The organism is Pseudomonas sp. ASL9 (assembly GCF_056680335.1).
The window spans coordinates 5,789,679-6,018,236 of record NZ_CM155277.1; the positions used below are offsets into that span (position 1 = coordinate 5,789,679).

The window sequence follows — 228,558 nt, forward strand, 5'->3', positions numbered from 1 at the left end:
TGCTGCCCATTGCCGACGTGGCGCATATCGTCCACGGGCCGATTGCCTGTGCCGGCAGCTCCTGGGACAACCGCGGCACGCGCTCCAGCGGCCCAGAGTTATATCGCATTGGCATGACCACCGACCTGACCGAACAGGACGTGATCATGGGGCGCGCCGAGAAGCGCCTGTTCCATGCCATCCGCCAGGCGGTGGAGACTTACGCCCCCCCAGCGGTGTTCGTTTATAACACCTGCGTCCCGGCACTGATCGGCGACGACGTGGATGCGATCTGCAAGGCCGCCAGTGAGCGTTTCGCAACGCCCGTGGTGCCGGTGGACGCGGCAGGTTTCTACGGCACTAAGAACCTGGGCAACCGCATTGCCGGCGAAGCAATGGTCAAGTATGTGATCGGCACTCGAGAGCCGGATGCGCTGCCGCCACAGAGCCAGCGCGAGGGGATCCGCGTTCATGATGTGAACCTGATCGGCGAATACAACATTGCCGGTGAGTTCTGGCATGTGCTGCCGCTGCTCGACGAGCTGGGCCTGCGTGTGCTTTGCACGCTGTCGGGCGATGCGCGCTTTCGCGAGGTGCAGAGCATGCACGCTGCCGAGGTGAACATGATGGTCTGCTCCAAGGCCATGCTCAACGTCGCACGCAAGCTGCAAGAGCGCTTTGGCACGCCCTGGTTCGAGGGCAGTTTCTACGGCATTACGGATACCTCGCAGGCGCTGCGGGACTTTGCCCGGTTGATCGGTGACGATGATTTGACTGCACGCACTGAGGTGCTGATCGCCCGCGAAGAAGCAAAAATTCGCACCGCCCTGGAACCCTGGCGCGCTCGTCTGCAAGACAAGCGCGTGCTGCTGTATACCGGCGGCGTGAAGTCCTGGTCGGTGATTTCTGCCTTGCAGGATCTGGGCATGAAGGTGGTCGCCACCGGCACCAAGAAGTCCACCGAGGAAGACAAGGCGCGCATCCGCGAGCTGATGGGCGACGACGTGAAGATGCTTGATGAAGGCAACCCGCGTGCGCTGCTCAGGACCGTGGATGAATACCGCGCAGACATCCTTATTGCCGGTGGTCGCAACATGTACACCGCGTTGAAAGCACGCATCCCGTTCCTGGATATCAATCAGGAACGTGAATTCGGCTACGCCGGTTACGAGGGCATGCTGGAACTGGTGCGACAATTGTGTCTGACCATCGAAAGTCCGGTCTGGGAAGCGGTACGCCGTCCTGCACCCTGGGTTCAGGCTGCGCAGGTTTTGGTGTATCCGCAAATCGTCAACGGTTGAGGATCGCGAAATGGCTGAAATAATCAACCGCAAGAAAGCCCTGGCCGTCAGTCCGCTGAAGGCCAGCCAGACCATGGGCGCCGCGCTGGCCTTCCTGGGCATGCAACGCAGCATGCCGCTGATGCACGGTTCGGCAGGATGCACGGCATTTGCCAAGGTGTTTTTCGTGCGGCATTTCCGCGAACCCGTGCCGTTGCAAACCACGGCGATGGAACAGGTCAGCTCGGTCATGGGGGCCGACGAAAACATCGTCGAGGCATTGAAGACCCTCTGCGAAAAGCAACATCCGGCGATCATCGGGCTGGTCAGCACTGGCCTGGCGGAAACCCAGGGTTGCGACATGACGCGGGCGGTGCATGAGTTTCGTCGCGACTATGACGAATACAACAACGTGGCGGTGGTCCCCGTGAGTGCCCCGGATTTCAGCGGCTGTTTCGAGAGCGGCTTCGCAGCGGCGGTGAAAGCCATTATCGAAACCCTGATTCCGGATGAGAAGGGTCGCGCCGGTCAACGCCCGCGCCAGGTCAACGTCCTGTGTTCGGCCAACCTGACGCCGGGCGACCTGGAATTTATCGGCGACAGTATCGAAAGTTTCGGGCTGCACTCGCTGCTGATTCCCGATCTGTCCGGCTCGCTGGATGGGCACCTGGACGATGCCGATTTCAACCCGCTGACCACGGGCGGCCTGAGCCTGGCCGACCTGACGACCGCGCCGCAGAGTGTTGCGACGTTGGTTGTCGGGCAGAGCCTGCATGGCGCTGCCGATGCTCTGGCGACGCGTACCGGTGTACCGGATTGGCGCTTTGGTTTGCTGGTCGGGCTGGACGCGGTGGATAGTTGGCTGATGGCGCTGGCCAAGATCAGCGGCAACCCGGTTGCCGAGCGTTGGCAGCGCCACCGTCGACAATTGCAGGACTGCATGCTCGATACCCACTTTATGCTCGGCGATGCGCGGGTGGCGATTGCCGCCGACCCGGATCTGTTGCTCGGTTTCGATGCGTTGCTGCGCGGTATGGGCGCACGCACGGTGAGCGCGGTAGTGCCAGCCCGTTCGGCTTCGCTGGCTCAATCGCCCTTGGCGCAGATCCAGGTCGGCGATCTCGAAGACCTTGAGCACAGCGCTCGCGAACAGCAGGCGCAATTGGTCCTGGGCAACAGCCATGCACTCGATTGCGCCGGTCGCCTCAATGTACCCCTGCTGCGCATGGGTTTTCCGCAGTACGACTTGATGGGTGGCTTTCAACGCTGCTGGCTGGGTTATCGCGGCACCAGCCAGATACTGTTCGATATCGCCAACCTGCTGACCGAACATCACCCGAGCATCGCCGCATATCACTCGATTTACGCACAGAAGTCCCCTGACGAACGTAACCAGAAGAGGCACTGAGCTATGACTAGCCCTATTCGACAATTGCAAGTGCTTGATGCCGAGGATGACGGCACGTTGCTCAAGGTAGCCTTTGCCTCGTCTGATCGCGATCAGGTCGATCAGCATTTTGGCTCCTCGCGCGCCTTCGTCATCTATGGCGTCAACCAGGAGCGGGCGCAGCTGTTATCGCTCGCTGAGTTCGACGATCAGGAGCAGGAGCAGGACGGCAACGAAGACAAGCTGCTCAGCAAGCTCGATTTGCTTGAAGGCTGCATCGCTGTGTATTGCCGTGCGTGTGGTGCATCGGCAGTGCGGCAGCTGCTGGCCATCGGCGTGCAACCGGTAAAGGTCGGCGAATTCGCGCGCATCGGCGAGCTGATTCAGGCGCTTCAGGCGGAACTTCGCGAAGGTCCCTCTACCTGGCTGGCAAAAGCGATTCAACGTATCCAGCCTGGAGGCCAGCAGCGTTTCGATGCCATGGCCGCCGAAGGTTGGGATGAGTAGGGAACCCCCTCGGGGCACAACCATCGGATGAGGAAACAACTATGTACGAAGAGCCGCAACAGCCACAGTTGCTGAGCGAAAGTGATCCGGCGCTGCAACAACCGATCATTCGGCAAATGGTGGTGCAGCTACGTGCCATGGACAGCTACGGCACCTACGACACCTGGACCGACGCCCGCGTGCTGGACCCAATTATTCTGAACAAGGAGCGGCGCCGCGCTATCCCGGTAGTCGGTGATCCGGACGAGACCACGTTGGCGCGGGTGAAAGCCTATTACAACGCCATCGCCCAGATGATCGAACGCGAAACCGGCTTGATGGCTATGCCAATGATCAATATCAGCCATGAGGGTTTTGGCCGTGCACTGATTCTGGTTGGCAAGCTGGTGGCGCTGGACAAGGTGCTGCGTGACGTCCACCGCTTCGGCTTCGAGTCCCTCGACGCGTTGATCGCTGAGTCCGAGAAGGCGCTGGGCATAGCCTCTCAATTGATCAGCGATAACCGCAGCGTGGCTGAGCTCTGAGGACACAGGCATGACTGAAGACGAACTGAAAGCGTTGAACAGGGAAGTTAGCCAGAAGAAACGCATTGCCAGCGACTGGGCCGGGCAAATTCACGACCTGGTCGAGGATCGCCTGCTCAGTGCTTATGCAGAGCTGCCAGAACTGGCGCGGCACACCCACCAGGCCTGCCTGGACTGGGCGCAGGCCAAGGCACGGCTGGACCAGGCCACGGCGTCTTGAGATTACAGGTCAACACCCTCCGGCTACGGTCGGCATGTGGGTTCAATGCGTCGGCAGGAGATAAGGCATGACTGGAGCAATCACCGGGCTTACCCGGGGCGGGGCCGACTGGACGCCGCAATTCATTACCGCCCTGGATGCACAAAAGTGCATCGGTTGCGGACGTTGCTACAAGGTCTGTCCACGGGACGTCTTCACCTTGGTGGAGCGGGGCAGTGTGGTCGAGGCAGATGATGATTATGACGACGATGATGAAATGCAGGTCATGACTATTCACGATGGTCTGGACTGCATCGGTTGCACGTCCTGCTCCAGGGTTTGCCCCAAGCAGTGTCACTCCCACCAACCCGCAGCGGCCTGACAGATTACTGAAGGTAAGGAGCGATCATGGCCAAACACGATTTTCATATTTTTGTCTGTACCCAGCGCCGCGGTGAGGGACACCCGCGTGGCAGTTGCGGCGCCAAGGGCGGCGAGCAGGTGTTCGATGCGTTCGCCCAGGCGCTGATCCGTCGCAACCTGCAAGGGCGCATTGCGTTGACCGGCACCAGTTGTCTGGGCCCGTGTCAGGCTGGCGCCAATGTGCTGATCTATCCTGGCTCGTTAATGTACAGCTGGGTCGAGCCGCAAGATGCTGAACTAATCGTCCAGCAGCACTTGGTGGAAGGTACTCCCTACGCGGACAAACTCACCCCGGCAGAGCTCTGGTAAGGCGATGGCGGATATCGGGTGCCGCCTCTTTTTAGAGCGTACCCGATCTTTCGATGAGGATATTTTCTGATGATGTCGCTCGACCACATACTGCAAAAGGCCCAGCCCTTGAAGAGCAAACGGCGTCTGTTGCCGGCGCTGGGCGAATGAACGCGCTCTACGATTGGCTGCTTGGCAGCAGTACGCAGGTCGCGACGGTGCAACGCGTTTGCCTGGGCCTGAATTGGACGTTGGCCGAAGTGGCCGATCAACAGGGTTTTGCCTTTAGCCCCCGACAAGTGCTGCGTACCTTGAGCTGGGCAGGCACGCTGCGCGGTCAGCCCAGCGACCAACTGCGGCGTTGGCTGTTGTCGTGGAATGACGCTGAGGCGGCGGTGGGTCTGGCCGTGCTCAATGCCTGCATCAATACCGCCAGTGGCTGCGCTGGGCAGGCCACGCCGCTGTGCAGCGACACGGTGCCGGGCCATCTGCGAGTGTTCAGCCATTTCGGCCCACGCCTGAAAGGGCAGCGCGTCGCGGTGATCGGTCATTACCCCGGCCTCGAACAGCTTTGGCACGGCGTCGAATATGACTGTCTCGAACGTCAGGTGCAGGAGGGCGATCTGCCTGACAGTGCCGCTGAATACCTGCTGCCGCAGGCGGACTGGGTGTTCGTCAGTGCCAGCAGCATCGCTAACAAAACCTTGCCGCGTTTGTTGGAATTGTCGCGCGATGCCCAGGTGGTCCTGATGGGGCCGAGCCTGCCATGGCTACGGGACTGGAGTCGCTTCGGCGTGAACTACCTGGCGGGTGTGCGCGTACTGGACGGCATGGCCGCGCAGCAAGTCGTCACCGAAGGCGGCGGCACCCGGCTGTTCGCGGGTCCCGTCGAATACGCACTGCTTGAGTTATGACCATGAGCCACGAGCACCCTCTGAACTGGCGCATGGTGTTGTGCCACAAACATCCGGTCAGCGCACGCCTGCACTTTCTTATTCCGCAAGGTGAAGGTGTCGTGCTGCCACTGCCGTTACCACCGCTTGCGGTATTTGCCAAAGGCGCAGTGGATAACCCGATACAGGCCCATCCCGCCAGTGCGCTGCGGCATGTTCAACAGGATCTGGGAATCCTCCAGGCACTGCAATTTGTCGGTGAGTTCCAGGTCAGTCTGGAAGTGCCGGGTATCCTCCTGCCGGTCTACCTCGTCGCGCTGGCGGGCTATGACCTTTGTTCGCCGGCCGTGGGCACCCGCTGGATCGAGCTGACGCAAAGCATCGGCATGCCGTGGCTTGACCGCGAGCTGTTACGCCGGGCCTATGAGGTACTGATAGGCTAGATGACGGCGGTAAACCGCACCGTGGTTCAGCCTGGATAGACGCGTGGATCTGTCCAGGCTGGCTGTGGCGGTTCTCAGCAGCGCAGCAGTGCCTTGCCCAGCTTGACAGAGAGCTGCTCTTCGATGAACTGCGGCTCATTAGGCGGATACAGCTCAACTTCGTCGATGGCGAAGCCGTGTTCTTTGCCCAGCGCGATTAACTCGCGAACCTTCTCGCAGGTCTTCAATTTTTCGGCCAGCTCCTGGTCCGCTTTGGCGTTTTCCGAAAAAGCTTTTATTTCCTTGATGGACATTACTGTTCTCTCTGTAGCAGTTGACGGAGTGCAAGGCAAAACGCGCCTCGCAATACTCTGTTTGCAACATTGATGCCTCTCAGTGGCCCTGTTAAATCAATAGGTTGCGTGAAAGCGCTTGTCACATTGGCGACAATCGAACAAAGCCCGACACGACAACCCGACAGTTCCACGGTCTGCGCTGATGGTGGGTGCGAGGGCGCGTAATTGCGCGTGGGGCGATTGTAGTAATGCCGACAATGGCGCGGTTCGTTATGGTGTTATGTATATAAGTAAACAATCATGTGCTGAAAATAACCCTTAATCATTGGCGGGTAGCCTGCTGGCATGAAAAGTGCGTTTTAAATATATCTGTATACCTGCCTATATAGATTGAGCGCTGAAACACAGGTAAAGAAGTGCTTGCGTTTATATAAGTGATAATTATTATCAATACGCGAATTCTGCCAGCCGAGGTGAATGATCATGCTTCAATTACTACCCTCTTCAGCGCCACCACTGGATAGCTTTGCCTTTGCTCGCGATGGCTTCGTGTTGCAACGCAATTGTCTGTCGCCGACGCTTATCGACCAGCAGGCAGCAGCCGTGGCGACTTACCTACTGCGCAGTGACCCTATTCGCAAGGCTGGCGCACGCGCCCATCCGGAAATCCTGCGTCGCCGCCAGGCCTACGAGTGCCGGACCGGTGGCGTGATGACGTTGGTCCACCATGAGCGTTTGCTTGTGACGCTGCATATGCTGGCGGGCGAGCGCAGTTTTCCGGTGGGCATTGGATCACCGGAGAGCACCCAGGAATTACGCACCTGCCATGCGTGCATTGCCAACGGCGGCAGTCCGCACATGACGGCCTGGATTGCGTTGCGCTCGATTACCGTTGAGGCCGGTCTGAGCGTCTTGCCGGGCAGCCATACCGACAACCGGCAATGCCTGGAGCGCCTGTTGGCCGAAGATCCGGCGTTGGCCGAGAATCTTCAACAGATGCGCGAGGAGGGCGCCAGCCTGGAGCAATGGCAGGCACTGGAAAACCGTCTGTTGGAGGGTATGCGAGCCCGACACGTGCAGGCCGCGGGTCAAGGCCTGCGCTTGCTGGCGCTACGCAAGGGCGATGTACTGATTCAGCAACAGGGTTTGTTGGTCAATGCCCCGCATCTCGACAGCCGCAGCTGCCTGGTGGTGCGTTACAGCGCCACACAGTTGCACCGTAATCACTATTTCAGTGATAGCAGTTCTGTAGTGGGCTGAGCCGAATAGAGATCCAGTGTCGTTAGCCGCCAAAACAACAGCGCAGCGAGAGTCAACATGCCCAGCCCGGCAACGGCGAATGCGGCCTGCACCGATAACTGGGCCGCCAGGCCACCGGCAAGCAGGCTGCCAAGCGGCATGCTGCCGACGTAGGCCATGCCATGCAGGGCCATGACCCGGCCGCGCAATGCATCCGTCACCAGGCTCTGCAGCGCAATGCCGCTGGACGTGACGCAAGCGACCAAACCTGCCCCTGCGGCTACCATCAACGGCCAGGCCAGCCACAGATGCCGATTGCAGGCAAAGCCCAGGCAACTGAGGCCAAATAGCAACGCACCGCCAGCCATAAACGTTTCCAGCCGCCACTGATTGCGACGTGCGGCCAGCAGCAGCGTGGCGAGCAGGGCGCCGAACCCGGAGGCGCCGAGCAACTGACCAAGGCCGGCCGGATCGAGTGCGAAGATATCCCGCGCATAAACCGGCAACAGGGCCATGAAGGGCGCGAGGCACAGGCTGCTGATGCCGGCCGTGAGCAAAAGCCAGCGCGCCGGGCGTGTCTCGCGCAGCCAGCGTAACGCTTGATCCAGGCCCGCCTGAGCAGGCGCACTCACAGGCGAATCCATGGCTGACATTCGCCACAGACTGTAGATCGCAGCCAAATAACTCAGAGCATTCAGGGCAAAGCACGCCGTTGCGCCGTAGTGGGCGAACAGCAGCCCGGCCATGGGTGGGCCGATCAGCCGGGCAGCGTTGAACGACAGCGCGTTCAGGGCCAGGGCGTTGTCGCGCAGGTCGCGGTTGCCGATCAGCGCACCGAGCAGCGCCTGGCGCACTGGAATCTCCATGGCATTCAACAGGCCCGTCCCCAGGGATGCGGCCAGCAGCAAGCCGATTCCCGGCTCATAGCTGACGCTCGACAATGCCAGGCCGCTGGCCAGCAATAAGCCAAACGCATTGCAGGCCAGCAGGAGCGGGCGTCGCGGATGCCGGTCGGCCAGCATGCCGGCATAAGAGCCCAACACCAGCAGCGGCAGTTGGCCGAACGCTACCACCAACGCGAGCATCCAGACCGATCCGCTCTGCGCGTAGGTCAGCCAGGACAGCACGATTTGCTGAGACCAGTTGCCGATCTGGGAAATACCCTGACCAATGAAGTAGCGGCGATAGCCTGCATGGCCAAGCGCACGAAAGGTATGTCGGAGCATGGCTGACCCTGGCAGAGGACGGTTCGACAGCGATTGCGAAATCAATTGCAAAGTGCGCGCCATAGAGTCGCCAGGGCCGTGTTACACGGGTTTGCGCCGCGCCTTGCGATAGAGGAAAAGGTACACCCCCGGGTTTTGTCACGAAGCCGACATGATGGGGTGGTGGTCTTGTTCGCTACAGCCCAATGGTCAGGCCTGTATTTTTCATCTCGTTGATTTATAAGAAGTTATTAGTTATTTCTGGCGTGGCACCGGCTTTGCATTTGCTGTGTTGTGAGGTTGGCCCAAGAGCAACGCAAGCCGAGGAGATACGCTAATGATCATCATGACAGACAGCGCAATGGCCGCAGTCGGCCGCTTTATCAGCAGCAACGCCAAGCCGGTCGCCGGACTGCGCATCCGTGTCGAAGGCGGTGGCTGCTCGGGGTTGAAATACAGTTTGAAACTTGAAGAAAACGAAGGCGCCGAGGACCAGAAGGTCGACTGCGGCGGTATTACCTTGCTCATCGACGAGGCCAGCAGTGCACTGCTGGGCGGCGTGACCATGGACTTCATTGAGGGCATGGAAGGTAGCGGCTTTACCTTCGCCAACCCGAACGCCAGCAGCAGCTGCGGCTGCGGAAAATCCTTCGCCTGCTAGGCGCCCCTGTGGCCGTCGGCAGTGCCGACAGTCCAGGACTCACCGAGAGATTAGCCGTTATGTGGGATTATTCGGAAAAAGTCAAAGAGCACTTCTACAACCCCAAAAATGCCGGAGCGGTGGTCGAGTCCAACGCTATTGGCGATGTTGGGTCGCTCAGTTGCGGTGACGCCCTGCGCCTGACGCTCAAGGTCGATCCCGAGACCGACGTGATTGTCGACGCCGGTTTTCAAACCTTCGGTTGCGGCTCGGCCATAGCGTCCTCTTCGGCGCTGACCGAAATGGTCAAAGGGCTTACGCTCGACGAAGCCTTGAAGATCAGCAACCAGAACATCGCCGATTACCTGGACGGCCTGCCGCCGGAAAAGATGCACTGTTCGGTGATGGGGCGTGAAGCCCTGCGCGCAGCGGTGTCCAACTACCGTGGCGAAGCGCTGGAAGATGACCATGAAGAAGGCGCGCTGATCTGCAAGTGCTTCGCGGTGGATGAGGTGATGGTGCGTGACACTATTCGCGCCAATAACTTGTCCAGCGTCGAGGATGTGACCAACTACACCAAGGCCGGTGGCGGCTGTTCGTCTTGCCATGAAGGCATCGAACGCATCCTCACTGAAGAACTGACGGCGCGTGGCGAATCCTTCGTGGCTGCACCGACCAAGGCCAAGCCACGCAAGAAAACCCAGCTGGTTACGTTGGATGAGTCCACCTTTGCGCCTGCCCAGGCGTCGGTGCCGCAGGCCGAGCCAGCCGCCATACCGGACGCGGGCAAGATGACTAACCTGCAACGCATCCGTCGTATCGAGAGGGTGCTCGAATCCATCCGGCCAACCTTGCAGCGTGATCATGGCGATGTCGAATTGTTGGATGTGGACGGCAAGAACGTTTACGTCAAGTTGACGGGCGCCTGCACCGGTTGTCAGTTGGCCAGCACGACCCTGAGCGGCATCCAGCAGCGGTTGATCGAGGAGCTCGGAGAGTTCGTCAAGGTGATACCGGTCAGCGCTACGACCCAAAAGGCGGGGGTGTGAGATGAACGATATCTATCTGGACAACAATGCGACTACCCGGGTGGACGATGAAGTGGTGCAGGCGATGCTGCCGTACTTCACCGAGCAATTTGGCAACCCTTCTTCAATGCACAACTTCGGCAACCGCGTCGGCCTTGCATTGAAGCAGGCCCGGCAGAGTGTGCAAAAGCTACTCGGTGCCGAGCACGATTCGGAAATCATCTTTACCTCGTGCGGTACCGAGTCCGACTCCACCGCCATTCTCTCCGCGATCAGAGCTCAGCCAGAGCGCAAGACCATCATCACCACGACGGTTGAACATCCGGCAATTCTCAGCCTGTGCGACCACCTCGCCACCGAGGGTTACACCGTCCACAAACTCAAGGTCGACAAACGCGGCCGTTTGAATTTGGACGAGTACGCCAACCTGTTGAGCGACGATGTGGCCGTGGTGTCGGTGATGTGGGCCAACAACGAGACGGGCACGTTGTGCCCCGTCGAGGAGATGGCGCTGATGGCCGATGAAGCTGGCGTGATGTTCCATACCGATGCGGTGCAGGCCGCTGGCAAGCTGCCGTTGAACTTGCAGAATTCAGCGATTCACATGCTCTCGCTGTCCGGCCACAAGCTGCACGCACCCAAGGGCATCGGCGTCCTTTACCTGCGTCGCGGCACGCGCTTCCGTCCATTGCTGCGCGGCGGGCATCAAGAACGTGGTCGCCGCGCTGGCACCGAGAACGCCGCCTCCGTCGTAGGTCTGGGTGTGGCGGCCGAACGTGCCTTGCAGTTCATGGCGCACGAGAACACCGAGGTCAAGCGCCTGCGCGACAAGCTTGAAGCCGGCATCCTGGCCGTGGTGCCTTACGCCTTCGTCACCGGCGACCCCAGCAACCGTCTGCCCAATACCGCGAACATCGCATTCGAGTTTATCGAGGGCGAGGCCATTCTCTTGCTGTTGAACAAGGTCGGTATTGCCGCTTCCAGCGGTTCGGCCTGCACCTCCGGTTCGTTAGAGCCTTCACATGTCATGCGTGCCATGGACATTCCGTACACGGCCGCCCACGGCACGGTGCGTTTCTCGCTGTCGCGCTACACCACCGAAGCGGAAATCGAGCATGTGATTCGCGAGATGCCACCCATCGTGGAGCGGCTGCGCAAGCTCTCGCCCTATTGGAATGGCACCGGTCCGGCGCAGGAAGCTGATCAGGGTTTTTCCCCGGTCTACGCCTGACCTGTCGTCCCGGCGCTCGGTAACAGGCGTTTCGCAACAGCCATGGGCTGGAGGATGTTATGAGCAGCGTGATCATTGATGACACTACATTGCGCGACGGCGAGCAAAGCGCCGGCGTGGCTTTCAATGCCGAAGAGAAGATCGCGATCGCTGTTGCTCTGGCCAAAATCGGTGTGACGGAGATGGAAATCGGCATCCCGAGCATGGGCGATGAGGAACTCGACGTCATGCGCGCCATCGTCGGGCTGGGTCTGCCGGCTCGCCTGCTGGCCTGGTGTCGACTGTGCGATACCGATCTGCACGCGGCGCTGGCCAGTGGCGTGGGCATGGTCGATTTGTCGCTGCCGGTGTCCGACTTGATGCTGCACCATAAACTTGCCCGTGACCGCAGCTGGGCTATTGCTGAAGTGGTGCGCCTGGTCGGCAAGGCCCGCGCTGCAGGGCTGGAAGTTTGCCTGGGGTGCGAGGACGCTTCGCGGGCTGATCCTGAGTTCATTATCAGGGTGGCCGAGGCGGCTCAGATGGCCGGTGCCCAGCGCCTGCGCTTTGCCGACACGGTCGGGGTGATGGAACCCTTTGGCATGTACGAGCGCTTCAGTTTTCTGCACCAGCGTCTGGACATGGAGCTGGAAGTGCACGCCCACGATGATTTTGGCCTGGCCACCGCCAACACACTGGCCGCAGTCAAGGGTGGGGCCACGCACATTAACACCACGGTCAACGGCCTGGGCGAACGCGCGGGTAACGCGGCGCTGGAGGAGTGCGCTCTGGCGCTGGAGCAACTGCATGGCATCGATACCGGTATCGACATGCTGGGCCTTCCGGCGATTTCCGCACTGGTGGAAGAAGCCTCGGGGCGTAAAGTCGCCTGGCAAAAGAGCATCGTCGGCGCCGGGGTGTTCACCCACGAGGCAGGTATTCATGTCGACGGGTTGCTCAAGCACCGCAGCAACTATGAAGGTCTGAACCCTGACCAGCTCGGTCGCAGTCACAGTCTGGTGCTTGGCAAGCATTCGGGTACACGCATGGTCGAAGCCAGTTACCTGGCCCTTGGCATCCAGTTGCAGGCCGGGGAGAGCAATATGCTGCTCAGCTGTATTCGTGCCTTTTCCACCCGGACCAAGCGCAGCCCGCTAACCAGCGATTTGCAGACCTTGTACCGCCAGGTCTGCGAAGACGGCGCGCTGCTGTTTGGAGGTCTGAAGTGAGCCTGCTTGGCGAGTGGCGCGAAGATCTTGGCTGCGTATTTCAGCGCGACCCGGCAGCGCGCTCGACACTGGAAGTGCTCACCACTTACCCAGGCCTGCACGCGATCATGCTCTATCGCGTCGGCCATCGCCTATGGCTGCATGAATGGCGCTACCTGGCCCGGCTGCTGTCCTTTTTCGCAAGGCTGGTCAGCAATGTAGATATCCATCCGGGCGCGAAAATCGGCTCGCGTTTTTTCATCGACCATGGCGCAGGTGTGGTGATCGGTGAAACCGCCGAGATTGGCCAAGACGTGACGCTCTACCACGGCGTGACGCTTGGTGGCACCAGTTGGCACAAAGGCAAACGCCACCCGACGCTGGGCGATGGTGTGCTGGTCGGGGCGGGGGCGAAAATTCTCGGCCCGATCACCATCGGCGATAACGCCAGGGTCGGCGCCAATTCGGTGGTGGTCGGGGATGTACCCGCTGGCTGCACGGTGGTAGGCATTCCCGGCAAGGTAGTTCGCCTGCATGAAGCGGGTCGGCTCAACCCCTATGGTATTGACCTGGACCATCATCTGATCCCGGACCCGGTGGGCAAGGCCATCGCCTGTCTGCTGGAGCGCATCGACAGCCTTGAACGCAAAGTCGAAGCCGGTGGGCTGCTGGCACGTGGCAGCCAGGAGCAGTTTTATCAACACTGCGACCCGGACAACGAGATCTGCGAGAGCGACTGCCCTGGCGCAGCCGTCGCGCAGGCCAAGGTTTCGGTCGGCCGACGCGCCACTGTCAGCCCGCTGGTCAAGTGAGGACCATGCCCATGGATCTGCAGGATTTTGATGGTGACGGGCTTTATTTCGACGAGCCTCAGAGTGAGGAAGTTGCAGGCTGTATGCAGGCCGCCGCCGAGCAATACAGCGAGGGCTCGGCTGAGCAGCCGTTGCTGCGCGCACTGGCGCTGGCACCGCACGACCTCAACGTAATGGTGGGGTTGTACCGTTTTTACTACTACCAGCACCGCTATCAGGAGGCATTGAGCATCTCCTCACAGGTCATGGCCAGCGTCCGACCGAGGCTTGCGCTGCCATCGGTGTGGCGTGACATCCAACCTGCGGATCTGGTCACGGCGGCGCAGCACGGTGTCGGTTTGTTGCGCTTCTATTTGTTGGCGCTCAAGGGCGCCGGTTACCTGTGCTTGCGCCTCGGCCATTTCGAACACGGCAAAGCAATCCTCTCCAAGGTCGCCGAGCTAGACACTGAAAACCGTCTGGGTGCCCGGCTGCTGCTTGAGGTACTGGAGGCGCGCAACGCTCAGATCATTCCCTTTCCCACTGCGGCCACCGCGGAGATACGACCATGACCGAAGCCTTTGATGTCAATGCTGGACTGACCCTCAAGGAGGCCATAGAGGAACTGGTATCTGCCGAGGACTTCCTCGAATTGTTCGGCGTGCCTTATGAACAGAAAATCGTCCACGTCAATCGCCTGCACATCATGCAGCGTTACCACGACTACCTGAGCAAGGCGGGTGGGTTGGACCACCACAGCGACACCGTCTGCCTGGCCATTTACCGTCAGTTGCTCGGCCGTGCTTATGACGATTTTGTGGTGTCCGATGCGCAGACCGAAAAAGTATTCAAGGTTTTCCGCATGAATGAGCCGCAGACGACCTTTGTCTCCATTGACCAATTGCTGGGGTAAACCTGGGAGGGGAGCGTCATGAGCCTTCCGCGATTCGAGTATGGCGATGAAGTTCGCCTGATCCGTAACGTGCGTAACGACGGCACCTATCCGGGGCTGGACACTGGCACGCTGTTGATCCGCAGAGGTGCCGTGGGCTGTGTCTACGACGTGGGCACGTACTTGCAGGACCAACTGATTTACCGCGTGCACTTTCTCGCTGACGGAAAAATGGTCGGTTGCCGTGAAGAGGAGTTGATTCCGGCATCGGACCCGTGGATCCCGAACCTGTTCGAGTACCGCGACCCGGTGGTCACGCGTTGTGCTCTTTCCTTGCGCGGTGAAGTGGTCATCGCGGCCGGATGCGGCGGCACCATAGAAAAAGTCCTGCGCGACTTGCCGCAGGGCATCCAATACCACGTGCACTTTGGCAATGGCTATGTCCTGCAAGTACCCGAGCAGAGCCTGGCGGTGGGTCAAACGCCAGTGGAGGTTAGTCATGAGTAACAACCGGCAATCGGCTTCCGGCCACAGCCGCTATCACCTGCTGAAGATCGCTCACGAGCATTTCGGTTGCCCGCCCGCCGTGCTGAACAACGATCAATTGCTTGAAGCCGAGCGCATTGTCAGCCGTCAGTTGCAGATCGAAGAGGCTGTGTTGTACAGCCCGGAGGCCACCGGCGTGGTCATCCCTCCGGGGCACATCGATGACGCTTGGGCGCAAATTGCCGGCCGTTATGACGACCCCGAAGCGCTGCGCCTGGCACTGAGCGACAGCGCGCTGGACGAGGCACGTATTCGTCCGCTGTTGGCCCGTGAATTGAAAGTCGAGGCGGTGCTGGATAGGGTGTGCAAAGACTTGACGGAAATCGGCGACGTCGAAGTCAGCCTTTACTACTTCAATCACCTGGAGCAGTTCGTGCGGCCCGCCTCGCGGCAGGCCCGGCACATCCTCATTACCATCAACCCGGCGTTCCCGGAAAACACTCGGGAGGCCGCTCTGGCGCGTGTCGAGTCCATCGCCAAACGCCTGCATAACAAGCCGGGTCGTTTTGCCGAACAGGCACTCAAGCATTCCGAGTGCCCGACTTCGCTGCAGGGTGGGCTATTGGGCAACGTCCGGCCAGGCGTTCTTTACCCGGAGCTGGAGGCCTGTCTGTTCGCTCTTGAAGTGGGGCGCGTCAGTGCGCCAGTGGAATCGCCGCTGGGCTTTCATTTGTTGTTCTGTGAGTCCCTTGAACCTTCCATGTGCGCGTCGCTGGAGGTTGTTTTACCGCACCTGCGCGAAAAACTACGCGGTCGTCAGCGCAAGGCCCATCAGCGGCAATGGCTGAAACAACTGTTGCAACACCACTCAACGATGGAGAGTCGCTCCCATGGCTGATAGCGAGAAACCCTGCTGCTCGTTCTGCGGTGCGGAAAAAAGCGCCACTGTGCCCTTGATCGCCGGTAACGAAGGGCGAATCTGCGAGGCCTGCGTCACCCTGGCCCATCAGGTGGTGAACAGTTGGGGACAGCGACGCAAACACCAGCAACTGGCGCCAAAACTGAGCACCCCTGCGGCCTACAAGGAGCACCTGGACGGCTCGGTGATCGGTCAGGAAACGGCCAAGGAAACCCTGGCCGTGGCGGTGTACAACCATTATTTGCGCTTGCTCAACAGCGACCGCGAACTGGTTTGCCAACTGGGCGAGCGGATCGAGCTGGAAAAATCCAATATCCTCATGGCCGGTCCGTCCGGCACAGGCAAGACATTGCTGGTGCGCACCCTGGCGCACACGCTCGGGGTGCCTTTTGCCACCGCCGACGCCACCACGCTGACCCAGGCAGGCTATGTCGGCGACGATGTCGACAGCATCATTGCGCGCCTGCTGGATGCCGCCAACGGTGACGTGCAACAGGCGCAATGGGGCATCGTCTACATCGACGAGGTGGACAAACTGGCCCGGCGCAGCGGGGGTGGTGGCGCGGCGGTACGAGACATTTCCGGGGAGGGGGTGCAACAAGCGCTGCTGAAGATGATCGAGGGCAGTGAAGTGCGCATCGGCAAGGCGGGGCGGCGTAACGAACAGGGCGAAGAGCAGGTGATCGATACGCGCAATATCCTGTTTATCGCCGGTGGTGCGTTCGCGGGTCTGGAGGAATTGATCAGCAGCCGTATCAAGCCCAAAACCAGCAGCATTGGCTTCCATGCGCCACCGCGTTGGCAGCAACCGTCGGTTAACGAGTTGTTGGCCTCGATGCTCCCGGACGATCTGCACGAATACGGTCTGATTCCCGAGTTCATTGGCCGTTTTCCAATTATCACTTTTCTCCAGGAGCTGGACCACGGCACGCTGTTGCGCATCCTCACCGAACCACGCAATTCGCTGATCAAGCAATTCCAACAGCTATTCGCCTATCAGGGGGTGAGCCTGGACTTTACCCCTGAGGCATTGAACTTTATTGCCGACCAGGCCCTGAAACGCAAGACCGGCGCGCGCGGCCTGCGTGCCGTGTTGGAAGCCGCGCTGCAACCGACCATGTTCACCATGCCGTCGCGTCCCGAGCTGCGCGGTTGCACGCTGGAGCTTGAGGGCAATGCAGATGCAGATGCCGATGGAAGTGGCTGTTTGCGCGTCGTGGAGCGGTTGATGGAGGAGGGCGTCGATGTGCCCCAGGATCGCCAGTCGGCCGCGGAGACCAGCCCTGAACCGGTGCGCCTGAGCGTTGATGTGTGAGTGTCGCAAACCCGACAGAGCCTGCCATCGCGTGCGAAGCGGCACGTCGGTTTTGCGACATGGGGTTTCTGTTAAGATAAAAACTCTTTTAATATCATTAGGTTGTATCTGCTGCGTGAATATTCGGCATGGCCTGTTTCGTGCTCTTGTCTTGGTGTGAGCCGGGCTTTGAAGAGTGCCGGAACGCTTTCTTATCTATGCAGCAGCCCGAGGTGAACCATGGCCAAAATTGGAATTTTCTTCGGCACCAGCACGGGAAAAACCCGCAAGGTCGCCAAAAGTATCAAAAAGCGCTTCGACGACGAGACCATGGCAGCCCCGTTGAACGTTAACCGCACCACACCCGAGGACTTCGCCGGTTACTCGCACCTGATCCTCGGAACACCGACCTTGGGCGACGGGCTGTTGCCGGGCCTGTCCGCAGATTGCGAGACCGAAAGCTGGGAAGAGTTCCTGCCCAAACTTGCCGGCCTGGACTTCTCAGGCAAGACCATCGCGTTGTTCGGGCTGGGTGACCAGATCGGTTATGGCGATGAGTTTCTCGACGCGATGATTCTCCTGCACAGCTTCTTTGCCGGGCTTGGCGCCAAACTGGTCGGTGCATGGCCAACCGAGGGCTATGAGTTCGCGCACTCGGAGTCGGTGGTCGATGGGAAGTTCGTTGGCCTGGCGCTGGATCTGGACAATCAGAGTGGTCTCACGGAGGAGCGTCTGGATGTCTGGTTGAAGTCGATTTCGGCGGACTTTAGTCTGGCGCTGTAACCCAAGGGCCTGTAGCGGGCGCTTGCCCTTCGGTATCGGGTTGAACGGCGCATAATTGGTGAGCCCTTTCTATTGAAGGGGCCCACCAGCCCGCGCTGTCTTATCAAAGACAGTCTGGAAGAATCAGGTCTTCTTGCGGCCCAAAATGATATGCGAGGCCTTGATTACCGCAGTCGCCTGCACACCGGGTGCCAGACCGAGTTCTGCCACCGCCTCGCGAGTGACGATCGCAGTGATTTGTGTGCCGCCCGCCAAACGCAGGGTCACCTCACTGTTCACCGCCCCGGCTTCTACCGACTCCACCGTACCCGGTAACTGATTACGCGCAGACAGATGGAAGTCGCTGGCATCGGTCATCAACATGACCCAAGGTGCCTTGATCAATGCAACCACTTCAACATCGGTAGCCAGTTGCAGCTCGCGCACACTGTCCATGGTCACCACGGCCACCAACTGGTCGCCGTTGCCTAAATCAATATCCACCACCGCATTCACTGCACCAGGATGGCACAATGAGATTTTCCCCCACAAACGATTGCGTGCGCTGATTTGCATGTTGACTCTCCGCTGATGTCGGTTTCGCGACACGCTGTAGTGTTTGCTACATAGAAAACCCGAATAGGGACTCCTGTTCGGTCGCGGCTACTGTAAGAAAGCCTTTGATATAGGCGCAACCATAGCGCTCTCATCATTGGCACGTTTATCGCTATATATCTCCTTATACACAGGGAGCCACTATGACCCATACCCCGCAGCGCTTCATCGGTCACTTGTCGCTTGAGGGCGCGGTTGGCGTATCGCTATCCGAAATACGCATTCGTCTGCTCGAACAGATCGGTCTGTGCGGTTCTATTAGCCAGGCGGCCAAAGCGGTGCCGCTGTCCTACAAGGCGGCGTGGGATGCGATAGATGCGATGAACAACATGGCGCAGCAACCGCTGGTCGTCCGGGTTACGGGGGGCAGGCAGGGCGGCGGCACCCAGCTCACCGACTACGGGCGAAGCATCGCTGCCATGTACCGGGCGCTGGAGCTCGAATATCAGATCGCGCTCGACCGGCTAAGCGTGCGTCTTGGAGAAGTAGGAGGAGCCGATATCCATGAGTTTCAAAGCCTTATGCACCGACTTTCGATGAAGACCAGTGCACGCAACCAATTCTCCGGGCCAATTGCTGGCCTACGCGATGGGGGCGTGGACTACGAAGTGCGCCTGCGTCTGGATGCGCAGACCGACCTGATTGCGGTGATCACCAAAGCCAGCGCGGAGAACCTCGCCCTGGCCATTGGCAAGGAGGTCTTCGCTTTCGTCAAATCTTCATCCGTGCTGCTCAGCACCGACCGCGACCTGCGCCTCACTGCACGCAACCAGTTGTGGGGCGAGGTCGTCGAAATTCAGCAGGGCTCGGTGAACGATCAAGTCAGTTTGCTGCTGCCTTCCGGGCGCAGCGTTACCGCAGTTATCACTCATGACAGCTGCGAAATTATGGGCCTGGTGGTGGGTCAGCAGGCGTGCGCTTTGTTCAAGGCTTCCAGCGTCATCCTCGCCGTATACGACTGATTACGACCCAAGGAGTTTTGTATATGAATGTCCGTTCCAGCCTGTTTGTCGCCATTGGCTTCGCGTTGATCTCGACCCTGGTGCAGGCCGAGCAAGTGCAAGTGGCGGTGGCGGCCAACTTCACCGAGCCGATGCGAAAGATTGCCGAGCAATTCGAGAAAGACACTGGCAACCAGGCGGTCCTGACCTTTGGTGCTACAGGCAAGTTTTATACCCAGATCACAGAGGGTGCGCCTTTTGAGGTATTCCTTTCTGCGGATGACACCACTCCGGCCAGGCTGGAGAGCGAGAAAGCCGGTGTCCCGGACAGCCGATTCACCTATGCCATCGGCAAGCTAGTGCTGTGGTCGGCCACGCCCGGTTATGTGGATGCCAAGGGTGAAGTGCTGAAGAAAGGCGACTTCAAACATCTGTCCATTGCCAACCCGAAAGCCGCGCCCTACGGTGCCGCCGCCATGCAAACACTGGATAAGCTTGGCCTGACCCAGCAAGTCGAAAGCAAGATCGTCACCGGCGAAAGTATCGCCCAGACGTATCAGTTTGTTTCCACCGGAAACGCCGAGCTTGGCTTCCTCGCGCGGTCCCAAGTGACCGAAAACGGCAAGCTGGTCAGCGGCTCGGACTGGCTGGTGCCGGACGACCTCTATAAACCTATCCGCCAGGACGCGCAGATCCTGACCAAGGGTGAGCGCAACCCGGCAGCCAAAGCATTGATCAACTACCTCAAAAGTCCCAAGGCCATAGCGATCATTCGCTCGTATGGCTACACGCTCTAGTGTTCTGGTGTCCTGGCTTTTAAGGAGCTTCTATTGCTCTCTGCTTTCGATCTTGACGCCGTCTGGCTGACCATCAAACTGGCCAGTCTGACCACGCTTATCCTGCTGGTTATTGGCACGCCGATAGCGTGGTGGTTGGCCATTACGCGTTCGCGCCTGCGCGCAGTGATGGGTGCCCTGGTGGCGTTACCGCTGGTGCTGCCGCCCTCGGTGCTGGGCTTTTACTTGTTGATTGGTCTCGGCCCGCACGGCCCGCTGGGCGCGCTGACCCAAGCGCTCGGTTTGGGCCTGTTGCCTTTTACCTTCGCCGGACTAGTATTGGGTTCGACCTTGTATTCGATGCCTTTCGTCGTACAACCGTTGCAACAAGCCTTCGAGGCTGTTGGCAAGCGCTCGCTGGAGGTCGCCGCAACGCTACGTGCATCGCCCCTGGATACGTTTTTTACCGTGGTCGTGCCGCTGGCTCGTCCTGGCTTTATCACCGCAGCGATCCTCGGCTTCGCCCACACCGTGGGCGAGTTCGGTGTGGTACTGATGATCGGTGGCAATATCCCGCAGAGTACACGGGTGGTGTCGGTGCAGATCTACGATCACGTCGAGGCAATGGAATATGCCCAGGCGCATTGGCTGGCAGGGGGCATGCTGGTTTTTGCCTTCCTGGTGTTATTTGCCCTTTATTCCTTTAATGCCCGCCCGCGGATGATGTGAAGATGACTGATCTTTCCCTTTCGCCCTGCGGCATTGATCTACGACTGGACCACGGCTGGGGCGATTTCCATTTACAGGTCAAAGCACGCCTGCCGGCCAGTGGGGTCACGGCGATCTTCGGCCAATCCGGGTCGGGCAAGACCACTTTGTTGCGCTGCATTGCCGGACTGGAACGGGCCAAGAGCGGCTATGTCGAAGTCGCCGGTGAATGCTGGCAGGATGAGGCGCGCGGGGTGTTTCTGCCACCTGATCGACGACCGTTGGGTTACGTATTCCAGGAGGCCAGTCTGTTTGCGCATCTGGATGTGCGCCAGAATCTGGAGTACGGCCAGCGGCGCATAGCGCCCAACGAACGTCGCGTCTCGCTGGAGCAGGCGGTGGAGTTGCTCGGCATCGGCCACCTGCTCAAACGCTCGACACACAACCTGTCCGGTGGTGAGCGCCAGCGGGTGGCGATTGCCCGAGCGCTGGCCACCAGCCCGCGCCTGCTATTGCTCGATGAGCCGTTGGCAGCCCTGGATCAAGGACGCAAACAGGAAGTGCTGCCGTACTTGGGACGCTTGCACAGTGAACTGGGTATCCCAATGCTTTACGTGAGCCACTCGCTGGCGGAAGTCAGTCGCCTGGCCGACCACATGTTGTACCTGGAAAACGGCCAACTGCGCGCCGCCGGCCCGCTGAACCAGCTATTGACCCGTGCCGATCTGCCCTTGGCGCATCTGGATGAGGCCGAAACTGCGCTGGAAGGTGTGCTCGAGTCGCATGACGAAACCTTCCGCCTGAGCCGAGTACGCGTGCCCGGTGGTTTGCTGGTCTTGCCGTTGAGCGAGCTGCCATTGGGCCAACGCGTGCGCGTCAGCATCCAGGCCCGTGACATCAGCCTGGCGCTGGAAAAACCGCAACGCAGCAGCATCCTCAATATGCTGCAAGGCGAAGTGCTGGACCTTATCGATGACCTGCAGAGTGCGCAAACACTGGTGCGCATCAACCTGAACGACGCCGTGATGCTGTCACGCATCACACGCCGCTCGGCGGTGGACCTTGAACTATGCACAGGCATGCCGGTGTATGCGCTGGTCAAGGCTGTTGCGTTGATGAATTAAGTGCTCAATTTCAGTGACACCAAAACATGCACCGCTATGAACAAAAAAATCGGTTCGGGCGGCCTACGACGCAGCTGAATTCGGGCCAAAGTAGACGACCACAGCATCGACAAAACGCCTGAGTTTAGCGGTCATCTGGCGATCGGCCCTATAAAGCAAATGCATTTGACGACTAGGCGCTTCGAAGTTTGGTAGCAGTCGGATCAGATCCCCGGCCACCATCGCGGGCTCAAGGAAATCTGCTGGCCCCAAGACAATCCCGAATCCATCGAGCGCAGCCGATAACAGGGCTTTACTCTCATTGACCTGCAAACGACTGCGCACGTTCACCGTATGCACCAGGGCGCCCTGGTTGAATTGCCATTGGTTGTCGGCAGGCCGAGACCAATAGACATATCCTAGACAGTCATGATGAGTCAGGTCACTGGGCACCAGAGGTGTCCCGCGTGCGGCAAGGTAAGATGGCGCGGCGCAGGCTACCAGCCGGTAGGGTGCCAGCGGCCTGGCGGTGAGGCTGGAATTAGCGATGGGCCCGATACGAAATACCGCCTCGTAACCCTCTTCCACCAAATCGACGGAGCGATCGGTCACATTAAGATCGATTTCTACTTCAGGGTGCTGACGCAAGAACGCTGTCACGAACGGTATGAGACTGTAGGAGCCAAAAGTTGCTGGCGCGCTAATCCTCAATTTTCCACGAGGGGTGGCGCTCATGATTTGCGCCAGTGAATCGGCTGCTTGGGCCTCGCTCAAAATATGCTTGCAGCGCTCATAGTAGGCGCTGCCCAACTCGGTAAGGCTTTGCCTGCGCGTTGTGCGGTTCAGGAGGCGGGCACCGAGCCTATGCTCCAGCGCTGCCACATGCTTGGCCACCATTTGCGGCGACATGCCCAGGCGCACCGCAGCGCTGGCGTAAGAGCCTGACTCGGCTGCCATGACAAAAGCATCCATGCTGGTGAGCCTGTCGATCATTCCCCACTCCCAGTAACAAAACCAAGTCCATCCAGCTAATTTATCATCGCGTGGTTGTGAATCATCATAGGCCTCCAATCATTGAGTGGAGCAAGAACATGCGTATTGGCATTATCGGAGCGGGATTCATCGGGCGCGCGGTGGCGCAGTTGGTATTAGCGGCCGGGCATGAGGCGATGCTCAGCAATTCGAGAGGCCCTAAGAGTCTGGCCAGTGTGGCCAGCGGCATTCCAGGCAGTCAGGTGGGCACTGTCGCAGAGGCCGCGCAATTTGGCGACGTGGTGCTGGTGGCCATCCCCTTTGAGTATTACCACGAGATTCCCGCTGCCCTGCTGGAAGGAAAAACGGTTTTGGATGCCAACAATTACTACCCGGGGCGCGACGGTCATATCGGCGCGCTGGATCGTTTTGAAACGACCACGAGCCAACTCCTCGCGGCGCATCTGCCACGGTCAACGGTTGTCAAAGTCTTCAATGCCATTCTTGCTAAAGACCTGTTGCAGGACGGACGTCCCGCAAGTGCCACCGTCAGACGGGCACTTCCCATTGCCGCCGATGACCAGGATGCGAAGTTACTGGTGATGAAGCTATTGGATGAAATTGGATTCGACACAGTAGATGGCGGCGGTCTGGATGAGAGCTGGCGATTTGAGCGTGCCAAGCCGGCCTACTGCATACCACTGAATAGAGATGAACTCAAAGTAGCTTTGGCTGCGGCGCAGCGCGAAGTCGAGCTTCCTGACGGTTCATGGCGTCCTTGAGAAATACCTGGACTGCCGAATGAGCACTTGATGATTTAAATTATCTGTGGGGATGCCCGCGTTTACTGCGGGCGACTAACTCCGAGGTTCGCATGGCAGTAAGTTGGTCAGCCGTACGAATGAAGTCGGATCTGAAGCGTCACGGTATTCGTGAAAGACTCTGCGTCTGAAAACGAGGAAAGCCCTGCACGCGTAAACCTGCAGGGCTCCTCGGTCAGGCTGACCATTTTAGTGTGCATGATCACAAGGTTTGGGTCTGAAGGGGGCTCAGATACCCTGCTTGCCGTTTAATCCTGCGCCAGGCAGTTGTTCACGTTCCAGCCATACAGCCATTCCATCGCATCGTAGAACTGCTCGGTGGAGCGGTCTTTCCACAACGAGTTGCGGATCATGCGCTCGACGCCCTTGGCATGGTAGATGCGACCCATTTCGCGGCCGGACAGGACGATGCGGCCGGTGCGGGTGATTCGCGAGCGCTGGTACAGATCAAGGGCCTTTTCCCAGTCGTTGTTGTTGACGCGCAGGGCTTCGCCGAGGGTCACGGCATCTTCCAGTGCCATGCAGGCGCCCTGTGCCATGTACTGGGTGGTCGGGTGGGCGGCATCGCCGAGCAGGGTGGCGCGGCCGAAGGTCCACTGCGGGATCGGCTCGCGGTCGGCGGTTGCCCAGCGCTTCCACTGCTTCGGCAGCTCGATCAGTTGGCGCGCCTTGGGGCAGATGTCCTGGAAGTAGCTTTCGACTTCTTCCTTGCTGCCCTCGGTGACGCCCCATTCTTCCTGCTGGCGGCTGTGGAAAGTCACCACGATGTTGTATTGCTCGCCGCCGCGCAGCGGGTAGTGCACGAGGTGGCAGTTGGGGCCAACCCAGATACTGGCGGCGTTCCATTTCAGTTCATCGGGGAATTCGCTCTTGTCGATGACCGAGCGATAAACGACGTGGCCGGTGACGCGGGGCGGATCGTTAACGTAGGTCTCGCGTACGACGGACCTGACGCCGTCGGCACCGATCAGCGCGCAGCCATGGTAGGCGTTGCCATTCTGGTCATAGACGGTGACGCTATTGGCATCCGCTTCGATACGCTCGATGTGGGTATCGGTCTTGAACTCGACTCGACCGGTTTCCTGGGCACCTTCCAGTAGCGACAGGTGCACGTCGACACGGTGGATCACGGCGTAGGGGTTGCCGAAGCGCTTGCGGAAGGCTTCGCCGGTGGGGATCTTGCCCACCTGGTATTCGTCGATGGCGTCGTGCATCACCATGTAGTCGGTGAATACGGCGCGGCTGCGGGCCTTGTCCCCGACGCCCAGCGCGTCGAAGGCATGGAAAGCGTTCGGACCAAGCTGAATACCTGCACCGATTTCGCCGATGTGGGCTGCCTGCTCCAGCACCAGAACCTGGAAACCCTGACGCACCAGCGCCAGCGAAGCTGCCAGACCGCCGATGCCACCGCCGACCACTATTACGGGAAGTTGCTGAGTCATTGTTTTTTCCTTACCCCATGCAGGGTATTCACTGGGCGCTGCTGAAGCACCCGCGCCGCCTGCATAGGCAGGCAGCGGATGTTATTCGGGAGGTACCGCATCAAGCGGCAGTTGTCTTCAGAATGTTGCTTTGGGTTGTCAGGCGAAGACTTCGTAGATGCCGAGTTTGCGGTGCAGCGGAGCGTCGTCGACCATGAACAGGTAGACCGGTTCGCTGGCCGAAGCATTACTCAGGGTGACCTCGGAATGGGTCGGTACGGCGAGCGTGTCTGCGTGGCTGAACAGGTGCTCGGTGCCGTCGACCACGGCGCGGCCGGCGCCTTCAACCACGTGCAGTACACCGGAGGCCGAGCGGCGCGGCATGCGTACCTGCTCACCCGGACGCAGCATGATCGCGGAGAAGCCCAAGGTCGGCAGGCATTCGGCACCGGTTTGCGGGTTGATATAGGCCAACTGCACCAATTCGCCCAAGCGGGTCAAAGCAGACAGCTGCTGCAGAGACTCGCGCACTTCCTTCCAGGGGAAACGCAGCAGCGGATAGCTGCTGGCTTTGTTATCCAGGGCGCTGTAAGGCAGCAGGCCGCCCTGGCGATAGCGCGAGGTACAGTCCCCCGTCGCCTTGGTGATGATCTGCGACTCTTGGCCATCAATGCAGTAGGACGCTTCCATGCCGTAGATCAGTGGCAGATCCAGCGCATCAAGCCAGATCACCGGGCCTTCACCTTCATGGCCGTGCTCGTGCCACAGGCCGGGCGGAGTCAGGATCAGGTCGCCTTTTTCCATCGGCAGTTTTTCACCATTGACCACGGTGAAACCGCCATTGCCTTCGATAACGAAGCGCACGGCAGACGGCGAGTGTTTGTGGTTGGGCGCGGTTTCACCCGGCTGTATCAGCTGCAGGCCGATATAGATGGAGGCCGTCGCCTGCATATTTTCCAGACCCAGGCCCGGATTGCAGAGCACCAGCACACGGCGCTCGGCTTTCTCGATGGGTGTGAGTTCGCCAGCACGCAGCAGGTCGGGGCGCACATCGGCGTAGCGCCACATCACCGGCTGGGTGCGGCGGGCAGGCTTGCCAAAGGGCAATACAGACCGCAACGAAGGCCATAGCGGCAAGGTGTTGTTCGCCATTAGCTGTTTGTAATAGTCCTTCGGCAGATCTTCAATAGTGCCTAGATTCATCCCGCTCATGTGTGGCCTCTCAGTTCGATTGTCTTGTTTGATTGGAGCAGGGCATCCTTACCTTGCCAGCCTGCTTTACAGGCTTTTAACCTGGGCCCAGTATTTGTTCCATATGGAATTACGTCAATCGGGTTAATGTTGATCAGAATCAATAAAATTAGCACTTTGTCGTTATTTTAGACAAATATCGCGAATAAAATTGTTCCAAGAGGAAGTACTTTGCTGGATCAAGAACGCTACATACCCTATCTGCTGCACCAGGCACACCTTGCGGTGTTTCGCACCTTCGAACACCGACTCGTGCCCAGCGGTCTGACCTTGCCGCAGTGGCGAGTCCTGGCCGCCCTGGCGCATCACAAGCAACTGCGTGTTGGCGAGCTGGCGCGAATCGCCGGCCAGGAGCCGCCAACGCTGGTACGCCAGCTCGGTGTCCTGGAACAGCGAAAGCTGACCCGTCGCATAGCGTCGGAGGCGGACAAGAGGGCTACTTATGTCGAGCTGACTGACGCGGGTTGTGCCTTGACAGACGAACTCCTGCCGCAAGCGCTGGAGATTGAGAGGAGGGCCCTGGTGGGCTTCAGCGAGGACGAGATCGAGTTTCTGCGACGCTTGTTGTGCCGGGTCAGGGCGAATGCAGAAGGATGATTGCCGGCGTGATGGTGGGGCTGGCTTTGAGGGCTGGCCCCTTCCGTTCGGCGATATTTGGAGTCTGTCCCGGGGTTGCCGAGCGTAGCTCTGCGCCAAGGCGACTTGTCTGCTTGCCAAGCTGTCTGGCTGAAGCTTGACCCTACGGGTGAGAGGCCTTAATCAGGCATTCGCGAAAATCCAGGACTGTGCTGTCAACGTAGGGTTCATCGCGCCAGCAAATGCCGATGTAACCTTCGGCCTCCATTTCGAAGTCGAGGGTGCTGATCAGTCCGCTGCGGGTGAAATGCTCTGCGACCCGGCCGGAGGCCACGGAGAGCATGTCACTGGTTTGCAGCAGTCTCAGGTTGGCCATTAGGGATGACGACTCGATCCGGCTTGGCAGGGGCTTGAGTCCGGCATTGCTTAGGGCGGTGTCCAGGCGTTGGCGGATGGGCGTGCCCTCGGGCCAGAGTATCCAGTCGAACGCAGACAGGTCGCTCCAGTCGAGGTGCGAGCGCATCGCCAGCGGATGCCCAATGCGGGCGATGACCTGCATAGGTTCGCGAAACAGCATCTGGCTGTGCAGCGTTGAGCGGGGCCGGTAGTTGTCGAGGCGCCCGATCACCATGTCCAGCTGACCCAGCTCCAGCCGTTCGAGCAATACGTTCATGGTGTTCTCTTGCAGGGAGACATGCGCCCGCGGGTGCATGGCCAGGAAGTAACCGATGGCATCGGGTACCAGGCTGGGCGCCGAGGCCGGTGACGTACCAATAGAGATACTGGGGGCGTTACCTTCCTTGAGCGCGTCCATGTTGCTCTGCGCCCGTTCCATTTCGCTCAGTATGCGCCGCACATGGTTGATCAGCAGTTCACCCTGAGCGGTTGGCCGCAAGCCGCGGGCGTGGCGCTCGAACAGCGTGGCGCCTGCATCCTCTTCCAGATCCTTGAGCCATTTCGACAGCCCTGGCTGGGTGGTATGGGCGGTCCGAGCGGCGTCGCTGATGCTGCCGGTTTCGGCAAGGCGGATCAGCAGTTGTAGGTGCCTGAGGCGCAGGCGGGTGGTCCAGGTCATAGTGTTCTCATACGAAATTTAGTATGGCTTCATCTGAAAATATCATTATTCACATAGGGCTTGCAGGCTTTTAATAAGGCTAACGACGGCGGCACGCATGCAGCGCAACCGATCCCAACTCATTTTTCCAGGAGCTTCTTATGAGCTACGTATTCGAGCCACAAGCCCCCGTGACCCTGGCGGTCGTTGGCAGTGAGCAAAAATTTCCGGTGCGCCGCGTGTATTGCGTTGGCCGCAATTACGCTGCTCACGCTCGCGAAATGGGCTTTGACCCAGACCGCGAGCCGCCATTCTTCTTTTGCAAGCCTGCCGATGCCGTGGTTTCGGTGGGCTATTACCAGCCTCTGGAACTGCCTTACCCGGCAGAAACCAGCAATTACCACTACGAAATCGAGCTCGTCGTGGCCATTGGCAAGGCCGGTCGCGATATTCCGCTGGAGCAGGCCACTGACTATGTCTATGGCTACGCCGTGGGCCTGGACATGACCCGTCGCGACCTGCAGATGAAAATGCGTGAAATGGGCCGCCCATGGGAAATCGGCAAGGCGTTCGATGCCTCGGCTCCGATCGGTCCATTGCACCCGGCCAGCAAGATTGGCCACCCGAGCAAGGCGGGTCTATGGCTGCAGGTTAATGGCACTGACAAGCAACGCAGCGATATCGACAAGCTGATCTGGTCTGTACCGGAAACCATTAGCTATCTCTCGCGCTTCTTCGAACTGCAGCCTGGCGACTTGATCATGACCGGTACACCAGAAGGTGTGGGCCCGGTGGTGGTCGGCGAGCGCATGACCGGTGGCGTAGAAGGCTTGGGCGAGATCCAGGTCGACGTCGTTTAACACGTTCCGGGGCCGGCTCCACGCCGCCGGCCCCGGATTGAAGTGCCAATACGTGGCCCGCATTACGCTGGCCCGGAGGATTCGCTTATGTCTTCCACTGATAAAAATAAAAGTGTGGATGTACAGGATTTCATCGATAGTCGGCCGGTCAGCCTGTTTCAGTGGCTGATTATTGGTCTGTGTTTTCTTGTTACGGCTATTGACGGACTGGATACTGCCTCCGTCGGCTTCATCGCCCCGGCCTTGCGCGACGAGTGGGGTCTGACTCCTGGGCAACTCAACCCTGTACTGGGCGCTTCTTTGCTCGGCCTGATGCTGGGTGCTTTCATTGCTGGCCCGTTGGCCGACCGTTTCGGCCGCAAAAGTATTTTACTGCTTTCCGTTTTGTTCTTCGGGGTCTGGAGCCTGGCCGCCTGTGCATCGCAGGATGTCTTCAGCCTGACCGCGATGCGATTCCTCACCGGTCTCGGATTGGGTGGCGCCATGCCCAATGCAATCACCCTGACCTCCGAGTACTGCCCTCAGCGCCGTCGCTCGTTGATGGTCACCACCATGTTCTGCGGCTTCACCCTGGGGTCAGCGCTCGGGGGGGTGGTAGCGGCTCAGATGGTTCCTGCATTCGGTTGGCGCAGCGTGCTGTTTCTTGGCGGCCTGTTGCCGCTGTTGTATCTGCCATTTCTGTTTGTATTGTTGCCTGAGTCGGTGCGATTCCTGGTGCAACGCTCGGTGCCTGCGCTGCGGATCAGTGCCATTTTGCAACGCATTTCAGCGCAACCGCTGGCAAGCGACCTTAGTTACAACATTCACGACGGTGTCGGTGAATCCAACAGCAGCCAATCGCCGATCCGCCAGATTCTGAGCGGTAGCCATCGCATGGGAACCCTGCTGCTGTGGAGTTCATTCTTCATGAGCCTGCTGATCATCTACATGATGACCAGTTGGCTGCCGATCCTGATCAAGGATACCGGCCTGCAGCTCAGCCAGGCGGCGCTGATCAGCGCCATGTTTCAGGTCGGCGGCACCGTGGGCGCTATTGTCCTGGGCGGGGCCATGGATCGCTTCAACCCATTCCGGGTGTTGGTCTGCGCCTACATCGCAGGCGCTGTCTGCCTGATGTCGATCGGTCTCTTCCATGATCAGTACACCCTGTTGGTTCTCGGGGTATTCGGCATGGGCTTTTGCATCAGTGGTTCGCAGGTTGGGGCTAATGCGCTGGCTGCTGGCTTCTACCCGACCACCATGCGTGCCACCGGGGTCAGTTGGGCCCATGGTGTCGGCCGCATCGGCGCTGTCCTCGGCACCCTCGGCGGTGGCTGGATGCTAGGCATGGGCATGGGCTTTAGCGGCATATTCACCTTCCTAATGGTGCCCGCCGTGCTGGCCAGCGCCGCGATTTTCCTGATGGGCCTACGCTACAGCCGCTTGCTGCAGCAGACTTTAATCGCCGTTCATTGAACCGCCATAGGTACTGCCACTATGAAGCTTTACAGTTTCTTCAATAGCTCCACCTCTTACCGGGTGCGTATTGCACTTGCCTTGAAGGAGCTGCCCTACGACTACCAGGGCATCAACTTGCGGGTCGGCCAGCAGTACGGTCCCGAGCATCGTGAGCTCAACCCGATAGGCGGCGTACCGGTACTCGATGCGGATGGCGCAGTGTTGACCCAGTCCCTGGCGATCATCGACTACCTCGACAGCCAGTATCCCGGCCCGCGCCTGATCCCGGCCGACGCCCTGCAGCGTGCCCGCGCGCTGGAAATCGCTAACCTGATCGGCTGCGATATCCATCCAATCAACAACGTACGGGTGCTCAATTACTTGCAGAAGGTATTGGCAGTCACCCCTGATCAAAAGACTGTCTGGTACAAACATTGGGTGGCCGAAGGCCTGGGCGCCGTCGAAGCGCTGCTGCAACGCCATGGCAGCGGCAACTTCTGTATAGGTGACGAGCCTGGCCTGGCCGATTGCTGCCTGATACCGCAAGTGGCCAATGCCGAACGCATGGGATGCGACCTTTCCACTTACCCGCGGGTTATGACGGTGTATCGCCATTGCCTGGAGCTGCCTGCCTTTCTGGCGGCTGCACCTGCACGGCAGCCCGATTTCATTGCATAACTTATCGGCAGGCTTCACTGCCCATTCAAGAAGCCTGCCCAGCAACATATTGGAGACTAAAATCATGACTGCACAAGATAAAAAACAGTCGATTATCGTCGTCGGTGGAGGCATCGGCGGCCTCGCCGCTGCCCAAGCATTGACCCAGCAGGGTATCGCGGTACTGCTTCTGGAGCAGGCGGACCATATTGGCGAGATCGGTGCCGGCATCCAGCTTGGCCCGAATGCCTATGCTGCGCTCGACGCTCTGGGAGCGGGTGAAGCCGCACGGAGCCGGTCGGTGTTCACTGATCATCTGATCATGATGGATGCAGTCGATGCCCACGAAGTTGCTCGCATTGATGTTGGCGAAGCTTTCCGCAAACGCTTCGGCAACCCCTATGGCGTCATCCACCGTGTCGACATTCATCAGTCGATTCTCGAAGTGGTGCAAAACAACCCGCTGATTCAGTTCAAAACATCGGTCTGCATTAAAAACCTTGAGCAGGACGCCGATGGCGTCACGCTGACCGACAGTAACGGCACTACCTACCGCGCCGATGCCGTGATCGGCTGCGATGGTGTGCGCTCGGTGGTTCGCGATGCGCTGCATGGCGAGCCCCCACGCGTGACCGGGCACGTGGTGTACCGCGCGGTGATCGAGGAAAAGGACATGCCTGAGGACTTGCGCGTCAACGCGCCGATGCTCTGGGCAGGCCCGCGTTGCCATCTGGTGCATTACCCGCTGCGCGGTGGCAAGCAATACAATCTGGTCGTCACCTTCCACAGCAAGGAACAGGAAGAGTGGGGCGTTACCGAAGGCAGCAAAGAGGAAGTGCTGAGCTACTTCGAGGGTATTCACCCGCGTCCACGGCAAATGCTTGACCGTCCGACCTCCTGGCGGCGATGGGCCACGGCTGACCGCGACCCGGTTGAAAGCTGGGGCGAAGGTCGCGTGACCATCCTCGGCGACGCTGCGCATCCCATGACCCAATACCTGGCCCAAGGCGCCTGCAGTGCACTGGAGGACGCAGTGGTACTGGGGCAGGCCGTCAAGCAATGCAACTTTGACCTGCAAGCTGCTTTCCGCCTGTACGAAACCATCCGTATCCCACGCACCGCCCGCATTCTCTGGTCGGCCCGGGAAATGGGGCGCCTCTACCACGCCAAGGGCGTCGAGCGTCAGGTGCGCAACCAGCTGTGGGAAGGGCGTACGCAGGAGCAGTTCTACGATGCCATGCAGTGGTTATACGGCTGGAGCCTCGACAACTGCATGAAGCACTGATCCGGTCATAGACTCAGCTTAACGAAAGCGGGGCCTGTTACCTTGGTAAGGCCCCGCGTATCGCCAGTCCATTAGAAGAAGGATACATCGCCATGTCCAACCATGAAGGGCTTGAACAAGCACCCGTTCACAATGCCATGGCCCCGGACGACACACCCGAACTGCGCCAGTTGTATGCCGACTTCGAGTCCGGGCACATGATGCCGCTCTGGACGCAGATTGGTAACCTGATGCCCAAGCATCCCATGCCGCGTGCCGTCCCGCATGTCTGGAAGTGGTCGAACCTCTATCCGCTGGCACAGCGCTCCGGTGATCTGGTCCCGGTCGGCCGCGGCGGCGAGCGTCGGGCTATTGGCCTGGGCAACCCGGGCCTCGACGGCCGCCCCTATATCACCCCGACCTTGTGGTGCGCGATCCAGTACCTGGGGCCGCGTGAAACAGCGCCTGAGCATCGCCACTCGCAGAATGCCTTCCGCTTCGTGATTGAGGGTGAAGGTGTCTGGACCGTGGTCAACGGCGATCCGGTGCGGATGAGTCGCGGGGATCTGTTGTTGACCCCTGGTTGGAACTTTCATGGGCATCAGAACGTTACCGACAAACCGATGGCCTGGATCGACGGTCTGGACATCCCGTTCTCTTATCAAAACGATGTTGGCTTCTTTGAGTACGGCTCGGAGAAACTGACTGACCTCAGCACGCCGGAATACTCGCGCGGCGAACGTCTGTGGTGCCATCCGGGGCTGCGGCCGTTGTCCGGTCTTGCCCAGACCGCCAGCTCACCTATTGGCGCCTATCGCTGGGAGCACACTGATCGCGCCCTGACACAGCAGTTACTGCTCGAGGACGAAGGCTACCCCGGTGTTCTGGAAAAAGGTCATGCCGCGGTGCGCTTCGTGAACCCGACCACTGGGGGCGACATCATGCCCACCATACGCGCCGAATTTCATCGTCTGCGTGCTGGCGCGATATCGGCCGAACGCAGGGAAGTGGGTTCGAGGGTCTTTCAGGTGTTCGAGGGGGAGGGGTGCGTAGTGCTGGACGGTGTCAGCCGCAGCCTGGAAAAAGGCGATCTGTTCGTCGTTCCTTCCTGGATAACCTGGTCGCTGCAGGCTGAAAGCCAATTCGACCTGTTCAGTTTTTCCGACGCACCGATCATGGAACGTCTGAACTTCGATCGCACAATGGTCAACGGCCAGTTGGGCTGATATGACCGTCCGGGCTGCCGCACACTCAACTGACAGCCCTTGGCGAGTCTTTGGTTCTGCATTGCCTGATACGCCGGTCGCTTCCTGAATGGGCAGGATGACCGCACGAAAGTACGCGTTCGGGTTTGATGAAAAAACACCGAAAACAGTTATAAGTTCGGTGGCGGCGTGACTCAAATAAGTACATTGAAAAAAGTGCAACTCAATAAAACAGTGTGACATAAGAAAAGTGCAGGTTTTGTTTTAACTAAGATTTTGAATTTGAGGGGCGAAGCTGGACCGCCCTTAATGACAAATGTTTACTTCAGATTCCCCTAAATATAACGGGTTACTATTTTGTCGTTTCCCGTTTTTTGTGGGGGCTGTAGCGCTGCGTTCAATTATAAAAAAAAAGGCGTAAATAATGAAAATGGCATCACGGATCAATACTCAGGGTTTTTTGTGCTGTGCAAGTCTGAGCCTGCTGGCGGCAGGCGTTTCAGTCAATGCACAGGCGACTGAAGGTGGAGGTTCCAGCTATCCAATGGGTACTGAGAACTATATGGTCGGCGCCATGGCGCCGCCAGGGCTTTACGGTATGGTTTATGGCAGTCATTACGATGCGGATTCCCGGATCGGCAACAATGGGGAAAAACTGCCAGGGGATTTTCGGCTACAGTCCAGTGCGATTACCCCGCGCTTTATCTGGGTGACGGATCAGCAGATACTGGGCGGTAACTTGGCGTTCCATGCGATCATGCCGTTAGTTGACCTTAAGGTAGACCTCAAAGGTCGGTCGCAAACGCAAAAAGGGTTGGGCGATATGACGTTCGGGTCTGGGCTGGGCTACCACCTGACTGATAAGCTGCGCTCCATTGTCGGCCTCGATGTTGTTGCTCCGACCGGTGAATATGATCGCACCGACTTGGCCAAGCTCGGTCGCAATTACTGGGACATTCGACCTGTGTTGGCGTTTTCATACATCGACCCTGTGGGTTTGAATGCCGATGCGAAAATCATGTATGACTTCAACACGAAGAACACCGCCACCGATTACACCTCAGGTCAAGAGTTTCACGTGGACTACTCTATGGGTTGGGGGCTTGGTAATGGCTGGGTAGTGGGGGTAGGCGGCTACGTCTATCAGCAGACTACGGATGATCGGCAGTACGGTGAGCGTATCGAAAACAACAAAGGACGCGCACTTGCCATTGGTCCTTCGATCAAATACGCCAGCAGCAAAGGTTGGTTTTTGACGGCGAAATGGCAACAGGAAACTGACGTGCTAAACCGTGCGCAAGGCAATGCCTACTTGTTTAAGCTGGCCGTACCCTTTTAAATTTGGCTGTGTGCCAGCGTTGCTGCAACCTGGCAAGTTGTGTCGCGGCTTAATGATGCCCCCCGTCTCTTTCGATGCGGGGGGTATTAAGGTGTATAGGCTCGCGATCACCCAGATTTCCCCGCGCGCTGAGAGTGATCAGTGATAAGCGGGTTGTCCGGTGCGTTGAGTTGTTCAGCGCGCGAAGGAAAAATAATGTTTAGATGGTTTAATCTGGCCCTGGCTAATATCAGCATCAAGGTAAAACTTACCTTGGGGTTCGGTCTGGTATTGTTGCTGACATTGCTCATCTCACTGATCGGTTGGGGCAGCACGAGTAATGTCATCGGGCGCAGCAATAAAATAAGCGTTATAAGCGCACTTAATATTCAGATTAAAGAGTTGCGTGTCAGGCGCCTACGTTATCAAACGGAGCGCAGTAATCAAACTCGCGCCGCCATCACGCAAGTGTTGCACGACATCCAGGAACGTCAGCAGCTCGTGAGAAAAATGCTGGACGTCCCTGCCAGCCTGCAACTTATCGATGATCAAGGCCATCTCCTCGAAAACTATCAGGGCCACTTTAGCAGCCTTGACCGCGTGCTTGAGGATCGCGACGCAGAACGCGTCAAACTGGTGCGGGGCGCAGAGCAAGTCTCCAAAGAATTAAATAAAGCACTCGATAGCATTGCCAATAAACCCGCACTCGATGGGCAAGATGAGCTGCAGAGTCTGCATCGTATGCAAGCCATCAGTCATCTCGCCCTGAACATCCAGCAAGCCTGCGCCGAGGTGTACAGCTTCATTTACAGCAATGACCCAAACAAAGAGCAAGGTGCCTTGGCGGCTGTCGATAACGTCGCAACCGAACTGAACAAGATCAGCTCCGATGCTACCGGGCCACAACAAGAGAACCTGCAGCAAGTCACGCTGGCAGTGCAGCAGTACCACAATAATCTGCAGAGTTATGCTGAGCAGGTACATGCTGGCGCTGAGATAAGCGCACAGATGGCCAGCCTCGGTGAGAAAATCGACACTATCAGCCAGAACCTCGCCGACAATCAAAGCAACATGCGCGACAGTGAAGCCCAAAGTGCCCATGATCTACTGGCCATTAGTTCGGCCCTGGCCCTAGCCTTGGGACTCCTTGCTGCATGGGTCATCACGGGGCAGATCGTTCATCCGCTGCAGATGACCTTGAAAACAGCCGAACGCATTGCGGGCGGCGACCTGCGCCAGAACGTCATCACCTCTCGACGTGACGAACTCGGTCATCTGCAACTGAGTATGCAAAGCATGACCCAAAGCCTGCGCGGACTCATCGGGGGGATCAGCGATGGGATAACCCAAATAGCCAGCGCAGCAGTAGAGCTGTCTGCGATCACCGAGCAGACCCGTGTCGGCGTTAACAGCCAAAAAATCGAAACAGATCAAGTTGCGATCGCTATGAACGAAATGGCCGCGACTGTGCAGGAAGTGGCACATAACGCCGAAGAAGCCTCGAAAGCGGCTACTGTAGCCGATCAGCAAGCTCGCACAGGTAATAGCGTCGTAGGGGAAGCCATAGCCCAGATCGAGCGCCTGGCTATCGAAGTCGGCAGTTCTACAGAGGCCATGAACCATCTGAAAAATGAAAGCTACAAAATCGGTAGCGTGCTCGATGTGATCAAGTCGGTCGCGCAACAGACCAATTTACTCGCCCTTAACGCTGCCATCGAAGCCGCACGAGCAGGTGAAGCAGGACGCGGCTTCGCTGTAGTTGCAGACGAGGTGCGCAGCCTGGCTCAGCGAACTCAGAGCTCCACCGAAGAAATCGAAGAACTGATCACCAGCCTGCAAGACAGAACTCAACAAGTAGCGTTAGCCATGGAAAGCAGCCACACCCTGACTGAAAAAAGCGTAGAGCTGGTCCGCCGGGCTGGCGGCTCACTGGAAAACGTCACCCATACGGTCTCGAGCATCCAGTCAATGAACCAGCAAATTGCCGCCGCCGCCGAGCAACAGAGTGCGACAGCCGACGAGATCAACCGCAACGTGCTCAATGTGCGCGACATATCAGATCAAACAGCTTCCGCCAGCGAGGAAACGGCAGCTTCGACTGTCGAGCTGGCTCGGCTGGGGAACGAGCTGCAGTTGATGGTCAGTCGATTCAAGGTCTAAGGCAAGATAGAGCTTTACTCCCTGGGTTGCGTGCGAAAAATGTCGCAAGCACTGCAAGGGGTATGACTCACCCACATAGGTAACAATTCAGTTCAAGCACATAGGTAACAGTTTTTAACTGGCAGGAGTGCGAGACTGAGTGGAACACCGACCGTGTCATCGAATGCTACGAGCGCGCTTGGGCATCCCGGTTGACCGCACATCGGTGATGTTTGGCCGGCTCCGAGGCCGATGTGATTCCCGTCGGCACCGCCGCCAAGGGCTACCAGGCCCTGGCTCCTTTCCCGGGTGGCGGTGGCTTTGAAATACACCAGCGTCTGAAGCAGTCCATCCTCGATGCCGGCAAGAGCAACCTTAGGGATAAGAGCTACTTCGGCAAGGTTTACTACAACGTTGGCCTGATCAACGCCGCCATCGCCGTTGAAAACCGACTGGGTGCAGGCGGACCGCGCGACCTTACGTCCGTTGATCGAATCCAAGTCCGCCGCTTACGCCAAGGAGAAGGGCGTCACGGCGCGTAACTGCTCGGCTGAATAATCAGCTGCGGGCGTTTTACGCTTTGACGCGCTGGCACTGTTATCACCAGAACAGTACCGGCGCTGTCGAGGGGCGATGGTGAATATTGACGTGAATGATGGCGGGCACGTTGTGCAGGGTGGGGCAGATAGGAGGCAGTGTGGCGAGCAGTGTCGAGCCGTTAGTCGGCGGGGACGGTGTTCCTTGGGGTGATCTGTCAATTTGATCTCAACAGGATCGACTAACCAGCAGATCCCCCCATAACGCAACGCACGCAGGAGAGTGACCATGTCTTATGTTGATGGCTTCATCGCTGCTGTACCTACCGCCAACCGCGAAAAATTCAAGAAACACGCCGAATCCGCTGCAGTCATTTTCAAGGAGAACGGCGCTCTGAGTGTTGCCGAGTGCTGGGGGGACGATGTGCCCGACGGCAAGCTGACCTCGTTCCCCATGGCGGTAAAACTCCAAGAGGGCGAGACGGTGGTGTTTTCCTGGATCGTCTGGCCTGACAAGCCAACCCGCGACGCCGGCATGCAGAAGTTCATGGCCGATCCGCGAATTCAGGAGGACGTCAATCCGATGCCGTTCGATGGTCAGCGGATGGTATTTGGAGGTTTTGAGATGATCGTGAAAGCCTGAGCGTCTCTGCAGGATCACTCCGACGTCGGCGTGATCCTGCAACGCTTCCGATTACGAATCTCATGCTTGCCAGTTGGGACGGCATCGTTCCTAACGTCAGGTTTTTATTGACTGAAGCGGCTCGACGGCCTTGTCAGACCCAGGTGCTCGCGCAGCGTCTTCCCTTGATACTCCTGCCTGAAGAAGCCCCGGCGCTGAAGTTCAGGGACCACTTGATCGACAAAGTCAGTCAGGCTGTCAGGCAGGTAGGGCGGCATGATGTTGAATCCGTCGCAGGCATGACCGGTGAACCACTGCTCCAGATCGTCGGCGATGCTGCTGGCGGTACCGGCCAGTACCCGATGTGAGCGACTGCCACCGAACCGTTTGCCCAGTTGACGCAAGGTCAGACCTTCACGTTGGGAGACTTCCTGAACCAGTTTGAAACGGCTCTGATTGCCTCGAATTTCCTTGACGTCCGGTAACGGTTCGTCGAGCGGATAAATCGACAGGTCGTGGTTCATGCTATCCGATAGCAATGCCAGTCCAGCCAGAGGGTGAACCTTTTCTTCCAGTTCAGCGAAACGCTCCTGCGCTTCTTCGCGGCTGCGGCCGACGAAGGGCATCACCCCAGGCATGATTTTCAATGTTCCGGCTGCCCTTCCCTGGGCCAGCAGGCGCTGATTGACGCTGCGGTAGAACGCTTGAGCTTTTGCCAAGTCAGGCTGGGCGGTGAAGATGATGTCTGCCACGCTGGCAGCGAAATCCTGCCCGGTGTCGGATGAGCCCGCCTGGATCAACACCGGACGACCTTGCGGTGAGCGAGGGACGTTAAGCGGTCCGCGCACGTCAAAGAATTCGCCGCTGTGATTCAAGTAATGCACTCGATCCGGATTGGCAAACTCCCCCTTTTCCTTATCATGGATAAACGCACCGTCTTCCCAGCTATCCCACAGGCCCAGCGCGAGTTCGACGAACTCCTGGGCGCGGCGATAGCGAACTTCGTGATCCAGGATCGGATCACCGCTGAAGTTCAACGCCTCGCCGTCATTGGTGGAGGTGACGATATTCCACCCGATCCGACCTTCGCTCAGATGATCCAGCGTGGCGAAGGTTCGCGCCAGGGCAAACGGGTTATTGAACGTGGTGGAGGCCGTGGCCGCCAGACCGATATGTGAAGTTGCGCCTGCCAGCAGCCCCAACAACGCAACCGGATCCAGGCGCGGGCTGGTGAGATAGCGCACGCTGGTGTGCAGGTCGTTGCCGTAACGGTCAGACAAGGCTAGGCGATCGGCGAAAAACACATAATCGAATTTGCCGCGCTCGGCCGTCTGCGCCAACGCTTTGTAATAGGCGGGGCTGGTCAGATTTGCAGGGTCGACCCCAGCAGTGCGCCAGGCGCTGGCGTGGTGGCCGACACCCATCAAAAACGCCCCCAGATGTAATTGCCTGCTCATTTTTTCGCCTCAATATTCACCACCGCGTCAGCGATATGCACCTGTTTTGGGATCAGTTTATTGCGATAAAAAGCGTCGGCCACGTGTTGTTGATCGGCGATGACCTTGTCGCTCAATGGGAAGTGCACGCCCCAGGGCTGCCGTGCCAGGGCACGTTCCCAGACAAGCACCGGTACTTTGGTGTCGTCGCTGAGCAATTGGGCCACCTCGGCAATATGGGCCTGCGCGTAATGTTCGGTGGCGTCCAACGCTTGGAGCACGGTTGCCAGGGTTTCGGGGTAACGCTTGGAAAAAGACCGTGGGGCTATATAGAAACTGTACTGAAAAGGTAGGGTGCGTGCGGTCACGATAGCGCGAGCGCCACTGCTCAACTCGGTGTCGGCCAGGCGCGGATCAGGCACCACCCAGGCGGCGACGTCGCCTCGTTCGAATGCCGCACGGCCCTCGCTATAGCCCAGATACGCTTCATCGATGTCGGTCAGTTCAAGCTGCGCTTGTTCAAGCGCGGCGATCAGCAAGTATTGCCCCGCAGAGCCGCGTGCCACGGCGATTCGTTTGCCCTTTAGGTCGGCGATTTGTTTCGCGTTGGAATCCTTGGGAACAACGATCGCATAGTTGTCTCGGTAGGGTTCGCTGTAACCGACATACGTAACATCCGGCGCCGCGCCTGCCTGAGCAATGACGGGAGGTGTTGCCCCGACGAATCCGATGTCTATGTCGCCACTGTTGATCCCTTCTACGAGAGGGGGACCAAAGGCGAACTCATGCCAGATCACCCTTACGCCATGCGAGGCCAGAGCCTTTTCCAGTGTGCCGCGATTTTTCAAGACGACCAGGCTATTGCCCTTCTGATAGCCGATTCTTATCTGCTCTGGATAGACAACTTCGTCTTTCGCAAAGGCGACGTTAAAGGCCAGGATATTGCTGACAAGCACAGGCAGAAACCAGGCGAACCGGATGTTCATGGACGGATTCCCCTCTTCATTTAACTTGATTAGAGAGTAAAGGAATTAAAGTTCTATTATAAATAACCATTCGAGCTAACTATAAACCTCGTGCTCTGGGCGCCTTGGGGATGGGCTTCGTAGTGGTATCGAATGGGGGCTCATAACGTTTCGAAAAGGACTGGCCTTGCAGCCTGTTGAATAAAATCACGCATCCAGATCACTGCTGGGTCAAAATGATTACGTGGATGCCAAGCCAATTGTAGGGTGAAGCAGGGGGCCGCGAAAGGCAGTTCGTAGAGCTCTAAATCATCGCCCAATTGAATATAATGTCCGGCTGGCAATGTGCAAACGTAGTCACTGTTGCGCAGCAGATGGGGGATCAGCGACAGCTGCGGCAGGGTCATGACCACCCGACGCCGACGCGCCAGATTGGCCAGGTATTCGTCTATATAGCCGAGTGGGGTGCCTGAGGCGCCGGTCATTGATAAGTGTTCGAGATTGCAATAGGTGTCCAAATCCAAAGCAGCGGTACCGCGCGGATGGCCCTGGCGTTGAGCCATGACAAATCCTCCCTCGTACAGCGTGCGGGCCTTCATGCTGCCAGGTATCATCCGATCTAAATCAATGAGCATATCGACTTCGCCGCGTTCAAGCTGAGTCGCGATATGGTCTGGTCGTGGTCGTTGGATATTTATTCGTAGCTTATGCGGGCCGAGCGTCTGTAGAAGCCCCACCAGCTTCATGCCAACTGCGAGCATTGCATCTTCACCCATGGCGATGCTGAACTCTCGGGTGTCTGTGTAGGGGGCGAATGTCGGCTGAAAATTGATGACTTTTTCCAGTCCGTTGAGTGCGGCGCTCAACGGCAGAGCCAATGTTAATGCCAAGGCGCTAGGGGTCATGCCTCGACCGTTTTCAGCGGCTAATAGCAAGGGATCGCCGAACACCGTCCGCAGTCGCCCCAGTTGTGCTGACATGGCCGGTTGGCTGATATTCAGGCGATGTGCGGCGCGGGTTACGTTACGTTCCTGCAACAATATTTCCAAAGAAACAAGGAGGTTCAAATCGATCTGAGACAAGTCCATACAGATGCCTATGCCTATTTGGGAGTCAACTACCCGCGAGCGGCTACTCGGGGGTTACGAATTAACCTATTTAACCAGATTATATGACCTATATCTGTTATTGATTTGATCTATCATTGCCGGTGGCTTAACTTGGCGGCATCAGATAGGTCGCAACTCGTTGTGCGGCACATCAACGCGATAGACGCGGGGACGCCAAGGTTCGCACCGAGGCGACCATCGTCGCGCCAGGCGTCGTGGATGGGGGCCACGCAACAGGACGAAAGTTTCCGGGGAGCGCTAATGCCTACCTTTTTTCAACCCGGTCGGTAACATTTTCGGAAAGCCCTCTACACTGTTCTCTGCAGAGAAGACCGTGTTCAATACGTTGAGGAGTACCGACATGAGACACTTGCTAATAGCGGGCGGATTATTCGTAGTTGCCGCTTCATTCAATATGCAGGCGACGGCTGCTGAGGATTTGTGCGCAGCGAACTTGCAAAGCCTTCACGACCAACAGGTCAGCACCGCCGAAACCCACGCGGAGGTCAAGACGCTTGTAGAGAAAACAATCGCGGACGCAAAGGCTGCTCAGGCCAAGGGTGACAAGAAAAAATGTATAAGCATTACCAGGAAGGCGTTGACGAAGCTAAGAACGTATAATAATTAACACCTTACCCGTTGATTCATTTTGCAAGCGCTAATGATTTGTTTCACACATCAAGCTCCTTATGCCTGTGAGGCCATTGCCTCACAGGCTCGCTGTCTCCTGTTCACGATATCCTCCCCTTGGGATTCCAGATGTATCGAGTCGGCTTTTACGCGGCAAGGTCACCCATGAAACTAGTTATCACCAGGCATAGACATCCGGAAGCCTGGTTTTTTTTGCGGACCTTATTGCACGCTATTCAAAGCGGAATGTTCGCAAAAATTTAACGGCGCGTTAAACGTTGTGCGCTAAAACATTGAACCGAAAACAGAATCCATAGTGAGTGATAGCTCCAGGCTCGACTATCGACTTCCAGGTAGATAGTTAGCAAGCTAATCAACTAGTGTGCCATTTTGTTTTTCGACTACCTTTCTAACTACCTTCCGTCACGAGGAGCGCTGATAAATGAGTCATAGAGTGTTTGTGAGCAGTTGCGTTTTCATTGGGTGCTTCAGTTGTGCTGCTCATGCAGATGAAGAGATGTTTTCTTCTTCTTCCCGATGGATGACCGGCGATTGGGGAGGGCTACGTACAGAACTGCTCAATAAAGGCTACGACTTCCAACTCAGTTATCAGTCAGAAAGCGCCGCGAACCTCAGTGGCGGCTATGATCACGATCATACGGCACGCTACACCGATCAGTTCAATATAGGCGGCGCCCTTGACCTGCAAAAGATCCTGGGATTGCCCGCCGCGAATCTACAACTGCAGATCACTGAACGCAGTGGTCGGGACCTGACCAATGATCGGCTGGCGGACCCGCGTACGGGTACGATTGGCTCCTCCGTGCAAGAAAACTACGGGCGCGGCCAGACATGGCGGATCACGGTTCTGGCCTATCAGCAGAAGTTCTTCGATGACGTGCTCGATATCAAAGCGGGCCGGTTGCCAATAGGCAGTGATTTTGACTCGACCGGCTGCGTGTTCCAGAACAACTCGATGTGTGGCGGGCTGGTCGGTCACGGGTCTACCGTGTGGTACAACTCGCCGGTCGGGCAGTGGGGCGGTCGGATCAAAGTCAACATGACGCCCCAGGTCTATGCCCAGGTTGGCGCGTACGAGTACAACCCGACGCTGCTGGATAGCAACAATGGCTTTAAGTTGAACACCTCGGGTAAGGAAGGTACGACTTATGTCGGGGAGCTGGGCTGGACACCTTCGCTGGGCGCGGAAGGGATGAAAGGCAAGTATATGTTTGGCGGGTATTGGAACACTGCCAACGCTAACGACGTGCTCAAAGATGACAACGGTGTCGACAAGCAACTCTCCGGTAATCCTGCCGATGTACATGATGGCCGTTACGGTTGGTACGCCTACGCGCGGCAACAAGTCACTACAGTCGGCGGTGATGCCAAACGAGGCTTAAGTCTGTTCGCGCACTACTCAGGGTATGACAAGGACAGCAGCACGCTCGACTGGCAGGCCCAGGTCGGGGCTATTTATGCGGGTCCATTTGATGCTCGCCCTCAGGACTCTCTTGCCCTTGGCTTCAGTGAGCTGCATGTCAACCCGGCACTGACAAAGAACCAACGTTTGCATGACCAGGTCAACAATCTCATTGACTATGCTAACCCTGCCTATCAGCCAATCCAGCACGCGGAATACGCGGCTGAAATTCACTACGACTTCCAACTGACGAACTGGCTAATGGTGCGACCTAACCTGCAATACCTGGCCAATCCAGGAGGCGTGTACGAGGTAGACAATGCTTTCGTCGCCGGTTTGACAGTCAATACCGTTTTCTAAAAGGCCACAAGCCCAACCGAATTGTGGGGGCTTGCGACCCTTCAATGACCTGTTATCGCAGGAAAAGACATGAACAACCTGAACACGATAAAGAGCTCCAATGCGATGAAGCCCACCCGGCGGACCTTGCTCAAGAGCCTGGTGACTGCCTACACCGCTTCATTGATTCCCTGGGCGCTGGCCGAACCTGTAGACAGCGCCGACCAAGGTGCGTTTGTCGCCATGTCGGCGATCATTGCCGGGCGCCAGACCCTCGACAGTGAGCTGGCGAAAAACCTGTACCTGGCACTGCTTGCCGACGATCCGAACTTCGCCAGCGGAGTCAAAGACCTGCTGGCGCTGGTCAATGAACGCAAAATCGACCCCCTTCAGCTGCAAAAAATGCTTGATGACGAAAAGTCTCCATTGGCAGTCGTTCCGCGAAAAATCGCCACTGCCTGGTTCATGGGCGTCGTGGGCAGCGGTGAGCATGCGCGCTGTCTTGCTTACGAAAATGCCCTGAACGCTGTGATTGTCGCTGATGTGCTTAAGCCGCCGACCTATGCCTATGGTCCTTATGGCAGCTGGGCAAAAAAACCAAATAAAGAGGTGCCAAATGTCTGACCAGCTATCGGCTGATATTGTTGTTATCGGTTCGGGGATCTGCGGATCGCTGGCGGCGTTGAAATTGGTGAAGCAGGGCGTATCTGTTCTGATTCTCGAAGCTGGCGGGCCGATTGAACGCGGGCGGATAGTCGCTGCGTTCCGCAATTCCACGCGCAAAAGCGATTGGATGTCACCTTACACCTGCTCGGAATGGGCGCCACATCCCGTCTACAAACCTGTCGATAACGGCTACCTGGTGCAGGCCGGGCCCTATCCATATCCGGCGGAATACATTCGTGGTGTCGGTGGCACTACGTGGCACTGGGCTGCTCAGGCCTGGCGCGTAGTACCGAGTGATATGCGCATGCACAGCTTGTATGGCGTGGGCGTCGACTGGCCACTGACGTATGAGGAACTCGACCCTTTCTATCAGGAAGCGGAAGAAATCTGGGGCGTCTCGGGCGCGGAAAACACCGGCTCGCCGCGCAGCAAGCCGTTTCCGATGGAGCCCGTCACCGAGCCCTACGCCATGCGTCGCATTCGTGAACGGCTTGCCCCGACCTACGCGGTGGTGGGTAATACAACCGCACGTAACAGTCGCAGTTACGACGGCCGACCTGCCTGTTGTGGCAATAACAGTTGCCAGCCGATTTGCCCGATTGACGCGCAATACCATGGCGGCATCGCGATTCAATCGGCGGTGGATGCGGGTGTCAAATTGCAGATCAATGCGGTGGTTTACCGTATCGAGCATGACGACAGTGGCAAGATCGTAGCGGTCCATTATTTCGACCCGGATAAAAAGTCCCATCGAGTCACCGGCAAGACCTTCATCCTCGCCGCCAATGGCATTGAGAGTCCCAAGCTGTTGCTGCTGTCGGCCAGCGACAAATACCCCAATGGCCTTGCCAACAGTTCCGGCATGGTCGGCCGCAACCTGATGGACCACCCAAGCACCTCGGTCACTTTTGACGCCGATGAAGAGTTGTGGCTGGGCCGTGGGCCACAAAGCCCCAGCTCGATCAATACCATGCGCGACGGCGCCTTTCGCAAAGAACACGCGCCTTACCGCCTGGACTTCACCAATATTTCGCGAGTCAACAGCGCTACCGATTCGTTGATCGCCAGCGGCGTTTATGGTCCGGAGTTTGAGAAGCAACTGCGTCACCGCGCCGCGTTCGAAATGAGCCTCAAGGACGTTCTAGAGGTGTTGCCAAACCCGGAAAACCGCATCACCCTCAGCTCGCAGAAAGACGCGTTGGGCATTCCAAAACCGCAGGCGCATTACGCCATCGACGATTACACCCGGCGTGGCGCGCAGGCCTCGCACAAGGATTTTGCGCGCATCGTCGACCTCATGGGCGGTACCAATGTGCGCTACAGCGCAGAGGGTAATTTCGCCAATAACCAGCACATCACCGGCACCATGCGCATGGGGGATGACCCAAAAACCTCGGTGTGTGACGGCTTCGGTCGGACCCACGACCATGAAAACCTGTTCATTTGCAGCACCGGCGTAATGCCTACGGCGGCCACCGTCAACTCGACGCTGACGGGGGTGGCCCTGGCGCTACGTACCGCCCATCACATACTGCCCGATCGCATCATTGTTCGCGTATCGCCCCTCGGCTCATCGATCGAACACGTGCGAGGCTGACCTTCAATGAACTGGAAAAAGTACCTCATCGGCCATCTGGTTATCCTGGCCACCAGCATCGTCACGCTGCACGCCAATGCTTCGACCCCTGACAACGAGTTGATCCAGCGCGGCAAATACCTTTCTACTGCCGGCGATTGTGTGGCCTGCCACAGCCTGCCCGGAGGCAAGCCGTTTGCTGGAGGGCTGGCATTGCCAACACCAATCGGTGAGATCATCGCCACCAACATCACCCCGTCGAAAACTGTCGGTATCGGCAATTACACCCTGGAACAATTCAGTGACGCGCTGCGTAAGGGTATTCGCGCCGATGGCAAGCGTCTGTATCCGGCTATGCCGTATACCTCATACGCCAAGGTCAGTGATGACGACGTGAAGGCGATGTACGCTTACTTCATGAACGACGTCGCCGCCGTGGAGACTGCAGCCAAGCCGACCCAGTTGCCCTTTCCGTTCAACATTCGCTTGTCGATGGCTGGCTGGAATCTGTTGTTCCTCGATAGCCAGCCCTACAAGGCCGACCCTGCGCAAAGCACTGAATGGAATCGGGGCGCCTACTTGACTCAAGGCCTGACCCACTGCAGCGCCTGCCATTCGCCACGCAACCTGATGATGGCCGAGGTGGCCTCGAAGGAACTGGCCGGCGGTGAGGTTGGGACGTGGCACGCGCCCAACATTACATCCGATCCCAACAGTGGCATGGGTGGCTGGGATACCGATGAGTTGGTCAAATACCTGAAGACGGGCGAGAGTCTGGGTAAGGGCCAAGCGGCCGGGCCGATGGCTGAAGCGGTCGACCATAGCCTGCAGTACCTCACCGACGCTGATCTGAAAGCTATCGCGGTCTACATCAAGAGCGTTCCTGCGCAGCGTGAAGCTGCGGACAGTAAGCCGGTCTATGCCCTGGGTCAGAAAACCGATGAGCTGAGCAGCCTGCGTGGTGTTGCATTGCCTGCCGATCCGAACAAGATGACCGGCGCGCAAATCTACGATGGCTACTGCGGTTCTTGCCACCAGGCCCAGGGCCAAGGCAGTTTCGACGGCGGCTTGCCTTCTTTGTCGCACAACACGGCGGTCGGTCGGAGCAACACCCATAACCTGGTGATGGTCATCCTCGAAGGGATTCATCGTAAAAGCGATGGCTCGGATGTGAGGATGCCCGGTTTTGCCAGGGAATTGACTGACCAGCAGATTACGACGTTGGTCAATTACCTGACCCAACACTACGGCAATCCCGGCGCCAAGGTCAGCGTGGATCAAGTCGGACAGCAACGGGCTGGCGGGGCGAAATCCCACCTGGCGGCCCTGACTCAGGGGGCCATTGTCGTGGGTATTATTGTCCTTCTCGTACTGGCTTTCTGGCTGATCCGCCGTCGACGCCGTACATAAGGCAGGTGACTGCCATTCCTGCCGCCGCTCACGTGTCACGTGGGCGGCGCGGTGTGGACCCGGCATGATTACGCCAGTTATCTTGCTCAAGCCGCCGTATAGTCCGGAGCCGGCAGGGAGGCCATATCGATCACGAAGCGATAGCGCACATCGGAGCGCTCCATACGATCGTAAGCGTCGTTGATCTGGTCCATACGGATTATTTCGCAGTCAGGCAGGATGTTCTTCTGCGCACAGAAGTCGAGCATCTCCTGTGTTTCACGAATACCGCCGATTGGCGATCCGGCGATTCGACGACGCCCGGCAATCATCGGTATGGTGTTCTGCTCATCCAGCAGGCCGACTTGGCCGAGCAATACCAAGGTACCGTCGATGTCCAGCAGCGGCACATAGGGGTTGAGGTCGTGCTTGACGGGAACCGTATCGATGATGAGATCGAAGCTTGATTGTGCCTTCGCCATCGCTTCACTGTCCGTCGATACCAGCAGTTGATCCGCGCCAAGGGCTAGGGCATCGGCGGTCTTGTCTTTTGAGCGACTCAACACGGTGACTTTCGCGCCCAGACCGGCGGCGAGTTTGACTGCCATGTGGCCCAAACCACCGAGTCCGATGACACCAACCCGGCTGCCAGGCACGACGTTCCAGGTACGCAGCGGCGAGTAGGTGGTGATGCCTGCGCACAGCAGTGGCGCCACCCTGGCGATGTCCAGCGTTTCAGGGACCCGCAGCACGAACTCTTCCCGGACCACCAGGTGCTTTGAATAGCCTCCGAAGGTGATGTCTTGGGTGATCCGGTCCCGGCCGTTGTAGGTGTTGGTTTTGCCTTCCCGGCAAAGCTGTTCCTCGCCTTTGTGGCACTGATCGCACTGCTGGCAGCTGTCCACCATGCATCCGACGGCAACGGTATCGCCCAGCTTGTAGCGAGTGACCTCGCTGCCCACTGCTGTCACCCGACCAACGATCTCGTGGCCTGGCACCGACGGGTAAACGGTCCAACCCCAATCATTGCGAACGGTGTGCAGATCGGTATGGCAGACGCCGCAGAACAAGACCTCCATGGCGACATCGTTGCTGCGAAGTTCGCGACGGACAAAGGTGAACGGTGCCAGAGGCGTCTCGGGCGATTGAGCGGCATAACCAACGGTTTTCATCTGTAAACCTCTTGAGTCGGGGTAAAGATCCGCGCTTGGATCTTTAGCGACAAAGTGTCTGGGGCCACCCATGAAATTACTTTGGAGGCATGGGTGAGAAATTGAGAAATGGGCACAGACCACGTTTTTCCTGAATAGTGTCAACCTTATTCAGGACGGGTCAAGGGCTGGAAAGCCGCGCAGGAGAAAAGGGGGACAGATTGACTTTCATTCCCTGACTCGCTCATTCATCATTCGGCGACAAACAATGTGGGTCTGCCTCAGATCAATATGACTTCCCCCTGACGCAACTGAGCCTGGACACCTCTGATGGGGGGCAATTTCAGGGTGACGAACCGTTTTGACTTTATGGGATGGTGGGATAGGTTTCATCATGGTGCCCATGGTCATGCTCGCCGTGGCGCATGAATAATCGTGGCATCGACGATCGTGCCCTGGCGCAACGACAGTCCTTTTTCCCGCAAATGATCATTGATGATGGCCAGGATTTCCGCCGCCAACGGGTGCTTTTCCAGCAGGTGCCGGAAATTCATGATGGTGGTGTCTTCAGGGATCGGAGCGCTCAGCGTGAGCTGGGCGAACTGGTGCAGCGAGGTGATCTCGTAGAGCGCCTCTTCCATTGCCGGATCGCTCAAGGCAAACCAGTTTTACAACTGATGAATGCGCAGCATGGTATTCAGCGGATAAGGCTGACGACCACCGCCGGCCTAGGGATAGTACGGCTCAATCAGCGCCAGCAAACCGCTCCAGGGCACCCCCTGTTCCATCTCGGCCAGAAAGCGTTCGCGGCGGGTTTGCTTGCGCTTGCCGGCGTATTCGAAGTCGGAAAAGCTCATCTGGCTCATGGGCAGCACGGTCAGGTGATGAGGGCGTATGTCATCACATTTGGGGACTTATTCGGAGAATCCCTAACGCCGATCCTTTTTTAATGACTGGCGCGGCAGAACTGTTCGAATCTAATAACTACTTTGGCCGATATGCGGATCAATTACAGAGCTTTATGCCATCTCAGATCGATAACACCTTTTCGCTCGGCGTAATCCTGAATGGACTGGAAGGTTCCACCGCTTGTATGCACTTCATGGAGGGCACAACCAGAATGCAAAAGGGCCAAGTACCAAGCATCGCTATTGCTGAGGCTCTTGGCTGGATAGTTGAACACAACCCTTGAGCCTTCGAAGCTGTAGCAAATTGTAAAGACCATCGAGTCATCCTCGACAAACAGGCATATTGCCATCGCTCAGATTAGTCGCTTGCTTTGCTTTTACAAGGCTCCAGGTCATCTCAATGAGACCTCGAAGACTCACCACCTCTTCGCGCAGTAGCATCAGCTCATCCATAAGAGCCTGAGGAGCGACCATCTGGGTTCCGGGGCTTGCTTGTGTGTAGTGGTCAAGTAATTCTGGACACCCGTTAAGGTTTATGTCGACTATCTCCATAGCTATTGGTGACCGATGATCGTTATAGCTGTGGAGCCTGGGCTACGCCGCCGTGCAAAAGCCCGGCACTGAGTCAACATAGCGAGAGGCTGAATGGAGTCTACCGGTGGTCAAATAAAATGCACTTTTGACCGCCCTCATGGCCCATTTTAGGTAAGTCTTATATTGGGAGTACCCATGAAAAAAATCCATTTCTTAGCCTGCGCATTATCAAGCGTTATGTGCGTGCACGTGGTGGCGGCTCCAGCAACGGAAACGTTCTCCATCGCCGCAAACCAAGCAGAAGCTGATAAAACAGGAACCGTACCCAATTCGCAGGGGCAATCTGAACGAGCCGATGAGGCTAACCCACAAACCACACCGCCTGGCAGTAAACCTGGAGACTTGTCCGGATCCAAGGGAAAGAACGATGAGAAAGGCAACAGTGCCCACACAACGTCTAGTCAAGGACCGCCTAAAGGAGACAAGGATTCAGGCAACGGCGCGAGTGATAGTGGGAGTAATTAAGTTGATCGATACCCACAAGTAGCTGATAAATGATGAGAAAAAGGCGCAGAACTCTCAAACTTTGTGCCTTGAATTTATGTTCCCGATCGCCAAAGCGCGCATCGAGCACACACACACACACACACACACACACACACACACACACACACAGGCAATGGTCAGCGAGGCTTCCGCCCAGGCCCGCTAATGAAATGGTCACCCCCTACCACCCTGTGAACGCTTAGTGGGCTTCCACAGGGTGGTAGAGGGTGACCATAGATGTGGGGGCGGACTTGAACGCGGTCAGCAATCAGTCCTTACACAAATACTCCTCAACCAACTCCACCCAACAAGCCGCCCCCAGCGGGGTGACTTCATCATTGAAGTCATAGTGGTCGTTATGCACTGAGCACCCAGTGAACTCGCCGGCGCCATTGCCCAGAATGAAATAACAGCCGGGCTGGGCCTTGAGCATCCAGGCGAAGTCCTCGCTGCCCATCAGTCGCACCGGCATTTTATCCAGTACGTTTTCGCTGCCCAGCACCTTCTGCGCAGCTGCGCGCATGCGTTCGGTTTCGGCCTCGCTATTGACCAGTACCGGGGCCAGTAATTGGAAGTCGATATCGGCCTTGACGCCAAAGCTGGCTGCCTGGCCTTCGACGATCTCGCGGATGCGTCGTTCCACTCGGTCGCGGATATCTGGGGCAGCAGTGCGAACGCTGACCATCAATTTTGCCGTTTCGGGAATGATGTTATAGGCGCTGCCGGCCTGGACCACGCCAACACTGATCACCGCCGCATCATCAGCGGCCAGGTTGCGTGAAATCACGGTCTGCAAGGCGCTGATGATGGAGGCTAGCGCAGGCACTGGATCAATGGCTCTTTCAGGCATGGCGCCGTGACCGCCGCGACCGGTCAGGGTGATAGTGACCCGTTCGGAGGAGGCCATCAGTGCGCCGACCTGCACCACCGCCTGACCGATCGGCAGGCCCGGCATGTTGTGGTAGGCGTACACCGCGTCGCATGGGAAACGGCCGAACAGGTCATCTTCGATCATCAGCTTAGCGCCGGCCAGACCTTCCTCGTCTGGCTGGAAGATCAGGTTCAGGGTGCCGTCGAACTCCGCCGTGTGGGCGAGCTGTTCGGCTGCTGCCAGCAAGGTCGTGGTGTGGCCATCGTGGCCGCAGGCGTGCATGCGCCCTTGATGCTGGCTGGCCCAGGGCAGGCCGTTTTTTTCCAGAATCGGCAGTGCATCCATGTCGGCGCGAATGCCCAGGCTGCGTTTGCCATTGCCCCGGCGCAGGACGCCCACCACGCCATTGCCGCCCACCCCGGTATGCACTTCATAGCCCCAGCCGCCAAGCATTTCAGCGACCAGTGCGGCGGTGCGCAGGGTGTCGCCGCCCAGTTCCGGAAAGCTGTGGATGTCGCGGCGAATCAGTGCGAAGTGTTCGGCGCTGTTTTTCAGTTGCTGTTTGATAATCAGGTTGGTCATGGTGATTCCTGTTTTTGGCACTAGAGCCGGCGTCAAGCGCGGCCTGGATGTTCGGGGTACCAACGCAGCGCGAACAGGCTTAGGGCCACGGCGGCGATCAAATAAAATGCGGGCGTTAACGGGTTGCCTGTCACGCCGATCAACCAGGTCACCAGCAGCGGGGAGAAGCCGCCGAACAGGGTTACGCCAAAGCTGTAAATAATAGACAGGCCAGTGACTCGTTGTTTCCGGGGAAAGGCTTCCATCATCAGCGCCAAGGATGGGCCTACACCCACTGCCAGCGGCATGATCAGCAAGGTGATGGCCAGCATGCACAGGCCAGTGCTTCCCCCGCCCAGCAGCAGGAAGGATGGGTAGGCCATCACCAGCGGCAGCCCGACAGTCCAGTACAGCAGGGGTTTGCGCCGCGCGAAACGGTCGGCATAGCGTGCTGATAATGGTGGGGTGATCGCCAGCAGCGCACTGGCCAGGCCAACCAGGGCGAAGGCGAACGTGCCCGGATAGTGCAGCGTCTGTACCAGATAGGTCGGCATATAGAAAACCACCATGTACATGGTGACGGTGGAGCTGGCCATCAGCGCAATGCCCAACAGCAGAGTACGGCCTTGCGTGCGCAGTAGTTCACTCAGGGGCGTGGGGCTATGGCTTTCGGCATGAGTTTCGTCCAGATGCTGACGGATGTACCAGCCTACCGGACCGATCAACAGGCCGATGATGAACGGCACGCGCCAGCCCCACGAGTGCAGGGCCTCTTCACTCAAGGTGCTAGTGAGCACCAGGCCGGTCAATGCGCCGACCAGCGCGGCTGCACCTTGGCTGGCGCCTTGCCAACTGACCATGAAGCAACGACTGTCTGTGCGTCCTGATTCCATCAGAAAGGCCGAAGCGGTGCCGACTTCGCCGCCAGCGGAGATGCCTTGCAGTAATCGGCCGAACACCAGCAGGAAGGTCGCGGCGATGCCGATACTGGAGTAGGTCGGGGTAAAGGCGATGATCCCGGTGCCGACGGTCATCAGGCCGATGGTCAGCGACAGTGCGGTCTTGCGTCCGCGCCGGTCGGCGACCCGACCGATCAGCACTGCGCCCAACGGACGCATCAGAAAGCCGACGGCAAAAGTCGCCAGGGACATCAACAGCGAAGCGATTGCCGATCCACCGGGGAAAAACAGCTTGCCGATGATCACGGCGAAGAAGCTGTAAACGGTGAAATCGTAGATCTCCAGGGCATTACCAAGGGAGGAGGCGATTACCACCCGCCGCATCATGCGGGATTGGGGTGCAACACTCGATGCGGCATCGGCATCGGCGCCGAGGCCGTTACTAACTAGGGGGGTTCTCATGCTTATTTTCCTTAGCCCAGATAAGGGGTGTGGCTGCAGTCTTGGGCATGCGTCGGCAATCTGCACATGGCATTTCTGCAAGGCCCTCACCAACGGTGCAGGAAAGATCGGTCCTGCTAACAGGCACCTGCGCAGATCTGGGCATTTTTGACTCGGTAGGCACAAGGACGGTGCAGCTAACCTGAGTCATTCGGTAACCCGAACGCTCGCAGATGGCTTTTTCCTGGAAAGCTTGTGGTCATGTTTTCCGCAGAAGTTCTGAAACAGGTTGTTTCAGAGCCTCTGTGCTCACTTTGCTCAAGGTCTTGAGTAATGGTGAATAGGGGTATTGCAACCGAGCAGTGAATGCTGCGCCACCTCCACATGGATCTAAGGTGTTTGCACATGGCATTGCTTACCTCGTCGTCCTTGCGCCCTCTTTTCGGCGGTGCCTTGTTGAGTTTCGGTCTAATGAGCAGCGGCGCGGTCGATGCCGAAGGCTTTCCTGCAATGAAAATGCTCGCCCCGGGATTTGGGCCCTACACCTTCGATACCCCCAAGGAGGATGCTCTCAAGGTGTATGGCACGCTTGATGGTTACATTGACACCTACAACTCGGGCAGTACCTCGGGTACACGCTTTGCTGGTGGCGGGGCCTGGACCAACAAGATCGGCATGTTTTTTCGCAAATCATTGAATGATGATCTGTCGCTGCTAGGGGTGGTCGAGGAAGGGTTCAACTTTGACGGCAATGCGCTGTCGCACAATTCCAGCTGGGTCGATGTCGGTCGACTGCGCCTGGCCGCCTTGGCTTTGGAGTCAAAAACCTGGGGAAAACTGGAGGTCGGTAAGACTTACTCCATGAATGCACCAGCGTTCGTCGATCCTTTTCTCGTAGTGTCCAAAGAGTCGCCTTACTCTTCCCTGAGTCTGCCGGTCCATGCCCCTGGCTCGTATGCCCTTGATCTGCGGCCGAAGAACTCACTGGCCTACACCACGCCAAAATGGCACGGCCTGAGCCTGGGCTCGATCCTCAGTTTCGGTGTGGATGACGCTACCAGCACAGGGCGCATGATTCGGGGTGAAGGTATGCGGGTGAATTACTGGAGCCCGACGCTCGTGTTGCTCGGCGGCTACAACCGCTATTGGAGTGACCCTTTCGAGACGCCTGACAGCAGCCATTATCAGGTGCGCAACGATTACTACTTTGCCACTGGGATGTATGACTTTGGCCCTTTGAGTGCCAGTTTGACCTGGCAACAACAGGACGTGAAAGCGGCCGGAGTGCCGCAGCTCAATGTCATCACCGCGGGAACAATGATACCGGTGGGCAAGGACCTGGCCCGGGCGGTACTGGTTAGTCGACAGGTTCAGGGCAGCAACAACGACGCCTGGGGGGTGATGGTCGGTTACGACCACTTTTTCAACCCGCAAACAGCGATTTATGTCCGCGCCGGGCTAGTCGTTAATGAACCCAATGCCGGCCAGACCCTCGCCGCCATTCCACTGGGAGATCGCGGCGATACCCCGCAGGATCTGGCTGTTGGGGTGTACCACCACTTTTAGCGTTCTCCATTTTGTCGCTGTGGGCTCGAATGTGAAGTCTCAAGAACCATCAAGCAGGTAGCAGGAATTACCCGCTGTGCAACGCCTGCTGCAACATCCCAAACAACTGCCCGGCAGTCTTGGTCAAATAGCTGCGGTTAACGCACACCAGGTTGATGAAGTAATCGGGCACCGGCTCCTGGATGTCGACCGCTTGCAGATGTTTTGACATGTCACTGAGGCCGACCAGATCGTTGCCTAGGGCCGCTTCGCTCATGATTATCACCGCGTCGCTGTCGATCAGAAGCTTGATCGCCAGGTTCATCGCGGTGCATTCCAGGGTCTTACGCGGGCGGGTCAGGGCGCTGCCTTCGAACAGCTGGTTGAACTGCGACTGGGTATCGCTGAGTGGATCGACGCTGATCCATTGCGCATGTTGCAGTAGACGCAGGGATTTGACGTGGCGCAGCGGGTGCTCCTTGCGCACCACCACCACGCCGCGGATCTGGCGCAGCGGTTGCCAGTCCAGGCCCACGGTGTTGGCCGGCAGTTGCGAAGTGAGGGCGAAGTCCAGTAGGCCGTCGCGCAGGTGTTGCAGGAGTTGCGACGGGCGCAGTTCCAGAACGCGCAGCGAGGCTTGTGGGTAGGTCTGCTGGAATTCCAGCAGGACCTGCTTGAGCGGCTGCAGAACGGCCGTGACCGGCGTCACGCCGATGGTGATTTCGCTGACCACCAGGCCTTTCATGTCTTCGATTTCCTGACGCGCGCGGCGCACACTTTCCAGAGCCTGACGGGCGTGGCCGAGCATGCGCTGGCCGTATTCGGTGAGAGTCATACCCTTGTTGGAACGCACCAGCAGGGTGATGCCCAGTTCATTCTCGAGTTCTTTGATAGCCCGGCTCAGCGCAGACTGGGTCAAGTGCAGGACGGCTGAAGCATCCTGCAGACTGCCGGTTTCATGGATGGAGACGAGGGCTCGAAGTTGATGCAGTTTCATTATTATTCTCGACGTTGGCCAGAGGCCAGAGAGATGTTCTGGGGGAGTTTGCCAGAAGCTGGCCAATAGAGTCCGCCCGGCGTTGCACCGTGGCGGACGGAATATCGGGGTTAGTCGGGATAGACTGGGAAACGCTTGTTCAATTGTGCCTCGCGACCTGCCGCTTCGGCTTCCACATTGGCATCGCTCACGTGGTCGAGAATGTCGCAGATCCAGCCAGCCAACTCGCGGCATTCAGCTTGCTTGAAGCTGCAAGTGGTCACCCGGCTTACAATCAGTGGGTGTTGTCCAGCCAGGCAAGCGCCGCAACGAGCATTGTTTCCAAGCCAGTCTGAAGTGTGGGATGCAGTTGGGGAGTAAATTTGGAGGAGTGATTAGAGGGTACCTGGTTGATATTTCCGCTCTCGACGGCATTTTTCCACACCGTCTTTTCAGTGCTGCCAACCAGCCAAAATACATAAGGCACACCCCACTCCCGCCCGAATAGACTGAAGTCCTCGCTCGCGGAAACCGGGGCTGTCTCATGGGCCCGATCAGCAAAATAATCGTGGAAGGCCTCGGCCAATCGGGCCGTAGCAACGGTGTCGTTTTCTGTGACCGGATAGCTGTCGATAGCCGTGAATTCCGGAGGGTGGTCGCTGTTCGACGCCTGGCACTCAGCGCAGCAGATCCGATGCACCGACTCCAGCATTCGCTGGCGTACTCCCTCATCGTAAGTCCGCATGTTCAACTTGATCACGGCATCATCCGGGATGATGTTTTCCTTTGTACCAGCCTGCAGTGCCCCAATCGTCAATACTGCATTTTCCAGCGGTGAAATCTCCCGTGACACAATGGTCTGTAAGCGCATGACTGTTGCAGCAGCCATGACTACCGGGTCAATCGAGTTCTGCGGCATGGAGCCGTGTGCGCCCTTGCCGTAAAGTTTGATATGCATGCTATCGCCAGCAGCTAGAATCGGCCCGGCACGGTAGCCGACCGTGCCAGCTTCACCCACCATCACGTGTTGACCAAGGATGATGTCTGGTTTCGGAAAGCGCTCAAAGAGGTTGTCATCAATCATGGCCCGGGCGCCTTTGCCAACTTCTTCACCGGGCTGGAAGACAAGCATCAAGGTTCCACGCCATTGCTCCCTGTGTTGCGCCATCACCTGTGCGACCCCCATCAGCCAGGTAACATGCATGTCGTGGCCGCACATATGGGAAACATCGACAGTCAAACCCTCTGCCGTCTCGCCTTTGGTTTGGCTCGCATAAGGTAAACCCGTCTTTTCAGCCATGGGTAGCGCATCCATGTCAGCACGCAACATGACTGTCGGTCCCTGCCCGTTGACAAGCAGCCCCACGACGCCGGTTACGCCCACCTGCTCATGCACCTCGTACCCCCATTGCTTGATGAACGCCGCTGCAACACCGGCCGTACGCGTTTCTTGCATCGAGAGTTCAGGGTGTGAATGGAAGTCCTTGTAAATGGCTTTCAATTCAGGGAGCAGCGTCGAAATATCTGCCTTCATTGAGGATAGACAGGCAGTGCGCGATTGATTATCCATCAGCATCTCCAATTCATTGATCAATAAAAACATGAACATTCGTGATGGAGCGGCCATTAGCGTTCAAGAGTGCAGATTGGCCACGCTTAGGCTCTATTCCTCTTGCTTAATAGGAGGCAAGTTCCATTGAAATCGCAAGGAAAGCATCCGAATAGTCGTGCAGGCCGCGATTGCGATCCAGGGGCTAATGGAAGCAGGTAGCCATCCAAACTCGCCGAGCAACTGTATCCCCGCACCAAGAATGGCCGCTGAAGCGTAAATTTCCTTAGTCAATACAACCGGAACGCGGCCCAACAGCACGTCACGGATGATGCCACCACCAATCGCAGTGATCACCCCAAGTAATACGGCGAGTTCAGCATCGCCACTATGCTGATAAACCTTGTGAACCCCGAATGCGGCAAAAAAACCTAAACCTATCGCGTCGAAAAACAGGGTCGGTTGAGCCAGCTTTAGCAATGCCCGCTGGAAGAAGGCGGAGAGCCCTACAGCCAGTGTGATCAGCGTCAGATATTCAATATTGATCAAGCCCGCAGGCGGTAGGGCGCCAATGCAGAGATCTCGTAGGACTCCGCCGCCGCAGGCAGTGATGAAAGCGATGACGAAAACCCCAAAGATATCCAGCTGGCGGTTAATAGCCGCCAGCGCTCCGCTGACCGCAAAAACAAATGTGCCCATCAAGTCAATGTAGGGGAAGACTTCAAAGCCCATCTCGATACCTAATCAGATAAATCGGCGAAGCAGACGAATTCGCTTGTCGTTGTACCCAAAATGTTAACACTGCCGTGGGCCAAAAGAGGGCGCAAACAGGGATGATATTTTTTCAAGCCATTGACTAATCCATAAAATGTTGATTTTTGTCCAAGACGATGTTTTGGACTCTCCACATAAGTCTAGGATGTGATGAGATTTTCGCTCACCTCCTGGATCGAGCTGCCCATGAGCCAGATGAGCTTTTCCGATTTTTGGATAGGCTGGCAAGCGTAAGCAACCCGGGGTGAACGCTTTCTGGCTGAAATGGAACAGGTGGCGCCCTGTAGCGGTTTGCTGCGTAGGCCCAGGCAAAGGCGGAAAAGATCATTCCCGGCATGATGGGGTCGAGCCCCACAGTCATCCTATAAGTTGAAGCGGGTTCCCGCGGCATTCAGCCTATCGTCGACGAACGCCTCCCTCTAGGCGAAATTACGCAAACCTCTATGATCCTGCCGCTTACAAGAGACTATTCGACAGACCCATTGCGCTGTTTGTCAATTCAAGGTTGACAAAATAAGAATGGGCACCTAACAATTAAATGTAGTCATATGACAACAGACAACAAAAAAACAACAATAAGGAGAAATATCAGATGCTCCGAACCAAAGCCCTGAAAGGCCTCGCTAGCGCCGCGCTGCTGGTGATCGCCCCACTGACCTGGGCCAATACCTATGTCTACGTTTCCAATGCCACCGACGGCACGCTCAGCAGTTATGAGTTGTCTGCACAGGGGCAGTTGCATCCCCTGGCCACCACCGAGGCAGGAGCGGGCGTCATGCCCCTCGCATTGAGCCCCGATCACACCAAGCTCTATGCCTCCATACGCGCCAAACCTTACTCGGTGGCGACCTACACCATCGACCCTGCCACCGGCGCACTCAAGCACCTGAAGAACTCGACCGTTGCCGATAGCCTGGCGTACGTTTCGACGGACAAGACCGGCCACTACCTGTTCGGTGCGTCATACGGTGAGGATCTGGTCAGCGTTAATTCGATCAATGCCGACGGTGTGGTCACGGATGACGTGCGGCAAGTTATCAAGACCGGCCCGAATGCTCATTCGATCATTGTCGACGGAACCAATCGGTTCGTGTACGCCGCCAACCTAGGCGCAGATCAACTCCTTGAGTTCAAATTCGACGCCACCAGCGGCAAACTCAATGCGTTGGGTCACGTCAAACTGCCCAAGGGCAGCGGCCCGCGCCACCCGGTCATATCGTCTGACAATCGTTTTCTCTATCTGCTCAACGAGATGGCCGGCACCGTAACCACGTTTGCTATAGACCCGAAGACCGGGCAACTCACCGCGCTGACTGACGTCAGCACGATACCGGCAGACTCAGGCCTGGTGCGCGGTATCGCCCGGCCGATGATCAAGCCCGGACAACCGGCACCGCCGCCGTTGGCGTCCAATCTGATCTGGGCCGCTGATATCAAGCTGACGCCGGACGGACGCTTCCTCTATACCTCGGAGCGCACAGGCAGCACGGTCAGTGTGTTTGCGGTAGACCGGAAAAGTGGTCGGCTCAGCTTCGTGCAAAATATCAAGGTAGAACAACAACCGAGGGGGATTGCCGTGGACCCGTCGGGAAAATGGTTGCTGGTCACCGGTGAAAAAAGCCCTGACGTAGGCGTGTACGCAATCGACCCGAAACGCGGTACGCTCACACGCAACGCCACAGCGCCTTCCGGCAAAGGCGCAAACTGGGTGCAAGCGGTCAGCTACCCATGATGAAGCTCTAGGGTCCGGCGTGACCACCCTCAAATCGTCCTGACCAAATGGTCTTCAGGAATGGACTCTTCCAGCGACGCCGGAAAAGACTGGTCTGGTCTCGTGCTTCACCTTGGATGTCCGCCATAAGAAATGCCCCTGATCTTCCGATGAGGGGCATTTTCTTAAGCTGTGGCGAGAAATGCCAGGTTTTCACACGGCCTGTCTGAGCGCCATGCTAATCGGTGTGCCGCTATCCATATCTGGCATAAGTTGGCCGTTTCGCATGAAACGGATAAAGGTCTGCACTAAACGGATATTGCGTCGAGCGCTGCACTCTTACCCTTGGCAGGCCTTGATAACAACAATAAAAGAGTCCTGCCATGCGCAAAATAAACGTCCATACCCTGGTCGACGAGACCGCCCAAAACGTCGAGATCAACGAGTGCGTGGATAGCGCTCTAAAGTTTCTCGATACCTGGAAGAGTGCCAACGCCAACGAACGGATGAGCGAGAAATAAATACCCCGAATCAATAGGGCGAACCTGAGTGCTTGCCCCATTCATCCGGACGGCGGCGTGTGGCCGATAGTTTTTGGGCTTAAAACAAAAATAATAGCGTGGGGAAAAGTTAGATGAAAGTAATAACGTCTGTTGCCATTGCGTCGATGTGTATAGCGCTGACTACCGGCCAAGTGGGTGCACAAGAGTTATGGGAACCCCATCTTCCAGGTGTCGACGAGGGGATGGCGGCTGGTGCCCTGCCGCCGCCGGGTCTATATGGCGTGCTTAATAATTACTCGGTCTCGTTCAACCAGTACGACAACAATGGTCATAAGACTGGCGTCAAGATCGATGGTCAGGTGGAGGTGCCCATCGTCTTATGGCAGACCGGGATCAAGGTATGGGGCGCCGATTACGCCATGGCTCTGGCTCAACCTCTGGATTACTCCAACTTGAAGGTTCCCAACGACCCTAACCTGTCCGACAACGGCCATTGGGGCACCTTTAATACCATCTTGGCTCCCGGCATTTTGTCCTGGTCCCTGCCCAACGATTTCCATGTAAAAACCGCCTTGCGGATTGTTGTGGATGACGCCAGTTCGTCTCCGGGGCATCCCCCTGCAGGTGGCGGCCTCGGCTCAGGCAACGGCTTTTGGACAGTACAGCCCGAACTGGGGGTGAGCTGGCTGCATGACGGATGGAATCTAAGCATGGATGCTTTTTATTCTTACAACTTCAAAAACACGGCGACTCAGTACAAGTCAGGCCAGGAACTTGAGGTCGATTACACCGTGGCCAAGACCCTCGGCAATTGGACGGTGGGCCTGGGGGCCAACCAGGTTACCCAGACCACAAGTGACTCCGGTGCTGGCGCCATCGCCGCGGGCTGCCCCGCGAACGGCGGTTGCAAGGCGGTCAACTTTGGCGTCGGTCCACTGGTTGGCTATCAGTTCGGAGGCGTCCACATCATGGCGGAATACAATCACGATGTTTATACGAGGAACGACGTCGGCGGCGACAGGGTCAACCTTCGTTTTTCGGTACCCATCTCCCTCTGATTCTCCGCAATGGGTAGGGGCATGATGCACGCCGGGTTCGCCCGGCGGGTTTAAGCCGGCCGACCTCAGGGCGGCCACACAATCGAGTGCAAAACCTGACCCATTCGGGTCAGGTTTTACGATGTCCTATAAAGACCCTGCCATGGGCCGCTCCCACTTCGGGCAGCGGATCCCCGTGCGCCGAGTAGATGAGTTCAATAAGGAACATTCCCGTGCCTAGCCTGCGAAACGTACCCATCAACCGCCGTCTATGGTTAATTCTGCTGGTTTCTCTGTTGATGCTGGCGGCACTTGCTGCGCTCATGCTGCAGCGAAGCTACAGCAATCTCTACAACGCCAAGGTTCAGCAGACCCGCAATGCCGTGGAAAACACCCTGGGAGTTTTTGTCTATTTTCAGGGGTTGGAACAGGCTGGCAAGCTGACCCGCGAACAAGCCCAGGAACAGTCCATGGAAATGGTTCGCGGCTTGCGCTATGCGGGCCAGGAATACTTTTTTATCCAGAATTTACGTTCTGTGATGCTGATGAATCCGGTCAATCTTAGGCTGGAAGGGCAGGACGTTAGCGGTCTGAAGGACAGCAATGGTCTGTTGTTTTGCGCTGAAATGATACGCATCGCTAAGGAGCAGGGGGCTGGCATGCTTGCCTATGCGTGGCCCAAGCCGGGGGGCAGCGAGCCGGTGGAGAAGGTTTCCTACATTGCGCTGTTCAAACCCTGGGGCTGGGTGCTTGGCACCGGAATCTACCTCGACGACATAAAGGCACAGTTCCGCGATGAACTGCTGCAGACGTCTTCGCTCTGTCTGCTGATCGCCTTGTTGTTGGCTGCTGCCATCAGCCTGATCGTGCGCAGCATTTCCCGTCCGCTTCAGCAAACCGTCGAGGCCATGGCCAATATCGCCAGTGGTGAAGGCGACCTGACCCGTCAGTTGCAGGTGAGTGGCCGTGACGAGCTGACTTCCCTGGCACTGCATTTCAACGCCTTCACCGACAAGCTGCGCCGTGTCATTGGGGAAATGCTTGGAGTTGCGCAGTTGCTGGATCGCGCCGCCCAATCCCTGAGCGACAGCGCCAGTGCTGGCCAGCAGCAAAGCGGCCAGCAGTCGCAACAAATGGAACAGGTGGCCACGGCAATCAATGAGGTGGCCTATAGCGTGCAGGATGTGGCAAAGAACGCCGAACACGCCGCCACCGAAGTGCGCAGTGCTGAGCAGCAAGCCGAGGAGGGCTTGCAGAGCATTGATCGCAGCTTGACGCAGATCGATCAATTGTCGACGACCATTGCTCAGGCGGTGAGTGCGATCCAGTCGCTGGCCGAGGACAGTACCCGGATTGGCGGTGTGCTGGAGGTTATCCGCGCCATCGCCGAGCAGACCAACCTGTTGGCGCTCAACGCAGCCATCGAGGCGGCTCGAGCCGGGGAGCAGGGGCGCGGTTTTGCGGTGGTGGCTGACGAAGTACGTTTGCTGGCTCAGCGAACCCAGCAATCAACGTCGGAAATCCAGGTGATGATCGAGCAACTGCAGAGCAAGTCCGGCGCTGCGGTCAGCGTAATCAACGACAGTAGCCAGGCTTCGCGTCTGACGGTGGAGCAAGCCAGCCAGGCCGGTGCCAGCTTGAACCAGATCGCCAAGACGTTGCGCAATATTAGCGGCCTGGGCGCCTCCATCGCCAGCGCGACGTTGCAACAGTCCCAGGTGGTCGACGAGATCAATCAGACCGTCGCCCAGACGGCCAGCCTGGCCCACAGCAATGCGCAAACGGCAGAAGAGTCCAACACTGCCAGCCAGCATCTGGGGCAGGTGGCCAGACAACTGAATCATCTGCTGGGACAATTTCGAGTGTAAAAAGTTAGCACGCCAGCATGACGCTGCTATTGGGGCGATCCTTCACTTTCGGTTAGGACCGGCCAGCCTTGATCCACTGCTTCAGACCGATTCTGTTGAAAAAGTCGATTTTTTTACGTTGACGGCGAGAGCATAGGTACTCAGGCGTGGCCGTGATGCGACGGGCGATATCACGAGCGGCTTCACGGATGCTGCGGCTCGATATTGTTTCTCCGATCATCCAGGCCAGCATTGGCGCTGCAACCCCACTATGGCGCCGATTACGATGAAAACCGCCTGGTCGCCATCTATACCTGGAAGCTCTAGTGAGCTGCGTGAAACGGATACAGGTCTGCACGGATAGGATATTGCTTGGCCCGCCTGCTCTCCACACTGTGGATACCTAATAACAACAATGGAGTCTCAGGCCATGTCCGTCAGCATCGAGTATCTCAATTCTTTGCTTGAAGAAAATCGTGAAAAAGGCGTTTACCGCTGCAAGCGGGAAATGTTCACCGACCCGCGCCTGTTCGATCTCGAGATGAAGCACATCTTCGAGGGCAATTGGCTCTATCTGGCACACGAGAGTCAGATTCCGCAACAGAACGATTACATCACGCTGCAAATGGGGCGCCAGCCCATCTTCATCGCCCGCAACAAGGACGGTGAGCTCAACGCATTTCTTAACGCCTGCAGTCACCGAGGCGCGATGCTGTGCCGCCATAAGCATGGCAACAAATCATCCTATACCTGCCCCTTCCATGGCTGGACCTTCAGCAACTCCGGCAAGCTGCTCAAGGTCAAAGACCCGAGCGAGGCTGGCTACCCGTCAAGCTTTAACTGTGAAGGTTCCCACGACCTGATCAAGGTTGCATGCTTCGAGTCCTATCGAGGCTTTCTGTTCGGTAGCCTGAACCCTGATGTGGTTCCTTTGGCCGAGCATCTTGGAGAGTCGGCCAAGATCATCGACATGATTGTCGACCAGTCCCCGGATGGACTTGAGGTCTTGCGAGGCTCGTCCAGTTACATCTACGAAGGGAACTGGAAGCTGACCGCCGAAAACGGTGCTGATGGCTACCACGTCAGTTCCGTGCACTGGAACTACGCGGCTACCCAGAACCAGCGCAAGGAGCGCCTGGCGGGCGACAACAACCCGACGATGAGCGCCGGCGGTTGGGCCAAAAATGGAGGTGGTTTCTACTCCTTCGACAAAGGTCACATGCTGTTGTGGACCCGCTGGGCCAATCCGGAAGACCGGCCTCTCTACGAGCGTCGAGATGAGCTGGTCGGTGACTTCGGACAGGCTCGCGCTGACTGGATGATCGGTAACTCGCGCAATCTGTGCCTGTACCCCAACGTGTACTTGATGGATCAGTTCAGCTCGCAGATCCGTATCGCCCGGCCGATCTCGGTCAACCAGACCGAAATCACGATTTATTGCATCGCACCTAAAGGCGAAAGCGCTGAGGCAAGGTCGCGACGGATCCGCCAGTACGAAGACTTTTTCAACGTCAGCGGTATGGCGACGCCGGACGATCTGGAGGAGTTCCGATCTTGCCAGATGGGCTATCAGGGCAGTGCGACCGCCTGGAACGACATGTCCCGTGGCGCCGAACACTGGGTTAAAGGCGCCGACGATGCTGCCCGCGAAATCGACCTGCATCCGTTACTCAGCGGCGTACGCACCGAAGACGAAGGCCTGTTTGTGCTGCAACACAAGTACTGGCAGGAAACCATGCTCAAGGCGCTAGCGGCCGAGCAGTCCCGGTTGATTCGGGTGGAGAAGGCGCAATGAGTGTTTCCTACGAAACAGTGTGCGACTTCCTCTACCGCGAAGCACGCTACCTGGACGACAAGCAATGGGATCAGTGGTTGGAGCTATACGCGCCAGACGCGACGTTCTGGATGCCGTCCTGGGATGACGATGACGAGCTTACACAAGATCCGCAGACAGAGATCTCGTTGATCTGGTACGGGAGACGTGAGGGTCTCGAAGACCGGGTGTTTCGAATCAAAACCGAGCGCTCCAGTGCCAGCATTCCCGACACCCGTACTTCACATAACTTGAGCAATATCGAGATCATCGAGCATGGCGAAGGCACCTGCCGGGTACGTTTCAACTGGCACACCCTGAGTTTTCGCTACAAGACAGTCGACAGCTACTTCGGCATCAGCTTCTACACCTTGGATGTAAGTGGCGAACAGCCGCTGATCAAGGCCAAGAAAGTGGTGCTGAAGAACGACTACGTTCGCCAGGTCATCGATATCTATCACATGTGAATGAGGCTGTATTCAGCCGCTGTCTTCGCGGGGTGTCATGTCGTTTTACTGCATGTCGCCAACTCCGAAAATGGCATTTTGAATGCGGTTCTGCGAGGTCGCCATGAACCACAAGATTGCATTGACCTTCGAGGATGGGATTACCCGTTTAATCGATGGCCGATGCCACTTAGGTGATGGTGACCTGGGTTGAATGCCCATCCATGACATTAGCCAGCGTTGTTGACGTTTGGCCAGTACTGAAAAACCGTTGATTAATAAGACCGATAAGAGAGGTTGACCAGCATGAACGTGAAGATTTCCCATACTCCCGAAGTCCAGGCCTTCTTCAAAGAAGTGAGCGGTTTGGGTAATGACCAAGGCAGCCCGCGCCTGAAGCAGCTGATGTTTCGGGTCGTCAATGAAGTCGCGAAAATCGTCGAGGACATGGACATCACCGATGACGAGTTTTGGGTGTTAGTTGACTATCTGAACCGCTTGGGAGGCAGTAACGAGGCGGGCCTGCTGGTCGCAGGTTTGGGCATTGAGCACTTCCTGGACTTGCTCCAGGACGCCAAGGATGAGCAGGTGGGTCTTGTCGGTGGTACTCCACGTACGATTGAAGGTCCTCTCTATGTGGCCGGTGCTCCGCTTTCTCAAGGAGAAGCTCGGCTGGATGACGGAAGTGAAGACGGTGTCGCCACTGCGATGTTTCTGCAAGGCGTGGTGCGCGATGCCGACGGCAATCCGGTGTCGGGCGCTGTGGTTGACCTCTGGCACGCCAATACCCAAGGGGCTTACTCCTACTTTGATTCGAGCCAGTCGGAGTACAACTTGCGTCGACGTATCGTCACCGATTCCGAAGGCCGCTACCAAGCACGCTCCATCGTACCGTCGGGTTATGGCTGCAACCCTCAGGGTCCGACCCAGGAATGCCTGGACCAGTTGGGCCGACATGGCCAGCGGCCGGCGCATATTCATTACTTCATCTCGGCACCAGGCCGTCGCCATCTGACGACTCAGATCAACCTCTCCGGGGACAAGTACCTGTGGGACGACTTTGCCTATGGCACCCGTGATGGTCTGGTAGGTCAGGTGAACTTTGTCGAGGGTAATGCACAGGCCGAAAAGCTTGGAATAGTGGGGCGTCACGCTGAGCTTGAATTCGACTTCCAGTTGCAACGTGCGCCGAGCCCTGAAGCCGAGCAGCGCAGCAATCGTCCAAGGGCTTTGCAAGAGGGCTGAGTCGCCTGTCTGACGGGAGCGGGCCTAGCAATTAATCCGAGGCCCAGCTCCTTTCGTTCAGATTTCTTGAGACTGGTTTTAAGCGGCGGGGGGCAACGCTTTTTCAGGGCATCCTTAGGGGTACACGCTAGGTTAGCGTGACCAAACAATCTGCGGTGGCCACATGACATCATTTTTTGTGAGTATTGACCTTGCGTATAAATCGCCCGATTACCACTGTTGAGCAAACGTTCCCAGCTCAGCAGCGTTTGATTTCAGCTACTGATGCCAGTGGGAAAATCATCTATTGCAATAATGAGTTCGCGAGCATAAGCGGCTACTCCCGTGAAGAGTTGATGGGCAGCCCACACAATTTGGTTCGTCATCCCGACATGCCTCCTGCCGTTTTCGGGCTGATGTGGGGCTATCTGAAGGCAGGCAAAAGCTGGATGGGAGTCGTGAAAAATCGCTGTAAAAATGGAAACTATTACTGGGTCAGTGCGTATATCACTCCCATTCTCGAAGATGGCCGTTTAACAGGCTACGAGTCTGTCAGAGTTAAGCCGACTCGCGAGCAAATAAACCGCGCACAAATGCTTTATGAGCGATTGCGTGCCGGTAAAAAAGCCATGCCGAAAAGGCGCCACTTTGCCACCTTTATGGGAAGGATGACGTTGCCCGCAACTGCGGCGATGATGGCGGCAGCCGCTAGCGTGCTGCCGAGCCAAGCAGCCCAAGCGGTAACAACCGCGCTCTTTCTCGCTATGGGGTGGTGGTCATATATACAAGAGGGAAATCTGCTAAAGCGAATTATTAAAAGCGCTCCTGATGCTTTTAGTGATTCGATCAGTGCCCTCACTTACAGCGATACATATGGCCCGTCGGCGCAACTGGAAATGATATTAATGAGTGAGGAGGCGCGCCTTAAAACCGCCCTGACTCGCCTGAGCGATCTGGCTAGCCAAGTGGCTGAGGCAGCAGCACATACCTCTTTACTCTCCAACCAAACTGAACATGCCCTGCTGGAGCAGCGGGCCGAAACGGACATGACGGCTGCCGCGATGACTGAAATGGCGGCCTCAATCAGCGAGGTGGCCGGGCATGTTCAACAAACAGCCACTGAAGCACAAACAGCAAATGAACTGGCTGAGCAAGGCGATAAAGTAGCCGGGACTTCCCGAGAGGCCATTCAGCTTCTGGCTAGTACGGTAACGAATATAAGCACAGCCGTTGATAACCTCGCCAATGAAGCCCAGCAAATCATGACCGCTGCCGGGGTGATTCAATCCATTGCGGATCAAACCAACCTGTTGGCCCTCAATGCTGCGATTGAAGCGGCCAGGGCTGGTGAGCAAGGCCGTGGTTTTGCGGTGGTGGCTGATGAAGTTCGCGCCCTTGCCAGCAAGACTCGTGTGTCGACTCAACAGATTCAAAGTGTCATTGAAACCCTTAAAAAGGGGGCTGATGAGGCTGTAAGCATCGCCAGGCTCGGTATCCGCGAGGCCGATCACGGCGTACAGCAAGCGATAGAGGCACAGAGCGCCCTTCAGGGTATTCGCGAGGCAGTTGAGCGGATCAGTGGCATGAGTCAGCAAATGGCAGCCGCTTCAGAAGAGCAGTCCCATGTTGCTGAAGGTATTTCCCAGCAGATTAATAACGTTGCAGGGACTGTTGATAAAATAGCTAAAAACGCTAACGCAGCAGTCGTCCGTGGTAACGAGCTTGAGACGACATCTCGTGGTTTACACGCCCTGGTTGAGCGTTTCAACAGGTAGCGGGCCTTAGGGCAGACATAGGCTTCTTCAACATTCATTTTCATAGCACGCCGCTTGCCCGCGATTTGCTCCGGAGAAAAACGCTCTCGAAGCAAGTGGGTAACCGGCTCAAAGCGCTCATTGCCCGTGACCCGTTTCTTGGACGGACGACAGACTTTGCGCCGCTCACGGGTATAGGTTTGTGCAGCATGCGCCGCGTAGCCTGCGCTGAAGGATCGATTACGACGAAGCTCATGGCTAATCGTGGAGGGGCTACGGCCCAGCATCCGAGCTATTTAGCGCTGACTGAGCTTCTGATATCGCCCGACCTGAATCGTGGCGCGTTAGGGCGACTGCGCCCATCGTACCCGCACTGCCTTTAATGGCGTGCAACACGGAGGCCGCCCATAATCAATTTTCAGGCAGTGGATCCGCGACCAGTCGCATGGTCAGTCTTCCGAAAAGCACCGTAAACAGCCGCGCGGCGCTGTTAACTTCCTGTGCTTGATGCAAGTCAAGGAGCATCGACCGGTAAACCCGGACACTGGCCATCTGCAGCCAGTCTCGGAGACCGTCATGCTCGAATTGTTTCACAACCCCAGCGAGCGGATCAGTCGGTGTGATCAAGGCGTGCTCGACCCCAACTGTCAGTTTGACACCCAAAAGTTTCATGGCGGCATTGGTTCTCTGGATCTGCTTCGTGCATTGCGCGGCAGTCGCCAGAAGCAACGTCCGCTGTCCCTGAACGTGAAGTTACCCTCCAGCCTGAAGCCTTCCTTGTGTTCCCCGTGCACTATCGCGTGTGAGCGCAGCAGGATCGAACAGTACCTTCAGCGTCTGGAGCACGAAATCGACCTGGTCGGTTGCCACCTGAGTGCCGAGCAACGGGTCGAGCAGTTTCATCTGGGCGGGGGTACACCCGCGATTGCCCACGTGCAGCGGCTGATGAGCCACCTGCGCAGCAGGTTTAATTTTCTCGACCATGATTGCGGCGACTACAGCATTGAGGTGGACCTTCACCATACTGACTGGGCGACCATGGGATTGCTGCGCGATCAGGGCTTCAATCACGTCAGCATCGGTGTTCCGGATATCGGTATCGACAGTGAAATGTCAGTGGCCTGCTATCAGAACCCGGCCCCGATCCATTCGCTTATCGATGCCGCTCGCACCTTTGGCTATCGATCCATCAATGTTGATCTGGGCTTTGGTCATGCATGGCAGACACCCGAGAGTTTTGCGCTGAAGCTGGCGACCGTTATCGAACTGGAACCGGACAGGTTGCAGGTGTTCGATTATGCCCGGCCGCCACAACGCTATCAGCCAGTGAGCGGGGACAAAGTCAGAGAGCGTTGCAGCCAGGACGACAAAGGTGCGATGCGCCAGATCTGCTTTGAACAGCTGATCGCCGCGGGTTACCACTACATGGGTCTGGGGCAGTTTGTCAGGCCCGATGATGATCTGGCGATCGCTCAGGAAAGAGGCCGGTTACGCCGCAACTGTCAGGGCTTTACCCGCCATGGCTATTGCGATCACGTCGGCTTCGGCATAGGCGCCATCAGCCAGATCGACGATGTATACACACAAAACACTGACGAACTGGAGCACTACCAGTTGCAACTGGACCGTGGCCAACTGGCGACCTGTCGCGGCTGGCGCTGCGAGGCCAGTGATCAGATCAGACAGAGGGTCATGGAGCGCCTGTCGTGTGACCTGGAGCTGGATATCCAGGCCATCGAAACCCGTTATGGACTGATTTTTCGCCAGTACTTCTCATCAGCCTGGCCTTTGCTGGAGCAATTGAGTCGGGATGGGTTGATTGAACTGTCGGACCGTTTCATTTGCATTCTTCCCGCCGGTCGGTCGGAAGTGGACGCCATCTGCAAGCTGTTTGAAAAGGATTTGGGCGATGCAAGGCACTAACCAAACTGCGAGTTGATTGATCATGAAACCTTCGTTTGATTTTAATCGAGCCCTGGTCGAAAAGTATGACCGGCCAGGGCCGCGCTATACCTCTTATCCCACGGCGCCACAGTTCCATCAGGCCTTTGCCGTCGACGACTACCAGCGTGCCGCCCGGGACAGTAATCAGGCGGCCGTTCCCAAGGCGCTGTCGGTGTATATCCACATTCCGTTTTGCAAGAGCCTTTGTTACTACTGTGCCTGCAACAAAATCATTACCCAGAAAACTCATCGCGCTGTCGAGTACCTGACGTACCTCAAGCGTGAAATTGTAATGCAGGCAGCCTTGTTCGACAGCACTCGCAAGCTCACGCAACTGCACTTGGGCGGTGGCACGCCGACTTATTTGACTGGCGAGCAGTTGGCTGACCTCATGGACTGCCTGCATCAAGCATTTGATATGGATGACAGCGATGATCATGAGTTCTCCATTGAAGTCGACCCGCGCACCATCAGCACCGAGCAGATTCAATCGTTGCGCCAGTTGGGCTTCAACCGCCTAAGCTTCGGCGTGCAGGACTTCGATCCCGAGGTGCAAGCTGCGGTCAATCGTCAGCAAAGCGAAGAACAGATTTACGCGCTGGTCGCGGCCGCCCGTCAGGCCCGGTTCAAGTCAGTCAGTGTCGACCTTATTTACGGCCTGCCGTTGCAAACCGTAGAGAGTTTCGATGTCACCCTCGGCAAGATTATCGCGCTGCGCCCGGACCGGATTGCCGCTTACAGCTATGCCCATCTACCGGAACTGGTGCGCGCGCAACGGCTGATTCGCCTGGCAGACATGCCGCCACCTGAGCGCAAGCTGGAGTTGCTTGAACTGACCATCCACCGTCTGACCGAGGCCGGTTACGTCTATATCGGCATGGATCATTTCGCCTTGCCGGACGATGAGCTGGCGTTGGCCCGCGCCAATGGCACCCTGCAGCGCAACTTTCAGGGCTACTCGACCCACGCTGACTGCGATTTGATTGGCCTTGGCGTATCCGCTATCGGCAAGGTTGGCGATAGCTACAGCCAGAGCGTCAAGGAGCTTTCTCATTACTACGCACGTCTGGATCAAGGTTTGTTGCCGGTGCATCGAGGCTACAGGTTGAGCGCCGATGACGTGCTGCGTCGTGAGCTGATCAGCGATTTGATGTGTCACGGCCGGATCCATTTCGGAAAATTCGAAGCGCAGCATGGCATCTGCTTTACCGAGTATTTTGCCGATGCACTGGCGCAACTGGACGAGCATGTTCGCGACGGGCTGCTGCAGATTCACGAGGACGCATTGGTGCTGTTGCCGCAAGGGCATTTGATGATGCGCAGTGCCGCGATGGCGTTTGATGCCTACCTCGGTGGCGAGAAAAAAGGGCAGTTTTCACGCACCGTTTGACGGCGATCAAGTTTGCCGGCCATGTTGCTTGCCAGGTTGTCGTGGGCACCCGTAGCGTGGTCCTCAAACTCGCTGTTGAGTCCTGCTCTTGCATGAGGTGCCCGTGGACCGTACGCATTCTTTCGAACACAAGGCCGAACCCTTCTACCAACCGCTGAACAATGAAGAGGCGCTGTTCGAGCAAGCCTGGCGACATGGCATGCCGGTTTTGATCAAAGGCCCCACGGGCTGCGGCAAGACCCGTTTTGTCCAGCACATGGCCCATCGGTTGAAACTGCCGCTGTATACCGTGGCGTGCCACGACGATCTGAGCGCTGCCGACCTGATCGGTCGTCATCTGATTGGTGCCCAAGGCACCTGGTGGCAGGACGGACCGTTGACCCGCGCGGTGCGTGAGGGGGGTATCTGCTACCTCGACGAAGTGGTCGAGGCACGTCAGGACACAGTGGTGGTCCTGCATCCGCTGGCCGATGATCGTCGAGAGCTGTTCCTGGAGCGCACCGGAGAGGTTCTGCAGGCACCGCCGTCCTTCATGCTGGTGGTGTCCTACAACCCCGGTTACCAGAACCTGCTAAAAGGCATGAAACCCAGCACGCGACAGCGCTTCGTGGCGATGCGCTTCGGCTATCCGCCGGTGGCCGATGAAGAGCGTATTGTCGCCAGAGAGGCCCAGGTGGACGTCGCGCTGGCGGCGCAGGTGGTCAGGTTGGGGCAGGCCCTGCGGCGGCTGGATCAACATGATCTGGAAGAAGTCGCGTCCACGCGGTTGCTGATTTTTACGGCGCGAATGATCCATTCCGGGATGAGCCCACGTGAGGCGTGCATGGCCTGTCTGGCCGAGCCGCTGAGCGATGATCCGCTGACCGTCGCCGCGCTGATGGATGTGGTTGATGTCCACTTCGCCTGACATCACTGGCGCATCTCCCGGCCACTTGCCGGGTGATCTGGCGATGTGGTTTTTCATCCTCGCCGAGCTCTCGGTGTTCGCGATCCTGATCATCGCGTTCGCGGTGACCCAGGCACTGAAACCCCAGCTGTTTAGCGAAAGCCGCCAGTTGCTCAACAGCTCCACTGGATTGGCGATGACCTTGAGCCTGCTCACTGCCGGGCTATTTGCCGCGCTGGCTCAGAAGCAGGTCAGGCAATCGAGGGCCCGCCGCGGTGCCTTATTTCTGCTGGCGGCGTTGCTGGCCGCCGGTGTCTACGTGGTGTTGAAGCTCACTGAATACCGGCACCTGCTGGCCTCTGGGTTGGGCATGGAGCACAACACGTTTTTCACCCTGTACTGGATCCTCACAGGGTTTCATTTTCTTCATGTATTACTCGGCATGCTGATTCTCGGCTGGCTGGCCGAGCGCTGCCGGCGTCGTCTGTATAGCGCCAACAACCGAAGCGGGCTGGAATCCGGCGTGCTCTATTGGCACATGGTCGATCTGATTTGGGTGGTGCTTTTTCCACTGGTCTACATCCTGAATTGACGAGGTACTCATGTCCGCTTCCAGGGTTCTGGTTGCCTGCTGGGCAGGGTTGGCGGCCTTAAGCGTGTGCACCGTGGTACTGGGGCACGCTGGTGCGACTCTGCCGCTGTCTATTGCCATATTGCTGGTCGCCGTCGGCAAGGCCTGGCTGATCGCCGACGGCTTCATGGAAATGCGCCATGCGCCGCGACTGTGGCGCAGGTTAATGCTGAGCTGGGCGGTGGCACTGGCCACAGTGGTTGGGCTGACCCTGATGTCAGTCAGTTGAGCAGGGTGTGCATCCCCCCCAAAGATCGTAGCCTGCGGCAGCTCCTATCAAACTGATTTTTAATCTTTTAAAAACAATGTGTTGGCGCTTGTCTTGATGTGTATATCCGGCATTTGGGTGTTCTGGAATTACGGTTTCGCTCTTACAGCGAGTCACCTTTTACAAGCGCCTAAAAGGTAACCTAAAACGCTTGCCCCTCCATACGGGTCCTCGCTGGGGCGAGGACTGCCCTCGCTCCGGCGTTGCTACGGGGGCCGCCGCAAGGGGGCCATCCCTGGCCCCGTGCGGCTAACTCGGCGTCCTGCCTCGTTACCCCCTGCGCAACGCCTGCGCTCGGCCTTCTGGAAACGGGGCCTTGCCGTAATTTGGTAGTCAATTCACTCCGAATCCCAAAGGCAGATCAAAATCTCTGTAGGAGCGAATTCATTCGCGAAGGCGGCGTACCTGACACGCCGCCACTCATCGCGACACACAAATCGCAATCCAGTTTGCTGCGCGACAGCGCGGCATCGCAGACGGGGCGACATCTCTTATTGGGCCTTGAATGTTATACCCGACCAAAACCATCTGGCTTTCTTGATCGCCATCAAGCAGGTTTCAACCCTTCGCTTCCTATCATGGACAGGCCAAGCAAAGAGGAAGCGGCTATGTCAGAGACCTTCACAAAAGGCATGGCCAGGAATATCTACTTCGGGGGAAGCGTGTTCTTTTTCCTGATATTCCTGGCCTTGACCTATCACACGGAACAGACCTTTCCAGAGCGCAGCAATGAAGCGCAATTAAGCGAATCAGTGGTGCGCGGCAAGTTGGTCTGGGAGCAAAACAACTGTGTTGGCTGCCACACGCTGCTGGGCGAGGGCGCCTACTTTGCGCCTGAGCTGGGCAACGTGTTCAACCGGCGTGGCGGGGAGGTGGGTTTCAAGCCCTTTCTGCATGCATGGATGAAGATGCAACCCTTAGGCGTGCCGGGGCGGCGGGCGATGCCTCAATTCAATCTGAGCGAGCAGGAAGTGGACGATATGGCTGAGTTCCTTAAGTGGAGCTCGAAAATCAACACCAACGGCTGGCCGCCAAACAAGGAGGGCTGAGAGATGAACATTGCTAATCCCTATCTGAAATTCGCCTCGCAATCTGTGGCCAAACCTTACTTTATATTTGCCCTGATATTATTTCTTGGGCAGATCGTGTTCGGCTTGATCATGGGCCTGCAATACATCGTCGGTGACTTTCTGTTCCCGATGATTCCCTTCAACGTGGCGCGGATAGTGCACACCAATCTGCTGATCATCTGGCTGCTGTTTGGCTTCATGGGTGCTGCGTATTACCTGATACCAGAGGAGGCCGACCGCGAGCTGCACAGCCCGAAACTGGCAATTATCTTGTTCTGGGTGTTCGCGGTCACGAGCGTGCTGACGATTCTTGGCTACTTGCTGGTGCCCTATGCGGGGCTTGCCAGGTTGACCCACAACGAGCTGCTGCCGACCATGGGCCGGGTTTATCTGGAGCAGCCGACCATCACCAAAATGGGCATTGTGGTGGTGTGTCTGGGCTTCCTCTACAACATCGGCATGACCCTGCTCAAAGGTCGCAAGACCACGGTGAGCATGGTCATGATGACCGGGCTGACCCTGCTTGCAGTGTTCTTCCTGTTCTCCTTCTACAACCCCGGAAACCTGGCCCGCGACAAGTTCTACTGGTGGTGGGTGGTGCATCTTTGGGTGGAAGGCGTATGGGAGCTGATCATGGGCGCGATGCTGGCTTTCGTGCTGATCAAGATCACCGGGGTAGACCGGGAAGTGGTCGAGAAATGGCTCTATGTGATCATTGCCATGGCGATGATCACCGGGATCATCGGCACCGGTCACCACTACTTCTGGATCGGTGCGCCTGAGGTCTGGATATGGGTCGGTTCAATCTTCTCCGCACTGGAGCCGCTGCCCTTCCTGGCCATGGTGATCTTCGCTTTCACGACGGTAAAGAACCGTCGTCGGCAACACCCGAACCGCGCTGCCACGCTGTGGGCCAAGGGCACCACGGTGACCGCCTTTTTCGGCGCTGGGGTCTGGGGTTTTCTGCATACCCTGGCACCGGTCAACTTCTACACCCATGGCACACAGTTGACGAACGCTCACGCTCACCTGGCCTTTTTTGGTGCCTACGCGATGATCGTGATGACCTTGATCAGCTACGCCATGCCGCGTCTGCGCGGGATCGGCGAAGCCTCGGACGAAAGAGCGCAGACCGTCGAGATCTGGGGCTTCTGGCTGATGACCCTGTCCATGGTGATGATCACTCTGTCCCTTACCGCCGCAGGCGTCGTGCAGATAGCGTTGCAGCGTTGGCCGGCCGATGGTGTCGCCTTGCCGTTCATGGCGACTGTCGATCATTTGACCGCGTTCTTCTGGGCGCGTCTGGCCAGCGGGGTGTGTTTCCTGGTGGGGTTGCTCTGTTACCTGTTCAGCTTCAAGCAGCGTGGCCGCGCAGCCTTACGCGCACCTGCCGCTGTTGTCCCTTCATGAGCCGGTGCAACGGCTAGAAAAGGTCGGTCCGGCTGATACAGCGGGCCGTTTTTGGTTTCCAAAAAGGGCAAATACCATGGCCTTTACCGTCGAACTGGAAGAGTGGGTGGGCAGCGTTTGGCATCGCTTCATCACTCGACGCGCCAGCCCGGATTTCCCCGAGGCGCGGGTGGAGCTTGCCAATCAGCAACGACCGCTGGCGCTGTTGTTTCGCGCCATGGGCGGCGCCAGCAGCATCAGTGTGGAAGCCGCCAGCGACCGCGACCTGTTGCTGCGCCGTAACGTGCTGCAGCAGATCGCCGGGACTTGCAAGCAAGTTCCATTGGCCTGGTGCGACGAAAATAACCTTCGTCTGCCGTCGAGCCTCGCGGTCTTCCCTGAAGTGGCATTGAACGAGGAACTCTATCGCTGGCTCGCGCTGCTGGCAGCGCAGGCTGGTCAGATGCGTCATTGGGGTCGGGATAATCAGCGTTGGACGCAAACGCTGCTGCGGCGCTACCCGGCGTTGCGCTCTCGCTACAAACGCCTGGTCGACGCCCATCTGCAACTACGCCCGGATCCGGCGTCGTTGAATACCAGTGAGGCGGCATTGGAACGGGCGTTGTGCCAGGCGTTACGCGAGCCGGGCAGTGTCGAGCATTTTCCCCGTAGCGAGCGCGCGGCATGGCCATTGTCGCTGTGGTTGTACCCGCCGCAGAACCTGGCAAGTCCACAAGACGCAGATCTGAGCGAGGAGTCGGAAGAGTACCTGACTACGCCCCCCAGCGAGCAGAAAGGCGGCCGAAAACGCGCCAAGCGGATTGATGAGAACACTAGCAAAGGCGGGCTGTTGGTGGTTCGTCTGGAGAACCTGTTCAGTTGGACCGAACACGTGGACCTGGATCGCTGGTCGGACGACAGCGAAGACCCGAACGCCGCCAGAGTGGCCGAAGACCTGGACGAATTGGCCCTGTCACGCACGCGGTTGCGCAAGGGCGGGGGCCTTAAGCTGCACCTGGATTTACCGCCGGCCGATGTCGACGATATTCCGCTGGGCGAGGGCATCAAGTTGCCGGAGTGGGACTATCGCAAACAGCAGATGCAGGACGGCTTCGTCAATCTGCAAATGATGCTGCCGCGCGATTGCCAGGCACAGCCGTTACCGTCACGACTGAAGGCATCGGCGAACCGCCTGCGGCGCCAGTTCGAGCTTCTGCGCAACGACCGTCAATGGTTACGCCAGCAACCTCAGGGATCAGAACTGGACATGCAGGCCTGGCTGGATTTTCACGTTGAACGCCAGCATGGTCAGTGCGCCGAACGCGGTCTGTACATGGAGCAACGGCAGACTCGCCGCGACCTGGCGTGTCTGTTGCTGGCGGATGTGTCGATGTCCACCGATGCCCACCTGAACGATGAGCATCGAGTGATCGATGTGATCAGGGACAGCCTGCTGCTGTTTGGCGAAACGCTGTCGGTGTTGGGTGACGATTTCGCCTTGTACGGGTTTTCTTCGTTGCGTCGCCAGCAAGTACGCATGCAAGAACTCAAGTCCTTCACCCAACACTATGACGACAACACCCGAGGTCGCATTCAAGGGCTCAAGCCGGGGTATTACACGCGCATGGGCGCCGCCATTCGCCAGGCCACGCAACTGCTGGGCGGCTGTAAGCGGCGGCGCAAACTGTTACTGCTGCTGACTGACGGCAAGCCCAATGATCTGGATCTCTACGAAGGTCGCTACGGTGTTGAAGACACCCGTGAGGCGGTACTGGAGGCACGGCGTCAGGGATTGACGCCGTTCTGCATCACCATTGACCGCGAGGCCGGTGATTACCTGCCGTATATGTTTGGCGCCAATGGCTACACCTTGATCCGTCAGCCCGAGCAACTACCCTTGCGCTTGCCGCAGCTGTATCGCCAACTGACTCAGCCTTGAGCTGCGTGGCTGCCGCATCAGTGGATGCTGCGCGGCAGCCAGAAAAACATGATCACGCAGAAGATCGTCAGGCCGATGCAGAACCACATGAATCGGCGCTGTCGACGTTCTCCAGCGTGTTCGGCCAGTGCCGGCAGGGGCATGCCGCATTGGAGGCATTCGGGTTCCTGTGAGGGGTTGGTGTGTTGGCAATACAGACAGGTGGGCATGACATTCACTCGAACTGTTCCAAGCGCAGACGATCAAGAATCTCGATCTGGCGACCGTCTTGAGTGATGATTTTTTCATCGATCAAACGCCGGATTATTCGCGAAAACGTCTCCGGCTGGATGGAAAGATGCCCGGCGATCAGCTGCTTGGCCATTGGCAGTTCGAATTGGCTGTCAATGGTTTGCAGGCGGACCAGTTGCGTCAGCAGATACCGCACGACCCGGTGGGTCGCATTTTTCAGCGACAGGGTTTCGATCTCGTTGACCCGCTGGTGCAGGCGTACACACAGCTTGCCGAGCAGGGCAAAGGTCAGGCGACTATTGCTTTGCAAAAGACGCATATAGGTGCTGTTGGATAAGCGATAGAGCTGAGTGGGACAGATCGCTTCGGCAGAAGCCACATAGTTGGGTGTGTCCATCAGCATCATTGCCTCGGCGAAGGTTTGCCGTTCACTGATGACCTCAAACACTTTCTCCTGCCCATCGGGTGTCAGGCGGTAGATTTTCACCGCCCCGGCAATCACGAAGTAGAACGAGTCGGCTGGCTCGCCCTGACGGAACAGCGGTTCGCCTTTGTCGATGCTCAGCAAGTGGCTGGTACTCATCAGTTCATCCAGCTGTTCTTCATTCAACGGCTCGAACAAATGATGACTGCGCAGAATCTGGTGATGGACGCGATGGAGCACCATAAAAATTCATCCTGAAGGTTGAGGAGGGGGACGGCTATCACGTCAAACGAGGCCTAGAGACACACCGCTGGCCAAGGCCACGATTGAGGTCAAAACCACAAACCATGCCAGTGGCTGAATGACTTTTTTCATGACGACTCCGGGCAATCGAGAGGGATTAAAGGTTTCTGTGAAAGTGCTCATGCTTGAGCAAGACCCGGGCCATGCCGGGAGGCCCTTGTTTCTTGGGTGTGTCAGAGGTTGGGGTTAAAAAGACCATGATATTTAGGGTTAAAAAGACCGATAAAGGGTCATTTATACCCTGGTTGAATGGCTTGGGATGGGTGGATCAATCAGATCGCCGCCGTCGTTGCTGCTCCTGCAGTGGTCGGTACATTCGTTGCATTGGTAAACACCCATCCATAGGCGCGAGTCGTTCGACGACGAGCTTGATCTGTGACACATGCAATTTATCGGTAATACCCGATGATCGAGCTGGGATTTACCCGCCAGCAGTAAGGTAAAGGAGTGGCTTTATGCAAGTGCTTGACCGCCGCAAAGCGATGGCGATTGCGCCGCTGTTACGTCTGGCCTTCAGGCCATTGTTCCTCGCGGGCTGCCTCTTGGCGTTGCTGGCCATACCGCTCTGGCTGGCAGCCTTCAGTGGTGCGATTTCCGGCTGGCAGCCGGCAGGCGGTTGGCTGGCCTGGCATCGGCATGAGCTGCTGTTTGGCTTTGCCTTGGCGATTATTGCAGGCTTTCTGCTGACGGCGGTTCAGACCTGGACCAGTCGTCCCGGTATCAGCGGCAGGCCGCTGGCGGCTCTGGCGCTGCTGTGGTTGTTTGCGCGAGTGGCCTGGCTGGCGAATGTACCGTGGCCATTGCTCGCGGTCCTGGAGTTGGCTTTCCCGTTGGCGGTGGCGGCACTGATGGGCTTCACCCTATGGAAGGTGCGGCAGAAACGTAACTACCCGATTGTGTTGGTACTGGTGTTGTTGACCGTGGCCGACGGGTTGTCCATGTATGGCCTGTTAGAAGGCCATGAAGGCTGGCAGCGTCAAGGCGTGCTGACGGGCATCTGGCTGGTGGCGGCGATGATGGGTTTGATCGGCGGACGGATCATTCCGTTTTTCACTCAACGCGGCCTCGGTCGGGTGGATGGGGTTACCGCCTGGCCCTGGCTGGATCGGTTGCTGTTGATTGGCTCGCCGCTGGTGGCGCTGTTGTATGTTGCAGGACCTGCGCTTAACCCCAACGTCTGGGTCGGACTGTTATTTGCGGTGCTGGCGGCAGGGCATCTGCTGCGTCTGGTTCGCTGGCATGATCGGGCGCTCTGGCGCGTGCCGTTGCTGTGGTCGCTGCACCTGGCCTATGGCTGGCTGGCCGTGGCGTGCCTGGGTATGGCGCTGTGGCATTTCGGTGTCCCGGTGAACCCGAGTCTGGCGGTGCATTGCTTGACGATAGGCGCCATAGGCGGCTTGATTCTGGCGATGATCGCGCGGGTCAGTCTGGGGCATACCGGCCGTGCGCTGGAACCACCCACGGGCATGACTTTGGCGTTCATTTTGCTGAACTTGGCATGCCTGAGTCGGGTCGTGCTGGTTTTGTTCTTTCCCTTGAGTGCGTTGTGGCTGGCGGGTATGTGCTGGGCATTGGCGTTTGCGCTGTACGCCTGGCGCTATGGGCCGATGCTGCTGCAGGCCCGGGTTGACGGCCATCCAGGATGAGCACGCGAATTGACGGAGGCTACCGCTGATGTATCCCTTTTTACTGGTCACTCACTTGCTGGCGGCCATCGCCTTTATCGGCACGCTGTTTTTCGAGGTATTCATCTGGCACTCCGCCCGCCAACAGTTGGTGAGCGGTGCGCAATTGACGGCGGATCAGGCGATTGCGGTGCGCTCGCGCAAGGTGCTGCATGGCGTGGTGTTGCTACTGTATGGCGCCGGTATTGCGCTGGCATGGCAGCACCGCAGTGTATTGAGTCAGCCGTTGGCCAGCAGTTTTGGCACGTTGTTGAGCCTGAAAATCGTTCTGGCCTTGAGCATCATCGGGCATTACTTGCTGCTGGCGTATTGGCTGAAAATCGGGCGGCTGACTTCTATCCGGGCCATCTGGATTCGTCGCAGCATCCTCGGACACATGCTGTTGATCGTGATTCTGGCCAAGGCCATGTTCTATTGGCACGGTTGATCACCTCATCATAGCTTTATCCAGGCCAGGAAAAACCCGCGTCAACCGGTTGGCTGGCGCGGGTTTTGTAGTGCAGGCAAACACTCAATGGCGAGGGGTCAGGGCCTTGACGAACAGCACGTTGTTTTCCAGATGGATGTGCTGCATCAAGTCGTCTCGAAATTCCAGCAACCCGCGATAGAGGGCGCGCCAAGTGTTGCAGGCATCGGCAGGCGGGGTGATGTTGTCGGTCAGGGCGAGCATTTTTTCCAGCGCTTCACCATGTTGATCATGTTCAAACCGCAGCACCTGGATCGGTGGTGCGGCCTGGGGGCCCATTCCCTGTTGCAGCATCGGGAAGAGCACTTGTTCTTCCTTGAGCATGTGGCCTTCGAGTTCTTGCTGCATGTCCCGCAGGTGATCGGCCAGGCCGTTGGGGCAGTTGCTGCGCGCACCATGGACCTGCTCGACGCGGCGGGCCAGGCGGATCAGCTCAGGCAGTTGCTCGCGGTGGCGGGCGTGGTAGCGCGCCAGGATATGGGTGATCAACAGTTCCTCGGGTTCGTTGCGCCAATCGTGCTGGGTTTCACCGGCGTCTTGCAAGGCGTGGAGCGCGTCGGCAATCAGCACGGGATCGAGGCCTTTGCCGAGGGCGGCTTCACGCAGGCTTTTCTGCCCGCCGCAACAGAAGTCCAGATTGAAAGCGTGAAAAGTCCGGGTGGCGCCGGGAATGTCGCAGGCCAGTTGGCCGAGACTTTGGTCCAGAAGGGTCAGGCTCATGGGGGTTCCTTTTAGGTTCACAGGTCCTAGGTCCTAGGTCCTAGCCCTATTGCATCCTGCATGCCATGTCCAACCTATTGAAAATGTTAGATTAATTTTTTATTGTGGTGATAAATACCCTGACCGTTTAGGGTGAATAAAACCATAGAGGGTGATTACTACCATGCTGCGTGAAAGCCTGGCTGCTGACTTGATCGTCGAGCTACCGAATGCCGTGCGTTTGCAACGGCTTGTCCAGACCCTGCGCGAATACTTCAACAGTGGCGCCGTGGGGTTGCTGCGTCTGGATGACGACAGCCTGAGACCAGTGGCGACGGTGGGACTTGTTCACGAAGCGCTGGGGCGACGGTTTGTCATCGCCCAGCATCCTCGACTGGCGGCAATCATGGCGTCGCGCGAGCCGACCTGGTTCGAGCCTGACAGTCGCCTGCCGGACCCCTATGACGGCTTGCTCGACGGCCATGTTGGTGAACCGCTGCCGGTGCATGACTGCATGGGCGTGAGCCTGTATGTGGAGGGGCGGATCTGGGGCGCGATCACCCTCGACGCACTGCATGCAGGTACTTTCGACAGCCACGCGCGGGAGGAGCTCAAGCGTTGTACCTTGCAGATCGAGGCCGCCGTGCGGGTAACCCGGCTCGAACAGGAAAACCGCAGCTTGCGCTTGTCGCGCAGTGATCTTCAGGACGTACGCATGCCGGCCGAAGAAGGCGAGATTCTGGGGCAGAGCGAGGTGCTGCGTCAGTTGCTCAATGAGCTGGAGCTGCTGGCCGATTCCGAGCTGCCGGTATTGCTGTTGGGTGAGACCGGGGTCGGCAAAGAGCTGTTCGCCCGGCGTTTGCACCGTCTTTCACGTCGGCGTAACAAGCCTCTGGTGCATGTCAATTGTGCCGCCTTGCCAGAATCGCTGGCGGAGAGCGAGTTGTTCGGACACGTCAAAGGGGCATTTTCCGGGGCGACCAGCGATCGTGCCGGGCGTTTCGATGCGGCCAACGGCGGCACGCTGTTTCTCGACGAGGTCGGGGAATTGCCGTTGAGCGTACAGGCCAAATTGCTGCGCACTCTGCAAAACGGCGAGATCCAGCGCCTCGGCGCCGACAAGCCGCTGCATGTCGATGTGCGGATCATCGCTGCGACTAACCGACACTTGCCGGACAGCATCCGCGACGGCTTGTTTCGTGCCGATCTGTATCACCGTCTCTCGGTGTATCCGGTACCGATTCCCGCCTTGCGCGAACGCGGTAGTGATGTGTTGATGCTGGCCGGGCATTTCCTTGAACTCAATCGGGCGCGGCTTGGCCTGCGCGGTTTGCGTCTGTCGCCGGCGGCCGAGCGATCACTGCTGGGCTATGCCTGGCCAGGCAATGTACGTGAACTGGAACATGTGATCAGTCGAGCCGCGTTGAAGCAGCTTAGCCGCGGTACCAGCCGCAACCTGATCATGACCCTGGAGCCCGAGATACTGGATCTCGACAGCGCGATGGGTTCGCCGGGTTCGGTTGCCGAGTTGCCGCTGGACGCTGCGTCTGACTTGCCGTTCCAGCCCTTGGGTGAAGCCGTCGACGATTACCAGCGGCAAAAAATTCTCCACGCGCTGAGTCTTTCCGGGGAGAACTGGGCCAGTGCCGCACGGCTTTTGGAGGTCGACCCCAGCAACCTGCATAAACTGGCCCGGCGTCTGCGGCTCAAGTAAGGGAGGACGGTGCATCATTAATGCTCAGTGTTGATGGCGGTCAAGGTGGTGTCGCGCTGTGCCTCGCACACTGGGCAGAACCTTATGGAGATCACCGTCATGCCCCTTTCCCTGGCTGAAATGCGCCGCAACTACACCCGTGATGGCCTGCAAGACGATCTGGTGATGGACGATCCTCTGGCCTTGTTCCGACAGTGGATGCAACAAGCCCGCGAGACCGAGAGCGGGCCCGTCGAGGCCAATAGCATGGCCTTGGCGACGGTCGACAGCGAGGGGAGGCCACATTGCCGGATCTTGCTGCTCAAGGGGTTCAGTGACGAAGGCTTCACGTTTTTCGGCAATTACCAGAGTGACAAGGGGCTGCAGCTGGCGGGTAATCCCTATGCTGCCATGACCTTTTTCTGGCCCGGTCTGGAACGTCAGGTTCGTATTGAAGGCGAGGTGTCCAGGCTCGACCCACGGCTCTCGGATGCTTACTTCGACGCCCGTCCACTGGCCAGTCGCCTGGGTGCCTGGGCGTCACCGCAAAGTCGTCCGTTGGAAAACCGGGCAGCGCTCGAGTCGCTACTGGCTGAAACCGAGCAGCGATTTACTGGCCAGCCCCTGCCACGACCCGAACATTGGGGCGGCTATTGCCTGCATCCTGCGCGGCTGGAGTTCTGGCAGGGGCGTGCCGATCGATTGCATGATCGTCTCGATTACCGCTTGCAGAAGGGCGTGTGGCAACGAAATCGTTTGGCGCCTTGAGCGACTATTGCGCAGAACATATGGCAATGGGGATTCAGTGTGGGAGCTGGCTTGCCCGCGAATACGTCATCTCAGTCGATACATGTGCTAAGGCGAACATTGCCTTCGCGGGCAAGCCCGCTCTCATCAAACTGCTTTTTAATCCTTTAAAAACAATGTGTTGGCATTGGTCATGATGTGTACATCCGGCATTGGCGTGTGCTGGAATTACGGTTCTGCTCTTACAGCGTGTCACCTTTTACAAACGCCGGAATGCCGGACCACAAAAAGGTAACCGAATGCTTGCCCCTCCATACGGATCCTCGCCTAGGCTCGGACTTCCCTCGCTCCGGCGTTGCTCCGGGGTCGCCGCAAGGGGCCATCCATGGCCCCGTGCGGCTAACTCGGCGTCCTGCCTCGTTACCCCCTGCGCAACGCCTGCGCTCGGCCTCCTGGAAAAGGGGCCTTGCCGTAATTCGAGAGTCAATTCACTTAAAAACCAAAGGCAAATCAAGACCCCGGTGGGAGCGAATTTATTCGCGAAGGCGTCTTATCGGACACACCGCCGCCGATCACAGTACACAAATCACAACCCCGTTTGCTGCGCGACAGCGCAGCGTCGAAGACGCGGCGAGGCCTCCCACAGGTATGTGCTTGCCTCCGTCGAGGTACCTCCTTGGAGGAATAGGCTCGGTCGGGATTCCGGTTCAGGCTGGGCCATACCCTCATCTACGGGAAGGCTTGGATATGGCCCATCTGGCGCAACGCACGTTTCAACCGCTGAACATTGCCGTGCTGACCATCAGCGATACGCGCACTTTCGATACCGACACCTCGGGACAGACACTGACGGATTTGCTGCAAACGGCCGGGCATGTTTTGATCGATCGTGATCTGGTCAAGGACGACATTTATCAGATCCGCGCAAAACTCTCCCACTGGATCGCCGACCCAAAAGTACAAGTAGTACTGATGACCGGCGGCACCGGGTTCACCCCTCGAGACAACACGCCGCAAGCGGTCCTGCCCTTGCTGGACAAGCATGTGGAAGGCTTCGGCGAATTGTTCCGTCAGGTGTCGCTGGCGGAAATCGGCATGTCCAGTTTGCAGTCACGGGCATTGGCCGGGATGAGCAACGGGGTGCTGGTGTGCTGCGTACCAGGTTCACCGGGCGCATGCCGAACTGCCTGGAACATGATCTTGCTCGAACAACTGGACAGTCGCACCGGCCCATGCAATTTCGCTCCGCATTTGAAGCCGCAGGCGCAGCAGGTCATTGACGCCTGTGAGGCACGTTCATGACCGGCCCAGTGTGTGACAGCGGCAACCTGATGCCCGTGGACGAGGCCATCACCCGGCTGTTGAAGCAGGTACCACCGCCACCACCGGTGCAAAAAATCCCGTTGGAGCAAGCCTTGGGACGGGTGCTGGCAGGTGACATCCAATCCCCGATGAACCTGCCGGCCTGGGACAACAGTGCCATGGACGGCTACGCCCTCAGGGCTGCTGATCTGCCCTTGGCGGGCGGTTATCTGTCTGTGGTTGGGCGGATTGCCGCGGGGGCCAGCGACAGCTCGCCCTTGTTGCCGCAGCAGGTGGTGCGGATCTTTACCGGCGCGCCGCTGCCACCAGGCGCCGATACCGTGGTGCCACAAGAGCGTTGCCGGGTCGAGGGCGAGCACGTCTGGTGCCCGTCGGTAAGCGTTGGCGAGCATGTGCGCAAGGAGGGCGAGGAGGTACGCCAGGGGCATCTGCTGCTCAAGTCGGGCAAGCGCTTGCGCGCGCAAGAACTGGGGCTTCTGGCGGGTGCAGGAATCGCGCAGGTCGAGGTCTACCGACCGTTGCAGGTGTGCCTGCTCAGCAGCGGTGATGAGTTGCGTGAGCCGGGCGAGTCGTTGGCGCCGGGGCAGATATACAACAGCAATCGTTATTGCCTCGCCGCGTTGTTGCGCGGTTGGGGTATGGAGGTGCATGACTATGGCGTCATGGTCGATGAGTTGGCGGCCAGCCAGCATGCCTTGAGCCTGGCTTCTTCGGAATGCGACCTGCTACTGACCTCTGGCGGCGTATCGGTGGGCGAGGAAGACCATCTTAAGCAGGCGATCGAAGCGCTGGGCAGTGTTGATTTTTGGCGACTGGCAATCCAGCCGGGTAAACCGCTGGCGTTTGGCGACGTGGCTGGCAAACCCTGGATCGGGATGCCGGGCAATCCATCGGCGGCGCTGATTACCGCGTTGGTGGTCGTGCGTCCGTTTTTGCTCAGGGCACAGGGGGTAACTGACGTGGTGCCCGTGCCACTGGCCGTGCCGGCCGGGTTCGATTGGCTGCAGCGCAACAAACGCCGGCAGTACCTGCGGGCAAGGTTGACCCCTGGCGCCGATGGGCAAGTGAGCGTGGCGCTGCACCCTCAGCAAAGCTCGGCCATGTTGAGCGCCGCCTGCTGGGCCGACGGCCTTGCCGTGATCGAGTGCGGGCAGCAGGTCCTCAAACACGACAACGTCATGTTCCTGTCCTTTGCCGACCTGATGCATTGATGGCAATTGATCACCGTCAAGGCCCTGCCTGCCGGTCCCGCTAGACTGACAGCGCATTTTCGATCCTGTGCGACAGGTATCAGCCGAGGGTCGAGACGAGTTCTTTCATGAGGATTACCCATGCAACTGGTCTGCCCGGCAGGGAACCTGCCTGCGCTTAAAGCGGCAGTGCGCCAAGGCGCCGATGCCGTCTACGTCGGTTTTCGTGATGACACCAATGCCCGGCATTTCGCCGGGTTGAATATGGACGACAAACAGTTCGACGCAGCAGTCGCGTTCATTCGCCAACATCAACGCAAGCTCTATGTCGCGGTCAACACCTACCCTCAACCCAAGGGCTGGGAACGCTGGCAGCGGGCGGTGGATCGCGCCGCCGACTTCGGCGTGGATGCGCTGATCGCCGCCGACCCAGGGGTGCTCAACTATGCCAGTCAGCGTCACCCGCAACTGGCGTTGCACTTGTCTGTCCAGGGTTCAGCAACCCATGCCGCGGCGCTGACGTTCTATGCGCAGCGCTACGGTATTCGCCGCGCCGTCCTGCCTAGGGTGCTGTCGTTGACGCAAGTGCGCCAGGTCGCCGCCAGCAGCCCGGTGCCCATTGAGGTCTTCGGCTTCGGCAGCTTGTGCATCATGGCCGAAGGGCGTTGCCACCTTTCCTCCTACGTCACGGGCGAATCGCCGAACCTGTGTGGCGTCTGTTCGCCGGCCAAGGCCGTACGCTGGAGCGAAGACGCCCAAGGCCTGAGCGCACGCCTCAGTGAAGTCCTGATCGATCGCTACACCCCTGACGAGCCCGCCGGCTATCCGACCTTGTGCAAAGGTCGTTTTCTGGTGGGAGGCAAGCGCTTTCATGCACTGGAGGAACCGACCAGCCTCGACACCCTGGATCTGCTGCCGGAACTGGCAGCTATCGGCGTCGAAGCGGTAAAAATCGAGGGCCGCCAACGCAGCCCTGCCTATGTGGAACAAGTCACCCGCGTCTGGCGCGCCGCGCTGGATGCCCATCGCGGCTCGCCCGGCAGCTTTCGGGTCAAGGATGAATGGCGTCAGGTGCTGGCCGGTTTGTCTGAAGGCAGCCAGACCACATTAGGTGCCTATCATCGATCATGGCAATGAGGGACTGGACATGAAGCTCAGCTTGGGACCGGTCCTGTTTTATTGGGACAAAGAGCAACTCAGTAATTTTTACGCCGAGATGTCGGCCTTGCCTCTGGATGTGATTTATCTGGGGGAAACCGTGTGTTCGAAACGTCGGGCATTTTCATTGGATCAATGGCTGGGCCTGGGGCGTGAGTTGCACGAGTGCAGTCAGGCGCAGATGGTGCTTTCCAGCCTGACGCTGATCGAAGCAGCGTCCGAACTCTCCAGCCTGCGCCGCCTCTGCGACAACGGCCAATTACTGGTGGAAGCCAACGACATGGGGGCGGTGCAGTTTTTGGCCGAGCGCAAGCTGCCCTTTGTCGGTGGCCCGGCGCTCAATCTGTACAACGGCCATGCACTGACGCAACTGCTGGACTGCGGAATGACCCGCTGGGTGCCACCGGTGGAATGTTCGGCGGCACTGATTGGTGATGTGATCGAACAGGTGCGCGAGCTGGGCCGTGAGGTGCCGGAAGTTGAAATCTTTGCCTATGGGCATTTGCCCCTGGCCTATTCCGCGCGCTGCTTTACCGCCAGGGCGGAAAACCGACCCAAGGACGACTGCCAGTTTTGCTGCATCAACTACCCCGACGGCCTGGCCTTGACCAGTCAGGAAGGCCAGCCGTTGTTCACCCTCAACGGCATTCAAACGATGTCGGCCGACGTAACCAATCTGCTGGCTGATTATTCTGGACTGGTAGCCTGCGGTGCTGATCTGTTGCGCCTGAGCCCGCGCGCCCAGGGCATGGCTGAAGTGGTTGCGGCGTATCAACGAGTCCGCCTGGGGGAGGCGCCGCCGTTGTTCGTCGAAGGCTGCAATGGTTATTGGCATGGCCAGGCCGGCATGTTGCGCGTCGAGGAGATAGGCCTGTGTTGAACCGAAAAAAATGGTTGTTGAAAGGTGCCGACCGGTTGTTGCCGCTGGTGCGCCGGGTGCCTTTTGCCGTGCAGCGGTTGGCGTTGCAGCAAGTGCTCAATCGCTGCCTCGCCGAGCCGCTGCGCGACGGCGGGTTTGAGCTGTTGCGCGGTCGCTGGCTGTGCCTGCGGATCCCTGATCTGGGCTTGTCCTGGTATCTGAGCCTGGGCCGTGAGGGATTGCAGATTGCCGAGCACGCTCAGGCACACGTGACCATCAGCGGCAACTGGCGGGAGTTTTTACTCCTGGCCAGTCGTCAGGAAGACCCGGACACGCTGTTTTTTCGCCGAAGGTTGGTCATCGAGGGTGATACCGAACTGGGGCTGGCGCTGAAGAACCTGATCGACAGCCTCGACCCCGACGTATTGCCTGTTTGGTTGTGGCGCAATCTGGAACGGGCAGGGAAGGGGTTGGCTGGCGCACTGTAGGAGCAACTGTCTTCACGCCTCCAATTTCGTCGCCCCGGCAAAAAGTAAGCAAAAGGCTTCGCCCCGCCCCTTCGGCCTGCCGAAGGGGCGGGCTGATCAAAAGCAGGGCGAGGCGGCTACGATTATCCGGGTTTTCGCCTCAAGATCCTCCCCGACGATCAACCGTTTAACCTCCTCGAATAGCTCATCACTCTGCTCCTCAGTGCAGTCCTCGCCATAGCGTTTGCGTAGGCCGTGCTGGCTGAGGATCAGGTGCACATCGGCGTGCAGGCCGTGCTGGTTCAGGCAGGCTTCGACGCATTGCAGCGGGCAGCCGTCCAGCGCGAGGATCGGCCGTCCCGAGCGCGCTTTGTTGACCAGCGGCGCGACATGCCCGCCGACACCGACGATGCAGGACATTTCGGCCAGGCCTGCGCGATCCAGGCGCAAGGCCAGGGTGTTGGCCAGTTGCGCGACATTCGAACAGCCGGAGCACGAGTAGACCAACGGCAGGGTTGAATCGGGCATGAGGGTTCCCCAGTGATGGACTCTGCCAGTGTGCAAGGCTGACAGCATTGTGCCTTGACCATGGTCAAATCCGGGGGGCTGCTACTGTTGGTAAGCGGCCAGATCCTCTTCGGCGAGGATTCGGATATTGCGGCGCTCCATGGCGATCAGGCCGCTCTCGACCAAGCGATGCAAAATGCGCGAGAAGGTTTCTGGCTGGATGCCCAGTTTCGAGGCCACCAGACGCTTGGACACCTGCAAGACGATTTGGCCATTGACCGGGTCCCGTTCCTGGAACAGGAAGTTGATGACCCGTCGGCTGGCGTTGGCGAGGGTCAGGGTGTCAATGTCCTTGAGGCGCTGGTGCAGGTGAATGCTCATGCTCGCCAGGATCGCCAGGCAGATCTTCGGCTGATCTTCCAGGGCGTTGCGGTAATGGCTGCCTTCGATGCTGACCAGCACGCAGTCCTTCAGTGCCGTGGCACTCACCGGGTAGAGTCTGGCCTGGCTGAACAGCAGGGCTTCGGCGAAGGTTTGCCCGGCGTGAATGATCTCCACCAGATTTTCCTGACCTTCCCCCGTGACCCTGTGCAGCTTGATCTGACCGCTGACCAGCAAGAAAAAACGCTTGGCCGGATCGCCTTGATGCATAAGTGTGGCGTGACAGCCCAAGTGTTTGAGATTGGCCAGATTGCAGACGTCCTGGAAGACCTTTTCCGGCAATTGGCTGAACAGGTGGTGACGGCGCAACGTTAAAACGATTGAAGGGTGGGTCAGCATGGCGTACCTCCGCTGACGGTCATGGTAGGGCTCGCGGACCCTGTGGCCTATGCCTCCGCAGGTCTACCTCCAAAGAGGGATGTCCCCGTCAGTTGGTGCTGCGCAGATGCTCCATGGCCCACACGGCCGCCTCTACCCGCGAGCGCAAGCCGAGCTTGTGCAGCAGGTTTTTGACGTGAACCTTGACCGTACCTTCGGTGATGCCCAGCTTGTGCCCGATGACCTTGTTGCTAAAACCGCTGGCAATGGTTTTCAGCACTTGGCGCTCGCGTTCGGTCAGTTCCACCACGGCCTGGCGTGGCGGCGAACGCAACGCCTGGGCCATGACCCGAGTCAGGCCGGGGCTGATGACCAGTGCGCCGTTCAATGCATCACGAATGTATTGAACCAACAGTTCGGGCTCCATGTCCTTGAGCAGATAGCCATCGGCATCCAGGCGCAGCGCGTCACGAATATCGTCTTCGGCGTCCGATACGGTGAACAGCAGCACCTTTCCGGTGTAGTGCATGGCCCGCAACCGCCTCAGGGTTTCAATGCCATTCATCTGCGGCATGTTGTTATCGAGCAACACCAGATCCGGTTGCAGCGGTTCGATGAGACCGAGCGCTTCTTCGCCGTGGTTGGCTTCGCCGACGATGTTGAAATCATCTTCCAACTCAAGCATTTGGCGGATGCCATGACGCATCATCGGATGGTCGTCTACCAGCAGGATTCGGTGTCGCAGGGGCGGATTCATGAAACGCTACCTTCTGTTTGTTGCCCGAGAAACTCCGGTTGGAATTCCAGTTGGACGAGGGTGCCTTGCGGCACCCGGGAACATATCTGCAGGTGGCCGTGCAAGCTGCGGGCGCGCTCCTCCATGATGGTCAGGCCGTGGTGTTCACGCTTGTCAGTATTGCCGCTGAAGCCACGACCGTCGTCTTCGACCGAGAGCCTGACGGTTTCGCCGTCCTGACGCAGTTGCAGCCAGGCGTTTTGCGCATGGGCGTGGCGCGAGCAGTTTGACAGCGCTTCGCGAGTGATTTGCAGAATGTGGATTTGCTCACTGGCCGACAGTTGAAAGGCCAGCGTATCAACGTGCAGGTGCACCAGGAAATCCCCACGGCGAGAGAACTCCTGGGCGGTGTCCTTGAGTTCCTGCACCAGCCCTTCGTCGTGGATCTGCAAGCGAAAGGTGGTCAGCAGTTCGCGTAACTGACGGTAGGCATTGTTCAGCCCCTCACGCAGTTCGGCGGTGACGGTTTCCAGGGTTTCAACCGGTTCGCCACGACGCATCAGGGTTTGCATGCGGCTGACTTGCAGCTTCATGTACGACAGCGCCTGGGCCAGTGAATCGTGTAGCTCGCGGGCGATGATGGTGCGCTCTTCGAGCAGCAGCAGGCGATGATCCTGTTCTCGTTGGCGCTTGAGCGAGAGCGAGGTGCCGATCAGGTTGGCCAGTGCCTGGATCAGTTGGGACTCCCAGCCCTGTGCCCGATGCCTGTCGTCAAAATGCGCCTTGAGCTCACCCAGTTCGTTGCCCTGGTTGCTGATGCTGAAGGTTTGTGGACTGGATTTAGTGTGTTTCTGGCAGGTGGCGCATTCACTGCTGGCACAGACTTCCCGGTGGTTTTCGCCATCCAGGGCGAGCATGTGCGAGGCGGGTGCGTGCACAGCACCACGCAGGCACAGCGATAGACGCAAGCCGGGCAGGCGCTGCTGGAAGCGCCGGATCAACTCATCCAGCCCTTCGGCATTGGCCAGACGCGTGGCTAGGCTGCGGCTGCTTTGATACAGCAACTCCAGGGCGGCATTGGCTTGTTGCAGGTTCAGGGTTTTTTGCTGGACCTGACTTTCCAGGGTGCGGTGCGACTCTTCTATCGCCTCGGCCATGGCGTTGAAGCTCATGGCCAACTGCCCGAGTTCATCTTGTGACTGATGGTTGACCCGGACCTTGAAGTCTCCATCGCGAAAGCGCCGGTTAGCGCCCACCAACTCTTGCAAGGGTGTGACCACGCTGTACTGCAGCTCGTACAGACCAATCAGCAGAATGATGATGGTGGTGAACAAGGCCATGCCCTGGATCGCTTGCTGCCAGCCTTGTTTATGTTCGCTTTGTTGCTGCAACAGGCTGACGAACTGGTTCAGTTGTTCAACGAAAGATAGGGAGTTGGCCTGGAAAAATGCAGCGTCGCCGCGCTCCAGCGCGGGGTACAAATCGGCGTTCCAGCGTTGCTGGATTTGTTGGTAGCTGGTGTGCAGAGCAGTCGGTGGACCATCTTCGAGCACAGCCTTGAGTGACTCGCTGTTCAGGCGTTGTTGCAGGCTCTCGGTGATGGTGGTGATCTCTTCGCCGGTTGCGCCTGCTGCCAGTTTCCAGCTCAAGTGATAGGTCTCCATGCGCACGGAGCCAGCGGTGTTGATGGCCGCCGCATCACCCTGGCTGAACCAGGCGATCAGCCCGGCGCTCAGGGAGCTGGCGAGGGCCAGGATGGCGATCAGAATCACCGCCAATCCAGCGCGAGCGGGCAGGGAGCTGCGCAACCAGCGCAGCATCAGCGCCGATCCAGAAATAAGGTGAAGAAACCTGGCATGTAGAACTCCACATTATGGCTGCGGGTGGTTTTGCAGCCGATCCCGGGTGCACTACCTCTAAAGAGTTGTCGGCCGCTCCCGGTCAGTCAGAACGTTGGCAGACGAAAGTAATGTATTGATAACTATAGGGTTTTATTTGTTTTTAGATCTACCTCCTTGGAGGTAGATCCCATCAGCATAGGCTGATACCGCCATGGACTTCGTTGACGTGGGTCAATTTTCCGCAGGGTGCGCCTCACTAGTCTCCAGCCATGGATAACTGACTGGAGAGCATTGTGACCCAACCGCGTGTGCAACAAGGGCTTGTGCTGGGTATGAGTACGCTGGCCTTCACCGTGTGTTTTATGGTCTGGATGATGTTTGCCGTGCTCGGCGTGCCGATCAAGGAGCTTCTCCAGCTCAACGAAACCCAATTCGGCCTGCTCGCCGCGACCCCGGTGCTGACCGGCTCGCTGGTACGTTTGCCGCTGGGCCTGCTGACCGACCGCTTTGGCGGGCGCAGCGTGTTCTTTCTACTGATGCTGGCTTGCGTGGCGCCGTTGTACCTGATCAGCCATGCCACCGCCTACTGGCAGTTCCTAGCGTTGGGCTTGTTCGTTGGCCTCGCAGGGGGCTCGTTTTCAGTGGGGATTGCCTACGTCGCCAAATGGTTCGACAAGGAGAACCAGGGCTTTGCCATGGGCATCTTCGGCGCCGGTAACGCCGGGGCTGCAGTGACCAAGTTTCTGGCCCCGGCGCTGATCGCTGCCGGCAGTTGGCAGTTAGTTCCGAAAGTCTACAGCGCAATCCTGTTCATCACTGCACTGCTGTTCTGGTTCTTGAGCGCAGAAAACAAAGACCATCGCTGCGCCACCGGTGCCAGCTTGCGTGAACAACTGAGCGCGTTGAAGGATCCGGCGGTGTGGCGTTATTGCCAGTACTACTCGATCGTTTTCGGCGGCTACGTCGGCCTCGCGCTGTGGATGACCAAATACTACGTGCAGGAATACGGTTTCAACCTGCAAAGCGCGGCCCTGCTGGCGGCCTGTTTTTCCCTGCCCGGCGGCGTACTGCGCGCTGTCGGCGGCTGGATGTCGGATCGCTGGGGGCCTCAAAGCGTCACCTGGTGGGTGTTGTGGGTCAGCTGGATCTGCCTGTTCCTGCTCTCGTATCCCCAGACCCAATTGCAGGTGCAGACCATCAACGGCCCGCTGAACGTTCATATCGGCTTGAGCCCCACGCTGTTCACCGTGCTGCTGTTCATCATGGGCACCGCTTTCGCCTTCGGCAAAGCTTCGGTTTTCAAATACATCGCCAATGACTACCCGAAAAACATGGGGGCGGTGTCCGGCATTGTCGGCCTGGCCGGTGGTTTGGGCGGTTTTGTGTTGCCGATTCTGTTCGGTGCGCTGGTGGACCTGACCGGCGTGCGCTCCTCCTGCTTCATGTTGATGTACGGCGTTGTCTGGGTCTCGCTCACCTGGATGTATTTCAGCGAAATCCGCAAGCGCCCGTGGCTCGGTAAGCAGCCGCCAGTGACCCCATTCCCGTTTTCCAGCATTGCCCAAGGAGAAGAACATGTCCGTTCTGCAAAAGCCTGACTCAGGCCCGGTCATTCATGACTGGCGCCCGGAAGACCCAGCGTTCTGGGGGCGTAGCGGCAAACAGACCGCCACGCGCAACCTGTGGATTTCCATTCCTGCGCTGCTGCTAGCCTTTGCCGTGTGGATGGTCTGGAGCACGGTGATCGTGCGCTTGAACGCCATCGGCTTCAGTTTCAGCACCGATCAGTTGTTCTGGCTGGCGGCCTTGCCTGGTCTGTCCGGCGCGACCTTGCGGGTCTTCTACTCCTTTATGGTGCCGATCTTCGGCGGCCGCCGCTGGACTGCCCTGAGCACTGCGTCGTTGTTGCTGCCATCGATCTGGATGGGCTTCGCCGTGCAGGACCCGAGCACCTCCTACAGCGTGTTTGTGCTGATTGCCTTACTTTGCGGTTTCGGTGGCGGCAACTTTGCGTCGAGCATGTCCAACATCAGCTTCTTCTATCCCAAGTCCCAGCAGGGCACGGCTTTGGGCCTCAACGCTGGGTTGGGCAATCTGGGCGTCTCGGTGATGCAGTTCTGTGTGCCGCTGGTGATTACCTTCGGTGTGTTCGGTTTCATGGGCGGATCACCGCAAGTACTGCCAGACGGTGGCCAGTTGTGGCTGCAGAATGCAGGGTTCGTCTGGGTGCCGTTTATTGTCGCGGTGACGCTGATTGCCTGGTTTGGCATGAATGATTTGTCCAGCGCCAGGGCTTCGTTCAGCGAACAGGCGGTGATCTTCAAGCGCAAGCACAACTGGCTGATGTGCTGGTTGTACCTGGCGACTTTCGGTTCGTTCATCGGTTTTTCCGCAGCCTTTCCGCTGTTGATAAAAACGTCCTTTCCGGATGTCATTGCCTTGAAATTCGCCTTCCTCGGCCCTCTGGTCGGTGCCTTGGTACGTCCATTGGGCGGCTGGCTGGCGGACAAGCTCGGCGGCGCGAAAGTGACCTTGTGGAACTTCGTCCTGATGATCGTCATGGTCTTCGGCGTACTTCACTTCCTACCGCAGCACGGTTCGGGCGGAAACTTCTACGGTTTCCTCGGTATGTTCATGCTGCTGTTCATCACCACCGGCGTGGGCAACGGCTCCACCTTCCGGATGATCCCGGTGATTTTCCGCACCCTTCATGAAAAGTTCTCCGCCGGGCAAGCGCCTGCCCTCCGCGAACAGGCGATGAAAAATGCCGGCAAGGAGTCGGCTGCAGTGCTCGGCTTCAGTTCGGCCATAGGTGCCTTCGGCGCGTTCTTCATTCCCAAATCCTTCGGCACTTCAATGGCCCTGACCGGCGGCCCGGAGATGGCCTTCTACATGTTCGTCGGCTTTTACCTGAGCTGCATTGTGGTGACCTGGTGGTGGTACGCGCGCAAGGGCGCCGTGACGCCCTGCTGATACGACCTTAATCCAACCATTGCGTGGGCGGGGCACAGACCCTGCTGCAAGCCTGAGAGGAATACACCTTGAGTCATTTACTGGATCAACTGCGCTTTTTCAATCGCAAGCAAAACGAGTTTTCCGACGGTCACGGAGAGACCCGCAAGGAGTCCCGCGACTGGGAGAACGTCTACCGTTCGCGCTGGCAGTACGACAAGATCGTGCGTTCCACCCACGGGGTGAACTGCACGGGGTCCTGTTCCTGGAAAATCTACGTCAAAAACGGTCTGATCACTTGGGAAACCCAACAGACGGACTACCCGCGCACCCGCAACGATCTGCCCAACCATGAGCCCCGTGGCTGCCCGCGTGGTGCCAGCTACAGCTGGTACATCTATAGCGCCAACCGGCTCAAGTACCCGAAAATTCGCAAGCCATTGCTCAAACTCTGGCGCGATGCGCGGCAGACTATGGCACCGGTCGAAGCCTGGGCCAGTATCGTCGAGGACAAGGTCAAGGCCGACTCCTATAAAAGCAAACGCGGCATGGGTGGTTTCATTCGTTCCAACTGGGAGGAAGTCAACGAGATCATCGCGGCTTCCAATGTCTACACCATTAAGCAATATGGTCCTGACCGGATCGTCGGTTTCTCGCCGATTCCTGCCATGTCGATGGTCAGCTATGCCGCGGGTGCGCGTTACCTGTCGCTGATCGGCGGCGCGTGCCTGAGCTTCTATGACTGGTACTGCGACTTGCCACCGGCGTCGCCAATGGTCTGGGGCGAGCAGACCGACGTGCCGGAATCGGCTGACTGGTACAACTCCAACTACATCATTGCCTGGGGTTCCAACGTTCCTCAGACCCGTACCCCGGATGCGCACTTTTTCACCGAAGTCCGTTACAAGGGCACCAAAACGGTCGCCATTACTCCGGACTACTCGGAAGTGGCCAAGCTCACCGATCTGTGGCTCAACCCCAAGCAGGGCACCGATGCGGCGCTGGCCCAGGCGTTCAACCATGTGATCTTCAAAGAATTCCACCTGGACAAGCCAAGCGCCTATTTCACCGAATACGCCAAGCGCTTCACCGATTTGCCGGTGCTGGTACTGCTCAAGCAAATGGTCGATGTGGCACCAGGCGCCGGTTACCAGCCGGATCGCTTCTTGCGGGCCTCTGACCTGACCGATAATCTCGGCCAGGAAAACAACCCGGAATGGAAAACCATCGCCCTGGATGTCAGCGGTGAACTGGTTTCACCCCAGGGCTCCATCGGTTATCGCTGGGGCGAGAAGGGCAAGTGGAACATCCTCGCTCGTGAAGGCGGCGAAGGCCGTGAGATTGATCTGAAGCTGAGCCTGATCGGAGATGACGTTGCCGAAGTGGCGTTCCCGTATTTTGCCGGCGAGTCCCACGAACACTTCCAGCACGTCGCAGGCGATGCCGTGCAATACCGGCGAGTGCCGGTGCATAACGTGGTTCTGGCGGACGGCAGCGTGGCGAAAGTCGCCACCGTGTTCGACCTGTCGGCGGCCAATCTGGCGATCGATCGCGGCCTCGGCGGCGCTAACGTGGCCAAGGATTACGACGACGCCAACGTACCCGGTACCCCGGCCTGGCAGGAGCAGATCACCGGCGTCAGCCGCGAGAAAGCTATCCAGATCGCCCGTGAGTTCGCCGACAACGCCGACAAGACCAAGGGTCGCTCGATGATCATCGTCGGCGCGGCGATGAATCACTGGTACCACATGGACATGAACTACCGTGGGCTGATCAACATGCTCATGCTCTGTGGTTGTGTCGGCCAGACTGGTGGCGGTTGGGCGCACTACGTCGGTCAGGAAAAACTCCGTCCTCAATGCGGCTGGCTGCCGCTGGCGTTCGGCCTGGACTGGAATCGTCCTCCACGGCAAATGAACGGCACCAGTTTCTTCTATGCCCATAGCTCGCAATGGCGTCACGAGAAGATGAGCATGCACGACGTGCTCTCACCGCTGGCCGATAAAAGTCAGTTTCCCGAGCATGCCCTGGATTACAACATCCGCGCCGAACGCGCCGGTTGGCTGCCCAGCGCGCCACAACTGAACACCAACCCGCTGCATATTTGTCGTGACGCTGCCGCTGCGGGCATGGACCCCAAGGACTACGTGGTCAAGTCGTTGCAGGACGGTTCCCTACGGTTCTCTTGCGAACAGCCGGACAGCCCGGTCAACTTCCCGCGCAACATGTTTATCTGGCGCTCCAACCTGCTGGGCTCCTCGGGTAAAGGCCACGAGTACATGCTCAAGTACCTGCTCGGCACCAAAAATGGTGTGATGAACGAAGACATCGGCAAGGTTGGCGACTGCAAACCCGAAGAAGCGGAATGGGTGGACGAGGGCGCCATCGGCAAACTCGATCTGGTCACGACGTTGGACTTCCGGATGTCCTCGACCTGCGTCTACTCGGACATCGTGTTGCCGACGGCGACTTGGTACGAGAAAGACGACATGAACACCTCGGACATGCACCCGTTCATTCACCCGTTGTCGGCAGCCATCGACCCAGCCTGGGAATCGCGTTCGGACTGGGAAATCTACAAAGGCATCGCCAAGGCGTTCTCCAGCATGTCCGAAGGGCACCTGGGCGTTGAAAAAGATCTGGTGACCATCCCGCTGATGCACGACAGCGTCGGCGAACTGGCCCAGCCATTCGGCGGTACCGACTGGAAAAGTGCCGGCGTGGCCCCGGAGCCAGGCAAAAACGCCCCGAATCTGCACGTGGTGGAGCGTGATTACCCGAACATCTATAAGCAGTTCACTTCCCTTGGGCCCTTGCTCGAGAAAAACGGCAACGGTGGCAAGGGCATCAACTGGAACACCGACGAGGAAGTGAAATTCCTCGGTGAACTCAATCACCACGAAGGCGCAGCCGGTATCAGCCAAGGTCGGCCGAAAATCGACACGGCGATCGATGCCGCTGAAGTGATTCTGTCCCTGGCGCCGGAAACCAACGGTCAGGTGGCAGTCAAGGCGTGGGCCGCGCTGTCGGAATTCACCGGGATCGACCACAGCCACCTGGCGCTGTCCAAGGCCCACGAGGCGATTCGTTTCCGTGACATTCAGGCGCAGCCGCGCAAGATCATTTCCAGCCCGACCTGGTCGGGACTCGAAGACGATCACGTCAGCTACAACGCCGGCTACACCAACGTTCACGAAGGGATTCCATGGCGCACCATCACCGGTCGCCAGCAGTTCTATCAGGATCACCCGTGGATGCAGGCGTTCGGTGAGCAGTTGATGAGTTATCGGCCGCCGGTCAACACTCGCACCATCGAAGGGGTGAAAGGCAAACGCAGCAACGGCGAAATCGAAATCGTCCTGAACTGGATCACTCCGCACCAGAAATGGGGGATCCACAGCACCTACAGCGACAACTTGCTGATGCTCACCCTCAGCCGTGGCGGGCCGATTGTCTGGCTCTCGGAGATAGACGCGAAACGCGCCGGTATCGAAGACAACGACTGGATCGAGTGCTTCAACATCAACGGTGCGCTGACCGCCCGGGCGGTGGTCAGTCAGCGGGTCAAGGAAGGCATGGTGATGATGTACCACGCCCAGGAACGGATCATAAACGTACCCGGCTCGGAAACCACCAAGACCCGTGGCGGCCATCACAACTCGGTCACCCGCGTAGTGCTCAAGCCCACCCACATGATCGGTGGCTACGCCCAGCAAGCCTACGGTTTCAACTATTACGGCACGGTCGGCTGCAACCGCGATGAGTTTGTCGTGGTGCGCAAGATGGCCAAAGTCGACTGGCTCGATGGTTCATCCGGCGATGACCTGCCGCGTCCCCTGCCGACCGATATCGAGGAGAACTGAGATGAAGATTCGTTCACAAATCGGCATGGTTCTGAACCTGGACAAATGCATCGGTTGCCACACGTGCTCGATCACCTGCAAAAACGTCTGGACCAGTCGCGAAGGCATGGAATACGCCTGGTTTAACAACGTTGAATCGAAACCCGGGATCGGCTACCCGAAAGAATGGGAAAACCAGGACAAGTGGAAGGGCGGCTGGATCCGCAATGCCAACGGCACGATCAACCCGCGGATCGGCGGCAAATTCCGCGTATTGGCAAATATCTTCGCCAACCCGGACCTGCCAAGCCTCGACGATTACTACGAACCCTTCGACTTCGATTACCAGCATCTGCACACCGCACCGCTGGGCGAGCACCAACCAACGGCGCGGCCGCGCTCGCTGATCTCCGGCAAGCGTATGGAAAAAATCGAGTGGGGCCCAAACTGGGAGGAAATCCTCGGTACCGAATTCGCCAAACGACGCAAAGACAAGAACTTCGACAAGATCCAGGCGGACATCTACGGCGAGTACGAAAACACCTTCATGATGTATTTGCCGCGCCTGTGCGAGCACTGCCTCAACCCTACGTGCGCGGCGGCCTGCCCGAGCGGGGCGATCTACAAGCGCGAGGAAGACGGGATTGTCCTGATCGACCAGGAGAAATGCCGCGGCTGGCGGATGTGCATCAGTGGCTGCCCGTACAAGAAGATCTACTTCAACTGGAAAAGCGGTAAATCCGAGAAGTGCATCTTCTGCTACCCGCGTATCGAAGCCGGGATGCCGACGGTCTGTGCCGAAACCTGTGTCGGGCGGATTCGCTACCTCGGTGTGCTGCTGTATGACGCCGACCGCATCAGCGAAGTGGCGAGCACGGCGAATGAGCAGGATCTGTACGAAAAACAACTGGAGATCTTCCTCGACCCGAACGACCCGGCAGTGATTCGCCAGGCCCTGGCCGACGGTGTACCGCAGTCGGTGATCGATTCCGCACAACGTTCGCCGGTCTACAAAATGGCCGTGGACTGGAAGCTGGCGCTGCCGCTGCACCCGGAATACCGCACCTTGCCGATGGTCTGGTACGTACCGCCGCTGTCACCGATCCAGAACGCCGCAACCGCCGGCACCGTTGGCATGAACGGGGTGATCCCGGATGTCGACAGCCTGCGGATTCCGTTGCGTTACCTGGCCAACCTGCTGACCGCAGGCGATGAGAAGCCGGTCAAACGCGCGCTCAAACGCTTGCTGGCGATGCGTGCCTACAAACGTTCCGAACAAGTCGATGGCGTCCAGGACTTGCAAGTGCTTGCGGATGTTGGCTTGAGCGTGGCCCAGGTAGAGGAGATGTATCGCTACCTGGCGATCGCCAACTATGAAGACCGCTTTGTTGTACCTAGTGCGCACCGTGAAGACGCCATGAGCGATGCCTTTGCCGAGCGTTCGGGTTGCGGTTTCAGTTTCGGCAGCGGCTGCAGCGGCAGCTCCGACACCAACATGTTCGGGGCTAAGAAAGCCAACCGCCGCGACATCCTGAAAACCGTCCAGTTGTGGGAGGAATGAGCATGCAAATTCTCAAAGTGATTTCGCTGTTGCTCGATTATCCGACCGAAACGTTGATCGCCGGTCGTGAAGAACTGGAGCAGGCGATTATTCAGTCTCGGGAAATCAGCCCCAAGCAGCGCGGTGCGTTGTTCGAATTGCTTGAGCTGATCTGCGCCAATGACCTGATGGATGGGCAGGAGCACTACGGTGCGCTGTTTGGTCGGGGTCGCTCGCTGTCGCTGCTGCTGTTCGAGCATGTGCACGGCGAGTCCCGTGACCGTGGTCAGGCCATGGTCGACATGATGGCGCAATACGAGGAGGCCGGTTTTGCCATCGGCGTCAAAGAGCTGCCGGACTATATCCCGTTGTACCTGGAGTTCCTCTCTACCCGCGAAGACATCGAGGCTCGCGAGGGCCTGGCCGATGTTTCGCATCTGTTGGCCTTGTTGGCGGCACGTCTGGAAGAGCGTGAGAGTGTTTATGCCAGTTGCTTCCGGGCGCTGCTGCAGATCGCCGGAGCCGAGCCGCATCAGGCGGTGGCCGATCTGCGCGCACAGGTCGCAGCGGAACCCCGCGACGACTCGCTCGAAGCCCTCGACAAGATTTGGGAAGAAGAGGCCGTGGACTTTCTTCAGGCTGAACAGCAGGACCGTTGTGGCTCCCTGCCAAGTGCGCCGGGCAAGGCCCGTGAGGAAAGCGCGGTACCGCTGCACTGGGTCGATTTTCAGCATGAAGGGTTGGCCGCCATGCCAGCCGGGGAGGTAGGTAATGTCTAAATGGAATCTGTTGTTGTTCGGGGTCTACCCCTATGTCGCCCTGGCGATTTGCCTGCTTGGCAGTTGGGCACGCTTCGATCTCTCGCAGTACACCTGGAAGGCTGGCTCCAGTCAGATGCTCAACAATCGCGGGATGCGCGTGGCGAGCAACTTTTTCCACATTGGTGTGTTGTTCGTGCTGGCCGGGCACTTCGTCGGTCTGTTGACGCCGGCGTCGGTTTATCACCACCTGATCAGCACTGAGAACAAGCAGTTGCTGGCGATGGTCTCCGGTGGGTTTTTCGGGTTGTTGTGCCTGATTGGCCTGTTGATGCTGGTCAATCGACGGCTCACTGATCCACGGGTGCGCGCCACGTCCAGCCCTTCAGATATTTTGATTCTGCTGGTGCTGCTGGCGCAGTTGGTACTCGGCCTACTGACCATCGTGGCATCCACTGCGCATATGGACGGCTCGGTCATGGTGCTGCTCGCCGATTGGGCGCAGAACACCGTGCTGTTGCGTCCGATGGAAGCGGCAGCGTCCATCGAGCCCGTCGGCTTGACCTACAAACTGCACGTGTTTCTCGGCTTGACCCTGTTCGTGCTGTTCCCCTTTACCCGTCTTGTACACATGGTCAGTGCACCGATCTGGTACCTGGGACGGCGTTATCAAATCGTTCGGCAGAAAATCTGAGGAGGTAATCATGTCAGGTGGATGTGGATGTGGCGGCGGTAAAGGGGGCAGCGGTGGCTGCGGTTCTTCAATAAAAGCGGAGCCTACGGCGCCAGGCGTCGTGGACATCGCGCCAGTTGGGGCTGTGCAGTTTGAGCCGCTCCCGGTTGAACCAGGAGCAGTTGAACCTGAGGTGGTCAACGGTGCCCCGGTGCAGTTGATTGCCAGCAGCGAACAGGAATGGCCGATCATCAGCGTCAACGAGGTATCGATTACCCCCGAGGCCATGGCCCTGGAGCTGCAATATCACCCGGCCGAAAGCCGTGAGGAGGCGGTCTATCTGGCTGCCAGGGCGTTGGTGATCCGCGAGTTGTTGCAGCAGCGAATCGCCGAACTCGGCCTATTGTTGCAGGTCGGCGCCGGTGAGAACGAAGAGGAAGCGGCCACTCGTTTGTTGCTTGAACAGGAGGTGAAAGTGCCCCAGTGCGATGAGGCGACCAGTCTTCGTTACTACGAAAACAATCGCGGACGTTTCCACAGTGCGCCATTGCTGGCGGTGCGGCACATCCTGCTCGAATGTGCCCCGGACGACGCCGAGGTCCGTGGCCTGGCGCACGATCAGGCAGAAGTCCTGCTGCAGCGCCTCGGGGATTTCCCCGGTAGTTTCGCCCAGCTGGCGCTGAACTATTCGGCCTGTCCGTCGAAAGCTCAAGGAGGTTCCTTGGGACAGATAAGCAAGGGCCAGACTGTGCCGGAGCTGGAACGTCAGCTGTTCACCCTGGCGCCGGGGCTGGCCAGCAAACCGCTTGAGAGCCGTTATGGCTGGCATGTGGTCAGTGTCGATCAGCGGATCGAAGGTATGCCGTTGCCCTATGAGGTGGTTTCGACAGCGATTCGCACACAGCTGCAGCAAGGTGTCTGGCAGAAAGCCCTGGTGCAGTACCTGCAAACCCTGATCGGTGCTGCCGATGTTCGTGGCATCCACTTGCAGGGCGCCGACTCACCGCTGGTGCAGTGACCCTTTGGCAAACCGGGAGATGTAATGAGCGCTGTCATGCAGGATGGTTTTGGGCGGCAGATCGATTATCTGCGGATGTCGGTGACTGATCGTTGTGATTTTCGCTGTGTGTATTGCATGGCGAAAAATATGACCTTCCTGCCGCGTCAGCAAGTCCTGACGCTCGAAGAGTTGCAGCGCCTGGCGACGCTGTTTGTAGGTATGGGGGTGCGCAAAATCCGCCTGACCGGCGGCGAGCCGCTGATTCGCCCCGGTATTGTCGGGCTGTGCCGCACCATTGCCGCGTTGCCCGGTTTGCGTGAGCTGGTGATGACCAGCAACGGCTCGCAACTGGGCCGCTTGGCCCGGCCGTTGGCGGAGGCTGGGGTCAAGCGGATGAATATTAGCCTCGATAGCCTGGACGGGCAGAAATTTCGCGCCATCACCCGCAACGGCGATCTCGATCAGGTGCTTAACGGCATCGAAGCGGCTCGTGGTGCGGGCTTTGAGCGGATAAAACTCAATTGCGTGGTAATGAAAGGGCGCAACTTCGATGAAGTCCTGGGGTTGGTGCAGTACGCCATCGAGCAACACATCGATATCAGTTTCATCGAAGAGATGCCCTTGGGCGACGTCGGGCGTTCGCGGGGTGAATCGTTTTGCGCCAGCGACGAGGTACGTGCACTGATCGCTGGTCGTCATCGGTTGCTCGACAGTACCGAAAACAGCGGCGGACCTGCACGTTATGTTCGCCTGGAGCGCCACCCCGATACCCGGATCGGTTTCATTTCACCCAATAGCCACAACTTCTGCGGCAGCTGCAACCGGGTGCGTATGACCGTTGAAGGGCGGCTGTTGCTCTGCCTGGGTCAGGACGATGCCCTTGATTTGCGTGGTCTGCTGCGCCGCTATCCGCTGGACGACCAACCGGTGATCAACGCAGTGCGCCAGGCCTTGCTCGGCAAGCCGTTGCGCCACGATTTCAACCCCGAAGGCGAGGTGCAGATTCTGCGCTTCATGAGCATGAGTGGCGGTTGATCAACACTGTTTTCATGGCCGCCGAGTGCGGCTTTTTTTGCCGGAGATTCTTGACGTCGATCAAGTGCGAAACCGCCATTTTTCCGTAGTCTTTACTGCATGTTGTGTTTTTAAAGTTTAAAAAATCTATATGTAGTGTATGGGGGCCGAATGCAGAGCACATTGATTTCAGTAGGGTGTAACCGCTTGCACAAACGCGATGGCAGTCAGGTCGCCTTCGATGCAGACAAGATCCGTCAGGCGATCATCGCCACCGGCCGTGCCAGCGATGATTTCGTCGATGCGGCCATGGCCGAGGAGTTGCTCGATGCTGTGCTGGTCCATCTGGAGGATTTACCGGAGTTGCATGTCGAGCAGATCCAGGACCGGGTCGAACGGGTCTTGATGGAAGCCGGATTCTTTCAGGCCCTGCGTGCCTACATCGTCTATCGAGAGCAGCATGGACGCCTGCGCCGTGACCGCAAGGCGATCGTCGAGGTGGCTGCTTCGATGAACGAGTACCTGTCTCGCGAAGACTGGCGGGTGCAGGCCAACGCCAATCAGGGGTATTCGCTTGGTGGGCTGGTGCTCAATGTCTCCGGCAAGGTCACTGCCAATTACTGGCTGGATGAGGTGTACAGCGAGGCCATCGGTCAGGCCCACCGCGAGGCCGATCTGCATATCCATGATCTGGACATGCTCGCTGGATATTGCGCCGGTTGGTCGCTGCGCACTTTACTGCATGAGGGCCTCAATGGTGTGCCGGGCCGTGTAGAAGCGGGACCGCCGCAGCACCTGAGCAGTGCCCTGGGGCAGATGGTGAACTTTCTCGGCACCCTGCAAAACGAATGGGCCGGCGCTCAGGCGTTCAGCTCGTTCGACACCTATCTGGCGCCTTATGTGCGCAACGACCAATTGAGCTACAAGGAAGTCCGCCAGGCACTGCAAGAGTTCATCTACAACCTCAATGTGCCCTCGCGCTGGGGGACCCAGACACCGTTCACCAACCTGACGTTCGACTGGGTATGCCCGGAGGATCTACGTGAACAGATTCCCGTTGTCGGTGGAGTGGAAATGCCTTATGCCTACGGCGATTTGCAGGTTGAGATGGACCTGCTCAACCGTGCCTACATCGAGGTGATGCAGGCTGGGGATGCCAAGGGGCGCGTGTTCACCTTCCCGATCCCGACTTACAACATTACCCATGACTTTCCCTGGGACAGTGAAAATGCTGATCGCTTGTTCGAGATGACGGCACGTTATGGGCTGCCGTACTTCCAGAACTTTCTCAACTCGGACTTGCTGCCCAATCAGGTGCGCTCGATGTGTTGTCGTTTGCAACTGGATGTACGCGAGTTGCTCAAGCGCGGTGGCGGCTTGTTCGGCTCGGCGGAACAGACCGGCTCACTGGGCGTCGTTACCCTCAACTGTGCGCGTCTGGGCTATGTGTTCAAGGGCGATACCAGCGGCCTGCTGCGCCGCCTGGACACCCTGATGGAACTGGCGATGGAGAGCCTGGAGGTCAAGCGCAAGGTGATCCAGCACCACATGGACGCAGGTTTGTACCCTTACACCAAGCGTTACCTGGGCACCTTGCGCAACCATTTTTCCACCATTGGCCTCAACGGTCTGCATGAAATGCTGCGCAATTTCACTGGAGACGAGCAGGGCATGCACACCGAACAGGGCCGGCAATTTGCCCTGAAACTGCTGGACCATGTGCGCGCCACCTTGCTGCGTTTCCAGGAAGAAACCGGCCACCTCTACAACCTCGAAGCCACCCCTGCCGAGGGCACCACCTACCGTTTCGCCAAGGAAGACCGCAAACGTTATCCCGATATTCTCCAGGCCGGTAGCGTTGAGGCGCCGTATTACACCAATTCTTCGCAACTGCCGGTGGGCTACACCGACGATCCTTTCGAGGCTCTGGAGCTTCAGGACGAACTGCAATGCAAATACACCGGCGGTACGGTGCTGCACCTGTACATGGCAGAGCGGATTTCCTCGGCCGAGGCCTGCAAGCAGCTGGTGCGCAAGGCCCTTGGACGTTTCCGCCTGCCTTACCTGACCGTGACCCCAACGTTCTCCATCTGCCCGGTGCACGGCTACCTCGATGGTGAGCATGAGTTCTGCCCCAAATGCGACGAGGTATTGCTGTTGCGCGAGCAGAAACTCTGCGCCGTTCATTGATTTCGATTCACTCAACCGCAAGGAACTTCACCATGAATGCATCGCAAACCCTGCCCCAGGCTCAACGTCAACGCTGCGAAGTCTGGACCCGGGTGATGGGCTATCACCGCCCGGTATCGGCGTTCAACCCGGGCAAGCAGTCCGAGCATCGCGAGCGGGTCCATTTCACTGAAAGTGCGGCGCTGGCCGGGCGCCAATGAGTCGAACGCTTCGGGTCGGGGGCATGGTGCCCCTGACCACCCTCGACTATCCGGGACAGCTGGCCTGCGTGTTGTTTTGCCAGGGTTGCGCCTGGCGTTGTCGTTATTGCCATAACCCGCAATTGATCCCGCCTCGCGGCAGCGAAGAAGTGGATTGGTGTCAGGTGCTGGCGTTTCTGCGACGTCGTCAGAGCTTGCTCGATGCCGTGGTTTTCAGCGGCGGTGAGCCAACGCTGCAGGACGGCTTGCCTGGCGCCATGGAAGAAGTGCGGGAGATGGGATTTCGTATCGGTTTGCACAGCGCCGGAATCAAACCGGCCGCCTTTGCCAAGGCCGTTAGAGGGGCCGATTGGGTCGGCTTCGATATCAAGGCGTTGCCTGAGGATTGTCAAACCATTACCCGGGTCGGGGGCAGCGGTGCCGCCAACTGGCTGAGCCTGGAGCATCTGTTGGCCAGCGGTGTCGACTATGAGTGTCGCACTACAGTGCATTGGCACTTGTTCGACCCGGCCCGGTTGTTGACCCTGGCCCGGCGTTTGAGTGCTCAAGGGGTCAAATGTTTTGCCGTGCAGTTGGTCAGGACCGCGCGGATGCTTGATCCGTATTTATCGAGCGTTTCTGCACCGGCGGAGCAAGCCGAGTTGTGGGCCGCCATGCGGGAGTTGTTTCCGCAATTTGTATTACGAGGGTAGGCAATACTGTGGTTGATGATCACCGGTTGCGCAACGTGACGACCGGCTACCCGCCCCGCAACTGTAACCGACCACAAACAGCCATTAATCACCAGATCGGTGAGCACCAGAAGGTAATAAGATGTTTGACCCGCGTCCAGAGAGTGAATGTTCCACGGGTAAACCTGTTGTAGGTGGATGTGACGCTTGTTTGCACATAAGGCTTTCAATTGTTCAACCGACAGCGCAGGTATCAATCGGGGGGCATTTGCCATGCCCAAGCTAAGTACCGCCAAACGCATTGTGATGGGCTTTGCCATTGCACCGCTGGCGCTGATGGGCCTGGCGTTATATGCGCTGCACGATCTGGCAATGCTGAAGGATCAGGCGGTCATTATCGTCCAGCAGGACTGGCCGAAAATCTCCCCGATCATGGTCATTGCCAACGGCGTACGGGATAACGCCAGGAGCACCCGGGATTTGCTGATCGACAAAGACAATCAGCTCGTGCAGCAGTCTATCGAGACCACTAAAAAACGTATCACTCAGGCACTCGATACGCTGGAGCCTCTGTTCTATTTGCCTGACGGTAAGATCGCCTATTCGACCCTGAAAAAGAATCGCGAGGCCTATGTGGCCGCGTTCACCCAAGTGCAGGTGTCGATCAGGCAAGGCGCCTTCGATGACGCGATGGCGCAGCTGAAACAGAACGTCATTCCCGCCGAACTTCAGGTCTATAAAAGTCTGGATGACCTGATGGCGCTGCAAGGACGCATATTTGCTGACCGTGAAAAAGCCGCGAAAATTCTGTACAGCGATGCGCGGCTTAACATGCTGGGGCTGTCTTTTTTCTGTTTGGCGTTGGTCATTGCCGCAGCGCTTGTCGTGACTCGCAGTGTGACCAGACCCTTGGGGGGCGAGCCAGATGATGCGGCGCGGGTCTTGAGTCAAATCGCTCAGGGCGACCTCACGATTCAAGTACCTGTAAGCTCAAGTGTCGACGGCAGCGTGATGATGAACATGCATCAGATGCAGCAAAGTCTGAATGCGATGGTCAAGCACATCGCTACGTCGGTTGATCGGGTGGCCTGTTCCTCTGAAGAACTGAGTGCGGTCAGCAGTCAGACCAGCAGTAATCTGCAGTTGCAGGGCCTGGAGATCGAGCAGGCTGCGGCGGCAGTGAATCAGATGACTGCGGCGGTCGACGAAGTGGCGCGCAATGCTGTCAGCACCTCCGAAGCCTCACGACAGTCCGAGCAAACCGCGCAGCGCGGCCGTGAACAGGTTCAGGAAACGGTCGTTTCAATCGGCGAACTGGCCAACGGAGTGACCGATACCTCTGCGTGCATCCAGCAACTGGCCGGCCGGGTGGAAGATATCAGTAAGGTCCTGGATGTTATCCGCAGCATTGCTGACCAGACCAATTTGCTGGCCCTCAACGCTGCGATTGAAGCGGCTCGGGCAGGCGAAGCCGGAAGAGGTTTTGCCGTCGTCGCCGATGAGGTCCGGGCGCTGGCCCACCGAACTCAGGTGTCTACCCAGGAAATCGAGCAGATGGTTGGCAATATTCGTATTGATACCAGCCATGCGGTCAGCGCCATGCAAAGCAGCAGCAGTCTGGTCCTCGCCACCCTTGAAGTCGCACAGCGGTCGGGCGACGCTCTGGACGAAATCACCCGGTCTATCTCGCAGATCAATGAACGTAACATGATGATTGCCAGCGCCACTGAGCAACAGGCATTGGTGGCCCGTGAAGTAGATCGCAATCTGATCGGCATTCGTACCTTGTCCGAACAGGTTTTGCTGGGCGCTCAGCACACCAACACTGCCGGTCAGGAGCTGGCGCAGATGGCGGGAGCGCTGCACGAAACCGTGGCGCGATTCAAAATCTAGACAGTGAGAGGTCCGGCGCAGTCTTTGTGGCGCACGAACCTGAATGCGTGGTTCTTGATTCGTATCAAGCGTATTTCCGGGCAGGCCCTATAGGCTGGAGGCACTCCTATACGTTACTTGGGGATTGACATGGCCAAGAATTTTCCCATACACCCAAAGCACCCCGAGCGTATCTGCTGGGGCTGTGACAGGTACTGTCCGGCAAGTTCCATGGCGTGTGGAAATGGTTCCGATCGCACGATGCATCCGGCCGAGATGATCGGAGACGATTGGTATTTGCATGGTGACTGGGGCATTGACCCGCTAATCGCGACAGATAAAACGTCGGATGAGAAGCTGTCAGGCTGATACCAGCCGCTTGATCCATTCGAGCAGTACGCCGGGCAGCAGTTCGGGTTTGGGCAGCAAGGCGTACTGCCGGGAGCCGAATACCGCTGGCAGGTAGTTCGCAGCCTGGCGATCAATGGTCAAACAAAAGGGGTGGATGCCTTGCAATTTGGCTTCGGTAACCGACTGACGCATGTCTTCCACGCCATAGCGGCCCTCGTACTCGTCAACATCGTTCGGCTTACCGTCAGACAGCAGTAACAGGAGCCTGTGTGTGGCCGCTTCGCGCATCAGCAAGGTGCTGGCGTGACGAATGGCAGCGCCGGCCCGGGTGTAGCGTTCCGGTTCGAGTGCAGCGATGCGCTGACCGATCTCATGGCTATAGCGTTCATCGAATGCTTTAAGCGTGCGTATCGTGACCCTCTGCGGCCCTTCACCGGAGAACGCCAGCACGCTATAGGGTTCGCCCAGGCTCTCCAGTGCCAGGCAGACCAGGAGCAAGGCCTCGCGCTCGACGTCGATGATACGTCGATGCTGGGAAAGCCAGCCATCGGTGGAGCCACTGACGTCGATCAGTAGCATGATCGTCATGTCACGCCTGGTGCGGCGCTGGGTCTGATACAGCGCTTGCGGCATGCTCAGGCCCGCGCGGGCTTCGGCACAGCCGTCTATATAGGCTTCCAGATCGATATCGTCGCCATCGAGTTGTTTGCGCAGTCTGAGGCGTTGGGCGCGCAACCTTTCGAATTGCCGACGGATACCGTCGAGCATTGAACTATGGGTCTTGAGGGTTTGTTCTACCCATTGCTGCGGGCCTTGCCGGGCGGTGCTCAGTTGCAGGGTCGCGCCGGGGTCGCGGTAGGCCTGAGTGCGGTAATCCCATTCGGGGTAGCTGATTGCGCCGTTTGCGCCGGTCGGCGGGCCACGTCGAACGTGCGTTTCTGGCGGGTCGTCGCAGAGCAGTACTTCCTTCGGACGACTTGGCGTGACCACCAGTCGGGCTTCGTTCAGCTCCGACAGTGAGTCGGCAAAATCAGCGGCCGGAATCTCGGTATCCCGGTCTGTGGGGCGCTGCATACCCATGGGGTCTTCAGCATGTTCCAGCGGTTCGGCGGGTTGCACCATCCACAGGCCTTGCTCCTGATCGTCGTCCTCGTCTGCACCGACCTTACGTACATTTGGCCGGCGCGGGAGATGAGCGCTGCGTGGCAGGACATCGTCGGCTTCGAGCCCAGCGGATGTCGCCGGTGCCTCCAGGTGGGTTATCGGTGAGCGAAGATCGCCAGTCCAGACGTCGAGCAGCAGCGGATGGCCGCCAGCCCGGCGGGCTGGTTCGGGCAGTGTGAGGCGTGCAGCGAGTGTTGCTGACTGTCGCAGCGAATCGGTCGCGGTGACGGGTATCGGCAGATTCTCGAGAGGCTGGCCGCATTCGCTGCGCAGCAGTGAACGAAGGAAGCTTTCCAAGGGTTGACGCTGGCTGGGGAGGGTGTACAGAACGGGACGATTAGCCAAGGCATGCTCGCGTAACCGATGGATCGATGCAGCGAGCCCAGGTAGTTGCTGCACAAGATCAGTGTCCGCCGCCCAGGCTTCGAGGAGTAGATAGAGGCTGCGCTGCAGTGGGTCGTCAAGGACGGGCAGGTGGACAGCACTGCCCCGCCGGGCACGCATGGCCTGTTGCAAAGCAAGGGTTCGATAACGTTCCAGGGCGCGTGGGGTATCGTCACTGTCCAGTTGCCCCGGCAGCCATATATGTACGCCATCGGTGGCGGGGACGGCGCTCTGCTGGCAGAGACTTTCGTTACGCAGGAAGAGCTTTTTCAGCAGAGTGGGTGGCGAGGGTGGTTGTGCGACGCGAAGCGAATAGGTGGTGCCAAACACGGCCTTGATCAGCAGATCGAGGTGTTGTGCGACATCTCCCAGGGTGACGATTTTAGCGGTGTCCGTGGAACCATGGTGACGTCGCCATAGCGCCTGGGCATATACCGTGGCATGGCGTGCGGCATCGGTGATGAGGTCCTCGGCTTCGGCCATCTAGATGAACGTCAGGTCGACGAGGTCGAGCATGGCGCCGACCAGCACGGCATCATCGGACAGCGGCGAGATCAACGCGGCCCGACAGGCAGCGGGCGCGGCAATGCCACTCTTGATCAGACGGGCGCTGGCGATCAGCAGACGCGTACTGGGGACTTCTGCCAGTCCACGGTCGTGCAAGGCGCGCAGTCGGTGAGCGAGGGAGACCAAGGCGTGAGCGGTGGCATGATCGATTCCACCTTCATGCATGACGATTGCGACCTCGCGCTCGGCCGGCGGAAACTCGAAATCAAGGGCCACGAAGCGCTGTCGCGTGCTCGGCTTCAAATCCTTGAGTATTCGCTGATAGCCTGGGTTATAGGACACCACCAGTTGGAAATGTGGCGAGGCTTCGAGGATCTCACCCATTTTGTCCAGCGGCAGGATGCGCCGGTGGTCGGTCAGTGGGTGCAGGACGACAATGGTGTCTTGCCGCGCTTCGACCACTTCGTCCAGGTAACAAATGGCACCTTCGCGTACCGCCCGGGTCAGTGGACCCTCCGTCCAATAGGTACCTTCGTGACCGATCAGGAAACGTCCGACGAGGTCGCTGGCACTCAGGTCGTCATGGCAAGAGATGGTGATCAGCGGACGTTTGAGGCGCCAGGCCATGTATTCTACGAAGCGGGTTTTACCACAGCCGGTCGGTCCCTTGAGCATGATCGCCAATTGTTGCGCATGGCATTGCTCGAAGATCACCACCTCATCGCCCGAGGGCTGGTAATAGGGCTCCGCTTCCTCCTCGTCAGTTTTTTGGTACTGCGCCCGCGAATGCTCCATTACAGTACTGCACCTGAGACCTGGGGTGTCGCTCGGGCGGGATCGGCTTCATCGATATTGAAATTCGGCGCGTGGCGAAAGAATTCGAAGATGAACAGTCCTGCACCCAAGGAGAACATCGACGCCGTGGCGATCAGCATCAGGAAATGCACCTGGATCTTTAACTGCACGTCCAGATAGCCCATGCCGAGAATGCGTTCGAGGTAGACCTGGCCAATGCCCGCTGTGGCGAATGACAGGGTCATGCCGAACATGCCGCCCAGTTGCAGCCAGAACGCCCAGTAACCGATGCTGCTTTCCTCCACCGGGCGGCGAGTCATGCCGGGCAGGGCAAAGGTGATCATGGCCAGGATGATCATGGCGTATGCCCCATAGAAGGCTGCGTGCCCGTGCATGGCGGTAATCAGGGTGCCGTGGGTCCACTTGTTGACATCGGGGAAGGTGTGGGCCAAGCCCAGGAGGCCGGCACCGAACAAGGTGAACACCGCACTGCCGAGGGTCCAGTGCAACGCCAGTTTGTTGGGGTGAGCGAGCCCGGAGCGGCGCATCGCGTTGTAGGCATATATCGCCATGCCGATCAGCGCCGCCGGTTCCAGCGCGCTGAAGAAGCCGCCGAGGGGCAGCCAGTAGTGGGGAACGCCGATCCAGTAATAATGGTGTGCGGTGCCGAGGATGCCGGCGATGAACACCAGGCCGACGATTACGTACAGCCACTTCTCCATCACCTCACGGTCGGCCCCGGACAGCCTGATCAGCAGATAAGCGAGGAAGCCGCCCTGGATCATTTCCCACACGCCTTCGACCCACAGGTGGATCGTCCACCAGCGGTAGTAGATGGACACTACGTAGTTCTCGTATTCCAGCAGCGCCGGCAGATAGAGCACGGCGGCGCTGGCCAGACCCAGCAACAGCACGCCTTCAGTGGCGGTGAAACGCCCGGCTTTCTTGATCGTCATGCCGATGTTGTAGAGGAACATCAACATGCAAATCACAATCACGATCTTGTGTGGCAGCGGCTGTTCAAGCAACTTGTTGCCGGTGCCATAACCGAATAGGTAACCCACCACGGCGGTGACCCCCATGGCCGTCCACAATCCGAGCTGGATGTAGGCCAGCCGGGTGCTGTACAACTCACCGCGCGATTCGTCCGGCACCATCCAATAGGTGGCGCCCATGAACCCGGTCAGTACCCAGACGATTAACAGGTTAGTGTGGATGACCTTGGTCACATCGAAGGGCAGCACGTTCAGCAATGGGTCTGGCCCCAGGTACTTCGCTGCCGAGAGCAGGCCGAATACCAGTTGCAGGCCGAACAGCACCATGGCAACGGCAAAATACCAATAGGCGACGGATTGAGATCTGTAGCGCATGGTCATCCCCTGCGATTACTGGAAGGACGCCAGGTAGGCGACCAGTTGATCGATCTGTTCGGGTGTCAGGGTTTTGGCGAAGGTGTCGGGCATGAAAGACATGCCGTTGGCGGAATACATTTCGCCGGGATGGAGATAGACGCTCGGCGTGACGATGGACTCGCGAATGAAGCCTTCGGCGTCCTTCGCGTGGCCCTTATAGTCGGCGGAGGCGATGATCTGCTTGGCCCTGGTTGCTATTCCGGCGAGCGACGGCCCGGCGAGATTGACCCCGGGTGCAATGGAGTGGCACGCACTGCACAGTGGCGTTGCCGTCTTTTGAAAAAGCTCCTCGCCCAAGGCGATAGGATCTTCCTTGCTGGAAGCCGGGTGGGCACCGGGTGCTGGTTGACTGCCAGCGTTTTTGCTCTCGGAGACATTCTGCTGTGCCACGGTGAGGTTCATGCCGGGGATCGATGAGCCGGCGACGAGAATGGGCCGTGGTGGCCAACCCTGATTGTCGACCTTACTCACCCAGCTGAGGAAGGTGATCAAGTCAGCGATTTCCTCGTCGCCCAGTTTCAGGTTCGGCATCAGTCGGCGATTGCGCTGCTCATCGTAGAACTTCGAGGGATCCTTGAGGAAGGCGGTGAGATAGGGTGCGCCGCGTTGCTGGGAGATTTTCGTCAGGTCCGGGGCGTAATAGGCGCCTTCACCGAACAAGGTGTGGCAATTGATGCAATTATACTTATGCCAGACATCTTTGCCGTGAGTGACTTGTGGCGTGATCTGCCCGGCATTGGTCAGGGTGGGAAACTGTCGGTGGCTGTCGACCGTCATGCCAAGAAATACCACCGCGGCGATAGCAGTCGATATCAGGGCGAATGAGCGTGTTTGACGTTTGTTCATGACAAACCCTCTATACGCCGATACCGGTCCAATAGGTGATGCCGATAGCTACGGCATAAACGAACGCGCCGGTCATCAGCGCGAGCACTGCATAGCTGACTATCTTTAGAGCTTTTTGCACGGCTGCCTCCCGGGTTGAAAGTGCAGTTGAAAGTTGCGCCATATGACGTCCAGTCAATGGGGGCGAAAGAGAGTCAGCAACACAGTGGAATCTTCCAGGGCCCGCATATCATGCATGACGCCACCCGCCAGGTAGATCAGGTCGTCCCGCCCCAGGGATTTCCAGTCGCCATCGGTCTTTACTTCGATCGACCCTTTGAGGCAATGCAGAGTGAATGGGCCATCCAGCGCGTGCTACGGGACGGCCTTTCTCGCATTCAGGAAGAGGCGGATGACCTCGATTTCTGCTGCGCTGACGATGGCTTGGGATCTGGATTCAGAGATCTGCGAATAGGCAGTATAAATATTAACGATCTCACCCGACTCCGCATGTTTAAGTGCCATGGCTACTCTTCGTCCATTAAGTGAGCTTGAGGCTAGTTAGGCTTTTTACCGCTGTCAAGAAGTCGGGCGGGGTGGGAAGGGGTAGATCGTGGCAGCTGCGCGGGTGTTCTCAACATACAAATCAAAGGTTGATATTCGACACGCGTTATCGGTACACCGGCCTCGAAGCAGTGATCACAACTGAGTAATTTCGAAGAAGTACCCGATTTTCTGGCTCCTGGCCTCCCATACGTAGCGGATGTGTTTGCCCTGCACAGGTATGGACACTGCTGGGGGGCGGAATGCGGCTATGCACTCATGGCCATTTGCGCGAACGCTGCTGTACAGGAGTCCCCACGATTTCTCCTCACGGAGCTTTTTGGCAAATGCTTGTGCAGGACCATAATTGGCAGGATCAGGGTCATGCAAGTGAGCAAAGCCTGCGCGAATGTCGTGCATCGGTTTGACGACCTTGTTCACGTAGGTGCGCATGGTCAGCTCTACATCGGGTTCATGGGTCGCCGCGAGGAATCGCTCCTGGTGGAAGCTGGTCTCGGCGATGGCTGCGCTTTGGCTGCTGGCCGCGTAGTAGAGACCGAACGTTCCATCGGTGAACCGGCTGACCCTTCCAATGTGGGTGAACGCGGCCATGACAGGCGTTGAACCGTGGCCTGATACACGGTCTTCAGGGGCTACCCGGCTGATAATGCCCACTTCTTCGGCCAGTCGGTCATTGGTCAGAGACTCCAGTGCATACGACATTTGCAGCTCAGCAGGGTCGAGGATGTCTTCGAAGAGGGTGATCGGCGGGAACGAACTGCTGATCACTCGGTAAGCACTGTCCCAAACGGGTATCTCCAGCTTCTCAGCCATTAACCACGCACCCCATCCAGATAACGGCGAACGTCTGCAATATCGACCACACGACCCGCAAGCATGTACTTGAGCGCCGTCTGGCCGTTGAAGGGTGCGGCCGTGTTCGGACTGTTGACCCAGGCATACACGCGGTCGCGGTTGTTGCTGAAAATGATGCTGAGTGCTTTGTGGATGCCCATCAGGTAAGAGATACGCTCCAGCGTATCGTGTGGCAGCCGCACGCTTGGAATGCGTCGGTATTTGTAAAAGGTCGTGGTGCTGATAGACCCCAACAACGCACGCTGCTGATCTGCCGAGCAGTGCCAGTGTTCCATGAGGCCGAAAAAAAACTTCAGCGCGACCCGCCCAGCCTCTGGGCTATCAATGTCATTTGTAGCGCTGCGGGCGTGGTTTGCCGTGACCATGAGGGTTCTCCTGAGAGATAAATGACTCAACTCAGTGTATTACGCATACGAAAATAAACAAGTCATCTGTACGTATGCGTAAATTCTTGATTGTGTGTTCACGACGCTGCGCACTCTAGGGTGCAGAACCGCTAGGGGGACTGAATACGGGTTCACCGAGGTTGAGCATCAGCCGGTTGGCCCAGGCGAAAATGGCAATGGCGTGGATCAGGTCGAGGATCTGTCCGTCGTCCAGGCCTTGTTCACGAAGCAGTGCAAGGTGGCCCGGAGTCACGGCCGCCGGTCCAAAGTCAGGTCGATGGAAAAGCGCACGATGGCCCGTTCGCGTGGCGTGGTGCCAGCGGTTTCGGGATCAGCAAAAACCTGCGCGATCACATCGTTGCGCTTGGCCAGTTGCTCGAAACGCTGGGCGTGCACCGATGCGCAGTACACACACTGGTTCACGCGCGACACCACGGTGCTCGCTAGCTCACGCTCGGCCCGCGATAGGCCGCCGGGCGCGAACATGATGGCGTTGAAGGCCCGCGAGCGCTGGCGCAGGATCTCCGGATGATGCACTAACGTCAGGTAATAGTCCGAGGTCGTGGCCTCAGGGTGGCTTTCTTCCAGCACCGCTAGCTGTGCCGGGGTCGCCTGCTCCAGCTGTAGCGTGTCAAGCCAGGCCTGCCACCCCAACACTGCAGTGGTGAACCCGGCAATATTGATTACATCACTCATCAGCGTGTAGCTCCTTGCAAAGCCTTCAATCCGGCGGTCAGACGAACCTGATACGACAGGTAGGCGATCAACTGGCCCAACGCCACTATTTCCAACGTGTTCAGCCCAGCCGCTTTCAGCGCGAGCAGCGCGCTGCCGTCGCCTTCGACCGGTGCCTGGATCAAGGTCGCAGTGAATGCGAGGATCGCTGACAGCCGAGGCTCGGCGATAGCCTGCAGATTGTTTTCGGCCAATGCTTGCAGCACCTGCTTTTCAGCACCCTGCAGTTGTTGACGGTAGTGTTCGGCCAGCAACGGCTGCGGCGTCATCAGGCAAGCGTAATACGCCACCAGCAAACGCTCTTCCAGGTTCAGGCCATCGGCCAGCTGCGCGTCGAGGAACAGCTCCTGGCTGCTCTGAGTGGCCGCGACCACTTTGGCCTGGGCGTGACGGACGTCATGCAGGGCGCTGCCGGGGACGATGCCCAGCAACGAATCCAGCAGGTCGACGGGGTGTGCAAGTGTGCTCACCCGTGGTCGTCCGCGCGATGGGGTGATGCCTAGATCCTGCAGTTTGCTCAGCAGCGGCAAGCGACTCCATTACCTGTAACCCCCTTGCGTGACCAGCGGCTATAACGCGCACAAACACGGTATCAATGGCCATAGGTTTTCGGGAGATCGCGCCAGGGGGAGCCGGTGCGAGCGATCCACAGCACCGGCTTGATAAACCGCCGGTTATCTCGGGCAGTTAGGCTTCTGTCGCTGGTTTTACCCGGCAACAGTTCCTTGATCCGCTCCCATAAAACTGCTTTTTAATCTTTTAAAAACAATGTATTGGCGCTGGTCTTGATGTGTATATCCGGCATTTTGGTGTGCTGGAATTACGGTTTCGCTCTTACAGCGAGGAACCTTTTCCAAGCGCCGAAAAGGTCCCGCCAAAAGGCTTTGCGGTATGACTCACCCACATAGGTAACAATTCAGTTCAAGCACATAGGTAACAGTTTTTAACTGGCAGGGTCGATTTTGAGGATCTGACCATGCCGTGGCGAGAGCTGAAACCTATGGACCTTAAAGTGATGTTCATTGCCGACTATCGGTCTGCTCGACTCAATTTCAGCCAGCTGTGCGCAGCTCACAGCATCAGCCGTAAAACGGGCTATAAATGGGTCGCGCGCTCCTACGCCCTCCGGGCAGAAGCGGGACCGAGTTTGCTGCGCGACAGCGCAGCGTCGAAGACGCGGCGAGGCCTCCCACTGATCATACGGCGCAACTGGCATCAAATGAGAACGAACCCTCGCTGATCCAAGGCAGAGTAAATCGGCCCGCAGTGAGTGACTTCATAGGGACAGTCTCAGCGTAAGATTACCTACCCGCCCGATGATCCACCGACCAGGGTCTGCAGCACAGTATCCCCCTGGCCCTGGCCCAGGCCCTGCATGCGCTGCTGATTCTCATGCCACCAGGGCAGTAGCGCATCGCCGGGCATCGGTTTGGCGACAAAATAGCCCTGCACCTCGCCACAGCCAAGCTCACGCAGGAGCATCCAGTCATCCAGGGTTTCCACCCCTTCGGCGACCACTTCAAGGTTGAGTTTGCCGGCAATATCCAGTGCGCTTTCCAGCAGAATGCGCAGGTGGCGATTATGGCTGGCGCCATTGACGAAGGCGCGATCCACCTTGAGCTCGGTACAAGGCACCCGCGACAACTGCAGCATGCAGGAAAAGCCAGTGCCGTAGTCATCCACCGACAAGCCGAAGCCTTTCAGGCGCAGGCGCGCCAGGGTGCCCAGAGTGATGCCGAGATCGGTCATTATCGCGCTCTCGGTGATTTCCAGAATCACGTACTGGGGCGCGATGCCGCTGACAGCCACCCGCTCGATGATCGCATCGGCCAGTCTGGAGTCGGCCAGGGAACTCGCCGAAAGATTGAGCGAAAAGCTGATCTGCAGGCCTGCCGCGTGCCACTTGCGGCACTGGCGCAGCGACATATCGAGCATCTGCAGGGTCATCTCGGCCATGTATCTGCTGCCTTCGATCAGCTTGATAAAGTGTCCAGGGACCAACAAACCATGCTCCGGATGCTGCCAGCGCACCAGCGCTTCCACGCCTTTGAGGCTGCCATCGGCCAGCCTCACCTTGGGCTGGAAATAGGCTGCGAACTCCTTCGCGCGCAGCGCCCGAAACACTTCCTGCTCAGTCAACTTTGGTCCTGGTGCCCAGTGCTCAGAGGATCTGGCTCTTGCCGGCGTCACGGCAAAGCGTCCCAGGCTGGCCAGCAAGTGTTCATGCGTTATAGGTTTTTGCAGTACACCGAGCAGGCGCAGGCCCAAGCATCTGCCCATGTTTTCCACTACGTTGAGCAGCGTGTGTTCCCGTGCACTGGCCAACACCACTGGGGGAGCCTGCTTCAGGCCCGCCAATTCATGCAGCACCTGCACCCCATCCATACCCGGCATTTCCAGATCGAGGATGATAGCTTCGATCTGCGGGTTGGTTTTCACCTGCGCGATGGCATCGAGGCCATTTGCGGCATGCAGAATGTCAGCGATGCCCATTGCGCAACACAACTCGGCGATGAACTGGCGTTGCAGCTCACTGTCGTCAACGACTAGCACATGCTGGGGAAGCCTATTCGTGCTTACCATGATCACCTCCGTTACCTTCCATTGGTGACCGCTCTGGGGATGTCGCCCAGGGTTATCACCCGATCCACTCCACCCAGTTTGATGGCCTCTTTCGGCATGCCAAACACCACACAACTTGCTTCATCCTGAGCGTAGGTGCGTGCCCCGGTCTCGTGTAATTCCTTTAAACCACGGGCGCCGTCATCGCCCATACCGGTCATGATTATGCCGGTGGCATTTTTCCCGGCGAACTTGGCCACCGAACGAAACAGCACGTCCACGGAGGGGCGATGGCGGCTGACCAGTGGGCCATCGACGACCTCGACGTGGTAGTAGGCTCCGCTGCGCTTGAGCAGCATGTGCTTGCCGCCAGGGGCGATAAGGGCCAAGCCGGGAATCACCCGGTCATTGTTCTTGGCTTCGCGTACTTCTATCTGCGACAGCGTGTTCAAGCGCGCAGCGAATGATGCGGTGAATTTTTCCGGCATGTGTTGCACTATGACTATGCCCGGGGAAACGCGCGGCAGCGCTGTCAGCACCAGCTCCAGCGCCTGGGTGCCGCCGGTAGAGGTGCCGATGGCGACAATCCGCTCCGTGGTTTGCGCCATGGCCTGGCCGCTGGAGGCAGGCAGAATTGCGTCGGCATTCAACTTGACGACCACCGGCGCAAACGCTGCAGCATTCCTGACCAGCAGCTTGACATTGGCCTGCGCGGCGGCCCTGACCGCAGCCACCAGCTCGGCGGATGATTCTTCCAGGAACCCTTTCAGACCGACCTTGGGCTTGGTAATGATTTCCACTGCCCCGGCGGCAAGCGCCTGTAGCGTGGTTTCCGCGCCTTTTTCCGTGAGCGAGGAGCAGATCACCACCGGAGTCGGTCGCTCAGCCATGATTTTCTTCAGGAAAGTGATACCGTCCATGCGCGGCATTTCCACGTCAAGCACTATCACGTCGGGCCACTCCTTGGCCATTTTGTCCATGGCGAAGAGGGGGTCGGAGGCGGCGCCTATCACCTGGATATCCGGCTCGCGCTCCAGCAGCGCCAGCACTACCTGGCGCACCACGGCGGAGTCGTCGACCAGCAGAACCTTGATTTTTTTCATAGGCGCTTTTAGCTCTCGTTTAAGTCTTGATGGCGGACCGAGACATGGCCGCCACTGATATTGAAGATCACATTGCGGTGCCCGTTGCGCCCTAAATCCTCAGCGCTCAGCCTCAAATGGTGCCGTGTTACCAACATGCGCGCGGCTTTGACATTGCTGTGGGCGATGTTGGTTTTCTCGCTGTAGCCGGGGAACATAGTGCCTCCCCCGAACAGCTTGACCTGGTATTCCTCGGGCGCGTGCGGTGGTGGGCCGCCTCCAGCAGAAAAAGTGCCATGACATCGTCGGCGTATTTGCCGTCGAGTGGCCTGCCGGGCTTCTGCCGGTTCGGCAGCATGTAGTGACACATGCCGCCGACCATGCGCGCCGGGTGCCACATGGTGATGGCGACGCAGGAACCCAGCAGGGTACGGATACGTGTGGCAGCACCGCTGAAATAGAACTCGCCGGGCTGCAGGAGAATCTCTGTGACGCCTATGAGCCTATTCATGGTTTGCGGTAAATCGAGGGTGATATCAGTTTCAAGGCATCGCTGATGCCGTTCAGGCTTTCCGAATGGCTGACGATGAAATAGCCGCCTGGCTTGAGCCGTGGCAGCATGCGCGCGACCACCTTGCGCTTGGTCTCCTGATCGAAATAGATCATCACGTTGCGCAGAAAGATCACCTCGAACTCGCCGATATTGGGTAGCGTTTCGTTGAGATTGATGGGCAAGAAGTGCACCCGGCTGCGTAGGCCTCGCTCGATCAGGAAAGTGCCTTCCTGGCTGCCCGTGCCCTTCAGGCAATGTTTGGCCAGCAAGGGCTGCGCAATGTTGCTGGCGCGCTCTATCGGGTAGTGACCCGTGCGGGCTTTGGCCAGCATCTGACTGCTGATGTCGGAACCGATGATTTCCCAAGGGGTACTGCCCAGGCCATCGGCCAGGGTCATGGCCAGGCTGTAGGGTTCCTCGCCGGAGGAGCTGGCGGCGCTCCACAGGCGGAAGGTTTTGGCCGGTATGGCCTTGGGCAATACCTGCTGGCGCAGGAAGTCGAAATGCTTGGGTTCGCGGAAAAAATAGGTTTCGTTGGTGGTGAGCAGATCCAGGGCAATCTGCAGTTCAGCAGTGGCCTCATGGCCCATGATCAACTGGAAATAGTCGCCGTAGCTGTTCAGTTGATGGTACTTCAAACGTTTGGACAGGCGCCCGGCAACCAGCGCCTTTTTCGCGGGGGTTAGATTGATGCCAGCGGCACGATAAAGCCAGGCCTGGAACTGCTTAAACTCTGCATCCTTAAGCGCTTCTGCATTCACGATCAAACATCCTCGCCAGGTATAGGAGCGGCGCTGCAACGGAAACCAATCCTGACCGAGGCGCACCAAGCGCCTCGACCAGAGGTCGATTATCAGCCGGCCGAGCAACTAGCCCGACACGGCTCCCGTCAGTGCATCGACCTCGGATAACCTGGCCATATCGTCGACCGACAACACGCGGTCGGCGTTGAGCACTATGACGAACTTACCCGCCACCTTGGCCATGCCGCTGATGAAGTCGGAACGCATCCGTGCGCCGAAACTGGGCGCCGGTTCGATCTCGCCGGCGGGAATTTCCAGTACCGCCGAGACCGCATCCACCATCAGCCCCACATCCTGAGTGCCCGCCTCCGAGTCGGCCTCGATAATGACGATGCACGAACGCCGGGTAATATCGGAGTTGTGCCGGCCGAAACGCGCCGACAGGTCCACTACCGGCACCACCGCACCGCGCAGGTTGATCACCCCACGGACGAAGGCGGGCATCATCGGCACGCCGGTGAGGTTGCCGTACTCGAGGATCTCCTTGATCCCGAGAATGCCGATGGCAAACATCTCGCCGCCCAGCATAAAGGTTAGGTATTGCGCCTCCTCCTGGAGGACGGCCTCGGGTCGATTTGTGCTAACCAGTGCGCCCATGCTGACCTCCAGTTAAAACCGAGTGAATTCGGCTTCTGCGGCGCTGCTTGCAGCGTGATGAGTGGCAGCCGTGTGGGGCTGGTGCTTCGGGGTCTGTGCCAGCTTTTTGCCAGACGCCTGCGTCCTGTGCGCGACCGCCTTATGCTGGCTGGCGCTAACATTGGACTCCAGGGTAAAGAAGCTTATCGCCTGCTGCAGTTGCTCGGCCTGGCCGCTCATCTCCTCGGCGGTGGCAGCCAGCTCCTCACTGCTGGAGGCATTCTGCTGGGTGATCTGGTTCAGTTGGGTCATGGCCGTGTTGATCTGCGCCACCCCAGAGGATTGTTCTTCCGAGGCGGCGCTGATCTCCTGCACCAGATCGGAGGTCTTGTTGATCGAGGGCAGCATTTCGTTTAGCAATTTGCCAGCCTTCTCGGCCATTTCCACGCTGCTGGAGGACAGCTGGCCGATCTCCTGGGCCGCCACCTGGCTGCGTTCGGCCAGCTTGCGCACCTCTGCAGCTACGACGGCAAAGCCCTTGCCATGCTCGCCGGCCCGAGCCGCCTCGATGGCGGCGTTGAGCGCCAGCAGGTTGGTCTGGTAGGCGATGTCGTCGATGATACCGATGCGCTGAGCGATCTGCTTCATTGCGGCGACCGTCTGTTGTACCGATTCGCCACCCTCGGAGGCTTCCTTGGCGGCCTTGCTGGCCATGCCGTCGGTGACCTTGGCATTTTCGGAGTTCTGGTTGATGCTCGCGCTCATCTGCTCGATAGACGCGCTGGTTTCCTCGACGCTGGCCGCCTGTTCGCTGGTCGCCTGACTCATGGACTGGGCGGTGGCGCTGACCTGTTCGGAAGCGCCGACCAACGCATCCGCAGCTGCACGTACATCTTCAATAATCGTGGTTAATTTCTCTGCAGTAGTATTCGCATCGCCTTTAACCTGAGCGAAAATACCCGTCGATTCTCGCGTGATGCGCTGTCCCAGGTCGCCATTCGCAAGCCCACTAAAGACACGACTTACGTCCTCAATAACATTCGATAATGCATCACTGCTGGCATTCGCATCGTCTTTAACCTGTCCAAATACGCCTGAATACTCGCGCGTGATGCGTTGTCCCAGGTCGCCCTTTGACATGGCGCCAAACAATCGTCCCACGTCAGAGAAAATAACGCCTGTGGTTTCCATCAGCGTGTTGACACCGGTGCACAGCGCCAGAATCGGGCCGCTCTTGCCTTCCAATGGTATGCGTTGGCTCAAATCGCCATCCTTTGCCGCCGAAGTCACTTGCTGCGCTTGCTCTACCGCCTGCACCAGCATCTTATTCGCATTGACCTGCGCAGTAACGTCGGTCGCATACTTGACGACTTTAAATGGCTTGCCGTTCATGTCCATGATCGGGTTGTACGAGGCTTGTATCCAGACTTCCTTGCCGCCTTTGCCGATGCGCTTGTACTCGCCGGCATCGAATTCGCCGCGCCCGAGTTTGTCCCAGAACAGTCGGTATTCGGGAGTGGCGCGGTAGTCAGGATCAACAAACATGCTGTGATGTTGCCCCTTGATCTCGGCCAAGGTATAGCCCAGCGTGTTCAAGAAATTGTCGTTGGCGTGCAAAACTTTGCCATCGAGCGAAAATTCGATCACCGCTTGCGCCTTGCCGATGGCGCTGAGCTGGCCAGCGAAATCGGCCGCCTGCAACTTGCTCTGGGTAACGTCGGTCGCATACTTGACGACTTTAAATGGCTTACCGTTCATGTCCATGATCGGGTTGTACGAGGCTTGTATCCAGACTTCCTTGCCGCCTTTGCCGATGCGCTTGTACTCGCCGGCATCGAATTCGCCGCGCCCGAGTTTGTCCCAGAACAGTCGGTATTCGGGAGTGGCGCGGTAATCAGGATCAACAAACATGCTGTGATGTTGCCCCTTGATCTCGGCCAAGGTATAGCCCAGCGTGTTCAAGAAATTGTCGTTGGCGTGCAAAATCTTGCCGTCGAGCGAGAACTCAATGACGGCTTGCGCTTTGCCGATGGCGCTGAGCTGACCCGCGAAATCGGCCGCCTGCAACTTGCTCTGGGTAATGTCGGTCGCATACTTGACGACTTTAAATGGCTTGCCGTTCATGTCCATGATCGGGTTGTACGAGGCTTGCAGCCAGATTTCCTTGCCGGCTTTGCCGATGCGCTTGTACTCGCCGGCATCGAATTCGCCGCGCCCGAGCTTGTCCCAGAACAGTCGGTATTCGGGAGTGGCGCGGTAGTCAGGATCAACAAACATGCTGTGATGTTGCCCCTTGATCTCGGCCAAGGTATAGCCCAGCGTGTTCAAGAAATTGTCGTTGGCGTGCAAAACTTTGCCGTCGAGCGAGAACTCAATGACGGCTTGCGCTTTGTTGATAGCGTCGATTTGCCCTCTTAAATCAGATAAAAGCTCTTGCTCTTTAAGGCGGTTTTTTTGGTTATAGCTGAACCGATTAATAAAGCGGTTGATCAATGATTGATTGGCCTGATTCATGACGACTCTCCTTGACGTTTAAATTTTGTATTCCCTGGCCTATTACATCGCTTCAAATTTTATTGAATAGGTCAGTCATGCCCCCTTTGTTTGACACGTGTTATTTACCTTTAAATCAACATCAGCTGCTTTGCGCTTCGTCGCCAGTTCGATTAGCGCCAGTACATCCAAAATCAGCGTTTTTCTTCAACAAATGAATGAGCATGGAGCGTATTGATGCGTTCACTTCCCGTTCAGCTTGAATCCCCGTCCTTGCAGGAACTGGATGATCACGAACTTACTGTTGCGGTCGGCGTTCAGTCCTATGCTTCAGCCAACGCCGGTTGCATGTGGTTGTGCGCCTGCTGCTGGGTCACCTGCTGCAGCAAGTTCGGTACATCAAGAATCAATGCCACCTCGCCGCTGCCCAGAATGGTCGAGCCGCCGATACCGCGCAGGGCGCTGAACAGCTTGCCCAAGGGTTTGATCACGGTCTGGAATTCACCCTGCAATTCGTCCACCACCAAACCGGCTTTCTGCTCGCCGCAACGCACTACCACCACGTTCTCGCGCCAGCCCGAGCTGCCTCCCGCGTTGAACTGTTCACGCAGGTACACCAGCGGCAGCACTTCGCCACGCAAGTTCAGATAGTTACGCTCGCGGGTTGCTTGACGATCTTCTCCGGTCAGCTCGAGGCACTCTTGCACCATATCCAGGGGCACCACGTAATTCGCCTGACCGACGCCAACCAAAAAGCCATCGATGATCGCCAAGGTCAGTGGCAGGCGGATGCGCACCCTGGTGCCCCGGCCAGCTTGGCTGTCGAGGTCCACGCTGCCGCGCAGCGCGGTGATGTTGCGCTTGACCACATCCATGCCGACGCCTCGGCCGGAGAGGTTGGTGACCGCCGCCGCAGTGGAGAAGCCCGGCTCGAAAATCAGGTTGTAGATATCCTGATCGGACGGTGTCGCGGTGGCGGCGAGCAGGCCACGCTCGCGGGCCTTATGCAGGATGCGCTCGCGGTCGAGTCCGGCGCCGTCGTCGACGATCTCGATGACGATGCTGCCGGAGTCGTGGTAGGCGTTGAGGCTCAGACTGCCCTTTAGCGGTTTGCCCGCCGCCTGGCGTACCTCGGGCGACTCAATGCCGTGATCCATGGCGTTGCGTAGTAAGTGCATCAGGGGGTCGCCGATCTTTTCCACCACGGTCTTGTCCAGCTCGGTGTCGGCGCCGCTGATCTGCAGATCTATATCCTTGCCCAGTTCGAGGCTGACATCGCGCACCACCCGCTGGAAGCGGTTAAAGGTGTCGCCGATCGGCACCATGCGCAGGCGCAGGGCACTGTCGCGGATTTCCTCGACCAAGCCTGAGACCCTGGAGCTGGCTTCCTGCAGGGCGTCGTTGTGGCAGCGTTGAGCCAGCAAGCTGGCGCCAGCTCCCGCGATCACCAGCTCGCCGACCAGGTTGATCAGTTCGTCCAACTTGTCCGCATCCACGCGAACGTAGCGATTCGCCTTGTTCTTGCACTCCTGGATCTGGCTTTGCTTGTTCAGGGCGGCCTGCACCAGTGCGGGCGTCACCGAGCGCTGCTCGACCAAAATTTCGCCCAAGGGTGTCGCCGGGCTGCTTGGTTCAGTAGGGGCGAGTTGTTTGTGCAGGGCTTTTTCCAGCTCTTGCGGCGTAAGAGCCCCGCTGCTGACCAGGAGCTCACCCAGACGGAGCGCATCTTCCGGCAGCCGATCAATCAGCTCGATGTATTCGGCGATCTTGCTGTGCGGCGGTAGTATGTGGATCAGGCAATCGTCGCGCACGAAGTCGAAGGCTTCGGCGATGGCCGCTTTATCCGCCGTGGACTGGTAATCAATCTCAAAGCCTAGGTAACAGGCTTCGGCATCCATTGCATTGGCCTCCGGCATACCATCGGCAATGGTGGTGATGCGGACGATCTCGCCCTGGCTGTTGAGATAGCGCAAGAACGACAGTGGGTCCATGCCGTTGCGCAGCACTTCCTGGCCAAAGCGCAGGGAGATGTGCCAGAGGTTGGAGGCCACGCCTGCATCGGCGCATACGTGGGTAAGATTATCCGCATTGAACGGCGCAACGGGTGTGGCGGCTGGTTCCAGCGAGCTGCCCTGGTAGGTTTTCAGGCGTTGGCGCAGGCCGCTTTCCCGAGCCTGCGCTGGGGTATCCAGCTGGCCACCTTGGGCGGCAACCACGTTGACCAGTTCCTGCATATGGTCGCCGCATTCCAACAACAGCGCGACCAGTTCGCTGTTGATGACAACCGCGCCGTCACGCACGCGATCGAGCACGTCTTCGACTATATGGGTGAAGCCAACGACAGGCTCCAGGCCGAATAGGCCGGCCGAACCCTTGATGGTGTGCGCGGCGCGAAATATGGCGCCCAGGGTGTCGCTGTCGCCCGGTTCGCTCTCCAGTCGCAGCAGCGACTCTTCCATATCCTGCAGCAGTTCGCGGGCTTCGGCGATGAAGGTTTGCAGGGCCTGATCGAGATTTATACTCACGCTGAATTCCTTTTACGCTGAGGTCAGCTAGTGGCCGAATTGGAAATAACCAGAGGATCGCCAAAGAAGGCCGCGAGGTTGCACAGGTCGAAGACTTCCAATACCGCGCGGCTGTGCCAGACCAGACGTAAGGTAACGCCGACGCGCGTGGCTTCGCGTTTGGCCAGCAGTAGCTGCTGCAAGCCGGCGCCGTCCAGCTCGCTGACCTGGGACAGGTCGATTTCCAGCTCGCTAGGCTGGGCCAGGTGGGGCAATAGCTGTGCCTTGAACTCGGCGGCGGTATAGATGCTTATCACGCCTTCGATATGCAGTTGGCACAGGCCATTCTTTGTTGCAACGCGGATCTTCATGCTTGCCTCCGGGTTCTGCCGATCAAGGCAGGATCAGTTTGGATACGGCGGCCAGCATCTGCGCCGGCTGGAAGGGTTTGACCACCCAGGCCTTGGCCCCGGCCGCCTGGCCCTCCTGCTTCTTCACTTCCTGGGACTCTGTGGTCAGCATGATGATCGGGGTGAACTTGTAATTGGCCAGCTTCTTCACCTCCTTGACCAGGGTGATGCCATCCATGTTGGGCATGTTCACATCGCTGATCATCAGGTGAATTTTCTGCCCGTTCAGCTTGGTCAGCGCGTCCTTGCCATCGCTGGCCTCGATCACGTCGTAGCCAGCACCCTTCAGGGTGATACTGACCACTTGGCGTACGCTGCTGGAGTCGTCGACGACCATTACGGTTTTAGCCATGCTGCTCTCCTACTAGAAGAAGGTGATTTCCTATTCCTTGGCAGAGCTGGAACTGTGTCCATGATGGATTTGCCGCTGCTCATCGGTGGCGTAGGTCAGTTCCATACTCGCCAGCCAGGCTTGGGCATCGATCTGCGCCAACTGATCCGGATTGCGCTGGCGATGCTGCAAGTGCTGGTGCAAGGCCTCCATGTTGTCGCGAACATGGGACAGGATCTGGCTGACGCGATCCTGGACTTGCAGGGCGATCAGTACCTCGCTGATTTCGTCACGGATGCCGACACTCTCTTGCTGCAGCAGCTCGGTGTAACCCGACAGGCGCTGGATAATGCTGTGAAAACGATCCGGCACGTGCTGAATGCTGGCTTCGGAGGCGGCGACCGAGTGCTGGTCATTCGCCGCAGTGTTGTCTGCTACTTCGACCGGACGGGTGATGGCGCTGTTGATGATGTCGACTGTGGCCGACATTTTTTTCCCGGTTTCGCTGGCGAGACTCGACAAGCTGCGCACGGCATCGGCCACCACGGCGAAACCACGGCCGATTTCGCCCGCACGAGCGGCTTCAATCGCGGCGTTGAGCGCCAGCAGGTTTGTTTGCGCGGCAATCGCCGCGACCTCTTTGCTGTAGATGCCGGAAAAGCGCTGGCTCAGGGCGACCGCCACCTGCAGTGCCGCCACCCCGGCCAAAGCCAGGAGCAACACAGCACCGCCCGAGGCAATGGCCAGGACGGGCCAAACCAAGGCGGCGAAATTAGCGCGAACGGAGGAATAATTGCGGTTAATGCCATAGGAAGACATGAGATAGTCCTTAATCAAATTGCTCCATTCGAGCGGCCAAACATGTCACCGATGGCGAAGGGATCCGATCCCGTGCATGGACACTAGCAGCAGGTCATCCGTTTGCAAGGTGGTTATCGCGTCAGCCGTAGATATCCTCTATCAAATACAGGTAGTAATACTTCCCGCGCACCGGGGGGGGCTGTTCAGGCTGCATTAATAGAACTATGCTTTTTATACATTTCTTTCTTCCCTTTCTATGTGCTGTCCGAATGAAAATTGATGATATCGATGCGTTCGTGGCAGTGATTCGCTGTCAATCGAATGGGTGGCGGTCTGCGCTAAACAGGCCCTGCCGAAAAAGCCGTGCAAACTGGCTGACTGTTATGAGCAGGGCTGGGTGCTCAATCCCGACGGTTGCGGCTTCCGCGCTGGTCTGCAACGCACCTTGTCGGATCAGGGGCTGACGTTGAAGGTCAATCTGGAAGCTTTCGGCACCGAGCTGCAACTGGGGCTGGTCGCCGACGGCCTGGGTCTGGTGCCGCGACCGTTGCTGGAACGCAGTGCGCATCGCGATCAACTGGCGATCATGCCGCTCAAGGATTTCAAGCCGGTCATGGACCTGTGGCTGATCTACTCGCGGTTCCTCGGCAACCTGCAAGCCCCGGTGGCCTCGTTTGGCAGTCTGGTGGCTGAATCATTGAAGAGAACTCGAGACGCCGCCTGAGCTGGTTGACGGGCAGTCGCTGATAATAAAAAAAATTAATAATTAGCTTAGAGTAAAATGTGATTTTTTAAACGTTTTCTTATGCGCTTAGGCTGACCCGATACGTTTTTGAAGTCCAATCGGGAAGTCATGCCATGAGTAACATCAGTTCTTTGCCAGTCCAGCCGGGGTCATCCGTTGCCAATAGCGTGCGCGATCGCGTCAGCCCTGAAGAGTGGGAGGTGCGGGTCAATCTCGCGGCTGCCTATCGGCTGGCCGCGCTCAAGCGCTGGACGGACCACATCTACACGCACTTCTCGGCGCGTGTACCTGGGCCGGACGAGCATTTCCTGATCAATGCCTTCGGTTTGTGGTTTGATGAAATCACCGCATCGAACCTGGTCAAGGTCGATGATCCTACTGGCCTGGGGATCAACTACGCCGGTTATGTGATCCACAGCGCCATACACGCCGCCCGCCACGACCTCAAAGCCGTGCTGCACACCCATACCCGCGATGGCATCGCCGTCTCGGCGCAGAAGGGTGGTTTGTTGCCGATTTCCCAGCACTCCATCGGCTTCTCCGGTCGTGTGGCTTATCACGGCTACGAAGGTGTCGCGCTGGACCTGGACGAGCGCGAACGTCTGGTCGCAGACCTGGGTGACAAAAGCGTCATGATCCTGCGCAACCATGGTTTGTTGGCCGCAGGCGTCAGTGTTGAACATGCGTTCCAGCAGCTGCAAACTCTGGAATACGCCTGCAACATCCAGATCGCCGCACAGGCGGCAGGCAATGCTGAGCTAGCACCCGAGCCTTGGCCGAGATCCTTGGCCAGTTTCAAGGGCTGCTGGCAGCTTGCGGCGGGCTGTTCAGATGGTGTTCCAGGACCCTTACGCGTCGTTGCACCCCTTGCACCGAGTCCGCCGCAGTTTGCGCGAACCTCGGCAGATTAATGGACTGCCTTTCGATGAGGCCAGTCTGGTGGCGTCATTGGCGCAAGTGGGACTGCCTGGCGAGGTTCTGGAGCGTTACCCGCATCAATTGTCCGGCGGTCAGCGCCAACGTGTCGCGATTGTCCGCGCGTTGCAATTGCAGCCCAAGCTGCTGTTACTCGACGAGCCAACCTCGGCGCTGGACATGACCGTCCAGGCGGAAATACTCAATCTGCTCCAGGCGCTGCGCCGCGATACCGGCATGACCATGATTCTGGTCAGCCATGACATCAACACTGTTGCACATCTGTGCGACAGGGCTTTGCTGATCAAGCAGGGATGTATTGAACAACGCCTTGATCGTGCTGCATTGATTGAGCGGGCAAGCACTCCGGTGCTCCCTTGGCGATGCGACGGTGCGTATTAACGTATCTAAACAGGAAATATTTTCATCCTGATTAGATCATTTATGTCTTTAAGTTAGCTATTTAGATGTAAAAGGCATAACCAAGATGTCGATAGAGTGATTAAAGCAGCCTGTCCATCTACTATCACAATAATCTGTATGTCATAGCGTCGGAAGTGACTGTTATGTCAGGACACAGAAGGGCGGAGTGTTCATTTGCACTGTTGAGCTGTCATCTTGCCGCCACTCGGCATCCGTTTAAAATCCGTCCATGAGTTTTTGAATATTCTCTTGCTGCTGTGCATTGATGATGAACGACTGCAGCATGCCCATGATGATGAGCTGCAATGGCATGCCAATGATGTGCTGCACCTGCTGATTCGTCAGCAACCGCACGCCTACAAAAACGCCCGGCAGAGTGATCTGCCGGGCGTTTTTGTAGGCGATGCTAAAGGGGCATTCAGTCCAGACGCTCGGGATAAGTGATGACCAGAAATGCAAGGGCTTCATGGTCGGCAGGATTTCGATAACGGTGCGGCTGATCGGCGTAGAACAGAATCGAGTCGCCAGTCGAGAGCAGATAACGCTCTTGATTGACGCTAACCTCTAGCACACCCTGGGCAACCACCAGATTCTCCTGAATTCCTGGCCCGTGTCCTTCCGAGACTTCCTCTCCCAGAGGGCTCAGGCGTATCTCATAAAACTCCACTTGCCGAGCCTTGTCGTAAGGGAAGAGCGCACGGCTGACAAAGGCGCCTGACGGCGTTTGCGGTAGAGGGTGAAGTCAATGACGTTTTCATTAGGGCGCATAGGGCTGCTCTCAAGTGACTGGCTGGCTAACTGGAACCACAGTACTGCGTCGCTCTATAGATTAATAAATACTTATTTTGCATTTTTTAATTCTATTTAGGTCTTAGCAAGGGTCGCAGGATTTTGGTCTGCGACGTCGAACCGAACGCATCGCGATGCGCCGTCCGTGGTTTTGCCGCCGCTGAAGGGTGAGGCTGCCAGGTTTTTTGGGTAAAAACGCTGTCATCGAATATTAGGTGAACACGATTTCCGATTCGTAGCAGCTCTGCTCCATGGAGATAAACGCCCAATTTAACCGTTGTCGCTCTGCCGGTTCTGGCAGGTTGCCGGCGTTTCAATTAAAGCTTGATATGCCTGAAGTATTTTCTCATGGAACTATTTCCTGCACCGTCTAGATTGGGCGCCCAATGCACGGGAGGTACGAGAATGCTCGTTTTGAATAAGGAGGTTGGCGACTTGCTACGCCGGGACAAGTTTGCCAATGTCCAGGGCAGTGATTTCAGCCTGTATGGTGATTTCGCCGACTTCATCAGGCTCACTAATAGTTGGGAGAACATGGAGCCGGACAGCTACTACGGTCAGGCTGATGCGGGCATGCGCTTCCGTCGCTATAGTGATTTCGAGTACTACCCCAAGACCCGCGAGTTGCGCCAGCTGGAACATCGCGCTTATGTCCAGTCGAAGGACAACAACAGCTACGTCGGCGGCCTTGAACGACATTTTCAGGATTTCTCCAACGAAGTAATCAACTCGCAGGTGATCCGCAGCCTCATCGATCTCGACTTCGAGGTCTATAAGAGCGTACTGCCCCCGGAGTTGCATGACGAGGTCTGGCAATGCCAGATCCATCAGATACGTATCGAGATCAAACCGGGCAAAAAGCTGGAAATCACCCCTGAAGGCATTCATTGCGACGGTTATCCGTTCAGCGGTGTGCATTTCTGGGGGCGGAAAAATGTGGAAGGCGCACAAAGCCAGCTGTTCAATGCGCAGAAGGAGCCTCTGGCGACCGTGACCTATCAGGAGATTCTCGATACCACGTTTTTCCTTGATCGTGAAATGTGTCACTACGTCACTGTGGCGCAGAACCGGGATCCACAGGAAATGGCTTACCGGCAGATTCTGGCGATCTCCTTTTCCAAGCCGGGGACCTCCTTTGACATCATTCGCTGAGATCAACGAGTTGTCCCTGGTTCAGGGACACTCTGAGGTCGCGACCCTGCGCCGGGCGGCTCCCCAGGATGCGGAATTGCTTGTGAGCTTTTTTAGAGGCTTTGGCGAAGTGGCTTTCTGCAACTGGCAGGACGCTAAATGCCTGCGCCGGATACTGTCCAGGAACACAACAACCGCTTACCTGGCGCACAGCGCTCACGGCACGGTGGCCGGTGCAATTTTGGGGGGTGTGCTCGGCACCCGTGGCACCATCAATCATTTGGCGGTCAGCCCGTTGCATCGCAGCCAAGGGCTCGGGCAGTGCCTGGTGACCGCGGCGGCGGCAGATATGAAACGTATGGGTGTGTTGCGCATGTTTCTCTTTGTGGATGGTGACAATCACGTGGGCAAACACTTCTGGGCCACCCAGGGGTTCTGCGAGCCACGTGGCGAGATCACCTATGAGAGGGATCTGTGAGCGAGACCTCAGGCTGCCGTCCACTGGCGGTTCGGGCCCAAAGCTCGCGAACCTTCGCCGACGCCAGTCCGGTAGTGGCCGGTTATTTCACCGTTGCCTTTGTGTTTGGCCTGATGGCCGTCAACGCCGGTTTGCCGTTGTGGCTACCTGTGGCGATGTGTCTGTTTGTTTATGCGGGTGCATCGCAGTTCGCTGCCCTGGCACTGATCTCCAGTGGCGCTTCGCTGACCACCATCATCCTTACCACGTTCCTGATCAATGCCCGTCATATGCTGATGTCGGTGTACATGGCCAAGGCCTTGCGGGCAATGGGGCTCAGTCGCCAGGAACGCTGGTGCTATGCCGCCGGGCTGACGGATGAGTCGTTTGCCTTTCACAGCGTCAAACTGGGTAGCGGCGCGCCAGTCAGCGTGCGCTACCTGATCGGCTTCAACCTGTACTGTCACACTTCCTGGGTGTTGGGTGGACTGCTGGGCGCGCTGTGTGCGCAATACGCTGCGCATCTGATCAAGTACCAGCTCGACTATGCATTGACCGCGATGATGCTTTATGTGCTGGTATCCCTTTGCGACTCTCGCAACAAGTTGATCGCCGCACTGGCTGCAGTTGTGTGCATGGGAGGATTGAGTGTGTTGAGCCATTCCGCCTTCAACGTGTTTATTGCCACATTCTTTGGCTGCGGGGTGGGTGTGTGGCTGAACAAACGTTCCTGATCCTGTTAACCGCGCTGATGATGGCCGTGACGCTGCTGCCTCGGGCCCTGCCGTTGCAGGTCAATACCGATCATTGGCCGGACTTCGTTGCACGCGCGCTGGAGTATCTGCCCGTGACGATAGTCGCGGCCATCACCCTGACACCTCTGTTGCTGAAGAATCAGCAACTGCAACTTGACCGCCCGGAATTTCTCGCCGCCATTCCCACCCTGTTATGTGCGTACTTCAGCAAAAACCTGTTCCTTAGCGTAGCGGTGGGGACGGCTACGTACATTGCGCTCGGGACGTTCATGTAGCGACAGGTCTACCACCTGCTTCAGCGTGTGGCCCGAGAGTTCCGGGTTGTTCACCGCCAGGCGTATGTCCAGCAAGTCCTCGAAGTCTGGAAAGATGGTCAAGCCACTGCGCTGAGCGGCTTCCCGAGAGACCAGGCCGATACCATCGAGCTGAGTGATTAGCGAAAGGGTCAGGGTTTCGCTGCAGGAATAGATTACACGCTGGCTAGGTCCGCAGTCTCCCAGCCCGGCGTCGAGCAAGCGCGAGAAACTGTGGGAGTAAGGGCAATCAATGGCCGGTCGGACCAGGAACTTGTCGCCTAGCAAGGAGAGCGAGTCTGCTTCTCGGCCACAATGAGCGCCGACCACCTGAATGTGCGCGTTCGGCATCAAAATGCTGGATAAGCCGGGCTGTTGCGGTCCGATCAAGATCGCCAGGTCGAAGTTTTCATTCTTCAGCTTGCTGATATTTTCGATTGACTCGGCATAGCTGAATTCCAACTGATAGTCGTCGAAGACCTCGATCATGCGCGAAACAATGTGTCGGTTGAGTTCCTCCGACAGCGTACTGTTGAGCGCCGCTTTCAGTGTGCGCCGGCGGGGCGTTTTGAGATCGGCGACTTTTTCGTCCAGTTGCCGGGTGGCTATCAGCACCTGATTCATGAAGGGCGTCAACGCCAAGCCTTGATCCGTCAGGGTCAGACCCTTGTTGGAACGTTTGAATAATCTGAGGCCGAATTGCACTTCGACTTTGTTGAGCTGCGCCGCTAGAGCTTGAACGGTGAGGCAGGAGTGCTCCGCAGCGGCTGACAAAGAACCGGTCTCTGTGATGCGCATGAGATTGCGCAAGATTCTACTATCCATCGTGGTAACGCACTCTACGAATAAAATAAAACGGGTTGATTTGAATGGCACTCGCTCGAACGTCCCCCAGGCATTCGATAGCGACCCCCGGTTAAACGCGGGAGGATCATACATTGAGCTGTGGGTTTTGGCGTTGATGCTCGTCACGAGAGGTCGTTTTCCGCTTTGTTCAATTCATTTTGGCTGGCTAATTTAATGCTCGTCTTTATGTTTTCCCTCCTGGAAAAGCAGAATGAATAAAGTGCGGAATGTTCAGGTGATGATGTTCGGAGTGGGTAATAGAATAGGAAGTGGTGGTTTTTATTAAGTGCGCTGTTCGCGTGCGAAGAAGTCAGTCTGTCAGGGGTGATGGGTGTATGTTCTATGTTGTTTTTTTATTAAAATAGCAATTTAGTCCATCGTTTCTAAACAGGTTGTTGTGATTTTTTTTGCGAAAAATATACGTGTCTGCAGTTGGGTCGGAGCAAAACTTTCGATTTACATAGTGTGCAGTTACACGTTGAATGACACCCGGCCGGGTCTCGCACAAATGCGCGTACCAGTGGGTATGGACAAGAAATAAGGAAAGGAAGACATGGAAAAATCTATGAACATCGCGCTATTGGGGTTTGGCACAGTGGGTCGTGCAACGGTCGAGGTGCTCGATAAGAATCGGGAGAAAATCAGTCGTCGTTGCGGCATGGACCTGCGCTTGACCGCCGTGGCCACGCGCACCCCAGGCAAGGCTCAGGGATTGGTATCAGACGACTGCCGGTTGACCGACAGCATCGAGGCGGTGGTGACAGACCCGCGTATCACGGTGGTGGTGGAATTGATGGGGGGCATTGATGCCGCTTATAAAGCCATCCTGCTGGCGCTGGATAATGGCAAGCATGTGGTCACGGCTAATAAGGCATTGCTGGCGGCCCATGGCAATGAAATATTCGAAACCGCCCGGCGTAACCAGGTGATGGTCGCTTATGAGGCGGCAGTGGCTGTCGCCATACCGATCATCAAGATCATTCGTGAGTCGATGAGTGCCAATCGAATCGAATCAATTGCCGGTATCGTCAACGGCACCTCCAATTTCATCCTGACCCAGATGGCCGAGCATGGCCGATCCTACGCTGAAGCCTTGGCCGAGGCCCAGCGTCTGGGGTTTGCCGAGGCGGATCCATCGTTTGACGTGAACGGCAACGACGCGGCGCACAAGCTGACAATCCTGGCTGCAATTGCTTTCGGTATGCCGATGAACCTGGCACAAGTCCATACGGAAGGGATCTCCGGGTTGCACATCGAAGACGTGCGTTACGCCGAAACCCTGGGTTATCGAATCAAGTTACTGGCGATTGCCAGACGCTCCAAGGGCGGGGTTGAACTGCATGTCCAGCCGGCATTGGTCAAACGCACTCACATGCTGGCCAATGTGAGCGGGGAAATGAACGGCATCCTGGTCAAGGGTGACGTATCGGGGACCACCTTTCACTACGGTGCCGGGGCGGGCGGGGTTCCGACCGCCTCAGCGGTGATCTCGGATCTGGTCGACATTGCCCGGTTACTGGGTGTCGAGGCCCGTCACCAGGTGCCGCTCTTTGCTTTCCAGCACGATCAGTTGCAGGCACTGCCTGTCATCCCTCAGGCGGAAATCGTCAGCCCGTTTTATCTGCGCATAAAGATCGCCGATGAATTGGGTGCACTGGCGGCCATTACCAGCGTACTGGCCGAGTATCAGGTGTCTGTCGATGTCATCCACCACGAAGCCCCGAGTAACGGCTGGACCGATTTGATCATCGTCACCCACGAGGCTGTGCGTTCCAGTGTCGACAAGGCCCTGGCACAGGTACAGATCTTCAGTGCAGTGTCCGGAGAAATCGTCGCGCTGCGCATTGAATCGCTGAGCTGAGGGGCCATTGCCCGGGTGGACTTCGGTCCATCCGAGTCATCATGAGGAGCGGCTTTTGCCTTCATTTGAGGTAGGAGCGCAAAACAGCAACCACCTGCTCTACATCTTCTTTCCTGCTTTCTGGAGACACGACCTCTGGCCCAAGATGTTCACGAATATGTTCTTCGAGCACCTCTGTCATTAAGCCGTTCACCGCCCCTCTGATCGCAGCAATTTGTTGAAGCACGGCCACGCACTCAGTCTCGTTCTCCAGTGCTTTCTCCAAGGCTTCTGCTTGCCCTTTGATACGGCGAACGCGTGCCAATAACTTCTTTTTTCCGTGAATTGTATGGCCCATGGGATTTTGCTCACTTTCATGTTGGTATACTGGGGTATAGTATATTTCGTGTCTGTATAGGGGACGGTATCAAATGCCAGCCACTGCATCCACCTGAGTGAAAGACCTGATGGTGAACCGGCGCCATAGGGGCAGTTCAAACACATGACTAAACACCTTTAGGAACATCCATGTCGACTTTCGCAGACATTCTGCAACAAGGGCCTGCCCACGCGTGGCTATATTTTCCTAGCGCGATTCTATTGGGCGCTTTGCATGGCCTTGAGCCTGGGCATTCAAAAACGATGATGGCGGCGTTTATCGTGGCTGTTCGTGGTTCGGTGAAGCAAGCCATTCTGTTGGGATTGGCGGCCACGCTTTCCCATACGCTGGTGGTCTGGCTGGTAGCAGTGGGCGGTATGTACCTGGGTCAGAACCTGGACGCGGCCACCACAGAACCTTATTTCCAGCTCGCCTCGGCCGCAATCATTATCACCATTGCGCTCTGGATGCTCTGGCGCACATGGCGTGGCGAGCAGATGTGGAAGTTTGAAGAAAGCGACGATCATCATGGGCATGACCACCATGACCATGATGATGAAACCAAACGCATCGATACCGGCCACGGTAGAGTAGAACTCTCGATCTTCGAAACCGGTGTACCACCCAAGTGGCGTTTGAAAACATTAAGTGGTCATGCCTGGCCTGCGGCTGAGGTGAGCCTGCTGACTAACCGACCCGATGGGCAGGCTCAGGTATTTACCTTCGCTAATCAGGGCGAATACCTGGAGTCCCTTGACGTAATTCCTGAACCTCACGAATTCACAGCCCGACTTTGTCTGGGGCATGCAGGTCATAGCCACGACTATGATCTGGACTTCCATGAGCACGACCATGACCACCACCACTCTGAGTTAGAGGCGCTGGAGCTTTCAATAGACGGGTACCAGGACGCTCATGAGCGCGCGCATGCCAATGATATCCGTAAGCGCTTCACCAATCGTGAGGTAAGCACCGGTCAAATCATTATGTTCGGCCTGACGGGTGGTTTGATTCCTTGCCCGGCGGCCATCACTGTCTTGCTGCTTTGTCTGCAAGTCAAAGAGGTAGCACTAGGGGCTGTTCTGGTGCTTTGCTTCAGTATTGGATTGGCCCTTACCCTCGTTACCGTCGGCGTCGCAGCGGCGGTGGGGGCTCGACAAGCATCCAATCGGTGGCCTTGGCTGGGCAACGTCGCTCGACGTGCGCCTTATTTCTCCAGCGTACTCATTATCGGTGTAGGTTTATACATGGGTATTCACGGCTGGATCGGCTTGAATCCATAAAGTTGCAGGACCTTCCGGGTCGGGCCCAGACCAGCCCTCTGCTGGAACGGGCCCTGAAGGCACCAGCAGAGGAGTGATGCTGGAGACTTCAGCTCACACGCACATCGCGCATCAACAACCCGAAACGCAAATCCAGCGCATCCGGTATCGGCAAATATACCGTGTGCCCATCCCCTGGAGCGACGTTGATCGGCTCGCCTTTGACGTTCTGTAGCTGATGCAAATCGAAGTGGAAGTTACCCTCGGGCGTCATCAGCTCCATGTGATCGCCCAGGCTAAAGCGGTTCTTAACCTTTACTTCGGCCAATTGATCACGGCGTTCGCCGGTCAACTCGCCAACAAACTGCTGCCGCTCCGAAACCGAGCTGCCGTTCTGGTAGTTCTGGTATTCATCATGCACATGCCTGCGCAGGAAGCCCTCGGTGTAGCCACGCTGGGCCAGGGATTCCAACTCGGTCATCAGGCTGCGGTCGAACTCGCGGCCGGCCACAGCATCGTCGATCGCCCGGCGGTAAACCTGAGTGGTGCGGGCGCAATAGAAGTGGGATTTGGTCCGGCCTTCGATCTTCAGTGAGTGCACGCCCATCTGCGTCAGGCGCTCGACATGCTGCACGGCACGCAAGTCCTTGGAGTTCATGATGTAGGTGCCATGCTCGTCCTCGAAGGCCGGCATCAGTTCGTCCGGCCGATTGGCTTCCTGCAACAGGAACACCTGATCGGTCGGCGCGCCGGTACCCAGGGTCGGTTCGGGCTGGAAGGTCTGAACGATCTCGCCGAGCTGATTTTCCGTGGCCTCCTGAGCCGAGTACTTCCAGCGACAGGCATTGGTGCAGCTACCTTGGTTGGCATCGCGCTTGTTCATGTAGCCCGACAGCAGGCAGCGGCCGGAGTAGGCCATGCACAGCGCGCCGTGGACGAAAATCTCCAGCTCTATGGATGGCACTTGCTGGCGGATTTCAGCGATTTCCTCCAGAGACAGTTCCCGGGACAGAATGATCCTGCTCACGCCCTGTTGCTGCCAGAACTCGACACTGGCCCAGTTCACCGTGTTGGCCTGCACCGACAGGTGGATCGGCATCTGCGGGAAGTGTCGGCGTACCAGCATGATCAGGCCGGGATCGGACATGATCAGCGCGTCCGGGGCCATGGCAATCACCGGCTCCAGGTCTTTCAGGAAGGTCTTGAGCTTGGCGTTATGCGGCGCGATGTTCACCACCACGTAGAAACGCTTGCCCTGGGTCTGGGCTTCGTGAATGCCGAGGGCCAGGTTGGCGTGATCGAATTCGTTGTTGCGCACCCGCAAGCTGTAGCGCGGCTGGCCGGCGTACACCGCATCGGCGCCGTAGGCGAAGGCATAACGCATGTTTTTCAGGGTGCCGGCGGGGGCGAGCAGTTCCGGGGTTGAGAGGGTCATGGCAGTGTCGGTCGCAAAAACCGTCGAGAATAATCGGCTTGCCCGTGGGGTTTATTGATCTGGATCTATGCTTGGTGAACAAACGGATAACACTCGGGCGAACGGTGGCGGATTAAGCATCAGAGCACGGACCTGCGCCCCTGCGGACAGATATGGATCGGACGTGAACGAAACGACACTTCGAAACACATCGCTGAAACGTTTAACCTCTGTAAAAACATATAGAATGTCACTCAAGTAGCTGAAGCCAATAACGAATAAGAAATCGGCGCACGAGGGTTATAAAAGTGAGGTCGAGAGTGTCATGTCGGCCTTGTGTGCTCACCTTCCAGTCCTATGAGTGCGAGAACCCACGGCATGAACCAGGGGCCTCATGATTGGGAGTGGAGGGCGGAAGGCGTTTTATCATAGGTGCTACAGATGTTGAAAAAAATGAATACGGCCCTGCTGGGGCTGGCGTTGTCGATGGGGCTCACGTCCGCGTACGCGGCTGAGACAAAAAAAGTGGATGTACTGTTAATCGGCGGCGGCATCATGAGTTCGACCTTGGGGGTTTGGCTTAATGAGCTCGAACCCGATTGGTCGATGGAGATGGTTGAGCGTCTCGATGGCGTCGCCGAGGAAAGTTCCAACGGCTGGAACAATGCGGGTACCGGCCATTCCGCCCTGGCGGAGTTGAACTACACGCCAGAAGACAAAAACGGCAAGGTCGAGATCCCGAAAGCCATCGAGATCAACGAAGCCTTCCAGATCTCCCGTCAATTCTGGGCATGGCAAGTCCAGAACAATGTCTTGAAGAACCCTCGTTCGTTCATCAATTCCACACCGCACATGAGTTTTGTGTGGGGCGATGACAACATCAAGTTTTTGAAGAAGCGCTACGAAGCTCTGCAGGCGAGCCCGCTGTTCGCTGGTATGCAGTACTCGGAAGATCCGGTGCAGATCAAGAAATGGGTTCCGCTGATGATGGAGGGGCGTGACCCTAGTCAAAAGATCGCGGCTACCTGGACGCCGATCGGTACCGATGTGAACTTTGGTGAGATCACCCGCCAGTTCGTCGCGCATTTGCAAACCACGCCGAACTTCTCTCTGAAGCTGTCGAGTGAAGTGCAAGACATCACGCGCAATAAAGATGGTTCCTGGCGTGTCGCTTACACGAACCTGAAAGACGGTACGAAAACCGAAACTGACGCCAAGTTTGTGTTCATTGGCGCGGGTGGTGGTGCACTGCATCTGCTGCAGAAGTCGGGCATTCCTGAAGCCAAAGAATATGCAGGCTTCCCTGTCGGCGGCTCGTTCCTGGTGACCGAGAATCCATCGATTGCCGAGCAGCATTTGGCGAAGGCCTACGGCAAGGCGTCGGTCGGCGCACCGCCGATGTCGGTTCCTCACCTGGACACCCGTGTACTGGATGGCAAGCGCGTGATCCTGTTTGGCCCGTTCGCGACCTTCTCCACGAAGTTCCTGAAAGAAGGTTCCTACTTCGATCTGCTCACCAGCACGACCGTGCACAACATCTGGCCCATGACCAAGGTGGGCGTCGAGCAGTACCCACTGGTTGAATACCTGGCTGGCCAACTGATGTTGTCGGATGAAGACCGCCTCAATGCCTTGAAGGAATACTTCCCCAATGCCAAGAAGGAAGACTGGCGTCTGTGGCAAGCCGGCCAGCGAGTTCAGATCATCAAGCGCGATGAAGAGAAGGGCGGCGTCCTGAAACTGGGCACCGAGATTGTTAGCTCCCAGGACGGCAGCATTACCGGATTGCTGGGTGCATCGCCAGGCGCTTCCACCGCTGCCCCGATCATGCTGAATGTGCTCGAGAGAGTATTCAAGGACAAGGTCGCGACCCCTGCCTGGCAGGATAAGCTGCACCAGATCGTTCCAAGTTACGGTACTCAGCTCAACGGCAGTCCCGAGCGTGTTGCTCAAGAATGGGCGTATACCAGCAAAGTCCTGCAACTCGACCCACCGCCCGTGATTAATCCGGTGGTTGCTCCACAGGATTCAGTCCCAGGTAAGCCAGAACCACAGCAAGAGAGTCATCCTGCTGCTGATATGGCTCTGTAAAAAAAAGCCGCTCGAAGAGCGGCTTTTTTTTGGGTGCCCGTTGTTCGTCGGGTGCTGTAGGCCGTGCAAAAAAAAGATCGGGGGCTACACTCTAACGAGACGTTGGAAACAGATGTATTCCGGTATACGCCCGCGGTGCGTGCTCATTCCATGTCTCGTGGGCCTTTGTCCGAATCTGAACGTTTGATCCGATTGTTCCTGAGTTGTTTGAAGATGACGGGGATTACCCGGTAGGCATCATTCCAATAGCGTTTGGTCAGTCGCGTGGGTTCGTGGAAAATGCGGTGCAGCCACTCCAGGGACAAGCGTTGCATCCACTCTGGCGCACGCCTGATTTTTCCCGACAGAAACATCAGCGATGCACCCACGCACAAGCCGACACCGACAGCTCCACCTTGCTCAAAAACCTTTGATGCGAGGATCTCCTGCTGCGGTGAGCCGACCGAGAACACGACCATCCGCGCCGGATGTTCAATAATGAACAAGATGGAGCGTTCAACCTCGATCTTATCGTGAATGAACCCCATCGGCGGGTTGTGATGGTAGAAGGTTATGGAGGGATATTTTTTTTTCAACGTAGAGATAACATCAACCTCACAGCCGATGACAGTGATTGGCCATCGACGATCTTCTGCTACCTGGATCATGTCTTTAGTCAGCGTACTGCCGGGAATGGCTTCGGCAACGCCAGCGTTCAATCGATTCAAGAGGGGGAGCAGAACCCGGCTATCACAAATTCTGAGATGGGCATGCCAGTAGGACCGGCGGAAATCTCCCCCTTGCTCCAGAAGAACAATGTGGTTTACGTTGGTTGTAACAATATAACTAAAGAGCTGATCGCTCAGGGCAATCAGTTCTGCGATGAGTTCTCGTCGGCGCCCGTGATAGAACTCGATACCGAACACTTCCATGGGGTGGCTCCTTCATAGATGAAATCGTATTGACCGCTGCGCAACGCCTGTATGGACGCGCGGCCGATGTAGCGATTTTCTTGGGGTGCCCAGCGAAAGCATCTGGAATGACGCATCAGAAAAGGGGGTTGCCCACCATGATCAAAAGGCGTGACTTGGGTTCTGAAGCGATGCTTAAGTGGCTATCGGGTGCGAGGTCACGGGTGATCGGTTTGATGCGCAGATCGATGCTGGCAGGGGCCTTAGTTGTCCTGTCCAATGGCTGCTACGCACAATCCGTCGCCGGGCTTGCGCCGATGGTGCTTATCAATGTCTCTGGCGCAGAGTTCTCTGAGGGGGTCTGGCCGGGTGAGAATGGCACTCATTATTTCGTGCCTGACGAAAACTACTTCGACAAGTGGCAGGCCAGAGGTATTCGTGCGATTCGTTTCCCCATGAAATGGGAGCGGCTGCAACCGACACTCGGCGCCGAACTGGACGACACCTATGCTGGCCTGGTTGACAAAATGCTGATTCAGGCCGAGCAGCGTGGGATAGCCGTGATTCTCGATGTGCACAACTTTGCGCGATACAAGGATGAGGTGATAGGCAGTAAGAAGGTGCCCATTCAAGCCTACCGGCAGCTTATGCAGCGCATCGCGGCACGCTGGCACAATTTCCCGGCGCTCTACGCTTACGACATCATGAACGAACCCCATGATGACGCCGACAAACACTGGCCGGAGGCTGCTCAGGCAGGCATTTTGGGAATCCGTACTTATGACGGGCACAGGCCAATCATCATTGAGGGCCGTTCCTGGTCCAGTGCTTCTCGTTGGCCTCAGAACAACGACGCGTTGCTAACATTGAAGGACCCGGCCGATAAGCTGATCTTCTCGGCGCATGTGTACTTTGATGACGATGCAAGCGGGCAGTACAAATCCCCCTTGGGCCAACGCTTCGATCCAGATATCGCGGTCACGCGGGTCAAGCCGTTTATCGAGTGGCTGGAAAAGAACGGCAAACGCGGCCAGATTGGTGAAGCTGGTTTTCCCGACGATGATCCACGCTGGAACGAGGTCATGGATCGGCTCCTGGCCTTTCTGCAGAGCAAGTGTGTGCCGTTGGCTTACTGGTCAGCAGGGTCCGCGTGGGGCAATTACCCGCTGTCGATAGAACCCGTCAACGGACGTGATCGCCCACAATGGCCGGTTCTTGCGAAATACCTAGTGGCTACACAGTGTAAAGCTATCCAATAACCGCCGTCGGTTCGCGACGCATAACAACATTGTTATATTCAGGTGCATGTATCGAGAGTGCTAATAACGTGGGGTCAATCAGCCCCCATGAATCCAGCCCCGGTGAGTGACCGCTGGGGCATGTGCCCGTTCGCTGGCATAATAGAGAAAGGCGGCGATGGCCAAACCTGAAAGTTCTCCGCCATACATGATCGAATTGGAGAAAAAAAAGTTAATGCAATTGAACCAGAAACCCAATTGCAGGGCAGAGAGTAGATCGCCTTTTTTTCTGCACCGCGCCATGATATGTAGGTAGCCGAGGTAGTAAATAAGTGCAATGGCTGGCGTCAGGAAGCCGAAGCGGTAATACACACCGACAAGCCCCACATCGGACAGATAAAAGTATGAGTTATAAAGGCGGGAAAAACCCCCTTGCCATTGCAGGGAAAGGGCTCCCATGCCAATGAATCCATTATTCGCCACTTCACTCACTATTATCTGCGTCGTGGTGCTGCGTACCCCGGTCTCGCTCGCCTCGAGCAGCAGGGCATTGAATCGGTCGAACTGCTCGGCGAAAAAGTCGGGCGCCAGGAAATAGGCGACCAATAGAATTACGCCAGCCAGAGACCCAATCTTGAGCAGCAAGCCAAGCCGACTACGAAAAATCCATGCCCCTGCCAGCGCCCAAACCAGCATGGTGTTACGCGTTTGAATGACGAGCCATAGATAGGAGGCAAACAGCAGCAGGATCATCAGTCTCGCCAGAGAAACTCTCCTTCTAAGGCGATACATCAGCATAAACGCACAGGCGCTGACGTAGGGCGCACCAATGCTGAAGCGATTTGGGCGCAGCGGATTAAGACCGTAATCTTTTTCGTCGACCGTGAAATCGATATCGGTGTTCTCTGGTATTACGCCGAAGTAGTACAGGAAACCGACAAGCACGCAGGCCAAGGTGCACCAAAGAAAAAAATCTTCCAGCTCTGCCTGGGTCGGTCGGGCTTTTGTCATCAAAAACCAAGCCGGAAAAAACAATAAATAAAGAAGGCTCCGACGTTCCTCCAACATCCCAAAGCTGATAGGTTGGCCGAAATTAAGATAGGCCAGCACAGCCGACAGGATCGGCAGCAGCAGGCCGAAAAACAGAATCCAAAGGCCGGAACGAGATTGCTGAGCGCGTGTCCATACCAAGAGCAGGATAAGGGCGGAGACGAATACCAGAATAATGAATAGCTCGCGCAAATACGGCACGCCGGCTTTCTTATTGTCGGTCAGAAAAAAACAGGCCGAGTTCAGTAGCAAGAGTACGAACAGTAAGCTGCGGTAGGCGAAAAGCTTGCGAATCATACTGTGATCCCCATTGAATCAGGTCATGGCAATGAAACATTGTTAGATGGACGCATCCGGTTGCCAAAACTCCACAGTACGGTTCAGAGACCTCCATGATCGTGGCGCATTGAACAAAACTAATGTCTTCCATTGGACGCCTGGTGGTGCGGGGGCGGCAACGCATCAGCGCCAGGAAAAATATAAGCCTTCCATGATTCCCATGATGCCGTACTTTATATTTTTAAAGTTGCCTATGTTCTGCAATGCCGTTATTGCGGCGAGGGCCACGGCGGAAAAAACATAGCACGGCATGGAGTGGAATTTTTTGTTGTACATGATCGCCGCTCTGTTTCGATAGAAATGAAACATATGGCTTCTGTGGTGGGTACTGGCGCTGTCGCCATGTTGAGCGAAACTGTCGTTTGCAACCAAACAGCTGAAGCCGGCGGTGGCTGATCGGCGTTGCCAGTCAACTTCTTCAGCGTACATAAAGTAATGCTCATCCATCAGGCCCACCTGCTGAATAACCGCTCTCCTTATCAGTAGCGAGGCCCCCATCAAATAGTCTGGTTTGGGCAACGTGGTCAGGTATTTTCCCAGCTCGGCCCGATCAAGGTTTTTACCCATTAACCGGGCTTTGCCCAGCCAGGGATAAAGTTTACCCCCGCCGACGCACTGGACGATGGTTGGATTGTCTGAATAAACCAGGATCGATGCGCAGAATCCACAGTGCTCGTCACTGTTTATGGTGCGCAGGAGTGCTTGAAGCGCTCCTGCCTCCACCAGGATGTCGTTGTTAAGGATCCATATATATTCATAGCCCGCCCGGTAGGCGTAATCGATGCCAATGTTATTGCCGCCGGCATAGCCGTAATTGTCATCGTTTTTTATCAAACACCGGATGTGTTTCTGTCCATGTTGTCGACTATCGTGTTCGCTCGCTATGAATAGGTCGCTGCCCTCTGTTTCGCTCAAGAACCGTTCCAGTCGCTCGTAGTCATTTGCGTCCGAGTGGTTGTCAATGACGATGATCGGAATATGACAGTGGGCATCCACTGAGTTTATGCACCTTATCGTTTGCTCGGCACCGTTCCAGTTGAGGATAACGGCGCACACGTTATCAACGGGCATTGTCGATCACTCCACGGTTATCGGCACGGTAGCACCGTAGCCTTTGAGCAAGGCGTAGTGCCGGGCTGTCTTCAGATCCTCCTGGATCATCTCTGCGCACACCTGCCGGGCGGTGATTTCCGGCACCCAGCCGAGTTGGCGCCTGGCTTTGCTTGCATCGCCCAATAAGGACTCGACTTCGGTCGGCCGGAAATAGCGCGGGTCGACGCGAACCAGAATATCGCCTGTTTTAACCGCCGGCGCCTTATCACCCTCGACGTGCTCAACCACAGCACACTCTTCGACGCCATGGCCCTCGAATCGCAGTTGAATACCTAACTCTGTGGCCGCCCAGCCGATGAAGTCGCGAACTGAGTACTGCTTGCCTGTGGCGATCACGTAGTCATCTGGTTTTTCCTGTTGCAGCATCATCCACTGCATACGGACGTAATCCTTGGCATGCCCCCAATCACGCAGCGCATCCATGTTGCCCACGTACAAGCAGGATGTCAGGCCCTGAGCGATGTGGGTCAGGCCAAGCGTGATTTTACGGGTGACGAAGGCTTCGCCACGACGTGGAGATTCGTGATTGAAGAGAATGCCGTTGCACGCGAACATCCCGTAGGCCTCTCGGTAATTCACAGTGATCCAGTAGGCATAGAGTTTGGCCACCGCGTACGGCGAGCGAGGATAAAACGGCGTTTTTTCCGTTTGCGGGACTTCTTGCACCAAACCATAGAGCTCCGAGGTGGATGCCTGATAGAAGCGGGTTTTCTTCTCCAGCCCAAGCAGGCGAATGGCCGCAAGGATACGCAGCGCACCCATACCGTCGATGTCAGAGGTGTACTCGGGTGATTCGAAGCTCACCGCTACATGCGATTGAGCACCTAGGTTGTAGACCTCGTCAGGCTGAATTCGCTGTATCAGGTCGGTGAGGTTCGATGAGTCACTTAGGTCACCATCGTGAAGAAAGAAGCGCTCTTGCGTGTGCGGGTCCTGGGAAATGTGGTCGATGCGCTGAGTGTTCGGCAGTGAGGCGCGCCGCTTGATCCCGTGTACTTCATAGTTTTTTTCCAGCAACAAATCAGCCAGGTAAGAGCCGTCTTGACCCGTGATACCTGTGATTAACGCGCGCCTGCAGTCCATTTTTCGATACCTCTGGTAGGCATTGTCAGGATTGGTTTCGAGCTACCGCTACAGCTATCTGTTATGAAGGTATGGCGATGCGCTCGGCTCGCAGCTCAAGCCTCACAGGCTTTGGCGTCTGTACCAGCGATTGGCTTCAAACAGTACGATGACGATCAGCGACAGGTTGATCGCCGCATTGGCAGCCGCGATCGCCATCACCAGGGCCAATGCATCCTTGAACAAGAGTGCGCCAAGCACCACGGCCGCTATCCGCAGGCAGGTGCTGACGATTTCGAACAAAAGAAAGCGTTTTTGCAGAGATAAAGCGGGGATCGCGACCGCGCATGGGCCAGCAATGAAACCGGCGAACTCTGCAAGGGCCAGCCAGCGCGCGTATTCGCCGGCGGGTTGCCATTGCGCGCCGAATGCCAAGGCGAAAAGCCAGGGGCCGGCCAGCGCCAGCATGGCAAACGGTAGCAATCCGACCAGTGCCATGCCGGTAACGCCCTTGATCAGAAGCCGCGTCACTGGTTCGCTGGCATGGATAGCCTGAGTAATCCGTGGGTAATAGACGCTGCCGACTGCTTTGCCTATAAAGTTGCTCGGCATGCTCAGAACCTGCAGGCACAACGCGAAAAACCCCGCCGATACGGTCCCGAATGATGCGGCCAACACCAGTGTCGGCATGTGGATCGAGAGCGCATTGATCAGCACTTGAGGGGCTCGATACAACGGAAAATCACGAAACTCCGAGGCCAGCATCCTGAGACTCGTCGGTGTTTCGTCGCCCGGGTTGTCGACCACTTTTGTCGCTCGCGTGAAGGTCATTCCGACCAAAAGCAGCAGACTGTGAATGATGTAATAGAGCGAGCTGGTCACCACCAGCATCGGTGCGGTCGCTTGCGCCAGACCTCCCAGGCTGCGCGTCAGGTTGTAACACAGTGCATGCAACGTCGCGGCGCGCGCGGTCAGGCTGAAGCGCTGACGTCGATACAGCCATTGCTGAATGATTTCCAGGACTGCTGCGCTGAACATCACCACGGGCAACAACATCAGGTACGGAATCAAAATACCGATACCCATCGCCTGTGCGATTGGAGCCCCATAGGCGTAGAACACCAGCGCCGACAGTGTCGCGACGACCAGCGCGACCAGCAAAGAAATCCTGATCAAACCACGAGCGTCGACATCGCGCTTGGGCAGCACGATAGCCATTGGATAGGTCAACGCACACGCCGGGATAAGGATGATCGTCAGGCTCAGGAAAGTGCCCACCACGCCGAACGCGTCCGGACCGTAGATGCGCATGATCACTGGAATAAGCGCCAAATTGATCGCCTGAGCGCCCGCAGTGCCGCCGACAGCTGTAGCGATATTGCGCATCAGGCGGTTGCTCACGACCTTGCGAAACATCCCCAACCATCCGCTAGCGTGCCCTTGTAACGTGTCAGCCGTTGATTCAGGGTCAGCCATGCACTTCTCCGTCCGTACCGTCCAGACAATGGATCGCTCAGTAGATATTGCGCGAGAACAGTGTGAAGGGCGTCTTGATCAGAATCTTGATGTCCAGCCAAAGGGACCAGTGATTGATGTAGTCCAGATCCTTCTCCAGGCGCAGCTGCATTTTCTCCAGGGTTTCCGTTTCGCCACGGCATCCGCTGACTTGGGCAAGTCCGGTGATGCCGGGTTTGATCCGGTGGCGTGCGGTATAGGCAACGATTTTTGCGCCGTAGTATTGGTTGTGGGCGACCGCATGAGGACGCGGGCCAACCATGGCCATCTCGCCGCGCAGGACATTGATCAACTGAGGCAGTTCGTCCATAGAGGTACGTCGCAGGAAAGCGCCCACCCGGGTGATACGCGGATCACCCTTGGTCGCTTGCTTGACGGCTGGGTCCTGGTGTTCGCGCATGGAGCGGAATTTCCACACCTGGATCACTTCGCCGTTACACCCGTTACGCGGTTGGCAAAAGAACACCGGTCCGGGTGACGATAGTTTTACGGCGATCGCCGTCGCCAGCAGGACAGGGAAAAGCACAACGAGTGCGGCCAATGCCAGACTACGTTCAAGCAGTTCTTTACCCAAGGTTGCCGCAGGCTGGGAACTGCGCAGGGTCTCATTGAGGTAGAGGGCGGGGAACTGGTCGATCTGCGAAATCGACGGGTTAAGCAGCATCATGTTTCCGAAGTCCGGAACCCAGACAACATCGACATTGAGGCCAAGCAGCTCCCTATAGATGGCTTCAATTTGATTGATCATATTCAGCGGGAGGGCTATGTACGTACGACGCACATGATCTCGCATTATGAGTTCGCGCAGATCACGCAATCCACAGAGAATCGGCGTTTGACCGTCAGCCTGGGTAACGTCGGGTTCTGTGGCGACTAAGCCGAGCACCGGCACTCGCTGACGCAACTGCGCAACCAGGGTATGGGCCATTGGACTGGTGCCGATGACCACCGCGATACGCTCCCTGCGCAGCCAGCGCAAATGCAGGTTGACCAGATAGCGCAACGGTAAGTAGGTCAAACACTGGGCTAGATAGCCGTAGACCGCGGCTTTGACCAGCAGCCGGGCTTCAAAATTCATGTTTCCAAGGCAGATCAGCGAAAGCACATACAGTGTGACGAGCATGGCGACCCAGCCTGCGAGCAGTCGCAGCAGGCCCATACCGTAGCCGTAACGCTTATGGTAGACATGAAGCATGCTGTAAAGCGGCACCGATCCAAATAAGCCGAGAATCATGAGGACACGATACTCGGAAGGAATAGCGCCGAAGCGCTGGTAGATGATTTCGCAAATCACCAGGTTGGACAGGATCATGGCGCATGCCCATTGCCCCCAGAACGTAAGGCCGCGTCGATTGACCGATGGATGGACCCGTTGAGTGAGCATATCAACTCCTTCAGGTTGTCGCCGCTGTCGTCCGAGTCACGTTTAAACGCGGCAATATCGAACGCGGGTACTGAGTGTTTGTCACTTAGTGGCTGGTTTTCCTTGGCGGGTTTAGGTAATAACGGTCATATCCATATCGACCCTTTAACGGCGCGACCTGATTGAGCACCACGCCCGTCAGTAGCGCGCCGTTCTGAAGCAACTGGCCTAAGCATTTGTGCACCAGTGGCGCGGCGGTGCTGTCGGACTTTATGACGTAGACCACTGCGTCGGCCTTGGCGCAAAGCACTGCCGCGTCGCTGACCGACCCGCTGGCGGGGGAATCAAGGATTATTCTGTCGTAGTGCTGCTTGGCCCATTCCAGAAACCTGCCAAAGTTCGGGGAAGCGAGTAACTCCAATGGATTGGACGGTACTGTCCCGGCGGGCAGGATGTCGACTTCACCTACTCGATAGATGCATTCTTTGCTTTTCGCGTTGCCGCTGATAAGGTCGGCCAGACCCAGATGCCCTTCGGCCAAGCCCAGATTCCGGGCCAGATTGGGTCGGCGTAGATCGGTTTCTACTAACAAAACGCGCTCAAGCTGGCCCAGCGCGAAGGCCAGGTTCACCGCCACCGCACTCTTGCCTTCGCCGGGCAGCGAAGAGGTGATCACCAGCAACCTGCGGTGCTTGTATGTGTCTCCTAGCATGACGCCGGTACGCAGGGTTCGAATTGCCTCTGTGAACAGCGCGTCGTCGTTGCGTTTGAACTGATGGGAGATACGCTTGCGATTTTTCTTTTGCAGCAGCGGCACCACGCCGAGTAACGGTAGCTGGAGCTTTTTTTCGATGTCCTCGCTGGACTTGAAACTGTTGTTGAACGTGTCACGCAGCAGCGCAAAGACACAACCCAGGACCAAGGCCAACAGCGCTGTGATAGACATGATCAGCAGTTTTCTCGGGGAACTCGGTTCGCTGGGCGCGATGGCCGCGTCGACGATATGCGCATTGCTCAAACCGATATCCGCAACAGCAGTCGTCTCGCGCAAACGGGTGATGAAGGTGTCGTAAAGCGTACGGTTACTGTCCACGTCGCGCTGCAGTTCGCGCAGCTTGAACTCCTTATGGGAGATATCCTGAATCTGCGCTTTGCTGCTATTGACGGAGGAGCGCAAGGCCTCTTCGTTGGCTCGTGCCAATTGATAGTTACGTTCGATGCCTGCGACGACCTGGTTGACTTGGCTGCGCAGACTGGCCTGCGCCGTCGCGAGGTCTGAGCGTGCAGCGATCATTTTCGGGTGGCGATCACCATAGCGTCGCGACAGCTCATCCACCATGCCTTGAGCCTGCGCTTCATTGGCCTGGAACTGCTGGATCACTGGATTGCCGATCACGGCTGGCACGCTGGACAGGCTTGATAGATTTTTTGCGCCGATCATGGCCTTGACCTGAGCGTATTGGCTTTCTGCCTCGGCGCGTTGACGGCGAGCGTCAATCATGCGATCGCTGGTTTTTGACAGCTCATTGGCGCTTATGGTGACTACGCCGTCCACGTCGACCAGACCTTCGGCGTCGCGATAGGTCTGTAGCTTGTCCTCCGACGCTTGCAACTGCGTGCGCAGTTCGACCAATCGGGTGCTCATCCATCGCGTCGCCGTCAATGAGTCGTTCGCCTGCGCGTCAAGACGACTGTCCAAATAACCGCGGGCCAACGCGTTGGCTGCAAGCGCGGCGGTCTGCCGATCGGCCATGTTCACGCTGATGTTGACCAACTGGCTCTTGCCGATGGCGGCCACATTGGTCCGCTCCATCAGTTCCAGAACCGTCTCGTCAAATACTTGGCTCTGGCTCAATGTCTGATTTTCAATCCAGTCAGCCGGGAACAGGCTCGGGCGCAGCCTTGCCACCAGGGTGCGCACATAGCGCAGCGGGTGAAACCGCTGCCGGGGATCGAGCTCCGGATGATTTGTCAGATCCAACTGGCGTACCGCACGCTCAGCTACCGCGCGACTCTGGATCAAGGTTATCTGCGTCTGCAGGTAATCGACGGTTGCATTGTTGGAGTCGTAGGTCGGCTGTTGAAATGAAATCAACATGGCGCCCTTGGGTTCGATCACCAGTGAAGCTGTTGCCCGGTATACCGGCGTGATGTTCTGCACCAGTAGACCGGCCAACACCGTAGCGACAAGTACCAGTGCGGCGATTTGCCACTTATGTGTCCAAAGGACATGTCCGACATTGCGCGAGTCAATGAAGTCTCGGTCGTCTACAGGGGCTGCGTACCGTTGTGGCAGCTCGTACTGTCTCAAGCTCACCTCGTCCATGTCAGAAGAACCCCTGTTCAATGGTGATGGTATCGCCCGGTTCGACCAGCGTGTTCAGGCTCGCTTTTTCGCTACTGCGTCGGGCGTCGGCGCCGCGGATAATATGGATGCGTTTATCCGAGGCACGCTCGGTCAACCCGCCAGCCAAGGCAATGGCGCGATCCAGGGTGAGGCCAGGTTCGAACGGATAACCGCCGGGCTGCTTAACCTCGCCGCTGATATAAAAAGAACGGTAGGTCAGTACGCTCACCGATACGCGTGGAGCGACAAGGTAGCCGTCCTTAAGCGTTTTGGTGATCAGGGTTTCGACTTCGCTCGGCGTCCTGCCCTTGGCATTTACCTCACCAATAAACGGGTAAGAAAAGGTACCTGCATCTGTCAGACGAATTTCCTGAAAGGTGAGATCCGCCTCGCCGAATACATTTATTCTGATGGTGTCTCCTGATCCGAGCCGATATTGGGGCGCAGCAAATACGGGAAAGCTGCACATCAATAAAACCGCGAAACGGGAAAGCTGACGAATGGACATAGGGATATCTCCCTTAGACGAATAGCTCCGTGCAGTGGTTGCTCGCTGTCCAAGGCGAGTATCGGGCAATCAAAGGCTCAAGACGACACTCAACGAGCAAACGTTGCGCGTATAGCGCTGATCACTGACGTTGGAATTGTTGTACCAGCGTTGGTAACCGAGGGTGATATTGGCCCAGCGGCTGGCGGCATAAATCAGCGAGGCACCGTAGTCATCCAGCACGTCGTCTCGCCCAAGGCCCAGGTAGCTGCTGTCGGCGTGGCGGTAATGCAGTTCTGAAGAAATCCATCCCGACCACTTGTGTATCCAGCCAAGTCGGGTACTGGTGGTGTGGACGGTAGTCGCACCGTCGTAACCTTCATCAAACGCTTTGCGCGTATTCAATGAGAAGGTGGAGTAGGTGCGCGGCTTCCAGGACATACCGACCTCCCACGTGGGGCTGGTACGGTCACCGACCGAAGAGCTATCGAAGCTTTTGTGCTCGACACCGAATCGCAGGCTGCCGCTGGTTTTGGCTGTAACATCCCGCGTCAGCCCCACCAGTGCGGCACTTCCGGTGCTGTTGCGTGGGTTGCCCGGGAGCAGGTAGTCGTATCGGCTTCGACGCAGTTCAAATAGAGCGCGTGTCTTGCCGCCTAACCGGTGGTACCACGTGGCAATAACACCGGTTGTGTTGTGTTCTCTGTCATCATTCAATGTGCCGCTATTGCGGTAACGAAGTTCTTCATAGTCAGCCGATAGATCTATCTGATTAAGGCCGCTTTTTACGCCGAAGCTATAACCCAATAGCGCATTCTTCAATGTGTATTTATCGTTATCGACGCGATTAGCGGTATCCGCTGTTTCTTCAGCCCGGCGGTAACCGAGTTCCCAGTTCAGCCTGTTGCGCGAGTCAAACTCCGTGATGCTCTTAAGCGCTACCCGCTGATCGACGTGACTCGCGTCGGGGTAGTCGTGAAACACCTCGCTGTCAATCGCGTATTCAAGCTGATAACCGCTGGTATTGGTCTGCGCGGAGAGCAAGAACGTTGGAAGCACTGACGTGATCCAGGATGACTTGGTGTTCGTGGCTACACCACGGAAATTGTCATCGTAGGATTCTCCTACCTTTAAGGTTGGCGTAAATTCGAAACCGCCCACTTCAATGCTCTGCGGTGTGGCGGCCAGCGCCGAAAGAGGAAGCGGTGACAGGACGAGCACTGCCAGCAAGTTTTGCCTGTTCATCTTCGAGCTCCATGCTTGATTCATCATGATGTCAAGCTGATGCCGGACGCACATCACCAGTCAGCCGCGTGTTGGCTGCGACTGTATGGCGAGTCGCAACACTAGGGAAGTTACGTGATGGCTTATTGCTTTGAGTTGACGGCGTGTGGAGCAATAGACGATGAATGGCAGATCGCGACGACGGTAACGCGGAGGTGGGTAACTGCATATGGATAATGGGGTAGGCTACCGCACGAGCGAGCAAGTCCTCGAGTCTGTTTACGGCAGATACTAGTTAGAAGTTCCTCGGTGTGTGACTTCTTTAGATATACGGATTGTGAGGTGATTGCAATAGATCCCACCGGTGCGGTGACAAATGGTAGACAGCATGACGGTTCTCAATTTAATCGGCGAACCCCGGTGTTGTTTTTCCGGCGGTTAGGCAGGTGGCAGAGTGTATCGCGCGTGATCAGCATGTAATGAATGCTGTAACTTATTCAGACACTCTATTAGCATAAGTTAGTTTCATCGGTGAGACATTCGTAATGCTGTCGAGACAATAGAGCATGCGTCGAAATAATAGAGCATAACGTGTTCCTCTTTAATAACACTGTCAGGTCAGTCTCCTGCTAATGCTCGCTCGGCGTGCGGCCCCCTCACAGGCCAAGTCAGTTGACCCCCTCGAACCGGTATTGGCCCTAGGCTTTTTGCTGACCATGCTGTTGCGTGCGGTACACGGGTCGACCACAGTGCTCGGTACGTTGGGTTTTTGTATTACCTTGCAGGTCTGACCCTTTGTTTAACCCTTTGCCCAAGGAGCTACCATGCCTCGTTTTGCCGCCAACCTCAGCATGCTCTACCCTGAACATGAGTTTCTGGATCGCTTCGCGGCTGCGGCCGCCGATGGTTTTGAAGCGGTGGAGTATCTGTCTCCCTACGACTACAACGCTCAGGAACTCAAGCAACGCCTGAGCGACAACGGCCTGGTACAGGCGCTGTTCAACGCACCACCCGGTGATTGGGTTGCGGGCGAGCGGGGCACGGTGTCGTTGCCGGGCCGTGAAAGCGAATTTCGCAGCGGCTTCGATCGCGCGTTGGAATACGCAGCGGTGCTGGGTAACTCACGAATCCATGTCATGGCAGGGCTGCTGCCCTCCGAGAGTGACCGGTCTCGGCATCATGCCATTTACCTGGAAAACCTCGCTTACGCGACCGCTCAGGCGGTCAAAGTAGGGGTCACGGTATTGCTCGAACCGATCAACACCCGAGACATGCCGGGCTTTTTCCTCAACCGACAGGATCAGGCGCAGGCCATCTGCAAGGAAGTGGGCGCCAGTAACCTGAAGGTTCAGTTTGACTGCTACCACTGCCAGATCGTCGAGGGTGACCTGGCCAGCAAATTGCGTCGGGATTTCGACGGTATTGGTCATATCCAGATCGCCGGCGTGCCGGACCGGCATGAGCCGGACCTGGGGGAAGTTAACTATCCCTATCTGTTCGAGTTGATCGACCAATTGGGCTATGACGGTTGGGTAGGGTGCGAATATCGGCCGCGCGGCAACACGTCGGCCGGCTTGCAGTGGTTGCGGGACTGGAACGCTCGCTAACGCGCAAAACCGCCTGTGCATGGCAGCTGGTTGGCGATCCGCACGCCACCCGTGACCGAGTAAGCACGTCCTACAGTCTTCGCTGGCGTGGGACGCTCCAAGGTAAAAAACATGAAACCGATCATCACCGTTTTATCAGCGCTTGCTATAGCAACCGGCCTTCTCGGTTGTATCAGCGCGCCGATTGCAATGACACCGCAGACTGAGGAGCATTTGCGCTCGCAACCCCCGGTCCGTTTTCTGCTGACCTTTGACGACGGTCCAAGCGCTTCCGGGTTTTACAATCCGACGCTCTCCGTTCTCGATGATCTTGCCCATAATCCGGTGCAGTCGGGCATCAAGGCGGTCTTTTTCGTGCAGACTCGGGCAAAAGGAGCGGGCGGCAGCGAACTGGGCCGGAAAATCATGCACCGGGAACATGACGAAGGCCATGTGCTGGGCTTCCACACCGCCACGCCGGGGCATACCAACCATCGTTCTCTTAGCCCGGAAGCGCTAGAACAGTCGCTCACAGACGGCAGCGCGGACATCGCTGCCATCACCGGCACGATGCCGATTTTGGTGCGTCCGCCATTCTGGAACTACGACAAGCGCACCTTTGCCGCGTATCAGCAGCATGGCATGCATGTTTTGCTGACCGATCTGAGCGCGAATGACGGCAAGATATGGGGCTACAATTTTAGTCTGCGCAGACGCTCCAGCATGCTGAGGCAAATGTCCGAGGTGCGCGAGCGGATTGCTGCTGGAGAGCTGCCGGCGGTCGATGCCGCTATTCCGGTGGTGGTGACTTTTCATGATCTCAATCGCTACACAGCCCGGCACCTGCAGGAGTATCTGCAGATCCTGATCGACAGCGCACGTGAGACCGGCGTGGCAATCGCAGCCAAGCCTTTTTACGACGATCAAGCCGAGTTGCAGCGTGCCGTCATGGCCCGCACTGTCAAGGACGGTTCCAAACCTGTTCATCTGCCTGGGTTCTGGAACTGGTGGTGGGGTGGCAATTCGGAATAGGGAGAACGATGTCGGTTGTCATCGAAGCCATAACCTGTTTCCTATGCAGGCTGTGTATGGGAGGGGGCTATGACGAACATCATCGTGCTGTCGCGCGCGGACATGCCTGATCCCGCCAGGCAGCTCAGGTCCAGAAACAGCCCAACCCTCCCACGTTAATCCGTTGGCAACGTTGTAACCGGCTTTGCTGTGTCCGCCACGGTGGAGTTGTTGCAATTTATAAATGAAGAGGCATTCAGCCAGCGCTGGTCAGGATAATAAGAAAAGAGTAATTGGCCATCTTTCATCGAGTCGATGAGTTGGTGAGCAATAGCCGGTCGCACGGCGGGGCAACCCAGGCTTCTACCAATACGGCCATTCGAACGCGCCAGATCACCGCTGACATACGCGGCCCCATGGATGACAATGGCTCGATCAAGGGCGTGATCGTTGAAGCCTGGCTCCAACCCCTCCATGCGTAAGGAGTAACCATTATGGCCAAGGTAGGTCGCCCGCGTCCGATACAACCCAAGGCTCGTGGCCATGCTCTCATTCTGGTTGGAGAATTGACTGGCCATGTTCTCACCGCTGTTTCTGCCGTGCGCGACGAGTTCGTGGAAAAGTAATGTGCGGTGCTGGAGGTCAAAAACCCACAGTCGCTGCTCGGTTGAGGGAAGAGAGTAATCAATCACGGCGAGTCTTTGCACGGGCACTGCACCCTGCGCCAATCTGCACTCGGATGCATGTACCGCTAACGCGATAACCTTAGCGTTGGCGCTGGGTGCCGCTTTGGCCAGCGCGACTTCAAGCGAATCGGCGTAGGCTGCCTCAACAGGGAGGGCGATCAGAAGCATGGATGCCATTAAATAGCCGAATCGGTCGAGCGTCATGTACGTTATCTCATGGCCATTTATACGCGTTTAGCAGTGTTAAGACTGCCAGCCTTTCACCGAGACAAGACACCAAGGATATCCATGCGGCAACTATCAAACTTATCCATGTTAAGCCGCGTCTTCTTTATGGGCGTCCTGATAAGCAACTCAGCGACAGCACAACCTTTGCCTGTGTCGTTAATAACTCTATCACACAGCGTCAGCGACGTTGCGCCGGCCGACGAGGTCGCCCAGACGATCCAGGCAATTCTCGTCCCCGCAGGCTTAACTTCTTCTGCCCCTCTACCCGCAGCCCAACCCCACCACCAACGCCTGGAAGTCAGTCGCGCGGTGGTCGATTTTTATGCTCAGCGAAGCTTTCGTGCTGCCTGGACGAACGATAGCGATGTAGCCCAGCTATTGAAAAGTCTGAAACAAACTAAGGAAGACGGCCTGGACCCTGGTGATTTCGGTATTGATGAGCTGACCAAGGCCGAAGCGCTGATGCATGCAGCCGCGCCAGCCCCTGCACAACGCGCGAGGTTTGATATTGCGGCCACCCGTACCTACATTACGGCGCTGCTCCAGCTCCGGCGTGGAAAAGTCGATCCCTCTCGCCTGGAAATTCACTGGAACTTCGATCCAGTCGGCGTCGACCCTCGTGAAGATCTCAAGGTTTTCTTCGATGCAGTGGAAGCCCATCGCGTAGCGCGTGCATTCGAACAAGCGCCGCCACAAGATGCGATTTACGGCAGTTTACGAGAGGGGTTAGCGCAACTGCGCCGGGTTCGAGATTCCGGTGGCTGGCCGCTGGTTCCTGCAGGGCAGGTACTTAAGCCAGGCGTGGTCAGCCCCTCAGTCGCAGTATTGCGCGCACGCTTGACGGCGGGTGGCTATCTGGATGAGCAAATGGCAACACTGATTGACTACGACGAAGCCGTTACATTGGCGGTTAAAAAATTTCAAGCCGAGCAATACCTCCCGGTGGACGGTGCGGTGGGCGTGGCGACCCTCGCGGCGCTGAATATCCCCATAGAGGCGCGGATAGGCCAGGTTCGAGTGAACATGGAGCGGGCACGGTGGCTATTGTATAAACTTCAGGGAACCTTCGTCGTTGTCGATATCGCCGGGTACAAGATCGCGTTCTACCGCAACGGTAAGGCCATCTGGCGCTCTCGCGTGCAGGTGGGTAAACCGTTCCGCAGTACTCCGGTATTTCAATCCGAGATTACGTACGTCACGTTCAATCCGACCTGGACAGTTCCACCGACCATCCTTATCAAGGACATTCTCCCCAAGGTATTAAAAGACCCTCATTATCTTGACGCCCACCTTATTCGTGCTCTTGATAGTCACGGGGTGATCGTAGATCCATCAACTATCGATTGGCACAACCCGCGTGGCATTACGCTGCGCCAGGATGCGGGCCCGGACAACTCCCTCGGTCAAGTTGTAATACGCTTTCCGAATGACTATTCGGTGTATCTCCACGATACGCCGCATCGAGACTTGTTCGCCCAAGTACGCCGCGCGACGAGTTCAGGCTGTATCAGGGTTGAAAACCCGCTTCAATTGGTAGAACTGTTGTTTAACGACCCGATTCGTTGGAGCGCCGCCGCCATTCAGACACAATTAGCCAACGGCAATACAGCAAATATCAGGCTCCCCCTTAAAGTGCCTGTGCTACTCGCCTATTGGACCGTGGGCCTGAGTGAGGATGGCCGAGTAACGTTTAAACCCGACGTATACGGGTACGATAACGGCGTGCTACGGGCACTGAATCAACCTTTAGAGTTGTCCGTTTCAGCGTTGCCGCGAGGAGGGCTTCCCGCTCTGGCGACGCGGCAAAAAAAGCTATAAAACCCTTGGCACTGGCAGCTCAAATAACGAGAGCGACATGTCTGATGCGGACAGCCGCCGCCTCGTCATTTGTGACTCAGGCGCTCGGATCGATCAGGTTGTCCTGGTTGAGTTCGAGGTGCAGACGTTCCAGTGCATGGTTGAAGGTGCCATTATCACGCGTGTCATTTTCTGGAGAGGTTTACATGAGTAGCTACCAGCCTGGCATTCTTGCCACGCCAGTGCCCTTACAGGCACGCCATTTATTTTTTGCCCTTGAGTCCGTAGAAGCCCTGCCAGCTGCGCTCGACAAACTGGCGCAACTGGCAGACGGAAAAAGAACGGTCGTCGGCTTTGGTGAGTCGCTTGTGCGCGCAATGGGGAGTCAGGTTGAGGGCTTACGTGTGTTCCCGGCATTGAGTGGCCCTGGCGTGGATAATCCATCAACCCAGCACGCGCTTTGGTGTTGGTTGCACGGTGAGGACCGGGGTGAACTGCTGCATCGCAGCCGAGCACTAGAAGCAGCGGTGGCGCCGGCACTGCGCCTGGTGCAGATGACCGAAGCGTTCCGCTACAAGACCGGCCATGACCTGACCGGCTACGAAGATGGCACCGAAAACCCACATGACGACGCGGCTACACAGGCGGCTGTGGTCAGCAATGGTATCCCGGGACAGCAAGGTGGTAGCTTCGCCGCCATCCAGCAGTGGCAGCATGACCTGGATGGTTTTGCCGCCATGCCACAGTTGGAGCAAGACCATATTATGGGTCGCCGAAAAAGCGATAACGAAGAACTGGAGAGCGCTCCGAAGTCAGCACATGTAAAGCGTACCGCCCAAGAAAGTTTCACCCCTGAAGCTTTCGTTGTGCGTCGCTCCATGCCTTGGTCAGACGGCCGGCAGGCCGGTTTGGTATTCCTCGCCTTCGGTCACTCCCTCGACGCTTTCGAAGCCCAATTGCGGCGCATGAGTGGACTCGATGACGGAATTGTCGACGGCCTCTATCGCTTTAGCCGCCCCCTTACCGGGGGCTACTACTGGTGCCCACCGCTGAAGGACGGTTGTCTTGATCTGAGTGCGCTCAGGGCAGGATAACAGCCAAAAAATGAGGATCTGCAACGTCCCTCGAGATGATGTGGGTCCGAAACATACCGTTGAGCAATCCGTTGTCTTGCTGGCTATGAATATTTTGAGAGTAAACAGGTACGCAGAATTATCGAGTTGTCAGCGGGGCTTTGTCGTGCAAGAGCATGCGTGCGTTAAATCTTTTAGAATTCAGGGGGTTGCCAAGATCGATCTTCTTGTCCATAATGCCGCCCATCAGCACAGGCGCTTTCGTTTAAGCGGCTTGTGAGATCAAAGGGTTGGGTCGTTAGCTAGGCTTTCGTCTGCTGCTCAAATTTGTACGCGTTCAATGTCAGCTAAATCGACATGGGGCGTTTGGGGCCGAGTAGCAAAATGGTTATGCTGCGGATTGCAAATCCGCCTACGCCGGTTCGATTCCGACCTCGGCCTCCATCATAAACAAGCTCCGTAGATCCATGATTTACGGAGCTTTTTTATTGGTCTCACGCGCAAAATCTTGTCGTAAATGCGCAGCCAGTAAACTTGCTTCACAAAGGCAGGGTGTATATATTCCCTGCACTTGGCGCTACCGCCCGAATGGCGAAATTGGTAGACGCAAGGGACTTAAAATCCCTCGTTCGTAAGGACGTGCCGGTTCGACCCCGGCTTCGGGCACCATATAAAACAAGGGCTTACATGCGTTATTGGGGGCTTCACCGTTTTGAGTGGGTAATCTATCCTCCTACCCATGAAAGATATCGATTTATACGCCCAAATCCTTGGGCTCCAGGCACCGTGGAAAGTGGTCGCAGTTAACCTTGACCGAACGTTGGGGCAAGTCGTTGTCGGCGTTGGGGTGTCTGATGCTGCTGCGTTTACCTGCCCGCAATGTGGCCTACCCGCTTCGCGTTATGACAAACGCAAGCGTCGTTGGCGGCATCTTGATACGTGTCAGTTCGTGACCATCCTTGAAGCTGAAATCCCCAGAGTGCATTGCGCCGAACATGGCGTGGTGACCGCCGAGGTTCCGTGGGCAGACGTGGGTTCAGGTTTCACCTTGATGTTTGAAGCATTGGTGATCAACTGGATCCAGGAAGCCAGTATTCAGGCGATCTCGCGTCAACTCCAGATGAGCTGGGGCAGCATTGACCGAATCATGGCTCGTGCCGTAAGGCGCGGATTGGCGCGTCGGAAACCGTTATCGCCGACCCAGATATGTGTGGACGAGACTTCGTTTCAAAAGCGTCGCGAGTACGTCACCGTGGTGACCGACCCCGCAACGGGTAAGGTCTTGCATGTGGAAGACGGCAACCTCACCCAGAGCCTGGAAGCGTTTTATACGAAGCTCAATAGCGACCAAAAGCAAGCTATTACGGGCGTTTCGATGGACATGTGGCCCGCCTTTATCAGCGCGACCCAGCGTCATATTCCGGATGCCATGCACAAAATAGCGTTCGACAAGTTCCATGTGGCCAAGCTGTTAAGTGAGGCGCTGGACAGAGTGCGTCATATGGAAAACCGCGAGCTGCTAAAGGCCGGCTCCACGGTGCTCAAGAACACGAAATACGTCTGGCTCAAGCGGGCCGAGAACCTGACCGAGCGACAACAGGCAACCTTCGAGTCGTTGCGAGAGGGTTCGTTGCGTACAGCCAAAGCGTGGGCGATCAAGGATCTGGCCATGCAGTTGTGGCGAGGTAAGGATCGGGATGAGGTCGAACAACAGTGGAACCACTGGCTGGAGTGGGCCTTGAAGAGTGGGCTGCCACCGATGTGGAAAGTCGCCAAAACGATCAAGCGACGACTTTGGGGCATCGTCAACGCCATCGTGTTGAACCTGCATAACGGGCATGCAGAAAGCATGAACGCACGCATTCAACGGCTCAAGCAACGCTCTTGCGGGTTTCGAAATCGGGAGCGTTTTCGCAATGCCATTTACTTTCATTTTGGTGGTTTGGACTTATACCCTGAACGTCTCCAAAACTCATAACACCCACTTGATCCGGTGAAGCCCCCGTTATTGCAGGTAGGCCCTTGTTCGTTTCTGGTCCGCAATTTTTAAGTTGGTCCGCAATTTATCGGGTAGGGGCTACTTTCTTGCCCTTGCGTTCGCGGATGCCGACTGCCTCCAGCGCAGATACTGGCGAACGTGCTGCGGCTCAATCGCATCGATAGCGTTTCTCGACAGCTGCCATGCTCTTGTCTCTGCAATTGCCCTGGGGGGAGGGCGGTGAGCGGGAGGTCGACGTTATTTTGAAAATTATCTTACCGAAAAGGTAAAAAATAACTCGCTTCAGGTCTCTATGGCGCAACTGGCCATCTCTGCGTACCCACCTCAACATAAATTGAGATAATCAAACGCTGTCCGGCCCAGCGCCGAGCTTTTCGTTTCTGCCTACTATACGGGTGCCTTTTCGCTCCTCATTGGGGAGCCAGGGTGTAGCTGTAATACACTTCACTGGTATCTGGATTTACCAGCCAGTAGTCATCCCTGTTCTTTTTGAGCCGATAACATTCAGTTGGGTCCTCGGGCATAACGAAACAAATCACTCCATCTTTGACTGTCCAGTGCTCTAACTGCGGTTCTGATCCTGACATCATATAAATATCGGTGCCGTCAGCATTGAAGCTCATAGAATATGGATTCCCATTGGCGGCGATATCCTTCAATTTGTTGCCGATGAGCGTGCTGCGGATCTGAGCGTCATCTAAAGCCACAGCTGAAGGACTTATGGGCTTTACGATATGATCTCCTGAGGAGGCGCAGCCCGCTAGCGCAAGGGTCACCAACGTGTAACTCAAGCCTTTTAGGTTCATGTAGTACCTCACCTTATGTTGACGATGGAAACTTGTTAGAGCCTAGGCATGCAGTCTGAGGATCACCATGAGCCCACGCAATTAAACGACAGTCGGCCATCCTCGTTGGCTCCATTGTCATTTTCCTATGCGCGCCCGGCCCACACATCGAAGTCAACCACAGGGATGTGGCGACTCGGTATCCAACGCTCGCCGCGTGCGCAATGCTGTTCACTTAAGGGTTGTTGACTAATCCTCGGACAGCAGGAAAATCCGCAATCTGATAAGGATTCCGGATTTTTTTACGCCCGTAGCGCAGGATTTGAACGCTGTTCTTGAGTTCACCGAGAGGGCTCTGTCGTGGCTTGAGGTGCTAACTGACCACATCCCTCAAGAATGGATCGAGGTTGCCGCCACGCTTGCCGATAAGGCGACGATCCGTTGCCGACGCCTGCCTTCTGACAGGGTGCTTTGGCTGGAAGTGGGCATGGCGTTCTTTAGAGTCGAGCCGATTATTGAGGTTGCTCGTCGATTGAATATTTGTGCCGAAGGTTTGGCTGCGTCAACTTGCGAAAAAACGCAAGTTCGGATAGCTCACCGTCTACTTTCGTCCGGCACGGATCGCTCAGCTTTTTCTTTTTTATGGTTCTTCATATCCAGGTGAACGCCCCAGGCAATGATTGCCACTCCGAAAATAGCCATGAGGATGATTTGTACGACTGGCATAGTGATACTCCATGGAAATCCTATTGAATGCATGGTCATCAGCTACGGACAAGTCCTACAGGATTACAGGATGTTTCTCATTCGACGGGTAGCACTTGCGAGGACGGTTTTAAGCTCCAAGCATGGGGATGGCTCCAACTGGTATGGATGGTGCTAGATTGGAAGAGGGGACAAACCTAGGAGAGAGTCAGATGATCACTGGTGCTCTGGATGCAGCGAAATACGTTGAGTGCTACTCGTCCATTGAAAGCCCGCAAGTGCGGGAGGCGTTTTGCATTCTGGTTGGCGCGATTTCCGCAATGAAAAACTATGATTGCGCTCCCAAGTCGCAGGGCGAGCTAAAGAGATCCATTGGGATTTTTTCTGCGTCCGATGGAAGCTGTCCCTTCAGCTTCGTGTCCAATCATAATTGGCTTCTGTTTTGCTTTCGGCTGCCATCGTTCAAGACTGAGCATCATTCGCTTAAAGCGTTATCCGCAGAGTTTGGCGAGATAAATGACAAGCCTGACGGGGAGTGGACCATCAAGCTGCGGTCGGTTGATGATGTTCGGCGTTTGCTGCGGATAATCAACATTTCTTAGCTGACCGCTTGCCTGTGCTCAGCGCAATGCGGGAAGGTTGACGCTCACGTGAGACAGGGGAACAGTCGATGTCATCCATAAAAAATCCAACGGCCATTTCGGCAACTGACGCTCCGAAACGGGCCAAACCGAGCAGTTACCCTGAACCGTTCGCCTCGCTTATGTCGGGTAGAATCAAGCATCCACTTGGCGATGTTTTCGGCATCAAGAACTTTGGTGTAAATCTGACTCGTCTGTCACCTGGCGCGGTATCCGCGCTGCACCATTGCCATTCTCGGCAGGACGAGTTCATCTACGTCATCGAGGGCGAACCCACATTGTTCACCGATGCAGGTGAAACCAGGCTGCGGCCCGGCATGGTGGCGGGGTTTGCGGCAGGTACAACCCCGCACCATCTTGAGAACCGCACTAAACATGACTGTGTGATTCTGGAGATGGGTGATCGTGCATCAGGCGATACAGTGAGTTACCCCAACGATGATGTTGAGGTGGCGCTGCAAGCAGACGGACAGTGGTTGTTTAATCACAAAGATGGCAGTCCCTACTAGGTCATCGTCCCGCCAACGCTTTCGGTAACGAGACGAAACGGGCTTCTGCTTCAGTACTTAGCGTCGACAAATGAGTAACTCCCCTCCGCCAATTGGCGGGAGCCCCTAGCCAGCCTTCTAAGCTAGTTCCAAAATAATATTTCGTCGTTAGATCTAAACGTATTAAATTCTCCATACCGGACCACCGAAAGTTATATAGACATCGAATGATGATACTTTCGAGATCCGATGACCTGCGCCGATACCCGCCCCAGAGTAAGCCATCCTTCTCACGTTCGATGACTTGAATTCAGCCATCCTTAATTCAACATTTTCGACAAGGCTTACTCATGTCTATCCCTTCGTTCACCCGCACGTTATTGGCCGCGCTAACGCTGTCCGGTTTGGCGCTTAGCGCTCACGCCGCACAGTTGACTATTGGCTATATCACCGGAATAGATCCGACAAAACTGCCCATGTCCGACGGGACATACGACAAAGCCATCGGTGAAAAAATTGACTGGCGGCGTTTCGATGCGGGGCCAGCGGTGGTGGCGGCGATTGCCTCGGGGGACTTGCAGATTGGTAACCTTGGATCGAGCCCATTGGCTGCCGCCGCGTCGCGAAAAGTCCCTCTGGTAGCGTTTATTGTCACCTCGCAGATTAAGAGTTCTGAAGCACTGGTGGTTCGTAATGGCAGCGGCATCAATGGGCCGCAAGACCTGATTGGCAAGACCATTGCCACGCCATTTGTCTCGACGTCGCATTACAGCCTGCTCGGCGCGCTCAAGCACTGGAACATCGACCCGAGCAAAGTAAAAGTGGTGAACCTGAGCCCTGCGGAAATTACAGCGGCGTGGAAACGCGGCGACATCGATGGGGCATTCACATGGTCACCAGCGCTGGGTGAAATCCGCAAAACCGGAAAGATCCTCACCGACGCTGGCCAAGTTTCCCAATGGGGCTCGCCGACGTTCGAAGTGTGGGTCGCGCGGAAAGATTTTGCCGAAAAGCACCCGGAGGTGGTCTCCCGCTTTGCTAAGGTCAGTTTGGACGCCATCGCTGATTACGACGCGCATAAAGCTGAATGGACGCCCGACTCAGTCCAGGTACAAAAAATCGCCCAATTTACCGGCGCTAACCCGGCAGACATCCCGGAACTGTTGGAAGGCTCGCACTTCCCCACGGCGCAGGAGCAAACGTCTGACGCGCTGTTGGGTGGCGGCACCGTCAAAGACATCGCGCAGACGGCGGCTTTCCTCAAGGAACAGGGGAAAATCGACAGTGTGCTGCCGGACTATTCGTCTTACGTTAGCGCGAAATTCATTACCCAGTGACACTCAATTGCGTGGCCGTGAGGCCTCGCATCCACCCTCGTGCTTGGCAAGCCTCGCACACCGTTCGAGCCTGATCATGAGCCTGACCATTACCCCCATCAGCCCGGCGCTCGGTGCCCAAATAGAGGGGCTGGACCTCAGTCTTCCGTTGGACGCTGAACAGTACGCGGCGATCGAACATGCACTGTTGCAGTACCAGGTGCTGTTCTTTCGAAACCAGCCATTGAGCCCTGCTGAGCATGTTCGTTTTGCTGCCGGTTTCGGCGACCTGCACATCCATCCCCTTTACCCCAATGTGCCGGAATACCCCGAGTTGTTACTGCTCGATACCGACGTTACCGATTTGCGCGACAACGCCTCCTGGCACACTGACGTGACCTTTCTCGCCGCCCCGGCCATGGGCGCGATACTCAGCGCCAAACAGGTACCCGCGTTTGGCGGCGACACACTCTGGACCAGCGGCATCGCCGCTTATGAAGCATTGTCCGCACCGCTGGCAAACATGCTCGACGGGCTGACTGCGAGTCACGACTTCACCAAGTCATTCCCCCTCGAACGTTTTGGCAGCACGCCGGAAGATTTGGCGCGGTATGAACAGACCCGCCGCGATCACCCCCCGTTGTCACACCCAGTGATCCGCACCCACCCGGTGAGCGGGCGCAAGGCGCTGTTCGTCAACGATGGGTTCACCACGCGGATCAATGAACTGGAAGCCGCCGAGAGCGCAGCCCTGCTTGCCCTGTTGTTCAGCCACGTCAGCCGACCGGAGTTCACCCTACGCTGGCGCTGGGCAGCTCACGACGTTGCCTTTTGGGACAACCGTGTGACCCAGCATTACGCGGTTGATGACTACCGGCCGCAGCGTCGAGTGATGCACCGTGCGACCATTCTTGGCGACAAGCCATTCAATTAGCGGGTTCGGTATTCAAATGGATAGCTGTATCGTTTGTGCGCTGCGTCGTGGGCGTACTGTTCCGACCAACAGTCATGTCTTGGGCAAATGTGAATATTTAAATCAGCAAAATTTTTTGAGAAACTTTGCTGATCAGTGTCACTAAGGCAGTCAGATCAATGAGTGAGATGGGTTCCAGAATCAGACAAGAGCGTAAGCGGTTAGGCTATTCGCAGAGGGAGATTGGGCTTCTGGGGGGCGTTGCAGCAAATGCACAAGGCAAGTACGAAAGTGGCGAGCGTGTGCCAAAGGCCGATTACCTGGCCGCACTCGCGAGCGTTGGAGTCGATGTTTTGTATGTGCTGACGAGCACGCGTAGCCCACGCGTTACGGTCGATAACGTGTTGAGCAAAGTGACGCGCTCTGACAAGCCCGATGCGCTGTTCGTGGAGGTTCAGCACGCGGTCCATCACTTTCTGTTGAGGATTGAAGAGTTGTCGACCACCTATGAAGTGAACGGTAAATCGACTCATCAATACTTATGTTCTAGGCCAATACCGCTACCGACTTGATCTGTGCCCAGAGGTGCTGACCGGGATACAGGCGCAGTTGATCACGAGAGTAACGGGTAATGCGCGCGAGCAACGGCGTTCCAGCCGCGTCAAGGCGTACCAGTACATGTGCGGTATTGTCGGCAGCGATTTCGCTGACGACGGTCACCGGCAAGCGGTTAAGAATGCTGCTTTGCCCATCGGCTTGCAGGTTCAGGCTTACGTCCCTGGCCTGCACCTTAAAGCGCAAGGTTTTGCCCATGTCCATGGGTGAATGCGCGACGCGAACGTTCAAGTTGCTGTCAGGTAAATGCACGGTCAGCAACTGATAGTTGGGGTCATAAGCGCTAACGATGCCTTCGATCACCACGCCGGCATCGTCACCTGTCGCCATCGGCAGATCGAGGCGTGCCAGGGTTTCACCAATGGGCCCGCAGGCTAGGGCTTTGCCCTCACTTAACACCACAATATGGTCGGACAGACGTGCGACTTCGTCCTGGGAGTGGCTGATATAGAGCATGGGAATGTCCAGCTCATCGTGAAGACGTTCCAGGTACGGCAGGATTTCGCTTTTACGTTTGGCGTCCAGCGCTGCCAGTGGCTCATCGAGCAATAGCAGGCGTGGGCTGGTCAATAGGGCGCGAGCGATGCCTACGCGTTGCTGCTCGCCGCCAGAAAGCTTGTCCGGGCGGCGATCGAGCAGGTGATCGATACCCAGCAATGCAGTGGCTTGATCCAATTGCACCTGGCGCTGGTTGCTTGCAATGCGCCGCAGGCCGAACTCCAGGTTGCCCCTTACCGACAGATGCGGGAAGAGACTAGGCTCCTGAAACACATACCCCAGCGCACGTTTATGTGGGGCGAGGAAAATGCCCTTGCTGCTGTCCTGCCAGACTTCATCATTGATTTGGATGAAGCCCTCACGCGCTTTTTCCAGACCGGCGATACAGCGCAAGCAGGTAGTTTTGCCAGAGCCGGAGTGGCCATACAGCGCCGTGACACCACGGGCCGGTAAGGTAAGGTCCACATCCAGGGTAAAGCCGGGGTAAGCCACTTGCAGGCGCACATATATCTGCGAGGTCATTGGCTCAACTCCAGCTTGTTTTGGTTTTGCCGCTTGAGTACAGCACCAGCAAAACCAGGAAAGAAAACACCAGCATGGACCCGGCCAGCCAATGCGCTTGCAGGTATTCCAGCGCCTCGACATGGTCGTAGATCTGCACAGACACCACGCGGGTTTTCCCCGGGATATTGCCGCCGATCATCAACACCACGCCAAACTCACCCACGGTATGGGCAAAGCCAAGAATGGCACCCGTGATAAAGCCAGGTTTGGCCAGTGGCACTATCACGCTGAAGAAGGTGTCCCATGGATTGGCGCGCAGGGTGGCCGCGACCTCCAGAGGCCGCACGCCGATGGCCGCGAAGGCGTTTTGCAACGGCTGCACGACAAAGGGCATTGAGTAAATCACCGAACCTATCACCAGTCCGGGGAAACTGAAGGTCAATGTCCCAATCCCGATACTCTGGGTGAAATGTCCGACAAAGCCATTTGGCCCCATAGCCAGCAGCAGGTAGAAACCGATGACGGTTGGCGGTAGCACCAGAGGCAGCGCAACGACGGCACCCACTGGACCCTTGAGCCACGAGCGGGTGTGCGCCAGCCATAAAGCAATGGGCGTGCCGATCAGGAGCAGGATAACCGTGGTCAACGACGCCAGTTTCAGCGTCAGCCAGATTGCCGCGAGATCGTCGTTGTTTAGGGGCATTTAAAGCTGATAGCCGAACGATTTGATCACCGCGGCCGCTTTGGGTCCTTTCAGGTATTCAACCAACGCCTTGGCGGCAGCGTTGTCCTTGCCTTTGTTGAGGATGACCGCATCTTGTTTGATTGCGTCATGCAGGTTTGCCGGCACGATCCACGCCGAACCGCTGGTGATCCTGCCGTCCCTGTAGATTTGCGACAGCGCGACGAAGCCCAGCTCAGCATTGCCGGTGGAAACGAACTGAAACGCCTGAGTAATATTCTGGCCAGTCACGATTTTATTTTTGGTCGATTCGGTCAGCTTGAGCTTTTCCAGCACCTGAGTGGCTGCCAGGCCGTAAGGAGCCGCTTTTGGATCGGCAATAGACAGGTGCTGGTATTGGTTGGCTTTGAGCACGGCGCCTTTGTCGTCGACATAACCTTCTTTCGCAGACCACAGGGCCAAGGTGCCGACAGCATAGGTAAAGCGAGAACCTGGAACAGTGTTGCCTTCTTTTTCCAGCCTGGCCGGGGTGGCGTCATCGGCAGAGAGGAACACTTCAAACGGCGCGCCATTTTTGATCTGGGCATAGAACTGGCCCGTGGCACCGTAGGCTGTGATCAGTGTATGCCCGGTGTCTTTCTCAAAATCCTTGGCGATGGCCTGAATCGGTGCAGTGAAGTTGGCAGCAACCGCCACGTGTACTTCGTCGGCGAAGGCTACGCTCATGGCCAACAAGGCACTTACAGCCGTCAGGGTTTTGAGGATGACGCCAAGGGGTCCATTGCGCATAAAGGCTTCCATAGTATGTGTGGATGAGGGCCGGTGACTGTCTGCCAGTCAACGTTATATACCAGAGTATATAGCGGCTAATCATCTCAACGTCTGGTCAATTGTTCCAGCGCTTGAGCGGCCAGCAGATGGGTCAATACGCCTGCTGGCAACTCATGCTTCAGTCCAACCGCCTGACCGGCCCAGAGATTCATGAAGTCGCCGCTGCCTTGCGGCTCGGACTTGGCGCGTAGGGGAATCAATGCGCCGCCTGCCAGCGGGAACGCGGGCGCGGCATCATTGATAGGGCCCAGCTCACGCATGATCCGATTGACGATGCCCCGTGCCGGCCTTCCGGTGAAGAGGTTGGTCAAGGCTGTCTGACTTTCCTTGGCGCTACGCAGCGCCTGGTAGTGCGGCGCGGTCACCTTGGCTTCCGGGCAGAAGAGATAGGCCGTACCCAGTTGAACAGCCGATGCCCCCAGCGCGAATGCGGCAACAATACCTCGCGCATCACCTATGCCACCCGCCGCGATCACCGGCACGCTGACGGCGTCCACCACCTGTGGCACCAACGCCAGGGTGCCGACCTGGGTATAAAGATCCTCACTGAGGAACATCCCACGGTGGCCTCCGGCTTCATAACCCATGGCGATGATCGCGTCACACCCGTGCTGCTCCAGCCAGACAGCCTCGTCGACAGTGGTAGCAGATGAAATGACCTTGGCGCCGGTAGCTTTGACCCGATCCAGCAACGCTTGCTCCGGCAAACCGAAATGGAAGCTGACGACCTCGGGCTTCAGCTCTTCAACCAGATGACAGCTGGCGTTATCGAAGGGCGCACGCGCCGACACGGGCGTTGGCGCTTCGAAGTCGGCACCCAGCTCGGTGTAATAGTTCTTGAGCGTGTTTTTCCAGCTAACGTCCCGGGCCGGGTCTGCTGCGGGTGGTTGGTGGCAAAAGAAATTCAGGTTCAGCGGGGCGCTGGTGTTCTGGCGGATCAACGCCACTTCTTCGCGGACCTGATCCAGGCTCAGCGCGGCGCAGGGCAAGGATGCCAGACCGCCAGCGTTAGCGACGGCAATGGCCATCGCTGAACCACTTGATCCGGCCATGGGGGCTTGAACGATGGGCAGTTCAACACCAAACAAGTCAAGAATGCGGCTATCAGGCCACGTGCTCATGGTCTTCTCCTTATATAAAACGACAGACAGGCATCTATTGCACGGGCAAGGGGCACACGTTGCAACTGAGACATTGTGTGTAGATTACTTTTTTTGCTCCATGTGAGGCAGACTCAGAAGTCGTATTGACTTAAAAGACGATCGGTCTAATATTCCGTCCATGACGATACTCCCTGTAAAACCAAGGCGGCCAGGCCGTCCACCCAAAGTCGATCGGGAAAATTTTGAAACCCGCGAAGCGCTGATTCGTTGCGGCACTGAGGTGCTGACCGAGCAGGGCTTCATGGCGACCGGCATCGACGGCATTCTCAAGCGCGTTGGTGTACCCAAGGGTTCGTTCTATCACTATTTTGAAAGCAAAGAGGCCTTTGGCCGTGCGGTGCTGGACAACTACGCCAGCTTCTTTTCACGCAAACTGGATCGTTGGCTGCTGGATGAGTCGATGTCGCCACTGGAGCGTTTGGCCGGCTTCGTCCAAGACGCTAAAACCAGCATGGCTCGGTATGGCTACCGGCGCGGTTGTATGGTCGGCAACATGGGACAGGAAATCAGTGTTTTGCCTGACGGGTTTCGCGAGATTCTGGAAAGCATTTTCCTGGACTGGCAGATGCAACTGACGCGATGCCTGGAAGCGGCCCAAGCAGCCGGTGAGCTTTCTTCTGACGCCAATTGCGCAGAGTTGGCGGCGTTTTTCTGGATTGGCTGGGAGGGCGCAGTACTGCGCGCACGCCTGATTCAGAGCGATGCTCCATTGAATACCTTCATTGCCGGTTTTCTTCGCGGATTGCCGCAATGATTTTTTTGATCCATTTCTAGACGATCGGTCTATATCGGAGGCAGCTATGTTCAAAGGCATCTTGATCGAAAAAGACGACGCAGGATATCGGGCAACGCTTACCGAAATCAGCGAAAAGCAACTGCCTCCGGGCAACGTCACTGTGCGGGTGTCTTACAGCACCCTGAATTACAAGGATGGCCTGGCACTGACGGGTGACGGGCCGGTGGTGCGAAAGTTTCCGATGGTCCCGGGCGTCGACCTGGTGGGGACTGTGGAACAGAGCAGCGATACCGAATTCCAGATGGGCGATCAGGTACTGCTCAACGGCTGGGGTGTGGGCGAAGGGCATTGGGGCGGCCTGGCTGAAAAAGCCCGGCTTGAAGGCAAATGGCTGATCCCGCTGCCCAAGGCGTTCACCCCGGCGCAAGCCATGGCCATTGGTACGGCTGGCTATACCGCCATGCTCGCGATCATCGCTTTGGAAAAAAACGGCCTCCATCCCGACTCGGGTGATGTGCTAGTGACCGGCGCCAACGGCGGTGTCGGTAGTTTTGCCATCGCGATTCTGGCCAAGTTGGGCTATCGGGTCGTGGCCTCCACCGGGCGCATGGCTGAAAGCGCTTACCTTGAGCAACTAGGCGCGGCCGAAATCATCGACCGTGCCACGCTGTCTGAGCCGGGTCGGCCATTGGCCAAGGAACGCTGGGCTGCAGCGATTGATTCTGTGGGCAGCCACACCTTGGCCAACGTTTGCGCTGGCATTCGCTATCGTGGCACCGTCGCGGCCTGTGGTTTGGCTCAAGGCATGGAGTTCCCGGGGTCGGTGGCGCCGTTCATTCTTAGGGGCATTACATTGGCCGGCATCGACAGTGTTACCCGGCCACGTGCAGACCGTTTGGAAGCCTGGGCGCGTCTGGCGACGGATCTGGACCTGTCGATGTTGCCTCTGATCAGTCGGGAAATTGGTCTCAGCGAAGTCATCGCCATCGCGCCGCAGCTGATGGCCGGTAAAGTACGCGGCAGAGTGGTGGTTGACGTTAACCGTTGAGCTGAATCGACGGTGCGCTATGGCGTTGCCTCGCGCTCTCTGATGGCTGTCAAATAGTGAGCATTGGCGGCAATGTGCCCAACAATGACACGACTGCAACGGCGGCCATACCGAACAGGCATTCGAGGGCCACGCTGGCACGCAGAACGTTGAGCCGATTGGTTTTGCTATTAAGGATCAGTCGGTTGAACAGGGCCAGCAGCAGCATGCACAGCACCAGAGAGACCTTGATCAGCAGTATCAGCCCAAACCCGGAAAACGCAGGCTCAGGCCAAACGGCGCCACTTATCACTCGAACATTGATCAACCCAGTGATGATGATCGCCGCCACCAGACCGTAACCGATGCCGCTGAAACGTCGAAGCAGGCGCTGAGCGTTTCCGGCAGACGGTTGCGCCAGCAGCAATGACAGTAGCAATAGCCCGCCGAGCCACGCGCCGACGCAGCACAGGTGAATCAACTGATTGAGCATCAGCAGTTCGCCGCTGAGTCCGTCGAACATTGCGCCGTGCCCGACCGGGGCCAGTGTTGCCAGTAGCAATGCAGTCAGTACCAGCCGCAGATTGGGTGAAGAGCACCGTCGCCAACCCACACTGATCAGTAGGAGCGCGCAGAGGAGCAGATGCCAACGCCAGACCTGACCGAAAAATGTGTTGTTAAGCACTAGCCTCAAGGTCTGGGGGTCAAGACCGTCCTGCCAACTGCCGGCCATGTTGCCGGCCGTCAACACGAGCCACAGCACGCCGCTGGCAAACGCCACTGACGACAACGAACGCAGCAGCCCCGTGAGCTTCGCATCCACCGGGGCTGTTGCTGCTTTGATCAGCAACGGTCGGAATAGCCATGTCCTGAACAAACAGATTCCGAACAGTGACAGCACCACGGCAAAGTGCACAAATCGGCACAGGATCAGTGCGCTCGACATCGAATTACGGGCTTACCTTGAAGGAGTACGCACCCTCACTTTTATGAGTGTCGACGGACACTGCGTGCCATTCCACCTTGTATTCACCCTCAGCAATGGGGGTGGCGGGCGTAACAATCAAAACTTTTTTATCGACGGGATCGGTCGCGACGCTGTTCACGATCACCGTTTTGCCGCTGTTTGTGGTGAGGCTGACTTTGGTGAACTTGTCCTCGACACCTTCGGAAAAATTCAGGCGCAGATCCTTAGGGGCTGCGGTGGTGCTGTCGGCAGCGGGCTCTTCACTTTGCAGATGAGCGTGGGCAAAGACGAAGGTGGCACTGGCGACGGAGATAAGCAGGGCGAACGATGTCAGGACTTTCTTGAAAAGCGGGGCAGACATTCAAAATACCTTTTTCAGAGGGCTGGATCGTTAAGCGATGCTTTCTAATAAACCAGAAACGGGCGGCCGATTCCAGACAAGAAATCCGCGCAGGCGTCGTCACAGCCTCAGGGGATAGCGCTAGGCTGCCAGCCGAGCCCGGATCAATTGCGCCATCGTCTTCAGCTCATCGAACGGGCTATGCCCGATCAGCATGAATGCATGCGTTGAATCGGACCAGAACACGACGTTCATGCCCAAGCGTTTTTCGGTGGCTGGCATCATTTCACCGCTGATGGAGCGGGTGATGCACAGCGCCATGGGGCCTAGGTTCGGATCAAGGTAGGTGATCTGGGCGATAGGTACCTCGTCGTACTCGAGGATCTGCGCGAGCTTGAGTTCCAGCCCAGGCAGCGCCACTAAAGATGAGTCCAGAGACAAGCCGAGCTGCGCGCTCACTGCTGCAAGCTGTTTACTCTGCAAGACAGGGTCGTCTGTCAGGTTTTCCAGCGTCTGTGGGGTATACAGCGCCATGTACTGGGCCACGAGTGCACGCCAGCCGTGGGTTGGCGTCCGCCAGTCAAGGAACAGCCGGTCAGCCACCACGCCGGCAATCATGAAGCCGGCTGCAGCGGCAAAAAAACTACGGCGGCTCAACTGCAAACGTGGCGTAGAAGCCGGATACGGCAATGCAGCTAGCATGGCCTGCAGCTCCTGAGTTGGCGCTTTGGTCAGCACACTGTCAAAGGCGCTTTGAAAGGGCAGGTCGCTACGGCACAGGTAGTCGAAGCGTTCAGCAAGGGTCTCGTCTGCGCGAATCGCGGCTTCAATACGAGCGTGCTCATCGGCTTCCAGTCGTCCATCGAGGTAGGCCACCAACATCTCATCGGAAGGCGTGCGCTGCGGATTGTGGTCATTCATCGCCTGTCTCCTGTCTCCTGTCGATGCGCTGGATGCGGCGTGGGGGAGGGCTGTCTCGGCCAGTTTCAGGCGCGCAGCGGCCAAACGACTCATGACAGTACCGATGGGTACGTTAAGAATTTCGGCCACTTCGCGATAGGACAGTCCTTCGACATACGCCAGAAACACCGTCTCGCGCTGGGCTTCAGGCAAGGCGTTGACCCTTTTGATGACTTGACCGGCAAGGACATGGTTTTGCGCTAGGTCTTCGCCATCGAACGACAAGGTGCTTTCGGCATCGACGAAGCCTTGGCCCTGACGTACACGCTGTGCACGAACTTCGTTAAGCCATATCGAATGCATGATCGACAACAGCCAGCGATCAATACGCGTGCCGGGCACAAATTGCTCGGCACGCTCCAGTGCCCGGACACAGGTCGCCTGCACCAGGTCATCGGCTACATGCCTCTGACGGGACAGCACCCAGCCATAGCGCCACAAACGCGCCAAGTACTGGCCAAGTTCGGTCCTGATCTCAATGTCGCTTGCTATGACGGCCTCCGAAACGCCCCGGGCAGTGATAACCCAAATCGAACCGGGCCAAAAAAGCCCGCTGCCAGTCACGACCCTGAGGAGTGATTGATTGCGTGGGCCAAATCACGATATTCCTCGCACGTCGTACTGCACAGCGTTTTGATCGTTGCCAGTTGCTCCTTCGCAAGGTCGAGTTGGCCCTTGATGACATAGGCTTCGCCCAGGTATTCGCGTACTTGCGCGTAGTTAGGGTCTAGCTGCACTGACTTCAGGTAATAACCGATGCCTTCGTCGGTGCGCCCCAATTTGCGCGTGGCATAGCCGCGATAGTTGAGGGATTTAGCGGTGTTTGGCTCTTTGAGCGTATCGAGCAGTGACAGCGCCTCTTCGTAACGACCGGCCTTGGCCAGGCGGTAAGCGTAGTCAGTGCGGTCGGCGTCAGGCGTAAGGCTGCTCTGCTGGCTGACGCAGGCCCTGCTTTTCTTATCAAAGACCTGCCCTTTTTGGCAGTTCGGCTTGGAGGGTGCCGAGCTACCTCCGCCTCCGCCTGAAGCCTGCGCCTGACTGCTCAACAGCGCGGCCGTCAGGCAACCGGCAAGAAACCATACGGAGTGATGGCGAGCAGGGGGTGTGGCTCTGCAGATATTCATCATCGTTGCTCCTGATAACAATGCACTGGAAGAAGACAGTGGTAATCAGAGAACACGTGTGCGGGTGAATTTATTCATTGGTTGTACAGGTTTTATCGCCCGGCCGGCAGCATGCGGCGTAGCGTCGAATCTTTCAGCAGGTAGTGATGCCCGAGGGCGATGCAGGCATGCAGTCCGGACAGGATGATGATTGCCCATGCCACAGTCTCATGCAGGTTGCCCAGCGTGCCGCGCAGTTCATGATCGATGATAAAGGGGGCCGGTACCGAGAACAGGCCAAAGAAGGTGAACGGCTCGCCTTGTGCCCAACGAAAACCAAACCCCAGTACCACCTGCGCCAGCAGCAACGCATAAAGGCCCAGATGCGCCAGCTTTGCCAGCAGATGAGTCACCCTGGATGTAATCACTGGCAACCGATTGCCACCCAACAAGCGCCATGCAATACGCGCAACGATCAGCGCCGCCAGCGCAATCCCCAACGAGATGTGTACCGATTGCAGGCCTTTACGCAGGGCCGTACCTTTTTCAAGGCTGTCCCAGATCTGTGCGCTGGCGAATAAAAAAATTACCAGTGCCACCGTTAGCCAATGGAAAGTACGGGTCAGTCGGTCGTAGCGTTCAGCATTCGAAGCGGTAGGCATGGTCAACCCTCTGTAGTGATATGTCAGTTAGTCCTCAATGTTGAGGACTAACTTGTAAAAGCGCTAGGTGGTTTTTTTATAAGTAGAGCGCCTGTGCCAGAAATAGGAGTACCACACTAATAACGACTGTGTATTCCACGGCTATAATTTTTTTGCTTAGACCAGCAAAGTCCATGAATTTATTATGCAGCCGTGAGGTAGACCTATGAACATCGGGATGATCGGAGCCGCGGCCGTTGGTGAAACACTGGCCGCAGAATTTATTCAAGCAGGGCATGACGTGGTGCTCAGTAACCGCCGAGGTCCTGGGAGTCTGGCGTCATTGATTCATAAATTGGGGCCCAAGGCAAAAGCGGGCACCCTGGATCAGGCCGCTGCCTGCCCAATCGTCGTGTTGGCGATTCCCTGGTTCAATGTCGCAAATGCCTTACAGGCGTTGCCGAAGTGGGAAGGGCGCATTCTGATTGATGCGACCAATATTTTTCTCAACTACTTCCCTGATTTCAGAGTTGCGGACCTGGGTGAAGACAGTGGCAGTGAAATCGTCGCCGGTCTCGCGCCCGACGCTAAAGTGGTCAAGGCGTTCAATACCTTACCCATTGCTGGATTTTTCTTCGATGTACCCAGTGGCTACAAGCGTGTGGCGTTCCTGGCCGGCGATGATGCCAAGGCCAAGACGTTGGTCGCCGGGCTGATCGAATCCATAGGGTTGGCGCCTATGGACCTGGGTGCGCTCAACGGTGGCGGCCGACTGATGCAGCTGGGGAGCGTCTTCAATGGGGTAGAGTTGTTGAAGGCCGATGGTCGATAACCCAGGTGTGCACACGGCCCGCGATTCGAAGCGCTGTGCAACTATAAAATTGCCTTTTCCTTCAATTGGTTAGCGGCAGACATTGTGGTGTAGAGTGGCATTTTTAAATCACTCAGACAGGTTGTCCATGTCGCTGCCAGAGGTACAGAATCCGTTGGCGCTTTACCTGGCGCGGCTGGCGCCGTCGAGCCAGTTGACGATGAAATATGTACTGCAGGACGCAGCGGATCGTCTGGGCTTCGTCGAGGTGGACATCCACGAGGTGCCCTGGCATCAATTGCAGCCCGGCCATGTCATCGCGCTGGTCGCTGCGCTTCGCGAAGATGGCTATGCGCCTAACACGTCATCGTTGTACGTGAATGCCATTCGCGGCGTGACCAACGAAGCTTGGCGGCAAAGCCTGATCAGCCATGAGCATCTGCTGAAGATGCGCTCGGTCAAACCCACTGCGGGGTCGCGCCTTACCAAGGGTAAAAATATTCGGCGAACGCTGGTTCGGGAGTTGATGGACGTTTGTGCGGCCGACCCACGGCCACAAGGACGACGCGATGCGGCGATCATCGCGATTCTGTATGGATCAGGGATGCGCAAATCCGAGTCAGTGAACCTGAACCTCGCACAGATCGACTTCGCCGAGCGCAGCTTGCAGGTTACGGGCAAGGGCAACAAACAGCTGATCAAGTACGCGCCGTCCTGGGCGTTTACGGTCCTCAACGACTGGCTGGAACTGCGGCGGTCCTGCCTGCCCGAAGGTCAGAGCGACGATACATTTTTGTTCAATCGTATCCGCCGGGGCAGCCACATCACCCGCGAGCGGATTACCAAGCACGCGATCTACTTCATTGCCAAGCAGCGCGGTCGGCAGATCGGCATGGACATCATGCCTCATGATTTTCGTCGTTCATTCATCACTCGGGTGATCGAAGAGCACGATTTATCCATTGCGCAAAAACTGGCGCACCACACCAACATCTCGACCACCGCCAGCTATGACATGCGTGGCGACAACGAGCGGCGTCGGGCGATTGATCAGTTTGATCTTTAAGGTGGCCAGTGTGTCAGCCTCTACGCAGGCGTGTCTGGGGGTAGTGGCATCGGCCAATTCCTGCCATTCGTAACCGGCGATAGCCATTCAAATGGGACGGTCGGACGCGATTACGGAACCAGTGGCCATTCGGCCAGCGGCCGATAGTGGCCTTTATGCGACTCGAATAGAGTGAAGTGTCTGGCACTCAGGTGAAAGTTCGGTGGAGTATTGGACTCAGGGATAGGGGCTCGATAGTCCCGCATCAAGGTCAAGTGAGGGCGAAACTCCCGAGGGGCGACCACAAACCCAAGCGGTAGCAGCGCCTGTTGCAAGGCGTAGATCAATTGACGCAAAACCAGTGGCGTCTGCGCTGGAGCGAGTAACAAAACGCCGGCTCGATGCCATACATCCAGGCGGTCGAGAGGTATGGTCAAACTCCCGCCTGGCGTTCGAACACTTGTGGCGGCAGCGCAGATGCCCGGAATCTGCGTCACGGCGACAGATCCCAGAAACATCAGGGTCAAATGAAAGTTTTCCGCTGGCACTGGGCGCCCGCTACTTAGCTCAAGAGCGCTCCGCCATTGGGCTATGGCCCGACGTTGTGCCTCTGCGCAGGGCAGGGCGAAAAATAAACGCTTGAGCAGTTCGCCTTGCTCCCGAGCTCTATACGTCATTCCTTGGCCCTCCACGTTGGGCTGAACGCAGCGATTTTATGCCTTCTTAGCGTTCTATGGTTGTCAGCATCGACACCATGCCCCGGGCTGCGTCAATAAGATCCTCGGAGGCGCCATTAACCTGGCAAGCAACGATCAATCCCTCACCGATCAAGAAAAGCTGCCTCACTGCGATGCACGGCTGCTTGAGTTTTGCATTCGTACAGACTTCTCCCAAATAGGCGAGAACCTGTTGCTTGTGCATCTTTGCCAAGAGGTGAGGTTGATCAGTGTGGCCACTGTATTCAGCAGACGCATTAATGAATGCGCAACCATGGAAGTCCGATTCTTGAGCCCATGAGGCAATGAAGTCGAGGTATGCCAACGGGCGCTGCGGACAGGAAGCAGCTTCCACCACACTTCTCATTTTTGTCATGAGCTCTGTGTCTCGACGGTGTAAAGCAGCTTCGATCAGATGCTCTTTGCTAGGAAAGTGACGATAGAGCGTTTTCTTGGTAACCCCTGCTACCTGGCTTAGCTGCTCCACCCCGGAGGCGTGATAACCCTGGCGGTAGAACAATCGAAGAGCTGACTCGCTGATATTGTCGGATGTACTCATTTCCATGGGCCTCTTTCTGGAGTTCAAGTCGAGTGCTCCACCATCGCCCTCATTGCGTTTCAGCCTCATGTCCTTCATCGGAGCTGTCATTGCAATCGGTGCAACCGGTTGGCTCAGCCTCATGTCAGGGGCACCCTGGATCATGGCGTCCTTTGGCGCGAGTTGTGTGCTTGCCTTTGGGTTGCCTGAATCTCCGCTAGCCCAGCCTCGTAATATAATTGGAGGGCACATTGTTTCGACAATAGTTGGGCTCCTGGTTTTACATACACTGGGAAATTCGTGGTGGGCGGGGGCACTTGCCGTTGGATTAGCGCTTGTCGCCATGCAACAAACACGAACCCTCCATGCTCCCGCAGGCGCTAACCCGCTGGTGGTGTTAGCCATCAGTGCGCCTGTTAGTTTTCTAGTCACGCCAGTAGTGGCAGGTTCAATAGTGGTCGTCGCGGTTGCGTGGTGTCTGAACAATGCGCGCAGTCGTAATAGCTATCCGAAATACTGGTTATAAAATGGTTTATCCAGCAGCATCTTTAAAGCGCAGGCTTCACAACCCATGTCTGCAACGCGTCAGTTGCGGGTCGATAGCAAGCTACCTTTCTCCTGTCCGAATTGACCATAACCCCGTTTGTGGCTGAGGCACTTATAGTTTTTTCCTGCACGCGGGGAGGCTCTTGGATTAATGTCATTGCGATGCGGTAAGCAGGAGAGATAGCATAGCTGTGTAAAGCCGCTTGATGGCCTATTGCCGTTGGTTATTATGTGCGCGCCGATATGGGCAGCGAAGCTGAACCCGCCCTTGCATGGGTATTTGCATTTGGGCTCCTCCTCTTACTTCCCATGACAGGAATCTCGATGCTGGCGTACAACAAAAAAAAGTTTCTAATAGCCGATGATTTCTCCGATTTTCGCAGTTCGGTCAGGTCCATGCTGCGCGAACTGGGCGTTGTGGAAGTAGATACCGCCGATACGGGGGAGCAGGTGCTACTCATGTGCGCGCAAAAGCGCTACGACTTTATTCTGCATGATTTCAATTTTGGTGACGGTAAGAAAAATGGTCAGCAGGTGCTTGAAGACCTGATGACCGACAAATTGATCAGCCATGAAAGTGTTTTCGTCATGGTCACCGCCGAGAACAGCCAGGCCATGGTGATGAGCGCCCTTGAATGGGAGCCGGATGCCTATCTGACCAAACCGTTCAACCGCGCCGGTCTGGCCCAGCGTCTTGAAAAGCTTGACCAGCGTAAGACGTTGCTCAAACCGATTCTCCAGGCGCTTGATCGCGGCAAGCCTGCTGAAGTATTGGCGGCCTGTGCCAGCCTCACGGAGCAGGACATTCGCTTTGCTCCCCTCTGCCAACGCTACAAAGCCGATGCCTTGCGCGATCTGAATCAGCACGAGGCGCTGGAAAGCTTTCTCAAGGCGATTCTGGCCGACCGTGCTACGCCGTGGGCTTACGCGGGGCTGGGTAAATTATTATTCAAGCGCGGCAAGGTCAGCGAGGCGCAGGCGATTTACGAGGCGGCAATAGTTGCCTTCCCTATGATCCCGACGCTCTACGATGGTCTGGCCGATGTGTTAGTTACCCGTGGTGACGCCCGGCGCGCCCAAAGTGTGCTTGAGAGCGCGGTGCGGTTGTCGCCATTGGCTGTGCGTCGGCAAAGATTGCTGGGCAAGCTGGCGCTGGGTAACGAAGATTTTGAAAGTGCCTCCAGGGCTTATCGCCATGCAGTGTCCCAAGGGCAGTATTCTCGCTTCAAGGATCCGGAGAGCAACCTCGGACTGGCACAAGCACTGATCAGCAAGAATGGTGATTCGGGGCTGGATGCTCGAGCCCGGGTGGAAATCAATCAGACGTTGGGCGACGTTGCGAAAGAGTACGGTAACGATCAGGGGCTGCAATTGCGCACTCGCTTGATGAAAGCAACCAGCCTGCAGTCTTCGGATCCTGACGCTGCGGCGAAACTGACCGCGCAGGCGCTGGCGATTCTTCAAGGCATGGATCACTTTCTCAGTGCCGACGCGACGCTAGCGGTTGCCGGCCAGCTCCAGAAATTAGGGCACGAGGACGCTGGAGCAGGGATATTGAAAAGCTGCGCAGAAATCTACGGAGATGACCCAGTGGTCATGCAGGGTATCTCCCTCCTGACCGATGACCCGGCGATCCTCGGTGCGGGCAAGGCCGCAAGCGATCTCAACCTTCAGGGTGTACGCAGTTACAAAACCGGTAATCTCCCCGAAGCGCAGGACTTTTTCCGGCGTGCGCTGGCGTTGCAATCGAAGAACATCAGCATCGCGCTGAACATGGCGCAGTCCTTGTTACCCGCGAAGGGCGTGACGCCAGAGGCTACCCAGCTTGAAGAGTGTCGAGTGTGCCTGAAAATGATCGGCATGATGCCTGATACTGATCCACGTTATGACCGTTACCAGAAACTGCAGAGCAGGGCGTTTGGCGCATGAGTGATAACGATGAGTGCCTCGACTTCTCCATGGTGATTGCCTCCATCGTGCATGACATGAAGAACTCCCTGGGGACGTTAATGCACGCCCACAGTCAGTGGCTGATGCGAATGCCCGAAGCGCAGCAAGGCACCCCTGAACATGGGGCCATCGAATACGAATTTGCCCACCTTAACGGGATGCTGGTGCAGCTGCTTGGGTTGTATAAGCTGGGCGTCAATCAGCTGCCGCTGCGCCCCGACTATCATGAACTCGATGATTTTATCGAAGCTCAACTGGCATGCCATCAGGACGTCTTGCACAGTCATGGCATTGTTGCGAGCTACGAGATCGTGGGCTCTAGTGTGCTTGGCTTCTTCGACCGCGAGCTGATCGGCTCGGTAGTGGCGAACATCATCATCAATGCCATCCGTTATGCGCGCCACGCTGTGTTTATCAGTGCTCACGAGGAGGGAAACCAGCTCGTGCTGACGATAAATGACGACGGCCCAGGGTATCCAGCGCAGATGATTGAGCGTCAGTCAAACTATGTGCAGGGTATCAATCAAAGCAGCGGCAGCACGGGCCTGGGCCTCTATTTCGCTGCGCACATCGCCAAGCGGCACGAGCGCAATGGCGTGCATGGGCATATCGAGCTGGCCAACGGTGGCAAGTTGGGGGGCGGTAAGTTCATTATTTATCTTCCTTGAAGGCTGCGGGCTGTTTATTGCCGCCTGTGGAATATGAATGATCACTGTCAGTCGTGGATTCGCTAGACCAAACCCAAGCATCAATACTTGCCTCTTCCGTAGAACAATCACGTACCTGCGAAGGCTTTATGCCAAGTGCTGAACATCACTATTGAGCGACTGTTCAATTTCACTTATGTTGGCCTCTCCGAATCTTGCCGCCGCTTCTTGCCGACCGCTCTATTCATCATGAGAGGCTCCACAGCATGCGTTTTTCCCCTTTTGTTGAACGAATCGCCGGGCATGGCGTTGCCGCCTGGGATATTCACCATGCAGCTTTTGATGCCGAGCGTGATGGCGAGGACGTGATCATTCTGAGTGTTGGCGACCCGGACTTTCCGACGCCGCACTTCATTACGGATGCGGCCGTTCAGGCATTAAGAAGCGGCGACACCCACTACACCGATGTCGCCGGTCGACCTTCCTTGCGTCAGGCCATCGCTGCGCGCTACACCGAGCGTTTGGGACGGCCGGTGCAGGCTGACAATGTGATCACGGTGGCCGGCGCACAGAATGCGCTGTTCGTGACCTCGCTGTGTCTGTTGCAGGCGGGCGATGAAGTGATCGTGCTGGACCCGATGTACGTGACCTACGAAGCGATGCTCAAAGCATCCGGCGCTACCCTGGTGCGCGTGACCTGTGAAGCCGACGGCGGTTTCCGTCCGGATCTCGAGCGTTTGGCAGCGGCCGTTACGCCGCGTACCCGCGCCATCTTTGTGTCCAACCCGAACAACCCCACCGGCGTCATGCTCAGCGCCCAAGAGCTGCAAGCCATTGCCGACCTGGCGATTGCCCACGATCTTTGGGTGGTGGTGGATGAGGTTTATGAAAGCCTCTGCTACGAGCGCGAACATGTCAGCCTGGCGAGCTTGCCAGGCATGCAACGTCGCTGCGTGATTATCTGCAGTCTGTCCAAATCACATGCCATGACCGGTTGGCGCATTGGCTGGATCATCGCTGAGCCGACCCTGATCGGTCACGCGGAAACCCTGATGCTGAGCATGTTGTACGGCCTACCAGGCTTTGTCATGGAAGCGGCCCTTGCCGGCGTGCTGGCCCATGACGAAGTCACGAATGGCATGCGCGAAATCTATCGGCGCCGACGTGATCTGGTGGTGGATGCCCTGAGCAATTGCCCTGGCATCAGCGTGCTCAAGCCTGACGCCGGTATGTTCGTGCTCGTGGATGTGCGGGCTACCGGTCTCAGTTCGCTGGATTTTGCCTGGCGTCTGTTTCGCGAGGCCAAGGTGTCGGTTCTCGACGCGGCGGCGTTTGGTGAGCCGGCCCAAGGCTTTGTCAGGCTGTCGTTCACCCTCAGCGAAGAACGCCTGGCCGAGGCCTGCCTGCGGATCAAGGATTTCGTGGGGAAAAGATTGATGGATCGATCCCTGTCATCTACCAGTATTTGCTGTTGAGCAGATACTGGGTGCGAGGCTGATCGCTATTAGCAGCACGTTGATGTGCTGGGCTTACGGAAAAGGTTACACGTTGTGCTCGGGGCTGAACGCGCCGAGCCGTAGACCGATGACCCAGCGCCGGCAGATTTCCAGACCGCGATCGGCACCAAACGTGCTGGGGTTCAGGCACCATTCCAGCCACAAACCGTCGAGGATCGCGGACAGGCCGATGGCGGCAAGAGAGGCATCGCTGATCTGGAAATTTTCTTCTGCCGCCAACTCGCTGAGGAGCTGTTCGACTAAATCGCGATACGCACCGTAGCCTTTCTCATGGGCGTTGCTGACGTGAGGGGAATGACGGATCAGGCTCCAGAACACCACCCATGCGCTGAGCAAACCCGGGTCCAGAATACGGGGCGAAAATGAGCCAACCAGGAAGGCATCCAGCCGCTCGGCAGCGGAGTCGGCTTGGTCCATTTCCAGTAGCAGTGCGTTGGTCAAGCCCAGCGAGAGTTTTTGATAGGCGTCGGCAATCAGCATGTCGATGCTGCCGAAGTGATGGTTGAGCAGGCCGACGGAAACCCCGGCTTCTTTGGCGATACGGCGTACGGAAATGCCTGCATGGCCTTCTTCAGCAAGGCATTTGAGCGTGGCAGCGATCAGCAGGTCGCGACGCTCATCAGGTTCGGCGCGGCGAAATTTACGGCCATCGAGTTCCACAGCGACTCCTGTAGGCTGGACACAAGCTGTGAGATTAATTGTACGTACGTTCAATTGCCACTCGCATTTAGGGTAGACCAACCCAGCGAGGACTTATGAGACGGTATCATCCCGTCGCGACTCTCCAGGACGACAGTGGATACCGCTCTTTCAAAGAGGCAATCAGTCGCTGTGCAGCGCTGGCGTCAAGCATTGTTACATCAATGGATAATGTCTATCACATGATCGGGGTTAAATAGTGGCCCTCAAAGATGTTAAAAGTTCGCGTACATGGGGGAGCACCCCAGAGCAACAAGATAAAAATAGGGCTAAAAAGCCTGTTATCACCGGAAGTGCAAGCCCGGACTTACTGTTTTAACTTACCTGCCATTGCTCAATCCACCGCTTTATCCTTCGCCTGAACTCAGGGGGATTTCCTGTTGCTCAGGTATTCGATGGCGGTGGTCTTATTGAATCAGGGGATAATTAATGATGTCTGTGAAGTGGAATCTCGTGGCCCTTGCGGTCTCGCTTGGGGGCAGTCAGTTGGTATCGGCCGCGCCAGTTGGGGACCAGGCTGATGCCAAGGGATTTGTTGAAGACAGCAGCCTCAATGTCCACCTCAAAAACTACTACTTCGAGCGCGATGTCAAAGACGGTGGCCCAACCAATGAGGACTGGACCCAAGGTGTACTGGGTTACTACAGTTCGGGATTTACTCAGGGGACCGTGGGTTTTGGGGTAGAAGCATATGGTAATTGGGCCATCAACCTTGATGGTTCGGCGGACTCTTCTGGCACGGGTAACTTGCCGGTGCGTCACGATGGTTCGCTCGCCGATGAATATGGCACTGCGGGAGGCGCACTAAAAATCCGGATTTCCAAGACCGAATTACTGTGGGGCAACCTGCAACCGTTGGCACCGGTTTTTGCTGCGGGAGGCTCACGACTGTTTCCGCAGACGGCCACCGGTTTCAACCTGCTGAGCAGCGAAATTGCCGGTCTTGATCTGGACGTCGGGCACTTCACGGGCGGTAATGGTCCGGTCACTACCAACAACAGCCATGAACTGTTTGCCGCCTACGCCAACGTCACTGCCAACAGCATTGATTATGTCGGTGGCAAATACGCTGTCTCGGACAGCCTGACCTTTAGTCTGTACGGCTCGGAACTCGAAGACATCTGGCATCAGTACTACGGGAACGCTAACTACACGTTGCCGATCTCTGAACGACAGTCGGTGAACTTCGATTTCAACATCTATCGCACCAATGACGAAGGACAGGCCAAAGCTGGCGCCATCGACAACACCACCTGGTCGCTGGCAGCGGCTTACTCGTTCCTGAGTGCTCATACCGTTACGCTCGCCTTTCAGAAAGTGCAGGGCGATACCCCGTTCGACTATGTTTCGTTCGGTAAAAACGGTCCTGGCGATACCTCTGACTCGATCAATTTGGCCAACTCGATTCAGTATTCGGACTTTAACGGTCCGGGTGAAAGATCCTGGCAGGCGCGCTATGACCTGAACATGCTGACCTACGGAGTTCCGGGCCTGAGCTTCATGGTTCGTTATGCCAACGGCGATGACATCAACGGCACCCACATGGCCGCTAACAGTCCTTACCGTCTCTACGGTTATGGTGAAGACGGCAAGCACCATGAAACCAACCTTGAAGCCAAATACGTCGTCCAGACCGGTCCGGCCAAAAACCTGTCCCTACGTTTGCGTCAGGCCTGGCATCGCGCTAATGCCGATCAGGCCGAGGGTAATGTCGACGAGTTACGTTTGATCGCTGATTACCCGATTTCGATTTTCTAAACCGTCAGTTCCGACAGTGAGGCCCGACGACGCGATAAGCCGAGTCGGGAAGCTTCTCGACTTACTAGTTGTGGGCTTATCAGGAGGCAACGATTTGCCGGTGACGGCAAATCGCTGCCTGTTCGGCAGTAGATTTTCTGCCTCGCCAGAATTTTAACCCCTGAAGCGGCTGCGTTCAGAGGGGATATGCTATCTGGCACGTGCCTTGCTGCATTTCTTCTCCAGATGCATTCAAAAAATGCGCCACTTAACTGGAGTCGTTGAAATGAGCACTATCAATGGTCTGGGCAAGCATGACCTTACAATCCCGGTACCTCGCCCTGTACCGACCACGTCAGACTCAGACAGCTTTCTGAGCCTTATGGACCCAACTGCTCAAACGAGCACTGCCGGTAGCAGCACCGCATCGTCCAGTTCGAGTGCCTCTAGCCAGCAGCAAGATGAAGATCGCCAAGAAGCCTTCGCGAAAATGATGGTCAGTCTGCAAAACTCTAACTCGCTAGTGGCAGCGCCTACGACGTCTGACAGCAGCAGCGACGGCAGCGTTGGGCAGGTGGGTAATAGCTCGCTGAGCGCTTTAACCGATACGGCCTCAACGTCGTCGGGTAAAAGTGCGACAGATGAGTTCAAGGACTACATGGCCCTGACGCCTGCACAGAAAATGCGTTACAGCACCCTGAAAAGCATGGGGCTCACCGAGGCTGACCTTAAGGCCCTGCCGCCTGCTGATAAGGCCAAGGTAGAGGCCAAAATAGCTGACGTGATCAAAAAACAGACTGAAATGCAGGCCAGCGCAAGTTCCGGCACAGACGCCAATTCGAGCTCAAGCTCTAGCACTGGCGATAAGGGACAGTCGTTGGTGAATGCCGCGCTCCTGAATATGACCGAGTCCCTCAGTCAGGAAAAATCCAAGCTTAATCCGTCCTCAGTCTGACTCAAGGTACTAACGCTCTGCGCCTGCGATACTTCAGGCGCGAGTCTACTTGTCTATACCCTCTCGACACGCCAAGCTTGTAACTACCTTCCATCAGGAACCTTGCTCCGCATGCCTGTTGCCCGCCGTTTTGCCTCTTTTTTCGACCAAGCACGACGTGCCCTGGAGCTGGTATGGAGTACGTCCAGGGACTTGTTCCTGGGCCTTGTGGTAGCAACACTGGCGGCGGGCGTTCTTCCCGCGCTGGCCGCATGGCTGGGGCAACGGATTGTCGACGCCGTGGTTACTGCCATGCAGCTCCATGCGGACCTCGGCAGCGCGCCGTTGTGGCCTGTATTGCGTTACGTGTTGTTTGAAGCTGGGGTACTCGCGATGCTGGCGGGTGCTCAGCGCGCACTCTCTGTTCAGCAGTCGCTGTTGAGAGTGCAGCTGGGGCAAAGGGTCAATATGTTGATCCTGGAAAAGGCGCAGACGCTGTCGCTTATCCAGTTCGAGAATTCGGAGTTTTACGACAAACTCGTTCGCGTGCGCCGCGAGGCTTCCACGCGACCGCTGGCATTGGTGACCAAGTCGCTTGGCCTGATTCAAAACCTGATCTCGCTCATCAGTTTTGCAGTATTGCTGGTGCATTTCTCGCCCTGGGCGTTGGTGATTCTGGTGCTCGGCGCACTGCCGGTGTTCTTCGCCGAAGCACACTTCTCCGGCGATGCGTTTCGCCTGTTCACCCGCCGTGCCCCCGAGAGCCGACAACAAGGCTACATCGAAGCACTGCTGTCTCAGGAAGCGCATATAAAAGAGGTTAAGTTGTTCGGCTTTGCGCCTCTTTTGCTGCAACGTTACAGGGACACGTTTGACCGGCTCTACGCTGAAGACCGCCGGCTGACCCTGCGTCGCGATGGCTGGGGGTTCCTCTTGGGACTGCTAGGCACCAGTGCGTTTTATCTGGCTTACGCCTGGGTGGTGGTCGATACCGTAAATGGCCGCATCAGCCTTGGGCAAATGACTATGTACCTTGTTTTGTTCAAACAGGGGCAGACGGCGGTCAGCAGCAGCCTCAGTGCCATCAGTGGTCTTTACGAAGATGGCCTGTACCTGTCCGATCTGTATGAGTACTTGGCGCAGCCGGTCACGGTTGAAACCGGAACCCTCACTCAAGGCGTCCTGCCGGGAGATGGTTTGCGCTTCGAGGGCGTCAGCTTTCGTTACCCGGATTCCAGCCATACCACGCTTGAGAACATCGACCTCCATCTTGCGCCGGGACGCAGCGTGGCGTTGGTGGGCGAAAACGGTTCGGGCAAGACGACATTGATCAAGTTGCTGACCCGCCTGTACCGGCCAGACTCGGGGCGCATCCTGCTTGACGGCAGTGATCTTCAAGCGTGGGAAGAGGACGCGCTGCGCAGACGTATCGGTGTGATTTTTCAGGACTACATTCGCTACCAATTCCCTGTGGGCGATAACCTTGGGGTGGGTGATATCGACGCGTTCAGCGATGAAAGTCGATGGCGCGAAGCGGCTGCCCAGGGAATGGCGGCGGAGTTCATCGAGCGTCTCGATCACGGCTATGCCACTCAGCTAGGTCGGTGGTTCGCTGGAGGGCAGGAACTGTCAGGGGGACAATGGCAAAAAATCGCGCTATCCCGAGCTTACATGCGCCGCAACGCAGACATCCTCATCCTCGACGAGCCCACGTCGGCCCTGGACGCGGCCGCGGAAGCGGCGGTGTTTGAACACTTTCGTGAACACGCCAAGGGCCGTATGACGTTGCTCATCTCTCATCGATTTTCCAGCGTGCGCAATGCAGATCACATCATCGTGCTGGATCAGGGCAGGGTGCTTGAGCGCGGCGATCACTTCAGCCTGGTCGCTGCGGGTGGGCGCTATGCACAATTGTTCGACTTGCAAGCGCGGGGCTATCGATAAGACGTCGCAACGTAACAGGGACATCTCGTCTTTCTGATTTTTATCAAGTCAGTTCCATTACACCCAGCTAGTCTGAATTCGAACTAATGTGGCTCGAAACGTCGCTGACGTGCGTCGGACGACCGTCTTCGTTTTTCGCTCAAGGGTAACCCAATGCACGCTATGGTTCTGAAGACGCTGGGTGCACCACTGGAATGGACCGAGCTTGCGGATCGGCAACCCGGCCATGGTCAGATACGGATCAAGGTAACGGCCTGTGGTGTATGCCGAACCGACCTGCATGTCGTAGACGGAGAGTTGCCCGACCCGCATCTGCCTATCATTCCGGGCCACGAAATCGTAGGGCGGATTGATGCCATTGGCCCCGGTGTTACCGGATTGTCGATGGGGGAGCGTGTCGGGGTGCCATGGCTGGGCCATACCTGTGGTGTCTGTCCTTATTGCATCGGCCACCACGAGAACCTGTGCGACCGTCCGCTATTTACCGGTTACACACTTGACGGTGGCTTTGCTACTTCGGTTATCGCCGAAGCTCACTATGTATTTCCGTTGGGCGAGGAGGGCAGCGATGAGTCGCTTGCACCTTTGCTGTGTGCGGGGTTGATCGGCTGGCGAGCGTTGGTGATGGGCGGGAAGGGCGAACGAGTGGGTCTGTATGGGTTCGGCGCCGCAGCACACATTCTGGCGCAGGTTGCCAAATGGCAGGGGCGGTCGGTCTATGCGTTCACGCGTCCGGGTGATACCGACACTCAGGACTTTGCCAGACAGTTGGGTGCTGCATGGGCCGGGGGGTCAGATCAACCGCCACCGGAGCCACTGGATTTGGCGATCATTTTTGCACCGGCGGGGGCGCTTGTGCCTCTTGCCCTCAAGGCTGTTCGCAAGGGTGGGCGAGTGGTCTGTGCAGGCATCCACATGAGCGACATTCCGAGTTTTCCTTATGCATTGCTATGGGGAGAGCGGGCGTTGCTGTCGGTCGCTAATTTGACCCGACGCGATGGTCTCGACTTTCTGCGGGAGGTGCCGAAAATCGGCATCGTCACCCGCACCCATCGCTATCCCTTGACCGACGCCAATCAGGCGCTTGCCGACCTTCGTGCGGGCAGGTTCGAGGGGGCCGCCGTGCTGGTGCCCTGACCTATGGTCAGCAACCGAAGTCGTCCATAACGACCTCTGATTTAAGTCAATGTGGCTCATTTCGTACCGTTCAATATTGGACTATGCACGAATTGTCGAGGTCGCAATGGCAAACTTTCAACGGCTATTGTTAATAGCCTCATCGCACATGCATCGCACGCCAGCATTTGAACGTGCGGTGGCCTTGGCAAAGGCCAGCAGCGCCACACTGCATATTGTTGCGTTTGATTACATCGAGACACTTGCCCTTGTCGGCGTGTTTAATCATGACGCGATGGCGACGTTGCGAGAAGGGTACATGCAACTGCATCGCCACTGGTTAGAGCAGGAGGCGGAATATGAGAGAAAAAACGGGCTTGAGGTGACGACTCAGTTGCTCTGGACGCACGACATCGTTGGCGAAGTTCAGGCGTACGCTGAAGCCATTCAGGCGGAAATGGTGATAAAGGATGCCCACAGGGAATCATTACTCAAACGCGTTTTTTTTACACCATTGGACTGGCAGCTTTTACGCGACTGCCATGCCCCCGTCCATCTGGTGATAGATTCAGCGAACCCGGTACCGCGCAAAATATTGGCGGCGGTCAATCTTTTTCGCTCCGCTGACGCCGACCTTCGGCTCAACAACACCCTTATCGAAACAGCGTCTCGGCTGGCAACACAGTGCGAGGGTGTTCTGCATCTTTTGTATGTCTACGATTGGTCAGCTATCTACGCTTCAGGCATCACGATGATGGGGGCGATGCCTATCGAAACAGATTTTGTTGAGGCACTCAGTGATGCACATCTGGAAGCATTCAACGACCTTGCCGAACACTATGGTGTGGCTAAGAAAAATGTGCACTTCCTGCCCGGTGCTCCACTCCCGACCATCAGAGCGTTCGCAGCGGATAACGCGTTTGATGTACTGGTCTTGGGAACACTGCCGCGCCACACTCTGGACAGGATTGTGGGCGATACCGCAGAGAGTATTCTCCAGCACACCCCTTGCAGTGTTCTGGTGGTCAAAGCGTCTGATTAGTCCGCTCAGATCAGGGGGGCATTCATTCTCGATCAGCCCTGCGACACCCGGAGACCAGCGAGTGCAAGGCTGGCAAATCAAGGATCTCCACGGCCCTGCCTGAAATGCGCACAATAGCCAGTTCACGAAGCCGCGCAATAGCCCTGCAGACAGTTTCCAATCGCAGGCCAAGGTAAGAACCGATGTCTTCCCGGGTCATTCTCAGGACGAACGCATTGGATGAGTAACCGCGCGCGGCCATCCGCTGTGACACGTTCAGCAAAAAAGCGCCAAGACGTTCGTCTGCATTGAGGTTGCCCATGAGCAAAAGCATTTCATGGTCACGGACTATTTCCCGGCTGAGCAGCCTGTTCAAATTGTGTTGGAGCGCAGGTAACTCCTGAGACAGCCGTTCCAGTTGCGCGAAATGGATGGGGCAAGCCTCACTGTCCTCTAGTGCGATTGCATTGCAAACCTGCCGGTCATTGCTGATGGCGTCTATGCCAAGCATTTCTCCAGCCATATGGAAACCGGTGAGCTGTTCACGACCATCCTCCGAAATAACGGTCGTCTTGAAGAATCCGTATCGGACTGCGTACAGCGAACGTAAAGGATCACCCGCGTGATAGAGCACCTCGCCTTTTTTGATTTTGACCCGTTGCGGAATGAGGGTGGACAGAAGATCGATTTCCGAGCTGTTCAACCCTGCAAACAAACAAAGCGCTCGGACACTGCAACCGGAACAACAGACAGCTTTTAGCTGTTGCGTAGGGATAAGCCTTACCGGGAGTGTCATGCCAAATACCCTCTATTTATCTCAGCGTAGGCAATTGACCATCTTCCTGAGAGCGCAGCGTATTAGTTATAGATGAGTGGCAGGCGAGGCAGTTGTCCGTCATTAGAATTTTTTGTTTTACCCTATTGATATTTCGGAAATAAACAAAATTTATTAACATGCAAACGAGTGTGTTGTTATATTTTTTGAATTCATATGAACTATTTTGGAGCTGTCGGCGTTTGGCTCATGGCAAACCATTTAGGTGGGTGCCTGTATGCCCGAGCAATTCCTGGGCAAAGGAAACGTCGGCGGCGCTGCGTCTTTATTGATAGATGTAAAAAGGTAGCGAACTGATTCATGGAGGCTGAAAGTAACCGTCAGTCGCTGGACACGTATGGGGAAGTGCGGGGAAGTTGATGGGCAGGGCATCCCGGATGAGCTGTTGGCGATCCGAAAGAAATCCGGATCGAATCTGAACGCCAAGTACCCGGTCTGCTGCCTGGCGTTCATCGCGTCGTAATCACATAGCGGCGAGGAAAATCTCTTCGATTTGCGCCTGTTCTGCAGGCCGAGGGTTAGTGAAGCCGCATGCGTCTTTCATGGCATTGGCTGCCAGTATTGGAATGTCATCTGCCTTGGCGCCCAATTCAGCCAAACCGCCCGGAATGCCGATGTCCGAAGACAATTTACGGATGGCGGCAATGGCCGCCGCAGCGCCTTGTTCGTGGTCAAGATGTTGGGTCTCAAGCCCCATCGCGCTGGCGACGTCCTTCAGGCGAGCCGGGCAAACGCTGGCGTTGAAGCTCTCGACATGAGGCAGCAATATCGCGTTGCAGACACCGTGCGGCAGGTCATAGAAGCCGCCCAGTTGGTGTGCCATGGCGTGCACGTAACCAAGGGAGGCGTTGTTGAACGCCATCCCGGCCAGAAACTGTGCGTAAGCCATGTTTTCCCGCGCCTGCATGTCGCTGCCGTTGGCGACCGCGTTGCGCAGATTGGCAGAGATTAATTCCACGGCCTTGAGCGCGCAGGCATCGGTGATTGGCGTGGCTGCGGTTGAAACGTAGGCTTCGATGGCGTGGGTCAAGGCGTCCATGCCGGTGGCGGCAGTAAGGCCTTTAGGCATGGCGGCCATCAATGAGGGATCATTAACCGACAGCAGTGGCGTCACGTTACGGTCGACGATGGCCATTTTCACGTGGCGGGTTTCGTCGGTGATGATGCAAAAGCGGGTCATCTCACTGGCCGTGCCCGCCGTGGTATTGATGGCAACCAGTGGCATTTGTGGTTTGGCAGACTGATCGACGCCTTCGTAGTCACTGATATGCCCGCCATTGGTGGCACACAAGGCGATGCCCTTGGCACAGTCATGGGGCGAGCCGCCGCCCAGGGAGATGATGAAGTCGGCGTTGCTGAGTTTGAGTTGCTCCAGACCTTTTTCGACGTTGCTCACGGTCGGATTTGGCTTGGCACCATCAAATACGGTCGCGTTGATGTCCTGCGCCGACAGCAGTTTGGCGACCTTGTCCGCGACCCCGGCTTTTGCCAGCCCGGCGTCGGTTACGATAAGTGCGTGACGAAACCCGTATTTGCGAATGGCGTCCATTGCCTCATCGAGACTGCCGATGCCCATCATGTTTACGGATGGAATGAAGAACGTGCTGCTCATGACTAACCCTCATTTTTATGGGTATTGGCCTGGACGGCCGGTGGTGCACTCATCAAGAGATGATTCATCGTAGGAGCGATGGGGTGACGACTAAATCGTCCTTTAGTCAGTGGGTCGGGGGTATTTGGTCGTAATGGCTCGATAGCGTCATCGCGAGGCATCACGCGTCTGAGTTGCCGGGGGAAAGTCTGAAGCCAACTGGCTTTCGGCCGTCAGGAGAGCGAGGTGAGGGCGCCGTGCTGGGTTTCGTAAGTGTCCCGTTCCTGCTACGAACCAGTGTCCTGAGTGGTTAGTTCAACGATGTAAACGGCGATATACTGACGGCCCAGCCGCCTCCTTTGCTCTGGCACCTTCCGATGTTGTGACCCTGCAGCATTCTCGCGGTTTACGCCCAGGCTACAGTGACTCAACCTGAGCCAGGCATGACAAAACTGCGCCAAAAGAACAGGTAGGAGGTTGTCAAATGACTCATTATCCCTCTCTGCAAACCACGTTGCTTGACAGGAGTGCTGCCGGTCAAAGCCTGGTGGGGCCACTGCTGAAATACCGTCGACGACCCGATGTCATCGTCCTGGCCTTGCCCCGTGGAGGGGTTCCGGTCGCGTATGAAGTCGCCACAGCCCTGGAGGTCCGTCTGGATCTGCTGCTGGTCCGCAAGCTCGGCGTTCCGTTCCATGAGGAGTTGGCTATGGGCGCCATTGCCAGCGGCGAGATACAGATAATGAACGAGGACGTGGTTCGGGCTAATCATATTGATCAACGCACGGTGGAGGCCGTGGCCGCACGGGAAACAGTGGAGCTGCTGCGTCGCGAGCGCGTTTACCGCGGAACGCGGCCAGCCGTTGACCTGCAGGATCAGGTGGTGATTCTGGTTGATGACGGGCTGGCCACAGGGGCGTCCATGAGAGCGGCGATACACGCTGTGCGCCTGCAAAAACCCTCACGCATCATCGTTGCGGTACCGGTGGCGTCGTTTGATACCGTAGAGACACTGCGCCGCGAAGTGGATGAGGTCGTTTGCCCGATGGAGCCCGAGTGGCTGCTCTCAATTGGTAATTGGTACGTAGACTTTTCCCAGACCTCGGACGAGGAGGTCATCAACCTGTTGCAACGGACCTGGCGCCGCGAATCCCTACCGGAGCACTGACCCCACATCCGTCACGTGCTGGCAAGTAATGAGCCTATTTGCGAGCAACCGTCAGCGACGGCCCGGGCTCTGCTGGCTTGAGGGACAAGAGCGCAGGAAACTCTTCAGGCGTCAGTGTTTCTTTTTCCAGCAGGAGTTTGGCGCCGGCATCCAGATCAGCCCGGCGCCCCTCAAGCAACGCCTTGGCGCGACGGTAGGCTTCATCGAGCAAAGCCCTGATGCCGAGGTCTATTTCCCGTGCGGTTTGCTCCGAGTAGTCCTTCTGACCTAAACCCGGCATGTGGTCGCCCAGGTAAGTGGGATTTTGCTGCTCCAGTACTGACTGGCCGAGTTCCGTGCTCATGCCGAAGCGGGTAATCAGTTGTCGCGCAATATCGGTGGCCTTTGTCAGGTCGTCCGCAGCGCCCGTGGAGATCTGGCCATAGGCGATGTACTCGGCGGCCCGACCGGCCATTAACACCACGATGCGATCCTTGAGCGTCTGGCAACTGATCAGGAAGTGATCCTCGGTCGGACGTTGCAGGGTATAGCCCAGTGAGCCGATCGAGCGGGGAATGATCGAGACCTTGTGCACTGGGTCCATTCCCGGCAAGGTTCCGGCGGCCAAGGCGTGGCCCATTTCGTGGTAGGCGACCACTAGGCGTTCTGCGGGTTGCAGCAGGCTGCTCTTGCGCTCCACACCCGCGACGATACGCTCCACCGCCGCCGTAAAGTCATCGAGACTGACCGCTTGGGCGCCGCGACGGGTCGCCACTATCGCAGCCTCGTTGATCAGGTTCGCCAGATCCGCGCCGGTGAAGCCTGTGGTGATTTCGGCAATGCGTTCGCAGTCGGCGCTGGGCTCAACGATGATGCTCTTGATATGCACCTTGAGAATCGCGACCCGACCCCGGCGGTCCGGGCGATCAATGAGGATTTGACGATCGAAGCGACCGGCTCGCAGCAGCGCCGGATCGAGGATTTCCGGGCGATTGGTAGCCGCCAGCAAAACCACGCCTTCGCGAGGATCGAAGCCGTCCAGTTCCGCCAACAACTGGTTGAGTGTCTGCTCTTTTTCATCGTTGCCACCAAACGCACCGACGCCTCGCATCTTTCCCAGCGCATCCAGTTCGTCGATGAATATGATGCAGGGTGCTGCCTGCCTGGCCTGCTCGAACAGGTCGCGCACCCTGGCTGCGCCGACGCCGACAAACATCTCGACGAATTCAGAACCCGAGATGGAAAAAAAGGGGACCCCGGCTTCACCTGCAACAGCCTTCGCGACCAGGGTCTTGCCGGTTCCGGGAGGGCCGACCAGCAAAATACCCTTCGGTATGTGGGCGCCCAAGCGCGCGTACCTGGTTTTATCTTTCAAAAAGGAAACGACCTCAACAAGCTCGGCCTTGGCTTCGTCGATGCCGGCCACATCGGCGAATGTCACCCCCGTATCGCGCTCGACGAATATTTTCGCCCGGGACTTACCGACGCTCATCATGCCGCCGATACCTTGCTTCTCGGCGAGACCGCGAAACAGAAAATTCCAGACCACCATGATCATGACAAAGGGCAGGAGCCACCCGAACAGCGCGTTCAGAAGGGTATTTTCGTTGACACCGGAGAAGCTGACGTTGGACTGAGCAAGCTCTGTGGCCAAGGTGGTGTCCACCCGGACCGTAGAGAACAGGTTGTGCCCATTAATCGGATCTTGCAGTTTGCCGTTGATATGGTCCTTCTCGATGCTCAGCTCACTGACCTTGTGTTCATTGAGCAACTGAAGGAATTGACTGTAGGGAATCGACTCCACCACATCCCGCCCAACGAACAAGAACTGAATAAGTGTCAGAGCAACAAAAGCAATGACAACGTACGAAATATTCAACCGATGGTTCTTCTTCATGGCCTTGACTCGAGAGTGAACGGCGATGAGGGTGTCAGCCCCTTGCAACGCAACGCCAGGTTATTTCAGCCGCCTTGGGCAAACCGTGAAGAGCGCCGGGCGTTTGAATACCCTTTAGAACTTTAGACCCGCTTCCGGTCGATAAATTTGATGTAAATCAAAGTATCCCGTCGCCGTGGGTTAGCTCGATTCGCGTGCCTGGGTTGGGGCTGAGGAGGACGTAGCCTTGTGTTTCATGCGCTTTACACAATCGCCGGACGTCGCCAGCGCTGACAAGCTCAAGAGCTTCAAACTCACTGTTGTCGTGAATACGAATGAAGTTATCAAGCCAGTTATAACGATCATTTCAGTGGTGAGGAAAATCATATCGAAGTAAGCGGAAAGTTAGTTCGCGATACGTTGCGTTGCGATCGGTAGTTTCGCCGACTGAGCATGTTTAGTCGGTTAGTCGCCGTATTAGATGCTCTGGAATTCATGATCGAAAGTTGAATTTAATAATGACAGATGATTGTCATTATTAAATCTGTTCTTCAATAATCTGCCCAATTTTGATAGCAAAAAAATCTGCTCGCCGGGATATTGGCAAGGTGACGGCATTTACTTTGTCACTCGTCCTCAATGAGGTGAGTGCTCTCTCGCTAGTCCTTAAACTTTTGATGGCATCCCGTAATTCGATTTGGCTCGTGATCATTGTGTGCAGCAAGCCATGGGGCTCTGTATGCATTATTGAGTACTCGCTCTTGAACTAGCAGCATACACAGTTTAATCGTCTACTCCTGAAATTGGCGACAGCCGGAGCCATAGGGCATCAGCGGGTGCTTTATGGAATGAGTACTGAATCGCAATTATCGACATGCTGGTGACCTCGAGCTTCGTCGAGTCCTTATCCACCGTAGCGACCATCGAGACGTCCCTCTAGCTGGTCCTGTGTTCGGGATGGGCGATGTCCAGCCGTCCGCCATGTTTGTAATCAATCGGCTGCCAGTCGTGCTGCCAGACTGTCGATAAAAATCGTCTCGGCGCGACTCATTTTCTGGTCTCGATTCCATAACAGGTGGATATCGACGTCGGCGATGCCGTCGTGGGGCGGCAAACGCCACAGCAGGCCGTTCTTCTCATCGTCAGCGACAACGTGGACCGGTAGGCAGCCAACGCCGAAGCCGGCGATCACAAGACGTCGCACTTCTTCCAGGCTCGGCGACGATGCAACGATGCGCCCGCTGAAACCCTGCTGGTCGCGAAAAATGGTCAGCGGCGAAAGCATCCCGCCAATCTGGTCGCTCGTGAAACTGACAAAATTTTCCGATTGCAGGTCGCCTTCCGCCAAACCTGCACGGCCGAACAGGGCGTGGTGTCGACCACAAAAAAACGCATAGCGCTGGCGCAGGAACAAATGTTGTTCGAGGCGAGGCTGCGGCCGGCGATTGAGACTCAAGCCCAGTGTTGCGGTTTTCTCCAGCAGCGCGCTGACGATGTCGGAACTGCGCATGACCTCTATGTCTAGATCTACCCTCGGGTGCTGTCGATGGAAGGTTGCCAGGAAGTCATCGAAACGCTCCGAGAAAATCCGGCTGATCATCAGCAGCCGCACCTTACCTATTACCTCGTCACCCGGCTTTTGCAGGGCATTACTCATCTGCGAGACCTGGCCGTACATCTCACCCGCGATGGCGAAGATCTCTTCACCGGCTTCGGTCAGGACAAAGCGCGGGCCGCGTCGGGCGATGAGCTGGCAATCAAGTTGTTCCTCCAGGCGTTTGAGCGCCTGGCTGATGGCAGGCTGGGTCAAATGCAGACGGGCTGCGGCCCGGCTGATGCTCAGCTCCTGGCCAATGACCCGGAAGGTACGCAACAGGTTCCAGTCCAGGCGATCATTGAGCAGTGGATGCACGTTCCGGCGGAGCTTGGGGTTATCGGCTTCTGACATGATGGCGCTCAATAATAAGCAAAATTTATAATTGAAATAATAAATAGAAAATTGACTAATCATAGCCCCAAGACGATAAATCACTTTAATCACGCGCCATCAGAGCGCATTTGCGACACGTGTTCTCCTGCCAAAAAAAACAAACCAAAAGGAGCCTGACCCATGAAGCCTTCCGCTTCGCCACAGCCTCGCCGTGCTGCGGCAGCCGCATTCATCGGCACCATGATCGAGTGGTACGATTTTTACATTTACGCCACCGCGGCAGCCTTGGTATTCGGCCAACTGTTCTTTCCTTCGGAAGACAAGCTTTTCAGTACCATGGCCGCGTTCGGCACCTTCGCTGTGGGTTTCTTCGCCCGTCCACTGGGCGGGGTGATCTTCGGTCATATCGGTGATCGCATCGGTCGCAAGAAGTCTCTGGTCATCACCTTGGTCATGATGGGCGTGGTGACGGTGTGCATCGGTCTGCTGCCGACTTATACGCAGGTCGGCGTTGCAGCACCGGTCCTGCTTATCGTACTGCGTGTGGTCCAGGGCATTGCGGTCGGTGGTGAATGGGGCGGCGCAGTGTTGATGGCCGGCGAGCATGCACCCAAAGGCCGTCGCAATTTCTTCGCGTCGTTCGCTCAATTAGGCAGCCCCGCAGGCCTGATTCTGTCGCTGCTGGCGTTCAGCGCGGTCACCCGATTGTCTGAGGAAGACTTGATGAGCTGGGGCTGGCGCTTGCCGTTCCTCGCCAGCGCACTGCTGCTTGTGGTGGGGTTGGTGATACGTCTCGGTGTCAGTGAGTCTCCCGAATTCCTTGAGGACAAAGCGCGCGCAGACAGGGCTCGTGCAGTCTCTAACCGCAAGGAGCAGGCGCCGGTTCTCGAGGTGCTGAAAACCTCCTGGCGCCCGTTATTACTGTGCATTGGCGCCAACACGCTGGGCATCGCAGGCGTGTACTTCACCAATACCTTCATGATTGCCTACACCACCCAACAGCTCGGCTTGCCGCGCTCGTTGATTCTCGAATGCCTGTTCGTGGTGGCGATCATCCAGTTCTGCATCCAGCCTTTGGCCGCGTGGGTTGCCGAGAAGGTGGGCGCGACCCGTTTCTTGTGTGCCATGTCCCTGTTAGCGATGGCTTCGCCGTATCCGATGTTTAAGTTGGTAAGCAGCGGTCAGGCGCCGCTGATCATCTTCGGGATTGCCTTGGCGGTAGTGTGCATGGCGTCGTTCTACGCCGTGATCGCTGGTTACGTTAGCGGCCTGTTCGACACTCGGGTGCGTTACACGGCTATTTCCCTGGCCTATCAGGTGTGTGGCGCTCTGGCTGGCGGGCTGACGCCATTGATCGGCACCTGGCTTGCTCATGAGTACCTCGGCCAATGGTGGCCGATGGCAGTGTTCTACAGTTTGATCGCCGGCGTATCGCTGTTCTGCGTGCTGGCGCTTTCCCGCCGTCATGCCCATGCACATCGTCTTGAAATGGCTCATAGCGCCTGACCCCGTTGGAGAACTTGTATGTTGAAAATCAATGGCGAACGCCTATGGGCCAGCCTCATGGCCATGGCCGAAATTGGCGCAACAGCACGGGGCGGGAGTTGCCGTCTGGCCCTGAGTGGCGAAGACAAGGTCGGTCGTGAGCTATTCAGCCGCTGGTGCCTGGGTGCCGGGCTGACCCTGAGTGTTGACGGTATCGGCAACCTGTTTGCCCGACGTGCCGGTACTGATCCGCAGGCGGCTCCGGTGATGATGGGTAGCCACCTGGATACCCAGCCCGAAGGTGGACGCTTCGATGGTGTCTATGGCGTGTTGGCCGGGCTGGAAGTGGTGCGGCGTCTGGATGACTTAGGGATCAAGACCCGAAAACCGCTTGAAATCGCGGTCTGGACCAATGAAGAGGGTGCACGTTTTACGCCCGCCATGCTCGGCTCTGCGGTGTTCACCGGAACGCTGGCGCTGGAAAAAGCGCTGAGCGTCGAGGACAACGACGGTGTGACGGTAGCGCAGGCGCTCAAGCGTACGGGCTATGACGGTGAGCGTGCGCTGGGCGGGGCTGTGGACGCGTATTTTGAAGCTCACATCGAGCAGGGGCCAATCCTTGAGGACAACGCCAACAGTATTGGCGTGGTGACCGGCGGCCAGGCCATACGCTGGCTCGACGTGCGCATCGAGGGCATGGCGGCTCATGCCGGTACCACGCCGATGCCAGTGCGCAAGGATGCCTTGTACGGCGCCGCGCAGATGATTCAGGCGCTGGAAGCGTTGGCCAGTGATTTCGCGCCCGAGGGGCTGACCACGGTCGGCCAGTTGAGCATTGCAAAGTCGTCGCGCAATACCATCCCCGGGGTGGTGAACTTCACGGTGGACCTTCGTCATCATCGCGATGCCGCCATTGAGGTGATGGAGCAGCAAGTTCATTCGCGCCTGCAGGACATTGCCGCCCAACGCGGCCTGTCTATCAGCATCAACCCGCACTGGATCAGCCCGGCTACACCATTCGATGCCGATTGCGTGGCCGCCGTGCAACAGGCCGTGGACGCTTTGGGCTATGCCCAGCAGTCTATCGTCAGTGGCGCCGGCCATGATGCCATTCACCTGGCGCGGTTCTGCCCGACAGCGATGATCTTTATTCCTTGCGTCGGCGGCTTGAGTCACAACGAAGCAGAAGATGTGTTGCCCGAAGATGTGCGTCGGGGTACTGACGTATTGCTCAACGCGGTACTGGCCCGTGCTGGTCAGGCTGAATAAGGAAAGAGTCCGATGCGTAGTTTTTTTCACCCCGAACAGCTCCTGCATTATCCGCGCAGCTATTACTCCCGCGGTCAGATGCGTATTCCTCAGGAAGTACCTGAGCGTGCTTGCAATCTGCTAAAAGCGGCACAGGCGCTGGGTTTCGACATTCAACAGCCGCAAGATTATGGCCTTGATCCATTATTGGCCGTCCACGGCGCCCATTACCTGGCCTTCTTGCAGGAGGCTCATCAACGCTGGAAAGAAGTGCCGGAAGATTGGGGCGAAGAGGTAATGTCGAATATCTTCGTTCGCGAACCCAATGCGTTGCGCGGGATTCTCGCCCAGGCTGCGCGTTACCTGGCTGATGGGAGTTGCCCGATCGGTGAGCTAACCTGGCGTTCGGCGTACTGGTCAGCGCAAAGCGCAGTGGCTGCGGCGAAGACCTTGCTCGAAGGCGCACCTGCCGTCTATGCGCTGTGCCGCCCGCCGGGGCATCACGCCCGAGCCGAGGCCGCCGGTGGTTTTTGTTATCTGAACAACGCGGCGATTGCAGCCCAGGCGTTACGTGAAGGTTTCCAGCGCGTGGCCGTGCTGGACACCGACATGCATCACGGCCAAGGCATACAGGAAATCTTCTACGACCGTGACGACGTTTTGTACGTGTCGATTCATGGCGACCCGACCAATTTTTATCCCGGCGTAGCAGGCTTTCCAGATGAGCGCGGGGTTGCCGCTGGTGAGGGTTATAACCTCAATCTGCCAATGGCCCACGGGGCCAGCGAAGCAGACTTCTTCAGTAAGCTGGAGCTGGCACTGGCCGCAGTAAAGGCGTTTTCTGCCGACGCGTTGGTATTGTCATTGGGTTTCGACATTTATGAGCTGGACCCGCAAAGCAAAGTGGCGGTCACTCGCCAAGGCTTTGCCCGCTTGGGTGAGTGTGTGCGTGACCTGGGTCTGCCATGCGTGATTGTGCAGGAAGGCGGTTATCACTTAGAAACCCTGGAGAGCAACGCTAAAGCGTTTTTCGACAGTCCTGAGGCATGGCTGGGTTAGTTCCGAGAGCCGGGCCTTGCGAAAGGGAGCGATAAAAAATAAGTTATTGAATTAACCGCTCACGACACTAGCAACCTCCGCGCGGACCTCCCTGGCGGTACGACCGAAGTGTTTACGAAAGCTGCGGGTAAATTGCGCCTGATCGCTGAAGCCCCAATGCATTGCCAGCTCGCCAATTGACAGGTGGCAGAGGGGGTCATGCAAGCGTCTATTTACGGCTTCAAGACGCCGCAGACGAATCCATTCGCCAAGGCTGTAGGGTGTGCGGGTGAAGAGTTTGTGCAAATAGCGCACTGACAGGCCACAAGCCTCAGCGATCAATTGCGGGGCTAGGTCGGGGGAGCATAGATGTTGTTCGACGTAGTGCTCTATACGCTGCAAATGTAAGGCGGCCAGGTTCGAGCTTTCGCTGTTGAGCACTCGTTCGTCCTGACGCAGGGTCATCAGCAATGTCGAGAGCGCTTGTTCGAGCAGCATGTGGCGGGCGGCCTGGTCGCATTCGTCAAAGCGCGCGGCGCACATTACCAGTTGATCGACAAAAATTCGCCCTAGGCTCCGCCGGGCATCAAAGCAAAAGCGGGTATAGCGTTCAGCACCACGCAATTGCCCTTGCAACGCGCGTTCAGGCAGTTTGAACACCCAAAGATCGTTGTCGGCGGCATAGCGAAAGCGGTAAGGCGCATCGCCCCGTTCAAAGATGAAGCTGCCGGGCTGGCAATGCAGCTCACGGCCGTCCTGTTCGAAAAGCACTTCGGTGCGGCGAGGTACGGTGACCAGATAACAGGCTTCGGAGTCATCGCTGACCTGAGCTTTGCTGCGCGAATAAGCGAGCTGGCTGGAGCGCAGGCGGGACAAGGCCAGTGAGGTGCTGGACGTTTCCCAGATTTGCAGACTGCCCTGAAACCGACCGTCGGGATTGAATTCCAGGGAAAGCGGGAAGTAAGTGTTGCCAATTGCCTCAGCCCAGCGCGGTTGCCGTTCACTGTCAGGCCAATACCGAGTGGACAGTTGTTGAGCCATCATCGCCCCTTTTTTTGTTTATATCGAGGACAGCACCGACGGCTCAGACCCTCGGTGCTGTTGGTGGGCCATCTTTGGTCAAAACCTGCTAACGGTCAATTACCAGATGTCAGGCAGTAAGTGGCCGATGGTGCCAGGACTGCTTGCCAACCTGGAGGCACAACGATGTTGGTGGTGGTTTCCTCAATCACGCAGGGGCCCTGGATCGTTTGGCCGACTTGCAGCCAGTCGCCGTTGTACACGGGTGTTTCCTGCCAGGCATCCAGCCCGTCGAACAGCATCGAACGGTGGCTTTGCGGCACGGCGGGGCGCGCATTTTCCGGAGTTGGCAGTTCCGGCATGGGCGGGTGTTGCAGGCGGGCAATCACCGAACACTCCAGGTTCACCAGCTCGATCGGACTCTCTGGTTCGCTGTAGGAAAACAGTGCCTTGTGCCGCGTATGGAACGCATCGCGCAAGGCCACCAGCCCGGCTTCGTCGAGTGGAGCATCGGTCAGTTCGACGCTGCATTCGTGGATCTGGCCGAGGTAGCGAATCTCCAGGTTGTAGAGGCAATCCACTTTGTTGCCGGCACTGAAACCATCCTCGCGCAGGTTATTCATGCCGCGTTCGCGCAGGTCATTGAGGGTCTGATTGAGCAGCGGTAGGTTGACGAATTCATCACCCAGACGCATCGGCAAACTGGTCAGTTGATCGTAGCGGATGTCCGACAGAATCTGCCCGAACGCGCACAGGCCCGAGGCGACTTTAGGAATCAGTACGACGTTGCTGCCGATTTCCTCCGCCAGCCGCATGACGTGCATGCCCGCAGCGCCACCGGCACCGATCAGGGCGAATTCCCGGGGATCGTATCCGCGCTCGACGGACACCCGGCGAATACCGCTGACCATGTTCAGGTTAACCAGCGTGATGATGCCGATGGCCGCACGCTCAACGCTGATCCCCAACGGGAAGGCGATTTTGGTGTGAATGGCGTCAATAGCCGCCTGGCGATTAAGACGAATACTGCCGCCCAGCAGCGCACCGTCGGCCAAGTAGCCGAGGGCCAGATTAGCATCGGTCACGGTCGGCTCGACGCCACCTTTGCCGTAGCACACCGGGCCGGGATTGGCGCCGGCGCTGCGCGGGCCGACTTGAAGCATGCCGAAGGTGTCGAGATGGGCAATCGAGCCGCCGCCCGCGCCAAGGGTTTCCACCTGAATCATGGGTACGCCGATGCGATAGCGCAGGAAATCGGTGTCTTTGCTGAAGTTGGTGCGTCCGGATTTGCTCAGGGTGATGTCAAACGAAGTGCCACCCATATCGACCGTAATCACATTGTCGATGCCGAATGGTCGAGCCACGCACAACCCGGCTTGCGGCGCGGATGCAGGCCCCGAGTTGATCGCATTGACCGCACGTTCGCGCATCACCACGCCCGGAGCCAAGCCGCCGTTGGACTGGAAGTAGCGAGTGGGCTGTTGAGCGCCGAGTTCTTCGAACAAGGTGTCGATACGCTCGATGTAACGGCCCATGACCGGGCTCAGGTAAGCGTTAACCACGGTGGTCGAAGTACGGGTGTATTCGCGGATTTGCGGGAACACTTCATTGCCGGTGCAGACGAACACGTCAGGTAATGCTGCACGCACCATTTCAGCGGCGCGTTGTTCGTGGCTCGGGTTGCGCACCGACCAGACAAAAGAAATAGCCACGGCCTTGACGTCTTGCTCGCGGAAGTACTCGATCGCTTCGTGAACCGCGCTCTCGTCAAGCGGACTGTATTCACTGCCGTCGCTGATGATCCGTCCGCTGATAGGGCGACGCAGATGACGCGGTACCAGCATGTATGCCGGTGGGTAACTGGCGTCGTAGCGATGACCGTCTTCCTTGTGACCCAGACGGATTTCCAGGCTGTCTTCATGGCCGTCGGTGCATAACAGACCAACCTTGACGCCGGTTTTCTCGATCAATGCGTTGAGGGCCACGGTGGTGCCGTTGATGCACAGGTCGCATTCGGCAATGATCTCGGCCGGGGTGCGGCCGATGGCATCGGCGATTTGCGCCAGGCCGTTACGGATGGCGATGGTGCCGTCTTGTGGCGTCGACGGAGCTTTGAACAGCTGCACGTTGCCGCTGCGGTCGGCGAGGATGAAGTCGGTGAAGGTGCCGCCGGCGTCGATGCCCAGACGATATTGCTGCTTAGTCATGGTGTGAGTCTCTACGTTGCTCAAGGGGGCTGGGCTCAATTAATGCGCGGCGCGGCGAGCATAGGTTTCGGCTTCGTCGAGCCGGCCGTTGCTGTCGATCACCAGGCCGTACTCCAGACGCGCGCCCTCGGGTGAAACCAGGCCGTTCAGTACGTCGTTGAGCACACTGGCGACGGGGCGTTGCAGTGGGTTGCCGTAGCCACCACCACCTGGATTGACGTTGATCACGCGTTCACCCGGTTGAGCGGTGAGCATTGCGTTGTAGGTAAAGTGGTCTTCTTTGCCGTCCACTTTGCGGTGGATCAGACGGCCAAGTTTGGGTTCGAGCATGCCGTTGGTTGCGCCTGCAGCCCCTGCGGTAGGCAGTTGCCGACCCTCACCGAAACCGACCACGGTCATGGCGTGGTTCAACGGTTCGATTTCGATACGGGTACCCGACCCACCGCGGAATTCGCCGGCACCGCCGCTGTCGGTCATCAAGCTGTAGCGGTGGATCAATACCGGATAGGAGTATTCCAACAATTCGATATCACCAGACATCAGCGCACCGAAGCAACACAGCGGGCCGCACGCTGGCCAACCGTCCATGGCCTTGTTGGCGCCGGCACCGGAAATGATCGATGCCAGGACCATGGTCACGTATTCACTGTTGCTGTTACGCGGGTCACGCCCTGCGATGTTGATTCCGCTGGCGTGACCCCAGGACGCGGTGACGCGATCTGGGGCGGCTTGTTCCAACGCTTGGCGCACGGCGTCGGCGAGGGTTTCCATTGGCGTGGTGGTGCTGTTGACGTGCGGCGCCGGCTCCTGTGCGTTGCACAGCGTGCCGGGTGGGCCGAGATCGACACTCACGCAACGGTACAGACCTTCGTTATAGGGCGGCGGCACCTGGGCGAACATCATCAATCCCAGGTAAACCCCGGAGATCGAGTTGCCCGCGTAGGAGTTGATGAAGTACGGCACTTGCGGTGGGCTTTCGATCAGTACATGGGCTTCGTCACCGCGGATTTCCACCTGAGCGGTGATCGACAGTTCGCCCAGGCCATGGCCCGAGTCCTCGAGAACGGCAGTGCCGGTGTAAAAGCCGTCGGGCACGTCACGCAGTAAAGCGCGCATGTGGCGGTCAGCCATGTCTTTCAATTCGGCAATGCATTCACGAACCTGCTCCACGCCGTAGCGGTCAAGCAGTTCGAGCAAGTGCCGTTCACCAACGCTGCACGCGCCGTATTGGGCGTTCAGGTCTCCTTCCTGATAAGCGCGGGCACGCATGTTGGTCAGCAGCAGGTTGATCACGTCTTTGCGACGCTTGCCTTGCGACCACAGCTTAACCGGCGGAATGCGCAAGCCTTCAGCGTAGATTTCCTTGGCGTCGGGGTTGTAACCAGCGGGCACCGGGCCTCCAATGTCGGTGAGGTGGCCTTTGCAGACAGCCCAGAACACCAGTTCGCCTTTATAGAACACCGGCTTGTACATGCAGCAGTCGAGGATATGGCTGCCTTTGTAAGCCGGGTCGTTGTGATAGATGACATCACCTTCAAGAATGTCATCGCCGAAGAAACCCGCGACGCATTTCATCGCAGGAATCAGCGATCCCAGGTGGATTGGAATGTCTTGACCTTGCAGGATCATTTCCGGGAGGTGGTCGAAGAGGGCATTGGAATAGTCGTGAGCAAGGTTGAAAACGCTCGAACGGCCAGTTTTTTCCAGCGTGAGGGTCATTTCTCGTTGCGCGGTTTCGAGTGCGCCTCGCACAACTGCCAGGGTGATCGGATCTACTGTACTCATGGGCCACCAGTAATCTTGTTGTTATCTAGGTGAGGGTCATGACGGACGTCTAACCCACGACACAAAGCTACGCGTACACATGGGCTGCTGGCTTGTCGCAAAGTGCACTGCTTTTTGATTTGCAGGGCACTATGGTTTGTGGCTGTTTCACAGCCCACGGCGAGCAAGATTGAGTTCAATCAATGACGTTGTGTCAGATGCCGGTGGCGCGTACGAACCAGCTGCGCCTGGCGCTGTTGAGCAGCAGCCAGTAGGCGCCAAATGCACTGACGAACGTCACTGGTGCCGAGAATGTGGCCAGCGTTGCACTGCCAATATTCAGCAATAGGATGCCCAGCCCTGCAGCGAGGAACCATGCGCCTAGGCCGCAGGGGTTGAATGCGCTGACACGCTCAAGTTCGTATTCGATCTTGCCCTCGAACAACTGAGTGTATTTGGGCGAAAAAATGTGCGCCAAGGCAATCGCGACCCAGGCCACGATGAAGATGCTCTGGTACGCCAGCGCCTGAAGGATGTACTCGAAAACGTTAAGGCGCATCAGCGTGTAGACCAGTACTCCGACGGCAATTGCCCAGACGATGTAAGGCACCTTCGCCAGCCCCAGACGACCGAAGAATGCCTGCATGTTAGTGGCCGCCAGGAAGAAGTTTGCAGAGTTGATACGCGTCTGGCTGACCCAGACGAAAATCAATCCCCAGACACCCATCAGCTCGATAATCGCCATGACTACCGAAACCTCCGTCAGGCCACCGGGTGTCGGAATAGTCCCGGCAAGAAAGATCCCCACTAAGCCATTGATCAAAAAGGTGAAGGTGTAGAAAGGTAGCCCGAAGTTGAATCGGCCATGGTATTGAGCGTCCTCCTTGCGCCCGAAACGTGCATAGTCCCAGGTGTACATCATCAGGATCCACACGCCCATGAAGTAGCTGAAACAATTCCACCAGCCGTTTTCCACCGGGCCGTTCTCAGGGCCCATTTCCAACCAGGCAGAGCTGTAACCGTATTCGCCGATGGTCACCACCACCAGCGCAACCAGGCCGATCAGATAGAAGGGCAGCAGCACCCCGTTGAGCTTGTCCATCCAGTTCTGCACGCTGCCAAAGATCAATGGCACGCTGTACAGCACAACCAGCAAGTACGCTTGATTCAGCGACATCGCCGATACGTATTGGTGAATCGCGATGGCGATGACCGAACCTTCGAACACGCTGTAGTAAGTGGCGGTAGCGAAGAATATCAACGTGGCCAGGATCGCGCCTGTGCGACCAAACAACACGCGTGAAAACAGGGCGACCGAAAGTCCGGTTTTGATCGCGTAGCGCGAAATTATGCCGTTGATGGCGGCATAGGTGACCACCGAAAGTACCAAGCCGATAATTGCGTTTTTAGTGCCGAACGTCATCGCCAGCGTGGCAGAAACCACCAGCCAGAACATTGCGCTGCAGATGCCCCACCAGGCCATCGTCAGTGAGCGTTTACTCATGCGGTGTGTGTCAGGAATGGCAACGATTGAGTAGTCGGTGCTATTGCCCTGTTTCTTGAGGGTTGAGGCCATGGCTCTTCTCTTTGTTTTTGTATGAAGAGTCATGATGTTAAGAGAAGCGGGGCGCCGAATAATTGCTGTTGGCGGCCCTATCTTTTGTCATTGAGTGAACTGGCACAGCGTCCGGTTGATTACTCTCGGCCCGTCCGCAAAGCCGCTTGTTTGCTATAAACGAGCGGCTTTTTTATATGCGAAGACCTCCCTCAGGGATCGCTGGTGATCTAGCGGCTAGCGTTGAACCAGCGTTGGGTATCCTCCAGCGAGCGGGCAAAACGCTCGAGGATCAAACGGATCTCGGATTCGCTGGAAATCAGCGGCGGGCAGAAGGCAATAGCATCGCCCATATTGCGCGTGATCATGCCGTGCTCCTGAGCGCGACCGGCCAGGTAGCGACCGAGCTTGCCTGTTACCTCAAATGGGGTTTTGCTTGCACGGTCGGCGACCAGCTCCACGGCGGCGATCAGACCTTGCCCACGCACTTCGCCCACCAACGGGTGATCGGCGAATTGGTTCAACCCGTCCTGGAGGATCTTGCCCATGGCGGCGGCATGCTGCACCAAATTGTCTTCTTCAATGATCTTGATGTTTTCCAGTGCTACGGCGGCAGCGACCGGATGGCCGCCGGCGGTAAAACCGTGGCCCAGGGTGCCCAGGGCATGGCTCTGGTCTGCGATGCCTTGATACAACTCGTCATTGATCAGAATCGCCGAGATCGGCTGATAGGACGAGGAAAGCTGTTTTGACAGCACCATCACGTCCGGGCGAATACCGAAGGTCTCGCTGCCGAACATATTGCCGGTACGGCCGAAGCCACAGATCACTTCGTCCGCGACCACCAGGACGTCGTACTTGCGGCAGACCGCCTGAATTTTATCCCAGTAGGTGCGCGGCGGAACAATCACACCACCCGCGCCCATCAGCGGCTCGCCGTAAAAAGCGGCGATGGTTTCCGGCCCTTCGCGAAGAATCAGGTTTTCCAGTTCTGCGGCGAGGCGATCGGCGAACTGCTCCTGGCTCTCGCCGGCCAGCGCATGGCGATAGTGATGCGGGTTGCCGACATGGTAGAACCCTGGCAGCGGCACATCGAAGCCGCGCTGGTTGGCTGGCAGACCAGTAAGGCTGGCGCTGACGATGGTGATGCCGTGGTAACCATTGATGCGACTGATGAATTTCTTTTTGGCCGGTTTGCCCAAGGCGTTATTGCGATACCAGATCATTTTGACCACGGTGTCGTTGGCTTCGGAGCCTGAGTTGGTGAAAAACACCTTGCTCATCGGCACCGGCGCCAGCTCGATCAGTTTGTCTGCCAGTTCGATGCTGGGGGCGTGCGCCTTGTGGCCGAACAGGTGGTAGAAGGGCAGCTTGCGTAGTTGACTCTCTGCGGCCTTGATCAGGCGTTCGTTACTGAAACCCAGGGCTGCGCTCCACAGGCCGGACATGGCCTCAATGTAGGGTTTGCCCTGGTCGTCGTAGACATAGATGCCCTCGCCACGCTCGATGATGAGCGGGCCGACTTCCTCGTGCACACGGGCATCGGTGTAGGGGTGAAGTTGGTGTTGTACGTCTTTTTCGGCAAGTGACAATTTATTATTGTTCATTGATTAGCACTCATGGATACAGGAAAAAGTTTTGATGACACGATGGTGTCTCGGCGACGCCCATCTTTGGCACCCAGCCTCAGGTTGCAGTGGATGCAGCCCGAGCGGAGTTGGACGGCTTGACGAAACTGACGCCGGTGCTTGCTAACTGTTCGCGGACCTTGTCGACAATGTACGCACCGATCGGGATGGCCGACGTCGCTGCGGGCGATGGGGCGTTGCAAACGCTGACGCTGCGGGCGGTGTTGATGAACAGGAAGTCGTCGATCAGCTTTCCGTCCAGCGAGACAGCCTGGGCGCGCACACCGGCCGGGTAAGCGGTAAGGTCGCTCTTGGCTATGGTTGGGCAATACTTCTGAACTTCTTTCAGGTAACCACCCTTGAACAGCGAGTTTTTCATTTCGATCAGGCCGGGGCGCAGGTTCTTCATCAGAACCTTGAGAATGCCCGGAGTGGTCAGGGTTTCGAACATATCGGACAGTGAGATATCGGTCTTGCGATAGCCTTCACGCTTCATCGCCAACACGGCGTTGGGGCCGACAGTGACGGTGCCGTCGATCATGCGGGTCAGGTGCACGCCGAGGAATGGCATGGACGGATCCGGGATCGGGTAGATCAAGTGGTTGACGATCTGGTTGTGTTGCTTGGGCAGCAGGTAGTACTCGCCACGGAACGGGCAGATGATGAAGTTCGGCTTGATCCCGAGCATGCGCACGACGCGGTCGGCCATCAGGCCCGAGCAGGTGATCAGGAAACGCCCGTGGTGTTCCTGATCGCCGGTGCGCACCACCACTTCATCGGGACGCTCGTCGATGGCGACCACTTCGCTGTTGTAGCGGATTTCGCCACCGGCGGCTTCGAATTCGCGGCCCATGGCCACGGTGACTTGTGCGTAGTTCACGATGCCGCTGGATGGCACGAAGATACCGCCCAGACCGACGATGTTCGGCTCGCGCTCACGCAGTTCGGAGGCCGATAGCCACTCACGCTTGAGGCCATTGGCTTCGGTACGGTCCCACAACGCGCTCATACGCTGCATTTCTAGCTCATTGGTGGCCACCAGCAGCTTGCCGCACTCGTCGTAACGGATACTGTGCTTGTCGCAGAAGGCCTTGGTCGCCTTGTTACCTTCCAGGCAGAAACGTGCCTTCAGGCTGCCGGGTGTGTAGTAAACGCCGGCATGGATCACGCCACTGTTATGGCCAGTCTGGTGCTTGGCCGGGCCGGACTCTTTCTCTAGCAGGAGGATCTTTGCGTCCGGGTAAACCTGGGTCAGTTGCATGGCCGTGGACATGCCCACAATGCCGCCACCGATGATAATGAAGTCGTACGCAGCCATTAGCTTGCACCCACCTGAATTACGTTTTGTTTGAGGCATGACAAGGACCGCACGTGTTGGTCCTCGTCATTTCAGCTCTTGGCAAACCTTACTGGCCGCGCTGGTACATGGTTTTTTGGTAGCTGATGTAGCCACGCTGGCGCATCAGCTCACGACGCAGGCCCGGGTGGGCGGTGAAGCGGTCACGGCCGTGCAGCCAGAACATATTGTTGACCAGGACGAAGCTGCCGACCGGCACCGGTACCGACACCTTCTTCTGGCTGCCTTCCAGGGATTCGCTCATGGAGGTCAGCCAGATGCCTTCCTCGAAGTCCTTGGGCTGCACGAACTGGTCGATGTAGCGCATGGTCGGTCGGCCTTCAGCGTCGTTGTCGAACACCGCGTGGAACACGTCTTCACGCACGTTCTTGCTCGGTGGCGCGGTGAAGCGCATTTCACGGCGGGCCAGCGGGTGCGTGCAGTAGTGGTTCAGGTCTTCCCAGTCGTCCAGGTGCAGCAGCAGGGTGTTGCCGCCTTCCATGTTCTGCTCGTCGATCTTCATCATAAGCACGTAGTCGGTGCGCTCCTGGACAAATGTGCCGTCGTTATGCAGTTCCATCACACGGTGTGGCTGGCGCAGATAGCTGTCGGAATTGTCGGTGTTGACCACTGCGAAGCGCGCGTAGAACTGGCCGCTCATGGCATCAAAGTTGGAGCGACCGATCAGATGTGCCACTGCCGAAGAGAACTTGACCATGTCATCGGCCTGGGTCACGTCGCACAGGCCTTCAGGGGTGATCAGCATGCCGCCGGTGGCGCGGTCCAGGATGGTGTTGATCAGAACCGGGCGCAGAGTACCTTCGCACAGATCGTCAAGGATCTGACCGACACGAAAGCGCAGGAACGACTTGTACTCCAGTGCCTGTACCGGCCACTCGGCAACAGCACTGACGAAGGCGTCGACGGTTTCCTTGGCGAAGGTCAGCTCAAGAAGGCGAGGCGACTGCCTGGAAGGGGTAAGGGTGAACCCCTTGCTTTCCGACGGCAGCGGCATCACAAGGTCCTGAATCTGAGTAAAGGCGTTCATGGCGGCTCCTGGCAAAGTGGGTGAAAAGCGCTTTCCCGTGTTGATCTGGGTCAAGCAGGAATGAAAATATCGCCATTAATATAAAATGTCTACGTTTTTAAAAAGAAGCGACAAAATACTTCATTGTCTAATGTTTTTCGGTCAGTAGATGTTTAGGTATGATGGAGCCTTTGATGAGTTGAGGAGCAGTACCTTGGATAGCCTCACCCCCAGGCAGAACTCTGCATTCAGCGGGTATGAGCGGCTTAAACAGGACATCATCCGTGGAGTCTTCAAGCCTGGAGAGAAGCTCCTTATGAGCGGGCTGAAGGAACGTTATGACCTTGGTGTAGGCCCACTGCGAGAAGCTTTGTCACAACTGGTGGCTGAACACCTAGTGGTGGTAATCAGCCAGAAAGGCTACCGCGTAGCGCCCATGTCGCTGCAGGAAATGCAGGACATCTATGATGCCCGCGCCAACCTGGAAGCCATGATTGTCGGCCTGGCCATCGAACGCGGCGACGACGCCTGGGAGGCTCAGATACTCGCGCAGTCCCATACGCTATCTAAGGTGATGGACGTGAAAACCCGCGAGCAGGTGCTCGACGTCTGGGATGAGCGGCACAAGACTTTCCACAGTGCCATTGCGGCTGGCTGCGGCTCCAAGCATTTACTCCAGGCGCGTACCTACCTGTTTGACCAAGCCGAGCGCTACCGCCACCTATGGCTGACACAAACGGTGTTCTCTGAAGAAGCCCTCAAGCTCAAGCGCAAGGAACATGCCGCGCTGGTCGAAGCCATTCTCGCCCGCGATACCGTTAGTGCAACAGCAATGATGCGCAACCATCTGATGACTCCAGTGCCCATCATCGTCGAGGTCATGCAGCGCAGCGGGCTGGGCAAGGCTGCCGTTGCTCTTTGAGCTTGGCGCTCAGCGAGCCGGGCAGCAGTTGGCGGCCTCATCCTGATGTTCGCGGGCTTTCTCTCAGCCAGGACTGGTCCCAACCTTGGTGATCTCTGGCGCGAAACCCTATTGGGTCGATGCCGATAGAGTTTGGGAACAGGCAATGGCTCATCAAGAGGATATTTCCGCATTATGCTCTTGCTTGCAGGCGGGTTCTAAACACGTGGACCCTCGGGCAGCACTTGATTCGGACTACCAAGGCTAGAGCACTACATTACATGCGAAAGGAAGGCTCAAACCATGTAGGAACCTTTTTAGCTCGTGTGCATGCTTAGTTGCAGCATATTTCATTAGAGGAGGGCGCTCACAATTGAGCGCTTGGACAGCTATGGGGTGATAGTTTTGCGGGCTTCATCAATAGGAGATGTCGCCCCGTCTTCGACGCCGCGCTGTCACGCAGCAAACTCGGTCTCGATTCTGCCCGGAGGGCGTAGATACTCTGTTGCCGGTCAAGCTTTTGCGAAGTGTTTTTCGCTAAAAAGCTTGGCCGTATCAAAATCTTCGCCCGCGCGCATACAGGCCCAAAGCCCTGTCAAATACTTGCGCATCACGGCGCTATCTTTTCGGTGAGCATCTCTGAAGCTGCCCTGCCACTGGTCCGTACCAGGGCCTGAAAGTGCTGGTAGTGAATCATTACCAGCGCTGTCGCGAAGTTTGTGATGTGGGCAAGTCCAGCAACCTGGTCGAAATTTCGCCCACCGCGTATCTGACCGTCCCTAGAGGATGGGAGGAGTTGGTGCAGGCTCTGGAAGGTGATAAAGCACTGCGAAACCGGTTTTGTTCGCGCATGAAGTTGTTTTTTTTCGCCGGCGCCGGGCTGTCCCAATCGGTGTGGGATCGTCTGGAGAAGGTCGCGGTTGAACACTGTGGGGAGCGTATCCAGATAATGGCCGGTTTGGGCATGACGGAGACTGCTCCCAGCTACACCTTTACCACCGGCCCCGTTTCAGATGCAGGCTATGTGGGGCTGCCTGCACCTGGCTGCGAAGTGAAAATGGCCTTAGTCGACGGAAAATATGAAGCGCGTTTTCGCGGGCCAAACGTCATGCCGGGGTATTGGCGTAACCCGCAACTGACCGCTGACGCTTTCGATGATGAGGGGTACTACCATTCCGGGGATGCGGTCACGTTCGCGGATTGGAATATGCCAGAGCTGGGCCTGGTTTTTGACGGTCGTATCGCCGAGGACTTCAAGCTGGCCTCTGGCGGATTTGTGAGCGTCGGCCCAATGCGAGCACGGGTTATAGCGGCAGGGACGCCCTACATACAGGACGTTGTTGTCGCTGCGCCGAACCAAGCGCGGACTGGCCTGCTTATCTTTCCCATGGTCTCGAATCTACGCAGCCTAGCGGGGCTCGAAGCCGAGGCCTCTGCAGCCGATGTTTTGAATGCTGGGGCCGTAAGACAATGGTTGGTCGAGCTGATGGATAAGCTCAACGAATCAGCGACCGGGGTGGCGACGAGGATCGATTGGGGAGCGCTGCTTGAGCAGGCTGCCCAACTGAGTCTGGGCGAGATCATCGACAAAGGCTCGATCAACCAGCGTGTCGTGCTGACCCACCGAAGCGAGAAAGTGGATGTTCTTTACGCAGGTACCGATCCTGACCGTCCGTTGGCATCTGCTCGGTAATCGAGCTGCGGGCTAGGCCGCGTTTTGTCCCCGGTTTCAAGTTTTGACAAGGGCATCACTTTTCTACGCGTAACTAACACCACCCAAGAAGCCATTGCCTAGGCGCTATTTAAGTCTTGGTTTTTCGTTTTCGACCCCTTCGGGCCAAGGCTAAAGGGCATGGACGCCGCCACCGCCGTTCTTTTTTCCGACAGTTTTGAAGCGTCGGAGCTGGGGTGGGTGCGTAATGGATGGAGCGTACGCATCGTCTACGACGTTGCCCGCGTTATCTATGGAACTATATACGCTTACTGACACCAGCTTCGCGCAAAGATCGACCATGCCTTGTTCCAGCATACCGGCACGAATTCGGAAGAGGATGTAGTCGGGACTCTTGCGTTCGACGATGATGTTGTCAATTCCCGCACGATGCAGCAGTTGACCGAGCAAAAGGCCGAACAGCTCGGCGCCTCGCTCAATAGTCCGGTGCCGACGACTCTGCGGACAATCGGCGTTGCAGATGATCAACCAGCGACTGCTGTTGGAAGCCAAGCTCGATCTGGTCTACACCACCATGACCGTCAATCAGGTGTCCGACAGCCTGGGCTTTTCCGAACCGGCTTACTTCTCGCGCTTTTTCAAGCGCAGTACGGGGCAGTCACCGAAACAATTCCGTATCCAGCGTTAGCGGATGCCAGACCTTGAAGGCAGCGAACTGCAGTGAACATCGATACCCGCATCAAATTCCGCCATCTGGTGTGTTTTCTCGAAGTGGCACGCCAAGGTAGCTTGGCACGCGCCTCGGATAAACTGGCGATCAGCCAACCGGCGCTTTCCAAGACCCTCAAAGAGCTCGAAACCCTGCTGGTGACAACCCTGTTCGTGCGCAGCAAAAGCGGCGCGGCGTTGACTGAGGCCGGAGTGGCTTTTCTGCGTTATGCAGGGCCGAGCGTACAAGCGCTGCGTGAAGGGGTGAATAGCCTGCGTTCCGGAGAGCATGAGCCCATCACTGCGAGGCTCGGTGTGCTGTCCACCGTGGAAAGCTTGCTGATACCGGAAGTCGTTTGCCGTCTGCACGCCCGACATCCTGCGTTGGTCGTGAGTGTGGTGACCGGACCGAGCGCGTACCTGCTGTCCCAACTGCGCGTCGGTGAGCTGGATTTGGTGGTCGGCCGCATGACCGATAGCCCGCAGATTCTTGGGCTGACATTCGAGCATTTATACAGCGAGTCCATGACCCTGGTGGTGCGTAACGGTCATCCGTTGCTGGCCGATCCGCTGGCGCCTAAAAACCTTAAAGACTATCCACTGGTGCTGCCACTGGCGGGGACGACGATTCGTAAGTTCGCCGACAGTCTGTTTGTGCAGCACGGCATCAGCCCGCCGAGCCAGCGACTGGAAACCCTGTCATTGACCTTGAGCCGGCGTTACGTGCAGTGCAGCCAGGCGATCTGGGTTGCGCCATTCGACGCTGTGCGACAAGACCTGAGTCGAGGTGAGCTGGTGGAGCTGGAGTTGGGGATTCGCGAGCCCGGTGGTTCGGTGGGGCTATGCAGCAACCCGGCGCTGCCCATGCCGCTGGCGGCTCAGTGGTGTGTGGAGGTGCTGCGCGAGGTTGGCCAGGATTATCGAGAGGGGCGTTATCCATAACCATTTGGTTATGGATAACGGCTTTTTTTTCAATGTTGCATCAGGTCATATCGGGGGAAACTGGGCCACAGGCTGCTATCCAGCAGCCTTTACCCATAGCGTTTATCCATAAAAATAAGGAGACAGATATGTCTGATGCGGACAGCAGCCGCTTCGTCATTCGTGACCGCAATTGGCACCCCAAAGCCCTGACGCCTGATTACAAAACCTCTATCCTTCGCTCCCCGCGACAGGCCTTGGTGAGCATTCCCCAGTCTCTGTCGGAAACCAGCGGCCCAGACTTTTCCCACCTGAAGATGGGTCAGCACGACAATGATCTGCTGCTGAACTTCAACAGCGGCGGCTTGCCGATCGGCGAGCGCATCATTGTTTCCGGTCGAGTCTGCGATCAATACGGCAAGCCAGTCCCACACACCCTGGTCGAGATGTGGCAAGCCAATGCCGGCGGTCGCTACCGGCACAAGAAAGACAGCTATCTGGCGCCCCTCGACCCGAACTTCGGTGGCGTCGGCCGTGCCTTGACTGACCGCGACGGCAACTACAGTTTCCGTACGGTCAAGCCCGGCCCGTATCCGTGGCGCAACGGTCCCAACGAGTGGCGTCCGGCGCATATTCACTTCTCCATCAGTGGCCCGTCGATTGCCACGCGGTTGATCACTCAGCTGTATTTCGAAGGTGATCCGCTTATCCCGATGTGCCCGATCGTCAAGTCGATCGCTAACCCGGAAGCGGTACAGAGCCTGATCGCCAAGCTCGACATGAGCATGGCCAATCCCATGGATTGCCTGGCTTATCGCTTTGATATCGTCCTGCGCGGCCAGCGCAAGACTCACTTCGAAAATCGCTGAGGAGGCACGCTCATGCCCGTTCAACTTCTGCAGGAAACGCCTTCGCAAACCGCGGGTCCCTACGTGCATATCGGTTTGGCGCTGGAGGCTGCTGGCAATCTTCCTCGTGAACAGGAAATCTGGAACGAGATGGCCAAACCCGGCGCGCCGGGCGAGCACATTTTGCTGGTAGGTAGCGTCTACGACGGCAATGGTCACCTGATCCGCGACTCGTTCCTGGAGTTCTGGCAGGCCAACCATGAAGGCGTCTACGACAGCGGCTACGACCTGGAAAAGCCCTTTAATAGCTTTGGTCGTACCGCGACCACTGATGTTGGCGAATGGACGATCAAGACCGTCAAGCCTGGCACCGTCAACAACGGGGCCGGTGTTCCGATGGCGGCGCACATCAATGTTTCGCTGTTCGCTCGGGGCATCAACATTCACTTGCAGACCCGCCTGTACTTTGACGATGAAGCCCAGGCCAATGCAGTCGATCCAGTGCTGAATCTGATCGAGCAACCTCAACGCCGCGAAACCCTGATCGCCAAGCGTTGCACGGTCGATGGCAAGCTGGCTTATCGCTTCGACATCCACGTTCAAGGCGAGGCTGAAACGGTGTTCTTCGACTTTTAAGTGTTAACGCCTGCGTGCGCTGTAACGGTTTTGCTGCCAAGCGACCTAATAAAAATAAGGAATTTTCGCATGATGCTCTCCCCCCGTGTGCCTGTGGTTGGCACGCTCGATGTTCAGGCGTTCATCAACGCCAAGCCACTTTCCACCTATCAATGGCGGGTTGTGCTGCTGTGCTTTCTGATCGTGTTCCTCGATGGTCTGGACACTGCAGCCATGGGCTTTATCGCGCCAGCCTTGAGCCAGGAATGGGGCATTGATCGTGCGAGTCTGGGGCCGGTGATGAGTGCGGCGTTGATCGGCATGGTCTTCGGTGCGTTGGGTTCCGGGCCACTGGCGGACCGGTTTGGGCGCAAGGTGGTGCTGGTGGTTGCGGTGTTTCTGTTCGGGATATTCAGCCTGATGTCGGCCTACAGCAGCAACATCGATCAACTGCTGGTCCTGCGCTTGCTTACAGGTCTCGGTCTGGGCGCTGCGATGCCCAATGCCACCACGCTGCTGTCTGAGTACACCCCTGAGCGACTCAAGTCGCTGCTGGTCACCAGCATGTTCTGTGGGTTCAATCTGGGCATGGCCTGCGGCGGCTTCGTCTCCGCGAAGATGATTCCGGTGCTGGGCTGGCACAGTCTGCTGATGCTTGGTGGAATTCTGCCTTTGGTGCTTGCTGCAGTGTTGTTGTTCTGGCTGCCCGAATCGGCCCGCTTTCTAGTGGTGCGGAATCGGGGGGCGGAGCGAATTCGCAAGGTGCTGTCACCGATTGCGCCGTTGGACGTTGCGATGGCCACGGGTTTCAGCGTTCCTGAACAGAATGTGGTGCAAAGCCGCAACGTGCTGAAGGTGATTTTCTCCGGCACGTATAGCGCGGGCACTTTATTGCTGTGGCTGACCTATTTCATGGGATTGGTGATTGTTTACCTGCTGACCAGTTGGTTGCCGACCCTGATGCGTGACAGCGGTGCGAGCATGGAGCAATCGGCATTTATCGGCGCGCTGTTCCAGTTCGGCGGCGTACTCAGTGCCGTCGGTGTGGGCTGGGCGATGGACAGGTTCAATCCGCACAAGGTCATCGGCATCGCCTACCTGTTGGCGGGTGTGTTCGCTTGGCTGGTCGGGCAGAGTTTGGGCAATGTCGCGGTGTTGGCCACGCTGGTACTGTTGGCCGGCATGTGCATCAACGGCGCGCAATCGGCTATGCCATCGCTGGCGGCGCGTTTTTACCCAACTCAGGGCCGCGCCACCGGCGTGTCATGGATGCTCGGCATTGGTCGTTTCGGCGCGATTCTGGGCGCGTGGGCCGGGGCGACATTATTGGGGCTAGGCTGGAACTTCGAGCAGGTACTGACCGCTCTGGTGATCCCGGCGGCGCTTGCGGCTGTTGCTGTATTGATTAAAGGGTTGGTCAGCCATGCGGATGCCACCTGAGATCACATCTCTGATTTTTCGAATCACTGGAGTCGTGGCGTGAACAGACCCACCAATCAACTCTTCGATGTTTATTTCACGCAACCGGCGATGCGGGCGATTTTTTCCGATCTTGGCCGGTTGCAAGGCATGCTTGATTTTGAAGCCGCGCTGGCGCGGGCTGAAGCCAGCACCGGGCTGATTCCCAATGACGTCGTGGCAGATATTGCGGCGGCTTGTCGTGCTGAACTCTACGATTTAGATGAACTGGCGATTGCCATTGGCAGCGCCGGCAACTCGGCGATTCCGCTGGTCAAGGCGTTGGGCAAAAAAATTGCCGTACGCAACGAAACCGCCGAACGCTACGTGCACATGGGTGCAACCAGCCAGGACGTGATGGACAGTGGTCTGGTGCTGCAACTGCGTTCAGCCATTGATTTGCTGGAAAACGATTTGGCGGAACTGGCGGATGCCCTTGCCCAGCAGGCGCTGCGTCACGCGAGCACGCCGCTGGCCGGGCGCACCTGGTTGCAGCAAGCGACTCCGGTGACCCTTGGCATGAAAGTCGCCGGCTGGCTGGGCGCCGTCACGCGTCACCGCCAGCGTCTTGTTGAAATCAAACCGCGCTTGCTCTGTCTGCAATTCGGCGGCGCTTCCGGCAGCCTGGCGGCATTGGGCGATCAAGCATTTGCGGTGTCCGAAGCCTTGGCTCACGAACTGAAGCTGAACCTGCCTGAGCAACCGTGGCATACACAACGTGACCGGCTGGTGGAGTTCGCCAGCCTGCTGGGGATGATCGCTGGCAGCCTGGGCAAGTTGGGGCGAGATCTCAGCCTGCTGATGCAGACCGAAGTGGGCGAAGTATTTGAACCCGCCGCGCCAGGCAAGGGCGGTTCTTCGACCATGCCCCATAAGCGCAATCCAGTTGGGGCAGCGGTGATGATCGGTGCTGCGACGCGTGCGCCTGGGCTGGTTGCAACGATGTTCGCGGCGATGCCGCAAGAGCACGAACGCAGCCTCGGTCTTTGGCATGCTGAATGGGAGACCCTGCCGGAACTGTGCTGTCTGGTGTCCGGCTCGTTGCAGCAGGCATTGCAGGTGATACCGGGGCTGGAAGTCGACGCTGAGCGCATGCTGGGCAATCTGCAACAAACCAAAGGGCTGGTGCTGGCCGAGGCCGTGAGTATTGCCCTGGCCCAACGCATCGGTCGCGATGCTGCACACCATCTGATCGAACAGTGCTGCCGCAAAGCGGTGGAGCAGGGGGCCCATTTGCGTGAGGTGCTTGGCGCCGAAGCGCAAGTCTCTGCGCAGCTGTCTGCTGATGAACTGGATCGCTTGCTGGACCCGGCCCATTACCTGGGGCAGGCGCAACGTTGGGTCGAGCGCGCGGTTGCCGACCATCACGCTTTTACGCTTTGAGTCTTGAAAAAGGATCCTGAAATGGATGAGAAACAACGTTACGAAGCGGGCATGAAAGTGCGCCGCGAAGTGCTGGGTGATGCTCACGTGGATCGCAGCCTGGAACACCTGACACCCTTCAACGGTGAGTTCCAGGAAATGATCACCCGGCATGCCTGGGGCGATATCTGGACCCGCCCAGGGTTGCCACGCCACACCCGTAGCTTGATCACCATCGCCATGCTGATCGGCATGAATCGCGAAGGCGAGTTGCGTCTTCACCTCAAGGCAGCGAAAAACAATGGCGTGACCCGCGATGAGATCAAGGAAGTGCTGATGCAAAGCGCGATCTATTGCGGCATTCCAGCAGCCAACGCGACGTTTCACTTGGCCGAAGAGGTCTGGGACGAGATGGGGGTTGAGTCGTTAAAGGCGTCTTTGTAAGCGCTGCAGTCTGGCCCACATAGTTTTTCTTGTGGGCCAGAAGGTGATGATCGTTCAGTTCACTTGAACTATTTGAAAGCAGGGCGCGCAGTTAACTGGCGCCCTGTTTTTTTTCGCCTTGTTACAGCAGCGACAGTGGATAGCTGATGATTAACCGATTCTCGTCGAATTCGTTGACGCTGTAGTCACGGCGCATGGTTGAGTTGCGCACTCTCAGCGACAGGTCTTTGAACGTGCCTTCCTGGATAACGTAAGCCAGCTCCGATTCCCGCGCCCACTCCTGGCCGTTGGTGATGGCGCCGGAGTGCACGTGGTCGCCGGTGATATAGCGGTTCATCATCGTCAGTCCGGGAATGCCGAGGGCGGCGAAGTTGTAGTCGTGGCGCAGTTGCCAGGACCTTTCACCGGCGTTGTCGAAGCTGGAGTTGTAGCTGTCGTTGGCCAGCGTGCCGCCGCTGGTGCCGTTGACCCGCATCCAGTTGTCGCCATTGACCTTTTGCAGGCCAAGGTAAAAGGTGTTTGCGTTGTATCGGGCTGAAAACATTCCTGACCAGGTTTGGTTGTCAAGATCGCCTGCCAAATGGCTGCCATCTTCCTTGCCGGTGAAGAAGCCAAGGTTGGCGCCCAGCACCCAATTGCCGATGGGCTGGCTGTGAGTCAGGTTGTAATACTGTTGCTGGTAGATGTTTTCCAGCTGCGCATACCACACGCCAACTTGTGTGCGCTTGTCGTTGAAGGTGTATTCCGCGCCGCCAAAGTTGAAGCGGTCGGAGGTCACTGTCGGGCGGTTGAACATCGACATCGTGTCCATACTGGCGTCGTTGCGCGGGCTGTTGCCGCGGAACTGGCCGCCGTAAAGGGTCAGGCCGTCGATTTCTTTGGACGTGATCTGACCGCCACGAAAGGTTTGCGGCAGAGAGCGCCCGTCATCGGAGCGCAGGATCGGCAGCACCGGCATCCACTCACCGACCTTCAATTCTGTCTGGGAGAAACGCGCCTTGGCGGCCACCCCCAACCGGCCGAAGTCATCTGCTGGGTAGCCGTCATGCTGGATTGGCAGCAGTTGCGTGCCCCCCGTCCCCTTGCTGCCATCGAGCTTTACCGAATACAGCCCCAGCACATCGACGCCAAAGCCGACCGCGCCTTGGGTGAAGCCGGAGCGGGCGTCGAGGATGAAGCTCTGGGTCCACTCCTGGGCAGTCCTTTGCGCGTTGGCGGGGTTGACGAAATCACGATTGATGAAGAAATTCCGGATGTTCAAATTTACGTTGGCATCGTCGATAAATCCGGCTGCCTGGGTGGTGAGTGGCGCAAAGACGCTGGCGGCGATAGCTGCTGAAAGTGCGCTGATTACATGACGATTTGGGGACATGGTACGGACCTTTTTATAGTTATGAGTTCATCGAATCTGGAGCTGATAGTGCTAGTTGGGCAGGGCCTGCGCAATTGACGAAACACGGATTTGTGCGATTATCGAACGTTAATTAACCAGTTAGTACATTTTATGGGAGATACAGCTGCACATCGATATCAGAGAAGAAAATTGCCCTCTTGATTAAAAATAGAACTCAGTTCTAAATAATTATAAGCGAACATTGAACGCAATTCTGAAGTCACCATTCGTCTTGGTAACTGCCACCACAAAAACAATCACATGAGGGTTTATCATTTGAATTCGCCACTGCGCATCGCCCTGATCGGTGCTGGCATCATGGGTCGCCAGCATCTCCAGCACCTGAGCAACGTACCTCGGGCACAACTTTGCGCCGTGGCCGATCCTGGTCCTCAGGCTGAGGCCTTTGCGCTCGAATGCGGCGTTCCGTACTTTGCTGATCACCGGCATATGCTTGATCAGATCCGGCCTCAGGCGGCGATCATTGCCAACCCTAATGCCCTGCATGTGCAGACGGCGCTGGACTGCATTAGCGCCGGTGTGCCAGTGCTACTGGAGAAACCCGTGGGCGTCGATCTGGACGAGGTGCGTGAGTTGGTCTCGGCATCCAGGGCGCAGGGTGTGCCAGTGTTGGTCGGTCACCATCGTCGACACAACCCGCTGATCGTCAAGGCGCGTGAGGTGATTGCCAGTGGTGCGTTAGGGCGGCTGACCACGATCACTGGCCTGTGGCAATTGAAAAAACCGGAAAGCTATTTCGATATTCTTTGGCGCCGAGAAACTGGAGCGGGCATGCTGTTGACCAACCTGATTCATGACCTCGACCTGCTGCGTCATCTGTGCGGCGAAGTGCGACAAGTGCAGGCGATCACCAGCAATGGGGTGCGCGGCTTCGCTAACGAGGACAGCGTTGCCGTGTTGTTGCAGTTCGAAAACGGCGCGCTGGGGACCATGACGGGCTCCGACGCGGTTGCCGCGCCCTGGAGCTGGGAACTGGGCTCTGGGGAAAACCCGGTCTATCCGCGGCAGCCGGATCAGCCATGTTACTTGCTGGCCGGAACGCGTGGCGCCCTGAGCATTCCGCAACTCAAACGCTGGCATTACGCAGAGCCAGGCGCGGGCTGGCATCAACCCTTGCATCAGGTGACCGAGGCATTCCCCTCCGATGAAGCGTTGCGCCTGCAGTTGGAGCATTTCGTTGCGGTCGCCCGTGGTGAAACTGAACCACTTGTAGATGCCGCCGATGCAGGGCGCACACTTGCATTAGTCGAAGCCATCCGCGCGGCCGCACACAGTGGACGCGCGTGTACGCCCACCACGGTGTAAAGCCCTGCGGTGAGCTGAAGAGACAACCGTTACGCTCGCTACCGTAGAGCGGACAGGCATAGGCGTTGGCATGCCGTCGACTACCGTTTTTCTGCAGGGTCAAAGGAAGGTTAATGAGTACCGTCAGTACACCGTTGTCCGGTATCAATCAGCCACTTAGGGGTATTTCGCTCATTGTGTTGGCAACGCTTCTGTTCGCCACACACGACACCCTGTCCAAATACCTGTCCGGGATCTACCCGGTCATCATGGTGGTCTGGGTTCGTTATGTACTGCACACCCTCCTAATGGCCGGTATCTTCATGCCATCAGCAGGGTTGCGTGTACTGCGCACCAAGCGTCCGGGGTTGCAGGCGTTGCGCGCGACCTGTCTGTTGGGCACCAGCCTGTTGTTCACCAGCGGTCTGATGTTCATTCCTCTGGCGGAAGCGACGGCGGTTAATTTTCTCGCACCGCTGTTGGTCACGGCGTTGTCGGTGCCGCTATTAGGTGAGCATGTCACGCGTGGACAATGGATCGCAGTCCTGGTGGGCTTTCTCGGTGTGATGGTCATCGTGC

General features: G+C 57.3%; 201 protein-coding genes, 2 tRNA genes and 22 pseudogenes (2 of these 225 running past the window's edge). 136 read left to right on the forward strand and 89 right to left on the reverse strand.

All coding sequences use genetic code 11. The annotated features are described in order from the left end of the window. The 9 genes from nifE to AC1ME2_RS26580 all read left to right on the forward strand — a co-directional run. Positions 1-1,280: the 3' portion of a nitrogenase iron-molybdenum cofactor biosynthesis protein NifE gene (gene nifE / locus AC1ME2_RS26540; protein WP_480438176.1), read on the forward strand. 136 nt of this gene lie to the left of the window's left edge; only the last 1,280 of its 1,416 coding nucleotides appear in the window; its start codon lies beyond the left edge, outside the window; its stop codon occupies positions 1,278-1,280. Positions 1,281-1,290: 10 nt separating this feature from the next. Continuing rightward, on the forward strand, positions 1,291-2,667 hold the full coding sequence (gene nifN, locus AC1ME2_RS26545) for a nitrogenase iron-molybdenum cofactor biosynthesis protein NifN (protein ID WP_480438178.1): 1,377 nt from the start codon (positions 1,291-1,293) through the stop codon (positions 2,665-2,667). A gap of 3 nt (positions 2,668-2,670) precedes the next feature. Beyond that, complete coding sequence (locus tag AC1ME2_RS26550) at positions 2,671-3,153, forward strand: NifB/NifX family molybdenum-iron cluster-binding protein (protein ID WP_480438180.1); 483 nt, start codon at positions 2,671-2,673, stop codon at positions 3,151-3,153. Between the two features lie 41 nt (positions 3,154-3,194). Then, a complete protein-coding gene (locus AC1ME2_RS26555; protein WP_480438181.1) occupies positions 3,195-3,677 on the forward strand; it encodes a NifX-associated nitrogen fixation protein in 483 nt (160 codons plus the stop codon). A 10-nt stretch (positions 3,678-3,687) separates the two neighbouring features. After that, complete coding sequence (locus tag AC1ME2_RS26560; protein ID WP_480438182.1) at positions 3,688-3,897, forward strand: CCE_0567 family metalloprotein; 210 nt, start codon at positions 3,688-3,690, stop codon at positions 3,895-3,897. Positions 3,898-3,964: 67 nt separating this feature from the next. Then, positions 3,965-4,258 carry a ferredoxin III, nif-specific gene (fdxB, locus tag AC1ME2_RS26565; RefSeq protein ID WP_480438183.1) on the forward strand — a complete coding sequence of 98 codons (294 nt, stop codon included), beginning with the start codon at positions 3,965-3,967 and terminating at the stop codon, positions 4,256-4,258. Positions 4,259-4,284: 26 nt separating this feature from the next. Beyond that, a complete protein-coding gene (locus AC1ME2_RS26570; protein ID WP_480438185.1) occupies positions 4,285-4,608 on the forward strand; it encodes a 2Fe-2S ferredoxin in 324 nt (107 codons plus the stop codon). Between the two features lie 146 nt (positions 4,609-4,754). Then, the gene (locus AC1ME2_RS26575) at positions 4,755-5,501 is read left to right on the forward strand and encodes a Rossmann-like domain-containing protein (protein ID WP_480438187.1); all 747 of its coding nucleotides are present in this window, start codon (positions 4,755-4,757) and stop codon (positions 5,499-5,501) included. 2 nt (positions 5,502-5,503) lie between these two features. After that, on the forward strand, positions 5,504-5,923 hold the full coding sequence (locus AC1ME2_RS26580; RefSeq protein WP_480438188.1) for a hypothetical protein: 420 nt from the start codon (positions 5,504-5,506) through the stop codon (positions 5,921-5,923). Positions 5,924-5,997: 74 nt separating this feature from the next. On the opposite strand, the gene AC1ME2_RS26585 is transcribed toward AC1ME2_RS26580, so the two are convergent. Beyond that, entirely contained in the window at positions 5,998-6,216 is a 219-nt protein-coding gene (locus AC1ME2_RS26585; RefSeq protein WP_480438190.1) for a Nif11-like leader peptide family natural product precursor, read from the reverse strand. A 465-nt stretch (positions 6,217-6,681) separates the two neighbouring features. Between AC1ME2_RS26585 and AC1ME2_RS26590 the strand changes: the two genes are divergently transcribed. Then, positions 6,682-7,458 (forward strand): phytanoyl-CoA dioxygenase family protein, encoded by a 777-nt coding sequence (locus AC1ME2_RS26590; protein WP_480438191.1) that lies wholly within the window; start codon positions 6,682-6,684, stop codon positions 7,456-7,458. Here the strand turns inward: AC1ME2_RS26590 and AC1ME2_RS26595 are convergent. Then, positions 7,425-8,663 (reverse strand): MFS transporter, encoded by a 1,239-nt coding sequence (locus AC1ME2_RS26595; RefSeq protein ID WP_480438192.1) that lies wholly within the window; start codon positions 8,661-8,663, stop codon positions 7,425-7,427. The two genes, AC1ME2_RS26590 and AC1ME2_RS26595, sit on opposite strands and share 34 nt — an antisense overlap. A gap of 316 nt (positions 8,664-8,979) precedes the next feature. On the opposite strand from AC1ME2_RS26595, the gene AC1ME2_RS26600 reads away from it, so the two are divergent. From AC1ME2_RS26600 to AC1ME2_RS26650, 11 genes are all read left to right on the forward strand, one after another. Next, positions 8,980-9,303, forward strand: a complete 324-nt coding sequence (locus AC1ME2_RS26600) for a HesB/IscA family protein (protein WP_480438194.1) — start codon at positions 8,980-8,982, stop codon at positions 9,301-9,303. A gap of 59 nt (positions 9,304-9,362) precedes the next feature. Then, positions 9,363-10,331: a Fe-S cluster assembly protein NifU gene (gene nifU, locus AC1ME2_RS26605; RefSeq protein ID WP_480438196.1), complete on the forward strand. Its 969-nt coding sequence runs from the start codon at positions 9,363-9,365 to the stop codon at positions 10,329-10,331. Between the two features lies 1 nt (position 10,332). After that, on the forward strand, positions 10,333-11,541 hold the full coding sequence (gene nifS, locus AC1ME2_RS26610; protein ID WP_480438197.1) for a cysteine desulfurase NifS: 1,209 nt from the start codon (positions 10,333-10,335) through the stop codon (positions 11,539-11,541). Positions 11,542-11,600: 59 nt separating this feature from the next. Further along, positions 11,601-12,749, forward strand: coding sequence for a homocitrate synthase (nifV, locus tag AC1ME2_RS26615; protein WP_480438199.1), 1,149 nt, complete (start codon positions 11,601-11,603; stop codon positions 12,747-12,749). Next, positions 12,746-13,540 (forward strand): serine O-acetyltransferase, encoded by a 795-nt coding sequence (gene cysE / locus AC1ME2_RS26620; protein ID WP_480438200.1) that lies wholly within the window; start codon positions 12,746-12,748, stop codon positions 13,538-13,540. The genes nifV and cysE overlap by 4 nt, the downstream gene beginning before the upstream one ends. Positions 13,541-13,551: 11 nt before the next feature. After that, positions 13,552-14,091, forward strand: a complete 540-nt coding sequence (locus AC1ME2_RS26625) for a hypothetical protein (RefSeq protein ID WP_480438201.1) — start codon at positions 13,552-13,554, stop codon at positions 14,089-14,091. Next, positions 14,088-14,432, forward strand: coding sequence for a nitrogenase-stabilizing/protective protein NifW (gene nifW / locus AC1ME2_RS26630; RefSeq protein ID WP_480438203.1), 345 nt, complete (start codon positions 14,088-14,090; stop codon positions 14,430-14,432). Before AC1ME2_RS26625 ends, nifW begins: the two co-directional genes overlap by 4 nt. An 18-nt stretch (positions 14,433-14,450) precedes the next feature. Next, the gene (locus tag AC1ME2_RS26635) at positions 14,451-14,918 is read left to right on the forward strand and encodes a nitrogen fixation protein NifZ (protein WP_480438205.1); all 468 of its coding nucleotides are present in this window, start codon (positions 14,451-14,453) and stop codon (positions 14,916-14,918) included. Continuing rightward, positions 14,911-15,795, forward strand: coding sequence for a nitrogen fixation protein NifM (gene nifM / locus AC1ME2_RS26640; RefSeq protein WP_480438206.1), 885 nt, complete (start codon positions 14,911-14,913; stop codon positions 15,793-15,795). Before AC1ME2_RS26635 ends, nifM begins: the two co-directional genes overlap by 8 nt. After that, on the forward strand, positions 15,788-17,131 hold the full coding sequence (clpX, locus tag AC1ME2_RS26645; RefSeq protein ID WP_480438207.1) for an ATP-dependent Clp protease ATP-binding subunit ClpX: 1,344 nt from the start codon (positions 15,788-15,790) through the stop codon (positions 17,129-17,131). The genes nifM and clpX overlap by 8 nt, the downstream gene beginning before the upstream one ends. A gap of 219 nt (positions 17,132-17,350) precedes the next feature. Then, on the forward strand, positions 17,351-17,893 hold the full coding sequence (locus tag AC1ME2_RS26650) for a flavodoxin (RefSeq protein WP_480438209.1): 543 nt from the start codon (positions 17,351-17,353) through the stop codon (positions 17,891-17,893). A gap of 123 nt (positions 17,894-18,016) precedes the next feature. Here AC1ME2_RS26650 and AC1ME2_RS26655 read toward each other — a convergent pair whose 3' ends face one another. Beyond that, entirely contained in the window at positions 18,017-18,448 is a 432-nt protein-coding gene (locus AC1ME2_RS26655; protein WP_480438211.1) for a TOBE domain-containing protein, read from the reverse strand. 182 nt (positions 18,449-18,630) lie between these two features. Here AC1ME2_RS26655 and AC1ME2_RS26660 point away from each other — a divergent pair, with 182 nt between their 5' ends. Genes AC1ME2_RS26660 through modC (AC1ME2_RS26675) form a run of 4 tightly spaced genes read left to right on the forward strand, consistent with a single transcriptional unit; the run spans position 18,631 to position 22,036 of the window. Next, entirely contained in the window at positions 18,631-19,449 is an 819-nt protein-coding gene (locus AC1ME2_RS26660) for a TOBE domain-containing protein (protein WP_480438212.1), read from the forward strand. A 23-nt stretch (positions 19,450-19,472) separates the two neighbouring features. Continuing rightward, positions 19,473-20,225 (forward strand): molybdate ABC transporter substrate-binding protein, encoded by a 753-nt coding sequence (gene modA / locus AC1ME2_RS26665; protein WP_480438213.1) that lies wholly within the window; start codon positions 19,473-19,475, stop codon positions 20,223-20,225. 12 nt (positions 20,226-20,237) lie between these two features. Beyond that, positions 20,238-20,933: a molybdate ABC transporter permease subunit gene (modB, locus tag AC1ME2_RS26670; RefSeq protein ID WP_480442345.1), complete on the forward strand. Its 696-nt coding sequence runs from the start codon at positions 20,238-20,240 to the stop codon at positions 20,931-20,933. 2 nt (positions 20,934-20,935) lie between these two features. Further along, positions 20,936-22,036 carry a molybdenum ABC transporter ATP-binding protein gene (gene modC, locus AC1ME2_RS26675; RefSeq protein WP_480438214.1) on the forward strand — a complete coding sequence of 367 codons (1,101 nt, stop codon included), beginning with the start codon at positions 20,936-20,938 and terminating at the stop codon, positions 22,034-22,036. Positions 22,037-22,099: 63 nt separating this feature from the next. On the opposite strand, the gene AC1ME2_RS26680 is transcribed toward modC (AC1ME2_RS26675), so the two are convergent. Then, a complete protein-coding gene (locus AC1ME2_RS26680) occupies positions 22,100-23,008 on the reverse strand; it encodes a LysR family transcriptional regulator (RefSeq protein WP_480442347.1) in 909 nt (302 codons plus the stop codon). Positions 23,009-23,106: 98 nt separating this feature from the next. On the opposite strand from AC1ME2_RS26680, the gene AC1ME2_RS26685 reads away from it, so the two are divergent. After that, positions 23,107-23,769 carry an NADPH-dependent F420 reductase gene (locus AC1ME2_RS26685; RefSeq protein WP_480438216.1) on the forward strand — a complete coding sequence of 221 codons (663 nt, stop codon included), beginning with the start codon at positions 23,107-23,109 and terminating at the stop codon, positions 23,767-23,769. Between the two features lie 287 nt (positions 23,770-24,056). Here the strand turns inward: AC1ME2_RS26685 and AC1ME2_RS26690 are convergent, their stop codons facing one another. Both AC1ME2_RS26690 and AC1ME2_RS26695 read right to left on the reverse strand, forming a co-directional pair. Further along, entirely contained in the window at positions 24,057-25,250 is a 1,194-nt protein-coding gene (locus AC1ME2_RS26690; protein ID WP_480438217.1) for a 3-hydroxybenzoate 6-monooxygenase, read from the reverse strand. Positions 25,251-25,388: 138 nt separating this feature from the next. Beyond that, complete coding sequence (locus AC1ME2_RS26695) at positions 25,389-26,441, reverse strand: cupin domain-containing protein (protein ID WP_480438219.1); 1,053 nt, start codon at positions 26,439-26,441, stop codon at positions 25,389-25,391. Positions 26,442-26,651: 210 nt separating this feature from the next. Here AC1ME2_RS26695 and AC1ME2_RS26700 point away from each other — a divergent pair, with 210 nt between their 5' ends. After that, positions 26,652-27,077 (forward strand): MarR family winged helix-turn-helix transcriptional regulator, encoded by a 426-nt coding sequence (locus tag AC1ME2_RS26700; protein ID WP_480438221.1) that lies wholly within the window; start codon positions 26,652-26,654, stop codon positions 27,075-27,077. 142 nt (positions 27,078-27,219) lie between these two features. Here AC1ME2_RS26700 and AC1ME2_RS26705 read toward each other — a convergent pair whose 3' ends face one another. Beyond that, on the reverse strand, positions 27,220-28,131 hold the full coding sequence (locus AC1ME2_RS26705) for a LysR substrate-binding domain-containing protein (RefSeq protein WP_480438222.1): 912 nt from the start codon (positions 28,129-28,131) through the stop codon (positions 27,220-27,222). A 140-nt stretch (positions 28,132-28,271) separates the two neighbouring features. On the opposite strand from AC1ME2_RS26705, the gene AC1ME2_RS26710 reads away from it, so the two are divergent. The 10 genes and pseudogenes from AC1ME2_RS26710 to AC1ME2_RS26755 all read left to right on the forward strand — a co-directional run bounded on the left by AC1ME2_RS26710 (position 28,272) and on the right by AC1ME2_RS26755 (position 38,169). Continuing rightward, complete coding sequence (locus AC1ME2_RS26710; RefSeq protein WP_480438223.1) at positions 28,272-28,970, forward strand: fumarylacetoacetate hydrolase family protein; 699 nt, start codon at positions 28,272-28,274, stop codon at positions 28,968-28,970. Positions 28,971-29,057: 87 nt separating this feature from the next. Beyond that, entirely contained in the window at positions 29,058-30,425 is a 1,368-nt protein-coding gene (locus AC1ME2_RS26715) for an MFS transporter (RefSeq protein WP_480438225.1), read from the forward strand. Positions 30,426-30,446: 21 nt separating this feature from the next. Further along, entirely contained in the window at positions 30,447-31,085 is a 639-nt protein-coding gene (maiA, locus tag AC1ME2_RS26720; protein ID WP_480438226.1) for a maleylacetoacetate isomerase, read from the forward strand. Positions 31,086-31,149: 64 nt separating this feature from the next. Further along, positions 31,150-32,349 (forward strand): 3-hydroxybenzoate 6-monooxygenase, encoded by a 1,200-nt coding sequence (locus AC1ME2_RS26725; protein ID WP_480438228.1) that lies wholly within the window; start codon positions 31,150-31,152, stop codon positions 32,347-32,349. 92 nt (positions 32,350-32,441) lie between these two features. Beyond that, positions 32,442-33,554 carry a cupin domain-containing protein gene (locus AC1ME2_RS26730; protein WP_480438230.1) on the forward strand — a complete coding sequence of 371 codons (1,113 nt, stop codon included), beginning with the start codon at positions 32,442-32,444 and terminating at the stop codon, positions 33,552-33,554. Between the two features lie 403 nt (positions 33,555-33,957). Then, positions 33,958-34,872: a SphA family protein gene (locus AC1ME2_RS26735; protein WP_480438231.1), complete on the forward strand. Its 915-nt coding sequence runs from the start codon at positions 33,958-33,960 to the stop codon at positions 34,870-34,872. 195 nt (positions 34,873-35,067) lie between these two features. Continuing rightward, positions 35,068-36,153, forward strand: a pseudogene (locus AC1ME2_RS26740) (methyl-accepting chemotaxis protein); the annotation flags it as partial. Between the two features lie 144 nt (positions 36,154-36,297). Beyond that, positions 36,298-37,011: a methyl-accepting chemotaxis protein gene (locus tag AC1ME2_RS26745; RefSeq protein ID WP_480442349.1), complete on the forward strand. Its 714-nt coding sequence runs from the start codon at positions 36,298-36,300 to the stop codon at positions 37,009-37,011. Between the two features lie 172 nt (positions 37,012-37,183). Then, positions 37,184-37,548 (forward strand): annotated as a pseudogene (locus AC1ME2_RS26750) (hypothetical protein); the annotation flags it as partial. 267 nt (positions 37,549-37,815) lie between these two features. Next, entirely contained in the window at positions 37,816-38,169 is a 354-nt protein-coding gene (locus tag AC1ME2_RS26755; protein ID WP_480438232.1) for a DUF1428 domain-containing protein, read from the forward strand. Between the two features lie 104 nt (positions 38,170-38,273). On the opposite strand, the gene AC1ME2_RS26760 is transcribed toward AC1ME2_RS26755, so the two are convergent. The 3 genes from AC1ME2_RS26760 to AC1ME2_RS26770 all read right to left on the reverse strand — a co-directional run bounded on the left by AC1ME2_RS26760 (position 38,274) and on the right by AC1ME2_RS26770 (position 41,637). Beyond that, complete coding sequence (locus AC1ME2_RS26760; RefSeq protein ID WP_480438233.1) at positions 38,274-39,605, reverse strand: LLM class flavin-dependent oxidoreductase; 1,332 nt, start codon at positions 39,603-39,605, stop codon at positions 38,274-38,276. Beyond that, entirely contained in the window at positions 39,602-40,570 is a 969-nt protein-coding gene (locus tag AC1ME2_RS26765; protein WP_480438234.1) for an aliphatic sulfonate ABC transporter substrate-binding protein, read from the reverse strand. Before AC1ME2_RS26765 ends, AC1ME2_RS26760 begins: the two co-directional genes overlap by 4 nt. 140 nt (positions 40,571-40,710) lie before the next feature. Then, a complete protein-coding gene (locus tag AC1ME2_RS26770; protein WP_480438235.1) occupies positions 40,711-41,637 on the reverse strand; it encodes a LysR family transcriptional regulator in 927 nt (308 codons plus the stop codon). Between the two features lie 382 nt (positions 41,638-42,019). On the opposite strand from AC1ME2_RS26770, the gene AC1ME2_RS26775 reads away from it, so the two are divergent. From AC1ME2_RS26775 to AC1ME2_RS26795, 5 genes are all read left to right on the forward strand, one after another. Further along, entirely contained in the window at positions 42,020-42,286 is a 267-nt protein-coding gene (locus AC1ME2_RS26775) for a hypothetical protein (protein WP_480438236.1), read from the forward strand. A 519-nt stretch (positions 42,287-42,805) separates the two neighbouring features. Then, positions 42,806-44,071 carry a carbohydrate porin gene (locus tag AC1ME2_RS26780; RefSeq protein WP_480438237.1) on the forward strand — a complete coding sequence of 422 codons (1,266 nt, stop codon included), beginning with the start codon at positions 42,806-42,808 and terminating at the stop codon, positions 44,069-44,071. 69 nt (positions 44,072-44,140) lie between these two features. Next, positions 44,141-44,674 (forward strand): sugar dehydrogenase complex small subunit, encoded by a 534-nt coding sequence (locus tag AC1ME2_RS26785; protein ID WP_480438238.1) that lies wholly within the window; start codon positions 44,141-44,143, stop codon positions 44,672-44,674. After that, on the forward strand, positions 44,667-46,313 hold the full coding sequence (locus tag AC1ME2_RS26790; protein ID WP_480438239.1) for a GMC family oxidoreductase: 1,647 nt from the start codon (positions 44,667-44,669) through the stop codon (positions 46,311-46,313). The genes AC1ME2_RS26785 and AC1ME2_RS26790 overlap by 8 nt, the downstream gene beginning before the upstream one ends. 6 nt (positions 46,314-46,319) lie before the next feature. Next, positions 46,320-47,702, forward strand: a complete 1,383-nt coding sequence (locus AC1ME2_RS26795; RefSeq protein ID WP_480438240.1) for a c-type cytochrome — start codon at positions 46,320-46,322, stop codon at positions 47,700-47,702. A gap of 86 nt (positions 47,703-47,788) precedes the next feature. Here the strand turns inward: AC1ME2_RS26795 and AC1ME2_RS26800 are convergent, their stop codons facing one another. Together AC1ME2_RS26800 and AC1ME2_RS26805 are read right to left on the reverse strand one after the other, a co-directional pair. Then, entirely contained in the window at positions 47,789-48,853 is a 1,065-nt protein-coding gene (locus tag AC1ME2_RS26800; RefSeq protein ID WP_480438241.1) for an NAD(P)-dependent alcohol dehydrogenase, read from the reverse strand. A gap of 398 nt (positions 48,854-49,251) precedes the next feature. Then, positions 49,252-49,698 (reverse strand): annotated as a pseudogene (locus tag AC1ME2_RS26805) (transposase); the annotation flags it as partial. 771 nt (positions 49,699-50,469) lie between these two features. Here AC1ME2_RS26805 and AC1ME2_RS26810 point away from each other — a divergent pair. Further along, positions 50,470-50,799: a hypothetical protein gene (locus tag AC1ME2_RS26810; protein ID WP_480438243.1), complete on the forward strand. Its 330-nt coding sequence runs from the start codon at positions 50,470-50,472 to the stop codon at positions 50,797-50,799. Between the two features lie 289 nt (positions 50,800-51,088). On the opposite strand, the gene AC1ME2_RS26815 is transcribed toward AC1ME2_RS26810, so the two are convergent. Both AC1ME2_RS26815 and AC1ME2_RS26820 read right to left on the reverse strand, forming a co-directional pair. After that, positions 51,089-52,273, reverse strand: coding sequence for a M20 aminoacylase family protein (locus AC1ME2_RS26815; RefSeq protein ID WP_480438244.1), 1,185 nt, complete (start codon positions 52,271-52,273; stop codon positions 51,089-51,091). Between the two features lie 32 nt (positions 52,274-52,305). After that, entirely contained in the window at positions 52,306-53,538 is a 1,233-nt protein-coding gene (locus AC1ME2_RS26820) for an MFS transporter (RefSeq protein WP_480442351.1), read from the reverse strand. Positions 53,539-53,997: 459 nt separating this feature from the next. On the opposite strand from AC1ME2_RS26820, the gene AC1ME2_RS26825 reads away from it, so the two are divergent. Then, complete coding sequence (locus tag AC1ME2_RS26825) at positions 53,998-55,158, forward strand: porin (protein WP_480438245.1); 1,161 nt, start codon at positions 53,998-54,000, stop codon at positions 55,156-55,158. Between the two features lie 67 nt (positions 55,159-55,225). Here AC1ME2_RS26825 and AC1ME2_RS26830 read toward each other — a convergent pair whose 3' ends face one another. The 4 genes and pseudogenes from AC1ME2_RS26830 to AC1ME2_RS26845 form a co-directional block, all read right to left on the reverse strand. Further along, positions 55,226-56,134: a LysR family transcriptional regulator gene (locus AC1ME2_RS26830; protein ID WP_480438246.1), complete on the reverse strand. Its 909-nt coding sequence runs from the start codon at positions 56,132-56,134 to the stop codon at positions 55,226-55,228. 110 nt (positions 56,135-56,244) lie between these two features. Beyond that, a pseudogene (glyA, locus tag AC1ME2_RS26835) lies at positions 56,245-56,397 on the reverse strand (serine hydroxymethyltransferase); the annotation flags it as partial. A gap of 11 nt (positions 56,398-56,408) precedes the next feature. Next, on the reverse strand, positions 56,409-57,716 hold the full coding sequence (locus tag AC1ME2_RS26840) for an amidohydrolase (protein ID WP_480438247.1): 1,308 nt from the start codon (positions 57,714-57,716) through the stop codon (positions 56,409-56,411). Between the two features lie 60 nt (positions 57,717-57,776). Beyond that, positions 57,777-58,394 (reverse strand): trimeric intracellular cation channel family protein, encoded by a 618-nt coding sequence (locus tag AC1ME2_RS26845; protein WP_480438248.1) that lies wholly within the window; start codon positions 58,392-58,394, stop codon positions 57,777-57,779. A 634-nt stretch (positions 58,395-59,028) separates the two neighbouring features. Here AC1ME2_RS26845 and AC1ME2_RS26850 point away from each other — a divergent pair. From AC1ME2_RS26850 to AC1ME2_RS26895, 10 genes and pseudogenes are all read left to right on the forward strand, one after another. After that, positions 59,029-60,168 (forward strand): lactonase family protein, encoded by a 1,140-nt coding sequence (locus tag AC1ME2_RS26850; protein WP_480438249.1) that lies wholly within the window; start codon positions 59,029-59,031, stop codon positions 60,166-60,168. Between the two features lie 362 nt (positions 60,169-60,530). Continuing rightward, a complete protein-coding gene (locus AC1ME2_RS26855; protein ID WP_480438250.1) occupies positions 60,531-60,668 on the forward strand; it encodes a hypothetical protein in 138 nt (45 codons plus the stop codon). Positions 60,669-60,781: 113 nt separating this feature from the next. Further along, entirely contained in the window at positions 60,782-61,708 is a 927-nt protein-coding gene (locus AC1ME2_RS26860; RefSeq protein WP_480438251.1) for a SphA family protein, read from the forward strand. A gap of 302 nt (positions 61,709-62,010) precedes the next feature. Beyond that, positions 62,011-62,697: pseudogene (locus AC1ME2_RS26865) on the forward strand (cache domain-containing protein); the annotation flags it as partial. Between the two features lie 123 nt (positions 62,698-62,820). Then, positions 62,821-63,555 carry a methyl-accepting chemotaxis protein gene (locus AC1ME2_RS26870; RefSeq protein WP_480442352.1) on the forward strand — a complete coding sequence of 245 codons (735 nt, stop codon included), beginning with the start codon at positions 62,821-62,823 and terminating at the stop codon, positions 63,553-63,555. Between the two features lie 409 nt (positions 63,556-63,964). After that, positions 63,965-65,329, forward strand: coding sequence for a benzoate 1,2-dioxygenase large subunit (gene benA, locus AC1ME2_RS26875; RefSeq protein WP_480438252.1), 1,365 nt, complete (start codon positions 63,965-63,967; stop codon positions 65,327-65,329). Beyond that, positions 65,326-65,814 carry a benzoate 1,2-dioxygenase small subunit gene (gene benB / locus AC1ME2_RS26880; RefSeq protein ID WP_480438253.1) on the forward strand — a complete coding sequence of 163 codons (489 nt, stop codon included), beginning with the start codon at positions 65,326-65,328 and terminating at the stop codon, positions 65,812-65,814. The genes benA and benB overlap by 4 nt, the downstream gene beginning before the upstream one ends. Positions 65,815-66,099: 285 nt before the next feature. Next, positions 66,100-67,038, forward strand: a complete 939-nt coding sequence (catA, locus tag AC1ME2_RS26885) for a catechol 1,2-dioxygenase (RefSeq protein ID WP_480438254.1) — start codon at positions 66,100-66,102, stop codon at positions 67,036-67,038. A gap of 248 nt (positions 67,039-67,286) precedes the next feature. Further along, positions 67,287-67,508, forward strand: a pseudogene (locus tag AC1ME2_RS26890) (PAS domain-containing protein); the annotation flags it as partial. A gap of 168 nt (positions 67,509-67,676) precedes the next feature. After that, complete coding sequence (locus AC1ME2_RS26895) at positions 67,677-68,792, forward strand: methyl-accepting chemotaxis protein (protein WP_480442353.1); 1,116 nt, start codon at positions 67,677-67,679, stop codon at positions 68,790-68,792. Here AC1ME2_RS26895 and AC1ME2_RS26900 read toward each other — a convergent pair. After that, positions 68,789-69,106: pseudogene (locus tag AC1ME2_RS26900) on the reverse strand (helix-turn-helix domain-containing protein); the annotation flags it as partial. The gene AC1ME2_RS26895 and the pseudogene AC1ME2_RS26900 sit on opposite strands and share 4 nt — an antisense overlap. 241 nt (positions 69,107-69,347) lie before the next feature. On the opposite strand from AC1ME2_RS26900, the gene AC1ME2_RS26905 reads away from it, so the two are divergent. The 8 genes from AC1ME2_RS26905 (at position 69,348) to AC1ME2_RS26940 (ending at position 78,288) form a co-directional block, all read left to right on the forward strand. After that, positions 69,348-70,694, forward strand: a complete 1,347-nt coding sequence (locus tag AC1ME2_RS26905) for an oxygen-independent coproporphyrinogen III oxidase (protein WP_480438255.1) — start codon at positions 69,348-69,350, stop codon at positions 70,692-70,694. A 22-nt stretch (positions 70,695-70,716) separates the two neighbouring features. Then, positions 70,717-72,105 carry an oxygen-independent coproporphyrinogen III oxidase gene (gene hemN, locus AC1ME2_RS26910; RefSeq protein ID WP_480438256.1) on the forward strand — a complete coding sequence of 463 codons (1,389 nt, stop codon included), beginning with the start codon at positions 70,717-70,719 and terminating at the stop codon, positions 72,103-72,105. A gap of 103 nt (positions 72,106-72,208) precedes the next feature. Beyond that, positions 72,209-73,012: an AAA family ATPase gene (locus AC1ME2_RS26915; protein WP_480438257.1), complete on the forward strand. Its 804-nt coding sequence runs from the start codon at positions 72,209-72,211 to the stop codon at positions 73,010-73,012. Then, the gene (locus AC1ME2_RS26920; RefSeq protein WP_480438258.1) at positions 72,996-73,583 is read left to right on the forward strand and encodes a cytochrome c oxidase subunit 3 family protein; all 588 of its coding nucleotides are present in this window, start codon (positions 72,996-72,998) and stop codon (positions 73,581-73,583) included. Before AC1ME2_RS26915 ends, AC1ME2_RS26920 begins: the two co-directional genes overlap by 17 nt. Before the next feature lie 10 nt (positions 73,584-73,593). After that, positions 73,594-73,851: a cytochrome C oxidase subunit IV family protein gene (locus AC1ME2_RS26925; protein ID WP_480438259.1), complete on the forward strand. Its 258-nt coding sequence runs from the start codon at positions 73,594-73,596 to the stop codon at positions 73,849-73,851. A 647-nt stretch (positions 73,852-74,498) separates the two neighbouring features. Continuing rightward, on the forward strand, positions 74,499-74,939 hold the full coding sequence (locus AC1ME2_RS26930; RefSeq protein WP_480438260.1) for a c-type cytochrome: 441 nt from the start codon (positions 74,499-74,501) through the stop codon (positions 74,937-74,939). Between the two features lie 3 nt (positions 74,940-74,942). Further along, a complete protein-coding gene (locus AC1ME2_RS26935) occupies positions 74,943-76,370 on the forward strand; it encodes a cbb3-type cytochrome c oxidase subunit I (protein ID WP_480438261.1) in 1,428 nt (475 codons plus the stop codon). Between the two features lie 76 nt (positions 76,371-76,446). Beyond that, positions 76,447-78,288 (forward strand): nitric oxide reductase activation protein NorD, encoded by a 1,842-nt coding sequence (locus AC1ME2_RS26940; protein WP_480438262.1) that lies wholly within the window; start codon positions 76,447-76,449, stop codon positions 78,286-78,288. Between the two features lie 17 nt (positions 78,289-78,305). Here AC1ME2_RS26940 and AC1ME2_RS26945 read toward each other — a convergent pair whose 3' ends face one another. Together AC1ME2_RS26945 and AC1ME2_RS26950 are read right to left on the reverse strand one after the other, a co-directional pair. After that, complete coding sequence (locus AC1ME2_RS26945; protein WP_480438263.1) at positions 78,306-78,497, reverse strand: protein DnrP; 192 nt, start codon at positions 78,495-78,497, stop codon at positions 78,306-78,308. A gap of 5 nt (positions 78,498-78,502) precedes the next feature. Further along, positions 78,503-79,186 carry a Crp/Fnr family transcriptional regulator gene (locus tag AC1ME2_RS26950; protein ID WP_480438264.1) on the reverse strand — a complete coding sequence of 228 codons (684 nt, stop codon included), beginning with the start codon at positions 79,184-79,186 and terminating at the stop codon, positions 78,503-78,505. 515 nt (positions 79,187-79,701) lie between these two features. Between AC1ME2_RS26950 and AC1ME2_RS26955 the strand changes: the two genes are divergently transcribed. Further along, entirely contained in the window at positions 79,702-80,892 is a 1,191-nt protein-coding gene (locus AC1ME2_RS26955; RefSeq protein ID WP_480438265.1) for an NnrS family protein, read from the forward strand. Positions 80,893-80,920: 28 nt separating this feature from the next. After that, positions 80,921-81,358, forward strand: coding sequence for a CopD family copper resistance protein (locus AC1ME2_RS26960; protein ID WP_480438267.1), 438 nt, complete (start codon positions 80,921-80,923; stop codon positions 81,356-81,358). A gap of 84 nt (positions 81,359-81,442) precedes the next feature. On the opposite strand, the gene ytfE is transcribed toward AC1ME2_RS26960, so the two are convergent. Next, on the reverse strand, positions 81,443-82,117 hold the full coding sequence (ytfE, locus tag AC1ME2_RS26965; RefSeq protein WP_480438268.1) for an iron-sulfur cluster repair protein YtfE: 675 nt from the start codon (positions 82,115-82,117) through the stop codon (positions 81,443-81,445). A gap of 163 nt (positions 82,118-82,280) precedes the next feature. Here ytfE and norR point away from each other — a divergent pair, with 163 nt between their 5' ends. From norR to ubiT, 7 genes are all read left to right on the forward strand, one after another. Beyond that, positions 82,281-83,810 (forward strand): nitric oxide reductase transcriptional regulator NorR, encoded by a 1,530-nt coding sequence (norR, locus tag AC1ME2_RS26970; protein WP_480438270.1) that lies wholly within the window; start codon positions 82,281-82,283, stop codon positions 83,808-83,810. Positions 83,811-83,909: 99 nt separating this feature from the next. Beyond that, entirely contained in the window at positions 83,910-84,557 is a 648-nt protein-coding gene (gene pdxH, locus AC1ME2_RS26975; protein ID WP_480438271.1) for a pyridoxamine 5'-phosphate oxidase, read from the forward strand. A 726-nt stretch (positions 84,558-85,283) separates the two neighbouring features. Next, entirely contained in the window at positions 85,284-85,838 is a 555-nt protein-coding gene (gene moaB, locus AC1ME2_RS26980; protein WP_480438274.1) for a molybdenum cofactor biosynthesis protein B, read from the forward strand. Then, positions 85,835-87,070, forward strand: coding sequence for a molybdopterin molybdotransferase MoeA (locus tag AC1ME2_RS26985; protein WP_480438275.1), 1,236 nt, complete (start codon positions 85,835-85,837; stop codon positions 87,068-87,070). Before moaB ends, AC1ME2_RS26985 begins: the two co-directional genes overlap by 4 nt. A gap of 120 nt (positions 87,071-87,190) precedes the next feature. Continuing rightward, on the forward strand, positions 87,191-88,186 hold the full coding sequence (gene ubiU, locus AC1ME2_RS26990; protein ID WP_219060025.1) for a ubiquinone anaerobic biosynthesis protein UbiU: 996 nt from the start codon (positions 87,191-87,193) through the stop codon (positions 88,184-88,186). Positions 88,187-88,196: 10 nt separating this feature from the next. Then, entirely contained in the window at positions 88,197-89,087 is an 891-nt protein-coding gene (locus AC1ME2_RS26995; protein ID WP_480438276.1) for a U32 family peptidase, read from the forward strand. After that, a complete protein-coding gene (gene ubiT / locus AC1ME2_RS27000; protein WP_480438277.1) occupies positions 89,081-89,554 on the forward strand; it encodes a ubiquinone anaerobic biosynthesis accessory factor UbiT in 474 nt (157 codons plus the stop codon). The genes AC1ME2_RS26995 and ubiT overlap by 7 nt, the downstream gene beginning before the upstream one ends. Positions 89,555-89,650: 96 nt before the next feature. Here ubiT and AC1ME2_RS27005 read toward each other — a convergent pair whose 3' ends face one another. The 4 genes from AC1ME2_RS27005 to AC1ME2_RS27020 form a co-directional block, all read right to left on the reverse strand. After that, positions 89,651-90,061 carry a putative zinc-binding protein gene (locus AC1ME2_RS27005; RefSeq protein WP_480438278.1) on the reverse strand — a complete coding sequence of 137 codons (411 nt, stop codon included), beginning with the start codon at positions 90,059-90,061 and terminating at the stop codon, positions 89,651-89,653. Between the two features lie 81 nt (positions 90,062-90,142). Then, a complete protein-coding gene (locus AC1ME2_RS27010; protein ID WP_480438279.1) occupies positions 90,143-90,820 on the reverse strand; it encodes a Crp/Fnr family transcriptional regulator in 678 nt (225 codons plus the stop codon). A gap of 88 nt (positions 90,821-90,908) precedes the next feature. Beyond that, positions 90,909-91,556, reverse strand: coding sequence for a two-component system response regulator NarL (gene narL / locus AC1ME2_RS27015; RefSeq protein ID WP_480438281.1), 648 nt, complete (start codon positions 91,554-91,556; stop codon positions 90,909-90,911). Beyond that, positions 91,553-93,355: a HAMP domain-containing protein gene (locus AC1ME2_RS27020; protein ID WP_480438282.1), complete on the reverse strand. Its 1,803-nt coding sequence runs from the start codon at positions 93,353-93,355 to the stop codon at positions 91,553-91,555. The genes narL and AC1ME2_RS27020 overlap by 4 nt, the downstream gene beginning before the upstream one ends. Positions 93,356-93,669: 314 nt before the next feature. On the opposite strand from AC1ME2_RS27020, the gene AC1ME2_RS27025 reads away from it, so the two are divergent. The 13 genes from AC1ME2_RS27025 (at position 93,670) to AC1ME2_RS27085 (ending at position 110,457) form a co-directional block, all read left to right on the forward strand. Continuing rightward, positions 93,670-94,974 (forward strand): MFS transporter, encoded by a 1,305-nt coding sequence (locus AC1ME2_RS27025; RefSeq protein ID WP_480438283.1) that lies wholly within the window; start codon positions 93,670-93,672, stop codon positions 94,972-94,974. Next, complete coding sequence (locus tag AC1ME2_RS27030; RefSeq protein WP_480438285.1) at positions 94,952-96,349, forward strand: NarK family nitrate/nitrite MFS transporter; 1,398 nt, start codon at positions 94,952-94,954, stop codon at positions 96,347-96,349. The genes AC1ME2_RS27025 and AC1ME2_RS27030 overlap by 23 nt, the downstream gene beginning before the upstream one ends. Before the next feature lie 68 nt (positions 96,350-96,417). Next, on the forward strand, positions 96,418-100,191 hold the full coding sequence (locus AC1ME2_RS27035; protein WP_480438286.1) for a nitrate reductase subunit alpha: 3,774 nt from the start codon (positions 96,418-96,420) through the stop codon (positions 100,189-100,191). Between the two features lies 1 nt (position 100,192). Then, on the forward strand, positions 100,193-101,731 hold the full coding sequence (gene narH / locus AC1ME2_RS27040) for a nitrate reductase subunit beta (protein WP_480438288.1): 1,539 nt from the start codon (positions 100,193-100,195) through the stop codon (positions 101,729-101,731). 2 nt (positions 101,732-101,733) lie between these two features. Then, positions 101,734-102,489: a nitrate reductase molybdenum cofactor assembly chaperone gene (gene narJ, locus AC1ME2_RS27045; protein ID WP_480438289.1), complete on the forward strand. Its 756-nt coding sequence runs from the start codon at positions 101,734-101,736 to the stop codon at positions 102,487-102,489. Then, positions 102,482-103,162, forward strand: a complete 681-nt coding sequence (narI, locus tag AC1ME2_RS27050) for a respiratory nitrate reductase subunit gamma (RefSeq protein ID WP_480438290.1) — start codon at positions 102,482-102,484, stop codon at positions 103,160-103,162. The genes narJ and narI overlap by 8 nt, the downstream gene beginning before the upstream one ends. Before the next feature lie 10 nt (positions 103,163-103,172). Continuing rightward, positions 103,173-104,159, forward strand: a complete 987-nt coding sequence (locus AC1ME2_RS27055; protein WP_480438292.1) for a peptidylprolyl isomerase — start codon at positions 103,173-103,175, stop codon at positions 104,157-104,159. Positions 104,160-104,183: 24 nt separating this feature from the next. Then, positions 104,184-105,176 (forward strand): GTP 3',8-cyclase MoaA, encoded by a 993-nt coding sequence (gene moaA, locus AC1ME2_RS27060; protein WP_480438293.1) that lies wholly within the window; start codon positions 104,184-104,186, stop codon positions 105,174-105,176. Positions 105,177-105,326: 150 nt separating this feature from the next. Next, positions 105,327-107,345: a ribonucleoside triphosphate reductase gene (locus AC1ME2_RS27065; RefSeq protein WP_480438294.1), complete on the forward strand. Its 2,019-nt coding sequence runs from the start codon at positions 105,327-105,329 to the stop codon at positions 107,343-107,345. Between the two features lie 32 nt (positions 107,346-107,377). Continuing rightward, the gene (gene nrdD, locus AC1ME2_RS27070) at positions 107,378-107,545 is read left to right on the forward strand and encodes an anaerobic ribonucleoside-triphosphate reductase (RefSeq protein WP_219060010.1); all 168 of its coding nucleotides are present in this window, start codon (positions 107,378-107,380) and stop codon (positions 107,543-107,545) included. Then, entirely contained in the window at positions 107,542-108,237 is a 696-nt protein-coding gene (locus tag AC1ME2_RS27075) for an anaerobic ribonucleoside-triphosphate reductase activating protein (RefSeq protein ID WP_480438295.1), read from the forward strand. The genes nrdD and AC1ME2_RS27075 overlap by 4 nt, the downstream gene beginning before the upstream one ends. A gap of 252 nt (positions 108,238-108,489) precedes the next feature. Further along, positions 108,490-110,109, forward strand: a complete 1,620-nt coding sequence (locus AC1ME2_RS27080; RefSeq protein WP_480438297.1) for a methyl-accepting chemotaxis protein — start codon at positions 108,490-108,492, stop codon at positions 110,107-110,109. Positions 110,110-110,238: 129 nt separating this feature from the next. Continuing rightward, positions 110,239-110,457, forward strand: coding sequence for a DUF3079 domain-containing protein (locus tag AC1ME2_RS27085; RefSeq protein ID WP_480438298.1), 219 nt, complete (start codon positions 110,239-110,241; stop codon positions 110,455-110,457). Here AC1ME2_RS27085 and AC1ME2_RS27090 read toward each other — a convergent pair. The 20 genes and pseudogenes from AC1ME2_RS27090 to AC1ME2_RS27185 all read right to left on the reverse strand — a co-directional run. Beyond that, positions 110,449-112,470 carry a nitric oxide reductase activation protein NorD gene (locus tag AC1ME2_RS27090; RefSeq protein WP_480438299.1) on the reverse strand — a complete coding sequence of 674 codons (2,022 nt, stop codon included), beginning with the start codon at positions 112,468-112,470 and terminating at the stop codon, positions 110,449-110,451. The genes AC1ME2_RS27085 and AC1ME2_RS27090 overlap by 9 nt on opposite strands. Beyond that, positions 112,471-113,289 carry an AAA family ATPase gene (locus AC1ME2_RS27095; RefSeq protein WP_480438300.1) on the reverse strand — a complete coding sequence of 273 codons (819 nt, stop codon included), beginning with the start codon at positions 113,287-113,289 and terminating at the stop codon, positions 112,471-112,473. Beyond that, entirely contained in the window at positions 113,289-114,659 is a 1,371-nt protein-coding gene (locus AC1ME2_RS27100) for a cbb3-type cytochrome c oxidase subunit I (protein ID WP_480438302.1), read from the reverse strand. Before AC1ME2_RS27100 ends, AC1ME2_RS27095 begins: the two co-directional genes overlap by 1 nt. A 15-nt stretch (positions 114,660-114,674) precedes the next feature. After that, positions 114,675-115,547: a c-type cytochrome gene (locus AC1ME2_RS27105; RefSeq protein WP_480438303.1), complete on the reverse strand. Its 873-nt coding sequence runs from the start codon at positions 115,545-115,547 to the stop codon at positions 114,675-114,677. A 678-nt stretch (positions 115,548-116,225) separates the two neighbouring features. Further along, the gene (locus AC1ME2_RS27110; protein ID WP_480438304.1) at positions 116,226-116,903 is read right to left on the reverse strand and encodes an RES family NAD+ phosphorylase; all 678 of its coding nucleotides are present in this window, start codon (positions 116,901-116,903) and stop codon (positions 116,226-116,228) included. Continuing rightward, the gene (locus AC1ME2_RS27115) at positions 116,903-117,310 is read right to left on the reverse strand and encodes an MbcA/ParS/Xre antitoxin family protein (protein ID WP_480438305.1); all 408 of its coding nucleotides are present in this window, start codon (positions 117,308-117,310) and stop codon (positions 116,903-116,905) included. Before AC1ME2_RS27115 ends, AC1ME2_RS27110 begins: the two co-directional genes overlap by 1 nt. A 115-nt stretch (positions 117,311-117,425) precedes the next feature. Further along, positions 117,426-118,027: pseudogene (locus tag AC1ME2_RS27120) on the reverse strand (peroxidase-related enzyme). Continuing rightward, complete coding sequence (locus AC1ME2_RS27125) at positions 118,027-118,536, reverse strand: CMD domain-containing protein (protein WP_480438307.1); 510 nt, start codon at positions 118,534-118,536, stop codon at positions 118,027-118,029. Before AC1ME2_RS27125 ends, AC1ME2_RS27120 begins: the two are co-directional and overlap by 1 nt. 122 nt (positions 118,537-118,658) lie before the next feature. Next, positions 118,659-118,796, reverse strand: a complete 138-nt coding sequence (locus tag AC1ME2_RS27130; protein ID WP_480442355.1) for a transposase — start codon at positions 118,794-118,796, stop codon at positions 118,659-118,661. A 575-nt stretch (positions 118,797-119,371) separates the two neighbouring features. After that, positions 119,372-120,649 carry an EAL domain-containing response regulator gene (locus AC1ME2_RS27135; protein WP_480438308.1) on the reverse strand — a complete coding sequence of 426 codons (1,278 nt, stop codon included), beginning with the start codon at positions 120,647-120,649 and terminating at the stop codon, positions 119,372-119,374. An 11-nt stretch (positions 120,650-120,660) separates the two neighbouring features. Next, the gene (locus tag AC1ME2_RS27140) at positions 120,661-121,731 is read right to left on the reverse strand and encodes a protein-glutamate methylesterase/protein-glutamine glutaminase (protein ID WP_480438310.1); all 1,071 of its coding nucleotides are present in this window, start codon (positions 121,729-121,731) and stop codon (positions 120,661-120,663) included. Further along, positions 121,703-122,221, reverse strand: a pseudogene (locus AC1ME2_RS27145) (chemotaxis protein CheD); the annotation flags it as partial. The gene AC1ME2_RS27140 and the pseudogene AC1ME2_RS27145, both read right to left, overlap by 29 nt. Then, complete coding sequence (locus tag AC1ME2_RS27150) at positions 122,218-123,024, reverse strand: CheR family methyltransferase (protein ID WP_480438311.1); 807 nt, start codon at positions 123,022-123,024, stop codon at positions 122,218-122,220. The gene AC1ME2_RS27150 and the pseudogene AC1ME2_RS27145, both read right to left, overlap by 4 nt. 108 nt (positions 123,025-123,132) lie before the next feature. Continuing rightward, positions 123,133-123,663 (reverse strand): chemotaxis protein CheW, encoded by a 531-nt coding sequence (locus tag AC1ME2_RS27155; RefSeq protein ID WP_480438313.1) that lies wholly within the window; start codon positions 123,661-123,663, stop codon positions 123,133-123,135. A gap of 12 nt (positions 123,664-123,675) precedes the next feature. Next, positions 123,676-124,557 (reverse strand): annotated as a pseudogene (locus AC1ME2_RS27160) (methyl-accepting chemotaxis protein); the annotation flags it as partial. A 417-nt stretch (positions 124,558-124,974) separates the two neighbouring features. Continuing rightward, positions 124,975-126,156 (reverse strand): annotated as a pseudogene (locus tag AC1ME2_RS27165) (PAS domain-containing protein); the annotation flags it as partial. A gap of 302 nt (positions 126,157-126,458) precedes the next feature. Beyond that, entirely contained in the window at positions 126,459-128,660 is a 2,202-nt protein-coding gene (locus AC1ME2_RS27170; protein ID WP_480438314.1) for a chemotaxis protein CheA, read from the reverse strand. 23 nt (positions 128,661-128,683) lie between these two features. After that, positions 128,684-129,010, reverse strand: coding sequence for an STAS domain-containing protein (locus tag AC1ME2_RS27175; protein ID WP_480438315.1), 327 nt, complete (start codon positions 129,008-129,010; stop codon positions 128,684-128,686). A gap of 22 nt (positions 129,011-129,032) precedes the next feature. Further along, positions 129,033-129,401, reverse strand: a complete 369-nt coding sequence (locus AC1ME2_RS27180) for a response regulator (RefSeq protein WP_480438316.1) — start codon at positions 129,399-129,401, stop codon at positions 129,033-129,035. A 30-nt stretch (positions 129,402-129,431) separates the two neighbouring features. Further along, positions 129,432-130,016, reverse strand: a pseudogene (locus tag AC1ME2_RS27185) (methyl-accepting chemotaxis protein); the annotation flags it as partial. A 481-nt stretch (positions 130,017-130,497) separates the two neighbouring features. On the opposite strand from AC1ME2_RS27185, the pseudogene AC1ME2_RS27190 reads away from it, so the two are divergent. From AC1ME2_RS27190 to AC1ME2_RS27200, 3 genes and pseudogenes are all read left to right on the forward strand, one after another. Continuing rightward, a pseudogene (locus tag AC1ME2_RS27190) lies at positions 130,498-130,905 on the forward strand (substrate-binding domain-containing protein); the annotation flags it as partial. 134 nt (positions 130,906-131,039) lie between these two features. Beyond that, a pseudogene (locus AC1ME2_RS27195) lies at positions 131,040-131,699 on the forward strand (class II aldolase/adducin family protein); the annotation flags it as partial. A 58-nt stretch (positions 131,700-131,757) separates the two neighbouring features. Further along, positions 131,758-132,243, forward strand: a complete 486-nt coding sequence (locus AC1ME2_RS27200; RefSeq protein WP_480438317.1) for an ABC transporter ATP-binding protein — start codon at positions 131,758-131,760, stop codon at positions 132,241-132,243. A gap of 237 nt (positions 132,244-132,480) precedes the next feature. On the opposite strand, the gene AC1ME2_RS27205 is transcribed toward AC1ME2_RS27200, so the two are convergent. Both AC1ME2_RS27205 and AC1ME2_RS27210 read right to left on the reverse strand, forming a co-directional pair. Then, positions 132,481-132,732 carry a hypothetical protein gene (locus tag AC1ME2_RS27205; RefSeq protein ID WP_480442415.1) on the reverse strand — a complete coding sequence of 84 codons (252 nt, stop codon included), beginning with the start codon at positions 132,730-132,732 and terminating at the stop codon, positions 132,481-132,483. Next, positions 132,683-132,979: pseudogene (locus tag AC1ME2_RS27210) on the reverse strand (cupin domain-containing protein); the annotation flags it as partial. The pseudogene AC1ME2_RS27210 and the gene AC1ME2_RS27205, both read right to left, overlap by 50 nt. A 479-nt stretch (positions 132,980-133,458) precedes the next feature. Here AC1ME2_RS27210 and AC1ME2_RS27215 point away from each other — a divergent pair. The 4 genes from AC1ME2_RS27215 to AC1ME2_RS27230 all read left to right on the forward strand — a co-directional run bounded on the left by AC1ME2_RS27215 (position 133,459) and on the right by AC1ME2_RS27230 (position 135,671). After that, on the forward strand, positions 133,459-134,205 hold the full coding sequence (locus AC1ME2_RS27215) for a 2OG-Fe dioxygenase family protein (protein WP_480438319.1): 747 nt from the start codon (positions 133,459-133,461) through the stop codon (positions 134,203-134,205). 82 nt (positions 134,206-134,287) lie between these two features. Next, positions 134,288-134,662 (forward strand): GNAT family N-acetyltransferase, encoded by a 375-nt coding sequence (locus tag AC1ME2_RS27220; protein WP_480438320.1) that lies wholly within the window; start codon positions 134,288-134,290, stop codon positions 134,660-134,662. Then, positions 134,659-135,375, forward strand: a complete 717-nt coding sequence (locus AC1ME2_RS27225; RefSeq protein ID WP_480438322.1) for an AzlC family ABC transporter permease — start codon at positions 134,659-134,661, stop codon at positions 135,373-135,375. Before AC1ME2_RS27220 ends, AC1ME2_RS27225 begins: the two co-directional genes overlap by 4 nt. Continuing rightward, a complete protein-coding gene (locus tag AC1ME2_RS27230; protein WP_480438323.1) occupies positions 135,354-135,671 on the forward strand; it encodes an AzlD domain-containing protein in 318 nt (105 codons plus the stop codon). The genes AC1ME2_RS27225 and AC1ME2_RS27230 overlap by 22 nt, the downstream gene beginning before the upstream one ends. On the opposite strand, the gene AC1ME2_RS27235 is transcribed toward AC1ME2_RS27230, so the two are convergent. Further along, positions 135,588-136,514: a LysR family transcriptional regulator gene (locus tag AC1ME2_RS27235; RefSeq protein ID WP_480438324.1), complete on the reverse strand. Its 927-nt coding sequence runs from the start codon at positions 136,512-136,514 to the stop codon at positions 135,588-135,590. The genes AC1ME2_RS27230 and AC1ME2_RS27235 overlap by 84 nt on opposite strands. A gap of 574 nt (positions 136,515-137,088) precedes the next feature. On the opposite strand from AC1ME2_RS27235, the gene AC1ME2_RS27240 reads away from it, so the two are divergent. Next, positions 137,089-138,396, forward strand: a complete 1,308-nt coding sequence (locus AC1ME2_RS27240) for a homoserine dehydrogenase (protein ID WP_480438325.1) — start codon at positions 137,089-137,091, stop codon at positions 138,394-138,396. Positions 138,397-138,457: 61 nt separating this feature from the next. Here the strand turns inward: AC1ME2_RS27240 and AC1ME2_RS27245 are convergent, their stop codons facing one another. After that, positions 138,458-138,733 carry a metal/formaldehyde-sensitive transcriptional repressor gene (locus tag AC1ME2_RS27245; protein WP_480438326.1) on the reverse strand — a complete coding sequence of 92 codons (276 nt, stop codon included), beginning with the start codon at positions 138,731-138,733 and terminating at the stop codon, positions 138,458-138,460. Between the two features lie 170 nt (positions 138,734-138,903). Between AC1ME2_RS27245 and AC1ME2_RS27250 the strand changes: the two genes are divergently transcribed. Further along, positions 138,904-140,037, forward strand: coding sequence for a nickel/cobalt efflux transporter (locus tag AC1ME2_RS27250; RefSeq protein ID WP_480438328.1), 1,134 nt, complete (start codon positions 138,904-138,906; stop codon positions 140,035-140,037). An 88-nt stretch (positions 140,038-140,125) separates the two neighbouring features. Here AC1ME2_RS27250 and trhP read toward each other — a convergent pair whose 3' ends face one another. Next, the gene (gene trhP, locus AC1ME2_RS27255) at positions 140,126-141,451 is read right to left on the reverse strand and encodes a prephenate-dependent tRNA uridine(34) hydroxylase TrhP (RefSeq protein WP_480438330.1); all 1,326 of its coding nucleotides are present in this window, start codon (positions 141,449-141,451) and stop codon (positions 140,126-140,128) included. Between the two features lie 420 nt (positions 141,452-141,871). On the opposite strand from trhP, the gene mqo reads away from it, so the two are divergent. Continuing rightward, a complete protein-coding gene (gene mqo, locus AC1ME2_RS27260; RefSeq protein WP_480438332.1) occupies positions 141,872-143,521 on the forward strand; it encodes a malate dehydrogenase (quinone) in 1,650 nt (549 codons plus the stop codon). A gap of 143 nt (positions 143,522-143,664) precedes the next feature. Here mqo and AC1ME2_RS27265 read toward each other — a convergent pair whose 3' ends face one another. After that, entirely contained in the window at positions 143,665-144,432 is a 768-nt protein-coding gene (locus AC1ME2_RS27265) for a WecB/TagA/CpsF family glycosyltransferase (protein ID WP_480438334.1), read from the reverse strand. A gap of 29 nt (positions 144,433-144,461) precedes the next feature. On the opposite strand from AC1ME2_RS27265, the gene AC1ME2_RS27270 reads away from it, so the two are divergent. After that, positions 144,462-145,670: a glycoside hydrolase family 5 protein gene (locus tag AC1ME2_RS27270; RefSeq protein ID WP_480438335.1), complete on the forward strand. Its 1,209-nt coding sequence runs from the start codon at positions 144,462-144,464 to the stop codon at positions 145,668-145,670. Positions 145,671-145,748: 78 nt separating this feature from the next. Here AC1ME2_RS27270 and AC1ME2_RS27275 read toward each other — a convergent pair whose 3' ends face one another. The 8 genes from AC1ME2_RS27275 to AC1ME2_RS27310 form a co-directional block, all read right to left on the reverse strand. Beyond that, entirely contained in the window at positions 145,749-146,996 is a 1,248-nt protein-coding gene (locus AC1ME2_RS27275; RefSeq protein ID WP_480438336.1) for a hypothetical protein, read from the reverse strand. A gap of 165 nt (positions 146,997-147,161) precedes the next feature. After that, a complete protein-coding gene (locus tag AC1ME2_RS27280) occupies positions 147,162-148,109 on the reverse strand; it encodes a glycosyltransferase family 2 protein (RefSeq protein WP_480438337.1) in 948 nt (315 codons plus the stop codon). Between the two features lie 6 nt (positions 148,110-148,115). After that, positions 148,116-149,234, reverse strand: a complete 1,119-nt coding sequence (gmd, locus tag AC1ME2_RS27285) for a GDP-mannose 4,6-dehydratase (RefSeq protein ID WP_480438338.1) — start codon at positions 149,232-149,234, stop codon at positions 148,116-148,118. A 102-nt stretch (positions 149,235-149,336) separates the two neighbouring features. After that, positions 149,337-150,689 carry a lipopolysaccharide biosynthesis protein gene (locus AC1ME2_RS27290; protein ID WP_480438339.1) on the reverse strand — a complete coding sequence of 451 codons (1,353 nt, stop codon included), beginning with the start codon at positions 150,687-150,689 and terminating at the stop codon, positions 149,337-149,339. A 37-nt stretch (positions 150,690-150,726) separates the two neighbouring features. Further along, positions 150,727-152,112, reverse strand: coding sequence for an exopolysaccharide biosynthesis polyprenyl glycosylphosphotransferase (locus tag AC1ME2_RS27295; protein WP_480438341.1), 1,386 nt, complete (start codon positions 152,110-152,112; stop codon positions 150,727-150,729). Between the two features lie 85 nt (positions 152,113-152,197). Then, complete coding sequence (locus AC1ME2_RS27300; protein ID WP_480438342.1) at positions 152,198-154,417, reverse strand: GumC family protein; 2,220 nt, start codon at positions 154,415-154,417, stop codon at positions 152,198-152,200. Position 154,418: 1 nt separating this feature from the next. After that, entirely contained in the window at positions 154,419-154,946 is a 528-nt protein-coding gene (locus AC1ME2_RS27305; protein ID WP_480438344.1) for a polysaccharide biosynthesis/export family protein, read from the reverse strand. Between the two features lie 69 nt (positions 154,947-155,015). Beyond that, positions 155,016-156,170, reverse strand: coding sequence for an outer membrane beta-barrel protein (locus tag AC1ME2_RS27310; RefSeq protein ID WP_480438345.1), 1,155 nt, complete (start codon positions 156,168-156,170; stop codon positions 155,016-155,018). 803 nt (positions 156,171-156,973) lie between these two features. Between AC1ME2_RS27310 and otnI the strand changes: the two genes are divergently transcribed. Together otnI and AC1ME2_RS27320 are read left to right on the forward strand one after the other, a co-directional pair. Continuing rightward, entirely contained in the window at positions 156,974-157,756 is a 783-nt protein-coding gene (gene otnI / locus AC1ME2_RS27315) for a 2-oxo-tetronate isomerase (RefSeq protein ID WP_480438346.1), read from the forward strand. Between the two features lie 111 nt (positions 157,757-157,867). After that, positions 157,868-158,767, forward strand: coding sequence for a polysaccharide deacetylase family protein (locus AC1ME2_RS27320; RefSeq protein ID WP_480438347.1), 900 nt, complete (start codon positions 157,868-157,870; stop codon positions 158,765-158,767). Between the two features lie 155 nt (positions 158,768-158,922). Here the strand turns inward: AC1ME2_RS27320 and AC1ME2_RS27325 are convergent, their stop codons facing one another. Continuing rightward, complete coding sequence (locus AC1ME2_RS27325) at positions 158,923-159,636, reverse strand: murein L,D-transpeptidase catalytic domain family protein (RefSeq protein ID WP_480438348.1); 714 nt, start codon at positions 159,634-159,636, stop codon at positions 158,923-158,925. 84 nt (positions 159,637-159,720) lie between these two features. Between AC1ME2_RS27325 and AC1ME2_RS27330 the strand changes: the two genes are divergently transcribed. The 5 genes from AC1ME2_RS27330 to AC1ME2_RS27350 all read left to right on the forward strand — a co-directional run bounded on the left by AC1ME2_RS27330 (position 159,721) and on the right by AC1ME2_RS27350 (position 164,508). After that, positions 159,721-161,478 carry a L,D-transpeptidase family protein gene (locus AC1ME2_RS27330; protein ID WP_480438350.1) on the forward strand — a complete coding sequence of 586 codons (1,758 nt, stop codon included), beginning with the start codon at positions 159,721-159,723 and terminating at the stop codon, positions 161,476-161,478. A gap of 185 nt (positions 161,479-161,663) precedes the next feature. After that, a complete protein-coding gene (locus tag AC1ME2_RS27335; protein WP_480438351.1) occupies positions 161,664-162,551 on the forward strand; it encodes a Dyp-type peroxidase in 888 nt (295 codons plus the stop codon). A gap of 349 nt (positions 162,552-162,900) precedes the next feature. Next, positions 162,901-162,974, forward strand: a tRNA-Cys gene (locus tag AC1ME2_RS27340). Positions 162,975-163,112: 138 nt separating this feature from the next. Then, positions 163,113-163,199, forward strand: a tRNA-Leu gene (locus tag AC1ME2_RS27345). 70 nt (positions 163,200-163,269) lie between these two features. Beyond that, positions 163,270-164,508 (forward strand): ISL3 family transposase, encoded by a 1,239-nt coding sequence (locus tag AC1ME2_RS27350; RefSeq protein WP_480437575.1) that lies wholly within the window; start codon positions 163,270-163,272, stop codon positions 164,506-164,508. A gap of 431 nt (positions 164,509-164,939) precedes the next feature. Here AC1ME2_RS27350 and AC1ME2_RS27355 read toward each other — a convergent pair whose 3' ends face one another. Further along, complete coding sequence (locus AC1ME2_RS27355; RefSeq protein WP_480438352.1) at positions 164,940-165,335, reverse strand: hypothetical protein; 396 nt, start codon at positions 165,333-165,335, stop codon at positions 164,940-164,942. Positions 165,336-165,636: 301 nt separating this feature from the next. On the opposite strand from AC1ME2_RS27355, the pseudogene AC1ME2_RS27360 reads away from it, so the two are divergent. The 6 genes and pseudogenes from AC1ME2_RS27360 to AC1ME2_RS27385 all read left to right on the forward strand — a co-directional run. Beyond that, a pseudogene (locus tag AC1ME2_RS27360) lies at positions 165,637-165,873 on the forward strand (transposase domain-containing protein); the annotation flags it as partial. A gap of 358 nt (positions 165,874-166,231) precedes the next feature. Beyond that, complete coding sequence (locus AC1ME2_RS27365) at positions 166,232-166,621, forward strand: hypothetical protein (RefSeq protein ID WP_480438353.1); 390 nt, start codon at positions 166,232-166,234, stop codon at positions 166,619-166,621. Positions 166,622-166,689: 68 nt separating this feature from the next. After that, positions 166,690-167,169 (forward strand): cupin domain-containing protein, encoded by a 480-nt coding sequence (locus AC1ME2_RS27370; RefSeq protein ID WP_480438355.1) that lies wholly within the window; start codon positions 166,690-166,692, stop codon positions 167,167-167,169. Positions 167,170-167,498: 329 nt separating this feature from the next. After that, the gene (gene tauA, locus AC1ME2_RS27375; protein WP_480438356.1) at positions 167,499-168,485 is read left to right on the forward strand and encodes a taurine ABC transporter substrate-binding protein; all 987 of its coding nucleotides are present in this window, start codon (positions 167,499-167,501) and stop codon (positions 168,483-168,485) included. 76 nt (positions 168,486-168,561) lie between these two features. Beyond that, the gene (tauD, locus tag AC1ME2_RS27380) at positions 168,562-169,398 is read left to right on the forward strand and encodes a taurine dioxygenase (protein ID WP_480438357.1); all 837 of its coding nucleotides are present in this window, start codon (positions 168,562-168,564) and stop codon (positions 169,396-169,398) included. 158 nt (positions 169,399-169,556) lie between these two features. Continuing rightward, on the forward strand, positions 169,557-169,949 hold the full coding sequence (locus AC1ME2_RS27385) for a helix-turn-helix domain-containing protein (RefSeq protein WP_480438358.1): 393 nt from the start codon (positions 169,557-169,559) through the stop codon (positions 169,947-169,949). Here AC1ME2_RS27385 and modC (AC1ME2_RS27390) read toward each other — a convergent pair. The 4 genes from modC (AC1ME2_RS27390) to AC1ME2_RS27405 all read right to left on the reverse strand — a co-directional run bounded on the left by modC (AC1ME2_RS27390) (position 169,924) and on the right by AC1ME2_RS27405 (position 173,628). Next, a complete protein-coding gene (gene modC, locus AC1ME2_RS27390; protein ID WP_480438359.1) occupies positions 169,924-171,012 on the reverse strand; it encodes a molybdenum ABC transporter ATP-binding protein in 1,089 nt (362 codons plus the stop codon). The two genes, AC1ME2_RS27385 and modC (AC1ME2_RS27390), sit on opposite strands and share 26 nt — an antisense overlap. A gap of 4 nt (positions 171,013-171,016) precedes the next feature. After that, a complete protein-coding gene (gene modB / locus AC1ME2_RS27395; RefSeq protein ID WP_480438360.1) occupies positions 171,017-171,697 on the reverse strand; it encodes a molybdate ABC transporter permease subunit in 681 nt (226 codons plus the stop codon). Further along, positions 171,698-172,465: a molybdate ABC transporter substrate-binding protein gene (modA, locus tag AC1ME2_RS27400; RefSeq protein WP_480438361.1), complete on the reverse strand. Its 768-nt coding sequence runs from the start codon at positions 172,463-172,465 to the stop codon at positions 171,698-171,700. An 86-nt stretch (positions 172,466-172,551) separates the two neighbouring features. Continuing rightward, entirely contained in the window at positions 172,552-173,628 is a 1,077-nt protein-coding gene (locus tag AC1ME2_RS27405; RefSeq protein WP_480438362.1) for an NAD(P)H-dependent flavin oxidoreductase, read from the reverse strand. 160 nt (positions 173,629-173,788) lie between these two features. On the opposite strand from AC1ME2_RS27405, the gene acuR reads away from it, so the two are divergent. Both acuR and acuI read left to right on the forward strand, forming a co-directional pair. Beyond that, on the forward strand, positions 173,789-174,424 hold the full coding sequence (gene acuR / locus AC1ME2_RS27410) for an acrylate utilization transcriptional regulator AcuR (RefSeq protein ID WP_480438363.1): 636 nt from the start codon (positions 173,789-173,791) through the stop codon (positions 174,422-174,424). 46 nt (positions 174,425-174,470) lie between these two features. After that, complete coding sequence (acuI, locus tag AC1ME2_RS27415; protein ID WP_480438364.1) at positions 174,471-175,454, forward strand: acrylyl-CoA reductase (NADPH); 984 nt, start codon at positions 174,471-174,473, stop codon at positions 175,452-175,454. Between the two features lie 49 nt (positions 175,455-175,503). Here the strand turns inward: acuI and copD are convergent, their stop codons facing one another. From copD to AC1ME2_RS27445, 6 genes and pseudogenes are all read right to left on the reverse strand, one after another. Continuing rightward, entirely contained in the window at positions 175,504-176,379 is an 876-nt protein-coding gene (copD, locus tag AC1ME2_RS27420; RefSeq protein ID WP_480438365.1) for a copper homeostasis membrane protein CopD, read from the reverse strand. Positions 176,380-176,383: 4 nt separating this feature from the next. Further along, a complete protein-coding gene (gene copC, locus AC1ME2_RS27425; RefSeq protein WP_480438367.1) occupies positions 176,384-176,761 on the reverse strand; it encodes a copper homeostasis periplasmic binding protein CopC in 378 nt (125 codons plus the stop codon). 120 nt (positions 176,762-176,881) lie between these two features. Further along, a complete protein-coding gene (locus AC1ME2_RS27430; protein ID WP_480442357.1) occupies positions 176,882-177,661 on the reverse strand; it encodes an anti-sigma factor family protein in 780 nt (259 codons plus the stop codon). 6 nt (positions 177,662-177,667) lie between these two features. Next, positions 177,668-178,150: pseudogene (locus AC1ME2_RS27435) on the reverse strand (RNA polymerase sigma factor); the annotation flags it as partial. A 110-nt stretch (positions 178,151-178,260) separates the two neighbouring features. Further along, positions 178,261-178,824 carry a tetratricopeptide repeat protein gene (locus AC1ME2_RS27440; RefSeq protein ID WP_480442359.1) on the reverse strand — a complete coding sequence of 188 codons (564 nt, stop codon included), beginning with the start codon at positions 178,822-178,824 and terminating at the stop codon, positions 178,261-178,263. 92 nt (positions 178,825-178,916) lie between these two features. After that, positions 178,917-179,465: a cytochrome b gene (locus AC1ME2_RS27445; protein WP_480438368.1), complete on the reverse strand. Its 549-nt coding sequence runs from the start codon at positions 179,463-179,465 to the stop codon at positions 178,917-178,919. A gap of 205 nt (positions 179,466-179,670) precedes the next feature. Here AC1ME2_RS27445 and AC1ME2_RS27450 point away from each other — a divergent pair, with 205 nt between their 5' ends. Next, positions 179,671-180,276: an NADPH-dependent F420 reductase gene (locus AC1ME2_RS27450; protein ID WP_480438369.1), complete on the forward strand. Its 606-nt coding sequence runs from the start codon at positions 179,671-179,673 to the stop codon at positions 180,274-180,276. A 127-nt stretch (positions 180,277-180,403) separates the two neighbouring features. Continuing rightward, entirely contained in the window at positions 180,404-181,321 is a 918-nt protein-coding gene (locus tag AC1ME2_RS27455; protein ID WP_480438370.1) for a site-specific integrase, read from the forward strand. A 110-nt stretch (positions 181,322-181,431) separates the two neighbouring features. Here the strand turns inward: AC1ME2_RS27455 and thpR are convergent, their stop codons facing one another. After that, complete coding sequence (gene thpR / locus AC1ME2_RS27460; protein WP_480438371.1) at positions 181,432-181,977, reverse strand: RNA 2',3'-cyclic phosphodiesterase; 546 nt, start codon at positions 181,975-181,977, stop codon at positions 181,432-181,434. A 46-nt stretch (positions 181,978-182,023) separates the two neighbouring features. Then, positions 182,024-182,698, reverse strand: coding sequence for a TetR/AcrR family transcriptional regulator (locus AC1ME2_RS27465; protein WP_480438373.1), 675 nt, complete (start codon positions 182,696-182,698; stop codon positions 182,024-182,026). Between AC1ME2_RS27465 and AC1ME2_RS27470 the strand changes: the two genes are divergently transcribed. The 4 genes and pseudogenes from AC1ME2_RS27470 to AC1ME2_RS27485 all read left to right on the forward strand — a co-directional run. Next, positions 182,643-183,080 carry an HPP family protein gene (locus AC1ME2_RS27470; RefSeq protein ID WP_480438374.1) on the forward strand — a complete coding sequence of 146 codons (438 nt, stop codon included), beginning with the start codon at positions 182,643-182,645 and terminating at the stop codon, positions 183,078-183,080. The genes AC1ME2_RS27465 and AC1ME2_RS27470 overlap by 56 nt on opposite strands. A 344-nt stretch (positions 183,081-183,424) precedes the next feature. After that, the gene (locus AC1ME2_RS27475; protein WP_480438375.1) at positions 183,425-185,029 is read left to right on the forward strand and encodes a response regulator; all 1,605 of its coding nucleotides are present in this window, start codon (positions 183,425-183,427) and stop codon (positions 185,027-185,029) included. Continuing rightward, positions 185,026-185,718: a sensor histidine kinase gene (locus tag AC1ME2_RS27480; RefSeq protein ID WP_480438376.1), complete on the forward strand. Its 693-nt coding sequence runs from the start codon at positions 185,026-185,028 to the stop codon at positions 185,716-185,718. The genes AC1ME2_RS27475 and AC1ME2_RS27480 overlap by 4 nt, the downstream gene beginning before the upstream one ends. A 245-nt stretch (positions 185,719-185,963) precedes the next feature. Beyond that, positions 185,964-187,121 (forward strand): annotated as a pseudogene (locus AC1ME2_RS27485) (pyridoxal phosphate-dependent aminotransferase); the annotation flags it as partial. Positions 187,122-187,238: 117 nt separating this feature from the next. Here AC1ME2_RS27485 and AC1ME2_RS27490 read toward each other — a convergent pair. Next, complete coding sequence (locus tag AC1ME2_RS27490) at positions 187,239-187,874, reverse strand: TetR/AcrR family transcriptional regulator (protein WP_480438378.1); 636 nt, start codon at positions 187,872-187,874, stop codon at positions 187,239-187,241. 468 nt (positions 187,875-188,342) lie between these two features. Here AC1ME2_RS27490 and AC1ME2_RS27495 point away from each other — a divergent pair, with 468 nt between their 5' ends. From AC1ME2_RS27495 to AC1ME2_RS27515, 5 genes are all read left to right on the forward strand, one after another. Beyond that, a complete protein-coding gene (locus AC1ME2_RS27495) occupies positions 188,343-189,671 on the forward strand; it encodes an OprD family porin (RefSeq protein ID WP_480438379.1) in 1,329 nt (442 codons plus the stop codon). Between the two features lie 265 nt (positions 189,672-189,936). After that, complete coding sequence (locus AC1ME2_RS27500; protein WP_480438380.1) at positions 189,937-190,605, forward strand: hypothetical protein; 669 nt, start codon at positions 189,937-189,939, stop codon at positions 190,603-190,605. Positions 190,606-190,716: 111 nt separating this feature from the next. Beyond that, complete coding sequence (locus AC1ME2_RS27505; protein ID WP_480438382.1) at positions 190,717-192,528, forward strand: ABC transporter ATP-binding protein; 1,812 nt, start codon at positions 190,717-190,719, stop codon at positions 192,526-192,528. Positions 192,529-192,681: 153 nt separating this feature from the next. After that, the gene (locus tag AC1ME2_RS27510) at positions 192,682-193,665 is read left to right on the forward strand and encodes a zinc-dependent alcohol dehydrogenase family protein (protein ID WP_480438384.1); all 984 of its coding nucleotides are present in this window, start codon (positions 192,682-192,684) and stop codon (positions 193,663-193,665) included. Positions 193,666-193,771: 106 nt separating this feature from the next. Continuing rightward, positions 193,772-194,686 carry a universal stress protein gene (locus tag AC1ME2_RS27515; RefSeq protein ID WP_480438385.1) on the forward strand — a complete coding sequence of 305 codons (915 nt, stop codon included), beginning with the start codon at positions 193,772-193,774 and terminating at the stop codon, positions 194,684-194,686. A 22-nt stretch (positions 194,687-194,708) separates the two neighbouring features. On the opposite strand, the gene fnr is transcribed toward AC1ME2_RS27515, so the two are convergent. Both fnr and yiaY read right to left on the reverse strand, forming a co-directional pair. After that, the gene (gene fnr / locus AC1ME2_RS27520; protein ID WP_480438386.1) at positions 194,709-195,461 is read right to left on the reverse strand and encodes a fumarate/nitrate reduction transcriptional regulator Fnr; all 753 of its coding nucleotides are present in this window, start codon (positions 195,459-195,461) and stop codon (positions 194,709-194,711) included. A 502-nt stretch (positions 195,462-195,963) separates the two neighbouring features. Then, a complete protein-coding gene (gene yiaY, locus AC1ME2_RS27525; RefSeq protein WP_480438387.1) occupies positions 195,964-197,112 on the reverse strand; it encodes an L-threonine dehydrogenase in 1,149 nt (382 codons plus the stop codon). 463 nt (positions 197,113-197,575) lie between these two features. Here yiaY and AC1ME2_RS27530 point away from each other — a divergent pair, with 463 nt between their 5' ends. Beyond that, positions 197,576-198,259: a phosphoribosyltransferase gene (locus tag AC1ME2_RS27530; protein WP_480438389.1), complete on the forward strand. Its 684-nt coding sequence runs from the start codon at positions 197,576-197,578 to the stop codon at positions 198,257-198,259. Between the two features lie 34 nt (positions 198,260-198,293). On the opposite strand, the gene ftsH is transcribed toward AC1ME2_RS27530, so the two are convergent. Both ftsH and AC1ME2_RS27540 read right to left on the reverse strand, forming a co-directional pair. Continuing rightward, entirely contained in the window at positions 198,294-200,135 is a 1,842-nt protein-coding gene (gene ftsH, locus AC1ME2_RS27535) for an ATP-dependent zinc metalloprotease FtsH (RefSeq protein WP_480438390.1), read from the reverse strand. Positions 200,136-201,105: 970 nt separating this feature from the next. After that, positions 201,106-202,062, reverse strand: coding sequence for a LysR family transcriptional regulator (locus AC1ME2_RS27540; protein ID WP_480438391.1), 957 nt, complete (start codon positions 202,060-202,062; stop codon positions 201,106-201,108). Between the two features lie 162 nt (positions 202,063-202,224). Between AC1ME2_RS27540 and AC1ME2_RS27545 the strand changes: the two genes are divergently transcribed. The 3 genes from AC1ME2_RS27545 to AC1ME2_RS27555 are packed head-to-tail and all read left to right on the forward strand — an operon-like array spanning position 202,225 to position 205,836. After that, the gene (locus AC1ME2_RS27545; RefSeq protein WP_480438393.1) at positions 202,225-203,550 is read left to right on the forward strand and encodes an MFS transporter; all 1,326 of its coding nucleotides are present in this window, start codon (positions 202,225-202,227) and stop codon (positions 203,548-203,550) included. A gap of 18 nt (positions 203,551-203,568) precedes the next feature. Next, a complete protein-coding gene (locus AC1ME2_RS27550; RefSeq protein ID WP_480438394.1) occupies positions 203,569-204,798 on the forward strand; it encodes a Zn-dependent hydrolase in 1,230 nt (409 codons plus the stop codon). A 12-nt stretch (positions 204,799-204,810) separates the two neighbouring features. Then, positions 204,811-205,836 (forward strand): histone deacetylase family protein, encoded by a 1,026-nt coding sequence (locus AC1ME2_RS27555; protein WP_480438396.1) that lies wholly within the window; start codon positions 204,811-204,813, stop codon positions 205,834-205,836. A 51-nt stretch (positions 205,837-205,887) separates the two neighbouring features. Here the strand turns inward: AC1ME2_RS27555 and AC1ME2_RS27560 are convergent, their stop codons facing one another. From AC1ME2_RS27560 to glaH, 7 genes are all read right to left on the reverse strand, one after another. Continuing rightward, on the reverse strand, positions 205,888-206,856 hold the full coding sequence (locus tag AC1ME2_RS27560; protein WP_480442361.1) for an AraC-like ligand-binding domain-containing protein: 969 nt from the start codon (positions 206,854-206,856) through the stop codon (positions 205,888-205,890). 95 nt (positions 206,857-206,951) lie between these two features. After that, positions 206,952-209,042 (reverse strand): caprolactamase subunit alpha, encoded by a 2,091-nt coding sequence (gene capA / locus AC1ME2_RS27565; protein WP_480438398.1) that lies wholly within the window; start codon positions 209,040-209,042, stop codon positions 206,952-206,954. A 39-nt stretch (positions 209,043-209,081) separates the two neighbouring features. Next, positions 209,082-210,827 carry a caprolactamase subunit beta gene (gene capB, locus AC1ME2_RS27570; protein ID WP_480438400.1) on the reverse strand — a complete coding sequence of 582 codons (1,746 nt, stop codon included), beginning with the start codon at positions 210,825-210,827 and terminating at the stop codon, positions 209,082-209,084. A 193-nt stretch (positions 210,828-211,020) separates the two neighbouring features. Next, on the reverse strand, positions 211,021-212,382 hold the full coding sequence (locus tag AC1ME2_RS27575) for a purine-cytosine permease family protein (RefSeq protein WP_480438401.1): 1,362 nt from the start codon (positions 212,380-212,382) through the stop codon (positions 211,021-211,023). A 209-nt stretch (positions 212,383-212,591) separates the two neighbouring features. Next, positions 212,592-213,968 carry an aspartate aminotransferase family protein gene (locus AC1ME2_RS27580; protein ID WP_480438404.1) on the reverse strand — a complete coding sequence of 459 codons (1,377 nt, stop codon included), beginning with the start codon at positions 213,966-213,968 and terminating at the stop codon, positions 212,592-212,594. A gap of 79 nt (positions 213,969-214,047) precedes the next feature. Continuing rightward, complete coding sequence (gene lhgO, locus AC1ME2_RS27585) at positions 214,048-215,307, reverse strand: L-2-hydroxyglutarate oxidase (protein ID WP_480438406.1); 1,260 nt, start codon at positions 215,305-215,307, stop codon at positions 214,048-214,050. An 88-nt stretch (positions 215,308-215,395) separates the two neighbouring features. After that, positions 215,396-216,373 (reverse strand): glutarate dioxygenase GlaH, encoded by a 978-nt coding sequence (glaH, locus tag AC1ME2_RS27590; protein WP_480438408.1) that lies wholly within the window; start codon positions 216,371-216,373, stop codon positions 215,396-215,398. Positions 216,374-216,566: 193 nt separating this feature from the next. Here glaH and csiR point away from each other — a divergent pair, with 193 nt between their 5' ends. Then, on the forward strand, positions 216,567-217,274 hold the full coding sequence (csiR, locus tag AC1ME2_RS27595) for a DNA-binding transcriptional regulator CsiR (RefSeq protein WP_480438410.1): 708 nt from the start codon (positions 216,567-216,569) through the stop codon (positions 217,272-217,274). 491 nt (positions 217,275-217,765) lie between these two features. Here csiR and AC1ME2_RS27600 read toward each other — a convergent pair. Beyond that, positions 217,766-217,870, reverse strand: a pseudogene (locus tag AC1ME2_RS27600) (IS110 family transposase); the annotation flags it as partial. Positions 217,871-217,992: 122 nt separating this feature from the next. On the opposite strand from AC1ME2_RS27600, the pseudogene AC1ME2_RS27605 reads away from it, so the two are divergent. After that, positions 217,993-218,946, forward strand: a pseudogene (locus AC1ME2_RS27605) (AMP-binding protein); the annotation flags it as partial. Between the two features lie 280 nt (positions 218,947-219,226). Here the strand turns inward: AC1ME2_RS27605 and AC1ME2_RS27610 are convergent. Next, positions 219,227-219,405: pseudogene (locus AC1ME2_RS27610) on the reverse strand (FAD-dependent monooxygenase); the annotation flags it as partial. Positions 219,406-219,412: 7 nt separating this feature from the next. Here AC1ME2_RS27610 and AC1ME2_RS27615 point away from each other — a divergent pair. The 7 genes and pseudogenes from AC1ME2_RS27615 to pcaC form a co-directional block, all read left to right on the forward strand. Beyond that, positions 219,413-219,613, forward strand: a pseudogene (locus tag AC1ME2_RS27615) (helix-turn-helix domain-containing protein); the annotation flags it as partial. Positions 219,614-219,645: 32 nt separating this feature from the next. Further along, complete coding sequence (gene pcaQ / locus AC1ME2_RS27620; protein WP_480438412.1) at positions 219,646-220,575, forward strand: pca operon transcription factor PcaQ; 930 nt, start codon at positions 219,646-219,648, stop codon at positions 220,573-220,575. 128 nt (positions 220,576-220,703) lie between these two features. Beyond that, complete coding sequence (gene pcaH / locus AC1ME2_RS27625) at positions 220,704-221,423, forward strand: protocatechuate 3,4-dioxygenase subunit beta (protein ID WP_480438414.1); 720 nt, start codon at positions 220,704-220,706, stop codon at positions 221,421-221,423. Positions 221,424-221,435: 12 nt separating this feature from the next. After that, on the forward strand, positions 221,436-222,038 hold the full coding sequence (pcaG, locus tag AC1ME2_RS27630) for a protocatechuate 3,4-dioxygenase subunit alpha (protein ID WP_480438417.1): 603 nt from the start codon (positions 221,436-221,438) through the stop codon (positions 222,036-222,038). Positions 222,039-222,110: 72 nt separating this feature from the next. Beyond that, positions 222,111-223,457, forward strand: coding sequence for a 4-hydroxybenzoate transporter PcaK (gene pcaK, locus AC1ME2_RS27635; protein WP_480442363.1), 1,347 nt, complete (start codon positions 222,111-222,113; stop codon positions 223,455-223,457). 39 nt (positions 223,458-223,496) lie between these two features. Then, positions 223,497-224,858 (forward strand): 3-carboxy-cis,cis-muconate cycloisomerase, encoded by a 1,362-nt coding sequence (locus AC1ME2_RS27640; protein ID WP_480438419.1) that lies wholly within the window; start codon positions 223,497-223,499, stop codon positions 224,856-224,858. Between the two features lie 21 nt (positions 224,859-224,879). After that, a complete protein-coding gene (gene pcaC, locus AC1ME2_RS27645; protein ID WP_449633751.1) occupies positions 224,880-225,281 on the forward strand; it encodes a 4-carboxymuconolactone decarboxylase in 402 nt (133 codons plus the stop codon). A gap of 121 nt (positions 225,282-225,402) precedes the next feature. On the opposite strand, the gene AC1ME2_RS27650 is transcribed toward pcaC, so the two are convergent. Next, the gene (locus AC1ME2_RS27650) at positions 225,403-226,653 is read right to left on the reverse strand and encodes an OprD family porin (protein ID WP_480438421.1); all 1,251 of its coding nucleotides are present in this window, start codon (positions 226,651-226,653) and stop codon (positions 225,403-225,405) included. A 297-nt stretch (positions 226,654-226,950) separates the two neighbouring features. On the opposite strand from AC1ME2_RS27650, the gene AC1ME2_RS27655 reads away from it, so the two are divergent. Both AC1ME2_RS27655 and AC1ME2_RS27660 read left to right on the forward strand, forming a co-directional pair. Continuing rightward, complete coding sequence (locus AC1ME2_RS27655; protein WP_480442364.1) at positions 226,951-228,000, forward strand: Gfo/Idh/MocA family protein; 1,050 nt, start codon at positions 226,951-226,953, stop codon at positions 227,998-228,000. A gap of 113 nt (positions 228,001-228,113) precedes the next feature. After that, positions 228,114-228,558 carry the 5' portion of a DMT family transporter gene (locus tag AC1ME2_RS27660; protein ID WP_480438423.1) on the forward strand. 440 nt of this gene lie beyond the right edge of the window, so 445 of the gene's 885 nt are visible here — the first part of the coding sequence; the start codon lies at positions 228,114-228,116; its stop codon lies beyond the right edge, outside the window.

Excerpts from the sequence above, each read along its gene's own strand:
- nifN (WP_480438178.1), top strand. The coding sequence starts at position 1,291 with ATGGCTGAAATAATCAACCGCAAGAAAGCCCTGGCCGTCAGTCCGCTG.
- AC1ME2_RS26550 (WP_480438180.1), top strand. The coding sequence starts at position 2,671 with ATGACTAGCCCTATTCGACAATTGCAAGTGCTTGATGCCGAGGATGAC.
- AC1ME2_RS26555 (WP_480438181.1), top strand. The coding sequence starts at position 3,195 with ATGTACGAAGAGCCGCAACAGCCACAGTTGCTGAGCGAAAGTGATCCG.
- AC1ME2_RS26560 (WP_480438182.1), top strand. The coding sequence starts at position 3,688 with ATGACTGAAGACGAACTGAAAGCGTTGAACAGGGAAGTTAGCCAGAAG.
- fdxB (WP_480438183.1), top strand. The coding sequence starts at position 3,965 with ATGACTGGAGCAATCACCGGGCTTACCCGGGGCGGGGCCGACTGGACG.
- AC1ME2_RS26570 (WP_480438185.1), top strand. The coding sequence starts at position 4,285 with ATGGCCAAACACGATTTTCATATTTTTGTCTGTACCCAGCGCCGCGGT.
- AC1ME2_RS26575 (WP_480438187.1), top strand. The coding sequence starts at position 4,755 with ATGAACGCGCTCTACGATTGGCTGCTTGGCAGCAGTACGCAGGTCGCG.
- AC1ME2_RS26580 (WP_480438188.1), top strand. The coding sequence starts at position 5,504 with ATGAGCCACGAGCACCCTCTGAACTGGCGCATGGTGTTGTGCCACAAA.
- AC1ME2_RS26585 (WP_480438190.1), bottom strand. The coding sequence starts at position 6,216 with ATGTCCATCAAGGAAATAAAAGCTTTTTCGGAAAACGCCAAAGCGGAC.
- AC1ME2_RS26590 (WP_480438191.1), top strand. The coding sequence starts at position 6,682 with ATGCTTCAATTACTACCCTCTTCAGCGCCACCACTGGATAGCTTTGCC.
- AC1ME2_RS26595 (WP_480438192.1), bottom strand. The coding sequence starts at position 8,663 with ATGCTCCGACATACCTTTCGTGCGCTTGGCCATGCAGGCTATCGCCGC.
- AC1ME2_RS26600 (WP_480438194.1), top strand. The coding sequence starts at position 8,980 with ATGATCATCATGACAGACAGCGCAATGGCCGCAGTCGGCCGCTTTATC.
- nifU (WP_480438196.1), top strand. The coding sequence starts at position 9,363 with ATGTGGGATTATTCGGAAAAAGTCAAAGAGCACTTCTACAACCCCAAA.
- nifS (WP_480438197.1), top strand. The coding sequence starts at position 10,333 with ATGAACGATATCTATCTGGACAACAATGCGACTACCCGGGTGGACGAT.
- nifV (WP_480438199.1), top strand. The coding sequence starts at position 11,601 with ATGAGCAGCGTGATCATTGATGACACTACATTGCGCGACGGCGAGCAA.
- AC1ME2_RS26625 (WP_480438201.1), top strand. The coding sequence starts at position 13,552 with ATGGATCTGCAGGATTTTGATGGTGACGGGCTTTATTTCGACGAGCCT.
- nifW (WP_480438203.1), top strand. The coding sequence starts at position 14,088 with ATGACCGAAGCCTTTGATGTCAATGCTGGACTGACCCTCAAGGAGGCC.
- AC1ME2_RS26635 (WP_480438205.1), top strand. The coding sequence starts at position 14,451 with ATGAGCCTTCCGCGATTCGAGTATGGCGATGAAGTTCGCCTGATCCGT.
- nifM (WP_480438206.1), top strand. The coding sequence starts at position 14,911 with ATGAGTAACAACCGGCAATCGGCTTCCGGCCACAGCCGCTATCACCTG.
- clpX (WP_480438207.1), top strand. The coding sequence starts at position 15,788 with ATGGCTGATAGCGAGAAACCCTGCTGCTCGTTCTGCGGTGCGGAAAAA.
- AC1ME2_RS26650 (WP_480438209.1), top strand. The coding sequence starts at position 17,351 with ATGGCCAAAATTGGAATTTTCTTCGGCACCAGCACGGGAAAAACCCGC.
- AC1ME2_RS26655 (WP_480438211.1), bottom strand. The coding sequence starts at position 18,448 with ATGCAAATCAGCGCACGCAATCGTTTGTGGGGGAAAATCTCATTGTGC.
- AC1ME2_RS26660 (WP_480438212.1), top strand. The coding sequence starts at position 18,631 with ATGACCCATACCCCGCAGCGCTTCATCGGTCACTTGTCGCTTGAGGGC.
- modA (WP_480438213.1), top strand. The coding sequence starts at position 19,473 with ATGAATGTCCGTTCCAGCCTGTTTGTCGCCATTGGCTTCGCGTTGATC.
- modC (WP_480438214.1), top strand. The coding sequence starts at position 20,936 with ATGACTGATCTTTCCCTTTCGCCCTGCGGCATTGATCTACGACTGGAC.
- AC1ME2_RS26680 (WP_480442347.1), bottom strand. The coding sequence starts at position 23,008 with ATGATCGACAGGCTCACCAGCATGGATGCTTTTGTCATGGCAGCCGAG.
- AC1ME2_RS26685 (WP_480438216.1), top strand. The coding sequence starts at position 23,107 with ATGCGTATTGGCATTATCGGAGCGGGATTCATCGGGCGCGCGGTGGCG.
- AC1ME2_RS26690 (WP_480438217.1), bottom strand. The coding sequence starts at position 25,250 with ATGACTCAGCAACTTCCCGTAATAGTGGTCGGCGGTGGCATCGGCGGT.
- AC1ME2_RS26695 (WP_480438219.1), bottom strand. The coding sequence starts at position 26,441 with ATGAGCGGGATGAATCTAGGCACTATTGAAGATCTGCCGAAGGACTAT.
- AC1ME2_RS26705 (WP_480438222.1), bottom strand. The coding sequence starts at position 28,131 with ATGACCTGGACCACCCGCCTGCGCCTCAGGCACCTACAACTGCTGATC.
- AC1ME2_RS26710 (WP_480438223.1), top strand. The coding sequence starts at position 28,272 with ATGAGCTACGTATTCGAGCCACAAGCCCCCGTGACCCTGGCGGTCGTT.
- AC1ME2_RS26715 (WP_480438225.1), top strand. The coding sequence starts at position 29,058 with ATGTCTTCCACTGATAAAAATAAAAGTGTGGATGTACAGGATTTCATC.
- maiA (WP_480438226.1), top strand. The coding sequence starts at position 30,447 with ATGAAGCTTTACAGTTTCTTCAATAGCTCCACCTCTTACCGGGTGCGT.
- AC1ME2_RS26725 (WP_480438228.1), top strand. The coding sequence starts at position 31,150 with ATGACTGCACAAGATAAAAAACAGTCGATTATCGTCGTCGGTGGAGGC.
- AC1ME2_RS26730 (WP_480438230.1), top strand. The coding sequence starts at position 32,442 with ATGTCCAACCATGAAGGGCTTGAACAAGCACCCGTTCACAATGCCATG.
- AC1ME2_RS26735 (WP_480438231.1), top strand. The coding sequence starts at position 33,958 with ATGAAAATGGCATCACGGATCAATACTCAGGGTTTTTTGTGCTGTGCA.
- AC1ME2_RS26745 (WP_480442349.1), top strand. The coding sequence starts at position 36,298 with ATGAACGAAATGGCCGCGACTGTGCAGGAAGTGGCACATAACGCCGAA.
- AC1ME2_RS26755 (WP_480438232.1), top strand. The coding sequence starts at position 37,816 with ATGTCTTATGTTGATGGCTTCATCGCTGCTGTACCTACCGCCAACCGC.
- AC1ME2_RS26760 (WP_480438233.1), bottom strand. The coding sequence starts at position 39,605 with ATGAGCAGGCAATTACATCTGGGGGCGTTTTTGATGGGTGTCGGCCAC.
- AC1ME2_RS26765 (WP_480438234.1), bottom strand. The coding sequence starts at position 40,570 with ATGAACATCCGGTTCGCCTGGTTTCTGCCTGTGCTTGTCAGCAATATC.
- AC1ME2_RS26770 (WP_480438235.1), bottom strand. The coding sequence starts at position 41,637 with ATGGACTTGTCTCAGATCGATTTGAACCTCCTTGTTTCTTTGGAAATA.
- AC1ME2_RS26775 (WP_480438236.1), top strand. The coding sequence starts at position 42,020 with ATGAGACACTTGCTAATAGCGGGCGGATTATTCGTAGTTGCCGCTTCA.
- AC1ME2_RS26780 (WP_480438237.1), top strand. The coding sequence starts at position 42,806 with ATGTTTTCTTCTTCTTCCCGATGGATGACCGGCGATTGGGGAGGGCTA.
- AC1ME2_RS26785 (WP_480438238.1), top strand. The coding sequence starts at position 44,141 with ATGAACAACCTGAACACGATAAAGAGCTCCAATGCGATGAAGCCCACC.
- AC1ME2_RS26790 (WP_480438239.1), top strand. The coding sequence starts at position 44,667 with ATGTCTGACCAGCTATCGGCTGATATTGTTGTTATCGGTTCGGGGATC.
- AC1ME2_RS26795 (WP_480438240.1), top strand. The coding sequence starts at position 46,320 with ATGAACTGGAAAAAGTACCTCATCGGCCATCTGGTTATCCTGGCCACC.
- AC1ME2_RS26800 (WP_480438241.1), bottom strand. The coding sequence starts at position 48,853 with ATGAAAACCGTTGGTTATGCCGCTCAATCGCCCGAGACGCCTCTGGCA.
- AC1ME2_RS26810 (WP_480438243.1), top strand. The coding sequence starts at position 50,470 with ATGAAAAAAATCCATTTCTTAGCCTGCGCATTATCAAGCGTTATGTGC.
- AC1ME2_RS26815 (WP_480438244.1), bottom strand. The coding sequence starts at position 52,273 with ATGACCAACCTGATTATCAAACAGCAACTGAAAAACAGCGCCGAACAC.
- AC1ME2_RS26820 (WP_480442351.1), bottom strand. The coding sequence starts at position 53,538 with ATGATGCGGCGGGTGGTAATCGCCTCCTCCCTTGGTAATGCCCTGGAG.
- AC1ME2_RS26825 (WP_480438245.1), top strand. The coding sequence starts at position 53,998 with ATGGCATTGCTTACCTCGTCGTCCTTGCGCCCTCTTTTCGGCGGTGCC.
- AC1ME2_RS26830 (WP_480438246.1), bottom strand. The coding sequence starts at position 56,134 with ATGAAACTGCATCAACTTCGAGCCCTCGTCTCCATCCATGAAACCGGC.
- AC1ME2_RS26840 (WP_480438247.1), bottom strand. The coding sequence starts at position 57,716 with ATGTTTTTATTGATCAATGAATTGGAGATGCTGATGGATAATCAATCG.
- AC1ME2_RS26845 (WP_480438248.1), bottom strand. The coding sequence starts at position 58,394 with ATGGGCTTTGAAGTCTTCCCCTACATTGACTTGATGGGCACATTTGTT.
- AC1ME2_RS26850 (WP_480438249.1), top strand. The coding sequence starts at position 59,029 with ATGCTCCGAACCAAAGCCCTGAAAGGCCTCGCTAGCGCCGCGCTGCTG.
- AC1ME2_RS26855 (WP_480438250.1), top strand. The coding sequence starts at position 60,531 with ATGCGCAAAATAAACGTCCATACCCTGGTCGACGAGACCGCCCAAAAC.
- AC1ME2_RS26860 (WP_480438251.1), top strand. The coding sequence starts at position 60,782 with ATGAAAGTAATAACGTCTGTTGCCATTGCGTCGATGTGTATAGCGCTG.
- AC1ME2_RS26870 (WP_480442352.1), top strand. The coding sequence starts at position 62,821 with ATGGAACAGGTGGCCACGGCAATCAATGAGGTGGCCTATAGCGTGCAG.
- benA (WP_480438252.1), top strand. The coding sequence starts at position 63,965 with ATGTCCGTCAGCATCGAGTATCTCAATTCTTTGCTTGAAGAAAATCGT.
- benB (WP_480438253.1), top strand. The coding sequence starts at position 65,326 with ATGAGTGTTTCCTACGAAACAGTGTGCGACTTCCTCTACCGCGAAGCA.
- catA (WP_480438254.1), top strand. The coding sequence starts at position 66,100 with ATGAACGTGAAGATTTCCCATACTCCCGAAGTCCAGGCCTTCTTCAAA.
- AC1ME2_RS26895 (WP_480442353.1), top strand. The coding sequence starts at position 67,677 with ATGGGAAGGATGACGTTGCCCGCAACTGCGGCGATGATGGCGGCAGCC.
- AC1ME2_RS26905 (WP_480438255.1), top strand. The coding sequence starts at position 69,348 with ATGCTCGAATTGTTTCACAACCCCAGCGAGCGGATCAGTCGGTGTGAT.
- hemN (WP_480438256.1), top strand. The coding sequence starts at position 70,717 with ATGAAACCTTCGTTTGATTTTAATCGAGCCCTGGTCGAAAAGTATGAC.
- AC1ME2_RS26920 (WP_480438258.1), top strand. The coding sequence starts at position 72,996 with ATGTCCACTTCGCCTGACATCACTGGCGCATCTCCCGGCCACTTGCCG.
- AC1ME2_RS26925 (WP_480438259.1), top strand. The coding sequence starts at position 73,594 with ATGTCCGCTTCCAGGGTTCTGGTTGCCTGCTGGGCAGGGTTGGCGGCC.
- AC1ME2_RS26930 (WP_480438260.1), top strand. The coding sequence starts at position 74,499 with ATGTCAGAGACCTTCACAAAAGGCATGGCCAGGAATATCTACTTCGGG.
- AC1ME2_RS26935 (WP_480438261.1), top strand. The coding sequence starts at position 74,943 with ATGAACATTGCTAATCCCTATCTGAAATTCGCCTCGCAATCTGTGGCC.
- AC1ME2_RS26940 (WP_480438262.1), top strand. The coding sequence starts at position 76,447 with ATGGCCTTTACCGTCGAACTGGAAGAGTGGGTGGGCAGCGTTTGGCAT.
- AC1ME2_RS26945 (WP_480438263.1), bottom strand. The coding sequence starts at position 78,497 with ATGCCCACCTGTCTGTATTGCCAACACACCAACCCCTCACAGGAACCC.
- AC1ME2_RS26950 (WP_480438264.1), bottom strand. The coding sequence starts at position 79,186 with ATGGTGCTCCATCGCGTCCATCACCAGATTCTGCGCAGTCATCATTTG.
- AC1ME2_RS26955 (WP_480438265.1), top strand. The coding sequence starts at position 79,702 with ATGCAAGTGCTTGACCGCCGCAAAGCGATGGCGATTGCGCCGCTGTTA.
- AC1ME2_RS26960 (WP_480438267.1), top strand. The coding sequence starts at position 80,921 with ATGTATCCCTTTTTACTGGTCACTCACTTGCTGGCGGCCATCGCCTTT.
- ytfE (WP_480438268.1), bottom strand. The coding sequence starts at position 82,117 with ATGAGCCTGACCCTTCTGGACCAAAGTCTCGGCCAACTGGCCTGCGAC.
- norR (WP_480438270.1), top strand. The coding sequence starts at position 82,281 with ATGCTGCGTGAAAGCCTGGCTGCTGACTTGATCGTCGAGCTACCGAAT.
- pdxH (WP_480438271.1), top strand. The coding sequence starts at position 83,910 with ATGCCCCTTTCCCTGGCTGAAATGCGCCGCAACTACACCCGTGATGGC.
- moaB (WP_480438274.1), top strand. The coding sequence starts at position 85,284 with ATGGCCCATCTGGCGCAACGCACGTTTCAACCGCTGAACATTGCCGTG.
- AC1ME2_RS26985 (WP_480438275.1), top strand. The coding sequence starts at position 85,835 with ATGACCGGCCCAGTGTGTGACAGCGGCAACCTGATGCCCGTGGACGAG.
- ubiU (WP_219060025.1), top strand. The coding sequence starts at position 87,191 with ATGCAACTGGTCTGCCCGGCAGGGAACCTGCCTGCGCTTAAAGCGGCA.
- AC1ME2_RS26995 (WP_480438276.1), top strand. The coding sequence starts at position 88,197 with ATGAAGCTCAGCTTGGGACCGGTCCTGTTTTATTGGGACAAAGAGCAA.
- AC1ME2_RS27005 (WP_480438278.1), bottom strand. The coding sequence starts at position 90,061 with ATGCCCGATTCAACCCTGCCGTTGGTCTACTCGTGCTCCGGCTGTTCG.
- AC1ME2_RS27010 (WP_480438279.1), bottom strand. The coding sequence starts at position 90,820 with ATGCTGACCCACCCTTCAATCGTTTTAACGTTGCGCCGTCACCACCTG.
- narL (WP_480438281.1), bottom strand. The coding sequence starts at position 91,556 with ATGAATCCGCCCCTGCGACACCGAATCCTGCTGGTAGACGACCATCCG.
- AC1ME2_RS27020 (WP_480438282.1), bottom strand. The coding sequence starts at position 93,355 with ATGCTGCGCTGGTTGCGCAGCTCCCTGCCCGCTCGCGCTGGATTGGCG.
- AC1ME2_RS27030 (WP_480438285.1), top strand. The coding sequence starts at position 94,952 with ATGTCCGTTCTGCAAAAGCCTGACTCAGGCCCGGTCATTCATGACTGG.
- narH (WP_480438288.1), top strand. The coding sequence starts at position 100,193 with ATGAAGATTCGTTCACAAATCGGCATGGTTCTGAACCTGGACAAATGC.
- narJ (WP_480438289.1), top strand. The coding sequence starts at position 101,734 with ATGCAAATTCTCAAAGTGATTTCGCTGTTGCTCGATTATCCGACCGAA.
- narI (WP_480438290.1), top strand. The coding sequence starts at position 102,482 with ATGTCTAAATGGAATCTGTTGTTGTTCGGGGTCTACCCCTATGTCGCC.
- AC1ME2_RS27055 (WP_480438292.1), top strand. The coding sequence starts at position 103,173 with ATGTCAGGTGGATGTGGATGTGGCGGCGGTAAAGGGGGCAGCGGTGGC.
- moaA (WP_480438293.1), top strand. The coding sequence starts at position 104,184 with ATGAGCGCTGTCATGCAGGATGGTTTTGGGCGGCAGATCGATTATCTG.
- AC1ME2_RS27065 (WP_480438294.1), top strand. The coding sequence starts at position 105,327 with ATGCAGAGCACATTGATTTCAGTAGGGTGTAACCGCTTGCACAAACGC.
- nrdD (WP_219060010.1), top strand. The coding sequence starts at position 107,378 with ATGAATGCATCGCAAACCCTGCCCCAGGCTCAACGTCAACGCTGCGAA.
- AC1ME2_RS27075 (WP_480438295.1), top strand. The coding sequence starts at position 107,542 with ATGAGTCGAACGCTTCGGGTCGGGGGCATGGTGCCCCTGACCACCCTC.
- AC1ME2_RS27080 (WP_480438297.1), top strand. The coding sequence starts at position 108,490 with ATGCCCAAGCTAAGTACCGCCAAACGCATTGTGATGGGCTTTGCCATT.
- AC1ME2_RS27085 (WP_480438298.1), top strand. The coding sequence starts at position 110,239 with ATGGCCAAGAATTTTCCCATACACCCAAAGCACCCCGAGCGTATCTGC.
- AC1ME2_RS27090 (WP_480438299.1), bottom strand. The coding sequence starts at position 112,470 with ATGGCCGAAGCCGAGGACCTCATCACCGATGCCGCACGCCATGCCACG.
- AC1ME2_RS27095 (WP_480438300.1), bottom strand. The coding sequence starts at position 113,289 with ATGGAGCATTCGCGGGCGCAGTACCAAAAAACTGACGAGGAGGAAGCG.
- AC1ME2_RS27100 (WP_480438302.1), bottom strand. The coding sequence starts at position 114,659 with ATGCGCTACAGATCTCAATCCGTCGCCTATTGGTATTTTGCCGTTGCC.
- AC1ME2_RS27105 (WP_480438303.1), bottom strand. The coding sequence starts at position 115,547 with ATGAACAAACGTCAAACACGCTCATTCGCCCTGATATCGACTGCTATC.
- AC1ME2_RS27110 (WP_480438304.1), bottom strand. The coding sequence starts at position 116,903 with ATGGCTGAGAAGCTGGAGATACCCGTTTGGGACAGTGCTTACCGAGTG.
- AC1ME2_RS27115 (WP_480438305.1), bottom strand. The coding sequence starts at position 117,310 with ATGGTCACGGCAAACCACGCCCGCAGCGCTACAAATGACATTGATAGC.
- AC1ME2_RS27135 (WP_480438308.1), bottom strand. The coding sequence starts at position 120,649 with ATGGTAAGCACGAATAGGCTTCCCCAGCATGTGCTAGTCGTTGACGAC.
- AC1ME2_RS27140 (WP_480438310.1), bottom strand. The coding sequence starts at position 121,731 with ATGAAAAAAATCAAGGTTCTGCTGGTCGACGACTCCGCCGTGGTGCGC.
- AC1ME2_RS27155 (WP_480438313.1), bottom strand. The coding sequence starts at position 123,663 with ATGGGCGCACTGGTTAGCACAAATCGACCCGAGGCCGTCCTCCAGGAG.
- AC1ME2_RS27175 (WP_480438315.1), bottom strand. The coding sequence starts at position 129,010 with ATGAAGATCCGCGTTGCAACAAAGAATGGCCTGTGCCAACTGCATATC.
- AC1ME2_RS27180 (WP_480438316.1), bottom strand. The coding sequence starts at position 129,401 with ATGGCTAAAACCGTAATGGTCGTCGACGACTCCAGCAGCGTACGCCAA.
- AC1ME2_RS27200 (WP_480438317.1), top strand. The coding sequence starts at position 131,758 with ATGGTGTTCCAGGACCCTTACGCGTCGTTGCACCCCTTGCACCGAGTC.
- AC1ME2_RS27205 (WP_480442415.1), bottom strand. The coding sequence starts at position 132,732 with ATGAAGCCCTTGCATTTCTGGTCATCACTTATCCCGAGCGTCTGGACT.
- AC1ME2_RS27215 (WP_480438319.1), top strand. The coding sequence starts at position 133,459 with ATGCTCGTTTTGAATAAGGAGGTTGGCGACTTGCTACGCCGGGACAAG.
- AC1ME2_RS27235 (WP_480438324.1), bottom strand. The coding sequence starts at position 136,514 with ATGGATAGTAGAATCTTGCGCAATCTCATGCGCATCACAGAGACCGGT.
- AC1ME2_RS27240 (WP_480438325.1), top strand. The coding sequence starts at position 137,089 with ATGGAAAAATCTATGAACATCGCGCTATTGGGGTTTGGCACAGTGGGT.
- AC1ME2_RS27245 (WP_480438326.1), bottom strand. The coding sequence starts at position 138,733 with ATGGGCCATACAATTCACGGAAAAAAGAAGTTATTGGCACGCGTTCGC.
- AC1ME2_RS27250 (WP_480438328.1), top strand. The coding sequence starts at position 138,904 with ATGTCGACTTTCGCAGACATTCTGCAACAAGGGCCTGCCCACGCGTGG.
- trhP (WP_480438330.1), bottom strand. The coding sequence starts at position 141,451 with ATGACCCTCTCAACCCCGGAACTGCTCGCCCCCGCCGGCACCCTGAAA.
- mqo (WP_480438332.1), top strand. The coding sequence starts at position 141,872 with ATGTTGAAAAAAATGAATACGGCCCTGCTGGGGCTGGCGTTGTCGATG.
- AC1ME2_RS27265 (WP_480438334.1), bottom strand. The coding sequence starts at position 144,432 with ATGGAAGTGTTCGGTATCGAGTTCTATCACGGGCGCCGACGAGAACTC.
- AC1ME2_RS27275 (WP_480438336.1), bottom strand. The coding sequence starts at position 146,996 with ATGATTCGCAAGCTTTTCGCCTACCGCAGCTTACTGTTCGTACTCTTG.
- AC1ME2_RS27280 (WP_480438337.1), bottom strand. The coding sequence starts at position 148,109 with ATGCCCGTTGATAACGTGTGCGCCGTTATCCTCAACTGGAACGGTGCC.
- gmd (WP_480438338.1), bottom strand. The coding sequence starts at position 149,234 with ATGGACTGCAGGCGCGCGTTAATCACAGGTATCACGGGTCAAGACGGC.
- AC1ME2_RS27290 (WP_480438339.1), bottom strand. The coding sequence starts at position 150,689 with ATGGCTGACCCTGAATCAACGGCTGACACGTTACAAGGGCACGCTAGC.
- AC1ME2_RS27295 (WP_480438341.1), bottom strand. The coding sequence starts at position 152,112 with ATGCTCACTCAACGGGTCCATCCATCGGTCAATCGACGCGGCCTTACG.
- AC1ME2_RS27300 (WP_480438342.1), bottom strand. The coding sequence starts at position 154,417 with ATGGACGAGGTGAGCTTGAGACAGTACGAGCTGCCACAACGGTACGCA.
- AC1ME2_RS27305 (WP_480438344.1), bottom strand. The coding sequence starts at position 154,946 with ATGTCCATTCGTCAGCTTTCCCGTTTCGCGGTTTTATTGATGTGCAGC.
- AC1ME2_RS27310 (WP_480438345.1), bottom strand. The coding sequence starts at position 156,170 with ATGAACAGGCAAAACTTGCTGGCAGTGCTCGTCCTGTCACCGCTTCCT.
- otnI (WP_480438346.1), top strand. The coding sequence starts at position 156,974 with ATGCCTCGTTTTGCCGCCAACCTCAGCATGCTCTACCCTGAACATGAG.
- AC1ME2_RS27320 (WP_480438347.1), top strand. The coding sequence starts at position 157,868 with ATGAAACCGATCATCACCGTTTTATCAGCGCTTGCTATAGCAACCGGC.
- AC1ME2_RS27325 (WP_480438348.1), bottom strand. The coding sequence starts at position 159,636 with ATGACGCTCGACCGATTCGGCTATTTAATGGCATCCATGCTTCTGATC.
- AC1ME2_RS27330 (WP_480438350.1), top strand. The coding sequence starts at position 159,721 with ATGCGGCAACTATCAAACTTATCCATGTTAAGCCGCGTCTTCTTTATG.
- AC1ME2_RS27335 (WP_480438351.1), top strand. The coding sequence starts at position 161,664 with ATGAGTAGCTACCAGCCTGGCATTCTTGCCACGCCAGTGCCCTTACAG.
- AC1ME2_RS27350 (WP_480437575.1), top strand. The coding sequence starts at position 163,270 with ATGAAAGATATCGATTTATACGCCCAAATCCTTGGGCTCCAGGCACCG.
- AC1ME2_RS27355 (WP_480438352.1), bottom strand. The coding sequence starts at position 165,335 with ATGAACCTAAAAGGCTTGAGTTACACGTTGGTGACCCTTGCGCTAGCG.
- AC1ME2_RS27365 (WP_480438353.1), top strand. The coding sequence starts at position 166,232 with ATGATCACTGGTGCTCTGGATGCAGCGAAATACGTTGAGTGCTACTCG.
- AC1ME2_RS27370 (WP_480438355.1), top strand. The coding sequence starts at position 166,690 with ATGTCATCCATAAAAAATCCAACGGCCATTTCGGCAACTGACGCTCCG.
- tauA (WP_480438356.1), top strand. The coding sequence starts at position 167,499 with ATGTCTATCCCTTCGTTCACCCGCACGTTATTGGCCGCGCTAACGCTG.
- tauD (WP_480438357.1), top strand. The coding sequence starts at position 168,562 with ATGAGCCTGACCATTACCCCCATCAGCCCGGCGCTCGGTGCCCAAATA.
- AC1ME2_RS27385 (WP_480438358.1), top strand. The coding sequence starts at position 169,557 with ATGAGTGAGATGGGTTCCAGAATCAGACAAGAGCGTAAGCGGTTAGGC.
- modC (WP_480438359.1), bottom strand. The coding sequence starts at position 171,012 with ATGACCTCGCAGATATATGTGCGCCTGCAAGTGGCTTACCCCGGCTTT.
- modB (WP_480438360.1), bottom strand. The coding sequence starts at position 171,697 with ATGCCCCTAAACAACGACGATCTCGCGGCAATCTGGCTGACGCTGAAA.
- modA (WP_480438361.1), bottom strand. The coding sequence starts at position 172,465 with ATGCGCAATGGACCCCTTGGCGTCATCCTCAAAACCCTGACGGCTGTA.
- AC1ME2_RS27405 (WP_480438362.1), bottom strand. The coding sequence starts at position 173,628 with ATGAGCACGTGGCCTGATAGCCGCATTCTTGACTTGTTTGGTGTTGAA.
- acuR (WP_480438363.1), top strand. The coding sequence starts at position 173,789 with ATGACGATACTCCCTGTAAAACCAAGGCGGCCAGGCCGTCCACCCAAA.
- acuI (WP_480438364.1), top strand. The coding sequence starts at position 174,471 with ATGTTCAAAGGCATCTTGATCGAAAAAGACGACGCAGGATATCGGGCA.
- copD (WP_480438365.1), bottom strand. The coding sequence starts at position 176,379 with ATGTCGAGCGCACTGATCCTGTGCCGATTTGTGCACTTTGCCGTGGTG.
- copC (WP_480438367.1), bottom strand. The coding sequence starts at position 176,761 with ATGTCTGCCCCGCTTTTCAAGAAAGTCCTGACATCGTTCGCCCTGCTT.
- AC1ME2_RS27430 (WP_480442357.1), bottom strand. The coding sequence starts at position 177,661 with ATGAATGACCACAATCCGCAGCGCACGCCTTCCGATGAGATGTTGGTG.
- AC1ME2_RS27440 (WP_480442359.1), bottom strand. The coding sequence starts at position 178,824 with ATGAATATCTGCAGAGCCACACCCCCTGCTCGCCATCACTCCGTATGG.
- AC1ME2_RS27445 (WP_480438368.1), bottom strand. The coding sequence starts at position 179,465 with ATGCCTACCGCTTCGAATGCTGAACGCTACGACCGACTGACCCGTACT.
- AC1ME2_RS27450 (WP_480438369.1), top strand. The coding sequence starts at position 179,671 with ATGAACATCGGGATGATCGGAGCCGCGGCCGTTGGTGAAACACTGGCC.
- AC1ME2_RS27455 (WP_480438370.1), top strand. The coding sequence starts at position 180,404 with ATGTCGCTGCCAGAGGTACAGAATCCGTTGGCGCTTTACCTGGCGCGG.
- thpR (WP_480438371.1), bottom strand. The coding sequence starts at position 181,977 with ATGACGTATAGAGCTCGGGAGCAAGGCGAACTGCTCAAGCGTTTATTT.
- AC1ME2_RS27470 (WP_480438374.1), top strand. The coding sequence starts at position 182,643 with ATGTCCTTCATCGGAGCTGTCATTGCAATCGGTGCAACCGGTTGGCTC.
- AC1ME2_RS27465 (WP_480438373.1), bottom strand. The coding sequence starts at position 182,698 with ATGAGGCTGAGCCAACCGGTTGCACCGATTGCAATGACAGCTCCGATG.
- AC1ME2_RS27475 (WP_480438375.1), top strand. The coding sequence starts at position 183,425 with ATGCTGGCGTACAACAAAAAAAAGTTTCTAATAGCCGATGATTTCTCC.
- AC1ME2_RS27480 (WP_480438376.1), top strand. The coding sequence starts at position 185,026 with ATGAGTGATAACGATGAGTGCCTCGACTTCTCCATGGTGATTGCCTCC.
- AC1ME2_RS27495 (WP_480438379.1), top strand. The coding sequence starts at position 188,343 with ATGATGTCTGTGAAGTGGAATCTCGTGGCCCTTGCGGTCTCGCTTGGG.
- AC1ME2_RS27500 (WP_480438380.1), top strand. The coding sequence starts at position 189,937 with ATGAGCACTATCAATGGTCTGGGCAAGCATGACCTTACAATCCCGGTA.
- AC1ME2_RS27505 (WP_480438382.1), top strand. The coding sequence starts at position 190,717 with ATGCCTGTTGCCCGCCGTTTTGCCTCTTTTTTCGACCAAGCACGACGT.
- AC1ME2_RS27510 (WP_480438384.1), top strand. The coding sequence starts at position 192,682 with ATGCACGCTATGGTTCTGAAGACGCTGGGTGCACCACTGGAATGGACC.
- AC1ME2_RS27515 (WP_480438385.1), top strand. The coding sequence starts at position 193,772 with ATGGCAAACTTTCAACGGCTATTGTTAATAGCCTCATCGCACATGCAT.
- fnr (WP_480438386.1), bottom strand. The coding sequence starts at position 195,461 with ATGACACTCCCGGTAAGGCTTATCCCTACGCAACAGCTAAAAGCTGTC.
- yiaY (WP_480438387.1), bottom strand. The coding sequence starts at position 197,112 with ATGAGCAGCACGTTCTTCATTCCATCCGTAAACATGATGGGCATCGGC.
- AC1ME2_RS27530 (WP_480438389.1), top strand. The coding sequence starts at position 197,576 with ATGACTCATTATCCCTCTCTGCAAACCACGTTGCTTGACAGGAGTGCT.
- ftsH (WP_480438390.1), bottom strand. The coding sequence starts at position 200,135 with ATGAAGAAGAACCATCGGTTGAATATTTCGTACGTTGTCATTGCTTTT.
- AC1ME2_RS27540 (WP_480438391.1), bottom strand. The coding sequence starts at position 202,062 with ATGTCAGAAGCCGATAACCCCAAGCTCCGCCGGAACGTGCATCCACTG.
- AC1ME2_RS27545 (WP_480438393.1), top strand. The coding sequence starts at position 202,225 with ATGAAGCCTTCCGCTTCGCCACAGCCTCGCCGTGCTGCGGCAGCCGCA.
- AC1ME2_RS27550 (WP_480438394.1), top strand. The coding sequence starts at position 203,569 with ATGTTGAAAATCAATGGCGAACGCCTATGGGCCAGCCTCATGGCCATG.
- AC1ME2_RS27555 (WP_480438396.1), top strand. The coding sequence starts at position 204,811 with ATGCGTAGTTTTTTTCACCCCGAACAGCTCCTGCATTATCCGCGCAGC.
- AC1ME2_RS27560 (WP_480442361.1), bottom strand. The coding sequence starts at position 206,856 with ATGGCTCAACAACTGTCCACTCGGTATTGGCCTGACAGTGAACGGCAA.
- capA (WP_480438398.1), bottom strand. The coding sequence starts at position 209,042 with ATGACTAAGCAGCAATATCGTCTGGGCATCGACGCCGGCGGCACCTTC.
- capB (WP_480438400.1), bottom strand. The coding sequence starts at position 210,827 with ATGAGTACAGTAGATCCGATCACCCTGGCAGTTGTGCGAGGCGCACTC.
- AC1ME2_RS27575 (WP_480438401.1), bottom strand. The coding sequence starts at position 212,382 with ATGGCCTCAACCCTCAAGAAACAGGGCAATAGCACCGACTACTCAATC.
- AC1ME2_RS27580 (WP_480438404.1), bottom strand. The coding sequence starts at position 213,968 with ATGAACAATAATAAATTGTCACTTGCCGAAAAAGACGTACAACACCAA.
- lhgO (WP_480438406.1), bottom strand. The coding sequence starts at position 215,307 with ATGGCTGCGTACGACTTCATTATCATCGGTGGCGGCATTGTGGGCATG.
- glaH (WP_480438408.1), bottom strand. The coding sequence starts at position 216,373 with ATGAACGCCTTTACTCAGATTCAGGACCTTGTGATGCCGCTGCCGTCG.
- pcaH (WP_480438414.1), top strand. The coding sequence starts at position 220,704 with ATGTCTGATGCGGACAGCAGCCGCTTCGTCATTCGTGACCGCAATTGG.
- pcaG (WP_480438417.1), top strand. The coding sequence starts at position 221,436 with ATGCCCGTTCAACTTCTGCAGGAAACGCCTTCGCAAACCGCGGGTCCC.
- pcaK (WP_480442363.1), top strand. The coding sequence starts at position 222,111 with ATGCTCTCCCCCCGTGTGCCTGTGGTTGGCACGCTCGATGTTCAGGCG.
- pcaC (WP_449633751.1), top strand. The coding sequence starts at position 224,880 with ATGGATGAGAAACAACGTTACGAAGCGGGCATGAAAGTGCGCCGCGAA.
- AC1ME2_RS27650 (WP_480438421.1), bottom strand. The coding sequence starts at position 226,653 with ATGTCCCCAAATCGTCATGTAATCAGCGCACTTTCAGCAGCTATCGCC.